Here is a 227,292-nt window from a genome sequence, read left to right as displayed (position 1 = left end):
CGCACTGCTCGCCGAGCCCGACCGCTTCGACATCACGCGCGAACCCGCCGGGCACGTCGCCTTCGGGCACGGCATCCACCACTGCCTGGGCGCGGCAATGGCCCGGATGGAACTGCGGATCGCCTACCCGGCGCTGCTGCGCCGCTTCCCCGGCCTGCGCCTCGCCGTGCCCGAGGACGAGGTGCCGTTCCGCACGCACGCGCTCGCCCACGGAGTGGAGCGACTTCCGGTCACTTGGTGACCCCTGTGAAAGAGAACGCGGAGGAGAAGCAGATGGACGTACGGGTGGACCGCCACCGATGCGCGGGTTCCGGGCTCTGCATGGCCCAAGTCCCGGCCGTCTTCGACCAGTCGGACGAGGACGGCAAGGTCCTGCTCAACGCCCCGGAACCCGGCCCGGAGCTGACCGCGGCCGTACGTGCGGCGGCGGGGCGCTGCCCATCCGGAGCGATCACGCTCCACGAGCACGAGCACGAACACGAGCACGACCCGGCCGGTCACTGACGCCGCACCGTACGCAGCTCCCTCGCCTCCCCGACGACGGCGCAGCCCGCGAGCCCCAGTGCGTCGCGCAGCTCGTCGGCCAGCAGGTCAAGGACCTGCCGGACCCCGGCCTCCCCGGCTGCTGCGAGCCCCCAGACCGGCGGCCGCCCCACCAGGACCCCGTCGGCCCCCAGCGCCAGCGCCTTGAGCACGTCCGTGCCGCTGCGGACGCCGCCGTCCACCATGACCTCGCACGCACCGCCGACCGCCTCGACCACCTCGGGCAGGGCGTCGACGCCGGGCAGCGCGCCGTCGAGCTGGCGGCCACCGTGGTTCGACACCACGACGGCATCCACCCCGAGCCCGGCCGCCCGCACCGCGTCCTCGGGGGCCAGGATGCCCTTCACGATCAGCGGGAGACGGGTGGCAGCGCGCAGTTCCTCCACGCAGGACCAGGTCACCGCGGCCGAGAACGCCTCGGCGGTATGGGCGGCCACCGCCGAGCCGTTCCGGGCGGGCCGGTGGGCCGAGGAGGCCGCGCCGCCGTCGAGGTGCGCGGCACGCACATGCCCGGGCAGCGCGAAGCCGTTGCGCACGTCCCGCAGGCGGCGGCCCATCCAGGGCACGTCGACGGTGAGCATCAGCGCCTCGCAGCCCGCGTCCTCGGCCCTGCGCGCCAGATCCAGGGAGCGCTGCCGCTCGCGGAGCCAGTAGAGCTGGAACCACACCGAGCCCCCGGCCGCCGTGACCTCCTCGACCGGGACGCTGCTCAACGTGGCCACCGTGAACGGCACCCCCGCCGCCTTCGCCGCCCGCGCCGTGGCCAACTCGCCCTCGGGGTGCACCAGTCGGTGGTACGCGACCGGGGCGACCGCCACCGGCATCCGCACCGGACGTTTCAGGAGCACCGCGTCCGTGGCGCACGCCGAGACGTCCCTGAGCACCCGGGCGGCGACGAACACGCGGTCGAACGCCGCCCGGTTCGCCGCGAGCGACCGCTCACGGCCGCTGCCACCTGCGACGAAGTCCCACACCTCGGGCGGCAGAGCCGCGGCCGCGGCACGCTCGATGTCGCTCAGATCGTGCACGGCCGCGGGATCAACGCGCCACACGCTGCCCGGTCCGTTCCATCTCCACGGCCTCGTACAGCGCCTTGATGTTGGAACTGCCGAAGGTCTGCGCACCCTGACGCTCGATGACCTCGAAGAAGAGCGTGCCGCGCGGGTGCGTCGACGCGGTGAAGATCTGGAACAGCTGGCCGTCGTGGTCCTCGTCGACGAGGAGATTCGTCGCGCGCAGTTCGTTCAGGGGGTGGGACTTGAGGCCGATCCGTTCGGCGAGCAGGTCGTAGTACGTCGTCGGGGTCTGGAGGAAGCCGACACCGCGCGCGGACAGCGTGCGCACCGAGCGGACGGCGTCCTTGCTGGAGAAGGCCAGATGCTGCACGCCCGCGCCGTGGTGGCTCTTGAGGAATTCGTCTATCTGACCGGGCTGCGCCAGGGGATCGGGCTCTATGAGCGTCAGCGTCACCGCGGCGGTCCCCGCGCTCTGCACCACCTTGGAGTCCATTGCCTGGGCACCGACGACGATGTGCTCCTCGAAGACCTCACGGAAGCCGAAGGCCTGTCGGTAGAACGCGGCCGTCGATTCGAGGTCGCCGGCGTTCAGGCACACCGCGATGTGGTCGATGTCGAGCAGCCCGACCTCACGGGTACGCGCCTGCCGCGAGCCGAGCGCGGGAACGAATCCGGGCGGAAGTCCGGGACCCTCACCGGGAGTTCGCTCGACCAGCGTGTGCACCACGTCACCGAATCCCGCGACGGCCGCGGTGACCGCCGGGCCTTCGCCCGCGTGCCGGGTCGGCTGCCGCAGGGGACGCGCGCCGCCCGCCACCGCGGCGGCGAACGCCGCGGACACGTCGGCGGTGCGCAGAGCGATGTCGGCGACGCCGTCGCCGTGCGTGGTGACATACGTGGTGGCGGGGTGCCGCCCGGCGGTCGCCTCGGTGAGCACCAGGGTCATCCGTCCCTGGCGCAGGGCGATGCTGCGGTGCTCGGCGGAGCCGCCGGTTCCGACCACCGTGAAGGCGTACTTGTCGACCCAGGCGAACGCCGCCGCCTCCAGGCCTTCCACGTACATCTCGACATAGTCGACCGCGAAGTCATTGATCGGGGCCGTTGCGGGTAAATCCGTCATCGGAGTCCTTCTGGGAAGATGAATGCGGATTGTTGTCCTCGCGCCGGACCGAAGAATTCCGGAGCCGCGAAAGATGCCGCGGAAATACCGGACCCAACCGCCGGGCCGCGAGGCAGAATTCTCTTTGCGGCCCCGATGCTACGACCGCCTCCGCTGTTCCCGCACCTGTCAAGGCATTGCTGTGGATCTGCTGTCAGGAGACGCTGAAGTGATGGAAATCCTGCAAACTGAAATCGCCGTCGCGGAGTTGAACGCGGCCACGTTGCACGCGTCGCTCTCCGATGTGGCGATGGAGTCCATGAACCTCCTCAACCAGGTCGCCGACACCTATCCGGACGCGATCTCGTTCGCGGCAGGGCGCCCCTACGAGGGCTTCTACGACGTGACCCAGATCCACGAATACCTCCAGGTCTTCTGCGACCACCTCCGCACCCGGCGCGGCCTGAGCGAGGCGGATACGGCACGCACGCTGTTCCAGTACGGCGCAACGAAGGGGATCATCGGCGATCTCGTCGCACGCGGTCTCGCCGTGGACGAGGGCATCGACGCCGACCCCTCGTCCGTCGTCGTCACGGTCGGCTGTCAGGAGGCGATGTTCCTGCTGCTGCGTGCCCTGCGCGCCGACGACCGCGATGCGGTGCTCGCCCCGATCCCGTCCTATGTCGGCCTGACGGGAGCCGCGTTGCTCGCCGACATGCCGGTACTCCCGGTGCGCACCGGGGCGGCCGGTATCGACCTCGACGACCTGCTGGTCCAGCTGCGCGGGGCGCGCGGCGAGGGGCGGCGGGTCCGCGCCTGTTACGTGACGCCGGACTTCGCCAACCCGGTGGGTGTCAGTCTGCCGCTCGCCGACCGGCACCGCCTCCTGGACATCGCCGCCGAGCACGACCTCCTGCTCCTGGAGGACAACGCGTACGGACTCTTGAACAGCGCGGCCGACCGCCCGCCCACGCTGAAGTCCCTCGACCGGCACCGACGCGTCGTCTATCTCGGCTCGTTCGCCAAGACGGGGATGCCGGGCGCGCGCGTGGGATACGTGGTCGCCGACCAGCGGGTGGCCGGCCGCGATGGCTCCGCGGACGGGCTGTTCGCCGATGAGCTGTCGAAGCTGAAGAGCATGCTCACGGTCAACACCTCGCCGATCGCCCAGGCGGTCATCGGCGGCAAACTCCTCGCCCACGACTGCAGCCTGGTCGCCGCCAACCGGCAGGAGACGGAGGTCTACCGCCGCAACCTGAGCCAGGTCCTCGACGGCCTCGAACTGCGCCTCGGCGCCCGTCCCGAAGTCACCTGGAACGCGCCGACCGGCGGGTTCTTCATCGTGCTCACCGTGCCGTTCACCGTCGACGACGCCCTCCTGGAGCACGCGGCCCGCCGCCACGGCGTGCTGTTCACGCCCATGCACCACTTCTACGGGGCGACGGGCGGGTTCCATCAACTCCGGTTGTCGATCAGTACGTTGACGTACGAGCGGATCGAGCAGGGCCTCGACCGGCTGGCCGCGCTGATCCGCGAGCGTCTGGACGGTGAGGTCACATGACGATCCGCACCCTGGCCGTCGTCGGCACCGGACTGATCGGCACCTCCGTGGCGCTCGCGGCACGCCTGTGCGGCGTGACCGTCTATCTCTCGGACCGCGACGAGTCCGCCGTAAGAGCCGCCGCGGTCCTGGGCGCCGGGCGGGCCGAGCCTCCACCGGCCCCGGTGGACCTGGCGGTTCTCGCGGTACCGCCCAGTCAGATCGCACCGGTCCTCGCCGAACTGCAGGAGAAGCGCCTGGCGTTGAGCTACACCGACGTGGCGAGCGTGAAGGCGCATGCCGAGCGGGAGATCCTGGACACCGCCCCCGACCCGTCCCGCTACATCGGCGGCCACCCTCTGGCGGGCCGAGAGCGTTCGGGCCCGCTGGCGGCCCGCGCGGAGCTGTTCCGGGACCGGGCCTGGGTGCTCACGCCGACCCGCCTCACGTCCAGAGCCGCGTTCGGCCGGGCGCTCGACCTGATCGCGCTGTGCGGCGCGGTGCCGCGGGTGATGCGGGCCCGCGCGCACGACGACGCGGTGGCGCTGACCTCCCACGCCCCGCATCTGGTGGCCAGCCTCATGGCGGCTCGCCTGGGGGAGGGGCCTCCTGAGGCGGCGCACCTGGCGGGGCAGGGGCTGCGCGACACGACCCGCATCGCCCGCGGCGACTCCCGGCTGTGGAGCGACATCGTCGAGTCCAACGCTGCCGCGGTCGCCGACATCCTCACCCGGCTTCAGGAGGACCTCTCCAGCATCGTCGCCGCCCTGTACGACCTCGCCGATCCCGGCAGGGGGCGGGAACTGACCGGCAAGAGCAGACACACCCTGGTGGACCTCCTCGACCGCGGGGTCGCGGGCGTGGGGGAGTTGGACGGGCCCCGTCCGGACACTCCCCACCCTGGACAGCGCATCCCCTGCGGTCCGAGATGAAGCGCGTTTCCCGAGGTGAGGCGGGGTGCTGTCCGGAGCGCCGCGTGGACGCCGGGCGAGCCTGTACGGCCGGCGCCGCTTGTATCCGCCGTGTGACCGGTGCCCGCGTAGAACTTGGCCCCATGTCCACCACACACAAGCGAACCGCCCAGACTCTGCTCGCCGCGTCGGCACTCGTCGTCGGCGTCTTCGTCACCGGCTGCTCCGGTGACTCCTCGGCCGCGTCCAAAGATCCGAAGAAACCGGACGCCTCGCCCACCAGCCCCTTCGACCAGGCCCTGGCCTTCTCCCAGTGCATGCGCAAGAACGGCGTATCAGGCTTCCCCGACCCGCAGAAGGACGCGGGCGGCGGCATCGCGCTCAGCCCCGGCGGTGACGTCGACCCGAACTCCCAGGAATTCCAGTCGGCGCAGGAGGCCTGCCGCGACAAGATGCCCCAAGGCGGCCAGCTCGGCGGCGGCGGGGGCGGCGGAGCGCTCGACTCGGCGAAGGTCTCGGCCTGGGCGAAGTGCATGCGGGAGAACGGCCTGCCCAAGCTGCCCGACCCGGAGATCAACGGCGGCAACATGTCGCTCGACTTCGGCGCCAGTGGCATCGACCCCGGCAGCGACGCGTTCCAGAAGGCCCGGATCGCCTGCCAGGACAAGTGGCCCGGCGGCGGCCTCACCGGCTCGGGCGGCGGCGCCTGATGACCGCACCGGACGAGACCCGTGAGAGGGAACGGGGCGAAGAGGCAGCGGAGTTGGAGGGGGCCGAGGAGCCGGCCCGCAGTTCTGGCAACGGCTCCGGGGCCCTGGAGCTGCACACGCCCGGAGAGGTGTCCGAGCGGGCTCCCGGCGCAGTCGGCACCGGGCGCGAGGAGACCGCCCCCGAGGCTGTCCCCGAGGCCGGTGGCGCGGACGGCGGCGAGGACGGAGGGGCGGCGCCCCCGCCGGTGAGCCGCCGCAGGCGCCGCCCGCTGCGGATGTCGCTGATCGTGGTCGTCGCCATCGCCGTGGTCGCCGCAGCCGGAGCCGCCACCACCGGAGTCTTCGGCGACGACGGCAGCGGGTCGGCGGGCGACGCGCCCTCCGCCCCGCCGAAGACCGCCAAGGTCGAGCGGACCACGCTGACGCGCACGGAGAGCGTGGACGGGAACCTCGGCTACGGCGACGTGACCGCCGTACAGGCACCGCCCGCCGGCAAGGCGGGCGCCGGGATCATCACCTGGGTGCCCGGCGACGGCGACACCATCAAGCGCGGGCAGTCCGCCTACAAGGTGGCGGAACAGAAAGTTCCGCTGCTCTACGGCTCCACGCCCTTCTACCGCCCGTTGGAGACGGGCACCGAGGGCAAGGACGTCGAGGTCCTGGAGAAGAACCTCTCCGCGCTCGGCTACACCGGCTTCACCGTCGACGACACGTACGACGCGGGGACCGCCGGAGCCGTGCGCGACTGGCAGGACGACCTGGGGCGCGAGGAGACCGGGACCGTGCAGCCCTCGGACGCCGTGGTCGCCTCCGGTGCCCGGCGCGTCGCCGAGGTGAAGGCCACGGCAGGCGCCCCCGCGAACGGGCCCGTCCTCACCTGGACCGGCACCGAACGCACCGTGACCGTCGATCTCGACGTGCAGTACGAGGACATGGTCGACAAGGGCACCAAGGCCACCGTCACCCTTCCCGACGACACGACCGTCCAAGCGGAGGTGACCGACGTCGGCACCCCCACCACACCGTCCAAGGACGGCGGGTCCGGGGGCTCGGGCCAGTCGGGCGGCGGCGACGACAAGCCGACCCTGCCCGTCGAGCTGAAGGTCAAGGACCAGAAGGGCCTTGGCCGTTACCAGGCGGCTGCCGTGGAGATCTCCCTGAAGGCGGAGACCCGTAAGGACGTACTGGTCGTCCCCGTGAACGCCCTGGTGGCGCAGCGCGGAGGCGGTTACGCCGTGGAGGTCGTCGACGCGGACGGCGGCGTGAAGCCGCGGACGGTCAAGGTCGGCATGTTCACCGACAGCATGGTCGAGGTGTCGGGCACCGGCATCACCGACGGCACGGTCGTGGGGGTCCCCAAGTGACCACCGCGGCCCACCCGGTGGTCGAACTGGCCGGAGTCTCCAAGACGTACGGGGAGGTCGCCGCGCTCAAGGGCGCCGATCTCGTCATCGGGCGCGGGGAGTTGCTCGCCGTCGTCGGCCCGTCAGGCTCCGGCAAGTCCACGATGCTCAACATCATGGGCACCCTCGACCGCCCCACCACCGGCACCGTGCACATCGACGGGCACGACATCGCCCGCCTCAGCGACCGGGAACTGTCCGCGCTGCGGGCGGGGACCATCGGCTTCGTCTTCCAGCAGTTCCATCTCGCCCCGGGCGTCCCCGCACTGGACAGCGTCGCCAACGGGCTGCTCTACAGCGGCAGGCCCCGGGCCGAGCGGCGCAGACTCGCCGAGCGCGCCCTGCGCCGGGTCGGCCTCGGCCACCGGCTCTACCACGAGCCCCATCAGCTCTCCGGCGGTGAGAAGCAGCGCGTCGCCATCGCCCGCGCGGTGCTCGGCGACCCACCGCTGCTGCTCGCCGACGAGCCGACCGGCGCCCTCGACTCCCACTCCGGAGCGGTGGTGATCGAGCTCCTGCACGAACTGCACCGGGCGGGGACCACGGTCGTGGTCATCACCCATGACCGGGACATCGCGGGCTCCCTGCCGCGCGAGGTCCGGATCAAGGACGGCCGCATCGAGCACGACGCGGCGGCTCTGCTCGCCGAGGAGGCCGTGCGATGAGCCTGACCAGAGAGTTGAGTACGACGGAGGAGCGGGGCACGGCGGACGAGCTGCCACGCCCCGCGCCGCCACCGCGCCCCAAGCCGGCCCGGATGGGCCCGGCCGACGTACTGCGGGTCGGCGGTTCGGGGCTGCGCTCGCGCCCCATGCGGGTGTTCCTCTCGGCGCTCGGCATCGCCATCGGCATCGCGGCGATGGTCGGCGTGGTGGGCATCTCCACCTCCAGCAGCGAGGACCTCAACCGGCGCCTCGCCGCGCTCGGCACCAACCTCCTCACCGTCGCCCCCGGCCAGTCCTTCGCCGGTGACGCGGCCCATCTGCCGGACTCGTCCGTCGACATGATCGGCAACATCAAGGACGTCGAGTCGGTCTCCGCCATCGGCAAGACGAGCGCGAAGGTCTACCGCAACGACCACATCAAGAAGGAGGAGACCGGCGGCCTCAACGTGTACGCGGCACGCACCGATCTGCCGAAGACCGCGGGCGCACAGATCGTCGACGGCCGCTGGCTGAACGCGGCGAACCAGCGCTATCCCGCCGTCGTCCTCGGTCCCAAGGCCGCCGAACAGTTGGGCGTCTTCCGGGCGGGACCCGACACGAAGGTGTGGCTCGGCGGTCAGTGGTTCACCGTCGTGGGCCTTCTCGCGGCCAATGAGCTCGTCCCGGACCTGGACTCGGCCGCGCTGGTCGGCTGGCCCGTCGCGGAACAGGAGCTGGAGTTCGACGGATACCCGACGACGGTCTACACCCGCGCCGAGGAATCCGCCGTGGCCGACGTCCAGTCGGTGCTCGGCGCCACCGCCAACCCGGAGAACCCCAGCGAGGCCAACGTCTCGCGCCCCTCCGACGTCCTGGAGGCCAAGGAGGCCACCGACGACACCCTCAGCGGTCTGCTGCTTGGCCTGGGCGCGGTCGCCCTGCTTGTCGGCGGGGTCGGCGTCGCCAACACCATGGTCATCTCGGTCCTGGAACGCCGCTCCGAGATAGGCCTGCGCCGCTCGCTCGGCGCCACCCGCGGCCAGATCCGTACGCAGTTCCTCTGCGAGGCGTTGCTGCTGTCCGCGCTCGGCGGCCTGGGCGGCGTCCTGCTCGGCATCGCCGTCACCTCCGGCTACTCCACCTACCAGGGCTGGCCCTCGGTGGTGCCGGTCTGGGCGATGGCGGGCGGAGTCGGAGCGACCCTGGTCATCGGCGGGCTCGCAGGCTTCTATCCCGCGGTGCGCGCGGCACGGCTGCCTCCCACGGAGGCGCTGGCCACGACGTGACCGAATAGCGAGACCCATAACACTGCGGTTCCACAGGAATGCGAACCCAAAGACGCGGTGCCTTCGTCAGCCCAATCCCCCGCGGGCGACGAGGGCATCGCTTTGTGCTGCGCGTCCAATAGGTGACCAATGAAGAAGGTGTCCAACAGAGGGGCTTCGCCCCTGCCTTGACGGTGCCTGCCTCTCGTATTCTCGCCGCATGACTGAGCACTTAGGGAAAGACGACGAAAGCGCCCTGCTCGACCTGCTCCAGGAACAGCGCATCGGGACGCTCGTCACCCTCAAACGCGACGGCCGCCCGCAGCTCTCCAACGTCGGCTACGCCTACGACCCCGAGGCCCGCCTCATCCGCCTCATGGTGACCGACAGCCGCGCCAAGACCCGTAATCTGCGCCGCGATCCGCGGGCGAGCTTCCTTGTCACCGACGGCGCCGGGTTCTCCTACATGGTCGCCGAGGGCGACGCCGAACTGACGCCGGTCGTGACCGACCCGCATGACGCGGTCGCCGACGAACTGGCCGTGGTGTTCCGGGGGTTCCAGGGCGAGCACCCCGACTGGGAGGGGTTCCGCGCCGCGATGGTGAGGGAACGGCGCCTGGTGGTACGGCTGCACGTGAAGCACCTGTACGGGGCGGCCGGAAAGCGGGTCCTCGCGGGCAGCGGCCCCAAGGTGGCTTTCAAGGGTCCCGGTGACGCCGCGGACGGTCCCGCTCTGCAGGGCGGCCCGGGTCTGCAGGTCGGCCTCGGCTCGGATGGCCCGCCGCCCTACGTCCGGTAGAGATCCGTCAGGAGCGCCACCGCGGCGTGCGTCACGGGATGCGGGTCGTGGCGGCGCCAGATGAGACGGACGGCGATAGGGCCGGCGTCGCGCAGCGGGCGGAACACGACGCCGTCGCGGCGGTACTGGTTGGCGGTGCTCTCCGGTGTGAGGCCCACGCAGCGGCCCGACGCGATGATGGCGAGCCAGTCGTCGATGTCCTGGGTGTACTCCACCGGGGGGCGGGCCTCTTGGGGCCAGAGCTCGGCGGTGGTGGTGCCGGTGCGCCGGTCGACGAGCAACGTCCGCTCCCGTATGTCGGCCAGCGGGATGGAGCGGCGCCTGGCCCACGGGTCGTCGCTCGCCATGGCGCAGAAGCGGCGCTCGTGACCGACGACGGCGCTGGCGAAACGGGTCTCGTCGAAGGTCGTGCGTACGACGGCGAGATCGCACAGGCCCTCGGCGAGACCGCCGGTCGCCGAGTTCGTCCGGACCAGGTACAGCTCGACGTCGGGACGGACGGCCGCCCAGCGGCGCTGGAACTCCGCCGTGTGGCGGCCCATCGCCGACCAGGCGTGGCCGATGCGCAGCCGCGTGTGCCCGGTGGTCGCCTCACGGATGAGATCGTCGGCCTCCGCGAGCAGATGACGGGCGCGGGCGAGCACCTGCACTCCCGCCGTGGTGGGCGTGACGCTTCGGCTGGTGCGATGCAGCAGGCGCACCCCGAGAACGTCCTCGAGGCCGCTGAGGGTCCGGGACACGGCCGCTTGGGACACGCCGAGCTCGGCGGCGGCATCGGTGAAGCCGCCGGTGTCGACGATGGCCACCAGACAGCGCAGATGACGCAGTTCCAGATGCATGGCGACACCGTATACAAGGCCTCGCAGCATAGATAACCAGAACGTATGGATGAACACTCGCATGCATTTTTCGTATGCACGCGAGTGGCGCATCCTGCGGTGCATGCGAACGTCTCAGAGCGAAGCCGGACCCGTCGCCTTCGTCCCCGGGGAAGCGACGGAGAGCTCCCCGGGCCGCCTCCCGGGCATCGCGATGATGCTCGGCAGCGGCCTGTCCAACCAAGTCGGCGCCGCCACCGGCGCGTTGGCGTTCGACGCCATAGGCCCGGCCGGGGTGGTGGCCGTGCGGCAATGGATAGCCGGAGCCGTACTGATGGCGGTGGGCAGGCCCAAGCTGCGCACCTTCACCCGGCGCCAGTGGTGGCCGCTCCTGTGTCTCGCGGCGGTCTTCGCCACCATGAACCTCTCCCTGTACACGGCGATCGACCGCGTGGGCCTCGGCCTCGCCGTGACCCTGGAGTTCCTGGGCCCGCTGACGGTCGCCCTCGCCGCGTCCCGCCGCGCGGTGGACCTGGGCTGCGCCGTCATCGCGGGCGCGGCGGTGGCCGTCCTTGCCAGGCCGCAGCCCAGCACGGACTACGCCGGTATCGCCCTCGGCCTGCTCGCCGCGGTGTGCTGGGCCTCGTACATCCTGCTCAACCGCGCGGTCGGAGCCCGGCTTCCCGGCGTCGAGGGCTCGGCCACCGCCGCGGGGATCTCCGCGCTCCTCTACCTGCCGATCGGCATCGCGGTGCTCGCCCACCACCCGCCGACCGCCACCGCCCTGGCCTGCGCCGCCGCCGCGGGCATCCTCTCCTCCGCCGTCCCCTTCCTCGCCGACCTGCTCGCCCTGCGCCGGGTCGACGCCCGCTTCTTCGGCATCTTCATGAGCGTCAACCCGGTCCTCGCGGCGCTGGTGGGCATGGTCGTCCTGGGCCAGCCGCTGCACCGGACGGAGGGGCTGGCCATCGCGGCGATCGTGACGGCGAACGCGGTGAGCATCCTCGTCCCCCGGCGGCGCCGCTGTATGTAGCATCGCTTAACGAAGCTTCAAAACTCTTTGCTTGTCCTTTCAGGTCGGTGGCGGCATCGTTCCCTGACAACGGACCAGAGCGAGGAGAACAACAGTGAACGGCGTTCCCGGAAGAACATGGGCAGGAGCGAGGGTGGGCGTGCTCGCCCTCCTCTGGGGATCGACCTTCCTCTGGATCAAACTGGCCCTGGAAAGCCTGACCCCCGTCCAGGTCACCCTCATCCGCTGCGCGCTCGGCGCCGCCACGCTCACGGTCCTGCTGTTCGGTACGCGCAAGCGCCTGCCGCGGGGCCGGGCGACGTGGAAGCACATCTTCGTCGCCGCGTTCTTCTGCAACGCCCTGCCGTTCGGCCTCTTCAGCGTCGGCGAGCAGACCGTCGACTCGGGGATCGCCGGCGTGCTGAACGCGACGACGCCGCTGTGGTCCGTCCTGATCGGCCTCGCCATCGGCACGGAACGAGGACTGCGACCCATCCGCCTAGCCGGGCTCCTCCTGGGATTCGCGGGTACGTTGCTGATCTTCGCCCCGTGGCACCAGGCCGGGCTCGCGAGTTGGGGCGCCCTCGCCCTCCTGGGCGCGGCGGCGAGCTACGCCGTCGGCTTCGCGTACATGGGGCATCACCTCGTCGGGAAGGGCGTGCCCACCCTCTCCCTCTCCGCGGCGCAGCTCATGGCCGCGACGGGCCTGACGACGCTGGCCCTGCCGGCCGGTGGCCTGGAGACGATCCACGTCGACCCCATGGCCCTGATCGCCGTCGCCCTGCTCGGGATCTTCGCCACCGGCGTCACCTTCCACCTCACCTACCGGATCATCGCGGACGAAGGGGCGACCAACGCCGCGACCGTCGGCTATCTGCTGCCGGTGGTCTCCGTGGGGTTGGGTGCCGTCGTGCTCGACGAGGCTTTCAGCCTCCGCGTGGCGGCGGGCATGGTGGTCGTACTCCTCGGGGTCGGCATGACGCGCAGGCAGAAGCGGAATCCGGGGTCCGACGTGCCCGGAGCTCCGGCGGGCTCGGGCAGCGCCTCGCAGGACCTTGTCCGAATGCCGCCAGCACGCGCGGAGGCCGCTGGGGACCATGGGGTATGCGGGGGCCGGTCGGCCTGACTCGCCCGCCCTGATCCGATCCGCAGGGGGAACCCCTCATGACACCCCACACCACTCACCCGGCAGTCACCCACGTCGGCGAACGCGTCGCGGCCTGCGACTGGGACGCCCTGACCGCCGAACTCGACGAACACGGCAACGCACTCACCGGCCGGCTCCTCACCCCTGCCGCATGCCGTGACATCGCGGCCCTGTACGACGAGACGGACCGGTTCCGCTCGACCGTCGACATGGCCCGCTACCGCTTCGGCTCCGGCCAGTACCGCTACTTCACCCACGAACTGCCCGATGCCGTACGGGAGTTGCGCGAGGCGTTCTACCCCCGGCTGCTGCCCATCGCCCGCGACTGGGCCGCGAAGCTCTCAAAGGCAGCCCCCTGGCCCGAAAGCCTGGGGGAGTGGGTGGCGATGTGCCACGCTGCCGGACAGGCCAAGTCCGCGCAGATCCTGCTGCGTTACGGGCCCGGCGACTGGAACGCCCTGCACCGCGATGTTTTCGGAGACATGCTCTTCCCGCTCCAGGTCGTCATCGGACTCGACGCTCCCGGAACGGACTTCACCGGCGGCGAGTTCATCATGACCGAGCAGCGCCCCCGCGCCCAGACGCGCGGCTCGTCCACGACGCTCCCTCAGGGGCACGGGTTGATCTTCACGACCCGCGACCGGCCCGTGGCCTCGAAACGCGGCTGGTCGACCGGGCCGATGCGGCACGGCGTGAGCACCGTCCGCTCAGGACGGCGACGCACGCTCGGTCTGGTTTTTCACGACGCGGCGTGAACCCCGGGCAGCACGCCGGTCACCCCCGGTCACCGCCCCTGCGCGGTCTGCCCGCCCGCTCAGTACGCTCGTCGGAGAACAGACCCAGAAAGCGCCACGCCACCATGAGCATCCTGAAGGACCGGGAAGCATCCCGCTCGCCCCTCATCCGCCCCGCCGAGATGGCCGCCCACGCGGACCTGACCGCCCCAGCCGCGCACACCGAAGCCGAACTCGACGCCCTCATCGGCCTGTTGACGCTCCCGAAGGCGCGCATCGAGACCGTCACCATCGGCCACAGCCGCGATCCGGCCTCCCGCGCCGCCGCCGAAGCCTTCGCCGCGGCGTGGAACGCCCGCGGCGGCACGGTCCTCACCACGGTGAGCTGGCCCGAGACGGCCGCGTCCTGGCTGCGCCCCGCGAACCGGCTGACCGCCGAGCTCCCGGACGCCTGGGTGCTGGCCGCGGCGCCGCTCGGCCTCGCCCAGCTGGCCCGCCGCCTGCGCCACTCCACCGACTGGGACCCGGCCCGCAGCTACGCCTTCGCCTCCCTCCAGGACCCCCGCCTGCCCGCGCTCGCCGGACACGACGTCCTGCACGGCATGCGCGGCGCCACCGCCGACGGAGCCACCTGGGACGTACGCCACGGCTGGGTCACCACCTACCTGCCCGCGGAGGCCGCCCCGTGAGCGCCCTGATCCCCCGCCCCACCACGGAGGTCGCCCCCGGAGCGGTGCACGTGCCTCAGTGGCTCACCCCGGAGCAGCAGCGTGAACTCGTCGAGGCGTGCCGCGGCTGGGCCACCGGGCCGGTGCCGATCCGCCACACCGAGCTGCCGCGCGGCGGGGTGATGTCCGTGCGGACGGTGTGCGTCGGCTGGCACTGGCAGCCGTACAAGTACACCCGCACCGCCGGTGACGTGAACGGCCGCCGCGTCGCCGAGTTCCCCGGCTGGATGGTCGACCTCGGCCGCCGTGCGCTGCTCGCGGCGTACGGGGACGCGTCGGCCGCGGCCGGGTACACCCCGGACACGGCGCTGATCAACTTCTATGACGGGCAGGCCAGGATGGGCATGCACCAGGACAAGGACGAGCGCTCCCCGGCCCCGGTCGTCTCGCTGTCCATCGGCGACACCTGCGTCTTCCGTGTGGGCAACACCGAGACGCGTACGAAGCCGTACACCGACATCGAACTGGCCTCCGGCGACCTGTTCGTCTTCGGCGGCCCCTCGCGCTACGTCTTCCATGGCGTGCCCAAGGTCCACGAAGGCACCGCGGACCCCGCCTGCGGCCTGGCCTCGGGGCGCCTGAACATCACGATGCGGGTCACCGGCCTGACCGACTGACCGGCCGGGACCCCGCGTCGCGCCGCTACTCGAAGCGCGAGGTGTCGCCCGCGCCGCGCCGTACGATCTCGGCCTCGCCGCCGGAGAAGTCGATGACCGTGGTCGGGCTCGTCCCGCAGTCGCCCGAGTCGACGACGGCGTCCACCACGTGGTCGAGCCGTTCCTTGATCTCCCAGCCCTGCGTCAGCGGCTCCTCCTCCTCGGGCAGGAGCAGGGTGCTGGAGAGCAGCGGCTCACCGAGCTCGGCGACCAGGGCCTGCGTGACCACATGGTCGGGGATCCGGACTCCGACTGTCTTCTTCTTCGGGTGCAGGAGCTGGCGCGGCACTTCCTTCGTCGCGGGCAGGATGAAGGTGTAGCTGCCGGGGGTGGCCGCCTTGATCGCGCGGAACACGTCGTTGTCGACGTGCACGAACTGACCCAGCTGCGCGAAGTTCTGGCACACCAGGGTGAAGTGGTGGCGGTCGTCGAGGCGCCGGATCGTGCGGATCCGGTCGAGGCCGTCGCGGTTGCCCAGCTGGCATCCCAGCGCGAAGCAGGAGTCCGTCGGATACGCGACGAGCCCGCCGGAGCGGATGCTGTCGGCCACGGTGTTGATGATCCGCGGCTGAGGGTTGTCGGGGTGCACGTCAAAATACTTCGCCATCCGCCGAGCGTACGTGATCGCCCCACAAGCCCCACGGTGCGCACGGCGCGACCCTCAGTCCTCCTCGGCGAACGGCTGGTCGTCGTCGAGGACGCTGATCAGCGCGAGCGTGATGTTGTCGGGACCACCGGCGTCGATGGCGGCCTTCCACAGTTCGAAGACCGCACGGCCGCCGTCGTGGGTCTTGAGGATCTCGTCGAGGATGTCCTCGGGCACGGGGTCGGTCAGGCCGTCCGTGCAGACCACATACCGTTGCCCCACGACGAGCGGCACCGTGCTGACGTGCGGCGTGACCGCGCTGAACCGCGGTGCGCCGCCGAGCGCCTGCGTCACGATCGACGTGGTGCGCCTGCCGGGAGCCAAGGGCGGGCTGTCGTCGACGCTCACCTGGCGCAGCGTCTTGTCCGCGCCGCCCAGGCTCACGTCGAGCACCCTGCTGTCGCCGACGTTGAACACCAGGAGCTCCGTCCCGAGTACCACGACACCGGCGACCGTCGTGCCCATGGTGGTCAGCTCCGGGTCGCGTTCGGCGGCCCCGTACACCGCGTTGTTGCACACGCTCAGCGCGTCCCGCACGGTCTGCTCGCTGTCCATGGCGGGTCCGAGCTCCGCGAGCCGCCGGACGACGATGCCGCTGGCCACCTCGCCGCCCGGCTGTCCGCCGATGCCGTCGGCGACCGCGACGACGAGGGGATTGCCGAGCGGGAACCCCAGTGTCTGCGGGTTCTCGGTCATGGTCCCGCACAGGGTCCACGGGCCGACGGCCAGGCTGTCCTCGTTGTGGTCGCGCATGAGCCCGGGATGGCTCAGAGCGGTGACTGTCACGTACGGCATCTCATGTCCCGCCTCTCCGTCCGCACCACCATTGTCGCGCCGTGAGCCGCTGGGGGCCCGCTGGGCCTGCCGCTCCCTTCACGCACGCGGTTCTCAGCCGTCCTTCCGCCAGGGCCTACAGGATCATGCGACCCGCAGGCTACCCTCCGGCACCGACCAGTCCGCCTTCCCGCCGTCCCGCAGCGTACGCATGCGCGGCACAACGGTCTTACCCGGCGAGGGAAACAACGGGGAACCCGGCGACGAGGGCATGCCGACACATCGCCTCCAGGTCCCCATGCCCAACGCACCGCCTTTCGCCCTCGGTACGTTCGACACCATCGGGCCGATGTCGCGTGCCCCGTTTCCGCACCGGCACACCTTCCACGAGATCGTCCACGTCACCGGCGGCACCGGCCGCCACGTCGTAGACATCGACCGCTTCGTCCTGCGCCCGCCGAACCTGTGCTTCATCGCCCCAGGCCAGGTCCACCACTGGGAGAACGTCACCGGCCTGGAGGGACACGTCATCCTCTTCACCGACGACTTCCTCCTGGACCATCCCGCGGACCGTAACGTCCTGCGGGGGCTCGGGCAGCGCTCCTGGCTCGATCCGGCAGACCAGAGTCCACGAGGCCAAACGCCTGCTCCTGCGTACGCAGTTGTCGGCCCGTCAGGTAGGCGTCCGGGTCGGCTTCGGGGACCCGGCCTACTTCTGCCGTTTCTTCCGCCGCGAGACCGGCGCGAGCCCCGGGGACTTCCGCCGCGGCACCGGCGATATTCACCACGACCACCGGCTTGAGTCCATCGCCCGCCCCCGGCCCTCCGCATAGCTTCATAGCCGATCCGGAACCCACCCCACCCTTTCAGGAGGAGCGATGGACCACCGCACGGTCGGAAACGCGAAGGAGGCGGACTTCGACTTCGTCCTGAACGTGCCGCAGTAGCCCTGCGGATGCCTTGACAGTGGCCGCCCCGCGGCGATCGCCTGTAGCCCTGCCGTGACAGCACGCGGCGTCCATGAGGCACGGGAACCGGGGGAGTGGCGGGTCATGTTGCGGGTGTACTTCACGGCCGAGGACCTGGCGCGGGTGCGGGTCGCCTCGGGGCCGGACATCCTGTGGGAGATCAGCAACAGCGTACAGACCCTGCAACGGCGCGACGGGGCAAGGGTGTTCGGCGCGTGGCGCCGGTGGGCGAGGCCGCGGCTTTCGGAGAGCTGCCGGCTCCTGTCACCCCTTCTGCCGCCGCACGGCTGCTCTCCCGACTTCCTCACGCCCACCCACGGTGACGGCGCGACGCTGCACGCGGCGGTCGACACTCTCGTACGCACACCCCGTTCGCGCCTGCGCACCGACCTGTCGCGGGTGGCCGCTTCACGTCGGCTGCCGGGCTGGACGGAGTCGCTGGCGCGCGGGGACAGCGCCGCGTTGCGGCAGTTGGGGCGGGCTCTGCACACGTATCACGTGGAGGCGCTCGCGCCGTTCTGGCAGCGGATCCACGCCCAGATCGACGCCGACCGCATCATGCGGCTGCACAGTCTCCTGGGCGGCGGCACCGAGGGGCTTCTGGCGGGGCTCGGACCCCAACTACGCTGGAAATACCCGGTGTTGGAGGCCGACTATCCCGTGGACCAGCATCTGCGTCTCGACGGCCGGGGAATCATCCTGCAGCCCTCGTTCTTCTGCTGGCCCACGCCCGTCACGCTCGCCGACGGCGAACTGCCGCCCGTGCTCGTGTATCCCATCGACCACGCGATGGACTGGACCCATCCCGATCCGCCCGACCGCTCGGACGACGGCGCTCTGGGGCCACTGATGGGGTACACGCGCGCCGCCGTCCTCAAGGCGGTCCGCACCGGCGCCTCCACGGTCGAGCTCGCCCGCCTGCTTGAGGTCACCCACCCGGCCATCAGCCAGCACGTGAAGATCCTGCGCGCCGCGGGCCTGGTGACCACCGCCCGCAGAGGCGGCCGGTCGTTCCACGTCGCTACCCCGCAAGGGCGTGCGCTGCTGCGCAGCGGCGAGCGCGGCACCACCGCTTAGCCGGACGGGTCCTCATGCGCCGCCCGCCGTCAGAACTTCGGTCCGGGGGCCGCCGTAAGCCTGGGCTTTCATTCATTGCGTCTGGCATGGGCATGCAAGGAAGCTGACCGCGCTGTTGCACACGCATCCCCCCACCGCGTTGCGTCCCGCCATCCCGCCCGAAGGGACGCACCGACGATCCGATGAAGGAGTGGCGTTGCGCACTACCCGCACCCTCACCCGCACGATCACCCACCCGATGGCCGTGGCCGCCACGCTCGCCGTCGCGGGCACCCTGTTCGCCGCGCCCGGCATCGCCCAAGCCTCGGAGCCCCGGGCTGCCGCCGCGGCGTCCTCCGGGCACGGCCTGAAGTGGTTCCAGGAGCGGCACGGCCTGGACCGTACCGGCTCCGTCGACGGCGCGACCGCGAGAGCCCTGCGGCAGGCCTCGGATGGCGAACTGCACCAGACCTTCCGGACCGCGGCCGACCTCGGACCCGAGGAACTGGCCAACGCGCGCACCGTCATAGGTGTCGGCAAGGGCGCGCAGATCCCCGAACAGGGCCAGGTCATCGCGCTGATGACCGCCATGCAGGAATCGAAGTTCGTCAACTACCTGACGCCCGTGGACCACGACTCCCTGGGGATCTTCCAGCAGCGTCCCAGCACGGGCTGGGGCACTCCCGAGCAGATCACCGACGTCGCCACCTCCTCCAAGTCCTTCTACGGAGTGGCTCCCTTCGGCAGCAACCCGGGGCTGATCCAGATCGACGGCTGGCAGACCATGCCCCCGGGCGACGTCTGCCAGGCCGTCCAGGTCTCGGCCTTCCCGGACCGCTACGCCCAGTGGGAGCAGTTCGCCCGCGACCTGCTCGCCCAGGAAGGCCCATCGGTCCCGCCGATTCCCTGAGCCCCGATGCGCCTCTACCGCCCCCACCCCTCACACCAGGAGCCCGTATGCGTAAGAGACTTGTCGCCACAGCGATCGCCGTAGCCGCGGTGGGGGCCCTCGTCAGCCCGGCCGCGGCCCAGGCGGACCCCGCCCGTCCGCACGGCGTGTCGGTGCTCGGTCACGGCTCGAAGGCCGGGACCGCTGTCGTCAGCGGGCAGAACGAACCGGGAACCCGGCTGAGCGTCGGCGGTGCGCGCACGGCGAGCGCGCACACGCTCCCGGTCGACTACCAGGTCCAGGAGACCGGCTACTGGTGCGGCCCCGCCGCCACCCGCATCGCCCTGTCCGCACGCATGGCCGCGCCCAGCCAGAGCGCCCTGGCCGCACAGATCGGCACCACCGAGGCGGGAACCGATCACATCAGCCAGGTGACCGGCGTACTCAACGCCAACCTCGGCACCGGCTGGTACGAGACCAAGGAGATGCCGAACGATCCGCCCACCCAGGCACAGAAGGACCTGCTGTGGAACGACATCGTCCTGGACATCGACAACAACTACCCGCTGGTGACCAACATCGTGGCCCCGCCCGGCAACCAGCCGCCCGGCTATCCGTCGGACCAGACGATCTACCACTACTTCACGGTGATCGGGTACGACGACGCCAACCGCACGGTCCTCATCGCCGACCCCGCATCCTTCGGCGGCAACCAGATCTACTGGCTCTCCTTCGAGCAACTCGCGACCCTGATCCCGCCGAAGGGGTACGCGGCCTGAACCGCGTCCGTGGGTGACGTCCGCGGGTGACGTCCGTGGGTGACGTCGCGCGGTGCGACGCCACCCACGGACGCGCGGTCGCCGTTTCGGGGAGAACGGCGACAGCCTCAGCGGCGCCGACTCCGCTGAGGCCGTACAGGAGGCAGGGTCCGGGCCGTCCCTTCGGCCGCGGTGCGGTCACGGACACATCGGGCTACTTCTTGCTTCCGCCGAAAGGGGGTGCGCGGATGCACTCGCCCGAAGATTCTTTTGGGGGTCGTCCTGTACGCCCTCAAGACGCAGGCGCAGCCGGTACATGCCCCGCCGCGCGTGACTCTTGACCGTGCCCAGGGGCCAGCCGGTGCGCTCGGCGATCTGCGGCTGAGTGAGGTCCTCGTAGAAGGTCAGGCGCAGCACCGTCCGCTGCGGCCCCGGCAGCATCGCCAACTCCTGTGTCACAAGGGCCCGGTCGACTGCCGAGTCCATGTCCTCCTGGGTGCCGTACTCCACGGCGTACAGCGCCCCGACATCCTCGACGAGGGCCGCCCGCCGGGTGCGCGCCGCCAGCGCGTCCGCGATGCGGCGCCGGGTGATGCCGGTCAACCAGGCGGCCGGGCTGCCCAGTTCGGGGCGGTAGCCCGCCCGGCCGCGCCAGGCGGCGAGGAACACCTGCTGGGTGACGTCCTCCGCCTCGCGGGTGTCGCCGAGCGCACGCCGGGCCTGGGCGTACACCAGCGGCTGCCACCGGCGGTACACGGCGGTGAGGCAGGCCTCGTCGCCGCGGGCGAGGCCGGCGGCCGGTTCCGCGTACCGCTCCCCGGCGGGGTCCCGTGCTGGTTCTGCCACCACTGTTGCCATTGACGCTTCGTCAGCTCCTTGAGGTGATCGGAACTGCCCCACGACCGGACGGAATCGGGCTGTCAGGCCGTGGCGGCGGACGCGATCCGGTCATCCTGGAAACAGCTCCTCGCACACGGCAACTCGCATCGGTTGTGCGTCGTATCGTGACCGGATGAGCGAGGGGCAACGCCGCGGTGAAGGGCGACACAGCGGTCAGGGCGCCGAGTCGGCGGGGACGGGAGTCACCACCGGCGCCTTGGCCAGACGGCTCGGGGTGTCGCCCACGACATTGCGCACCTGGGACCGCAGATACGGCCTGGGTCCCGCGCGGCGCGAGACCGGTCACCACCGCCGCTGGACGGAGCGGGACATCGCCATGGTGGAGGAGATGGGCCGCCTCACATCGGCGGGGGTGCCGCCCGCCGAAGCCGCCCACGAGGCACTGAAGTTCCTCGGCCCTGAGGCTGCGCCCGCACAGGCTTCCGTGCCGCAGCCGCGGCGCGTGCGCAGTACGCCGACGCCCTCACCCGAGACGTTCGTCCGCCGGCAGCGGGGGCTCTCGCGCGCCGCCGTACGCCTCGACGCCCCCGCGGTGCAGGGCCTGTTGACCGACATGGTGGAGAGCCACAGCCTGGTCACCGCGTGGCAGGAGGTGATGGTGCCTGCGCTGCACGCGGTGGGCCGCAAGTGGGAGGAGGCCGGCGACCGCTACGTGGAGGTCGAGCACATGCTGTCCTGGCACGTCTCCCGCACCCTCCACCGCTGCTCCACGGCTCCGGCCGCACCGTCCACGACGGCCCCCCTGGTCCTGGCCTGCGTACCGGGTGAACAGCACTCGCTCCCGCTGGAGGCGCTCAGCGCCGCACTGGGTGAACTCGGCGTCCCACAGCGGATGTTCGGTGCCGCCGTGCCGGTCGAGGCGGTCTCCGCGGCGGTCCGCAGGACGGGCCCCGCGGTCGTCGTGCTGTGGTCGCAGGCCCGCTCGACCGCGAGCGTCCCGCTGGCCCGGCACATCGCCGACGCACGCTGGGGAGTGCGCGGCGCCCGGGGCCGCCCCACGGTCATGCTGGCCGGGCCCGGCTGGGCGGGCCCCGCGGTACGCGGGGCCCTGCGACCGGTCGACCTCCGGGAGGCGCTGACCCAGATCGGCAGGGTGTGCGGGGCCCCCGCGCCCGAGGGCGGCTCCGTGTGAGCCCGGGTCAGCCCGTGCCCTCGTACGGGCTGAGGCGGCGGTACGCGGCGCGCGCGTGAAGGACGCGGCCCGCGGCCGTGCCGATGAGCGCCGCGGCCAAGAGGCAGGCCATCCACTCGGGATCCCGGTGTCCGGCCCAGGAGATCTGGCCGGTGGGATGGGTGGCGAAGACGTTCAGGAGGATCCAGCACAGCAGCGCCGTCCCCGGCGCCGCGGCGAAACGGCCCCGCACACCGAGCAGCGCCGCCAGCACGGAGAGGGCCGCCAGCGCGAGGCCGGTGCGGTCGAGCGCGTCGAGCAGATCGAGCACGCTCACCAGCACGAACGAACCCGCGTACGCGGCCGTCCAGATAAAGGGTGTGGCCACAGGTTCGGGAACGACTCTCGCTCCCTTGGCCATGTACCGCCACTCCACCAGCATCGTCGGTTCCTCCCCACCGCCGGTCCGCCGGGGACGCTGTCGCCCCGGGGCTGTCCAAGACCGGCACCTCCCACGACGTGACCACGCCTCGCAGGTCGGGCACGGGGCGTGGTCCTGGCCAGATTGTCGCACCACGTCCGGGGCCGCTGTCCGTCAGGAGGCGAGCCGCCGCAGCGCCCGGATCAGGGCGTCGACCCCCGCCTCCGCCTTCTTCCGCGGACAGCCGACGTTGAGCCGCACCCAGCCCGGGGACCCGTACGCGGAGCCCGGCATGACGGCCACTTTCTCGACCTCGACGAGCTCGCGCTGCAAGGCGTCGTCGTCGGCTTCCAGGGGCCGCAGGTCGATCCAGGCGAGGTATCCGGCCTGCGGCGGCTCCCAACCGAGCCGTGGGAACGCCGCGTCAAGGCGCTCGGCGACCATCGCGAGGTTGCCCGCCAGGTAATCCCGCAGCGCGTCGAGCCACGGCGCCCCCTCGCGGTAGGCGGCGATGTGCCCGACGAGGGACAGCACCGCGGGGGAGGAGAGGCCGTCCGCTTCCTTCAGGCGGCGCAGATAGGCGTCACGCGATTCCGGATCGCCGATGATCCCGTAACTCCCGGTCAAAGCGGGGATGTTGAAGGACTTCGAAGCGGATGTGATCACCGCCCAGCGCCCCTCGCCGCCGTGCAGCGCCCAGGGGCGGTGCACATGAGGGCCGTACGCGAGATCGCCGTGGATCTCGTCGCTGATGACCGCGACCCCGTGCCGCGCGCAGAGCTCGGCCATGCGGTCCAGCTGGTCCGCGGGCCAGACGCGCCCCGTCGGATTGTGCGGCGAACACAGCAGCAGGACGGAGGTGTCGGGCAGCGCGAGCAGCCGTTCCAGCTCCGCCCAGTCGCGCATCGGACAGGGCCGCAGCTCCCGGCCGTGCGCGGCGACCGTCTTGGGGAACGCGTCGTACATGGGGGTGTGGGCGACGACTCCGTCACCCGGCCGCGACCACATGCGCAGCAACTGGGACAGCTGATAGACGACGGACGGCCCGTACACGATCGACTCGGGATCCACCGTCGTGGAGTGCCGCGTCGCGTACCAGTCGACGACGGCGGAGAGGAAGTCCCTCTGACGCCACCGCGAATAGCCGAGCACACCGTGTTCGAGCCGCGCGCGCAGCGCGGTCAGGACCTCCGGCGCCGTCTCGAAGTCCATGTCGGAGATCGTGAACGGCAGGAGACCGGGGACGCCGAAGCGGTCCTCGACGTAGTCCCACTGGGTGCACCAGGTGCCGTGCCGGTCGACCACCGTGTCGAAGTCGTACGAGGGGATTGCCATGGGTCAGCCCACCGGGACCATCGTGGCGATCGCGTCCTTCACCGACTGGACCTGCGGGCCGATGATGACCTGGACGTTGTGCGCGTCGAGCTTGATGACGCCCACGGCGCCGAGCTTCTTCAGCCGCGCCTCGTCGACCAGCGCCGCGTCCGCCACGGTCATCCGCAGCCGCGTGATGCAGTTGTCCAGGGACCGGATGTTGTCGGCGCCGCCGATCGCGGCGAGCATGGCGACGGCGTCGTACTTCCCGGCGACCAGCTCGCGCGCCGGTTCGTCTTCGTCCACAGCTTCGTCGCTGGGTTCGTCGCTGGGTTCGTCGCGCCCGGGCGTCCTGAGGTCGAAGCGGGTGATCGCCCACCGGAACAGGAAGTAGTACGCGGCGAACCACACCGCGGCGATCACCGGCACCAGATACCACTTGGTCGTCGTCCCCTGGAGGACGCCGAACACCAGCCAGTCGATGACGTTGCCGTCCGTGTTGCCGATGAACACGCCGAGGACGGCCGCCGTCAGGAAGCCGAGTCCCACGAGGACCGCGTGGATGAGGTAGAGCCACGGCGCGACGAACAGGAACAGGAACTCCAGCGGCTCCGTGATGCCGCCGACCACGCACGCCACCACGCCGGAAATCAGCAGCGCCTTGATCTCCGGGCGCATCTTCTTGTGGGCGCAGTGGTACATGGCGAGCGCCGCGCCCGGCAGACCGCCCAGGTAGGCCGCCATCTTGCCCTGGGACAGGAAGTTGGTCGCGTCGGTCACGGCGGTGTTCGGCGGCGCCGAGCAGTCGAGGTGCGCGTAGAAGAGGTTCAGCGCGCCGGAGACCTGATCGCCGCAGACGGCGCCCGCGCCGCCGACATCCGTGAAGCGGAACATGGCCACCAGGATGTGGTGCAGGCCGATCGGCCGCAGCAGCACCTCGCCCATGCCGAAGAAGAACGGCCCGAAGACACCGGTGTGCCCGATGCCGCGGCCCACCGCGGTGATCCAGCCGTTGAACGTCGGCCACACCAGCGGGATGAGCAGCCCGAGCACGCTGAGGACGAGCGCGGAGATGATCGGCACGAAGCGCAGACCGCCGAAGAAGGCCAGCGCGTCCGGCATCCGCTGCGCACGAAAGCGCCGGTGGAGCACGCTGACAACGATGCCAACGGCCACGGCTCCGAGCAGTCCCGTATCGATGGACTGCACTCCGAGCACATCGGCTATGCCGTAGTGGGCGATGGCCTTCTTGTCCTCGAAGTCGACGCCTTTCGCGGTGAGGAAGAAGTTCACGGCGAGGTTCATCGCGGCGAATCCGACGAAACTGGAGAACGCGGCAACACCCTTGTCCTCGCGGGCGAGGCCGAGTGGAATCGCCACCGCGAACAGGACCGGCAGGAAGGTGAAGGCGACGAGGCCCGTGCTGGCCATCCACGTGAAGACGAGATGGAAGACCTCGGCCTTGAGGAAGGGGAGGTTCTCGGTGACGGCCTGGCTGGAGAGCGAGGAACCGATGCCCAGCATGATGCCGCAGAACGCGAGCAGGGCCACCGGGAGCATGAACGTCTTGCCGAGCCCCTGGAGGAATTCCCAGAGGGCGGCCTTGGTCTTGTGCATATGAGGGGAACTTTCGAGCCTGGGGAGGACCGACTCCGGCACTCACTCGCCGTGGCGACGACGCGGGGGAGCCACGGGCGGACCGAGGGGTGGACGAGGGCACGTGGGGAGGGGACGGGGCCTCGTGACGCACCCGGGGATCGCCCGGTGAGCAGCGACGGAGAGGGTCCGTTCCGCCGAACGGATCACATCACAGCCGGTTGACGGCTGTCCACGGCTGAAGGTCCCCTCCTCTGTACGTCAGGCCCTGGGCGGCATCGGGTCCGGGGTCGCCTTCCGGTGGTCTCTGACGGAACGCCGGAAGACCCTCTGAGCCGGTGCATCAACCTCCATGCACCGACACCGAGACAGACACCGACACCAGCTCCGCGAAGGGTCACTTCCGCATGCCCAAGTACGGAATCATCGCCGCCACCGCTTCCCTCGCCCTCGCCCTGGGAGGCGCCATGTCAGCGGCGTCCGCCGCCCAGGCCGCCCCGGCCGCCGCGACGGGTTCGGCCACCCTCGTGCACGACGACGCGCTCTACGGCGAGAACGGCAACGACACGATGTACGGCAACAGCGGCGACGACGTGCTGTACGGCGGCGCCGACCGAGACACGCTCTCGGGCGGCCCTGGCACGAACAAGGTGTACCAGGACTGAGAGTTGAGGCGCCTGCGGTCGTGAGGGAGCGCCACCCGCACCCTCACGATCACACCCCCGCTCCGCACGTCGGACCCTGGTGGCGCCTGACGTCCGCGTTTCGCAACTGATGTCACCGCTGTGTCACGCCCACGGCCGGCACCACAACTCCCGTACGGCTTCCCGTGTCGAACTGGGCGTCAGTGAGGAACGGGCGCTTACCAAGAGATAGCGCTCTATGCCCGGAACTTTCCGCTCATGCGTCAGACGACTTACGGGGAGCAGACCATGACCAGCACCTCCACCCACGCGAACACCGGCACGTCAACCGCCGCCCGCCCCCACCGCACCAAGGCATCGGCCGCCGTGGCCGCCGCGTCCTTCCTGCTGCTCACGGGCGTCAGCATCGCGGCGGCTCCCACGGCCCTGGCCGGAGTGCCGGGCGGTACGAGCGCCGCCGACCGCAACTCCGACTTCGACGGCGACGGTTACGACGACGTCCTGATCGGCGCCCCGGACGGAACCGTCGGCGGCAAGGAGGGCGCCGGGTACGTGACGGTCCAGTACGGCGCCGCCAACGGTATCGGCGTCAACAACAGTGTCCCCAAGGCCCGTACGGCCGTGATCAGTCAGTCCACCACGGGAATTCCGGGCAGCTCGGAGACGTACGACTCCTTCGGCTCGGCCGTCGCCACCGGTGACGTCGACGGGGACGGCTACGACGACGCGGTCATCGGTGCGCCCGGCGAGGACGTGGACGCGGTGGAGAACGCGGGCCGCGTGACCGTCCTGTTCGGTTCGAAGACCGGCCTTGGCGCCGCCCGCGCTCTGAACGTCTCCGCGACCGCCCCCGAGAAGGGCGCCCGCTTCGGAATGTCCGTCACCGCGGCCCGCTTCACCGGCGCGACCCCGGCCGACGTGATCGCGGTGCTCGACCACAGAGGCGCTCAGCTGTTCACCTACGGCGAGGGCGCGCTGCATCACACCGACTCCGTGGACACCACGGAGCACCCCGCGGGCACCGCCGTACAGCCGGGCTATCTGACCACCGGCGACTACAACAGGGACGGTTATGCCGACCTGGTCATCTCCGGCTACAGCCCCAACGACGGCTACTCACAGGGCTGGTCGACCGTCTACGGCGGCGGCGAGAGCGGCGTCAGCCACCAGCGGGACCTGAACGGCGGCCTGGGCACCGCATCCGGAGACATCAACAACGACGGGTACGACGACCTGGTCGTGGGCCAGTCGCGCGACTTCCCCAACGCCCCGCAGGGCGCGAACGGCGGGATGGTGGGCGTCTATTACGGCGGCGACGAAGGCCCCGCGGGCCAGGAGCCGGACAACGCGCCCCAGTGGTGGACGCAGGCCTCCGCGGGCGTTCCGGGCACGGCGGAGGACGGCGACGACTGGGGCGGGGAGCTCTCCGTGGACGACGTCGACGGAGACGGCTACGCGGACGTGGCCGTCGGCGCCCCCGGCGAGGACGTGGGGTCGGTACGGGACGCGGGCGCCGTCTGGCTGCTGCGAGGCTCAGGGGAGGGAGTGACCGGAGCGGGGGCGCAGTCCTTCGACCAGAACACCGCGTATGTCCCCGGTGTGGTCGAGGAGGGCGATGTCTGGGGCGGTCAGATCCGCCTCGCCGACACGGACGACGACGGCCGTTCCGAGCTGATCGCCGCGGCTCCCGGCGAGAACACGCACGACGGAGCGGTCTGGGCGCTGCCCGCGAGCACGAAGGGCCTGGTGGCGGACGGTTCCTGGTCCTACGGCGCGGCAGCGCTCGGCGCCCCGGCGACCGGCGCAGCGTTCGGCTCGGCCGTCGACGAGTGAGGGAACGAGGGGCGACCGTCGGGCGGACCGGGCGGCGGCACGCACCTTTTGTCCCCGCCGACTAGCGTGGACGTATGGATCCGCTTGCCGAGTTGGACGCGTCTGTCGCCGGGTGTGCCGCCTGCCCGCGGCTTGTCGAGTGGCGGGAGGAGGTGGCCCGGGTCAAACGGGCCGCCTTCGCGGACTGGACGTACTGGGCCCGGCCGGTACCCGGGTTCGGCCCCGCGGACGCCTCGCTGCTCGTCATCGGGCTCGCCCCCGCCGCGCACGGAGGCAACCGGACGGGCCGCATGTTCACGGGGGACCGCTCCGGTGACGTCCTGTACCGGGCGCTGTACGAGCTGGGGCTCGCGTCGAGTCCGCTGTCGGTGTCCATCGACGACGGCCTTGAGCTGCGCGGGCTGAGGGTGACCTCGCCGGTGCACTGCGCCCCGCCCGAGAACAAGCCGACGCCGTGGGAGCGGGACACGTGCAGGCCCTGGCTCGTGCGGGAGATGGAGCTGCTGGCGCCGCGGCTGCGGTCGGCGGTGATCCTGGGGGCGTTCGGATGGCAGGCGGCGCTGCCCGCGTTCACGGCGGCGGGGTGGCGCGTGCCGAAGCCGCGGCCGAAGTTCGCGCACGGCGCACGCGTGACGCTGGAACGCGCGGACCCGTCCGAAGCCGCCCCGGGTGCGAAAGGCCCGGGGCCGGTCACCCTGTACGGCTGTTTCCACGTGAGCCAACGCAACACGTTTACGGGGCGGTTGACGCCGGACATGCTCAAGGACGTCCTGCGGGCGGCGGCGGGCGAGGCGCACATTCCGCCTTACGCCTAGGAGTTGTGGGGCGCTGCGCGGCCAGCGCCCCGGCCCGCGTCCGCGGCTGCTCGGTTTCAGCCGGTCCACTGCCAGTCCACGACCTCCTGCAGATCGGTGCCGTGCTCGCGGATCCAGTCATGGTGCCGGGTACGGGCGTCCGCCATGCGCTGGCGGACCGGGGCCGCGGAGACGGCGAGACCGGGGACGCGGTCGATGACGTCCATGACCAGGCGGTACCGGTCGAGGTCGTTGCGGACGACCATGTCGAACGGCGTGGTCGTGGTGCCGGACTCCTTGTACCCGCGGACGTGGAGGTTGGCGTGGCCCGTCCTGCGATAGGCGAGGCGGTGGATGAGCCAGGGGTAGCCGTGGTAGCCGAAGATGACCGGCTTGTCGCGGGTGAAGAGGCCGTCGTACTCGGCCTCGCTCATGCCGTGCGGGTGCTCCCCGGCCGGCATGAGCGTGGTCACGTCGACGACGTTGACGACCCGCACGGCGAGCTGCGGCAGGTGCTGGCGCAGGAGTTGGGCCGCCGCGAGGATCTCCTGGGTGGGCACATCACCGGCGCAGGCGAGGACAACGTCGGGCTCACCGCCCCGCTCGGTCCCCGCCCACTCCCACACCCCGGCGCCGCGCGCGCAGTGGGCGCGGGCCTGGTCCAGGGAGAGCCAGTCGAAGCCCGGGTTCTTGCCGGCGACGATGACGTTGACGCGGTCGCGGCTGCGCAGGGCGTGATCGGCCACGGCGAGCAGCGTGTTCGTGTCCGGCGGCAGGAACACCCGTACGGTGTGCGGGCTCTTGTTGAGTACGTGGTCGATGAAGCCGGGGTCCTGATGGGAGAAACCGTTGTGGTCCTGGCGCCATACATGCGATGTGAGCAGGTAGTTCAGCGAGGCGATGGGCGCGCGCCAGGAGAGATCCTGCGTCGTCCTGAGCCATTTGATGTGCTGGTTGACCATCGAGTCCACGATGTGCACGAACGCCTCGTAGCAGGAGAACATGCCGTGACGGCCGGTGAGGAGATAACCCTCCAGCCAGCCCTGGCACATGTGCTCCGAGAGCACCTCCATGACCCTGCCGTGCGGATCGAGGTTCTCGTCGACCGGCAGGGTGCGTTCCTGCCAGGCCTTGCCGCTCGCCTCGTACACGGCCTGCAGCCGGTTGGAGGCCGTTTCGTCCGGGCCGACGAGACGGAAGTTGCGGTCTTGGGAGGTGTCCGCCATGAGCCGCGCGAGCAGGTCGCCCAGGACCTGGGTGGGGGCGTGCAGCGTGGTGCCGGGCTTCTCGACCGGCACGGCGAATTCGTCGAGGGACGCGAGGGGAAGCGCCCGCAGGAGCAGCCCGCCGTTGGCGTACGGCGTGGACCCAAGGCGCTTTGTCCCCTCGGGCACGCAGGCCAGCACCTGTTCGCTGGGGCGCCCTTCACCGTCGAAGAGCTCATCCGGCCGGTACGAGCGCAGCCACCTCTCCAACTGCGCGAGGTGCTCGGGATTTTCGCGGACCTCGGGCAGCGGCACCTGATGGGCACGCCAGGTGTTCTCCACCGGAAGGCCGTCCACCTCGTCGGGGCCGGTCCAGCCCTTGGGGGTGCGCAGCACGATCATGGGCCAGCGCACGGGCGTGGCGGCCTCCCCGGTCCTGGCTGCCCGTTGGTGGTCGATGACGAGGTCCAGCGCCTCGTCGAGCGCGCGGGCCAGGTCCTGGTGCACCTGCGCCGGGTCGTCCCCCTCCACGAACAGCGGGACGTGGCCGTAGCCGCGGAGCAGGGAGTCGAGCTCGTCGTGCGGAAGACGGGCCAGCACGGCCGGGTTGGCGATCTTGTAGCCGTTGAGATGGAGGATCGGCAGTACGGCGCCGTCATGGACGGGATCGATGAACCTGCCGGAGTGCCAGGACGCGGCGAGCGGACCCGTCTCCGCCTCGCCGTCACCGACCACGCAGGCCACGATCAGGTTCGGATGGTCGAAGGCCGCCCCATAGGCGTGGGCCAGCGAGTATCCGAGTTCGCCGCCCTCGTGGATGGAGCCGGGAACCTCCGGCGCCACGTGGCTCGGCACGCCGCCGGGGAAGGAGAACTGCTTGAACAGGCGGGTCATGCCCGTCTCGTCGCGGCTCACGTCCGGGTAGATCTCGCTGTAGCTGCCCTCCAGCCAGGCGCCCGCGAGGACGGCGGGGCCGCCGTGCCCGGGACCCCACACGCACAGCGCGTCCAGGTCCCGCTGCTTGATGACGCGGTTCAGGTGCGTGTAGACGAGATTCAGCCCGGGAGAGGTCCCCCAGTGCCCGAGCAGCCGCGGTTTGATGTGCTCCGCGTCGAGGGGCTCACGCAGCAGGGCATTGGACTTGAGGTAGATCTGTCCCGCTGCCAGGAAGTTCGCCGCACGCCAGTGGGCGTCAAGGTCGCGCAGTTCGTCGTCGTTCAGTGCGGGGGTGGATCGGGCGGCCGTGGTCATCGGATGCTCCAGAACCGGATCGGTGGGCGTCATCAGGTGGAAGAGGCTGCGGACGGGCCCGCCACAGGTGAGTTCTCGGAAGAGACCCCGCCCCACGCACGCATTCCCAGCATGGTCCGTGGCACTCGTGCGTCCGGCATCTCCTTCCGGCCGAATTCCTCCAGCTGCTCCAGCCAGACCAGCTTCTCCCGCTCCCGCGGTTCCCGCCGCTTCTCCAGCGTCCCCCGAGACGGCTGGGTGCAGGCGATCAAGCGTTCTAAGCTCCCCGGATGACCAGCGATCTCAGTCTCACCGTCCTGGGCTGCGCGACGCCCTACGCGACCGTGGACAACCCGTGCTCCGGGTACTTGGTGTCCAGCGGCGACACCCGCATATGGGTGGACGCGGGCAGCGGCACACTGGCGCAGTTGCAGCGGTACACCCGGCTCGACGAGCTGGACGCCGTCTGGATCTCACACCTGCACGCCGATCACACCGCCGATCTGCTCACCGCCTACTACGCCCTGCTCTACGCGGACGTACGACGTGCCGCGCCCCTTCCGCTGTACGGACCGCCGGGCATCGCCGACCGGCTGGCCGACTTCCTCACCAACACCGATGAGCGCAGCCCCGTCGAAGCCGCGTTCGAGGTGCGTGAGCTGCACGACGGGCACCGGGCACACGTGGGTGCGCTCACCTTGACCAGCCGGGCCGTGGCGCACGGGATGCCGGCCTTCGCCGTCCGCGTCGAGGCCGGCGGCCGGTCGCTCGTCTACTCAGGGGACACGGCCCCCTGCCACGGCCTCACACGACTGGCCGAGGAGTGTGACGTGCTGCTGTGCGAGGCGGAGAGCGACCGGGCGCCGAGCGACGACGAACAGGTGCATCACACCCCCGAGGACGCCGGCGACACGGCCGGTGCGGCGCGAGCGGGGCGGTTGATCGTCACGCATGTCGGCCGCTTCCTCACCCCGCGCCAGGCGGTGACACGCCCCGCGGCACGGTTCGACGGCCCCGTCGCCTACGCCGAGCCCGGCTCCACTTTCACCGTCGGCCGGGCCGGTCACCACCAGTAGGCGGGATAGCGCGGGGCCTGGGGGCGGGCACAGGAGGCGGCCCAGCCGGCCAGGACGAGCACGATGACCGAGCCCGCGAGCAGCGGTACGAAGGTCATGGGCCGGGGGTGGTTCAGGACGATGGCCACGGCGGTCGCGCAGGCCGGCGAGTGCGGTGTGCGGGCCGCCGTCATCACGGCGAGGCCGATGCCCGCGGCCAGCGCGGCGGCCCAGGGGGTGCTGCCGAGCGCGGCGAGGACCGCGTATCCGATGCCGGCACACAGCAGGTGCCCGGCGATCACGCTGCGCGGCTGGGCCAGCGGCAGCCGGGGGACGCTGTGCACGATCGCTGCGGACGCCGCCAGCGGGGGTATGAGGACCGGTTCGTGGACGACGGAGCCGACGGCGACCAGGGCAAGCAGCACGGCGGTGACGGCACTGATGCTGTGCAGGGCGGTGCCCGCGGGCGGCGGGGCGGGGGCGCGGCCCGCGAGGCGGGGCAGGATGCGGGTGCGCGGGCGTTGGGGCGGGCGCGGGTGGGCAGGCGCGGGCGGCGCCTCGATGGCTTCGTCGATGCTCAAAGGAAGGGACGTTCCGGAACTCGGCCGACGGGAGACCCGGACGGCGTGACGGCAGTGGGGCACGAGTCGCCACGGCCGCCCGTGCGGTCGGCAGGGGGCGCGGGCATCGGCGGCCCGGGGTCGGGGCGTCCGCGTACTCTGCGTCGATCATACGAAGTCGTGCCGCGTCGTCCGAGGTCAGGTCCCTGTTCGGGGGTTTATGAGACTGAAGACGTGATGTGGGGGAAGACGGTCCGGCATGGCTGTACTGAGGAAATGCGCACGTCCGATGTTGTCCTCCGCCTTCATCGCAGGAGGGCTTTCCACACTGCGTGATCCTGCGCGGGTGGCCCCTGCGGCAGAGCCGGTGGCGGTCCCCGTGGCGTCCCGGGTGCCGGGGCTGCCGGAGGATCCGGAGCAGCTCGTCAGGATCAACGCGGCGGTGCAGATAGGCGCAGGGCTGCTGCTGGCCACGGGCCGTTGGCCCCGCGCCGCGGCACTCGCCCTCGCCGGCTCGCTCGTACCGACGACCCTGGCCGGGCACGCCTGGTGGAAGGAGAAGGACCCCGAGCGGCGGGCGCAGCAGCGCACGGAGTTCCTGAAGAACGTCTCGCTCCTGGGCGGCCTGCTCATCGCGGCGGCCGACACGCACGGCAAGCCGTCGGCGGCCTATCGCGCACGGGGCGCCATGTCGACCGGACGCAAGCGTGTGCGCCACGGTCAGCGCGACGCGTCCCACGCCGTGCACAGTGCGACGGACGCTGTACGGGCGCTCCCGTCGACCGTGCAGCAGAATGTCGCAAGGCACCGCTGAATCCGACCACCGCGAGAGGACGGCCGCCCCCGTGACCACCACCTATGTCATCACCGTACCGGGCACGTTCCTGCGTCCACCGGACGATGACGCGAGGGCCGACATCGCGCGGCGTCTGCGTCCGGCCGATCCCCACAAGACGGAGCTGGGGCGCGAGGAAGACCTCGACGTACTGACCGTCCACGACAACAACACGTTCAGCGCCCGCCTTGAGGTGACCGCCGCGACGAGCGGAGAAGCGGAGGCCAAGGCCGTGGCGACGGTGGCGGAGACGCTGCGAGAGGCGGGCTTCGACGCCGACGCCGCGCCCCTGGGCCCGCCGGCCGTGACCGGCATGGACAACCCGGCGTGACGCCTCGGCGGCCCAGGCCTCTCGGCACAGGACTTCACGGGCCGTCCACCGGCGCGTGTCCAGCTGCCCGGGAGGGTGCCGCTCGGGTTCCACGGGAGCTGGGTGGCGGACCTGTAGCCGAGCGGGGATTCACGCGCGCGTGAGTGTGTGGGAGCGGGTCCGCCGGGCACCCGAGGTGCTCGGACAGTGCCTCTTCCCATACATGAGGGAGCCGTTTTATGAGTGACAACATCTGGGGCTACCAGCCGACCTCCGGGTACGCGCCGGGCACCGACCTCGTCGGGTACAAGGTCGAGGCGGCCGACGGCAGCATCGGAAAGGTCGACAAGCACTCGGACGACGTCAACTCCTCGTACCTCGTGGTCGACATCGGCGTCTGGATCTTCGGCAAGCACGTTCTGCTGCCCGCCGGCACGATCCGTACCGTCGACCCGACGGAGCGCAAGATCTTCGTCGACCTCACCAAGGACCAGATCAAGGATTCCCCGGAGTTCGACAAGGACAAGCACGTCGGCGATTCCGCGTACCACGACCAGATCGGCGGCTACTACGACAGTTACCGCCGCGGCTGACGCGTTCGTTCAGTACTTCTGGGGGCGGCCGGGAACACTCCGGTCGCCCCCTCCGCAGATGGTGCAGCCGGTGGAGCGCCCAACTGGCCGACTCGGCGCTCCCGGGCAAGGCTCGTACGGGAAGCAGTGACGACGACGAACGGACAGCGGGAGACACCCCATGCCCACGCCACCGACCTCCCACACGACCGGCTCCCTCGACGGACTCTCCGCCCTGGTCACCGGCGGCTCAAGAGGACTGGGGCTCCTGATCGCCGACCAGCTTGTGCGCCGCGGCTGCGCCGTCACGCTCGCGGCCCGCGACGAGCGCCGGGCACACTCCTGACCACCTCGGAATGACGATGAATGGGCCCTGGGGCTACGGGTACCAGGGGCGACGGCCAACCGAGAAAGGAAGCTGAACGATCATGCGCATTGCATTTCTGACCGCACCCGAAGGCGTCGAGGAGATCGAACTCACCGAGCCGTGGCAGGCGGCGAAGAGCGCGGGCCACGAACCCGTCCTCGTGTCCACCCAGGCCGGCGAGGTCCAGGGATTCCATCACCTGGACAAGGCGAACACGTTCCCCGTGGACGAGGTCGTCGGCGAGGCCTCTGCCGAATCCTTCGGCGGGTTGGTCCTGCCGGGCGGTGTGGCCAACCCGGACCAGCTGCGGACGGACGAGAAGGCCGTGGCGTTCGTCGCGGACTTCTTCGGACAGGGCCGACCCGTCGCCGCGATCTGCCACGCCCCGTGGACCCTGGTCGAGGCGGACGTCGTACGCGGCCGGGTGCTCACCTCGTGGCCCAGCCTCAAGACCGACATCGAGAACGCGGGCGGCACCTGGGTCGACGAGCAGGTGAAGATCTGCGACCACGGCCCGAACAAGCTGGTGACCAGCCGCAAACCGGACGACCTGAAGGCGTTCTGCGAGGCGTTCCTCGACGTGTTCGCGGCAGAGGCCGGCTGAGCGGGCGTCCCCCCTCCAAGGCCCGAACTCAAGCCCGACTCAAGGCCCGAGCCCGGCGCCGAGGACGGCCGGAAGGGCCAGCGCGCCGAGTGCCGCCGTACCCAGCACGAACCAGGCCACGTAATCCCCGATGTGCCCGGAGTGCAGACGCAGCAGCGGCGCCGTCCAGGCGTAGGGCTCCGCCGGTGCCTCGCGGCGCAGGGCCAGGGCGGCGCATCCGGCCGCTCCCGCCACGGACAGCAGCCCGGTGAGAATCGAGCCGGGCGTCCAGTGCGGGGCGGCCTGCGCCGCGGCGCCGAACCCCCGGGCGGTCCCTGTGGCGAGAGCGGGGATGAGGCCGACTGCCAGTGAGCCGGCCAGCAGCGCGGTCGGCACGGCCACCATCGGCAGGGGTACCCGCAGCAGCCGGCCCCGGGTCTCGGGCTCCTCGTGGCCTCCGGACGTCGAGAGCGACGGCGAGCTGTCGCAACGGGCGCCCATGCCCCAGAACACCCGGGCGGCGACACGGAGCACGGCGGCGCCGGTGAGCGCCGAGACGACGAGAAACAGCACGGTGCCGAAGCCGCCGGCGGTCTCCTCGACCGCTCCCTTGCCCAGGGCCGTACCGAACGGCGGCAGCCCCGCCAGGGCGAGGCCCGCGGTGGTGTAGAGCAGCGCGACCCCGCGCAACTCCCTTGCCCTGCCGTGGAGTTCGTGTTCGTCCACGCTGCCGTATCGGTCGAGCAGGATGCCGGTGCACGCGAACAGCGCGGCCTTGGCGCCCGCGTGGCCCAGCACGTACAGGGCGACACCGGCGGTCGACTCCGGGCGCAGGAGGCCGATGCCGAGGAGGAAGAGCCCGGTGTGCGCGATCGTCGAGTAGGCGAGCAGACGCTTGAGATGATGCTGCTGCCAGCACAACAGGGCGCCTACCAGGGCCGTCGCAGCGCCCAAGGTGACAAGACAGCGGGTGAAATTCTCCGCGGGGAGACCGCCGGGTCCGGCGAAGACCTGGGTGTACACGCGCCATATCCCGTAGACACCCAGCTCGACCATGACGCCCGACAGCAGCATGCACACCGGGGTCGGTGCCACGGCGTGGGCGTCCGGAAGCCAGAAGTGGAAGGGGACGGCGGCCGCCTTCACCAGCAGTCCCGTCATCACCAGGACGAAGGAGGCGAGGACCAGGCCGTCCGGCCGGCCTTCGGCGCCGAGAGCGGCCCCGATCTGCCGCATGCCCAGCGCCCCGGTGCGGGCGTACAGCAGGGCGATGCCCATCAACGTCGCATACGCGCCGAGGGAGTTGATGACGCCGAAGGTGAGAGCTCCTTGGACGGCCTTGCGCTCCTCCACGCGGTAGCCCGTCAGGGCGTAGGCGGCGACACCCATCAGTTCGAAGAAGACGAAGGCGTTGAACAGGTCGCCGGTCAGCGTGAAGCCGCACATGCCCGCCTGGAAGAGGAGGACGAGCGCGGGGAACGATCCCGCGTGCCCGTGCGGCACCTCGTCGAAGTAGCGCCAGGAGTAGACCAGGACGGCCACGGTCAGCAGGGAGACGAGCGTCGCGAGCCCGGTGCCCGGGCCGTCCCCGACCAGGACGATGCCCACGCTGCGGCCCGCGTGCGGCTCCCATCCGCCGACCCACTCCGTGGCGCTCGGGGAGGAGTGCGCGAGAAGGACGGCGGCGAGCGCGCAGGTCCCGGTGGCCACCACGGCCGCGATGGAGTCGACCGCGAAGCGCGGCAGCATTCGGCCCGCGGTGACGAGGAGGGCGGCGCCCAGCAGCGGCAGAACCACGACCAACGGCAGGAGTTGGCTCATCCGCGCAGCTCGGACAGCTCGTCGGGATCGGCTGTGCCGTGGCGTTTGGCCACCTGGATCACGAGGGCCAGCAGCAGTGCGGTCACCGTCGCCCCCACCACGACGTCGGTCAGGGCGAGCGCCTGGACCACGGGGTCGACCAAGGGGCGCGAATGCGGGGCCAGATCGGAGTGGACGGGGGCGGTGCCGCCGGCGCGGTAACCGACGGCCAGCAGAAGCACGTACGTGGCTGACTGGCAGACCGCCAGGCAGCCGACCGCGTGCACCAGATGACGGCTGGTGGCAAGGCCGTAACAGCCGACCAGGAAGATCCAGCCGGACACCAGGTACGGGAAGACATGCATCACTTCGACCTCGCCTCTTCGCCGGGGTGCCCGTCAGGGGTGATCTCCACGGCCTGGTCGAGGAAACGGCTCACCAGCACGACGACCGCGCAGGCCACTTCGATGCCCACCGCCAGATTCAGCAGTGGGACGGTGCCGCCCGAGGCCAGCGTGTTGAACGTCCCGTACGGCAGCGTGTTCGCCAGGAACGCGACCCCGCCGATGAGTCCGCCCACACCCACGAGCAGATAGGCGGCCTCGCCCACCGCGTCCCCCACCTCGTACAACCAGACAGGCCTGATCCGCTCCAGGGCCCGGTAGTCGACCCCGATATAGAGGAGGTGCACCGAGGTAGCCACGATGACGCCTCCCTGGAAGCCGCCGCCCGGGCTCAGTTGACCGTGTGCGACGACATACAGGCCGACCACCAGGGCCACCGGAAGCAGCAGGAGCGCGTACCGCCGCACCCAGGGGTCGACGCCCGCGGGACGGGGAGGCACGCGGTCCTCGTCGCGGGTCTGGCGCAACAGGACGACGGTCCCCACGACCGCGGTGAACAGGATCGACTCCTCGCCCAGGGTGTCGAAGGCCCGCTGGTCGAAGTTGACGGACGAGACGACATTGGCGGTGTGCCGCGCCAGGGCTTCCTTGGTGGCACGGTCACCGTAGGGATGCCGCTCGCCGCCGAAACCGGGCAGGGACACGAACGCGCCGATGAACAGGGCCGCGAGACCGACCGCGCCCACCCCGAGGATCCAGTACCGCAGCCGGGTGCTCAACGCCCCGCCCCCTCACCGGTCCTGGTTCGCTTACGGCGTCTGACCTTGCGGACGGACAGCAACATCAGCAGCGGCGTGAGGACCGCCCCCACCGCCAGTTGGGACAGCGCCACGTCAGGTGCCTGCAGAGCCGTGAACAGGGCGGCAAGGGTCAGCCCAAGCACGGCGAGGACGAGCGCCTGCCGGGCCGGTTCACGCACCATGACCGCCACCGTCGCCGACGCGGCGACCAGCACGAGACACACGGTGATCATCAGGTCGTCGCTCATGTCGCCTCACTCTTGAGTACCCGCCGTCCACTGCGCCGTCCGCTGCCCCACTCACTGAGCCGCATCCGCCTCATCCACCACACCCGTCACAAGGGCCCGCGACGCGATCACATTGCCGACGGCCACCAGCGCCCCGATGACGACGAGCTTCACCGTCGCCCGGCCGGGCGACGCCGCCGCGCAGACGGCCACGGTCACCGCCACGGCCGAGGCGACGCACGCGATCGTCACCGCTGTCGCCCCGCGGGGCGCACCCGACCGCAGGTCGTCGGCGAGCAGCCGCACGCACACGAGGGTGCCCACGGGGCCCAGAAGAGCGAGTACCAGCGACAGATCGGCGTACGAGGGGCGCCCGTACCCCTGGGCCATGAGCAGGAACGCCAGGGCGACCACCGTGCTGCCGGTGTTCTGGGCGAGGATCCTTCGGGCCAGCGGGCCCGACGCCGCACCCCAGATCACCGGTGGCAGCCCGAGCCCCAAGAGCGCGGCCCCGCACACGATCCACGCGCTCACCGGGAGCTCGCCGCGCGACGGGCCGCGGTCGCGGCCAAGGCGCCCGCCAGCGCACAGAAGCCCCCCACGGCCAGCTCCAGGAGGTCGACGGCGGTGATCAGCACGATCCACAGAGCGAAGAGCACGACCCACCAGGCCAGGAACTCCGCACTCGCGCGAACCATCGACGGGTGACGGCGTGTCAGGCGCGGCACAGGCAGAAGGGATGCCCAGCCGGGTCCGCGTACACGCGGAAGCCGCGCTGACCGTCCTGGTCGTCCAGGTCCAACGGCATGGCGCCGAGGGACAGGGCCTGCGCCTCGGCCGCCGCCATGTCCGTCACCTCGAAGTCCAGGTGCAGCTGCTGTGAGTTGTCGTCGGCGCGGGGCCACTGCGGGGGCCGGTGTCCCGCGGCGCGCTGGAAGGCGATGCGGTGGCCCCCCGGCGCGTACAGGTCGTACCAGTCCTCGCTGTCCTGCTTGAGCTCACCGCCGAGGAGCGCGGCGTAGAAGCCGCCGAGGGCGGCGGGGTCGGGGCAGTCCACCGCGACCAGACAGAATTGGGCGACGGGCATGGGGTGGGTCCCTTCTTCTGTATCCATATCGTTCACTGTCGATCGACGTCCTCGGCGGACGGGTGCCCTCCGGCGTCGGTTGCATGCCGCGTGCCCCTCCCGCGCGGACGCACTCTCCCATGGCCTTCGTCCCGATCCGGCCCACCACGGCCTCCCTGCGTGTCGATGGGCGAAGGCGCGCGTGAGAGCGCATGTCCTGGGCACTCTGGAGGGGCTCGCTCGGCGCTGAGGGAGCGGAAGGAGCCGCCCGCCATGACCGCGTCGACCTCGCCCGACTCACCGGCCCCGGCCCCAGGCACCGGGAACACCGTCACCACGGCTGTGCCCGCACGCCTCGACCGGCTGCCCTGGTCCCGCTGGCACTGGATGATCGTCGTGGGCCTCGGCACGGTCTGGATCCTGGACGGCCTTGAGGTCACCACCGTCGGCAACATCGCTGCCCGCCTCTCCGAGGAGGGCAGCGGACTCGCCATCAGCTCCGCGCAGGTCACCGGCATCGCGGCGGCCCTGTACGTGGCGGGGGCCTGCGCCGGGGCGCTCTTCTTCGGGTGGCTCACCGACAAGTTCGGCCGCAGAAAGCTCTTCATGATCACCCTCGCGGTGTACCTCGCCGCGACCGCCCTCACGGCGCTCTCCTTCGAAGCCTGGTGGTTCTTCCTCTTCCGGTTCCTGACCGGTTTCGGCATCGGCGGTGAGTACGCGGCCATCAACTCGGCCATCGACGAGCTGATCCCGTCCAAGTACCGCGGCCGCGTCGACCTGATCATCAACGGCAGCTACTGGCTTGGCGCGATCGGCGGCTCGCTGCTCTCGGTGGTCATGCTGAACACCGGCATCTTCCCCAAGGACCTGGGCTGGCGGCTCACCTTCGCCCTCGGCGTCGTCCTCGGCCTGGTGATCCTCCTGGTGCGCCGACACGTCCCGGAGAGCCCCCGCTGGCAGTTCATCCACGGCCGCGGCGAGGAGGCGGAAGGTCTCGTCTCGGCGGTGGAGCGGGAGATCGAGGAGGAGAAGGGCGAGCGCCTGCCGCCGCCCGACCGAGAGATCACCATCCATCAGCGCAAGAGCATCGGGTTCGGCCTCATCGCCAAGACCGTCTTCCGCGACTATCCCAAGCGTGCGGTACTCGGCCTGTCGCTCTTCATCGGCCAGGCGTTCCTCTACAACGCCATCACCTTCGGCTTCGGCGCGATCCTCGCCAAGTTCTACGACGTCCCCTCGGGCAGAACCGGCTACTACTTCGCCGTCATCGCGGCCGGGAACTTCCTGGGCCCGCTCTTCCTCGGCAAGCTCTTCGACACGGTGGGCCGCCGGATCATGATCTCCTCGACGTATCTGCTCTCCGGCGTCCTTCTCTTCGGCACGGCCTGGCTCTTCGGCCGGGGCTCGCTGAGCGCGGTGACGCTGACCGCCTGCTGGTGTGTGGTGCTCTTCTTCGCCTCGGCGGGCGCGAGCAGCGCCTATCTCACCGTCTCCGAGATCTTCCCGATGGAGACCAGGGCCATGGCCATCGCCTTCTTCTACGCCATCGGAACCGCGGCCGGCGGCATCAGTGGCCCGCTGATCTTCGCGGACCTGACCGAGTCGGGCGTCGTCGGTGAGACGGTCCTCGCCTTCCAGATCGGCGCGGGGCTGATGTGCGCGGCGGGTCTTGTGGCGGCGGCGCTCGCGGTACGGGCGGAGCAGCGGTCACTGGAGGACATCGCCACGCCTTTGTCGGCGGCGTCCTCCCCGAAGGCGTCGTGAGGGGGAGACTCCGCGGCGCCGGATGCGTCAGGAAGCGCCGCCGGCGGCTGCCCGGTCGAGGCTGTCCTTGGCCAGCTTCTCGTCGAGAGCGGCCCGGACGAGCGCCGCGGCCAGGACGCCCGGCTGCTCCTTCCCCGCGAGGCGCATCAGCCCGGAAGCGTTCTCGGGCAGGCCGAGCCGCTCGGCCCCCTTGATCACCTTGGGATCCAGGTAGGGCTGGTACTCGGTCCACACGTCCTGCACCTCACGCAGGAAGATGTCCGCGCCGGTGGGACCGAGGCCCGGCACCTTCCTCAAGCGCCGCTTCAGGACCGCCGTGTCGCCGTCGGCCTCCGCACGCACCCTGCGGAGGTCTCCGCCCCACTCGTCGAGCACCAGCTCGGCGCCGTCGCCGAGTTGGGTGGCGGTCCGCTCGTCGTAGCGTCGATAGCCGCCGCGTCCCAGGGCGTCGACCCGCTGCTGCCACGAGGCGTCGGCCATCTGGCGCGGACCCCGCATCCCCGCCTCGTACAGCGCCCGGGTGCTCGCCACCGCCACGGATGCCCGGATCCGGGCGCTGAGCAGACAGGAAAGGACGAGCGTGCGGTAGAGCGGCTGGGGAGTGTCCGTCAAACGGATCCCCGCCTCCGCCGCGTACGTCTGGCCCGAAGTCTTCATCAGTTCTCGCATCACTGCCGTCTGCGCGACCATGTCTCCACCTCCTGGACGTGGGCTCGGTTGCCGGGGCGCCTCGCGTACCCGGAGCACGCACATCCAAGCTAGGGCGAACGGGCTCGACCGGCATCGCGGGTACGGCGGGGCGCCGGATACGTAAGCTGGCAGGCATGCGGACGCGACCCACGTTGACCTGGGAACCCACCGGCGGCCTCCCCCCGGCCTCGACCGACCTCACCGCTGTCGTCGACGCGGTGCGCGCGGGCGGGGTCGCGGTGCTGAGCGGTGCGGGGCTGTCCACCGAGTCGGGTATCCCGGACTACCGCGGCGAGCACGGTTCGCTGCGCCGGCACACCCCCATGACGTTCCAGGAGTTCGTCGGCGGCGAGCAGGCACGGCAGCGGTACTGGGCCCGCAGCCAGCTGGGTTGGCGGGCCATGACGCGGGCCCGCCCGAACGCCGGTCATCGGGCCGTGACCGCGCTGGCCCAAGCAGGCCTCGTCTCCGGCGTGATCACACAGAACGTCGACGGGCTGCAGCAGTCCGCCGGGGCCCGGGACGTCATCGAGCTCCACGGGAGCCTGAACCGGGTGATCTGCCTGGGCTGCGGCCTGGCCTGCACCCGTTCGGAGCTCGACCGGCGGCTGCGTGAGGCCAACCCCCGGTTCGAGGCCGCCGCGGAGCACCACCGTGCCGCGCGGGTCAATCCGGACGGCGACGTGGACCTGCCCGACGAGGCGGTCCGCGAATTCCGGGTGGTGGCATGTTCCGCCTGCGGCACCGGGGTCCTCAAGCCGGACGTCGTCTTCTTCGGCGAGAACGTCCCGCCCGAGCGGGTCGCGGCGTGCCGGCGCCTCGTCGACGGGGCCGCCGCGCTGCTCGTGCTCGGCTCCTCCCTGACGGTCATGTCCGGGCTGCGTTTCGTGCGCCAGGCGGCGCAGTCCGGCACGCCGGTCCTGATCATCAACCAGGGCCCGACCCGCGGCGACCGCTGGGCAGCCCACCGCGTCGGGTTGCCCCTCGGGGAGGCACTGCACGCCGTCGTGGCGGGGGCGTCTCTGTGACGGGTGGCCCTAGACCAACACTCCGAAGGCGACTTCGGCGGCTTGGGCGATGAGGGCGTCGTCGCGTTTCGCGTCCTTGGTGTCGCGGCGGGAGAGGACGGCCAGGGCGATCGGAGCGCCGCCGGGAGGCCAGGCGATGGCGATGTCGTTGCGGGTGCCGTAGCCGCCCGTGCCCGTCTTGTCGCCGATCTGCCAGCTGTCGGGGGCTCCGGCGCGGATGGTCTCGTCGCCGGTGGTGTTGCGCTTGAGCCAGTCGGTCAGCACGGCCCGCTTGCCGGTGGGGAGGGCGTCCCCGAGGACATAGGCGCGCAGGTCGGTGGCGAGGGCGCGGGGCGTGCTGGTGTCGCGGCGGTCGCCGGGCGTGCCGTCGCTGAGGGCGACTTCGTAGCGGTCGCACCGGGTGACACGGTCGCCGAGGCCGCGCAGGGCGTCCTGCAGCCCGCCGGGCCCGCCGAGTTCGCGGAAGAGGAGGTTGGCCGCGGCGTTGTCGCTGTAGCGGACGGCGGCATCGCACAGCTCACGCAGGGTCAGCCCGGTGGCCACGTGCTTCTCGGTGATCGGTGAGTTGGGGATGAGCTCGTCGCGGCCGTAGCGCACGAGCCGGTCGAGCTGCCTGAGGGAGTGCTTGTCCAGTACGGCACCGGCGAGCAGGGCCTTACAGGTGGAGGCGTACGCGAAGCGTTCGTCGGGCCGGTGGGCGACGGTTTCGCCGCTGCCGGTGTCGACCGCGTAGACCCCAAGGCGGGCGTCGAACTTCCGTTCCAGTTTGGCGAATGCGCGCTTAGTACGGGGATCGGCGGGCGTCGATGTGGGGGGCTTGGGGGCGGGTGAGGTGGGGGAGTCCGCATCCGGGGTGGCTGCCGTGCACCCGGAGAGCGGCAGGGCCGCGAGTCCGGCCAGCGTGGCGAGCGCGGCACGACGGGAGGCGGCGGTGGTTCGGATGTGCGTGGTGTGCGTGATGTGCATGGGGCGCAGGCTCTCTGTTCTGGCGTACGTTCGGGCGCTCGGGTGGGGGGATGGAGGGGTTGGGAGGAGGGGGCGAGTGACAACCGCCCGCTCAGCGGGCCAGGTTGCTCAGGAATCGCGCGGCCACCGGACCCGCGTCGGCACCACCGGACCCTCCGTCCTCCAGGAGCACCGCCCACGCGAGATCGGACTCGCCCTGGTAGCCGATCATCCAGGCGTGCGTGCGCGGCGGGGCCGCGTTGCCGAATTCGGCGGTTCCGGTCTTCGCGTGCGGCTGACCGGGCAGGTCCTTCAGCGCGTGGGCGGAGCCCTTGGTGACGGTGGCGCGCATCAGCTCGCGGAGGTGGCCTGCCACCTCGCCGTCCAGTGCCACCGGGGCGGTGTACTTCTTCTTCACCGCGTCCGGCACCAGCGTCGGCTGGCTGAACGTACCGCTTTTGACGGTCGCAGCGACGGACGCCATCACCAGCGGTGAGGCCTGAACGCGCGCCTGGCCGATGGTCGCGGCGGCCTTGTCGTTGTCGCCCTTCGTGACGGGGACGCTGCCGTCGTAGGTGGTCGTGCCCACGTCCCAGTCGCCACCGATGCCGAACGCCTGGGCCGCGTCCCGCAGGTCTGTGTCGGAGAGCTCGCTCCGGGCGTTGACGAAGTAGGTGTTGCAGGACTGGGCGAAGGCGTCCCCGAACGTCGAACCTGCCGGGAGTTCGAACTGCTCCTGGTTCTCGAAGCGCTGCCCGTCCACGCGCGCGAACTTCGGGCAGGGCGCGGGGTCTTCGGAGCGTATGCCGCCCTTGAGGAGGGCCGCCGCTGTGACGACCTTGAAGACGGAACCGGGCGGATAGCGCCCTTCCAGGGCACGGTTGAGGCCGCCGGGCCGGTTCGCCGCGGCGAGGATGTGACCGTTGCGCGGGTTGACGGCGACGATGGCCGCCTTGACGTCGACCCCGTTCAGGGCTTTGGCCGCCGCCTCCTGAATACGCGGGTCGATCGTGGTGTGCACCGGGCGGCCCTCGGTCTTCGCGGCCTTGGTGAGGTGCTTGACAGGGCGCCCGCTCTGCCGGTCCGCGACCACCAGGGAACGGCCCGCCTTCTTGCCCCCGGACAGGACGTCGTCGTAACGGGCCTCAAGACCGGATGTGCCCTTGCCGCTGGCCGGATCGACGGTGCCGACAAGGCTTCCGGCCCGGAGCGGGTCGCCGTTGGTGTCGAGCACTTCCGCCCTGTCGCCGCCCTCCAGCGCGAGCGTCTGCCCCGGCTTCAGTTCCGGATGAATCATCGGCGAGGTGAACTCGACCTTCCACGCCCCCGACGCCTCGATCACCCGCGCCCGGGAGCGCCAGGTGATGTCACCCGCACCCGGAACCGCCATGTCCACGGTGAAGGGGAAGCGCACCTCCCCTTCACCGTTCTTCTCGCCCTGCCCCTCGACGATGGTCGTCTTGGAGGGCTTGAGATTGGTCAGCACGGAGGTGAGGAGCGAGGTGGCACCACCGGGTGTGTCGGTGTAGCTCGCGGCCTTCCGCGCGTCGTGCCCGGCCCACGCGGCGAGGAACGCGGCCAACGGCTTGTGGGCGGAGGCCACTTGAGCGTCTTCCTCCTGCGCGTCGTCGCCCATCAGGCCGAAGACGGCATACCCGCCTCCCGACAGCAGGACGAGGGCCACGAAGATGCCGAGCACTCCCCGCCGGCGTCGTGACCGCCCGTGCGGGGCGGGACCGTTCCAGCTGTCGGTACGCGTCAAGGTGCTCTCCGTTTCAAGTCGGGCCTGGTCGGCCCGCTGCCGCAGCCGGCTCGGCCGACCCCCGATCGGGAGTCAAGCCCGCGCCCGTCCCGTATGTCGAATATGCTCTCGGCATCACAGCGATTCGCAAGCTGTATCGCTGCACGCCAGGAGGTACGGAGTGCTGACGGAACGGCATCTGGAAATCTTCATCGCGCTGGCGGAGGAGGAGCATTTCGGGACCGCCGCGCAGCGTGTGGGCATCACCCAGCCGCCTCTGTCACAGGGCCTGCGCCGGCTGGAGGCTCTGCTCGGGGTCCGCCTCTTCGACCGCGAGAGAGGAGTGTCCCTCACCGAGGAGGGGACTCAGCTGCTCCCGCACGCCCGCAGAGCGCTGGCCGCCCTCGTGGAACTCCGCGAGACCGGTGCCCGTGAGCACGCGGACGGCCGCCGCCTGCGGATCGGCCTTGCCCCCGAGGTGCCGACGCCTCTCGCCGCCGATGTGGCCGCCGCGCCGGTCCGTACAGGGGAACGGACCCGGATCGGTATGGTGACGGCGTCAACTTCCGTGCTGCTCGGGGAGGTTGCCGCCGGGCGCCTCGACATCGCCGTGATCCGCCACCCCTCCGTACTGCACGGTCTCGCCGCAGGTCGCGTCATCCTGCTGCCGACCTGGATGCTGACCCCCGCCCAACGAGCTGACGCCGACGGCGCGTTGTCGGCGCGTCTGCCCGTCGCCGTACGTCCGCGAGCCGAAGCACCCGCGGCCCACGACCTGTTCGTCGACACCCTGGCCAGCCGTGGCCGCCGGGTGGAAACCGTGACGGTTTCCGATGAGCGCGCGGGGCTCGCCCTGGTGGCCGCGGGCCAGGCAGTGCTTGTCACGGCCGACGACACACTGACGGCGACGGGTGTCGAGCGGCGGGCGACGGCGGACCCGCCCCTCCCACTGCGCCTGCGGGTGGCCTGGGACCCCCGGCATCCGGGCGCGAAGGAGACCGCCGAGACCGCTCAACTGCTCGAGGACGCCCTGACCCGGAAGGAGGCACCGTGAGCGTGAGGAGGCCAGGCAGCGCCGTGGAGCGGGACATCCGCGGCATGTTCGACGACGCGGGTGTCCGCGGCTGGCTGCACGTGGCGGAACTGCACCGCCCATCGGCCCAGGTGACCATCGATCCCGACGAGCAGCTGCCCATGGGATCGATCTACAAGGTGCCTCTGATGGCCGCCTTCTGCCGCCTCGCGGACGCCGGTCTCATCGACCCGCGCCGCAGGCTGACCCTGGAGCCCGACGAACGCGTTCCCGGCCCGACCGGCGTCTCCATCCTGCGCGACCCCGTCACGCTGTCGCTGCGCGACATGGTGATCCTGATGATGACCATCTCCGACAACACCTCGGCCGACGCCGTCCTCCGGGCGGTCGGCCCGGACGTGGTGGACGCCATGTGCCGTGACCTGGGCATGCCCGGCACCCACATCCACGGGGGCGTCGTCAGCACGTACAGCCGGCTCGTCGCCGAAACGGGCGCCCCCTCGCTGGACGCGGCCCTGGCACACGTCGCGGACAACGACACCGTCGTGCCCCCCGGGGTGTACGACCCGGCGTACAAGGCATCCACCACACCGGCGGACATGGCCCGCCTCCTGCGCGCCATCTGGACCGGACAGGCCGCGTCCGACGACCGCTGCGCCTTTATGCGCGAGGTGATGCGCCGACAGCCGTGGACGCATCGGCTCGCCTCGGGATTTCCCTACGACGACGTCACCGTCTACGGCAAGACCGGCACCTTCGGAGCCATGCGCCATGAAGCGGGCGTGGTCGAACTCGCGGACGGCAGTACCTACACGGCCGTGGTGTTCACCAAGGCCGCCCGGTCCGACAACAGACTTCCGCGCGCCGACGCGGTGATCGGCACGGCGGCACGGGCCGCGGTGGAGGAGCTGAGAGGCCGCCAGGGCACGTGACGAAGAGGCCCGTTACCGGCCCGGTTGATCCCCCGCCCAAACTGCGGGGGTCCGGCCCGACCAGGGGCTTGCCTGTTCGAGTTGTCCGGCGAGACGGAAGAGACGGCCTTCGTGCCCGTAACCGGCGGCGAACTGCATGCCGACCGGCAGCCCCGTCCCGGCGTCGGCCGCCACAGGCACCGACATGGCGGGCGTGCCCGCGACGTTGAACGCCGCGGTGAACGGCGAGACGTCGAAGAGGCGGCGAAGCCAGCCCAGGCCGTCGAGTGCCTCCGCACCTTCGGCAAGGGCGCCCAAGGGCAGTGGAAGCTGCGGCAAGGTCGGGGTGAGCAGCATGTCGTGAGTGTCGAAGTACCGCGCCAGGCTTCGGGCGACCCGGTTGCGGATCGCGAGAGCGGCGACGAACTCGGCGCCACTGACCCGCTTCCCGTAGTGGTAGCTGGCAAGGGTGGGCGGCTCAAGGGTCGAGGAGTCGACGGGCCGGCCGAAGGCGGCGGCCAGTTCGTCGATCGAGGCCGTGAGATTCGCCGTCCACTGGCGGGCACCGGCCAGGAGGAACTCCTCCCAGTCGACCCCGAGGCCGACGCTCACCTCCTCCACCTGATGGCCGAGGGATTCGAGCAGGCGCACGGTTCGTGAGAGAGCGTCGGCCACTGGTGCGGTAGTACGGCGTCCGCCCCACGCCTGGCCGAGGACACCGATCCGCAGCGAGCCCGGATGGCGGGTCACTTCCTGCGCGTACGGCCGGGACGGCTCCTGGGCGAAGTAGGGGTCACCCGGCTCCGGGCCGCGGATCTGGTCGAGCAGTACGGCACTGTCGCGCACGGTGCGGCTGACACTGCCGTGCACGGCAAGCCCGTTGAAGACCTCGTCGAAGTCAGGCCCCATGGAGACCCGGCCGCGGGTGGGCTTCAGCCCGAAGAGGCCGTTATGGGCGGCGGGTATGCGGATCGAGCCTGCGGCGTCGGTGGCGTGTGCGAGCGGCACCACCCCGGCGGCGACAGCCGCGCCCGCGCCGCCGCTGGATCCGCCAGCGCTTCGCTCCAGGTCCCACGGGTTGCGGGTCGCGCCGTACAGCACTGGTTCCGTCGTGTTGCTGTAGGCCATTTCCGGTGTCGAGGTGCGCCCGAACGTGACGAGGCCGGCGCGACGGAAACGCACCATCAGAGCGGAATCCGCGGCGGCGACGTTGCCGACCGCGAGACGGCTGCCCAGCTCCATCGGCTTGCCCGCCATGGCAACCGCGATGTCCTTGATCAGGAAAGGGACCCCGGCCAGCGGCGTGCTGCCCGGAGTGGGCTCGTCGTCGGCCGGCCAGGTCTCCACGATGGCGTTGATCCGCGGGTTGACCGCCTGAGCGGCCTCGCGTGCGGCTGCTCCCAGCTCGCCGGGGGTCACTTCACCCTTGGCCACCAGCTCCGCGAGCCCTACGGCGTCGAACCTCGCGTACTCGGCAATTCTCACTGTCACTCCCAGAGATAGAGCGATACCTATGAGTCCTGGGCGATACCGCTCGGTATCGCCCGGGACGGACTGGTACCGTAGCAGGGGCTGAGCGGGTGAGTGGCCCTACACCGGACCGGACGTCAGGGAGCAGTCATGGCATCGCCTGCCAGAAGGCCGAGCAGGGTTGCGAAACTGCCGCCTCGTGAGCGCATCCTCGATGCGGCGGAGGAGCTCTTCCAGAGCGAGGGGATCCGGCGGGTGAGCGTCCAGGTGATCGCCGACAGGGCCGAGACCACCAAAATGGCGATCTACCGGCACTTCGAGACCAAGGACGCGCTGGTCGCCGAGTGGCTGCGGATCCTCGCCGCCGATTACCAGGCGGCCTTCGACCGGGTCGAGGCCGAACACCCCGGCAGGCCCAGGGAGCAGATCCTGGGCCTGGCCCGCTTCATCGCCGAGGGATTGCCGGCGATCTCGCACCGGGGCTGCCCGTTCATCAACTCCATCGCCGAGCTGCCCGACCGCTCCCACCCCGCGCGGCAGGTGATCGAGAAGCACAAGGCCGAGCAGACCCGCAGGCTGGTCGGCATGTGCGCGGCGGCCGGGCTGACGGACCCGGAGCAGGCCGCGGCCGAGATCACCTTCGTACTCGAAGGCGCGCAGGTCAGCACGCACAACGGAAGCATCGATCAGGCGGGGGAGCGGCTGATGAGGATCGTCGAGGGCATCGTGGACCGGTAGACCAGGGCCCGAAGGAACTGAGCCGTCAGGCCTCGCGGGCGCGGGACGCGAGGCGGTCGGCGAACGCGGTGACGAGGCCGCGTAGTTCGTCCGGGCGCTCGATGACGAACGGCCGGTCAAGCGAGGCGAGGACCGGCGGCAGCCACTCCAGCCGTTCCGCCCGCAGCTCGACGCGCAGCCAACGCTCGGCCGCCGGATCCCCGCCCGCCGCGGGAGCATCCTCCTCCAGGCTTGCGACGCTCGCCGGAAGGCGGGCGCGGATCTGCTCGACCGTCCCGTGGATCCGCAGGGTCACCTCGTGCCGGTACTCGGCTGTGGCGAACCCCGTCAGCACGCGCTGCGCCGGGTCGAGTTCGGCCGGTGCCTCGAACGAGCCGGGCAGTGTCCTCGCGCCTTCGATGCGGTCGAGCCGGAAGGTCCGGTCCTCGCCGATCCCGGGGTCCGCGCCCGTGACGTACCACCGGCCCGAATGGGCGACGATCCCATAGGCGTGCAGCGAGCGTTCGCTGCGCCGGCCGTCGCGGTCGGTGTACCTGACCGAGATCGGTCGTCGGTGGCGGATCGCATCGGCGACGGTGAGCAGGACCTCGGCGTCCGGGGTGGCGAACGTGCCGGGCGGAGCCGTGAACGCGAGGGAGTCCAGGACCGTGTCGAGCCTGCGGGCCACACGCTGCGGCAGCACCCTGCGGATCTTGGCCGCCGCCGTCTCGCTCGCCGTGTCCGCCGCCGTCATCAGTCCCGCCCGGCGCCCTGCGACCAGGCCGAGCAGCACGGCGAGCGCCTCGTCATCGCTGAGCATGAGTGGAGGCAGCCGGTACCCGGAGCCGAGCCGGTACCCGCCGTAGCGGCCCCGCACCGCTTCCACCGGTACGTCGAGGTCGTTCAGCTGGTCCACATAGCGCCGCACGGTCCGGCCGTCGACGCCGAGCTTGCCGGCGAGCTCGGCCACCGTCCGGATGCCGCCCGACTGCAGCAGCTCCAAGAGGGTCAGCACGCGCCCGGTAGGTCGAGACATGTCCCGAAGCCTAACGTCAATAGTGGACCGATTCTGTCCACTATCTGTCCTAGCCTGCGGAACACAGCAGGGCAGCAGCTCAGCTCGCTCTACCGACCTGGGAGAACACCATGGACTTCGTCTCGATCCGCATCATCACCAGCGACGTCGCACGCCTCGTCGAGTTCTACGAGAAGGCCACGGGGGTGTCGGCGACCTGGGCCACCGAGGACTTCGCCGAACTCAGCACCTCCAGCGCGACCCTCGCGATCGCCGGCACCCGCACCGTCCCGCTGTTCGCCCCGGGTTCCTCCCGCCCGGCGGACAACCACAGCGTGATCATCGAGTTCCTCGTCGACGACGTGGACCGCGTGTACGGGAACCTGTCCGGCGTTGTCGCCGACTTCGTCAACGAGCCCACCACGATGCCCTGGGGCAACCGGTCGCTGCTCTTCCGCGACCCCGACGGGAACCTCGTCAACTTCTTCACCCCGGTCACCGAGGCCGCCAGGGAGAAGTTCGCTCGTTGACGCCGCCTACTGGGGCACTCGGTGAGGATCAGCCGCCGCGGCCCTGAGGCCGGCCACCGCCAGGGCGACGACCAGCAGAGAGGCCAGTGCGGCGACCGCTGCCGCGATGGCCGGAAGCGGCGACGCCAGGCCGCCCGGCTGCAGTACGTAGCCGAGGGTCGTGGAGTCGATCCGGTCGTCCACGAGGTGGGCGACGGCCAGCGCACCGGCGGCCAGCGTGCTCGCCACGGCCACGACCGCTGACCGGGTCAGGCACAGCGCAACGCCTGCCGCGGCGCAGACGGCGAAGACGGCGAGCGCCGCCCAGAGGCCCACGGTGGGCGCGTCCGTCCAGTTCAGCGGGAAATGGGCCGCCGCGCAGAGCAGCACGAGCACCCCTGCCACGCGGCTCAGCCACGCCAAGGCCCGATAGCCGGTCCGCCTGTTCTCGGCAGCGGTGTCCGTGCCGGTGCCCGTGTCCGCGGACGCGTCCGTGGTCGTGGTCGTGGAGGTGTCAGGCGCGATGGCTTCGGCGAGGGCCGCCGCCGACGCGGCCGGGGGCCACGCTTCGGCCTCCGAGATCTCGGCGTCCTTGTGGTCCTTCAGGCTGCCTATCAGCTGCATCAGGTCCTCGACGGACCTGCTCGTGGCGGCCGCGTGCACCGCCTCGGCACCGGCGTGCGGGTCCTGCGGGGGGCGGGACAGCAGATGGACGAGACGGCTCACCTCAGGGATGGGCCGCTCCTCGGCGGCATGCCGGATGGCGTCGTCCATGTGCCCGGCGGGGTGCTTCGGCGGCCCCAGGAGGTCCACCAGCCGCGTGACGTCGTCCACGGAGCGGGCGACGGCGGCCAGCCGCAGCACGGAGGCCGCGGTGGGCAAGCTGTCCGGCGACTGCTCCAGGCGGGTGACCAGCGCGACGACATCGTCCAGGGGGCGTGACACCACAGCGACGCGTATCAGCTCCTCCACAGCGTCGTCGTCGGCGTCCGGAGTCGTCCATTCCGCGGGGTCGTCGAGCATGTCGACGGCCTCGTCCGTGACCGGCCCCGGGGGGTCGTCGCCGATGTGCTCGTCGATCGCCTGCTGCCAGGGGGCGGTGGGAGGCAAGGGCGGCGGGGGAGGCGGGGGCGGGTTTCCGAACTGAGCGGTGCCGGAAGTGTTCGTCGTGGCAGAGAATGACTCAGCGGACATCTTCGCTTCTCCATTTCACCGGGACACCGAGGCGTGCCGCAATTGAGCGTGTATCCCGTTCTATGCACGCTTCTTCCGCCCCGCCACTGGAGAAGTCCCCTATCCGCCCTCCACCGGAGTGTCCGGCCGTCCCGCCGGCGAGTGCGGTCGAAGGCGACGGTGACCCGGGGTGCCGCTCCGGGGAACTTCCTCCTCGTTGATGCCCGTGCCCGCGGAAGTGATCCAGCGCCGCCGGCCGAACACGGTCAACAGAGCCGCGGCGGTGTCCGAGAACCGGACACCACATGTGCTGTCGGCAGCCTCTCCCATAACCTCACCCATGGAGAGGTCATGTGATGCCATGTGACTTCCCCTCGAGGAGGCAAGGGTGACCGGTACAGGCGTGCGATGGCTCGCGGCCGCCATGACTCTGGCCTGCATGGCGCTCGTCGGCCCCAGCGCACCGAACGGTGCGCACATCGCCAAGCCCCTGCCCGCCGGTGCCCCCACAGAGGCCGTTCTGAACCGCGTCATGACGTGGAACATCTGCAATCCCTGCAACGCGAGCGGCCACAACGTCGGCCGGGCAGCCGAGATCGCGACGTACGCTCCCCAGGTCATCGGCCTGCAAGAGGCGTGCGTGCGTGACGTCGACATGATCAGGGATCACCTGGAGAACCTCTACGGGCTGGTCTACCACGTCGAGTACGGGTCAGTTCTGGACAGTTGGGACCGCTGCGGGGGCCTGCCGTGGAGTCCGGGCGGCTTCGGCCAGGCGATCCTCTCGGCGGCGCCGATGACAGACCGCGTGAGTGCGGAGTACCCCGACGGCGGTTCCGAGGACCGCGGGTACATGGCGGTCACCACCACCGTGGGCGGCCGGTCCGTCCGTGTCTTCAACACGCACCTCGCCCAACGACGTCAAGAAGAAGTCCGAGCGGAACAGACCGGCGTGCTCGCCGCGGAAGTCGCCCGGTACGACCGCGCGATCGTTCTCGGCGACTTCAACGCCGTGCCGTACGCTCCCGAACTCACCAAGATGTGGACGCTGGCCGCGGATACGGACCCCCATTGCCGTCCGGCGGCCACCGGCACCTGCGAGCCGACCACCGACTGGCAGAGCAAGTTCGACTACGTCTTTCTGCGGGGCATCGCCTCATCCGGGCACGGGGTGCACCCCACCCCGTACTCGGACCACAACCTGCTGCAGAGCGACCTGGATCCGAGCTAGTCCGGGGCCGGTTCAGTCGAGCCCGGGGCCCTTCGTTGCTCTGTTTCTCTTTGTTCGCTCTCGCTCCAGCGTTAGCGTTCATGGTCGACGTCAGCCCGGATCGATCCCTTCTGCCTCCGTCATCTGCCACAGGAGTCATGTTGTCTGCTCGTGTCCGTCCCGCCCAGGCGGGCGACCCCGCCCGAATAGGCCCCTACCGCATCGTCGGTCGGCTCGGCGCGGGAGGGATGGGGACCGTGCTGGCCGGCCTCGATACGGCCGGCCTGCGGGTAGCGGTCAAGCTCATCCACCAAGAGCACGCCGGAGACCATGAGTTCAGGGCCAGATTCCGGCGGGAGGTCGCGCTCTCCCGGCGGGTCACCGGTCCGTGCCTGGTGCCGTTGCTCGCGGCGGACACCGACGCGGAACGGCCGTGGCTGGCGACCGCGTACGCCCCCGGCCTCACGCTGAACGAACACGTGTCCGCCCACGGGCCGCTCACCGGCGGCAACTTGCACGCCTTCGCGACCGGCACCGCCACCGCGCTCGCCGCCATCCACGCGGCGGGGGTGATCCACCGTGACCTGAAGCCGCAGAACATCGTCCTTGCTCCGGACGGGCCCAGGGTGCTGGACTTCGGCATCGCCCACGCCCTGGACGGCACCAGCGTGACCCGCTCCGGCGTGCTGACCGGCACGCCAGGATGGGTCAGTCCTGAGCTCTACCGCGCCGGGCGGGCCGGGCCGGAGGGCGACATGTTCGCCTGGGCGGCGCTGGTGGCGTACGCGGCCACGGGCAGGCTGCCGTTCGGTGCGGGCACGCCGGATGTCCTGGCGTACCGCATCATGTCGGAATCGGCGGACCTGGACGGCGTACCCGGAGCGCTCGCCGAGATCCTGGAACGGGCCTTGGCCAAGCAGCCCGACGACAGGCCGACGGCGGTGGAAGCCACCGAGTGGTGCGCGGGTCTGCTGGCCCAGGAGGTCACCCAGGTGGTGGGCCAGGCCGAGGGGGAGGGGACGCGGACGGAACCCGCCCAGGCCGACACCCGGGTCGAGGGCATGGTGAGCGACGCGTGGAATGTGCCGACGTTCGACGACCCCGGCTGGGCCGCCGCACCACGCGGAAACTCACTTCGCCGTACGGTGACTGTGGCCCTGGCCGCGCTGGCCGTGGCCGGGGTGATCACCGGCGGAGTGGTGGTTCTCAACCAGCAGGACGAGTCCGGGGGCACACCGTCCACTGCCGAATCCCCCTCCCCGAAGTCGCCGCAGAACACCGCGGGACAGCAGCCCGCTCCCGAAAACACCCCGACCCCTGACCCGGAGAACACCCCGACAACTGGGCCGTCCTCTGATCCGTCCTCTGATCCGGCGGGCACCCCGACGGATGGCTCGACCCCGACCGACGGAGAACCGTCCCCCACGGGGGACGGGGTGACGGTCAAGGTGAGTGCCGAAGACGTCGGCAGCTGGGTCTCCGCCAAGAAACACAATGGCCGGCTGCTCTTCGACGGCACCCTTGAGCCGGGCGAGTCGAAGACGTTCACCGACAAGGAGCAGGTCAACCTGGTGCTCGGCGACGCTGGGTCGGTCCGGCTTGTCGTGAACGGCGTGCCGGTCGAAGACACCTTCGAGCCCGGACAGGTGGAACGCCTTTCCTATACGCCGGGCGACCCGAACGGCGGTTGAGGCAGCGCTCGTTGCAGGGGCGTTCAGTCGAGAGACTGGTGCGTCAGGATGTGGTCGACGATCTGGTGGAGCGGCTGGTCGTGGCGGAAGGCGTGGGCGCGAATGCGAGCCAGGGCGTCGTCCGGGGGCAGCTGGTACTTCTCGGCGAGGATTCCCGCGGCCAAGTGGACACTCGGCGGGTAACCCTGGGGCCCGGGCCGGACAGGGCGGTGTTCGGCCGTGAGCAGGTGTGGGTGCTCGTCGAGGGCGAGCAGCGCGATGATGCGGGCGTAGGCGTGCGCCAGAGACTTCTGCCGGTCGGTGAGGAGGCCGGGTGAGGTGCGGTAGATGTCCAGGGCGCCGATGCGCAGGTGGCCGGTGGCCAGGGGCAGAGCGGTCACGGAGCGCAGCTGTTGCTGGTCGGCGACCTGGCTGAAGGCAGGCCACCGGTCGGGCGCCTGGTGCAGGTCTGCCTCTTCGACCAGGGTGCGCTGCACGAAGGCGTCGGTGCAGGGGCCCTCTCCGGTGGTGAGCTGGGCGTCCTCCAAGCGCCGGGCGCGCTCGTCGCTGGCGTACCCCAGCACGCGCAGCTCACCGGCGACGACCAGAGACACGCCGAGACACGCGGCGTCGACATCCGTCATGCACGCCCGGCAGGCCGCGGCGAGGGTGATGCCGTCGCCGGCGGCGCCGATCCGTCGCCAGGCCGCGGCGTGGTCGTCGTCATGCATGAGGTGTCCCAACGGGAGGTCGTAACGGGGGGACGGGGGGCGGGGGGCCGGGACGGTCAGGGTTGTATGGCGTCGGTGTCGATGTCACCGTCGATGAGTTGCCGGCACAACTGGGTCAGGCCGAGCTGGTGGGAACGGGCATGGCGGCGCAGGGCATCGAAAGCGTCGTCGACGCTGGTGTTCCAGCGTTCGGCGAGGATGCCCTTGACCTGTTCGATGACGATGCGGCTGGTGAGGGCCGCGTGCATCTGGGCGCGTTGCTGGTTCGCGTGGGCGATGGTGCGGTGCTGCAGGATGGCGATGGTCGCCACGTCCGCCAGCGCTTGCGCGACCCGCGCGTCGGCGGCGGAAAGGTTCTGAGGACGGGCGTCGAAGAGGTTCAACGCGCCGATGACCTCTTCGCGCAGGCGCATCGGCAGCGCGTGCGTGACGAGGAAACCGGCCTGGCGAGCCCGGGCAGCGAAGACCGGGAAGGGGTCGGTCTGTACCGGCGAGGTGAGGTCGATGTTCAGCCGCACCGCGCCGTTGCGGTGGCACTCCACGCACGGGCCCTGGTCGTGCTGGAGGGCGAAGAGCTCCAGCAGGCGGGTGTGCTCGTCGGAGGCGGCGATCAGCTGGAGATTGCCGCCGGGGTCTTCGAGCATGACACCGACGGCCGACACATCGAGCAACTCGGTGCAGCGATCACACAGTGTGTGCAGGAAGTCGATCAGGTCGAAGTCGTCGACGAGCGTGTCGACCGCGTCGATGACGGCCGCCAGCAGGCGTTCTTCTCGAGTCATGGCCATTCAGTCCCTCCGCCGGCCACGCGTGCCCGGCCCGTCTCCATCATCATGGCGAAAATGCACCCGCCGGGCCACTACGTCCTCGGCGACCTCGATCACCGGTCGGCCGTCACGGAAAGCGTGGGCACGCAGCAGGATCAGCGCCTCGCCCAGGGATACGCCCGCCTGCACACTGATCATCCCGGTGGCGTGGTGCACAGCGGCCCGGTAGAAGTGCGAGCCGTCCTCCGCGGCGGCGAAGGCATCCCACTGGTCACTGTCCTGCACGAGCGCGGCGGTCAGCGCGTTCGTGACGATCCACGCGTCGGCGTACGACATCTCCTCCAGTGGGCCAGGCCTTGCACGCTGCAGGGTCATGGTGCCAAGGCAGGCACTGCCGACCCGCAGCGGGAGACAGAACATCGCGCCGATCCCCAGCGCGAGGACCTCGGGCAGCAGAGCGGGCCACCGGCTGACCGGTTCGCGCGCCAGGTCGGGCACCGAGACGGCCTTGCCCGAAGCGGCGACCTCGGGGCCAGGCCCTTGACCGAGCGTGAACTGCACATCCTCCAGCCGCGTGCTGGTACCAGGGGTGGCCCACAGCACCTCGCTGAACCCGCTGGCGGCCATCGCGGACACCGCCACACCGTCGACGCCCAGCGCACGGGCACACCGCACGGCATCGGCACCGACGAAACCTCCGCCGCCGGACGCCGGGCGCAGGCTCCCCAGCACTGCGGCAAGGTCGCCCTGGACCACGGTCCGTCACCTCCTGCCTGGCCGAACCCACCTGGGAAACGGCATACCCAGCCTATGGCGCGCAGACCGATCGTGTGGCGCGCAGAACGATCGTGGGCACGGCGGTCGTGGGCACGGCGCCAGGCGTAGGGTGAATATGCAGGCTGCCCGCGCTCAAGCAGCTGGTTTCGTCTTGTACGGCAACCCTGACATTGGCTTCCGGTTATGGGCAGCATCGGCGGTGAGTGCCAAAGATCGGAAGCGCTGCCATGCGCACGCCTCTCAGCGCGCTCACTCCCCACGCGCCCTCCGTTTGTTTCGCGTGACGACCCCGCGGGTGGCAGCTGTTGAGCTCGCCGCCCTGCACCTGGAACGCCCCGACCCGGCCCAGAGCCTTGCTCGAGCGTGTCGGTCCGAGCTGAGACTGACCTGCTCGGTCGGCCTGACGCTGGCGACGGACGCCGCGTTGGCCCAGCGTGTCTCCCTGGCCGCCGAAGGACCACTGGCCGGCCGAGGGGAAGCCCTGCAGATCAACCTGGGCGAAGGCCCCTGCGTCGAGGCCCTCAGCCGTCGCGCACCGGTTCTCGCCCCGGACCTCGACGATGCGACCGTGACCGGCGGCTGGCCCGTGTTCGCCGAGCAGGCCCGAGCCCACGGCATCCGAGCCGTCTTCGCCCTCCCGGTCGTCCACCTCCGGCGCAGCCCGCAGCCCGGGCTCGTGCTGTGTCTCTACCGCGAGCGGCCCGGCGCCCTGCCCGAAGCGGACCTGTACACCGCCCGCACGCACGCGGACGCCGCCGAACTGCTGCTCCTGGCCGTACCAGCCCCCGGTGAGGACGACGCCTCCGACGCCTGGCTGCTGCCGACCGACGCCGTCGTCCACCAGGCCACCGGCATGATCAGCTACCGCCACAGCCTCAGCACCAGCCAAGCACTGGCCCTGCTACGCGCTCACGCCCACAGCAGCCACACCGACCTGACCGCCATCGCCCACAGCATCGTCGTCGGCGGCCTGCGCCTGCCGGACCCGCCGGAGCCTTCCGAGGACTGAGGGGAGCGAGCACAGGCGCCTGACGGGCAAAAGCCCAGGTCAGGCGCCCTTGTTTCTACCCTTAGAAGAAGCCGAGCTTCTTCGGCGAGTACGACACCAGAAGGTTCTTGGTCTGCTGATAGTGCTCCAGCATCATCTTGTGCGTCTCACGCCCGATCCCGGACTGCTTGTAGCCGCCGAAGGCGGCATGCGCCGGGTACGCGTGGTAGCAGTTCGTCCAGACGCGGCCTGCCTGGATCGCACGGCCCGCTCGGTAGGCGGTGTTCATGTCGCGCGTCCACACCCCGGCACCCAGGCCGTACAGCGTGTCGTTGGCGGTCTTGATGGCATCGTCGAAGTCGTTGAACGACGCGACCGAGACGACCGGTCCGAAGATCTCCTCCTGGAAGATCCGCATGCGGTTGTCGCCCTCGAAGATCGTCGGCTGGACGTAGTAGCCCCCGGCCAACTCACCGTCGTACGTGATGCGCTGACCGCCCGTCAGGACCTTGGCGCCCTCCTGCTGGCCGATGTCCAGGTAGGAGAGGATCTTTTCCAGCTGGTCGTTGGACGCCTGGGCGCCGATCATCGTGTCGGTGTCCAACGGGTGCCCCGCCACGATCTGCTCCGTGCGGGCGATCGCTGCCTCCATGAACTCGCTGTAGTGGCCCCGCTGGACGAGGGCACGGGACGGACAGGTGCAGACCTCGCCGTTGTTGAGGGCGAACATCGTGAAGCCCTCAAGCGCCTTGTCGCGGAAGTCGTCGTTGGCGGCCCACACGTCGTCGAAGAAGATGTTCGGCGACTTCCCGCCCAGCTCCAGCGTGACCGGCTTGATGTTCTCCGACGCGTACTGCATGATCAGCCGCCCCGTCGTGGTCTCACCGGTGAAGGCGACCTTCGCGACGCGCGGGCTGGAGGCGAGGGGCTTGCCCGCCTCCACACCGAAGCCGTTGACGATGTTGACGACGCCCGGCGGCAGCAGATCGGTGATCAGGCTCACCCAGTAGTGGATGGAGGCGGGTGTCTGTTCGGCGGGCTTGAGCACGACCGCGTTGCCCGCGGCGAGGGCGGGCGCGAGCTTCCATGTCGCCATCAGGATGGGGAAGTTCCACGGGATGATCTGCGCGACGACGCCGAGCGGCTCATGGAAGTGGTACGCGATGGTGTCCTCGTCCACCTCGCTCAGCGACCCCTCCTGCGCACGGATGACCCCCGCGAAATAGCGGAAGTGGTCGATGGCGAGCGGGATGTCGGCGGCCAGCGTCTCGCGGACCGGCTTGCCGTTCTCCCAGCTCTCGGCCACCGCGAGCGCTTCGAGGTTCGCCTCCATACGGTCGGCGATCTTTCGCAGGACGTCCGCGCGCTCGGTCACGGAGGTGCGGCCCCAGGCGGGCGCGGCGGCGTGCGCCGCGTCAAGGGCACGTTCTACGTCCTCCGCTGTACCGCGGGCGATCTCGGTGAAGGGCTGTCCGTTGACGGGGCTGGGGTTCTCGAAGTACTGGCCTCGGGCGGGCGGGACGTACTCACCGCCGATGAAGTGGTCGTAGCGAGCCTGGTAGGAGACGACTGCGCCGTCGGTGCCGGGCGCTGCGTAACGGGTCATCTTGGTGGCCTCCCGGGGAAGGCTGCCCGCCGTTGGGCAGCTCTCGCCCGGAGGGTAGGAAGACGGACGTTGCATGTACGTTGCGTGGGGTGAGCGGTGCCGTTGGCGGTGGCCTGCGGTTGTCTCTTCGCGTACGTCGGCTGCGCGGCCCGGCGGCGCGTTCGGCCCGGGAGCCTCCCGCGTGTCTGCGCGGCGAAGGCGCCGCCCGCCTACCGAGCGTCAGTCAGCTCCCCGTCCAGCTCGCGCAGGCGGGCCAGAACCGGTGGGGTCGCGCGCACCCGCGCCAGCGCGCGCCACACCGCCAGGTCGTCCTCGCCCCACGGCGTGTGCACCCAGTCGGCCAGAAGGTCGGGGTCGCCGCGTGCGACGAGCGCCGCCCGCAGCTGGTCGGCGAGCCTGCGCCGCAGGCGGGCGACGGCAGGTGCCTGCGAAGCGGGCAGGAGCGGGCCCGCGTACGCGGCGGCGGCCGCGGTGACCGCCCCCGTGCCCAGCCGGCGCTCGACGGCGTCGATGTCGGACTCGACCGGCACCGCCAGCCGATACGGGCGCGACCCCAGCAGCTCCGGCCCCAGCACACGCCGCAGCCGGGCCAGCTCGGCCCGCAACGTCACCGGCGTCACCGACTCGTCCTCATACAGCGCGCACAGCAGCTCGTCGCCGGTGAGTCCTTCCGGGTGACGGGCCAGCAGGACGACGATCTCGCTGTGCCGACGGCTCAGCCGCACCTTACGGCCGCCGCTCAGGAGCAGCGCCTCATCACGCCCGAGCACGGTCAGGCCCACCGTGTCCCAGTGCGCCACCGGTGGCGCCAGCAGGGCCAGTTGGGACTCCGCCGCCCGTGCCACCGCCTGCACGAAGGCGAGGCTGTGCGGATGCGCGAGACCGTCACCCCCGGTGATGTCGACCGCCCCCAGCAGCCTCCCCGTACGCGGATCGTGCACCGGAGCAGCCGCACACGTCCACGGCTGGACGCGCCGGATGAAGTGCTCGGCGGCGAACACCTGCACGGGCCGGTCCAGCGCCACCGCCGTACCCGGAGCGTTCGTCCCCATAGCGGACTCCGCCCACCGCGCACCGGGCACGAAGTTCATCCGCCCCGCCCTCTGCCGCGTGGCGGCATGACCCTCGACCCAGAGCAGCCTGCCGCGTGCGTCGCAGACCGCGAGGAGATGCTCACCGTCCATCGCGAACGTGCCCATCAGCTCGCGGAACAGCGGCATCACCCCGGCCAGCGGGTGCTCCGCGCGGCACGAACCGAGGTCTCCGTCGGTGAGCTCCACCGCCGCGCCGGTGTCCTCCGGGCTGACCCGCGCCCTCGCCGACCGTCGCCACGAGTCGGCCACCACGGAACGCACCGGCCGCGCGACGGTCCCCGCCTCGGTGAACCGTTCGTGGGCGTGCCGCAGCACCCGCACCCGCTCGGCGGGATCGGCGCCGGCCTCCAGAGCCACCCATGGTTCGGTCAACTCTGCCTCCCGGGACGGCGATGCGGTGGTGCCATCGTCGCCCCGTGAGCGTGCGCCGACAAGCGCTCCGACAAGCCCCCGGCATGAGCCGCCAGGCGTCAGGCGAAGTTGACCAGCCGGATATAGCGCGTCCAGTCCCAGTGCGGCCCCGGATCGGTGTGGTCAGTGCCGGGTACTTCGACGTGTCCGATGATGTGCTCACGATCCTTGGGGATGTCGTACGTATCGCAGATGGCCGCGGTCAGCAGCGCGGACTGCTCGTACATGGCGTTCGTGAAGTACTCGGGCTTGTCCACCCATCCTTCGTGCTCGATGCCGATGCTGCGCGTGTTGTAGTCCCAGTTGCCCGCATGCCAGCCGACGTTGCGCTCGCGGACGCACTGGGCGACGTGGCCGTCCTTGGAGCGCACCACATAGTGGGACGACACCTTCTTCGCGGGGTTCTGGAAGATGGCCAGGGTGTCGGCGTAGGTCTCCTGAGTGACGTGGACGATCACGTAGTCGATGGGGTAGGTACTGGGGCGGTTGGCGCCCGTGTAGTTGGAGGTGCTTGCCGGAACCCACTCGGCGAGCGGGTAGTCCACCGCCTGGGGGCTGCCGGCGGCGTGGGTGGTGGGCAGGAGCACCGCGGGTACGGCGGCCAGGGCCGCGCCCTGCAACAGTCTGCGTCTGCTCGGGAAACGTCTTGCTCGATCCATGACCGGCCTACCTCTCGGTGGGGGGAACAGCTGGACTCTTCAGCGGGGCAGCAGCCTGGCCGTCTCACGCAACCGTGCGTGCAGCCCCCGGTGAGTTTCCTGTGTGGGCAGCCATTCCTTGCGGAGCTTGGCCACGCACCAGGTCGATTCGGGATATTCGGAAGGCGTCCTCGAGCGGGCGTGCCGAGCCGGTCGAGATGATGTGCGTGTCGGACTCCAGGCGCGGCCAGGGAGTGGCGATCCCCTTCAGGAGCTCGACGATCACGACGGCGTTCATGGCGAACTCGAAGGCGACACCGCAGGTATCTCCCTCGCCCTGGCCGGCGCGATCTCGAAGTCGCCGTCACGTGCGCTGAACTGCGCGGTGCGCCGGTCCCGGTCGAAGTAGTCCTCTGTGTACAGGTCGAGGACAGTGCCCGGAGCGATCCGTGCCAGGGGTGGTGCACCGCCGAACGCCCAGGCGCACTTGCCTGGTTCGGGCCGCACGGTCAGGATCCGAGGCTGGTTCATGGCAGGGCTGCTCTCTTCTGTCGTCCCATAGGGAACTCGGGGACCTTGTGCGGCCCGATGGCCCCGTGACGCAGCCCAGGATGGCTTTGCCCCCGACGCCTGAATCCCCCGATCCACGGGGACACGAATCCGCCGTCAGGGCGATGGTGTCCCGCCTCAATTACGTTACGGCGACGCATGGTTGAGGCGGAAGGGCGCGATCTGAATCTGTGTACAGCACCGTGATTGTGGATAACCCGGCCACTCTTTAGGGGGCCGAGGGCGGAAGGGCCGAGGGGCGATCGGGCCGTACTCAGCCCAACGCGGTGGCCCCCACGGCCGCCTGTTCGTCGGCGCGGGCGTGGGCAAACGCAGCCTGAGCCGTGTCTCCGAGCCGGTCGGCCAGCCGGGCGCGGGCCCGCCAGTTGTAGGGGCAGATGGGACGCAGATTGATGCGTTCGCTGAGCAAGGTGCGCGCCAGATCGTGCCGGCCCGAGCGGATGGCCGCCTCCACCAGCGTGCGCTGGATGGCGTCGCGCTGTGCGTGGCTGCCGCCGAACGAATGGAGGCCGCAGCGGATCGGAGCAAGCAACTCGACCACACGTGCGTACCGCTGCTGCCGATAGGCGATGAGGGCCCGGCACACCGGGATGCCGATCTCGCGGGTCATCGCGTGGTTGGACACCGCGGCGTCGGTCCGGGTGAGCCACAGCTCGCGGTCCCTCACCAGCCGTTCGGCATCGGAGAGGCGCCCGGACCCCGCGTAGGCCATCACGGCGTGGACGTCGTTGAAGGCGTAGTAGGCCCCGTCCGCACGTTCGGCCCAAGCATCGGCGAGCGCCGCCCAGCGGGACTCGACGTCGATGTCGGCGAGGAGCAGCCGCCACAGCAGGGCTGAGGCGTCAAGGAGCTCCATGGCGAGGCTCTCGGACCGCTCATTGTGGAGCGTGTTGTCGTATACGGCGAGGACCCGTTCGATGCTGCCTGCCTCCAGCGCGTAAAGGGCGTAGTGCCATGAGTTGTGCACGGAGAGGTAGTTGCCGTCGGCCCAGTCCTCCGTCCGCGCGTCGAGGTAGCGGATCCCTTCGCCGGACAGCCCTCGCATCTCGTACGTGTGAACGACGGCATGGATGCCCCACACATCCCGCGGATGGCGTTCGACGGCCCGCAGTCCCGTCTCCTCGGCGCGGCCGTAGTGCCCGGACTCCTCAAGCCCGAAGGCGTACATCCCCAACAGCGGGCCGTAGTGCGGGTCGTCGCGGTCCCACGCGGACAGTGCGCCGCCGATCCGGTCGCGCAGCCGCTGAGCGTCGCCCGTGAAGAAGTCGATCTGGTGACCGATCGCCAGGGCGAGGGCGTCACGGGGGAACTGAGTACTGACGTCGCCGAGGATCTGCCCGGCACGGAGCATGTCCCCGCCCAGCCACGCCTCGGCAGCCGCAGCGTGCATCTTCTCGCGAGGTGAGAGCCGGTCCGGATCGACCGCACCGCGGAAGGCGGTGAAGGAGCGCCGCGCTTCGGCCGCGTCCATCTCCTCGGTGCCGAGAAGCCCGAGATAGGCACTGAAGACCTGCGCCATCGCGGAGTCCGGGGATGCCGCCACCATGGCTTGCGCCTCGTCGGCGACTTCGGGACGGAAGAACAACAGGGCGTCCAGCGCCTGCTCGTAATGCCGCGTGGCTTCGTCACTGGTGGCACTCATGGTGTGGGTGTGCCGGTCCGTCTCCATCGCTGTCCCTGCTCCTGTCGGCTCTCCAGCAGTCTCGCGATTCTGCCCGCGCGATACGAGGGCGACGCTCGGTTCACCGGAACGACATATCGCGCGATGTGCTCAGCGGCCCCTTGGAGCTGTCGCGCGTGTAGCCGCCCGCAACACCGCTGCAACGCCGCTGCAACGAGTTCTGCAACAGACACTGCAACCCATGAACGCACGCTGAGTCCTCGTCACCCAGCAACACCAGCACGGCAGATCGGCATCGATCAATGTTCGTGAACATCAACGTCGAGCAAGGAGAAAAAGAGAATGCATATTCTCACCGGAGTAAACATGATGTCCAAGGAACTCGTCCTGGTCCACGCGGACGAGGACAAGCTGGTCAAGGTACCGCTTGAAAGCCTCGACGGTTGGCAGCCGGCCAGCCTCCAGCACTCGTGGATCGCCCCGGACGAGGAGACGGTGTACGTCGCCACGGACGCGATTCCGCCCTTCAACGGGTCCATCGTCGTGCTGCACCTGAACGAGATCGACTGGGACGCCGGTACCGCCGACGTGGAGATCCGGCAGATAGTTCCGTTGGATGTCGCCGGTACGCCGTCCGACATGCCGAACCTCGAGCAAACCACCCCGAGCCAGCCGATCATGCCGTGGACGAGGCCTCTCTATACACAGACGCACGGCCCGACTTTCCTGCCGCGCTCGAAGTTCACCTACATCACGCACTACACGGACGATCGCGTGCGCGGATTCAAGATCAAGCATGACGGCACGCTGGAGCAGCGTGTTCTGTATTCGGATCGCACACTGACCAGGCAGACCCATGGGGTGAACTTCAATGCGAAGGGCACCGTAGGGCTGGGTGTCGGCTATGACTACGACATCGGTGAGGTGCGCGTTTACCGGGCCGACCGGCACACCGGGAAGGTCGAGGCGACGCACGCGATCACGTTGGGGACGGAAGATGAGTACGGTGCGTTCGCTCACTACGCGACATGGATCGACAACCGCTTCGCCTACGTAGGGGCCATGCAGGTCGGTTCCACGTCGAGGACGCCCCAGGGGGCCACGGTCGTCGGACCGAGTGTCTGGCTTATCGACACCGATCTGGATACCGCCGAACGTGTTATCGGCCCCACCCGCACGCCGGGAGGCGCGGGAATGTACAGGTCGCCCTCGGATCTGGCGGTCGCGAAGGGCAAGTTGTACGTGGCGGAAGAGGACTCGTGGGGTCCGCAATTCGACAGTCCCGCCAACTACGGACGGGACGGCTACATCTCGATCTGGGAAATCGAGGACCCTGCCGAGCCCCGCTTCCTCAAGCGGCTGCGCCCTGGCCGTGAACTGCCGGCCGACTTCCGCAACGCCCACACGGCCACGGCCATGTACGACGAGGATTCCGTGTTCGTCTCCAGCTTCGTCAGCGATCACCTCGTCCGGATCGACACCAATACGGACAAGGTGGCAAAGATCTACGACGTCGACGACGGCTTGATGATGTTCCACGGAGAGTTCGCCGCCGGACGGAATCGCTGACCGAGGGCAGCTGGACAAAGAAACTCAAGATACTGAACAGCGGCCGCGTTGCCGCATTGGAGTTGAACCCTTGATCATGGACCACGGCCTGTTGTCCCCGGCCGAGACCGATGAACTGTCCCACACCAAACTCATGCTTGAACGGCTCGCCACCAGTTGGCCCAGGCGGGCTTACGTCAAGAAGCAAGAACTGGAGCCGTTCTTCGAAGCGGACAAGGAGGATTTCCTCGAAAGCCTCCTGCCGTTTCGGGACATGCCGCAGTATCAGTCCTGCCCGCCCGAGATGAAGTCCCGCGTTCTGAGCTGCGGTTGGCTGATGTACAACGCCAAGACCGTGCAGATCGAGACGGAGATCGTGAACCCGACCTGCCTCGACATCCTCAGGGGGGAGATGCCTGGTTTGCGTTCTGCCGACTCGCAGAAAGCGGTCTGCGAGACGATGGTGGATGAGGTCTACCACGTACACCTGGTGGAGCAGGCGAGCCGTCTGACGCGAAGTCGTCGCGGGCTGGAAGACATCGTCATCCCTCAGTTCAACCTGGTCCGCCATATGCACAAACGGCAGCAGGAATCCAGTGATCCATGGCAGAGGCGGATGATCCAGTTCGCCACGGCCGTGGTATCGGAGATCTTCATCAGTGACTACCTGCATCTGCTCAGCGAAAGCACCGACATCCAGGGCTTCAACCGCATGACGGTGGCGGCGCACCGTCACGACGAGATGGTGCACAGCCCGCTGTTCATGTCCCTGGCGCAACTGTTCTCGCACGAGTTGACGGAACATCAGCGCGCCTATTTCGCCGATGTCCTGTCCGAACCGGTGGTCTGGTTCGCGGACCGTGAGCTGGACATCTGGCTGTCTCTTCTACGGCAGATCGGCTTCCCGCAGGCCAACGAAATGATACGGGAATGCAGGAGCTCGGGCTCCGTTGACCTGACGTCACTGAACTATTCGGAGATTGTCTCAATGGCGGAAGAGATCGGACTTCTGGACTCCGCCGCGGCCCGCGACAGCTTCTCCCGGCAGGGTCTGATCGCCTGACGGAGACGGGCTGGTGCGCAACGGTAGAAGCGCATCGGCCCGACCCGCCGCATTCACGAGGAACACGGAACACGCGCGACGACCCACGGTCACCCGTACCCAAAATCAGATCGAGTGCAGGAGTAAGCAAGACATGTCAGTTGACATCGCGACCCTGTTGGAACCGAGGGCGCCCGGACCTTGTCACGAATACACCACTGTCCTTCGCGTAAGCGAGCGAGTGAGTGCCGCCGACGGCGTGGTCACCCTCACCTTTGTCGATCCGGCAGGGCGGAAACTGCCCAGCTGGACACCAGGGGATCACATTGATCTGATCCTGCCCGAAATCGACCTGGTGCGACAGTATTCGCTCTGCGGCAGTTCGACCGATCGGTACACCTGGCGAATTGCCGTACTGCTCGAACCGAGCGGTCGTGGCGGGTCTCGCCACGTGCACCAGGCACTCGGAGTTGGGGCCACAGTGCGGGTCCGGGGCCCGCGGAACCATTTCCAGCTGGAGCCTTCGGCCCGCTATCTCTTCATCGCGGGCCGTATAGGCATCACGCCGATTCTGCCGATGGTGGCCGCGGCCGAAACGGACGGCCGGGAGTGGGAGTTGGTCTACGGCGGGCGATCGCGGGCATCGATGGCCTTCCTCGATGAACTGACGCCCTACGGTGACCGGGTGCGGGTCCATCCCCAGGACGAAGCGGGACTCCTCCCGCTGAGCCAGCTGCTGAACACGCCACGTCAGGACTGCCTGGTGTACTGCTGCGGGCCCGAAGCCCTGATCGGCGCTGTGGAGAGCGGCTGCGCAGGTTGGCCGGCAGGCAGCCTGCGCACCGAGCGTTTCAAGGCCCAGCCGGTGATGCCTGACGAGGAGGAATACGCCACGTCCTTCGAGGTGGTGTGCCGTCGCTCTGGCCTGACCTTGGAGGTTCCACCGCACGAGTCGATCCTCGACGTGGCGGATCGAGCGGGCGTACGGACTTTCGCGGCCTGCCGCGAAGGAATCTGCGGGACGTGTGAGACGAGCGTCATCGAGGGCGGAGCCGAGCATCGGGACGCGGTGCTCACCGAGGAGCAGAGGGCGTCCGGGGAGAGCATGATGATCTGCGTCTCCCGGGCCCGTGGTTCCCGGCTCGTACTGGACCTCTGACCGGATAAGCGCCACCGGCCGCAACGGTCCGGTGCACCATCGGAACCCCGAGGATGATCGAGATGACAGAAGTTGTGGCAATCCGGCACGTCGCCTTCGAGGACTTGGGTTCCTTCGAACGGGTGCTGAGGGAACGGGGCATCGACGTGACCTATCTGGATGCCGGACAGGGCCGGCTCCTGGAACAGGTCACACGGCGCTCGCCCCAGTTGCTCATCATTCTCGGCGGGCCGATGGGAGCCTGCGAGACCGCTGCGTATCCCTTCCTGGAAGAGGAGTTGGCGCTGATCCGGGCCCGTCTGGCCCGCGAGAAACCTGTACTGGGCATATGTCTAGGTGCGCAACTGATTGCTGCTGCGCTGGGCGCCAAGGTCTATCCGGCCGAGGCGAAGGAGATCGGCTGGGGGAACGTAGACCTGTCCGAAGCGGGAGTTGACTCTCCTGTCGCCGAGTTGACTGCACCCGTACTGCACTGGCACGGCGACACTTTCGACCTGCCGACGGGTGCCACGCATCTCGCCTCCACACCGGTGTGCAGGAATCAGGCCTTCGCGGTCGGGAGCCATGCTCTGGGACTGCAGTTCCATGTGGAAGTACTCGGTTCCGGCATCGAATCCTGGCTCATCGGCCATGCCTATGAGATCTCGCAGGCCGTGGGGGTGTCCGTCGCTGAGATCCGCGCGGACACGCATCGGCACGCAAGCCTGCTCGAAAGCCAGAGCCGGAGGTTCCTCAACCGCTGGCTGGACGACGTACTGACGTAAGAGACCGGTCGCGGGCCGGTCAGGCGCGGGGAGTGTCCGACAGGCGCGCGCAGCCGGATACGCGCCCATGCCGCGTCAGTCAAAGGTGCACCCGGAAGAGCGGGTGCACCTTTCCTGTTCTGTGAGGCCCCCTTTCCTGTTCTGTGAGGCCCCCTTTCCTGTCCCGCGGAGCAGCCACGTCCCGCGAGGCAGCCACGCCGTGTGCCGCCCCCGCGCATGACCGAGATTTTGCCAACCACCGCGATCGCAGGGCATGCGCGCCGCCATTTGCCGTGAGCGGTGACGCCGACCGGCTCCCGCACAAGAGGCTTCTGCGCCGGTAGTCGTCAGAGGGCGGGAATGGCCAAGTTGACGGTGTAACAGGCTGCTCCAGGCTCCCCCGGCCATCCGGCGCAACAGCTTCTGACGTACGTCCCCCACCGCCGGAAGGCTGTCGCGGCCAAGGTCGCGGTCGGCCCTGGTGGGGCCACGGTCTCCTCGTGCGAGTCAACGTTGCGGGACGGACCGCGGCACCGGCTTCAACGGGAGCGAAGGCGCCGTCCGATGGGTGTCCGCAGGGGCGTTGTGCCGATTAGGTTGAAGGCGACTGCTTCACGGGGGAGGCGGCAATGGGCGATCAAACATTGCCCGGAACGCTGCGGTTCGAGTTGCTCGGCCCGCTGCGGGTATGGCGGGATGGACAGGAACTGGATGCCGGACCGGTACAGCAGCGGGTAATGCTCGCTGTACTGCTGCTGCACGCCAACCGGCCGGTGTCACGGGAAAAGCTGATCGACGCGGTATGGGGCACGGCGGCTCCAGGGCGGGCGGTGAACCTGCTGCAGCGGCATGCCGCGGGGCTGCGCCGGGTTCTGGAACCGGGCCGCCAGGCCCGTGCGCCGTCAAGGCTGCTGACCTGGACCGAGGCCGGCTACCTGCTGACGGTGCCGGCCGGCGGGCTGGATCTGGAGATGCTCACCGAGCAGATGGAACGAGGGCGCTCGGCCAGGGCCGCCGGGGACCCGCCCGCGGCGGCCGAAGCGCTGCACGCCGCGTTGAAGCTGTGGCGGGGCCGACTGTGTGAGGGATTGACCGGCCCGCTCCTGGACGCCGAGCGGGACCGGCTGGAGGAGCACCGGCTGGGCGTGCTGGAGGAGCGCATCGAGGTCGACCTGGCGCTCGGCGCCGGTGCGGACCTGGTCGGCGAGCTGCGCCGTCTGATCGCCGCGCACCCGCTGCGCGAACGGCTGCACGGCCTGCTCATGCGTGCCTTGCATCGCTCCGGACGGCAGGCCGAGGCTCTGCGGGCGTATCAGCAAGCCCGCCGCCTGCTGGCTGAGGAGCTCGGGATCGAGCCCGGTGCGGAACTGCGACGCGTCCACGAACAGATCCTGGCCGCGGATGCCGCCTTGGACGCGCCCGCTCCCTCCCGCACGGTGACGGCCGACCTGGCACGGGACGACGGTCGTCCCACCGGGAGCGTCGAGCCGCGGGCGGTGGGAAACCTTCCCACGGAGCTGACCAGCTTCGTCGGTCGACAGCGCGAACTGGTCGGGGTCAAAGAGCTGCTGGGGGCCAAACGGCTGGTGACACTCACCGGGGTCGGCGGCGTGGGCAAGACGCGACTCGGGCTCCGCGCCGCGCTGGACCTCCAGCCGGCCTTCTGCGACGGAGTGTGGCTGGTCGGGCTTGCCGGGCTTTCCGATCCCGGACTCGTCGCGCACACCGTGGCCGCGGCGCTGGACATCCACGACCAGACCGGTCGCGCACCTCTGACCGCCCTGATCAGGCATCTTCGGGACCGACGAGTCCTGTTGGTCCTCGATGACTGTGAGCACCTGCTGAACGCCTGTGCCGTACTCGTCGACACTCTGCTCCGGGCGGCCACGAACCTGCGGGTCATCGCCACGAGCCGGCAGCCGCTGGCCATTGACGGTGAGCACATCTTCCCGGTGCCGCCGCTGAGCGTGCAACGGGACGCCGCGCGTGCCGGCGAAGAACCGATCCGGCAGGAGTCCGAGGAGGATGGGGCCGCTGTCACCCTGTTCACCCACCGGGCCCGATCGGCGGTGCCTTGCGGGTTACCGTCGATCTCGCCGGAGAATCAGGCGATCGTGCTCCGAATCTGCCAACGGCTCGACGGCATTCCGCTGGCGATCGAACTGGCGGCCGGACGCCTGAGGGCACTGTCGCCCGAGCAGCTGCTGGCTCGGCTCGATGACCGGTTCCGTGTGCTGGCGACGGCCCGGCCCACTGCGCTGCCACGCCACCAGACGCTGCAGGCGACGGTGGACTGGAGCTTCCACCTGTGTACGGACAGCGAACGGTTGCTCTGGGCACGGCTGTCGACCTTCACCGACACCTTCGACCTGGAGGCGGCAGAAGCCGTCTGCGCGGGTGACGACCTCCCGGCCAAGGAAATCCTGGACCTCGTCGACGGTCTCGTGGACAAGTCGGTACTGATCCGCGAGGAGTTCGACGGCAGCATCCGGTTCAGGCTCTTGGAGACGCTCCGTGAGTACGGGCGGGAGCAGCTGTGCGACATCGGCCTGCAGACAGCTCTCCGACGCCGTCATCGAGACCGGTACCTGGCCCTGGCCGAACAAGGCGAGTCGGAGTGGTTCGGATCCAGGCAGGCGGACTGGGCGGACCGCATGCGGCTGGAGCACGCCAACTTCCGTGAGGCACTCAACTTCTCCTTGACCACACCGGGGGAGGCCAGGGCCGGTGCCCGCTTGGCCGCCGCGCTGTACTTCTTCTGGGTCGGATGCGGCTATGTGGAGGAGGCACAGCGCTGGCTCGACCGGGTGCTGACCCTCGATCCCGAACCGTCACCGGAACGCGCCAAGGCTCTGTGGGTGATGAGCCGGATCGCGTATCTGCGCGGGGACATCGCCGAGAGCGCCGCCAGGGCGGAGGAGTGCCGGAAACTGGCCTGGCAGCTCGGTGATCACGTGGCCATGGCCTACGGCACTCACATGGCGGGCGCTGCCGCCCTGTTCTGTGACGAGCCCCGGCGCGCGCGGCTCCTCCTTGAGGAGGCCCTCGACCAATACTCCTGGCTCGGCGAGATGAACAGTGTGGCGATCATGGCGCAGGTCCAACTCGCCATGGCGAGCGTCTTCCTCGGCGAGCCGGGCCGGGCGGTCGAGCTCTGCCGGAAGGCACGGAGCATCTGCGCCGCGCACGACGAGAAGTGGACGCTCGCCTACTCCCTCTACGTTCAGGCCTTCGCCGAGTGGGCCAGCGGTGACCAGGCGGTGGCGGACCGGCACGCGGGGGAGTCTCTGCGCATAAAGCGGGACTTCCGCGACAGGCTGGGTATCGCCATGATCGTCGACCTGATGGGATGGATCGCCGCTGCCGACGGCAGAAGCTACCGGGCGGCGGTGCTGCTCGGGGCGGCCGAGGAGAAGTGGAACACGATCGGAGTCCCATGGTTCGGTTCGGCGTACTGGCGGACTCCTCATGACGAGGGAGAACGGCGAGCGCGAGAAGCGCTCGGCCATGACGCCTTTGAGACCGCCTTCCTCCAGGGCGCCCGGTTCTCTCCCGAGGGAGTCGTCGCGTTCGCCCTTGAGGAAGGCGGCTGAGCAGCCGCCCGACGCGCTTGTCTGTGCGGATCGCACCTGCGCCGCGAGCCGGGCAACCCGGGTCGGCGCAGCCCGAGTCTGACCGGCCCGCTACGCAGGCATCCGGGCATGCAGGGCACGCACGGCCCAGTCGAACACCGGCGCCAGACTTCCTGGTGCCGGCCATTCGTTGATCACCGCCAGCAGCGCCAGGTAGCGGTCTCTGCGGGGGTCGTCCATGGTCTCCAGGTGGGTCACGAGGCGTCGGCGGAGGTCTGCGTCGTCGGGGAGGCCGAGTATGTGCGCGTAGTGCGCAGTGAGCGCCGCGACGACCGGTTCGGCCTCGGACGAGGCTGGATCGATGCCTGCCGCGATGGCCGCGGTGACCTCGGCGCGCGTGACGTCGGCGAGGGTGCGGGGCAGGCCTGTGGCGTCGTCCGGCGCGCGGTCGGCCGCCATACCCCTGGCCATGCCCCGCATGGTCGAGCGGAACCCCGGATCCTGGAACAACTCGGCCAACTCCACCCAGGCCTCCACCTGTTCGGCCTCGGGGTCGTCGGGCAGTTCGGGGGTCAGGGAGCGGGTGACCGCGGCGAAGGCAGGGTGGTCGTGCAAACCGTCGAAGACGGTGCCGAGGAAGTCGTCGATCAGGCGTTGACGCTCGTCTTCGGAGAGCTTGGCCAGCTTGTGCATGAGTTCCAACTCCTTGGGTGTGGACCCGCGCTTGGCGACCGCCGTGAGGACCGCGCGCCGCAGGCGCAGCACGCGGATCTGCACCTCAAGCGCGTCCGCGTGGGCTGCCGCGACCTCGGGCAGGGAGACCTCCCGGTCCACGACCTTCCGGATGGTGGGGAGGTCGAGACCCAGGTCGCGCAGGGTGCGTACGAGATCGAGGCGGGCGACGGCATCTGTGCCGTACAGGCGGTAGCCGGCCGGGGTGCGGTCGGCGGGCGGCACGATCCCCGCGTCGGAGTAGAAGCGGACGGTCTTGACCGTCAGCCCGGTCCGCCGTGCCAGATCACCGATCGAGTGAAGCGTGTCGCCGTTCATGTCACCTACCTTCACCTCTCCCCCTACTGGAGACTCAAGCATGGCGAGGCTGACGGTCGAACGCGCGCGCCGAGCAGCGGGCCGGCAGGCGATACGACGTTTCGGTCGGCGGCAGGTCGCCGACGAGATCGAAGACGGTCCAGGAGGCCGCGCCGCTCGCGGAGTCCGTGGCGATCGCCGGCAGAGTCTCCTGCAAGGTGGTGAAGTGCGGACCGGCCGCAACATCGATGCCCGAGTCCGCGGCAACCCCGTCACCAGATCGTGAAACGAGGGATTGCCCTCCCGCGGTGCCAACCGCAGCGGCAGGACCGCGAGATCAGCCGGCTCAAGGCGGGGCGGAGCCGCCAGCGGATGCGCCGCGGGCCACGCGACTATCAGCGGATCGTCCCAGACAGCCACCGCCGCGAGTCCCGGCGGCCGCAGTCCTCGCCCAGGGCATCGAACGCTTCGGGTACTTCCGGCAGTTGGGGTGCATCGCACGTGGTGAGGCGGGGTGGGACAGCCTGGACGAGCCTCACCACGAGTACGACGTCCACTTCGTCGGAGGCCCGCACTGGCGTTGACCGAGCGGCGGTCGATGAGCCCACGCACCGGCCAGGTGGCCCGTCCGGGCGAAGACGGCGTTACGTTGCCGCACCCGCCGGATCATCGAGTACCGCCCGTACGACCGAGTGCGCCGCCCCCAGCAACGGGCCGTCGGAACCCAGGCCGGAGACGACGACATCGCACCCCGTGCCCGCAGTGCGACGCCCCAGCTCGTCCTCCAGGGAAGGCAGCAGCCACGGCGCGAGCCGGGACAGGGCTCCGCCGAGCACCACCGAGCGCGGATCCAGCAGATTCACCGCGCCGGTGAGCGCGATACCCAGCGCGCTCCCCGCGCTGTGCAGGGCCTTGCGTACGTCCTCGTCGCCCTGTGCGGCGCGCTCCGTGAGCAGGTCGACGCGGTCGGTACCCGGAGCGACGTTCGCCGCGCGCAGCACCGCCTCCTCACCCGCGTACTGCTCCAGGCAGCCGCGCCCGCCGCATGGACACTCCGGGCCGTCCGGCCACACCGGCACATGACCCAGCTCGCCCGCGAATCCACGTGTGCCACGCAGCAGCCGCCCGTCGACGACCAGCGCGGCCCCGATGCCGATCTCCGCCGAGACGTGGAGGAAGTCCCGCGGCACCTCGTCGCCGAGCCACAGTTCGGCCAGAGCACCGAAGTTGGCTTCGTTGTCCACAGTCAGAGGCAGTCTGTCCGGCAGCAGCGTGCCGAGGTCGACGTCGTGCCAGTCGAGGTTGGGGGCACGGACCACCGTCCGCGTGTCGCGGGCGACGAGGCCGGGGACCGCGACCGCGAGACCAGCCGGACGCAGGCCTGCCAGACGGGCTTCGTCGCTCACCTGCCGCACCAGCGCGATGAGTTCCCTGAGGACGGGTTCGGGTGCGCGCCCCCGGTTGCCGCTCTGTCGAACGGCACGCGCGCGTACCTCGCCGCGCAGATCGACCGCGCACACCGCGAGATGGTCGACGCCGACCTCGGCACCGATCCCGGCCGGTCCGCTTCTGCTGACCGCGAGGGCGGACCCGGGGCGGCCCACCCTGCCGGGGCGTTCGGGGCCCAGCTCGTCCAGGAGCCCGGAGCGGATCAACTCGTCCACCAGAGTGGAGACGGCAGCCCGCGTCAGGCCGATCCGGGTGGCCACGGCGGCACGGGACAGCGGCCCGTGCGCCGCGACAGCGTGCATGACGCGGGCGAGGTTACGGCGGCGCATCCCCTGCTGGGTGTCCGGCAGCCGGGCCCCGGATGTCCCTTGGCGCGCGTCATGCGGTGGTGCGGTCATGCCCCCGTCAGTCCCTGTTCTTCCGTCCTGATGGCCGCGAGCCCTACTGGCCCGTGCTGCCGAGCAGCGGCGACGCGTCGGAGACTACCCCGGCGATCCGCGCGAGCGCCGATTCGTCCCGCTCCACCGCGGGCAGCACGGGTCCCTCGGCGGTGCCCCAGCGGCGCGCGACAGCCGCAGGGTCCTCGCCCGTGAGGAGGCCCGCGGCTTGTGCGGCGGCGCCGAGTGCGACCAGTTCCCGGGCCTCGGGAACCTGGACGGGACGCCCGGAGAGGCGCCGCACGGTGTCCTGCCAGGCCGTGCCTCGCGCCCCGCCGCCGATGAGCAGGAGCGGGGCCGAGCGGTCCGCGTCGGAGTCCAGGACCAGATCAAGGGCTCCGAGCAGCGAGTGGACGGCACCGTCGTAAGCCGCCTGCAGCAGCTGCCCCGGGGTCGTGTCGTGCCGCAGCCCGTGCAGCAGCCCCGAGGCGTGCGGCAGGTCAGGGGTGCGCTCGCCGTCCAGATAGGGCAGGAGGGTGACGGCGCCACCGGCCTCCACCGCCTCACGATCCAGGTTCAGGAGCGCGGCCACCCGGTCCACGGCCAGTGTGCAGTTGAGGGTGCAGGCGAGTGGCAGCCAGTCGCCGCGCGCGTCGGCGAAACCGGCCACCGTCCCCGTCGGATCCGCCGGGCGCCGACCGGAAACCGCGTACACGGTGCCTGACGTTCCCAGGCTCAGCACCGGAGTGCCGGGGCGCAGGCCGAGGCCGAGCGCCGCCGCCGCGTTGTCGCCCGTCCCGGGGGCTACCAGCGTGCCCTTGGAGAAGGGCAGTTCGCCGCTTGCGCGTACGGTGCCCGCCACCTCGCCGGGGCCCACCACGCGCGGCAGCAGCGAGGGGTCCAGGTCCACAAGTCCCAGGATCTCTTCGTCGTACGCCTCCGTCGCTGACGCCCACCACCCCGTACCGGAGACATCGCCCCGGTCGGTCGTGCCGGAGCCCGTGAGGCGCTCGGTGAGGTAATCGTGGGGGAGTCGCACGGCCGCGGTGGCCCGGGCGGCGGCGGGCTCGTGCTCGCTGAGCCAGGCCCATTTGGTCACGGTGAAGGAAGGGCCCGGCACGCTGCCGACGCGCTCGGCCCATGTCTTGGGGCCGCCCAGGCGGTCGACCAGGGCGCGGGCCTGCGGTGCCGAGCGCACGTCGTTCCACAGCAGCGCGGGCCGCACCGGCCTGCCGTGCGCGTCCAGGGTCACGAGCCCGTGCTGCTGGCCGCCGACCGATACCGCGGCGGCCTCGCGCGCCGCGTCGCCGCACTGGCTCAGCGCCTCGCACAGGGCGCTCCACCACTCCTCGGGGTCGCTCTCGCGGGCGGCGCCGGAGCTCACGCTGTGCGGGGCCTGACCGCTTGCCACCACCCTGCCGGTGGCGGCGTCGACGACCAGGACCTTGGTGGACTGCGTGGAGCTGTCCACGCCGACGACGAAGGGTCCGTCGGCTGCTGGCGCTGATGACATCGGGGGTCTCCGTTCCCGCGGCTCTTTCCGGGTGCGCCCGGACTTCTTTCCGTCCGACCTTCCCAGGGATGCCTTCGGATACTAGTTTGTTAAGCGCCTTGACGAAATAGTCGGGACAGCAGCGCGCAGCCGTGTCCGGTCGGCCGCGCAGCCGCGCATCAGTCACACAGGGAGCCGCACATGACGTACCAGCCCACTCCTGAGGACAAGTTCACCTTCGGCCTGTGGACCGTCGGCTGGCAGGGAAGGGACCCGTTCGGGGACGCGACCAGGAAGGCCATCGACCCGGCCGACTCCGTGCGTCACCTGGCCGAACTGGGTGCCTACGGAGTGACCTTCCACGACGACGACCTGATCCCCTTCGGGGCCTCTGACACCGAGCGCGAGTCGCACATCAAGCGCTTCCGGCAGGCACTCGACGCGACAGGTCTCGTCGTGCCGATGGCGACCACGAACCTCTTCACGCACCCCGTCTTCAAGGACGGGGCGTTCACCGCGAACGACCGGGACGTGCGCCGGTACGCGCTGCGCAAGACGATCCGCAACATCGACCTCGCCGTGGAACTGGGCGCCAGCACCTACGTCGCCTGGGGCGGCAGGGAAGGCGCCGAATCCGGCGCGGCCAAGAACGTACGCGTCGCACTCGACCGCATGAAGGAGGCCTTCGATCTCCTCGGCGACTACGTGACGGAGCAGGGATACGACCTGCGCTTCGCGATCGAACCCAAGCCGAACGAGCCGCGCGGCGACATTTTGCTGCCGACCGTCGGTCACGCCCTCGCCTTCATCGAGCGCCTGGAGCGGTCCGAACTGTTCGGCGTCAACCCCGAAGTGGGCCATGAGCAGATGGCGGGCCTGAACTTCCCGCACTCCATCGCCCAGGCCCTGTGGGCGGGCAAGCTCTTCCACATCGACCTCAACGGCCAGACCGGCATCAAGTACGACCAGGACCTGCGCTTCGGGGCGGGCGATCTGCGGAGCGCGTTCTGGCTGGTCGACCTCCTGGAGAGGGGCGGTTACGAGGGACCGCGGCACTTCGACTTCAAGCCGCCGCGTACGGAGGACTACGAGGGCGTGTGGGCGTCGGCGGCCGGCTGCATGCGCAACTACCTGATCCTTCGGGACCGTTCGGCCGCGTTCCGTGCCGACCCGGAGGTCCAGGAGGCGCTGCGCGCCTCCCGCCTGGACGAACTGTCCTTGCCGACCGCTGAGGACGGGCTTTCGGGGCTGCTCGCCGACCGCGGTGCTTTCGAAGACTTCGACGTGACGGCTGCTGCCGACCGCGGCATGGCCTTCGAGCACCTCGATCAGCTGGCCATGGACCATCTCCTGGGGGCGCGAAACTGACCGGAGGCGCTACTCCGGAGGTATCAACTTCCGCACAGGGGTCGCCTCGTGACCCTTTCGAGGCGACTCTTGACGGTATGGCCATGCCGCCCGTACCGCCGCCGCCTCCCCCTCCGCCGAGTGACGCACCCCCTCCGGGCGATGGAGGGTACGGGCCGCCGGGCGGAGGGTACGGCCCGCCCGGCGACGGGTACGGACCGCCTCCGGGCGGTGGGGGATGGCCTCCTGCGGGGGGCGGGGTGCCGCCTGGCGGAGGCGGGTGGCAGCCACCTCCGCCGTCAGGAGGCCCGCCCGGGCGACGGAACGGGCTGTTCATCCTGCTCGCGGTGGTCGCCGCAGTCGTAGCCGTCGTCGTAGTGGTCATGGTGGCCACCAGTGGTGACGGCTCCGACGACAAGAAGGGCCCCTCTGAGAGCAGCAAGAGCTCGGGCGGCAAGCCCACCCCTTCGCTGAGCATCCCCTCGAAGATCCCGTCAGAGATCCCGTCCGAGCCGCCCACGGAGGTTCCATCGAAGGTGCCGAGCGGCTTGCCTTCGGACCTGCCGACTGACCTGCCGACTGATCTGCCGACAGGCCTGGACGGTCTGGACGGTCTGTAAAGCGTGCCTTCTGAAGACCGGCGACAGAGCACTGCCGGTCCGGTACGGCGGTTGCGGGTTCAGAGGCCCTTCGGCAGCCGCACATACGTCACGGTGGTCTCCACCTCGCTGTCGACGAGCCGACCGTCCTTGTCGAACGCCTCCGCCCCGTCCGTCATCCCGAAGTCGTTGTCGTTGATCAGCGCGAGGGTGCGACGGTCGACGAGGGCCACGCCCTCGATCTTGCCGGGTACGTTGGCGATGCCGCCCAGGTCGACGAGGAGCCGCTTCTTCAGGGCGGGGACTCCGGAGGCCGTGGGGTCATCGAGTTGCTCCAAGGACGGCTTCGTGGTGTCGTCGTCCCACCGGTCGCCGAGTATGTCCGAGCGGCGGTCCAACTCGACGGTCTGCAGCCGCGCGGCCTTGTCGGTGCGCTCCTCGACGAGGAGCTGGTCACGACCGATGGCCACTACGGAGGAGATCTTCAGCTCGGATGTGTCGTCCTCGCCCGGGTCGACGACGCCCACCGGGTCGAAGCGGTACGCGTACTCGGCGGTGACGGCCTGCTTCTTCGGTGAGAAGCGCAGCAGCCGCGTCGTCCGCGATCCTTCCCCCGCGTCCTCGTCGGGCAGGGAAAGCGGGCTCTGAACCGCCATCACGAGGTCCCCGCCGGGGAGTTGAGCGAGCCCTTCGAAGCCGCGGTTGCCCTTGCGGTGCAACAGGATGCCGGGCAGTGCCTCGGCGACCGGGTAGTCGGCGCCGGACAGCTTCAGGCCCTCGGGGACATAGCGCTTGAGTACCTTGCCGTGCGCGGAGACATGGACGAGCGAGGGGCCGTACTCGTCGACCAGCCAGAAGCTGCCGTCATGCGCCCGCACGATGCCCTCGGTGTCCAGGCCGTTCGGGTCGTACGTGAGGGGCGTCTCGGCGTCGTACGTGAATGGCGCCTCGTCACGGCCCTCCTGGTTGGGCAGTCCGGTGACGGGCCTCCCGGAGGATGTCGTCAGTGCAAGCGCGTCGATCACCTTCACGGTGTCGCCGGAGACCCGGACCTTAACGATCGCGGGGTCGAAACCGGGGACGGGGAAGGTGCGCCGCTTCTTGCCGCCCACCTTGATCTGGCCATTGGGCCCCCGGTCGGTGACCGTCCAGAACTCGCCCTTGCGGCCCGCTGGATAGATGTCGCTGCCGATGCCGCCGAGGTCCACGCCGCGGTCGTCGCGCACCGTGCCGGACAGCAGGGAGTTGCTGAATGTACCCAGAGGTATGTCGCCCAGCGTCGCCGTAGCGGTGATGCGAGGCGCCTTCTCCTTGTCCCCGGTCGGGGCACCCATGGCAGTCCCGGTCACCGCGATCGCGGCGAGGAGGGCGATCGGCAGGCCCGCGGCGACGGAACGGCTGACGCGACGCTTACGGGCAGCGTGCGGGGACATGAGTTCCTCCTGGGGCGCAAGTGTTCGGTGACGGCGATCAGACTTCGCCGTCGCCACGAACGCGGGGAGGCAGTGAGGTGAACGTGAGGGGGCGTGCCGGCGGCGCCTCCCGCGAGGCGAGGAAGGCGCCGCCCTCAACTACCCCGTTCCCGGGGCAGTGCAGGGCACCGGGGGAGTCCAGACGCGGTCGGCACGCCCGGAGCCGGTTGGTCCACATTCCGGCCGAAGGGGGGGCGCCTTGGTGGCGTGGTGGCGTCGGTCGGCGGTCGTGAGCGTCTGTGGGCCGTGGTCAAGACCGGGCCCCGGTCGGCGGCGATGAGCGTGGGGCGCGCGCCTGCGGTTCCGCGCGGACATGTCCTCGGCCCGCAAGCGCCTGCGGTTCTGTGCGGAGACATCCTGGGCCCCGCAAGCGCCTGCGGTCCGGCGCGGACAGGCGGGCCCGCGCCGAGACCTGCCTGCCTCACTCGGCTCCGGTCACCACGGCCAGTGCCGTTGCCGGGTCATGGGCGGCGGGCCCGGCCGGGGTCCAACGCCCCCGTTCCTTGCGGTAGGGCCACCAGCGGCCGTCGGCCCCATGACGCAGCTGGACATCGCTTCCGACGACGGTCCAGCGATTGCGGGCGGCGCGCAGCCGAGGCCGCTCGCCCTCCTCCCAGGCCCCGTCCAGTGCCGCACGCGCGCGTGCCAGTGCCTCCGCCTCGGGAGTCCATTCCTCCTCCAGGACGGACAGCGCGGACGGGCCCCCGTACTCCCAGGCGCGCACAGCCAGGGCGAGTCCGTCCCTGCCGCTTCCATAAGCGGCGGCGAGACGCTCCGCCACCGCCGCCTCGGGAGCCGCGGCGGCGAGGCGCACCGCATCCTCGTTCGGCGTCAATTCCCGGTCGACCGGATGCTGCTCGTGCCCGGAGGAGAGCGCTTCGGCCAGCATCCGATGGGCCTCCACGGCCGCCTGCGCCGCCAAGAACTCGAGTGCTGCCACATCGAGACCCGGGGCGGGCTCCGTCTCCGTGTCGAGGGTGGGCGGCAGACCCGGCTCAGGCGGCAGCGGAGGAAGGTCGGGCAGCGGAGGCAGGATGGCTCCCTCCGCGTACGCCTCGTCGGCGTACACGCCCTCCTGGGCCTCCTCCGAGGGCGCACCCTCGGCCTCGGTCTGCGCCACGCTGCGCACTTGCAGCTCGTCCAGCAGTTCGCGCTCCGCCCGGCCACGCATCAGGAGCAGCACGAACGGATCTTGGTCGAGCAGCCGGGCCACCTGGTAGCAGAGCGCGGCGGTGTGCCCGCAGTGGTCCCACGCGTCGCAGTCGCACTCCGGCTCCAGGTCGCCGATGCCCGGCAGCAGTTCGACACCCGCGGCAGCCGCGTCCTCCACCAGATGCGGGGGCATCTCCCGGTCGAGCAGCGCCGCGATGTGCCCGGCGCGCTCGACGGCCATGCCCAGGAAGCGGTCCCACTCGTCCTCGCTCAGCTGCTGCAGCAGGACATCGGCGCGGTGAGCGGTGCCGTCACGGTTCTGGACGACCGCGGTGATCCGGCCAGGACGCACGGAGACCGCGCCCACCGAGCCCGCGCGCGCGAGCCTGCGTCCGGCCTTCAGCTGCGCCAAGTCCAAAGCCGTGTCCTCCAGAGCCTTCAGCCAGGCCTGGCCCCACCAGCTCTGCGTGAACCCCCGCCCGTGCGTGGCCGGCAGCGCCGCGAAGGTGCGTTCGTGGCCGTATGCACCCTCCGCGTCGTGACGGCCGTCCCCGTGCGTGTCGCCGTTCGACTCGTCGTAGATCTCGCTCATCGTGTCCCCCCTCGCAGCTCCACCAGATCCGACAACTCGGCGTCGGTGAGTTCCGTCAGCGCCGCCTCACCGGAACCGAGGACGGAATCCGCCAGCTCCTGCTTGCGCAGCAGCATGTCGGCGATACGGTCCTCGATCGTCCCCTCCGCGATCAGCCGGTGCACCTGCACGGGCTGCGTCTGTCCGATGCGGTACGCCCGGTCGGTCGCCTGCGCCTCGACGGCGGGGTTCCACCAACGGTCGTAGTGCACGACATGCTCGGCCCGCGTCAGGTTCAGGCCGGTTCCCGCGGCCTTCAACGACAACAAGAAGACGGGTACTTCGCCGTCCTGGAAGCGCTGCACCATCGCCTCGCGCGCCGCGATGGGCGTACCGCCGTGCAGGAACTGGGTGGGGGTCCCACGGGCGGCCAGATGTTGCTCGATGAGCCGCGCCATCTGAACGTACTGCGTGAAGATGAGCACGCTCGCGTCTTCGGAGAGGATCGTTTCGAGCAGCTCGTCGAGGAGTTCCAGTTTTCCGGAGCGCCCCTCGATCCGCGGTTTGTCCTCCTTGAGGAACTGCGCGGGATGGTTGCAGATCTGCTTGAGACCGGTGAACAGCTTCACGATCAGGCCACGGCGGGCGAAGCCGTCGGCGCCTGAGATGTCGGCGAGGGTCTCGCGCACCACGGCTTCGTAGAGACCCGTCTGCTCCGCGGTGAGGGAAACGGCCCGGTCCGTCTCGGTCTTGGGCGGCAGTTCGGGCGCGATGCCCGGGTCGGACTTGCGCCTGCGCAACAGGAAGGGGCGTACGAGCTGGCCGAGGCGCTCGGAGGCGGCCGGGTCCTTGCCGCCTTCGACGGCCTGGGCGTAACGGGTGCGGAAGGTGCCGAGCTTGCCCAGGAGTCCTGGTGTCGTCCAGTCAAGGATGGCCCAGAGTTCGGAGAGGTTGTTCTCCACGGGCGTGCCGGTGAGCGCCACGCGCGCGCGTGCGCCGATGGTGCGCAGCTGTTTGGCGGTGGCCGAGTAGGGGTTCTTGACGTGCTGGGCCTCGTCGGCGACGACCATGCCCCACGGAGTCTGGGCCAGGGTCTTCGCGTCGAGCCGCATCGTGCCGTACGTGGTGAGCACGAACTCGCCGTCCGCCAGCTCCTCCAGGCTGCGCCGGCCGCCGTGGAAGCGGCGGACGGGGGTGCCGGGGGCGAACTTCTCGATCTCGCGCTGCCAGTTGCCCATCAGGGAGGTGGGGCAGACCACGAGCGTGGGGCCCGCGGTCGCGCTGTCGGTCTGCCGGTGCAGGTGCAGGGAGATGAGCGTGATGGTCTTGCCGAGACCCATGTCGTCCGCGAGGCAGCCGCCGAGGCCCAAGGAGGTCATCCTGGCAAGCCAGTTGAGGCCGCGCAGCTGATAGTCGCGCAGGTTCGCGTCAAGCGCTTCGGGCTGGCCGACGGGCTCCATGCCCTCCGGGTCGGCGAGCCGTTCGCGCAACGTGGCGAGCCAGCCCGTCGGCTGGACCTCTACGCGGCGCCCCGCCACTTCGGTGGAACCGGTCAGCACGGCGCTCAGGGCGTCGATCGGCGTGACCTTGTGGTTCTGGTGGTCGCGGGCGCGCCGCGCCTCTTCGGGATCGATGAGCACCCACTGGTCGCGCAGGCGCACCACGGGGCGGTTGGCTTCCGCGAGGCGGTCGAGCTCCTCGCGGGTCAGCTGCTGATCGCCCAGTGCGAACCGCCAGTTGAAGGCGAGCAATGCGTCGGCGGAGAGGTACGACGGCGTGTCCGACGAGGGCTTGTCCGGCTCCTTCGTGTCGTCGTCGGGCGGGCCGATGACCGCGCGGGCGGTGAGGTTGCGCGCCAGCTGCCTGGGCCAGTGAACGTCGACACCCGCGGTGGCCAGGGAACGGGATCCCTCGCCCAGGAGTGAGGTGACCTCTTCGTCGGCGAGTTCGATCGCATCGGGGACCGTGGCCGAGAGCAGCGGGGCGAGCGGCGGCCACGCGCGCGTGGCGCGACGCAGCGCCAGCAGGGCATCCATCCGCGACCGCGGCCCGAAGGACTGGCCCGAGGCACCGGAGCCGGCCCACACCTCGGCCGCGTCCGCGACGACCGATGGGTCGCTGACGCTGTGCATCTGCAGAACGGCGCGGAACGGCAGGCGTGCGTCGTCGGAGGTCTCCGAGACCAGACCGGGCACCTCGACGCGCAGCGAGATGCGTACGCCCGCGTCGTGCCCGGCGGCGACATCGGTGGCCCAGGGGCGCTGCTCGGGGACATGCTGGGGCTGCGGAGAGGCGAAGGCCGCAGCGCCGGCGGCCGATGTGGCGGCGGGGGTGCGCGGGAGTGTGTCGGCGACCGCGTCCAGGAACTTACGGAGCAGTCGCTCGGGGTCGGGCAGCCGCAGCGGCTCGGATTCGTCCAGCGGGAGGGCATGTGCGGTGGGTGGCATCGCGGCGGCGAGATCGCGCAGCCGTCGCAGATCGTCGGCCCCCAGGGGGCCCGAGCGCCACGCGTCGTGGTCGCTCGGCGTCAGCCCGGGCAACAGCAGTCCACGCGCGGCCAGTTGCAGTGCCAGTACGCCCGCAGTCCCCCAGAAGACGGCCGTGGGGTGGGCCCCGGCAGTGGCACGCGCGCGTGTCAGGACCGGCAACGCCACGCGCACCGGAAGCATGAGCGCGGCAACGTCGCCGAGTCGTGCGCCGTCGTCGCCGGGCACGGCGATGGTCAGCTCCTCGACGCTGCCCGCCGAGCAGTCGGGCGGCGCGTCCCCTTCGGGGTTCCAGAAGGCGACCCTGCCGGTGCGCGCCGGGTCGGCGGATACGAACAGCACAGAACAGCGCGACAGTTCAGAGATCTCGGAAGGTGACACGGCAGGGGGCCTGAGCACGGCGATGACGCATTCCTCAAACTTGACTACTTGGACCGGAGCGGCCGAGAGTACAGCACATCTCGCCTAAGACGTGAGTAGATGCGCAGTGATCTGCCTCACGCCGCTCCAGAGGTGTAGCTAACCCCCCTTCCGTGTGGTGCTGACCCCCTCCAGAAGACGGGTGAAGGCGTCATGGTTGACCAAGGTCACCGGCTCATAGGTTTTGTGAGGTCAGCCCGATCCAGTCAGAGACCGGAGACCTCACCATGTCCCAGGCCGCCGCAGCAGTCGCGGAGCGTTCCCCAGGCACCACCACGAGGCAGCCCGCCGGGAGCGATTTCGCGCCTCTCCTGCGCACCGTCAAGGAGCACGGGCTCCTGGGCCGCCGCACCGGCTGGTACGCACGCACCATTGTGGTCAACACCCTGGCGCTGGCCGCCGTGGCGACGGGCATGTTCCTCATTGGAGGCTCCTGGTGGGTGCTGCTCTTGGCGCCCCTTCTCTCGGTTCTCTGCGCCCGCACCGCGTTCATAGGCCACGACGCGGGCCACTCCCAGATCACCGGCGACCGCGGCGTGAGCCGCACCCTCGGCCTTGTCCACGGCAACCTCCTCCTCGGCATGAGCTCGGCCTGGTGGAACGACAAGCACAACCGCCACCATGCCAACCCCAACCACATCGACAAGGACCCCGACGTCGCCGCGGACGTCCTCGTCTGGACCAGCAAGCAGGCCAAGCGCCGCGTGGGCTTCCGCCGCTGGCTCACCCGCAATCAGGCCTGGCTGTTCTTCCCGCTGACGCTGCTCCAGGGCGTCGCTATGAAGATCTACGGCTTCCAGGACCTGCGCCGCCAGGCCCCGCGCGAACGCGTGGTGGAGGGCCTCCTGCTGGTGGCCCACCTCGTGGGGTACGTGACCCTCCTGCTCGCCACCATGCCCGTGGGCCACGCCATCGTCTTCGCCGCCATCCACCAGGCACTCTTCGGCCTTCACCTCGGACTGGCCTTCGCGCCCAACCACAAGGGCATGGAGATGCCCGACCCCGATGGTGAGCGCTGGGGCCACCTCCCCCGCCAGGTCCTCACCTCGCGCAACATCCGCGGCAGCGTCCTGGTCGACTGGTTCCTCGGCGGACTCAACTACCAGATCGAGCACCACCTGTTCCCGAGCCTGCCCCGGCCCAGCCTGCGACGTGTCCAGCCCCTGGTCCGCGCCCACTGCGCCGAGCTCGGCATGCCGTATACGGAGGCCGGATTCCTCGACTCCTACCGGCAGGTGCTGCGCCACATGTACGAGGTCGGCGAGCCGCTGCGGGTCGAGTAGCCGCACCAGCACCAGCACCAGCACCCGGCACGGCTCAGGGTTACGTCAGGGTCGCTCCTCAGGGGTCTATCAGGGGAGCAGACTGGAACCGTGGGCGGTCCGGAGCCGTTTCTCAAGACAGAGAGCGGCAACAGCCGCGAAGGAGGCGACGCACATGTCGAAGAACGCGAAGATCGCCGCAGGAGGTGTGGCGGCCGGCATCATTCTGTTGATCTGGCTGCCCTGGTGGGCCGCCCTCTTGATCGTGCTCGGCGTCCCAGCCGCGGCCTATATGACCCTCGACCCCGGACAGCGCCGCAGGCTGCGCCGCGTCTCACGCAAGGAGATCGGCCACTGACCGGGCACGCCGAGAGAGCGCCGGAAGGCACCACGCCGGTGAGCGCACGCTCGACGCAGGGCTGATGGACGGCTTCTCCGCTTGGCCAGACAGCTTCCCGCTCGGACAGCTCCCCGGCTCGCGATCCTGCTACGGCGGGACCGCGAGCCGAAAACCCGTTGCGCCCCGGCGGTTCGGCAATGACCATGGCGCACATGACTTCCCGAGAGGAGGCCCAGCGATCCCACGGTGATCGCTGATGGCCGCATACGAGGCGTCGAAGACGCCGTCCCCCAGCCTCAGACCACGCCCGCGCCGCTGACGACGGCCTGGCTGAAGGCCCATTTCGACCCACTGCCCTACCCGGCCCGCATGAGCGCCCTGGCCCGTTACGCCCGGGCGCTCACCCCGGACGCGTACAGAACACTTCGCGAGGCGCTGGCCGCAGGTACCGCCGACGAACGGCACACCGCCCTCTTCCTCGCCGTCACCCGGCGTGACCTCGACACCGTCGCCGACGCCCTCACCGATCCCCTCCTGCGCCGCCGCGCCCTTTCGGCCGCCATCCGGCTTCCCGTGCCGGAAACGGCCCTGGAACAGCTCGCGTTGAGCGACACGGCCGCGGCGCGGCACGAGACGTACCGCGTCCTGCGCCTCAGCCGCCGTCGCACCCTCGCCGCACGCCTGCTGCCAGAGGCCCACGAACGGTTCGGCGCCCGGGACGCCTCCCTACTCCTGCCAGCATGCGACTCCTCCACGGCCGCCGCGTGGCTTCCCCGCCTGGATCCACCCGCCGGCGTTCTCAACGCGCTGGCCCGCACCGCACCGGTCGCCGTCGCCGAACTGCTCGCCACCCGCGGCGAGAACCGCGCCAACCGCGACCGCTACCGCTTCACGAGTCGCTATCGCGCGGTCGCGAACGTGGCCGCGGAGCGCGCCCCGGAGGCAGGGCTGCTTCTTCTTGCGCGGGCCCCTGACCTCCTGACGGCAGAAGTGGCCCGCTCACTGCTGCGTCACCCGGCCAGGGTCCTTGAGACTCTCCGAGCGGCGCCGCCCCAGCAGGACGGCGCGCCCCGTGAACTGCTCCTCGCCGCCGGGGGGCTGCCGCCCGCCACCCTGCGTGCGCTGCGCGAACTGCCGCCCGCGGACCTCGTGGACCTGGCCCGTCGCTGCCCCGTGACGCGACCACGGCGCCGCGCGCCGGGGCGCCATGACCTGGAACCGGACAGCCTGCTGATGCTCTTGCCCGCGCCGGAGCGTCGTCGTCTGGTCGAGGAACGCATGGCCCGCCGCCGCTCGATGCGGAGCCTGCCCCTAGCCACGCTCGTGGCCCTGGAGCCGGCCGACAGGGCGGCGCTCGTCATGCCGTGGGTGGAGCGTCTGGCGCGCCGGGAGTGGACAGCGAGCCGCCTGGCCATCGCACTCCCGCTCGCCCTGGGAGAACCGGTGCTGCGCGAGATGGCCGGACGCCACCGCATCCACCAGCGCCTGCTGGCCTGGCCGGCGCTGCTCGCCTGCGCTGAACTGGAAGGTGACCCGGACGAGTTCGCACGGATCGCCGTGGACTGCGAGCGCGCCTGGCACGACCAGGAGGAGGTGCGCACGGCCGCCCTCCAGCAGCTCGCGGGGGCGCCCCCGCGACTGCTGGCCGCGCTGCCCGACCGGGTCCTGCGCGACACGGCGCTGACCACCGTCCAGTCCCGTGACTCGACCACCCACACCCTGGCCGCGGCAGAACAGCTGCTGCGCCGCGCCGCGGAGAGCGCCGCGGCGGCCGGCCGCCTGAACCGCACCGCATACGCGACGGAACTCCTCTGCCTCATCGTCTCCGATCCCCGCTCCCCAAAGCCCGTCGCGCCGCTTCGCATCGGCGAGGAAGCTGCCCGAGCCGTCTGGTCCGCGACGTCCCCCGGCGCACCCCCGCGCCCTGACCTCCATACCGCCCTCGCCGAACTCCTCGCGCCCCACCTCACCGTGCTGCCGGAACTCGACGCCTTGGTACGCCACATCGCCCTGGCAGCCGACGCCCCGGACATCGCGGCCCGTGCCGCCGCCGCTTGGGTGGGGCCGACGCCGCTACGGGAGCGGCGCGCCACCGAACTGGTCGGCTGCGACGCCTCGTTCGCGACGGTGCCGGTCATCTTGCGCACCGTCGTCACACGGCGCACGGACCTTCTGGACGCGGTGCTGCTCGCCGCCCGGGAAGGGTTCACGGGCCGTGTCCGCCCCCGCGGCACGCCCTGGGCCGCGGGTCCGCACTCCACCACCACCGGCCGCTGGCTGCCCGAACAGCGCCGCGCGTGGAATGACCACCACGCGCGCGTGGCCGCCGATGAGCCGGCCGCACTGCGCACGCGTGCCGACGCCGCAGCGCAGGTGCGCGACCCAGCGCTGCTCACGGCACTGGCGGAATCAGCGCCGCAGCCCGTCGCCGCGGCGGCACTTGGAGCGTTGGGAGAGGCTTTCGGCGCAGCGCGCGACGGACAGCGGCCCGCTGTGGGGCCACTGCTGGACACCCTGCTCCAGCACGCCGCGACGGGCGGCGTACGAGGGCGCGCCGCCATGGCATCGGTCCGCGGACTGCTGGGGAGTGTGCCGGACCCGGAGGCGGTCGCCCTGCTCGCGCCTGTGGCCCGCGCGGCGAACGCACCCGTTGGCTCTCGGAAGGAAGCGGTACGAGCCCTCGGCGCTCTGACCGGTGAGGCGGCGTTCGACGCCTTGGTGGCAGCCTGGGACGCACCGCGCCAACACCGTGACGTACGCGCCGTAGTGGCACGATTCCTCCTCGCCGAGATCGACGACCTCGCCATCTCGGACCGTCTGGCGCGGGCGGCGGACGAACCCGCCGTGCGGGAAGCAGTGATCCACGCGCGCGTCGGGCCGGTGCGTGAATCCTCGGGGGAGGCCTATGCGGCCTTCCTGGCACGCCTGGTGAGGGAAGGCGACGAGGAGACCGTCATCGCCGCCTGCCGGGCCCTGCCCGCCTGGTTCACACCGGAGTCGGCCGACGCCATGCGCGACGTCGCCGATGTCGCCACGGACCCGGGGCGACGCCGAAGGGAATGGGAGACGGCCGCGCAGCAGCTGGCCTGGTTCCCCTCGGGGCCGGTCGGAAGGACCATCCTGCGGGGCGTCATCCAAAGGCTCCAGGAGCTCGCAGGAGCGCCGCATCCGCAGGCGCGCGTCGATGCCCTGCGCCGCCTTATGGGCATCGCCGAAGCCTTGCGTGTCCGGCGAGGCTCCGCCCAGACGCTGCTCATCGCCGACGCCCTGGCCCTGGCGATGAACGCCGTGGGCTTGTACGCCGGTGCGGCGGCCCTGACATGGGACACGTCGCTTGCCGCCGTACGCCATGGGGAACACCGCGCAGGGCGGTGGGAGCGGCTCCTGGATCTGGTCGAGGAACATCCCGAGCGGCTGCCCCTGGGCAGCGGGGTCCATCCCGAGATCCCCACCCCACGCGCGCGTGCGGCACTGCTGGCCGGCGCACGTCTGATGCGTGAGCGCGGAACCCCGGTGGCCGGAGCGATGGCGCTCGCACTGGTGCGCACCGGTGGACCTGCGACGCAGTGGGACGAGACCTGGCGCGCCGAACTGATGGCCCTACGGGACCACGCGGACCATGACACGGCTATTGCCGCTCTTCTCGTTTCCCCGGAGAGGAACACGCAGTAGCGAGGGACGTCAGGCGGGGCGCACGGCCATCTTGTCGAGCGCGTCGAGCAGCCGGGGGAGTTCGGACCCGCGGCCCACCGGCAGCACCTCTCCCGGTTCCTCGTCGAGGAGGACGAACGCGATGTCGTCGGTCCTGGCGACCATGGACCAGCCAGGACCGTCGGCACGCAGGATGCGGGCCTCTCCAGAGGCGAACGACGACCGCACGCGGCCCAGGGGCGGGGGAGTGCTCACGTACGCCCGTGCTTCAGCGAGGACGCGGCGCACGCCGGTCAGCGGCTCCTGACCGGCATCCTCGTCGCCACTCTCCGGGCCGGTGGCCTCGCTGTCCTGCACCGGACTCTCCACGGCGCCGGCTTCCTCCACAGCACCGGCACGCTCCACAGCACCGTCGGTCAAGAAGTCGGCGTCGTCGATTTGTTCGCGCCACGCCGCCCACTGGAGCGCGATCTCATCGGCGCCGAGCCGCCGCTGCGCGGGCCCCCACGTGTCGGCCTGTGGAGGCGAGAGAGGCTCCTGGTCCGTCTCGTCGGGCTCAGGGTCGTGCGGAGCGGGCACGCCGGGCGCCGCGACGGCGACCGCGAGCGGCCATCCGGGCAACCCGGCGACCACCGTGCGCTCATCGGGCGACAGGTCGTACTCCATGCCGCAGTCCCAGGAGGCGATCGCGACGGCCACGAGCGACACGTCGTCGACTACAACCGTCCACCGGGCACCCGCACCGTCCTGACCGAGCACCAGACCGTACCCGGCGGCGAGCGGCGCGAGCCCCAGGGCCGCGCACGCCTCCGGATAGTCGTCACCGAGCACACTGGGGAACTTCGCGGGCGTCAGCAGCACCGCGGTCAGGACGTACAGCGCGTCGTCCTCGTCGGCGACAGCGTCGTCCGTTCCGGCCATGCCAGCCTCCCCATCGCTTCATCCGTCGGCGCACCCTAACCACAGGTCCGCTTGGTCGTCGAGGGGGGTGTGACCAGGAAACTCCCTCGCGAGCCTCAGCGGCGGTCCTGCTGTCGGGGCTCCGCTTCCGGCAGGGCTGCTGGGGCGATGGCCCCGGTTACCGCCCACGCACCCCGCGCGAGGTCCGCGAGCGCCTCGCGCACGCCGCCGAGGCGGGCCACCCCCTCAGCGAAGGGCTGGCATGCCCCGATCCGACACACGCGGACGTCAGGCGGCAGGCAGGCCGAGGAGCGTACGCGCCACGTCCTTCGGCGACTCATCGCGCTCCCGGGCGAGGGCTATGACCGCTCGGCAGGCGAGTTCGCTGACACCGAAGGACAGGGCTTCCGGTGACACCCAGCCGATGGCCTCGTCCATCCGGTCCTGGTCGTCCTCGACGCTCGCCGCCACATAGACCGCGGCCGCCTCGAAGAGGTTGTGCGGGCGCTCTGCCTTGGCGCGGACAGCTTCGTCCGAGCGCCACCACTCGCGGAGCTTGCCGAACATGTTGGCCACCTTCCCCCGGGTGCGGTTGCCGCTCATGATCTTTCATCTGCTGTACTCCAACGTAGAGTTGGAGCTCCGGCGAAAGAAGGGGGACCGTGCGGTGAAGCGCTATGAGCGGCTCAAGGAGATCCGGCGTCTCGACCCGGAGAAGGACGCCCTGAGGATCTACCGGCTCACAGCGACGTACGAATTCCCCTGGGACTACGCCCGCGCCCTGGAGTTGGCGCTCTACCGCACCTACGCCGTTCCCAGTATCGGGCGACTGCTCGCCGAGACGGCCGAGCTGACGGTCCGTACGCAGAAGCGGTACGACGACACGGCCCTGCTCCTCGACACCGTCGTAGAGCACGGCTTCGGCACGGACAAGGGCCGCACCGCGATCCGCCGCATCAACCAGATGCACCGCAGCTACGACATCAGCAACGAAGACATGCGGTACGTGCTGTGCACGTTCGTGGTGATGCCCAAGCGCTGGATCGACGCCTATGGGTGGCGCAGATTGTCGCGCCACGAGGCGACCGCGGCCGCCGTCTACTACCGCACCCTGGGGCGGCACATGGGGATCAAGGACGTACCGGACTCCTACGAAGAGTTCGAGAGGTGTCTCGACGCCTACGAAGAGGCCCACTTCGCGTGGGACGAGGGCGCGCGCAAGGTCTCCGACGCGACCCTCGACCTCATGGCCTCCTGGTACCCGCGCCCCCTGGCGCCCTTGCTGCGCGGCTCGACACTGGCACTGCTCGACGACCCCCTCCTGCGGGCCTTCCGCTACGAACCGCCCAGCGCCACCACCCGCAAGGCGGTCAGGAGCGCGGTGCGGCTGCGCGGCCGTGCCGTGCGCCTGATGCCGCCACGCAGGACACCGCACTACGCCCGGCAGAACTGGGAGATCAAGGGTTACCCGAAGGGGTATCGGGTCGGCGAGCTCGGTACGTTCCCGGTGCCCGGCGTACGGGGCTGCCCGGTGGCCCACACGGATGAGCAGGCCGCCTCAGCGGAGTGATTCCAACGTCTCGCGCAGCCAGGTGAGTTCGGCCTGGCTCGTCGCACGGGCGATGGTGAGGATGCCCCGTCGGAACGGATCGTCCAGTTCCTCGGCGCGCAGCGGCCGGTCGCCGTCGTAGAAGAAACTGGCGGGTTCCTCCAGGAAGGCCAGGCGGCGCTCGAGGACCACGGCTTGTGCCGCCTTGTCGTCCACGTGACGGAGGAAGGCGAGGACCGTGAACCAGCGGTTCTCGTCGGTGATGTCGGCCTGGCCCGGTTCCGTAAGCCTGCGCCGCAGCTCGCTCTTGCCGTCGCCGGTGAGGCTCAGAACATGCCGCGGCGCCGCCACGGAGCCGGGCTGTGTCTCACGTGCCAGCAGGCCCGCCTTCTCCAGCCGCTTGATGGCGGGGTACAGCGTGCTCTCCGCGACGGGACGTACGTGACCGGTCAGCGCGGTGATGCGCTTGCGCAGCTCATAGCCGTGCAGGGGAGTGCCGTAGAGGAATCCGAGGATGGCCAGTTCGAGCATGCCGAGCATTCTGCCGTATTGGCGGTGTACCTCACTCTGGCTATACATCGGTACCGATGTATTCTCTCTTTGAGGGTGCCGGGATCCCAGGACTCCCGGTGAAGGGGCAATGTGAATGAGTGGGGGAGCGGCGATGTGGCAGGCACGATTCGACGCGCAGGGAAGCTGTGTCCGCTGGACGGAAGCGGAAGGCTCCGGTCCGGCCCGGGTGTTCGTGCACGGCCTCGGTGCGGCGTCCACGGTCTATCACGCGCACATCGCGGCCAGGCCCGAGCTGGCCGGCCGTCGAACGCTCTTCGTCGACCTTCCCGGCCACGGCATCAGTGACCGCCCGGCGGATTTCGGCTACTCGCTGGAGGACCACGCCGATGCCCTGGCCGCAGCACTGGACGAGGCCCCGGTGACCGGGGCGGAGATCGTCGGCCACAGCATGGGCGGTGCTGTCGCCATCGTCCTCGCGCACCGCCGCGGCGACCTGGTCTCGCGACTGGTCCTCACCGAGGCGAATCTGGACCCTGCCCCTCCCGCGACGGCGGGCAGCAGCGGGATCGCGTCCTTCGAAGAGGAGGCCTTCGTAGCAGGCGGCCACGCGCGCGTGCTCGAAAAGATCGGCCCCACCTGGGCGGCGACCATGCGGCTCGCCGACCCCCGTGCCCTGCATCGCAGCGCCACGGGGCTGGTGAGAGGCACGCGCCCCACGATGCGCGCGATGCTCATGGACCTGCCCGTGGAGAGGGTCTTCCTCCAGGGCGCGCTGAGCGGGGATCTCGCGGGCGAGGATGAGCTGGTGAGTTCCGGGGTGCGAGTGATCGCCGTGCCAAGGGCGGGGCACAACGTGATGTTCGAGAACCCGGAGGCGTTCGCCTCCGCCGTTGCCGGACGGCAGTGAGGGTGTGGGTCGCTGACCGATGAGTTTCTCCGGGGTCCGCAGTCAGTAGGTGATAGTTGGTGCATCGCGCCGGCCGAACGTGTTGCGAACCAGTGCCAGATACCTAGGAGACCTTCGATGCGCACCCTGATCAGCACCGCCTTCATCTCACTCGACGGCGTCGTGGAGGCGCCCGGCGGTGAGCCCGGTTACCGGAACTCGGGCTGGACCTTCAAGGACATGGAGTTCCTCCCCGAGGCATTCGAGATCAAGGGCCGCGAGCAGCAGGAAGCCTCAGCGATGATGATGGGCCGGACCAGCTACGAGGCGTTCAGCCCGGTCTGGCCGGAGATGGAAGATTTCGCCACCTACAAGGTGATGCCGAAATACGTCGTCTCCACCACCCTCACCGATGACGCCCTGGTGTCGAACTGGGGCCCGACCACGATCCTGCGGTCGCTTGACGAGATCGCCGAACTGAAGGAGACCGAGGGCGGCCCGATCATCGTCCACGGCAGTGCCACCCTCAACCGCAATCTCTCCGACGCCGGCCTGATCGACCGTTACCACCTGCTTGTCTTCCCGCTCTTGCTCGGCGCCGGAAAGCGTCTGTTCAGCGACACCGACAAGGACACGCAGAAGCTGCGACTCGTTGAGCACGAGGCGTACGCCAACGGCCTGCAGAAGAACGTCTTCGACGTCGTCCGCTGACGACGCTTGCTCGTCGGCGTCCTGTCAGACTGTTCCGTCAGCGACAACCTCAGACCGTGGTCGGCCTAATCCTGTCGTACTGCCAGAGCGAGGAATCGAGCGTCCTCGTCGAGATACGAGGTCAGCCGCCAGCCTGAACCGGCAAGCAGCGGGCCGAGGTTCGCCTCGGCCCGCAGATCGTCCGGCGTGATCTGGCGGCCCTGACGCGCCGCGAGGGCCGCCCGGCCGATGGGGTGGAAGAGGGTCAGGGTCCCGCCAGGGCGCACCACGCGCCGCAACTCCCGAAGGTTCTGCGCCGGATCGGGCAGATGGGAGATCAGGCCTGCGCCGAACACGGCATCCAGTGAAGCCCCGCGCAACGGGAGTCGGGTCACGTCAGCGAGCAGGAGCTGTCCCTCGCGGTGCCTGCCCGCCCGCGTGGCGGCCTCCAGCATGGCGGGGGTCAGGTCGACGCCGAGTACGACCCCAGAGGGCCCCACGGCGTCCCTGAGCGCCGGCAGCGCACGCCCGGTGCCGCACCCGGCGTCGAGGACGCGGTCGCCGGGGCGCAAGCCGAGCTCGGACGCGGCAGCCCGGTAGGCGGGCCCGTCGTCGGGAAAACGGTTGTCCCAGTCGGCCGCTCGGGCTGTGAAGAAGTCACGGACACGCGTGTGGTCATCGCTCATGTGGCCATGATCGCGCAATGACGCGTGTGCGCGTTGGGGGCACACGTTCGAGCTTGACGCGATCGTTCAGGAGCCTCTCTCTGTCATATTCCAACACCTTTCGAACTGCGCCCCCTTTGTGCGCCCCTGCCAGGACTAGCGTCCCGGAGCCATGGGACACCTGGACCACGCCACCTTCGGCTGGCTGACACCCGTGCTGTCGTACGCGATGGCCTCCATCGGCGCCGCTCTCGGGCTGCGCTGCACCGTCCGCGCGCTCGGCACCACGGGAAAGTCACGGCGCAACTGGCTGATCACCGCGGCCTCGGCCATCGGCTCGGGCATCTGGACGATGCACTTCGTGGCGATGCTCGGATTCGGCGTCACCGGAACCGAGATCCGCTACAACGTGCCGTTGACGATCCTGAGCCTGATGGTCGCGATGGTCGTCGTCGGAGCCGGTGTCTTCGCCGTCGGCTACGGCCGTGATCGCGGACGGGCGCTCGCGCTCGGCGGGCTCACCACGGGGCTCGGCGTCGCGAGCATGCACTACTTGGGCATGGCCGCGCTGCGGCTGCACGGCGACGTGCGGTACGACCCGGTGCTGGTCGGCCTCTCCGTGGTCATCGCCGTCGTCGCCGCGACAGCGGCCCTGTGGGCGGCACTCAACATCAAGTCGCCCCTCGCGGTCGCCGTCGCCTCGCTGGTCATGGGCGGGGCGGTGACCAGCATGCACTACACCGGCATGCTCGCCGTGAGCGTGCGGGTCACCGAGGCAGGTGCGTCACTGCCCGGGGCCACGACGATGCAGTTCATCTTCCCTCTAGCCGTCGGTCTGGGCTCCTACCTCTTCCTGACCTCGGCATTTGTCGCGCTGTCCCCGACCGCGGGGGAGCGCCAGGCCTCTGTGTCCGCCCAACTGCCGGTGGAGGGCGCCGCCCAGTAGCGGCACCCCCGGAACGATCGCAGCCAGGCGGACACCCGCCCCGAATCCTTCCGAGCGAGGAGGCCATGCGTACACCCCGTAGCACCCCCGATCCCGACGACGGCATCACGCCGCCGCAGCCCGGGTCCCCGGCACGTGGCCGCCGCGCGCACGCGGGACCGCCAGCCGATGAACGGCCCGACGCGAAAGCCCCCTTGGAACCCGGGCCGCCCACGACTCCCGCACACAGCGGACAGTGGTGGCCGCGCCCGCGCACCGTACGCGCCAAGATCGTGTGCCTGCTGATGGTGCCGGTCGTCTCACTGATCGCACTGTGGGGATACGCCACAGTCAGTACGGCACAGGACGTGGCGCGTCTGCGGCAACTGCAGCGCGTCGACGCCGAGGTGCGCGGCCCCGTCGACGCCGCCGTCGCCGCACTGCAGGCCGAGCGAGTGGCGGCCGTACGCTACGCGACCGAACCCGCGCCCGACCGCGCCGGCACGCTCAAGCGGCAGGCGCAACGTACGGACCGCACACTGGCGAAGCTGCGTCGTGGCGATCACCGGACGGTCGCCGACGGCGCGGACCTGCCGACCGGCGTGTCATCCAGGCTCGAAACGTTCCTCTCCGGAGCAGAGGGCCTGCGCACATTGCGGACCGACGTACTTGACCGCCGCACCGGCTGGGACGCCACGTACGGGCAGTACACGAAGGCCATTTCGGCCGCCTTCGGAGTCGGCGGCGCACTCACCGGCATCCAGGACGCCCAACTCGGCTCCGACGCGCGCGTGCTACTCGAATTCTCCCGGGCGGCCGAGATGCTGGCACGCGAGGACATCGTGCTGTCCAGCGCCCGGCTCGACGGCTCGCTTGAGGGGGCGCGCCTGCAGCAGTTCACCGGAGCCGTCGAAACCCGGCGGACCCTCACCGAAACCGCGGTGGCGGATCTGCGCGGACCCGAACGAGCAGCCTGGCAGCACCTCGTGGAAGGGAGCGCGTACGCCGGCGTGCGCGCCACCGAGGACAAGGTGCTCGTCGCCCCACCTGGCCGCAAGGCGATCGACGCGGCATCGGCCACCAAGTGGGACAGCTCCCATGCGTCGGTACGGAACGGACTCCGCGCGATCGAGGTGGGCGCGGGCCGCAGTGCCGCCAACCGGGCCGACCCGTTCACCCGCGGGCTGCTCACACCGGCCGGCGCCGCCGTGCTCCTTGGGCTCGCCGCCGTCGCCGCCTCACTCGTCATCTCCGTACGCATCGGGCGCGGACTGGTCGTCGAGCTGGTGAGCCTGCGCAACGGCGCACTGGAGATCGCCCGCCGCAAACTCCCGCACGCCATGCAGAGGTTGCGTGCCGGCGAAGAGATCGACATCCACGCCGAAGCGCCCCCCGGCCCACCCGCGGAGGACGAGACAGGACAGGTCTACGAAGCGCTCGGCACGGTGCACCGGGCAGCCCTGCGTGCCGCGATCGAGCGCGCTGAACTCGCCAGCGGCATCTCGGGTGTGTTCGTCAACCTCGCCCGCAGGAGCCAGGTCCTCGTCCACCGCCAGCTCAGCCTCCTCGACAGCATGGAGCGCAGGTCCGACGACCCGAACGAGCTCAGCGACCTCTTCCGGCTCGACCACCTCACCACCCGGATGAGGCGACACGCGGAGAGCCTGATCATCCTCTCCGGAGCCGCGCCGGGCCGCGCCTGGCGCATGCCCGTCTCCCTGACGAACGTCGTCCGCGCGGCCGTCTCCGAAGTCGAGGACTACGCGCGCGTGGAGGTACGACAACTACCCGGCGCCTCGGTCGTCGGCACAGCCGTCGCCGACCTCACCCACCTCCTGGCCGAACTCGTCGAGAACGCCGCACAGTTCTCGCCACCGCACACCAAAGTGCGGGTCAACGGCGAACCGGTCGGCAACGGCTACGCCCTGGAGATCGAGGACCGCGGCCTCGGCATGGGCGAAGAGACCCTCGCTGAAGCCAACCGCCGCATCGAGCAGTCCGAAGCACTCGACCTGTTCGACAGCGACCAACTGGGGCTCTTCGTGGTCAGCAGGCTCGCTTCGCGACACGAGGTCAAGGTGCACCTCCGTACGTCCCCCTACGGCGGTACCACCGCGGTCGTCCTACTGCCCACCGCGCTGCTGCAGAGCAGCACCCAGCAGAGCCCCGGAGCCCACACCATGGAACGCCACCGCGAACAGGACGGGCACGCGCGCGTGCCCCGTGCCGCAGCGATGAACGGAAACCCCCTCCCCGCCCCGGCCGCACGCCCCCTACTGGCCGTGTCGACGGAGACTCCAGTACCGACACCCCCTGGCGTCACCACTCTCCGCCCCCACAAACCCCCGGACACGGAACCCGACAGCTCCCCGGAGGGCTCCGGGGACGATCTTCCGCGCCGCGTACGTCAGGCCAGCCTCGCCCCTCAGCTGCGCGAACGGCACCCCGAAGAAGCGGCCGGGTCCGTGAGCGTCCGCGAGGACACGGAGCGCAGCCCGGAAGAGGCGCGGGACCGCATGACCGCCTACCGCGACGGCTGGGCCCGTGGCGGCGGTCGGCGTCCGGGCATCGTCGGTGCCGTCCCCGACACCCCGGGACCCGCATCGTCCAAAGACAGCACCGAAGGAGACCACGCATGATCCAGGATCAGAGCATCACCGCCGGACGCTCCGGCGAACTCGACTGGCTGCTGGACGACTTGGTGCTGCGCGTCGGCGAAGTGCGGCACGCCGTGGTGCTCTCCAACGACGGGCTCGCCGTCGGCGCCTCGACCGCCCTCGCCCGCGAGGACGCGGAGCACCTCGCGGCGGTCGCCTCCGGGTTCCACAGCCTCGCCAAAGGAGCAGGCCGGCACTTCGGGGCAGGAGGGGTGCGCCAGACCATGGTCGAGATGGACGACGCCTTCCTGTTCGTGGCAGCGGCCGGCGACGGATCCTGCCTCGCCGTACTCAGCTCCGTGACAGCGGACATCGGCCTGGTCGCGTACGAGATGGCCCGGCTCGTGAAGCGCGTCGGCGAGCACCTCTACACGCCGCCGCGGTTCGCGGCGCAACCACCGGCCGTCGGATGACGCGGGGCGGACGACACAGATGACCGAAGACAGGAGCGGCGCCCCGCACGACGCGGGCAGCCAGTGGTACGACAACGAGGCCGGACCGCTGGTCCGTCCCTACGCGATGACAGGCGGCCGGACCCAACCGGGCCCCACCGGAGTGCGTTTCGACCTGATCGCCCTCGTCACGCTGGACGAGAACGCGCCAGGCCCCGGCGACGACACCGCCCTAGGACCGGAACACCGGTCGCTCATCGAACTGTGCCGCACCGAGACCCAGTCGGTCGCCGAGCTGGCGGCCGGTGCCGACCTGCCCGTGGGCGTGGTCAGGGTGCTGCTCGGTGACCTGCTGGAAATGGGCTGCGTGAAGGTGAGCCGACCCGTGCCACCCGCACAGTTGCCCGACGAGAAGATCCTGCGAGAGGTGATCGATGGGCTCCGAGCACTCTGAGGCCGGAGGCGGCGACACGACCGCCATGGCGTTGAAGATTCTGGTCGCGGGCGGCTTCGGGGTGGGTAAGACCACTCTGGTCGGCGCGGTCAGCGAGATCCGCCCACTGCGCACCGAGGAACTGCTCAGCGAGGCGGGCCAGTCGGTGGACGACACCGGCGGTGTCGACCGGAAGACCACGACGACCGTAGCCATGGACTTCGGCCGCATCACCATCAGGTCAGGCCTGTCCCTGTACCTCTTCGGTACGCCGGGGCAGGACCGTTTCTGGTTCCTGTGGGACGAGTTGTCACAGGGCGCGCTCGGTGCCGTCGTCCTCGCGGACACGCGACGGCTCGAGGACTGCTTCCCCGCCGTCGACTACTTCGAGCACCGGCACATCCCGTTCGTCGTGGCCGTCAACTGCTTCAAGACCACGCGTACGTACGGTGCCCACGAAGTGTCACGGGCCCTGGACCTCGACCGCGGCACCCCCGTGGTGCTGTGCGACGCACGGGACCGCGATTCGGGAAAGGAGGTGCTGATACGCCTGGTCGAGTACGCCGGGCGGATGCATACCGCCCGGCTGCTCGACACGGTGGGCTGAGACGTCAGTCGGCCAGGTCGGCGAGCGCGACGACCTTGTCGATCTTGACGCGCACGAGGAGTTCACCGGGCACGCCGTTGCGCTCGCCGAACTCCTCGGCACGGCTCTCGCCCATGTAGCGGGCGCCGAGCCGGGCCGCCCAGTGCCGAACCTCGTCGACATCGTCGCTCAACCGGGCCTGCCCCTGCAGTACCACGAACGAGAACGGGGGCTTGTCGTCGTCCACGCACAGGGCCACCCGGCCGTCACGTGCCAGATTCCGCCCCTTGACGGTCTCAGCCCCGGTGTTGAACACCAACTCGTCCCCGTCCAACAGGAACCAGATCGGTGCGATATGTGGGCTGCCGTCCGCACGTACGGTCGACAGCTTGCCGGTGCGGGTGCCCTGCGAGACAAAAGCCCGCCACTGGTCATCAGTCATCTTCTGTGCCATGTCCTCATCATGCTTGCCGGGGCGCCGATGGTGGGGAAGGCTGGCAGGTCAGTTCCTCCAGCCAGGGGGAGCAGAACGCGGGGAGACGGGAAAATGGTGCAGAACACGGGGCTTGGCTGGCTGCTTGACGACCTGACCGAGCGGATGGAGCCCGTACGGCACGCGCTGGTCCTTTCCAACGACGGCCTGGTGACCGGCGCGAGTTCGGAACTGAAGCGGGAGGACGCGGAACATCTGGCCGCGGTCTCGTCGGGTCTGCACAGCCTGGCCAAGGGATCAGGGCGGCACTTCCGAGCCGGCAGCGTCCGTCAGACCATGATCGAGTTCGACGACGCGGTGCTCTTCGTCACCGCGGCGGGCGACGGCAGTTGTCTGTGCGTGCTCAGCTCCGCCGAGGCGGACATCGGTCAGGTCGCGTACGAGATGACGCTCCTCGTCAATCGTGTCGGCGAGCACCTGGGCGTGGGTGCCCGGCAGCCGGAGCGGACACCGGTTGTAGACCTCTGACCAGCGGAAACATCACCACAGTCAGAGTTATCCACAGGCTCACACGGATCGCGGTGATCGCGCTACGGTTTTCCCGAGAGCAAAGACGCCTCACGGGGGAGAACCACCATGACAGGTCACACCATCACGCATGAGCCTGCCGAGACGGCGGCGCGGGCAACGGTCGCGCAGAGCCGCGCCGCACGGGAACTGGGACTCAAACGAGGCGAGTTCGAGCTCGCCGTGATGCTGGGGCGCATCCGCACCGTCAGTGACGCGGCCGGCGGGCGGCGCCGCGTCACGCAGGAGGAGATCGAGCGCGTCCGCGCAGGGGAAGGCTTTCCCGAGGCGTGGGTGGAGCGCATCAGAGCCGTAGGTACCACCGAGGGCGCGGCCATCATGGACATCACCACGGCCCGGTTCACCCGGCTGACCCGCGCGGGCTTCGTGACGCCCGTGAAATTTTACCTGAACCGCTACAGGGCCGTGGTGTGGCTGTATCTGGCAGAGGAGCTACGGCAGTTCGCCCAGTCCGAGGTCAACGCCGGGCTGCTCACCGGGCGTGCGCCCGGCACGATCCGCGCCCAACTGGAGGCGGGTGTGGACCTGCGGGCGCGCAACTGGCGGGGCCGGCACGCGGGAGCGATGTTGCGTCAGTCGGAGGACCCCTGGGAGCGGGCCGCGGCCGTGGCTTCGCTGCTCGACCCGGTGCAGATCGCGGAAATCATCAAGGATCCGTACGAACGAGCCTATGTGCACAGGCTCATGCCCGAGTCGCTGGCTCAGTCCGCCCCCGAGTCGCCCGCGGGACGGATCATCCAGAAGATCACGACCGCGGATGACCCGGACGAGATCCGCTGGCTGCGGGCGAACCTCACCATCGGCCTCTCCCAGGCCAGAGGGCAGCGTCCGGCGCCGCGACCCACGCCCACACCAGTTCCCCGCACGGAACCCGACACCCTGCTCAGCCCTGATCCTGATACCGGCCCTGATCCTGATCCCGGCCCCGATCCTGGGCCGGATCGCGAGGCTCTGCCGCTCGCTCAGCTGCCCGGTGCGGTGATGGGTCCGCGGGCGCCCGAGCAGCGAGGGCTGCTCAAGTGGCTGCGCCGCAGGCGAGCGTAGGGGCGGGCCAGCAGGGAGCGGACCCGCGGGCAGCGCTACACGGTCGCGTCGAGATTCTTGGCGTAGTGCTCGATCGCGGGCCGGTAGTCGGCGATGTCCGGGTCCTGGCTCGTGGAGGCGAGGAGCGTCAGCAGGAGCCCCATCGCGTCGTGTGCCCGGCCGGTGTTGTAGAGCGCCATGGCCAGAAACGTCTTGAGCGCACCGTCGTCGGGGAACTCCGCCACCGCGTCGCGCAAGGTCGTGACGGCCTCCGGATACCGGCCAAGGACGCGGTATGTGCTGCCGAGGCCGAGCAGGGCTCCCCGGCGGTCATCGGCTGACAGACCCTGCCCCTCGACCGCACGCACGTAGTGCGGCACCGCCTCGGACTCCAGGCCGAGTGTGTCGTGCACCCATGCGGTCTGGTACGCGATCCCGGCGTCCAGGGGGAACTGCTCGCACAGGGCGAGCAGTCGCTCTCTCGCCTGCTCGCGGCGACCTGTCTCACGGAGCCGCACCGCCTCGGCGAGCAACTGGTCGCGGTCCCGCGGCATGGCCTCGTTCGTCGTCAATTCCCCATTCCTCTCATCCCCATCCCTTCCTCTGCCCCACCCCTAGTGATCGGAGGCACTGATGTCCTGGTCGTCCAGCCTGTGTTCCGCCAGGTCCGCACCGTCCTCGTCAGCGGGCCAATTCCTCTTCGAGCCACGCACGGCCGCGTGTACGAGCCGTGAGTCGTACGCCGTCCAGGCGCGCCGCGAGGCGATCGGCTTCGGCGTGAACCGCGGTTCTCCCGGCGGCGCCGATGTCTTCGAGAAACCGGCAGACGATCTCGCCCTCACTGTCCTGGGCCCAACCGCCGACGATGCGGCCGTTCCACCACAGGGAAGGACCGATGTTCCCGTAACGGTCGAAGAGGCGCGGGCCGTGCTCGCCGAGGAACCACCCTCGGTCCTGCCAGCCCATCGGGGTGGAGTCGAGCCCTGGCAGCAGAGCGGCCCAATCGCCTGTCGGAGAGGGCGGTTCAAGGTCGTCGGGAAGTACGATCCCGGTGTTGCCGTCCAAGTCGACTTCGACCGGCCGCAGTGGGGTGAGCGCCCGCTTCGTCTGGGTCTTGGTCCACCCGGCCCACCACCGCAAATCCTCCGCCGTGGCCGGGCCGAACGCCCGCAGCCAGCGTCCGGCAAGGTCGGTCTCGGCCTCCTGGGTGTCCCAGTCGGCAAGACCGCCGGGGGACCAGTCCGTCAAGGGCGCCCAGCGGTACTGGTGCGAGGTCCACGAACCGCGCGGGCGACCCCGCACGACCTGACCCTCGGCCGCCAGAAGCAGCAGCAGGCGGCTGGCCACCTTCTGCCGCCCCTCGTAGCTCTTGCCCCGCGCGAGTACCACCTCCGTACCCAGCAGCGGATCGTCGCCGGCCAGCTCGGCGGCCGTCGTCTCACCCCGTGCTTTGAGGGCGCGCAGCGCCGCGTCCTCGGCCCGTGCGAGCCAACCCCGCACCCCGGCGGCGTCGTCGGCAACTCCGGACGCGGCCAGCAGGTCCAGAAGACGGCGCCGCTCCCGCGCGGCGACGGCACGAGAGCAGGCAGCCTGCAGCACGGGCGCCACGTCGAGGGACGTCACGAAAACCGTGCGTCGCATCCCCAGGAGACGGATCAGCGACCGGTCTTCATACAGGGCACGCTCGATGTCCGCCACCCCGCCCTCGTGCATGCGGGCCCAGGCGCCCACATAGACGGACGACGGGTCGGTGCCGTGCAGCGCGACCAAGGAACGGGCCACCTCTACCGGGGCATCCGTCCTTGCCTCTGTGGCCAGCCGGTGCCGCAGGCCCAGCCTCGCCCGCCGCTCAGCCACCGCGATCCGCCGCACCACGCCTCCCGTACGTCCTGCCGGGGCGAACGACCGCCGCCCCGGCGGCTACTCACGAACCCGTCGAAGGACGACCGTCCATGTGCCGCTCCCCGTAGGCCCGGAAGAGCCCCTCCTGCACGACCGAGACCAGCAGCCTGCCCTCGATGTCGTAGATACGGCCGCGTGCGAGACCGCGGCCCCCTGTCGCGATCGGCGACTCCTGGTCGTACAGGAACCACTCGTCCGCACGGAAGGGGCGGTGGAACCACATGGCGTGGTCAAGGGACGCCATGTCGAAGCCGCGCGGGCCCCACAGCGGCTCCACCGGGATGCGCACGGCGTCCAGGAGCGTCATGTCGCTCGCGTACGTCAGCGCGCAGGTGTGCACGAGCGGATCGTCACCCAGTGGGCCGACCGCGCGCATCCACACCGCGCTGCGCGGCTCGGCGTCCTTGATCTCCTCCGCGGTCCAGCGCAGCCGGTCCACGTAGCGGATGTCGAACGGCTGACGTCTGGCCATGCGCTCCAGCTGCTCGGGGAGTGCGCCCAGATGCTCCGTGATCTCCTGCGCGACCGTCGGCAGCGACTCGGGGTTGGGAGCCGTGATGCGCGGCGGCAGCTGGTGTTCGAAAGCGCCCTCTTCGGGCTGATGGAAGGAAGCGGTGAGATTGAAGATGGTGCGGCCCTGCTGGACCGCGGTGACACGGCGCGTGGTGAAGGAGCGCCCGTCCCGCACCCGCTCGACCTGGTACACGATCGGTACGCCCGGACGGCCGGGCCGCAGGAAGTACGCGTGCAGCGAGTGCACCGGACGCTCGCCCTCGGTGGTGCGGCCGGCGGCCACCAGGGCCTGCCCGGCGACCTGCCCGCCGAACACCCGCTGCAAGGATTCCTGCGGGCTGCGGCCACGGAAGATGTTGAGCTCGATCTGCTCCAGGTCGAGCAGGTCGACCAGCCGGTCGGCGGGATTGTTCATGGTGTTTTCTCGACTCCTGTCTGGGGGCTGCTCGACGCGGTCAGAGCTGGCCGACGTCGGTGACCCGGACGACGGCGAGGCCTTGCTCGTCGGAGGCCGCGAGATCGACCTCCGCGCTGATACCCCAGTCATGGTCGCCGTTCGGGTCGGCGAACGTCTGGCGGACGCGCCACAGGCCGTGCTCCGAGTCCTCCTCGATGAGCAGCAGCCTGGGGCCGCGCGCGTCGGGACCGGTGCCGAGATCGTCGTACTCGTCCCAGTACTTGTCCATGGCCGCGCCCCAGGCGTCCGCGTCCCAGCCGGACTCGGCGTCCAGTTCGCCCAGCTCCTCGACGTGATCGAGTGCGGCCAGTTCGACGCGGCGGAAGAGCGCGTTGCGGACCAGGACACGGAAGGCGCGGGCGTTGGCGGTGACCGGCTTGACCTGGTCGGCGCGCTCCTGGGCCTCCTCCGCGGTCATGACCTCCGGGTTGGCGAGCTGCTCCCACTCGTCGAGGAGGCTGGAGTCGACCTGGCGGACCATCTCGCCGAGCCAGGCGATCAGGTCCTGAAGGTCCTCGGACTTCAGGTCGTCCGGGATGGTGTGCTCAAGTGCCTTGTACGCGCCGGCGAGGTAGCGCAGCACGATGCCTTCAGTGCGGGCGAGTTCGTAGAAGGACGTGAACTCCGTGAACGTCAGCGCCCGTTCGTACATGTCGCGGATCACGGACTTCGGGGAGAGAGGGTGGTCGCCCACCCACGGGTGGCTCGTCCGATAGGTGTCGTACGCGTGGAAGAGGAGCTCCTCCAGGGGCTTGGGGTAGGTGATGTCCTGGAGGCGCTCCATGCGGTCCTCGTACTCGACGCCGTCCGCCTTCATCAGGGCCACGGCCTCGCCGCGCGCCTTGTTCTGCTGGGCGGCGAGGATCTGGCGCGGGTCGTCGAGGGTGGACTCGACGACGGACACCATGTCCAGGGCGTACGAAGGGGACTCCGGGTCGAGAAGTTCGAAGGAGGCCAGGGCGAACGTCGACAGCGGCTGGTTGAGCGCGAAGTCCTGCTGCAGGTCGACCGTCAGACGCACGATGCGGCCCGTGGAGTCCGGCTCGTCGAGCTTCTCGACCACGCCGCCGGCGAGCAGCGAACGGTAGATGGCGATGGCCCGGCGGATGTGCCGCAGCTGCTGCTTGCGCGGCTCGTGGTTGTCCTCAAGCAGGTGGCGCATCGCCTGGAAGGCGTTGCCCGGGCGGGCGATCACCGCGAGGAGCATGGTGTGTGTGACGCGGAAGCGAGAGGTCAGCGGTTCGGGATCAGAGGAGATGAGCTTCTCGAAGCCTGCCTCGGTCCACCCCACGAAACCCTCGGGAGCCTTCTTGCGCACCACCTTGCGGCGCTTCTTCGGGTCGTCGCCCGCCTTGTTGAGTGCCTTCTCGTTCTCGATGACGTGCTCGGGCGCCTGAGCCACGACGAGGCCCGACGTGTCGAAGCCCGCGCGGCCCGCGCGGCCTGCGATCTGGTGGAACTCCCGCGCCCGCAGCGTCCGGACGCGCGTGCCGTCGTACTTGGTGAGCGCGGTGAACAGCACCGTGCGGATCGGGACGTTGACGCCGACGCCGAGGGTGTCGGTGCCGCAGATGACCTTGAGCAGTCCGGCCTGCGCCAGCTTCTCCACGAGCCGCCGGTACTTGGGCAGCATGCCCGCGTGGTGCACACCGATTCCGTGGCGGACGTACCGCGAGAGGTTGCGGCCGAACTTCGTGGTGAAGCGGAAGCTGCCGATCAGATCGGCGATCTTGTCCTTCTCCTCACGGGTGCACATGTTGATGCTCATCAGCGACTGGGCGCGCTCGACGGCTTGTGCCTGTGTGAAGTGCACGATGTAGACCGGTGCCTGCCTGGTCTCCAGGAGCTCGGTGATCGTCTCCGTGATCGGCGTCAGGCGGTATTCGTACGAGAGCGGGACGGGGCGTGTGGCGGAGCGGACGACCGACGTGGGGCGACCCGTGCGGCGCGTCAGGTCCTTCTCGAACATCGACACGTCGCCGAGCGTCGCCGACATCAGGATGAACTGCGCCTGAGGCAGTTCGAGGATCGGGATCTGCCAGGCCCAGCCGCGGTCCGCCTCCGCGTAGAAGTGGAACTCGTCCATCACGACCTGGCCGATGTCGGCGTGCTTGCCGTCCCGGAGGGCGATCGACGCGAGGACCTCGGCCGTGCAGCAGATGACCGGGGCGTCGGAATTGACCGAGGCGTCACCGGTCAGCATGCCGACGTTCTCGGTGCCGAAGAGCTTGCACAGGTCGAAGAACTTCTCCGACACCAGCGCCTTGATCGGAGCCGTGTAGAAAGTGACCTTGTCCTGGGCCAGCGCTGTGAAGTGCGCACCCGCCGCGACCAGGCTCTTTCCGGAGCCGGTCGGTGTGGACAAGATCACGTTGGCCCCGGAGACCACCTCGATCAGCGCCTCCTCCTGAGCCGGGTAGAGAGTGATCCCCTGACTCTCGGCCCACGTCGAGAAGGCTTCGAAGAGGGCATCGGGGTCGGCATCCGGCGGCAGCTGATCAATAAGGGTCACACCCCCATCTTGCCTTCCTTCTCACTCGATGAGGGAACCGGAGGTCCGCACGAAGATCACGAACGCTACGCTGTGTCGCCAACGGGGAGTCGGTACAACGGAAATGGGGCGGGGAACAGCCATGATGGGTCCGGCACACTCACTCTCGGGGGCGGCGGCCTGGCTCGGCGTCGGAGCGGCCGCGGCGGCCGCGGGGCACACGATGCCCTGGCCGGTCCTCCTGGTCGGAGCCCTGATCTGCGCCGGGGCCGCGCTCGCGCCCGACCTCGACCACAAGTCGGCGACCATCTCGCGCGCCTTCGGACCCGTCTCCCGTGGCCTGTGCGAGATCGTCGACAAGCTCTCGGCCGCCGTCTACAAGGCGACACGGAAGCAGGGCGACCCGCGCCGTGCCGGCGGGCACCGCACGCTCACGCACACCTGGCTGTGGGCCGTCCTCATCGGTGCGGGAGCCTCTGGGCTCGCCATCACCGGCGGCCGGTGGGCGGTCCTCGCGCTGCTCTTCGTCCACATGGTGCTCGCCATCGAAGGCCTGCTGTGGCGGGCCGCCCGCGGGTCGAGCAGCGATGTGCTGGTGTGGCTCCTGGCCGCGACGAGCGCGTGGCTCCTCGCCGGAGTGCTGGACAAGCCCGGGAACGGCGCGGACTGGCTTTTCACCGCGCCCGGCCAGGAGTACCTGTGGCTGGGGTTGCCGATCGTGCTCGGCGCGCTGGTGCACGACATCGGCGACGCGCTCACGGTCTCCGGCTGCCCGATCCTGTGGCCCATCCCGATCGGCCGCAAGCGCTGGTATCCGATCGGGCCGCCGAAGCTGATGCGGTTCCGGGCGGGCAGCTGGGTCGAGCTGAAGGTGCTGATGCCGGTCTTCATGCTGCTCGGGGGAGCGGGCGGCGCGGCCGCGCTCAACTTCATCTGAGGGCGGTGGGGGGTGCTGTGGTCGACCCGCGGGGATGCTGTGGCGGTCCGGCGATGAGTTCTGGCCGTGCCCCCGGTCTACAGAGCATGACAACGCACATGCTCAAGACGAATGGGGCCGAGCTCGCCTACGACGTCCACGGCCCCGCTCCGACGGCTGATGGACGTCCCCCGCTGCTCATGATCGGTCAGCCCATGACCGCCGCGGGCTTCGCAGCCCTGGCATCCCGCTTCCCCGAACGCACTGTGGTCACCTACGACCCGCGCGGCCTCGGCCGCAGCAGCCGCAGTGACGGCAGGCTCGATCATGACCCCGCGGTCCAGGCGGCCGACGTGCACGCCGTCATCCAGGCGCTGGGGGCCGGGCCGGTCGAGCTGTTCGGGAGCAGCGGCGGAGCCGTGGTCGCGCTGGCACTGGTGGCCGCGTATCCGGCCGACGTCACGACCCTCGTCGCGCATGAGCCGCCGCTGATCGCCGTACTGCCCGACGCCGAGGCCGCCGAGCGCGCAAGGGCAGGTGTTCTCGACACCTACGAGAAGCGCGGCTGGGGTGCCGGTATGGCGGCCTTCATCATGATGACGTCGTGGCAGGGCGAGTACACCGACGCCTATTTCGCCCAGCCCGAACCTGATCCTGCAGCGTTCGGTATTCCGGCGGAGGACGACGGCTCGCGCGATGACCCGCTGCTCTCCGACCGGTCGTGGGCCGTCAGCAGCTATCAGCTCGACGTGGGCGCGCTCTCCGCGGCACCGACGCGGGTGGTGATCGCGGTGGGGGAGGAGTCGGAGGGCGTGTTCACCGGGCGCACCTCGGTGGCGGCCGCCGAGCTCCTTGGGCAGGCGCCGACCGTGTTCCCGAGTCACCACGGCGGCTTCATGGACGGTGAGTCCGGATACCCCGGTAAGCCGGACGAGTTCGCGCTCAAGCTGCGCGAGGTGCTGGACCAGGGCTGATTCCGCAGGCAGTACGCGTCAACGCCGCGCTCCGCGGTGAGGAGCCGCCGCGCGCCGACGTCGGCGGTGACCGCCGCCGCACGCCCGACCCCGGGCGGGTGGCGCGTGGCGCGTCGGCAACCCTCGCTGAACGGTGCGGCACGGCGCGACTCGGCGTGACGCGTCAAGCAGGGCGGAGCGTGGAGAGCCGCTCCGCCCCGCTTTACCTGGCCGTACGTACTATCCGTGCCAGGAGCGCCACAGCGCCGCATAGGCGCCGCCTGCCCCCACCAGCTCGTCGTGGCTGCCGAGCTCGCTGATCCGGCCGTTCTCGACTACCGCGATGACATCCGCGTCGTGCGCGGTGTGCAGCCGGTGGGCGATGGCGACCACCGTGCGGCCGTCCAGGACGCGGGCGAGGGAGCGTTCCAGATGGCGTGCCGCGCGCGGGTCGAGGAGGGAGGTGGCCTCGTCCAGGACCAGCGTGTGCGGATCGGCGAGTACCAGGCGGGCCAGCGCGATCTGCTGGGCCTGCGCCGGGGTGAGGGCGAAGCCGCCCGAGCCCACCTCGGTTTCCAGGCCCTCGCCCAGAGCCTTCGCCCAGCTGTCCGCGTCGACCGCGCCGAGCGCCGCCCACAGTTCGGCGTCCAGCGCCCCCGACCTCGCCAGGAGGAGGTTGTCGCGAAGCGATCCCACGAAGACGTGGTGCTCCTGGTTGACCAGGGCCACGTGCGAGCGCACCTCCTCCGCGGGCATGGCCGACAACTCGGCGCCGCCCAACGTCACTTGACCGTTGCGCGGCGCGTAGATGCCCGCGAGCAGCCTGCCGAGCGTGGACTTGCCCGCGCCGGACGGGCCGACCAGGGCGACCCGCGAACCAGGCTCGACGGCGAGTGACACCTGCCGCAGGACGTCGACGCCCGCGCGGTATCCGAAGTGCACGTCGTCCGCGAGCACATGGCGTCCGTCCGGAGTCACGGAGCTGTCGCCCGCGTCCGGTTCGATGTCACGTACGCCGACGAGCCGGGCCAGAGAGACCTGGGCGACCTGCAATTCGTCGTACCAACGCAGGATGATGCCCAGCGGATCGACGAGCATCTGCGCGATCAGCGCGCCCGTGGCCAGCTGGCCGACGCCGATCCAGCCCTGCAGGACGAAGACGCCGCCGATCATCAGGACCGAGCACAGGACGGTGGCGTGGGTGAAGTTGATGACCGGGAAGAGGACGGAGCGCAGGTACAGCGTGTGCCGTTCCCATGCCGTCCATTCCTTGATGCGGCGCTCCGAGAGTTCCACCCGGCGCTCGCCGAGCCGGTGCGCCTCCACCGTGCGGCCCGCGTCGATGGTCTCGGCGAGGGCGGCGGCGACGGCGGCGTATCCGGCGGCCTCGGAGCGGTAGGCGGAGGGCGCCCGCTTGAAGTACCAGCGGCATCCGACGACCAGGAGCGGCACCGCCACCAGGATGGCGGGCGCCAGCGGCGGCGCGGTCACGGCGAGGCCGCCGATCAGCAGCGCGACCCACACCACCCCGATCGCGAGCTGTGGCACAGCCTCCCGCATCGCGTTCGCGAGGCGGTCGACGTCCGTGGTGATCCGCGACAGCAGATCCCCCGTGCCGGCCCGCTCCAGCACCCCCGGCGGCAGCCCGACCGCGCGTACGAGGAAGTCCTCGCGCAGATCGGCCAGCATCCGCTCACCGAGCATCGCGCCGCGCAACCGCACCTGCTGGACGAAGAAGGCCTGCACCACCAGGGCGACGGTGAAGAGTGCGATGGTGCGCCCCAGGTGGAGGTCGCGAGCGCTGTCCGAGACGTTCTCGACGAGGTCGCCCAGCAGGTAGGGACCGGCCATCGAGGCGATCACGGCGCACGTATTGACCGTGATGAGCAGGGCGAAGGCCCGACGGTGCCGCTGGACCAGCTCGCGTACGTAGGCCCCTACCGTCGCCGGCGCGCCGACGGGCAAGGTGTCCGCGGTGGTCGGGGCCGCCGGATCGTACTCCGGTGGCGCCAAGCCGATCATGCCGTCTCCTCGATGTCGATCTCGATGTTGATGGCGGCCAGGGAGCCCGGGCCGCGTTCCTTGCCCGGTGTTTCCTTGTCCAGCCTCACCGCATCCCGCTCCTCGTCCGTCTCGCGCGTCACGACCGCCCGGTAGCGCGGCTCGCTGTGCACCAGTTCGCGGTGTTCGCCCACCGCCGCGACCTCGCCCTCATGGAGGAAGACGACGCGCTCGGCTCGGTCCAGGAGCAGCGGCGACGAGGTGAGGACCACGGTCGTACGTCCGCTGCGCAGCCCCTTGATGCCCTCGGCGACCCGCGCCTCGGTGTGCGAGTCGACGGCGGACGTCGGCTCGTCGAGCACGAGGACGCCGGGGTCGGTGACCAGCGAGCGTGCCAGCGCGAGCCGTTGCCGCTGCCCGCCGGACAGGGAACGGCCGCGCTCCGTGACGTGCGCGTCCAGCGGAGCCTCGTCCACGGAGGCCTGCGCCAGGGCGTCCAGGACGTCCGAACACTGGGCGGCATCGAGGGCCTCGTCGGCGCTCACGGCTCCCGACGCGGGTACGTCGAGGAGTCCGCGGAGCGTGCCGGAGAGCAGGACCGGGTCCTTGTCCTGGACGAGGACGGCGGTGCGGGCGGTGGCCAGCGGTATCTCATCGAGCGGTACGCCGCCGAGCAGTACCGAAGGCAGCTTCTCGGCGTCGTCGAACGCCGCGTGCCCGCCGAGCCGTTCGGCCAGCCGTCCCGCCTCGTCCGGGTCACCGCACACGACGGCGGTGAGACGGCCCGAAGGCGCGAGGAGCCCGGTCGCCGGGTCGTAGAGATCGCCCGCGGGAATCTCCGGGCCGTACAGATCATCCACAGAACTCGTCTCGCCCGCAGCACTCGTCCCCGACCCGCCGGGCTCCCCGTCCTCGTCGCGTGTCGTGCGCTGGAGCGAGAGCACGCGGGCGGCGCGCTTGGCCGAAGGACGCGAGAAGCTGTAGGCCATCGCGATCTCCTCGAAGTGCCGCAAGGGATAAGTCAGCATCGTGACCGCGCTGTAGACGGTGACCAGTTCGCCGATGGTGATCCGGCCTTCGCGGGCCAGGTTGACGCCGTGCCAGACGACGACGATCAGCAGCAGCCCGGGCAGCAGCACCTGGACCGCCGAGATCGCGGCCCACATCCTGGCGCTGCGCACGGCGGCCGTACGCACCTCCTGCGAGGCGCGGCGATAGCGGTCGAGGAAGAGTTCCTCGCCGCCGATGCCGCGCAGCACCCGCAGACCGGCCACGGTGTCCGAGGCGAGTTCGGTCGCCCGCCCGGCCTTCTCCCGCTGGTGGTCGGCGCGCCGGGTGGCGCGCGGCAGCAGCGGAAGCACGGCGAGCGCGAGCACCGGGACGCCCACCGCCACGACGACACCGAGCGCGGGCTGGTAGACGAGGAGACCGACGCAGACCAGGACGACCGTGACGGCGGCCGCCGCGAACCGCGAGACCGCTTCGACGAACCAGCCGATCTTCTCGACGTCCCCGGTGGAGACCGCGACCACCTCACCCGCGGCGACACGCCGGGTGAGCGCCGAACCCAGCTGCGCGGTCCTGCGCGCAAGGAGCTGCTGGACGCGGGCGGCAGCGGTGATCCAGTTGGTGACCGCGGTGCGGTGCAGCATGGTGTCGCCGAGGGCGATGGCGATGCCGCACAGGACCATCACCCCGCCCGCCACGGCGAGCCGCCCGCCGGAGCGGTCGACCACGGCCTGGACGGCGTAGCCGACCAGATAGGGGAGCACCGCGATGGAGCCGAAGTGCAGCAGGCCCCAGGCGAGCGACTTGAGCTGGCCGTCGATCTGATTGCGCCCCAGCCAGCGCAGGAAGTGAGGGCCCGAGCGGGCATCCGGCATGCCCGGGTCGGCGTACGGAAGATCGCGAATCTGCATGACGTCCCAGGATCGTAAGAGGGGAACCGTCGGTTCGGCGGAGAGTGCCGGCGTGAACGGACGGCCGTGAACGGGCGGAGCTGACAAGGAGACAGCGGAGCTGACAGGGAGACAAAGAGGACAGAGGAAAACAGACGTCGGTAGTAACAGCCCGTGAAAGGTTCGCCTCGTACGGTCGCGCGAAGCAAACGGTTTTCCGTCGCGGAGTAAAGATTCGGCCCCTTCTCCGCCCGGGACCCGGCGCCGGTCCGGCGCGCGCGAACGGGGTGCGACCATGGACGGATGCGTATAGCCGGTGCGGTGCGAGTGGCGGCCGCGTTCGCGGCCTGCGGTGTTCTTCTTACGTCCTGCGGAAGTTCGGACGACGGGGCGGACGCCGGAGCGAACAAGGGCGATGCGGGCGGGGAGCAGGCCAAGGGAGCGGAGGCCACGACGAACCTCAAGCGCATCCCCGACGTGGGCGACGGCCTCCAGAACAAGATCCCCGAGAACTCACGGCAGGTCGTCGCGGTCTACGGCGCAGGAGAGGACTCGGCGAAGTCCACCGTCGTCCTCTACACGAAGCCGAAGTCCGGTTCGACCTGGGACAAGACCCGCAGCTGGGCCGCGCACAACGGCAAGAAGGGCTGGACCACCGACCACCGCGAGAACGACAAGCGCAGTCCGGTCGGCGTCTTCTCGCTCACCGACGCGGGCGGCGTACTCGCCGATCCGGGCGCGAAGTTCCCGTACACCGAAAGCGCGTCGATGCAGGCCCCGCACTACTGGGCCAAGTCGCACTGGCACGACTTCGACTACGTCATCGCCATCGACTACAACCGCGCCAAGGGCACCCCGCCCAACGACCCGACCCGCCCCCAGGGCCAGTCCAAGGGCGGCAGCATCTGGCTGCACATGGACCACGGCAGCGGCACGTCGGGCTGCGTGAGCCTGTCGAAGCCGGGCATGGAATACCTCCTGAAGAACCTCGACCCGAAGCAGCACCCGGTCGTGGTGATGGGCGACAAGAGGAACCTCAAGGCGTAGCCAGGCTGTCGTCGCCGACACGCATTGCGGTGATCGTCGACTCCCCGTAGAACACCTCCATGAGAAGACGCGTCATGTCCATGCTCGCCGGGGTCACCCTCGCGGCGAGCACACTCTTCAGCGCGGGTCCGGCCACGGCCGACACGCCCCCGGCGGAGTTCGGGAACGACTGGCACGACCCGGTCACGGCCGCCCCGCCCGTCCCGAAGCCGCACACCACGTCATGTGAAGTGACCGTGGCAGAGGCGCAGTTCAAGGACTTCACGCCCTACAAGGGCACCTACACCCCGCCCAGGAAATGCGGTGCGGGCGACTGGAGCAAGGTGGTCCTGCGTCTCGACGGCAAGGTCAAGGGACGACAGTACGACCGTCTCGGATACCTCCGCATAGGCGGCGTCGAGGTCTTCCGTACGTCCACTCCGGAACCGTCCGTCGACGGCATCACCTGGTCCGTGGAGAAGGACGTCACGCGCTACCGCGAAACCCTGGGGCGCGCGAAGCCGGTCGAGATGCTCATCGGAAACGTCGTCAACGACACGTACACGGGAGTCATCGACGTCAAGGCGACCCTGACGTTCTACGCGGCGGAAAAGGGCGGGAAGCCGGGTCAGGCGTCCCCGGACCGCGTCCTGCCCCTCGGCGACACCACCACTCTCACCACCCCGCGCAACAGTGAACGCATCGTCGCCGAGGTCTACGCCACCGGGTCCGGCGGCGGCTGCGAGGAGTACTGGTACCTGACGGTGCCCGACGCGGCGCCGTACTCCTGCAAGGCCGAGGACGGCCCCTACCGCGAGGTGCAGGTCACCGTCGACGGCCAACTGGCCGGTATCGCCACGCCGTTCCCGACCGTGTGGACGGGCGGCTGGTCCAACCCCTTCTTGTGGTACGTGATTCCGGGCCCCCGCGCCTTCGACATCAAGCCCATCGAGTACGACCTGACGCCGTTCGCCGGGCTGCTCAACGACGGCCGCCCGCACCAGGTGGAGGTCTCCGTGACGGGCAGGCCGGAAGCGACGGCCGGCTGGAGCACCCCGACCAACATCCTTCTCTGGCAGGACGAGAAGCGCGAGCACGTCACCGGCGAGCTGACCGGGCACAAGGCGGGCGAGCTCGCGAACAAGGCGACGTACACGCCCGGTTCACCGGACAGCGCGCACCGACTCGACACAGACGGCAGTCACCGGCTCAGCGTCTCGGGGTACGTCGACACCTCTCACGGCCGCGTCGAGACCACCGTCACCCGCGCGCTCGCCAACACCTCGGTCCACCGCTGGACCGACGGCGAGTCGACGGACGCGCTCAAGTCGACCTGGACGGACCGCGAGACGGTCACCACGGACGGCCGCACGAGGCGCACCGACCGGACGTACACGATGGGCGGCACGACGACGCTCGGTGCGGGTGACCGGCTGCGCACCGAGATCGCCCTCGGCGACCGTGCGGAGACCGCCGTCACCCACCACGGGCGACGCACAGCCCGTTCGGTGACCGATGACCGCTACGAGGGCGACGCGACGTACACCGCCAACGTCCCGCGCGAGGACCGGCATGCCGTCGGCACCTCGCGTGAGCGCTATCGCGCGTACGGCGACGGCGACATCGGCTGCTACGACCGCACGCTGGCCACCGAACAAGGTGCCCTGACGGCAGACCGGCTGCGCTGCTGACGAGCGCTCCGCTACCCCGGGCCGGCCGCATCCGATGCGGTCGGCCCGGCTCTGTTTGGAGCAAGATCCAAGATTTACACGGATGTGATCTGGAGGTCTTTTGCGGAAGCAGGCACTCCGCCATAGTGGCGCCTCGCGGAATGAAACTTCCGTATGTCAGAAGTCACGTGACGTCTCACCCCAGGAGTGCCCGTGCCGCAGTCCGTACCGTCCCTGCCGCGACGCGTAGCACGCACATTGCGGACCTCACTGTTCGCGCAGGTCGCCTGCGCGCTGGTGATCGGAGTCCTTGTCGGACGGCTGTGGCCCCACGCGGGCACAGCGGTTCAGCCGCTCGGCGACGGCTTCGTACGTCTCATCAAGGCGATGATCGCCCCGCTCGTCTTCTGCGTGGTCGTCGCCGGAATCACCAAGGCCGGAGATCTCAAGGCCTTCGGCCGCATCGGGCTCAAGGCCCTCATCTGGTTCGAGGTCGCGACCACGGTCGCTCTCGTCGTCGGTCTGCTCGCCGGAAACCTCGTACAGCCCGGCGCAGGAATGAACGTCGACCCCTCCCAGCTCGACGCGTCCGCCGTCGACGAGAAGACCGGCGGTGGTGCACTGCCCTCGACCAGCGAGTTCATCCTGCACTCGCTGCCCGACAGCGCGGTCGGCGCCTTCGCGGAGAACTCGCTGCTCCAAGTCCTCGTCCTGTCCTGCCTGGTGGGCGCGGCCCTGCTGCACCTGGGCAACACGAAGGTCCCCGCGATCCTGCCCGCCATCGAGCAGGGCCAGGAGGTCGTCTTCGCGATCGTCGGCTTCATCATGAAGCTGGCACCGCTCGCCGTGTTCGGCGCCACCGCGCATCTGGTGGGGGAGTACGGCCTCGGCGCCCTGTCGACGTACGGCAAGCTCATCGGTGTCTGTTACGCGGTGGCCCTGATCTTCCTCGTCCTGCTCGGCGTGGCCCTCAAGGCGCTGACCGGCCTGAGCCTGTGGAAGTTCGTCCGTTACACACGCGAGGAGATGCTGCTCGCGCTCGGCACGGCCTCCAGCGAGACCGTCATGCCGCGCATGATGCAGAAGCTGCGCCAGGCGGGCTGCCGCGACGACGCGGTGGGCCTTGTCCTGCCGACCGGGTACTCCTTCAACCTCGACGGCGCCTCGATCTACCTCTCCGTGGGTACGTTGTTCATCGCGCAGGCCGTGGGCGTGGACCTGAGCCTGGGCCAGCAGATCACCGTCGTACTCGTCCTGATGCTGACCAGCAAGGGCATGGCGGGCGTGCCCGGTTCGGCGTTCCTCGCGCTGTCCGCGACCGCCTCCGCGCTCGGGGTCATCCCGGCGGGCGCGGTCGCCCTGCTGCTCGGCGTGGACCGCATCATGGACGCCATGCGCGTCGCCACGAACCTGCTCGGCAACTGCGTCGCCGTCTTCGTGGTCTCGCGCTGGGAAGGCGCGCTGGACACCGAACGGGCGAAGAAGGTGCTCGGCGGGGAGATCGCGTTCGTGCCGGAGCAGGCGGAGCAGGCGGAGCAGGCGGAGCAGACGGAGCAGACGGAGGAGCCCGGCAGCGCGGAGGCCAGCGCCGCCGGGCCCAAGTCCCTTACGCCTGCGGCTTTGGCGAGTCCACTCCCGGACGCGCCTTCTTCCACAGTCCGCGAGTGAAGTCGGGGATCGCCTGCGGCGCGCCTTTCGCCTTGATCGACAGATGGCTCAGGGGAACGGGCGACGTCCAGGTCGCGGCGTCGTAGACGTCGAAGTCGGGTACGAGGCCGAGCTGCATGGTCTGCATCAGACGGAAGATCATGATGTAGTCCATGCCGCCGTGCCCGCCGGGCGGATTCGCGTGCTCCTTCCACAGCCAGTGGTCGTACTCGTCCGCGTACTTGGCGAAGTCACCCCACTCGTCGTTCGTGTGGTCCGGCTCGATGTAGATGCGCTCCGGGTAGTCCTCGAAGACGCCCTTGGTGCCGCCGAGGCTGTTGATGCGGCTGTAGGGATGGGGCGTCGAGACGTCGTGCTCCAGGCGGATCACCCGCCCCTTCGCCGTCTGTACGAGGCTGATGGTGCGGTCGCTCTCGATGTACGTCTCTTTCCAGCTCGGGTCGCCCGCGGGCATGTGCGCCTTGCGGTACTCGGCCAGGCCGAGGGCGGGCGTGCCGAAGCTGGAGATGTGGGTGACGCGGTCGCCGCGGTTGATGTCCATGTAGTTGGAGACCGGGCCGAAGCCGTGGTTGGGGTAGAGGTCGCCGCGCAGCCGCGTGTGCCACAGGCGCCGCCACGGGCCCTCGTAGTAATCGGGGTCGAACATCAGGCCGCGCAGATCGTGGTTGTAGGCGCCCGCTCCGTGCAGCAGATCGCCGAACTTGCCCGCGTGGGCCATGCGCAGGACACGCATCTCGTTCTTGCCGTAACAGCAGTTCTCCAACTGCATGCAGTGTCTGCGGGTGCGCTCCGAGAGGTCGACCAGTTCCCACAACTGGTCCAGCTGGAGGGAGATCGGACACTCCACGCCGACGTGCTTGCCGTTCAGCATCGCCGTCCTGGCCATGTCGAAGTGCCAGTCCCAGGGCGTCGCCACGTACACGAAGTCGACGTCACCGCGCTTGCACAGGTTCTCGAAGTCGTGATCGCCCTTCGTGTACGTCGCCGGGGCGGGCTGACCCGCGGCGGTGACCTTCTTCGCGGCGGCCGCGGTCTTGTCCTTGACCGGGTCGCAGAGCGCGACGACCTTCACCCCCGGGATCGCCAGGAACAGGTCGATCATGCCGCCGCCGCGATTGCCGAGCCCGACGATGCCCACACGCACCGTGGAGCGCCGCTCGAACGGTACGCCGATCATGGTCTTGCCCTGGGGGGCGGGCGCCTCGGCGGTTGAAGCCGCCGCCGCGGGCGCGCCCTGCGGGGCATCGGCGTGGGCCGTGCCGCCGGTGAGGGCGCCGATGCCGAGCCCGGCTCCGGCGAGGCCGGCGGTGCGGAGCACGGCACGGCGGGAGGTGCCGTCGGCTGAGTCGTCAGGGGTCGCGGACTCGTCGGGGTTCGGGATCGCGTTCTCGTCGTGCATCGGACCTCCGTGGCTTGGATGCCTGCGCTGGAACGGATGCCACCCTGATGGGGGGACGCGCGTGGCGCAAGGGACCGAAGTGGCCAGGGAGTTGGACTTTCCTTTACCGAGCCAGCTGTCGCCGACGCGGACCGAGCCAGCTGTCGCGGATACTTACGGGCGGGTCGCGCGCTCAAGCTCCATGAGCACCGAGTAGTAGGTGCGGCCCGTCGCGTGGTCCATGCCGACCTCGCACATGCGGTTCGCCGAGAGATGCGCGTCGAACTCCCGCGCGGTGACCTCGGCGGCCTCCTTGCGGGTCGCCGACTCCGTCAGCTCCTTGTGGAGCATGCCGCGGTCGCCCGCGAAGGCGCAGCAGCCCGCGTCATCGGGGACCACCACCTCGTCCGCGCAGGCCTCGGCGAGGGCACGCAGCTGTGCCTCGTCGCCGAGGTGGCTCATCGAGCAGGTGGGGTGCAGGACGGCGGAACCGACCCTGCGGCGCACGGTGAGCCGGGGGACCAGCTCGTCCGCGGCCCACACGAGGGAGTCGACGATGTTCAGCTCCCGGTGCAACTGCCGGTTGTCCGCGGTCAGATAGGGCACGACCTCATGCGCCATGCCCAGCGTGCAGGAGGAGGCGTCCACCACGAGGGGCAGCCTGCCGCCCGCCGTCCAGCCCCAGGCCGCCTCGACGATGCGGTTGGCCATCACGACGTTGCCCCTGTCGTACCCCTTGGAGTGCCAGATCGTCGCGCAGCACGTCCCGGCGACATCGTCCGGAATCCAGAGGGGCCTTCCGGCACGCGCGGAGACGGCGACGACGGCCTCCGGCAGGGAGCGGTCACCCGGGCTCCCGAAGATGCGGTTGACGCACGCCGGGTAGTAGACGGCGCTCGCGCCCACGCGTGCGGTGCGCGGCAGCTTGCGGGCGGCTGCGCCGGGGATGTCCGGCAGCCACTCGGGGACCAGATCGGGCCGCACGGCCTTGCGGGCGGTGCGCGTCACCGTGGTCAGGAGCCGGTCGCTGATGCGGTCGGCCGCGGCCACCGCGAGCCGCGCGGAGGCCTCGACCGCCTTGAAGTTCCTGGCGGCGAAAGCGGCGGCCTTCTCCTCGCGCGGCGAGTGCCGGGCGTGGCGGAAGTCCTTCATCAGGGCGCCCGTGTCGATGCCGACCGGGCAGGCCAGCTTGCAGGTCGAGTCGCCCGCGCAGGTGTCCACGGCGTCGTATCCGTACGCCTCGATGAGGCCGTCCTCGACCGGGGAGCCGGGGGACTGGCGCATCATCTCGCGGCGCAGCACGATCCGCTGGCGGGGTGTGGTCGTCAAGTCCTCGCTGGGACAGGTCGGTTCGCAGAAGCCGCACTCGATGCACGGGTCCGCGATCAGCTCCACCTTGGGGATCGACTTCAGGCCCCGCAGATGCGCCTTCGGGTCACGGTCGAGGACGATGCGCGGTGCGAGCACACCGTCCGGGTCGATGACCTGCTTGGTGCGCCACATCAACTCCGTGGCCTTCGGGCCCCATTCCATCTCCAGGAACGGCGCGATGTTGCGCCCCGTCGCGTGCTCGGCCTTGAGCGAGCCGTCGAAGCGCTCGACGGTCAGCCGGCAGAAGTCGTCCATGAACGCGGCATAGCGCGCCACGTCCGCAGGCTTCCCCGCGTCGAAGGCGAGCAGGAAGTGCAGATTGCCGTGCGCGGCATGCCCCGCGACGGCGGCGTCGAAGCCGTGCCGCGTCTGCAGGTCGAGCAGAGCCTCGCAGGCTTCGGCCAGCCGGGACGGCGGCACCGCGAAGTCCTCGGTGATCAGCGTCGTCCCGGAGGGCCGCGAACCGCCGACCGCCGTCACGAACGCCTTGCGGGCCTTCCAGTAGCCCCCGATCGTCTTCGCGTCCCGCGTGAACGTGTTGGTCACCGAGGCGACCGGCGCGACGAGTTCGAGCCCCTCGACCACCTTGGCGGCGGCTGCCTCGTACGCCGCCTGGCGCGCCTCGTCCGGTGCGCGGAACTCCACCAGGAGCGCCGCCGTCGACTTCGGGAGATCCGCCCAGTCGGCGGGCACCCCGGCAACGCTGGTCGACGCACGCAGTGTGTTGCCGTCCATCAGCTCGACGGCCGGCGCTCCCGCCTCGTTGAAGAGCGGGACGGCGGCCGCGGCGGCGGGCAGGGACGGAAAGAACAGCAGGCCCGTGGTGATATGCCTCTCCAGCGGAAGCGTGTCGAAGACGACCTCGGAGATGAACCCGAAGGTGCCCTCCGAGCCGACCATCAGGCCGCGCAGGATCTCGACGGGTGTCCCGCCGTCCAGGAACGCGTCGAGACGGTAGCCGTTCGTGTTCTTGATCTCGTACTTCGCGCGGATCCGGGCCGTGAGCTCCTGGTCGGCCTCGATCTCCCGCTTGATCGTCAACAGGCCCTCGCACAGGGCGGGTTCGGCGTGCGCCAGCTGGTCGTCGGCGTCCGGATCGGCCGTGTCGACGACCGTCCCCGACGGCAGGACGAAGGTCAGCGAGGCCACCGTGCGATACGAGTTGCGGGTGGTGCCCGCCGTCATCCCGGATGCGTTGTTCGCGACGACCCCGCCGACCGTGCAGGCGATGGCGCTCGCGGGGTCGGGGCCGAGCACGCGCCCGTGCCGGGCGAGCGTGATGTTGGCCCGCAGCACCGTCGTACCGGGCCCGATGCGCGCCTGCTCGCCGTCGCCGATGACCTCGACGCCCGCCCAGTGCCTGCGCACGTCGACCAGGATGTCCTCGCCCTGGGCCTGGCCGTTGAGGGAGGTGCCCGCCGCCCGGAAGACGACCTCGCGGCTCCTGCCGTGTGCGTACGACAGGACGGCGGAGATGTCGTCGATGTCCTCGGCGATCACCACGACCTGCGGCACGAAGCGGTAGGGGCTTGCGTCGGAGGCGTACCGCACGAGGTCGGAGATCTTCGTCAGGACCTTGTCCTCGCCGAGCAGCGCGGACAGTTCCGAGCGCAGCGGCTCAGGAGTGCCTCCGGCCAGCCGGTCCGGCACCCGGTCGGGAGCCGGGCCCTCCGTGCGAGACCCGGGGCGCAGGGCTTTCGGCGTGGGCTCCAGCAGCGGCATGAGCTCTCCTCGGCGGGGTCGGACCGGCGGGCGGTGTCAGCAGCGACGGACGTCCGGCACATCGAACAGCGCGTTCAGCAGGCCGCCGAGCTGCTCGCGCTGCTCGGCGTCCAATGGGGCCAGGATGTCCTCCGCGGCGGCCCGGCGCGCGTCGCGCAGCTCCCCGAGCGCCTTGCGTCCCGCGTCCGTCAGTTCGATGCGGATCACCCGGCGATTGGTCGGATCGGGCACGCGACGTACGAGATCACCGGCCTCCAGGCCGTCGACCAGCGTCGTCACGGCGCGCGGGACCACTTCGAGGCGCTGGGCGAGGTCCGCCATGCGCGGCGGCGTCTCGTTGTGTACAAGGGTGCGGAGCAGTCGGGACTGGGCCGGGGTGACGCCGAGCGGCACCAGATGGCGCTTCTGGATACGGTGCAGCCTGCGGGTCAGCCGCAGCAGCTGTTCGGCGAGCAGGCCGTCGGCGTCCGGGGTGTTCATGCGGGAACATTATCAGGACCATGTGCATTGTGAGTATAGGTAACAGTGAGCTATGCTCCCTCAATCATCGTCGGCACTTTCCCAGCTGAGCCGACCGTCATCGCCGGTCCGCGCGCCGGCGGCCGTCTCACCTCCCGTAGGAGCCCATGCCTCACGACGAACCCAAGTGGACCCCGCAGCCCCTGCCCCCCGGCGAGGAGGAACAGCCGCGGCAGATCCGCCGCATCCTGCGCCTCTTCCGTCCCTATCGCGGTCGCCTCGCGATCGTCGGCATGCTGGTCGGCGCCGCGTCCCTGGTCTCGGTCGCCACCCCCTTCCTGCTGAAGGAAATCCTCGACACCGCGATCCCCCAGGGACGGACGGGCCTGCTGAGCCTGCTCGCCCTCGGCATGATCCTGAGCGCGGTCGTCACCAGCGTCTTCGGCGTCCTGCAGACCCTGATCAGCACGACGGTCGGACAGCGCGTCATGCACGACCTGCGCACCGCCGTCTACGGCCGCCTGCAGAGCATGTCGCTCGCCTTCTTCACCAGGACCCGCACCGGAGAGGTCCAGTCCCGCATCGCCAGCGACATCGGCGGCATGCAGGCGACGGTCACCTCCACCGCCACCTCCCTGGTCTCGAACCTCACCAGCGTCATCGCCACCATCGTCGCGATGCTCGCCCTCGACTGGCGTCTGACGGTCGTCTCGCTGCTCCTGCTGCCCGTGTTCGTGTGGATCAGCCGCCGGGTCGGCCGTGAGCGCAAGAAGATCGCCACACAGCGCCAGAAGCAGATGGCCGCGATGGCCGCGACGGTCACCGAATCGCTCTCCGTCAGCGGCATCCTGCTCGGCCGCACGATGGGCCGCGCCGACTCCCTCACCCGCTCCTTCGCCGACGAGTCCGAGCGCCTCGTCGACCTGGAGGTCCGGTCGAACATGGCGGGACGCTGGCGGATGGCCGTCATCACGGTCGTCATGGCCGCCATGCCCGCCGTCATCTACTGGACCGCGGGCCTCGCCTTCCAGATGGGCGGCCCGACGGTCTCGATCGGCACGCTCGTCGCCTTCGTCTCGCTCCAGCAGGGCCTGTTCAGGCCCACCGTGAGCCTGCTCTCCACCGGCGTACAGATCCAGACCTCGCTCGCGCTCTTCCAGCGCATCTTCGAGTATCTGGACCTGCCCATCGACATCACCGAGCCCGAGCGTCCCGTCCGCCTGGACAAGATCAAGGGCGAGGTCCGCTTCGAGGACGTCGAGTTCAGCTACGACACCGCCGACGACCGGCAGGGCCTGATCCTCGACGGCATCGACATCACGGTCCCCGCGGGCGGCAGCCTCGCGGTCGTCGGTCCCACCGGCTCCGGGAAGTCGACCCTCAGCTATCTCGTCCCCCGGCTGTACGACGTGACGGGCGGCCGGGTCACGATCGACGGCGTCGACGTGCGCGACCTGGACTTCGACACACTGGCCCGCGCGGTCGGCGTCGTCTCCCAGGAGACCTATCTGTTCCACGCCTCGGTCGCCGAGAACCTGCGCTTCGCCAAGCCCGACGCCACGGACGATGAGCTGATCGCGGCCGCCGGCGCCGCCCAGATCCACGACCACATAGCGTCCCTCCCCGACGGGTACGACACCGTCGTCGGCGAGCGCGGCCACCGCTTCTCCGGTGGCGAGAAACAGCGCCTCGCCATCGCCCGTACGATCCTGCGCGATCCGCCCGTCCTCATCCTGGACGAGGCGACGAGCGCCCTGGACACCCACACCGAGCACGCGGTGCAGGAAGCCATCGACGCCCTGTCCGCCGACCGGACGACCCTCACCATCGCCCACCGGCTCTCCACGGTCCGCGACGCCGACCAGATCGTGGTCCTGAACGCGGGAAGGACCACCGAACGCGGCACGCACGAGGAGCTTCTGGAGAGGGACGGCCATTACGCCGCCCTGGTCCGGCGAGACGCCCAACTGGAGCCGGTGACGTGAAGATGTGCAGGAAATGTCTGCATTTGCACGATAATGTGACCGCATGCTGCAGACCAAGACTCCGCGCCGGGGCACGATTCGACTGACGCGTCGGGGCCGGATCGCCCTGATCGCGACCGGAGCCGCCGTGGCGGTCACCGCCGTTGCGGTGCCGCTGCTGCTTCCGGAGGACAGCACGCACCCCGAGTCACTGACCATCCCGGAGGGCTGGCGCTCGGGCCAGGTGTACGGGGCCGTCGACAAGGCCCTCGGCGTGCCGGCCGGCACCACGAAGAAGACCCTCCCCAAGGCCGCCCTCAAACTCCCCAAGGACGCGGGCGGGAATCCCGAGGGATATCTCTTCCCCGCGACCTATCCCCTCAGCAAACAGTCGACTCCCGCGTCCGTGCTGTCGTACATGGTGGACACGGCCACCAAGAGGTTCGGCACGGGTCAGGTCACCGCGGGCGCCGACCGCAACGCGGTGAACCCTTATCAGACCGTCATCATCGCGAGCATGATCGAGGCCGAGGCGGACTCCAAGGAAGACATGGGGAAGGTGGCCCGCGTCATCTACAACCGTCTCGAACAGGGCATGCCGTTGCAGATGGACTCGACGATCAACTACGCCCTCAACCGGTCGACGCTGCACACCCGTGACAGCGACACGCAGATCAACAGCCCGTTCAACACGTATGTGCGCATGGGCCTGCCCCCCACCCCGATCAGCAACCCCGGCGACGCGGCGATGCACGCGGCGACCAGTCCGCCGCGGGGTGACTGGCTGTACTTCGTGACGGTGAAGCCGGGCGACACCCGCTTCACGTCGAACTTCGAGGAGCAGCAGAAGAACGTGGCGGAGTTCAACAAGCACACCAAGGACAACAAGGAGGATCAGAAGGCGTCCTGAGTCGCACCGAACCGACCGCTCAACCGAAGCCGAGGAGGCGTCGCGTCACACCGTGACCGGCGCCTTCGACAGCAGCCGCTGGATGTCCCGCACGGCCGCGCGCCCGGCGCGATTGGCGCCGATCGTGCTGGCCGAAGGCCCGTACCCCACCAGGTGGACACGGGGATCCGCGGCAGCCCTGGTGCCCTCCAGACGAATCCCGCCCCCGCTCTCGCGCAGCCGCAGCGGCGCCAGGTGCTCGATCGCGGGCCGGAACCCGGTCGCCCAGAGGATGACGTCGGCATCGACGCGCCGCCCGTCGTCCCACTCGACCCCGCGTGGCGTGATCCGGTCGAACATGGGAAGCCGGTCAAGGACCCCGTCGGCCCGCGCCCGGCGGATCGCGTCGTTCAGGGGAAGCCCCGTCACCGACACCACGCTCTGCGGCGCGAGCCCCTGCCGGACCCGCTCCTCCACCAGCGCGACCGCGGCCCGCCCGCTGTTCTCGTCGAACGGTCCCTCGCGGAAGACGGGCTCCCGCCGCGTGACCCAGGTGGTCTCGGCGGCGTACGGAGCGATCTCCATCAGATGCTGCGTGCCGGACGCCCCGCCGCCCACGACGATCACCCGCTGCCCCTTGAAGGCCTCGGGACCGGGATAGACCGCCGTGTGCAACTGCCGCCCGCGGAAGGTGTCCTGCCCCGGATAGCGCGGCCAGAAGGGCCGGTCCCACGTGCCCGTCGCGTTGATCAGCGCACGCGTCGACCAGGTCCCGGCCGAGGTCTCGACGAGCAGCCGACCGTCCTTGCCTTCCCGCACTCTGTGTACGTCCACGGGGCGCCGCACGCGCAGATCGAAGCGCCGCTCGTACGCGTCGAAGTAGCCGGCGATGACCTCCGACGAGGGCCGCTCGGGATCGCCGTCGGTCAGCTCCATGCCCGGCAGCGCGTGCATCCCATGCACCTTGCCGTACGTCAGCGACGGCCACCGGAACTGCCACGCGCCGCCGGGCCGGGGCGAGTGGTCGAGGACGACGAAGTCCCGTTCCGGCTCGAATCCGGCCCGGCGCAGGTGATAGGCGCTGGACAGGCCTGCCTGCCCGGCGCCTATGACGACCACGTCCACGTCCGCTTCGCGTGCGGCTTCCCGAACCCCGATATCGTTCACGTTTCTACTAACTCCACCGGGGTCCGGGATCTTCCCGCGTCGAGGCCTGAGCGGCGTCCGGGTCAGCGCCCGCCGCCCACGAGGAGCGGCGCACCGCCGGGAGCGGAGGCGGGACGACCGTTGGCCGCGGGCACCGAGGCCAGCTGCGACGCCGGGATGCGGGGCAGCAGGCCGCGCGCCGCCAGGTCCGGGATCACGCCCTCGCCGAACCAGTACGCCTCCTCCAGATGCGGGTAGCCGGACAGCACGAAGTGCTCGACGCCGAGCGCGTGGTATTCCTCGATCCGGTCCGCGACATCGGCGTGGCTGCCGACGAGAGCGGTGCCCGCGCCGCCCCGCACGAGGCCGACGCCGGCCCACAGGTTCGGCGAGATCTCCAGGTCGTCACGGGAGCCGCCGTGCAGGGCGAGCATCCGCTGCTGGCCGACGGACTCGCTGCGGCCGAGCGCCTGCTGGGCGGCGGCGATGGTATCCGGGTCGAGGTCGTCGAGCAGCCGGTTCGCGGTGGCCCACGCCTCGGCGGCGGAGTCACGCGAGATGGTGTGCAGCCGGATCCCGAAGCGGACCGTGCGCCCCTGCTCCTCGGCGAGCCCGCGGATCCAGTCGATCTTCTGCTTGACCTGCTCCGGCGGCTCACCCCACGTCAGATACACGTCCGCGTGCCGCGCCGCGACAGGCCCGGCCGCCGCGGACGAACCACCGAAGAAGACCTCGGGCAGCGGGTCCGGCGGCAGCGCGGTGAGCCCGCCCTCCACCTGGTAATGCTCACCGGCGAAGTCGAAGGGCTTTCCGCCCCACACTCCTCGTACGACGGACAGGAACTCGTCCGTACGGGCATAACGGCGATCGTGGTCGAGATGATCACCGAAGCGCCGCTGCTCGGTCGAGTCACCGCCCGTGACGACGTTCAGGAGCAGCCGTCCGCGCGTGATGCGCTGATACGTGGCCGCCATCTGGGCGGCGAGCACGGGGGAGATGACACCGGGACGGAACGCGACGAGGAACTTGAGCCGCTCCGTGTGCTGGGCGAGCGCGACCGTCGTCAGCCAGGCGTCCTCGCACCAGGTACCCGTGGGCGTCAGCACCGCCTCGAAGCCCACCTGCTCGGCCGCCTTGGCGATCTGGATCAGATAGTCGATGTCGGGAGCCCGCACCCCGCTGACCGGAGTGACACGGGAACGCTTGATGCCGCCGTCGGTGTAGGCGTGCCGGTCGACGAGGGTACGGCCGTCGCCGCCGGTCGGCAGGAACCAGTTTAGGTGGACGGTCATGGTCAGGACTCCTTGTCGTACGTACGCGGCTTGCTGGTCGAGGGCGGCAGATCGCCGTTGAAGCGGGTGTCGACGAAGTCACCGAAATCGACGCGGCGCGGAATCAGCTTCAGCTCGGTGAAGCTGTCCGCGATCTCCTGTTCGGACGTGACCACGTTCTTGTCCACGGCGACAGGGACCCGCGTGCCGTTGCTGCGCTTGACGGCGGCGAGGGCCACCTCGTAGGGCAGGCCGGTGTCCTTCGCCCAGACCTTCGCCCACGCCTCGGGGTGTTCGTAGACCCAGGCCTGCGCCTTGCGCAGCCGCCTGAGGTAGTCGTCGATCGCCGCGGACTTCTTCTTGTCCTTGAGCGCGCCCGGCGCCGCCACCTGGAAGTTGAGACCGTTCACCAGGCCGTCGCCGTCGGTCAGGACACGGCCCTGCTTGCCCTCGAGGACCTGTGAGGTGTACGGGTCCCAGACGGACCAGGCGTCCACCTTGCCGCTGGTGAACGCGGCCAGCGCGTCGGCCGGCTGCAGATACTTGACGTTGACGTCCTTGAAGCCGAGCCCGGCCTCCTTGAGGGATGCGATCAGCTGGTAGTGCGCCGACGAACCCTGCGCCACGGCAACGGACTTGCCCTTGAGGTCCTTGGCCTTCTTCAGGGGCGAGCCGTTCGGGACGAGGATCGCCTCGCCCGCGGCGGTGCCGTGGGTCGCGGCCACCACGGAGATCTTCGAGTCGGCACCGGCGGCGAAGACGGGCGGCGTGTTGCCGACGGCGCCGATGTCCACGGCCTTGGCGTTGACGGCTTCCAGGAGGGGCGGGCCGGACGTGAAGGTGGACCAGCGGATCTTGTAGTTCAGGTCGTCGAGTTCCCCTGCCGCGCGCAGCACGGCTTCCGAACCGCCCTTCTGGTCACCGACGTTGAGGGTGAGCGAGCCCTTCCCGTCGGTGCCGCCGCCCGAGCCGGCGGACGAGGTGCTCGCGGAGGTGGAGCCGGAGCAGGCGGCGAGCAGCAGGGCCAGGGGGAGGAGCAGGGCGGGGGCGGCGAGGTGTCGTCGCATGGTGAGTCCGTTCGGTGTGTTCGTTCACGAGGGCGGGGCCGGTGGTTCGGTGGGATCAGGCGGCTGCCACCTCGGTGGCCTGCGCGGGGGCGTCGTGCGCGTCGACGCCGAGGCGCCGCAGGAGTTCGGTGCGCAGCTCGGCGAAGCGCGGATCGGTGATGCCGCGCGGCCGGTCGATGTCGATCTCGGTCTCGTACGCGATGACCCCCTCGTCCATGACGAGCACCCGGTCGGCGAGGAGCACGGCTTCTTCGACGTCGTGCGTGACCAGCAGCACGGCGCAGCCGCGGCGCTGCCACAGTTCGTCGACGAGGAGCTGGGCCTTGATGCGGGTGAGCGCGTCGAGCGCGCCGAACGGTTCGTCGAGCAGCAGCAGATCGGGCTCGCGTACCAGGGCGCGGGCCAGCGAGGCACGCTGGGCTTCGCCGCCGGACAGCGTCTTCGGCCAGGCGTTCGCACGGTGCTTCAGGCCGACCTCCTCCAACGCCCGCTCGGCGAGGGCCCGTTCGGGCTTGCCCTTGAGGCCGAGCAGTACGTTGCGCCACACGCGCTTCCAGGGCATGAGCCGCGGTGCCTGGAACGCGACGGCCTTGCGGCGCGGTACGAGGACGGTCCCCTCGATGTCCCGGTCGAGTCCGGCGAGGATGCGCAGCAGGGTCGACTTGCCGCAGCCGCTGCGTCCGAGCAGCGCCACGAACTCGCCCGGCCGCACGTCGAGGTCGAGGCGATCGATGACGGCACGCCCGTCGAAGGCACGGGTGAGGCCTTCGACTCGTACGGCCGAAGTGCGCTGTGGGGCGGGTGCCTTGGGGGTCACCGGCCGGTGAACGTCGGTCGCCATTGCAACAGCAGCCTTTCGAGGGTGCGGACGATGAAGTCGGCGATGAGGCCGAGGAAGGCGTAGACGATGAGGCAGACGACGATCACGTCGGTCCGCAGGAAGTCACGCGCCTGGACCATCAGGAAGCCGATCCCCGAGTCCGCGTTGATCTGTTCGGCGAAGACGAGGGCGAGCCAGGCGATGCCGAGGGAGTAGCGCAGCCCCGTCATCGCCGCGGGCAGGGCGCCGGGCAGGATGACGTGCCGCACGAGCCCCCACCGGCAGAGCCCGAGGGACTCCCCGGCCTCGATGAGCTGCGAGTCGACCCCGCGGATCCCCGCGTACACGTTGAGATAGAGGGGGAAGGAGACGCCCAGCGTGATGATGGCGACCTTGGGCGCCTCGCCGATGCCGAACCAGATGATGAACAGCGGGATGAGCCCGACGAACGGCACCGTACGCAGCATCTGCACGCTGGCGTCGACGAGATCCTCACCGATGCGAAACAGCCCGGAGACGAGCGCGAGCGACGTCCCGACGACGACACCGAGCAACAGCCCCACCGCGACCCGCTGCAGCGACACCCCCATGGCGGAGGTCAGCGAACCGTCCCCGATGAGGTCTCGGGCGACACCGGCGATGGTCCCCGGCGAGGCGAGTACGTCCTTCGTCAACACCCCTGTGGAGCTGAGGAGTTGCCACAGGGCGAGGAGGGCGAGAGGGCCGGAGGTGCGGCGCAGCCAGCGGGGGACGCGGGTGCGGCGGGTGGAGGACGGGACGATGGGGACGAGGTCGGATTCGCCGGACCCGGGCGGGGTGGCGCCGGGGGAATCGGCGACGACAGATTTCGATATTCCGGAGATGTCCGACTCGGAATCGGGCGGGGCATGGCTGATGCTCATGGTGCTCCACGGCAGGAGGGAGGGGCGCCTGAAGCGAATGCCCGAAGATCTACACGCGGGATGGCGAAATCAACCGCGCGAAGGCGACAGGGCAGGCAAAGGCGAGGGGGGAAAGCCAGGAAGTGCGGGCTGAGGGAGTGTCAGCAGCCGCGACGACACGCAGCAGAAGCCACCCGCAGCAGGTCGATGTGACCGCGCGTGGTGAGCAGAGCTGAACGCAACATGCCGCTGAACGTAGCGAGATCGTCCGCGCACGGTCAATGGCGTCTCGAAAGGCGGACGCCACGTACCAGCACTTGGGAGCGAGGTGAGGGACGATGGACCCATGTCCGACGCTTTCACCACCCGTGTCCTGAACGTCACCACCGGCTCCACGGAGACGGTCGCCGACCTCACCCACGACTGCGAGAGCTTCCTGCGGGAAGCCGCGAGCGGCCGCGACGGCCTGCTCAACATCTTCGTCCCCCACGCCACCGCGGGCATCGCGATCCTGGAAACAGGCGCGGGCAGCGACAACGACCTGCTGGCCGCGCTGCACACGCTGCTCCCGGCGGACGACCGCTGGCAACACCGGCACGGCACACCGGGCCACGGCCGTGACCACGTCCTGCCGGCACTGGTGGCACCGCACGCGACGCTGCCGGTGCTCGGGGGCCGCCTTGAGCTGGGGACGTGGCAGTCGGTGTGCCTGGTGGACACGAACCGGGACAATCCTGACCGCCAGGTGCGGTTGAGCTTCCTCGGCTAGTCACCTCTGCCCAGGAAGCGGCAGCGGAATTTCACTCTGCGCGGGGCTGGGCCGGGATGTCGAGGAGGGCGAGGAAGGCGGTTGCCGCGGGGGTGCGGCTGGTCCGGCTCCAGGTGACGTACTCGACGCGGGCCGGTGCGTCAGTGACCTCGACGGTGGTGACGCCGGTGAGTTGAGGCGCGTAGGCGGCGGGGAGCATGGCGATGGCGAGGCTCTGTGCGACGAGCCGCGCGATGTAGTCGGCGGTGGTCACCTCGAAGGCGACGTCCCGGCTGAGGCCGGCGGCTGAGAAGGCCTGGTCGGACTGGACGCGTCCGGCTGTGCCTTCCGGAAGGTCCACGAACACCTCGGAGGAGAGCCTGCGGAGGTCGACGGCCGGCTCGTCGGCGAGCGCGTGGTCCGGTGCGACCACGGCCACGAGTCGGTCACGGGCGAGTTCGTGGGCCGCGACGCCTTGGGGCCGCGCCGTGGTCGGAAGCCCGAGGAAGGCCGCGTCGAGGGCTCCCTGCTTGATCTGCTCGACGAGGTCGTCACTCGCGCCCACCCGCAAGCTGATGCGCACATGCGGGTACCGCCTGCGGAAGTCACGCAGCGCACCTGGGATGTCGACCGCGGTGACCGTGGGAATCAGGCCGACGGCGAGCCGGCCGCGCACCTCGCCGACCGCTGCGGCGACCTCGGCGGCGGCGCGTTCGGCGGCGTCCAGACACTGGCGGGCGGCCGGGAGGAACGCCTCGCCGGCCGGCGTAAGCCGCACCCGGCGGCTGGTGCGCTCGAAAAGCCTCGCGCCGAGCTCCTTCTCCAGGCGGGCGATCTGATGGCTGAGGGCGGACTGGACGACCAGGCACCGCTCGGCGGCCCGGGTGAAGTTGTTCGTCTCCGCGACCGCGACGACATAGCGCATCTGTTGGAGCTCCATACATCTATCTTAGATAGAGATGGATGAGGTGAAAAACATGTGTTGGACTCATTGGTCGCGGGCGGGCGAGACTCCGAGGCATGACAAGTCCAGCGATACCCAGGGTCTCTGGCGGGGCGAGCAGCGGTGTCCCCCGTGGAAATCTCCCGCGCACTTTCCTGACGGCGCTCACGCCCATGGTGTGGGGCACCACCTATGTCGTCACCACCGAGCTCCTCCCGCAGGGGCACCCGCTGTTCGCGGGCCTCCTGCGCGCGCTGCCCGCCGGCCTGATCGCCCTGGCCCTCACCCGGACGCTGCCGCGCGGCGCCTGGTGGGGAAAGGCGGCGGTACTCGGCGTGCTGAACATCGGGCTGTGCTTCCCGCTGCTGTTCATCGCGGCCGAACGCCTGCCGGGCGGCGCTGCCGCCACCCTGGCGGCGGTCCAGCCGCTCATCGTCGCCTTCCTGGTCGTGGCGGTCCTCCGCGAGGCCCTGTCCGTGTGGCGCCTCGCCTGGGGGGTGGCGGGTGTCGTAGGCGTCGGCCTGGTGGTGATCGGACCGGACGCGGCACTCGACATGGTCGGGGTCGCGGCCGGCCTGGCGAGCGCGGCCTCGATGGCGCTCGGGGTGACGCTCACCAAGCGCTGGGGGCGGCCCGCCGACGCCGGACCCACCGCTGTCGCCGGCTGGCAGCTCACCGCCGGAGGCCTCTTCCTGGTGCCCGTCACCTTCCTTGTCGAGGGGGCGCCTCCCGCGATCGACCTGCCCGCCGCCCTCGGCTACCTCTGGCTCGGCCTGGTGGGTGGTCTGCTCGCCTACGTCCTGTGGTTCCGCGGCATCACCACCTTGCCCGTCACCTCTGTCGCGGTCCTCGTCCTGCTCTCGCCGCTGGTCGCCGCCGTGCTCGGCGTCGTCCTGCTCGGCCAGACGCTCGGCCCGGTCCAACTCGTGGGGTTCGGCCTCTCACTCGCCGCGATCGTCGCGGGACAGCTGCCCGCACCGGCCGCACCCGCCAAACCCGCCACACCATGACCTCGTTGAAAGGATCTCGCGGTGTCGAACAAGAAGATTGTCCTGGTCACGGGTGCGACTGGCGGTCAGGGCGGCGCAGTTGCCCGTCGGCTGCTCGCCAGCGGATGGGCGGTGCGCGCCCTCGTCCGTGACCCGGATCAGCCGGGGGCCAAGAACCTCAAGGCGCTCGGCGCGGAACTGTTCGCCGGCGACCTCAACGCCCCGGGGTCGCTGCTCGCGGCAGCGCGGGACGTGTACGGCGTCTTCAGCGTCCAGCCCGCGGACCTGATCCACCCGGACCCCGAAGCCGAGGTGCGGCAGGGCAAGAACGTCGCCGACGCGGCCAAGGCCGCGGGCGCCGCACACCTGGTCTACAGCTCGGTCGGCGCCGCCGGCCGCGAGTCCGGTGTCGCGCACTTCGAGAGCAAAGCGGAGATCGAGGCGCACATCGATGCTCTCGCAGTGCCCGCGACAGTGCTGCGCCCGGTGTTCTTCATGGAGAACTGGCCGTACATGGTGCCGGAGGCGCAGAACGGCGAGCGAGTGGGTTCGATCGCGCTGGACGCGGACACCTCCCTGCAGATGATCGCTCTGAGCGACATAGGCCGGATCAGCGCCGAAGTATTCGGCAACCCCGCAGAGTTCATCGGCGAGAAGATCGAGATCGCCGGTGACGAGCTGACCGTGCGGCAGATCGCCGAGGCGTTCTCCAGGGCCGACGGCATCCCGACCCGCTTCGAGCGGCAGCCGATCGACGAGCTGCGATCCGGGGCCGGGGAGCTGGCGAACATGTTCGACTGGCTCAGCGAAGAGGGGTACGAGGCCGACATCACCGCGCTCCGCGAACGGCACCCGGAGCTGCTGACCCTGGAGGTGTGGCTGCGCGGAAACCGGTGAGGGGGCGCCGGCCGGTGGGGCGTCATCCTTTGACCTCGGGCGCGGCCCTGGCGGATGACGCCCCGTCCGGTTCACCAGGTCTTGCCGGCCTGTTCCCGGATCGTGCGGTTGATGCTGTTGAAGAAGTTGGTCAGCGCGATCTCCAGGACGATCGTGGAGAGCTGTTCCTCGCTGAAGTGATCGGCGACGGCGTCCCAGATCTCGTCGGTGACACCCGCCGCGCCGTCCTGGATACGGGTGGCCGCCTCGGTCAGGGCGAGCGCCGCCCGCTCCTCGTCGGTGTAGAAGGGCGTCTCGCGCCACGCGACCACGCCGTGCAGCCGCTCGTCCGTCTCCCCGGCCTTCTTCGCCCCCTCGATACCGGCGAAAACGCACGGCGAGCAGCCGTTGATCTGGCTGGCGCGCAGGTGGACAAGGGACAGCAGGCGCTGGTCGACACCCCCGGCGGCAATCGCCTTGTAGAGGTGCTGGATCGCGGTCACCACATCGGGATTCGCCGTGCTCTTCATGCGTGCTTCCATCGGTCCTGCTCCTTCATCGGTTACGTGAGCCCGTGCGGGCCCGTCATCACCCATGACGGAGCAGATCTGAGGAAGGTAACTACATGTCCGACTCCAGTTCGGCGGAGCCGCTGGCCGAGGCGTTCGAGGCTCAGGGAGACCGGCTGCGCTCGGTCGCCTACCGCATGCTCGGATCGCACACCGACGCCGAGGACGTGGTCCAGGAGGCGTGGCTGCGTCTCTCCCGCCAGGAACCGGCGACCATCCATAACCTCGCCGGCTGGCTGACCACGGTGGTCGGCCGCATCAGCCTGGACGTCCTGCGGGCGCGTCAGGCTCGCCCCGAAGCGGCCCTTGACGACGGTCTGCCCGAGCTCGTGGTGACGCTCGACGACGGCCCTGCTCCCGAGGACGACGCGGTGCTCGCCGACTCGGTAGGGCTCGCGCTCCTCGTCGTCCTGGAGTCGCTCCGGCCGGACGAACGCCTGACGTTCGTGCTGCACGACCTGTTCGCGGTGCCGTTCGACGAGATCGGCAAGATCCTCGGCAAGTCGACCGATGCCGCCAAGATGCTCGCCAGCCGTGCCCGCAGGAAGGTGCGGTCGACGGAGCGGCCGGCAGGCGGCGGACGGGAGCAGCGCGAGGTGGTCCAGGCGTTCCTGGCGGCGGCTCGGCGCGGCGAATTCGAGGAGTTGCTGCGGGTGCTCGACCCCGAGGTGAGACTGACCGTGGACACACCCGGCGGAGTGGTCGTCGCCATCGGTGCGACCAAGGTCGCTGCCGGCGCGCGGCTGGCCGCCGGCGCGGCCACGCTGGGGCGAGCGGCGTTCGTCAACGGCCTTCCCGGGGTCATTTCCTGGAGCGAGGACGGCACCCCGCTCTCGGTCCTCGCGTTCACCGTCGTCGACGGCCGGATCACCGCCATCACGGCCGCGGTCGACCCGGCCAAGCTCGCGCGGATGGAGCTGCCGGACCCGGCGTGAGCCGCTGCCGAGGGTGATCGGCTCCCGCTCCACCGGCCCATGCCTCGCGCCGTTCCGCCGGACAGCCGCACGTTCCTCCTCCTTGGCGGTGAAGTCGTCCACGTGCGTGCCCTGTCGTAAGGGCGCGCGCTCGACCTCCGCCCTGCGCTCCTCACCAGTGCGGGGTATTTTGTCCACGTTTCTAACGATTTTATGTTAGGTGGGCGATGGTCAAGACCCTGAACGTTCCGCTCGTCGAGACGGAGCGTCGCGGCCCGATGCCGGCCGTCCGCACTCAGGGCCGCACCGGGGGCCAGTGGTGGCCGGCCGCCGTGGCGGTCGGCTTTACGTTGGTCCAACTGGCGCTGGTGCGGCCCGGGATGGGCCTCGGCTGGGACGAGACCGTGTACGTCAGCCAGGTCAGCGGGCACGCCCCGGCGGCCTTCTTCAGCGCACCCCGCTCCCGCGGGATCTCACTGCTGGTCGCGCCCATCGCCTCGTGGTCGTCGTCCACCTCACTCCTGAGGGTCTATCTCGCCCTGCTGTCCGGACTCGGCCTGTTCCTGGCCCTTCGTGCCTGGCGCGGACTCTTTCCCGTACGGGTGGTGGCCCTCGCCGGTGCGCTGTTCGCGACGCTCTGGGTGACCGTGTTCTACGGCCCGGAGGTCATGCCCAACTACTGGGTCGCGATCGGCGCCCTGGCCGCCGTCGGCCACCTCCTGCGCGCCCAGGCGGACCGCTTCGACCGGGCCGCGCTGTGGGGCGTGGGCGCGAGCGTGGGGCTGATGGCGTGGATGCGGCCCACCGACGCCGTCTGGGTGAGCCTCCCCCTGTTCGCCGTACTGGTCTGCGTCCGCCGCTGGTGGCGGCCACGACTGCTGGCTGCGCTCTCCGTGGGGCTGGCGAGCGGGGCGGTCGCGTGGGTCGTCGAGGCGTACGCCGGTTTCGGGGGACTGAGCGCGCGGCTGGCCGACGCCTCCCGGATCCAGGGGGGACTTGGCTGGAACATCGCCGTCCTCGATCAGCTGCGCAGTCTGCGCGGTCAGACCCTGTGTCGTCCGTGCAGCAGCTCACTTCCGGGCCCGGAGGTGATCGCCTGGTGGTTCGCCCTGCCGTTGCTCGCCGCGCTCGGTCTTGTGGTCGCGGTCAGGGCCCGGCGCACCGCACGCACACTCCTGCCGCTGGCCTGCGCCACGACGGCGAGCATCCCGTACCTGTTCATGATCGGCTACGCCGCGCCGCGCTTCCTGCTGCCCTTCTACGCGCTGCTCGCCATCCCGGTCGCCGACGCCCTCACCCACCTGGTCACATCCGCGCGTGGAGCATGGCGGCCGGTGGTCGTGACGTCGATGGCGCTGGCCCTTGTGGGTCATCTTGCCGTGCAGTACGCGGTGCTGGAGGGCGCCGTTGACCGCTCCACCGCGGGCCGCCAGGCCTGGGCCCGTACGGCGTCCGAGCTCCACCGCATCGGCGTACGGCCGCCGTGCGTGCTGACCGGGGAGGAGGCGCTCCCGATCGCGTTCTACGCCGGGTGCTCCTCCGCCCAGGCGTACGGCCACAACGCCAGCACCACTCGGGCGGACCTGCTACGGACCGCACAGCACACGCCGACGGCCAGCCTCACCGCGGCTCAGGACGAGCCGCCGGGCTACGCCCACGACTGGCCGTCCCACCGGTTCGGCGACCTTCGCATCCATGTGAGCCCCGCGGTACGGGCATCGAACCGGGGCTGACTTTTCCGCCGGGTGCCGCCTCAGCCCCGAACCGCCAACGGCAGCGGTCGGCGCGCCACCTCCTGGGCCTGTGCCGGTGAGCAGCAGGTCACCCGGGGCCAGTTGCTGGAAGCGGGCGAGCAGCGTCAGCGCCTGTGCCGGGCGCACGATCATGTCGGCGAGGGTGCGGTCCTGGCGCGGCGCGCCGTTGACGGACAGGTGGTACGGCGCTGAAGGCACCACCCAAGGTGGTCGAGAAGATCGGGGCGCTGCTACCGCCGACCGTGAAGTGGAAGTCGTTCTTCAACAGCCAGGCGAAGAACCCGCGTTACCTGCACACGGGCGATGTCGTCACGGCCACCATCGCCACCCCCGACGGGCGCATCGACCTCGGCGAGCAGCGCAACGCGGTCGGCCTGTGCGCGGGGCTGCGCGACGCCCACAACCTGGCCTGGAAGCTGGCCCGTGTACTCCAACAGGGCGCCGATGAACGGCTGTTGGACACCTACGAGAGTGAGAGGGCACCCCACGCCCGGCACATGATCCGCCTCGCGGTCGTGATGGGCTGGACGATGACCGGGGGCCAGGACCGGGCCGTCGACGACGTACTCGGCGCTCGCGTGACGTACGCCGACGGCGCCCTCGCCGCGTGGCTGCGGGCGGGCCGGGCGGACGGCGTGCTCCTGCGGCCCGACCGCGTCGTCCTCGACACCGTGCCGTCGGGTGCGGGGCACTTCACCGACGCCGCGACCTGGGCTCCCCTCCTTGCCACCCGCCCTCTATCCGTTTCATGCTCATGACCCGCCTCAACGAGGAGCGCCCCGTCATGCCCACGCCCGAGCCCTTCTGGACCCCCGATCCGGACACCACGGCGACCAGCCGCATCGCGGAGTTCGCCCGCGGCGTCGGCATGGACCCCGGCGACTACCCGGCCCTGCACGACTGGTCGGTCACCGACCTCGAAGGGTTCTGGGCCGCCGTCTGGGACCACTTCGCCATCGACGCGGCCACTCCGTACGAAGAGGTCCTCGCCGAGGAGGAGATGCCGGGGGCGCGCTGGTTCACCGGCGCCACGCTCAACTACACGCAGCACGCCCTGCGTCACCTGAGCCCCGACCGGCCCGCGCTCATCGCCCTCGACGAGACGGGCGCGAGCTATGAGGTGACGGGGGAGGAGCTGCGCGGTCAAGTCGCTTCCGTGGCCGCGACGTTGCGTGAACTCGGCGTCGGTCAGGGCGACCGGGTCGTCGGCTATCTGCCCAACACCCCGCACGCCGTCGTCGCCTTCCTGGCCACCGCAAGCCTCGGCGCGCTCTGGTCGGTCTGCGGCCAGGACTACGCCCCGCAGGCCGCCGCCGACCGCTTCGCCCAGCTCGAACCCACCGTGCTCGTGGCCGCCGACGGCTACCTCTTCAACGGCACCACCCACGACCGCCGCGATGCCGCCCTCGACCTGAGCCGCGCCCTGCCCACCCTCAAGGCCACGGTCCTGGTGGAGCGCGTCGGACTGCCCTGGCCCGCCGACTCCGGGCGGCCGGCCGTCACGTGGGAGGACGCGGCAGGGCGGACCGAGCAACTGGACTGCGTACCCGTCCCGTTCGACCATCCGCTCTGGGTCGTCTTCTCCTCCGGCACCACCGGACTGCCCAAGGGCATCGTCCACGGTCACGGCGGCGTACTGCTCGAACACCTCAAGACCCTCGGCCTGCACTCCGACCTCGGCCCCGGCGAGCGTCTGCTCTGGTACACCACCACCCACTGGATGATGTGGAACCTGGTGGTCTCCACCCTCCTCACCGGCGCCACCGCCTGCACCTACGACGGCAGCCCGGCCCCGCTCGCCCGCCCCGACGTGCTGTGGGAACTGGCCGCGCGCCACCGCGTCACCCTCTTCGGGACCAGCCCCCAATACCTCCTGGGCATGGCCAAGTTCGGCATCACGCCGTCCGTCCACGACCTGTCGGCCGTCCGCGCCATCGGCTGCACCGGCTCCGCCCTGCCCGCGTCCGCGTACCCCTGGGTCCGCGAACACGTTGGTGCACACGTGCAGTTGGCCTCAGGCAGCGGCGGTACGGATGTCGTATCGGGCTTCGCGGGCAGCGCCTCCACGACCCCGGTCTGGGAGGGAGAACTCTCCGTGCCCAATCTCGGTGTCGCCCTGGCCGCGTACGACACCGATGGCCGACCCGTGCGCGATCAGGTCGGCGAGCTGGTCGTCACCCGGCCCATGCCCTCCATGCCGCTGTACTTCTGGAACGACCTCGAAGGCACCCGCTACCGCGACGCCTACTTCACCACCTACCCCGGTGTGTGGCGGCACGGCGACTGGATCACGCACACCTCCCACGGCTCGGTCGTCGTGCACGGCCGCTCCGACTCCACCCTCAACCGCAACGGCGTCCGCCTCGGCAGCGCCGACATCCACGATGTCGTCGAGCACCTCCCGGAGATCACCGAAGCCCTGGTGATCGGCGCGGAGGAGCCGGAAGGCGGCTACTGGATGCCGCTGTTCGTGGTCCTCGCCGAAGGCGCCGTCCTGGACGACACCCTGCGCGACACGATCCGCCGGGTCATCCGCACCGGAGCCTCGCCCCGGCACGTACCCGACGAGATCCTCCAGGTTCCCGGCATCCCGCACACCCGTACCGGCAAGAAGCTCGAAGTGCCGGTCAAGCGCCTGCTCCAGGGTGCATCCGCCGAGCAGGTCGTGAATCCCGCCGCGGTGGACGACCCCGAGCTCATCGCCTACTTCGCCCGCATAGGTGCCGAGCGCCGTCGACAGCTCACTCAGCAGGCGTAGCCGCGTCCAGGTCCACCTCGAGGTCGTCCGTCTCCGTCCAGAAGCCGTCGTCCGCGTCCTGGAGCCGGGACGCGGCGTGCTTCATGTGACGCCGGACGGCCGAGCGGGCCGCCCGCGCGTCACCGGACTCGATGGCCGCGAGGATCGCGTGGTGCTCCACGCGGACCGCCTCGATGAAGTCGCCGCGCCGCGCCTCGTTGGCCCGCGTGACGCGGATGCCGCCGCGCAGCACCTCACCCAGATACCGCACGGTGGAGACCATCACCGTGTTGCCGGTCGACTCGGCGATCGACTGGTGGAACGCCAGGTCCTCGTCCACACCGTCACCGCCGGCCGCGACCGCCTCGTCGATCGCGGCAAGGGACTCCCGCATCCGGGCGACGTCGTCCGGAGTGGCCCGGGTGGCCGCGAGTGAGGCCGCCTCGCCCTCCATGGCGCGGCGGACCTCCACGATCTGCATGACCTTGGCCTTGGTGCCGGAGGTGCCGGAGGCCTCGGCTTCCAGGTCGAGCGGCCGGGTCCGCCGGGGCATGACGAACACGCCCCGGCCCTGGCGCGGTTCGACCAGACCCGCGTTGCGCAGTCGCGAGACGGCCTCGCGGATCACGGTGCGGCTGACGCCGAGCTGCTTGACCAATTCGACCTCGGTCGGCAGCTTGTCGCCCTCGGCGAGACGCCCGGACTCGATCTCCTCGGAGAGGATCGCGGCGACCCGGTCCGCGAGCCGAATGGGGCCACTCACCTTGGAGAACATGTTCGTCAGTCTATCCGTCAGGCCCCGACAGGACCGGTCGCGGGCAGGGCGCCGACGGTGACGGCTCCGGGGTGGTCATCGACGTACGCCCGCAGCACCGACTCGAAGCTCTCGTCGGGTTCGAGGCCGAGCGCCGTGGCGCGCGCGTTGTCGAACACGGCGGGCCACGAGCCGACGATGGCCTCGACGGCGGGGTCGGGCGCGACCGTCACGAGATCGGCCACGGTGTCGCCCGCCACCCGGCGCAGCGTGTCGAGCATCTCCGCGACCGTCACCGTGAGCGCGGGCAGGTTGACCGGCAGCGCCCCGATGAGGTCACCGGGTCCGCTGCCGCGTCCGGCCTCGGTGATGCGGAGGATGCCCTCGACCGTGCGCCGCGGTGAAGCCAGGGCGACCCGCAGGGAAGGGCTGACCGGACAGATGGCCGCCAGGCCGGAGAGGGGTTCGCGGACGATGCCGGACAGGAAGCCGGACGCGGCGGCGTTGGGCTTGCCCGGCCGTACCGACACGGTCATGAGCCGCGCCACGCGTCCGTCGACGAAGCCCTTGCGGGTGTACTCGGCGACCAACTGCTCGCAGACGCGCTTCTGCGTCCCGTAGCTCGACTGCGGCGTGGGCAGCGTCGACTCGCTGACCATGGGCGGCAGCGGCAGCGCGGGGTCGGACCCGTAGACGGCGACGCTGCTGGAGAACACCAGCCGGGGTGTCGGCCCGCCCGCCGCGGTCTGCGCGCGGGCGGCGTCGAGCAGCGCGCGGGTGGTGTCCAGGTTGGCGCTCATGCCGAGGTCGAAGTCGGCCTCGCACTCGGCCGAGACCGCGGAGGCCAGATGGATCAGGACGTCCACCGGCTCCGCGAAGATCTCGTCGAGGCGCTCGTTCAGGTCGCCTTGTACGACGTTCACCAGCGGGTCGGCGGCGAGCGGCGACCCACTGGGTACGAACCGGTCGGCGAGCACAAGGCTGTCGACGGGGGCGCCGCACAGGGTCCGGCGCTTGAGCAGGGCGTCGGCCACCTGCTGTCCCAGGAAGCCGAAGCCACCCGTGATGACGATCCTCATGCCTTGTCTCCCCGGTAGTTCTCGTCGCGGAAGTTCTTGAGCCAGCCGAGCCCCTCGCTCGTACCGGCGAGGGGGCGGTATTCGCAGCCGATCCACCCCTCGAAGCCCAGCTCGGCGATGACGTCGAGCAGGTGGTGGAGGTCGAGTTCGCCCCGGTCGGGCTCGTGGCGGTCGGGCACGCCCGCGATCTGCAGATGGCCGACGCGGCCGGTCGGAAGATCCCGGCGCAGCGTCGTGGTGAGGTCGCCCTCCACGATCTGACAGTGGTAGAGGTCGAGCTGCACCTTGAGGTTCGGGGCACCCAACTCCCGGACGACGGCGTGTGCTTCGGCCTGGCGGCGCAGGAAGTAGCCCGGCATGTCACGGCCGTTGATCGGCTCGATCAGGAGGTCGACGTCCACGGCGGCGGCCCGCTCGGCGGCCCAGGCGAGGTTGGCCAGATAGGTGTCGCGGTGCCCGGCCAGCTGATCGGGCGTCGCGTCCGGCGCTGTAAGTCCCGCCATGACGTGGACCTGGCCGCAGCCGAGCACGGCGGCGTAGTCGAGCGCCCGGTCGATCCCGGAGCGGAGCTCGGCCTCGCGGCCCGGCAGCGAGGCGATGCCCCGCTCCCCGGAGTCCCAGTCGCCGGGCGGCGCGTTGAACAGCACCTGCCGCAGGCCGTTGTCGTCGAGCCGACGCCGCAGCTCACCGGCTTCGTGGCCGTATGGGAAGAGGTACTCGACGGCTTCGAAGCCGTCCGCCGAGGCCGCGGCGAAGCGGTCGGGGAAGTCGTGCTCGGTGTACATCATGGAAAGGTTCGCGGCGAACCTCGGCATGGTTGCTCCTGTGTTCGGGCCGGTGGCGCCGGTCATCGGTTGACCACTTCCTTCTTCGTGGCGAGCACGGCGGCCGCGCCGACGACGAGGCTGAGGGCCAGGACGTACATCGGGATGGAGGTCGAGCCGGTGGCGTCCTTGAGCGCGCCGATCATGTACGGGCTGACGAACCCGGCCAGGTTGCCCACCGAGTTGATCACGGCGAGCCCGGCCGCCGCGGCCGTGCCGCTGAGGAACGCGGTGGGCAGCGACCAGAACAGCGGGGCGCAGGTCAGCACGCCGGCCGCGGCGAAGGACAGGGCGATCAGGGACAGGGCGGTGGAGCCGCTCCAGCCGGCGGCCAGGGAGAAGCCGACGGCGCCCATGAGGCTCGGTACGACCAGGTGCCATCGGCGCTCGCGGCGCTTGTCCGCGGAGCGCCCGAAGAGGTTCATCGCGACCAGCGCGGCCACGAACGGCACGGCGCTGAGCACGCCGATCGTGAAGTTGTCTTCGATGCCGGTCGACTTGACGAAGGTGGGCAGCCAGAAGGTAAGGGCGTACTGGCCCATCACGAAGCAGAAGTAGATGAGGCACATCAGCCACACCTTGGGGTCGCGGAAGCCGTCCCGGACCTTGCCGTGCGTCTGGTGCGCGGTGTCCTTGGCGATCGCTGCCTCGACGATGTCCTTCTCCTCGTCGGAGAGCCACTTGGCGCTGCGCACCCCATTGTCGAGGTAGAAGAGCGTGGCGACGCCGATGAGGAGGGCCGGGATCGCTTCGAGCAGGAACATCCACTGCCAGCCCTGCCAGCCGTTCGTCCCGTCGAAGGTGTCCATGATCCAGCCGGAGAGCGGGTTGCCGAAGATACCGGCGACGGGGATCGCCGACATGAACATCGCGATCACGCGGGCCCTGCGGTGGGACGGGAACCAGTAGGTGCAGTAGAGGATCACGCCCGGATAGAAACCGGCCTCCGCGGCTCCGAGGAGGAAGCGGAGCACGTAGAACATCGTCTCGTTGGTGACGAACGTGAACGCCGCCGAGACCAGACCCCAGGTGATCATGATCCGGGCGATCCAGGTGCGGGCCCCGACGCGCTGCAGCATCAGGTTCGAGGGGACCTCGAAGAGGAAGTAGCCGATGAAGAACAGACCGGCGCCCAGACCGTACGCCGCCTCGCTGAGGCCGAGGTCGTCCGACATCTGGAGCTTCGCGAAGCCCACGTTGACGCGGTCCAGGTAGGAGAAGACGTAGCAGAGGATCAGGAAGGGGACGATGCGCAGGACGACCTTGCGGAACACGGCGTTCTCGCGGTCGAGGCCGGGGGTATCGGCCGTCGCGGTGGACGTGGACATGCGGAATCCTTACTGCGGCTCAGGGGATTCTCGGACGGGCGGTGCGGGGTCACCAAGCGGAGTCACCATGCGGGGTCACCAAGAGGCGCCGAACACGGCCTTGAGTTCGTCGAGAGCGGGGGAGGGGAGCGGCTCGGGGCGACGGTCCGTCAGGAGCCAGAGGCGTGCCGTCTCCTCGAGTTCTTCGAGGACGGCGAGAGCGGACGCGGCGTCGGGACCCCAGACGACGGGGCCGAGCCGGTCGAGCAGGACGGCCCTGATCGGCGTGCGGTGTGCCGCGCGATCAGCGATGTGTCCGGTCACCAGGTCGGCCACGCGGGGATCGCCCGGCCGGTGGTAGGGGATGAGCGGGACGTGCCCGACCTTCATCACGTAGTACGGGGTGAGCGGCGGAAGCACGTCGTCCGTGCTCCACACACCGGCCAGGGTGAGCGCGACGAGATGCGTGGAGTGGGTGTGGACGACGAACCGTGCCGTGCGGTCGGCGGCACAGATGCGCTGGTGGAGAGCGAGGGTCTTGCTGGCGCGGTCGCCCGCGATCTGCTCGCCCCTGGCGTCGACCAGGGCCAGGCGCTCGGGGTCGAGGAAGCCGAGGGCGGCGTCGGTGGGCGTGATCAGGTGGGAGTCGCCGACCCGCGCGCTGATGTTGCCGGCGCTGGCGTGGACGTATCCGCGGGCGAAGAGGCTGGTGCCCACCCGGACGATCTCGGCGCGTGCCTCGTCCACGGCAGGGGCGGAAAGCCCGGTCATGCCGTCTCCCGGCCGAGGTGGGCGAAGGACGTGGTGAAGAAGCCGGGCCCGCCGAAGTTGCCGGATTTCAGGCTGACATGGAGGGTGCCGCCGTCAGGGAGGGCCGCCGCGCACCATGGCACCCCGGGGTCGATCTGCGGTCCGATGCGCAGTCCGGTGAGGCCGAGGGCCTGCACGACCGCGCCCGAGGTCTCGCCGCCGGCGACGACGAGTTGACGTACGCCGAGTTCCACGAGCCCCTGGGCGACGCGGGCCAGGGCCTGTTCGACGAGCGCACCGGCTTCGGCGACGCCGAGGCGCCCCTGGACGTCGCGGACCGCTTCGGGTGCCTCGGTGGAGTGGACGAGTACAGGACCGTCGGCCAAGTGCGAGGCGGCGAAGGCCAGGGCCTGCCCGGCCACGTCCTCACCGGCCGCGATCCGCAGCGGGTCCACGCTGAACGCGGGTCCGCCGCCGCGCAGGAACTCCAGGACCTGGCCGTTGGTGGCGGTGGAGACCGAGCCGGACACGATGGCCTGGTGGCCGCCGGGCGGGGGCAGTCGGGCGGCGGCGGGGGACGGCTCGAACCCCCAGTTCGCGGGCAGCCCGATGGCCAGGCCTGAACCGGCGGTCACCAGCGGCAGCTCCTTGACGGCGGCACTGAGGCGTACGAGGTCGTCGTTGGAGACGGCGTCCACGATCGCGACGCCGACGCCCTCCTCGCGCAGCTCGCCGACGCGCTCCCGGATCGCCCCGGCACCGGCGGCGACCACGGTGTGGTCGATGAGGCCGATGGGCCGCGCGGTCTGCGCGCCGAGCACGGACACCAGGTTGGAGTCGGTCATCGGCGTCAGGGGGTGATGCCGCATGCCGCTCTCGCTGAGCAGCACGTCACCGACGAAGAGGTGTCCCTTGAAGACCGTGCGCCCGTTGTCGGGGAACGCGGGCGTCGCCACCGTGAAGTCGGTGCCCAGCGCGTCCATCAGGGCCTCGGTGACGGGACCGATGTTGCCGGCCCGCGTCGAGTCGAAGGTCGAGCAGTACTTGAAGTAGATCTGCTCCGCGCCCGCGGACCGCAGCCAGTCGAGGGCCCGCAGCGAGGCCTCGACGGCATCGGCCGCCGGTGTGGTCCGCGACTTGAGGGCGATGACCACGGCGTCCGCGTCGACCGGCTTCCCGGCGCCCGCCTCCGGTACCTCGATGAGCTGGACCACGCGCATGCCCGCGCGCACCAGGTTGTTGGCCAGGTCGGTGGCGCCGGTGAAGTCGTCGGCGATGCACCCGAGTCGGAATCCCACGTCAGACCTCCCTCGGCTCGGGCCGCTGCGCGGACCTCTGCTCGGGCCCCTGCCCGGGCAGCTCGATCCCGGGGAAGATCTTGATCACCGCGCTGTCGTCCTCGGCGCCAAGACCGGAGGCCGACGCCTGGAGGAACATCTGGTGGGCGGTCGCCGCCAGAGGGAGCGGGAACTCCTCGGGGCGGGCCGCGTCGAGTACGAGCCCCAGGTCCTTGACGAAGATGTCGACCGCGGACAGCGGCGCGTAGTCCCCGGCGAGCACGTGCGCCATGCGGTTCTCGAACATCCACGAGTTGCCCGCGCTGTGCGTGATGACCTCGTACAGCGCTTCGGCGGGTACGCCCGCCTTGATGCCCAGGGCCATCGCCTCCGCCGCCGCGGCGATGTGCACGCCCGCGAGCAGCTGATTGACGATCTTGACCTTGGAGCCGATGCCGGCCTCGCCTCCCAGGCGGTAGACCGTGCTGCTCATGGCTTCGAGCACCGGGTCGGCGACCGCGTACGCGATGGGGGCGCCCGAGGTCATCATGGTGAGCTCACCGCTCGCGGCCCGGGCGGCGCCACCGGAGATGGGGGCGTCCAGGTAGAGCACGCCACGCTCGGCGAGGCGCTTCTCCAGCTCGGCGGACCAGGCGGGGTCGGCCGTGGAGCACATGACGTAGACGGACCCCGGACGCAGCCGCTCGGCCGCGCCGCCCGTGCCGTCGCCGGTGCCGAACAGGACCGACTCGACCTGCGCCGCGTTGACCACCACGCCGACCAACACGTCCACTGCGCCCGCCAGTTCACCGGCAGAGGCGTGGGCCGTGCCACCCTCCTCGGCGAAGGCCGCGGCCACTTCGGGGCGCAGATCGTGGACGCCCACGTCGAAGCCCGCCCTCCGCAGGCTGCGGGCCATGCCGAGCCCCATGGCCCCCAGGCCCACCACGCCTACGCGCGGCCGCGCCGACCTGCCCTGGTCGTTCATGCCCGTCCTCGTCTCGCTGTGCCGTCCGGGGCATGGCCCGGCTCCGCATCCGTGCGGCGGTCAGGTCATATGATGACCTGTTGATGTGAGCCTTGGCCATGGGGTCGACACCGACCCGGGTCACGCCGCCGAGCAGTCCGGACACAGCCCCCGATACGTCACCTGGGCCTCGGACACGGTGAATCCGTATCTCTCGGAAGCGGGGAGTTCGGTCAGGCGGTCGCCACCGGGATGGACGTCCCGGATGGCGCCGCAGCCCGAGCACACCAAGTGCTGGTGCGGGTGGTGGGCATTGGGGTCATAGCGCTTGGCGCGGCCCGTCGACACCTCGATCACCTCGCCGAGCAGGACGAGCTCGCCCAGCGTGTTGTAGACCGTGGCGCGAGATATCTCCGGCAGTAGTGTGGTGGCGCGGGCGAGCACCTCGTCAGCGGTGAGGTGGACGTGCTCACCGTCGAGCACCTGGGCAACCACCCGGCGCTGAGCGGTCAACCGCCAGCCGCGCCCGCGAAGCCGTTCGAGCAGGTCGCTCATGCCGCCCACCAGCCTAACTGTGCGTTGTCCGACGATTGAGTTCGTACGGGCCCGTCTGCCGTATTGACTTGGACTATGTCCATCGTAGGATCGGTTCCGGCCGACAGCCAAGGGTCAAGGGACAGGGCAACAGCAGGGAAAGGCACGTGACTTCAGGAGACGGGTCAGTTCGCCCCGGTATCCGGTGCCCCGCTCGCCGGCTTCCACACCCCAGTTTTCTGGAGCTAGAGATCCGCCCCGTCCGGAAGGATTCCCATGACTGAGAACCACGACGCGATCGTCACCGACCCCAAGCCGGAAGAGACAGGCGGCTGCCCGGTCGCGCACACGCGTGCCCCCCACCCGACCCAGGGCGGCGGAAACCGCCAGTGGTGGCCGGAGCGGCTCAACCTCAAGATCCTCGCGAAGAACCCCGCCGTGGCCAACCCCCTCGGCGAGGAGTTCGACTACGCGGAGGCCTTCAAGGCCCTCGACCTCCCGGCGGTCAAGCGGGACATCGCCGAGGTCCTCACGACCTCGCAGGACTGGTGGCCCGCGGACTTCGGCAACTACGGCCCCTTCATGATCCGGATGGCCTGGCACAGCGCCGGCACCTACCGCATCAGCGACGGCCGCGGCGGCGCCGGGGCGGGCCAGCAGCGCTTCGCGCCCCTCAACAGCTGGCCGGACAACGCGAGCCTGGACAAGGCGCGCCGCCTGCTGTGGCCGGTCAAGAAGAAGTACGGCCAGAACCTCTCCTGGGCCGACCTCATCGTCCTCACCGGCAACGTCGCCCTGGAGTCGATGGGCTTCAAGACCTTCGGCTTCGGCGGCGGACGCGCGGACGTCTGGGAGCCCGACGAGGACGTCTACTGGGGCCCCGAGACCGACTGGCTCGGCGACGAGCGCTACACCGGTGACCGCGAGCTGGAAAACCCCCTCGGCGCGGTCCAGATGGGCCTCATCTACGTCAACCCCGAGGGCCCGAACGGCAACCCGGACCCGCTCGCGGCGGCCCGCGACATCCGTGAGACGTTCCGCCGGATGGCGATGAACGACGAGGAGACGGTCGCCCTCATCGCGGGTGGTCACACCTTCGGCAAGACCCACGGCGCGGGCCCCGCGGACAGCGTCGGCGACGACCCCGAGGCCGCCCCGATGGAGCAGCAGGGCCTGGGCTGGAAGAGCACGCACGGCACCGGCGTGGGCGCCGACGCGATCACCAGTGGCCTCGAGGGCATCTGGACGAACACCCCGACCGCCTGGGACAACAGCTTCTTCGAGATCCTGTTCGGCCACGAGTGGGAGCTCTTCAAGAGCCCGGCCGGCGCCCACCAGTGGCGGCCGAAGGACGGCGCCGGCGCGGGCACCGTCCCCGACGCCCACGACGCGTCCAAGACCCACGCCCCGACGATGCTGACGACCGACCTGTCGCTGCGCATCGACCCGGTCTACGAGCAGATCTCGCGCCGCTTCCTGGAGAACCCCGACGCGTTCGCGGACGCCTTCGCCCGCGCGTGGTTCAAGCTGACCCACCGCGACATGGGCCCGATCGTCCGCTACCTGGGCCCGGAGGTCCCGGCGGAGACGCTGGTGTGGCAGGACCCGCTCCCCGAGCGGACCTACGACCTCATCGACGCCGCGGACATCGCCTCGCTCAAGAGCCAGGTCCTCGCCTCCGACCTGTCGGTGTCCGAGCTCGTGTCCACCGCGTGGGCGGCGGCCTCGTCCTTCCGCGGCAGCGACAAGCGCGGCGGCGCCAACGGCGCGCGCATCCGCCTGGAGCCGCAGCGTGGCTGGGAGGTCAACAACCCCGACCAGCTCGCGGCGGTACTGCGCACGCTTGACGGCATCCAGGCGTCCTTCAACGCCCAAGGCGGCTCCAAGCAGGTCTCGCTCGCCGACCTGATCGTGCTCGCCGGTGCCGCGGCCGTCGAACAGGCCGCCAAGGACGCGGGCTTCGACATCGAGGTCCCCTTCACGCCGGGCCGCGTGGACGCCACGCAGGAGCAGACGGACGTCGAGTCGTTCGCCGCGATCGAGCCTGCCGTGGACGGCTTCCGCAACTACGCCGGAAAGGGCAACCGCCTGCCCGCCGAGTACCTGCTGCTCGACAAGGCCAACCTGCTGACCCTGAGCGCCCCCGAGCTGACGGTCCTCGTCGGTGGCCTGCGCGTCCTCGGCGCGAACCACCAGGGATCGAAGCACGGTGTCTTCACCACGACGCCCGGGTCCCTGACCAACGACTTCTTCGTCAACCTGCTCGACCTGGGTACGACGTGGAAGTCGACGTCCGGCGACCAGAGCACCTTCGAGGGACGCGACGCGGCCACGGGCGAGGTCAAGTGGACCGGCACCCGAGCCGACCTCGTCTTCGGCTCGAACTCCGAGCTGCGCGCGCTCGCGGAGGTCTACGCGAGCGATGACGCGAAGGAGAAGTTCGTGAAGGACTTCGTCTCCGCGTGGGACAAGGTGATGAACCTGGACCGGTTCGACCTCGTCTGAGCGAGACAGGTCTGAGTGTGTCGTAGAGGTCGGCCCGCGACGCGGGCCGACCTCTACGAGCATGTCCGCGCCCCGGGGCAACTCGCCTTCAGGAGCTGCCGGTCAGATGTCCAGGACGCCCCGCGCGTCGACCGGAAGCCCCGTGGTGAAGGAACTGTTCGCGGCGAGCCCCGTGACCAGGGAGCGCGCCCCGTCGACGGCGTCCGCCGCGCGGCCCAGGGCGTCCGGCTCGCCGGGGGTCCGCTCGCCGAAGAGGTCGGCCAGCATGCGCACGTCCCCGCCGCCGTGCCCGCCCTCACCCGTGGGCACCTTCACCTCCCGCGGCTCTTCCCAGAAGCGGCGCAACAGCAGTTGGGTGCGCCCGGCGTCCTCCCCGGCCTCCGCACCGTGCAGGACGGCACCGGCTCCGTCGGACCGCGCATCGGGGCGGGTCCAGGTGGACTCCTCCACCAGGAGCTCGACGCGTCCCTCGCTGCCGTTGAAGGCGATGCGATAGCCCTCCCAGGGCGCGTACGCGGTGAGGTGGTACGTGAGCAAGGCGCCGGAGGAGTAGCGCACGAGGACCGCCATGTCGTCCTCGATGCTCACCCCGGGGCCGAACACGTTCTGGTCGCGGTGGTAGCCGTCCGCCGACTCCGCGTCCAGGTACAGGGCGCTGAGCACGGGTGATTCCGCCAGCCGGATGGCGAAGGGGTCGGCCTCGGCCGCGGGGGAGCCGTGGGCGCGGGTGTAATCCCGGGCAAGGCCGCGCCTGGTGCCCGCCTCATCGCCGTAGAAGAAGAGCCCGCCCTGCGCGTACACCGTGTCGGGCCGCGCACCGAGCCACCAGTTGACCAGGTCGAAGTGGTGGGTGGCCTTGTGCACCATCAGGCCGCCGGAGTTGGCCTTGTCGCGGTGCCAGCGCCGGAAGTAGTCCGCGCCGTGCCGCAGATCGAGCAGCCACTCGAAGTGCACCGAGCCGACCTCGCCGATCTCACCCCGCGCGAGGAGCTCGCGCACGGCCGAATGCACAGGGTTGTAGCGGTAGTTGAAGGCGACCCGGACCTCGCGGCCCGTGCGTCGCTGGGCGTCGAGGATGCGGCGCGCCCGCTCGGCGGTGGTGGTCATCGGCTTCTCGGTGATGACGTCGCAGCCCGCTTCGAGCGCCCGCACGATGTAGTGGTCGTGCAGGTGGTCGACGGTGCACACCACGACGAGGTCGACGCGCTCGCGGCGCAGCATGTCGTCGAACTCGTCCGCGGAGTAGGCGGGTACGGGCGGGCGGCCGGGGTGGGCGGTCGCGATCCATTCGTTGTGGACGGCCATGCGGTGCGCGTTGACGTCGCAGAAACCGGCCAGCTCGATCCGGTCGGCGTAGGGCCCTGCGAGTGCCTCGGTGAAGAGCTGGGCGCGGGCACCAAGGCCCACCACGGCACAGCGGCGACGGAGCGCGGCGGCGAGGGGCATGCGGGAATCCCTTCGGGAAGAGAGACGGGGTGGCAGGTCCGGAGGCGGGCATCGCGGGGGAGGCCGTGATCGCGCGGCAACGGTTGCACGCGTAACCGCGCCGGACAAGAGGGTCCGCGGCCAACGGCCGCCGCCCGCACCGGGGTGCTCCCGCCGGTCTTTCGGAGTCTGCGGGTCCGCTGTGGCTTGTGGCGCAGTTCCTCGCGCCTCTATCGGGGCGCAGCCGCCGGCCGTCCACATATTGAGTCGTTTCAGTTTTCCGCTCCGGGGTCTTGTCCTGACATTCGCCCGATGCCTAGGGTCGCCCCAGTGCAAGCGCTTTCTAGCTCGTTCGAGGAGACCGTATGTCCTCCACCCCCACTCGGCTGCACGCCACCCCTCTGCGCGCCGCCGTCGTCGGCACCGGCTCCATCGTGACCGGCAGTCATCTGCCCGCCCTGCGGGCCCATGCCGACCGGATCGAGCTGAGAGCCGCCGTCGATGTCGACCCCGCCCGGCTCGACGCGTTCCGCACGGAGGCCGGGGCGCAGGGCATGGACGTCGAGGGTTACGCCGACTTCGACGCGATGCTGGAGGCCGTCCGGCCGGACCTGGTCCTGATCGGGACCCCGCCGTCGCTCCACCGGGCGCAGACCGTGGCCGCGTTGAAGGCGGGCGCGTGGGTGCTGTGCGAGAAGCCGCTGTGTCTCTCGCTCGCCGAGTACGACGAGATCGCCGCCGCCGAGGAGGCCTCGGGAGCGTACGCGTCGGTGGTCTTCCAGCACCGCTACGGCTCGGGCGCCGTACACGCCCGCGAGCTGATCGCGAGCGGCGAGCTCGGGGCACCCCGGGTCGCGCACTGCCAGACCACCTGGCACCGGGACAGCGCCTACTACGCGGTGCCGTGGCGCGGCCGGTGGGAGAGCGAGGGCGGCGGTCCCACCATGGGGCACGGCATCCACCAGTTCGACCTGCTCCTGCATCTGTTGGGCGACTGGTCCGAGGTGCGCGCCATGGCGACCCGCCTCGTCCACGACACCGAGAGCGAGGACGTCTCGACCGCCCTGGTGCGCTTCGAGAGCGGCGCGCTCGCCACCGTCGTCAACAGCGTCCTGTCACCGGACGAGGTCAGCCGCATCCGCGTCGACTGCGCCGACGCGACGGTCGAACTCACCCATCTCTACGGCCACTCCAACGAGGACTGGGTCTACACCCCCGCCCCGCACGTCGATACGGAGCGCCCCACCGCCTGGCGCACCCCCGCCGCCGACGTGCCCAGCTCGCACGCCGCCCAGCTCGGCGCTCTCCTGGACGCCTACCAGCAGGGCGTACGGCCTCCGGGCAGCGGAGCCGACGCCCGCCGCACCCTCGAATTCGCCGCCGCCCTCTACAAGTCGGCGTTCACCGGACAGCCGGTGCGCGCGGGCGAGATCACCGCCGGTGACCCCTACTACCCGGCCATGCACGGCAGCCACCCCGACTGGAGCCCCACGCGATGACGATTCAGGTCACCCACACGCACGGCGAGCGGATCACGGTCCGCTCCGGCGGCATCGAGCTGCTCAGCTATGTGTACGCGCCGGACCCGGACGCCTTCGAGGCCCGCAAGCCCTACATCCACCCCCTGCGCACCCTCGCCGGACACCAGGTCTCCGGATACCGGCCGAACGACCACCGCTGGCACAAGGGTCTCCAGATGACCGCGAGTCATCTGTCGGGCCAGAACTTCTGGGGCGGCAACTGCTATGTCCACGGCGAGGGTTATCTGCGTCTGCCGGAGCGCATCGGCTCCATGCGTCACGACGGCTTCTCCGCCATCGACGTTGAGGACGACCGCCTGAGCCTCGCCGAAGAGCTCACCTGGATCGAGAACGGCGGCCAGGAGTGGGCCAAGGAGGAGCGTGGCATCACCGTCCACTCGGTCGACGAGGAAGCCGGATCCTGGGCACTCGACTGGTCGATCCGCCTCACCAACACCCGTTCCGAACCGCTCCACTTCGGCTCGCCGACCACCGCGGGCCGCGAGATGGCCGGATACACGGGCCTGCAGTGGCGCGGCCCGCGCGACTTCACCGGGGGCGCCGCCTTCGGGCCGGACGGCGACAAGGGCGCGGGTGAACTGATGGGCACCCAAGGCCCCTGGCTTGCCTTCACCGGCGAACACGACGACGTCGACGCGCACTCCACGCTCGTCTTCGCCCATGCGCCCGACAACCTCGACGCGACGAGCGCCGTCCACGAGTCGCACTGGTTCGTGCGCTCGGAGCCCATCCCGACCGTCGCGTTCTCCTGGGCGTTCTTCGAGGAGTTCGAGCTGGCACCCGGCGCGTCCTTCACCTACCGCTACCGCGTCGTGGTCGCCGACGGGGCCTGGGACCGCGACCGCGTCGCCACGCACCTGAAGGGACTGGCATGGTGAGCCTTCCGCACCCCCTGCCCGGAGCGGTCGGCCTCTCGCACCTCACCGCCTACGACTGGGAGGCGGCCGACGGCGTGTGCGGCGGCAGCCCGCATCTGCACCTGGTGTGCACGGAGGCGTACGTCGTCACCGGTGGCCGCGGCGCCGTCCAGACGCTCAGCCCTGACGGCTACCGCGATGTCCCCCTGGAAGCGGGCTCGGTGGCGTGGTTCACGCCGGGCACCGTGCACCGCATGGTGCAGGGCGGCGATCTGCGGATCACGGTCCTGATGCAGAACAGCGGCCTGCCCGAGGCCGGGGACGCCGTCTTCACCTTCCCGCCCGACGTGCTCGCCGACCCCGAGCGGTACGCCGCCGCCGCGAGGCTCCCCGCGAAGACGGGCCCGGAGGCGGAAGCCGCCGCCCGCAAGCGCCGCGATCTGGCCGTCGAGGGATATCTGCCGCTGCGCGAGGCGCTCAGGGCCGGGGACAACGGCCCCTACCTGGAGTTCCAGCAGGCAGCGGCCCGGCTCGTCCGGGACAAGGTCCCCGTATGGCGCGAGCTGTGGCAGGCTGGCGCGCTCGCCACCGCCGAGCGCACCGGCGCGCAGCTCGACGCCATCGAAGCGGGCGGCGGCCCGGAGTACCTCGCGGGGGCGGGCTCGTACGACAGCCGTCCGTCCCGCCTGGGCGGCTACGGCATGTGCGGGCGCCGCGACGAGTACGAACTGCCGGGCACCACGCTCCCGTACCACGGCGAGTGACCACCCTCTCTCAGACAGATCCATAAAGACCCCCGGAAGGAGAGGTGTCATCGGCATGCCCGGAAACAGGACAACGTGGTCCTGCGCGACGGCCGCGGTGCTCACGCTCAGCGCGCTGCTCACCGGCTGCGGCGGCCCGGAAGACTCGGGCGGCGGCGGCAAGACCGTTCTGCGCTACACCTGGTGGGGCAACCCCGACCGGGCGGCCCGCACCCAGGAAGCCGTCGCGCTGTTCGAGAAGGAGCACCCCGGGATCACGGTGCAGACCTCCTTCGCCGGCTATGAGGCGTACAAGCAGAAGCTCGCCACCCAGGCGGCGGGCGGCGACGCCCCCGACGTCATGCAGCTCGACTACCGGCAGATCGACCAGTACGCGGCCGGCGGCATCCTCCTCGACCTCGGAAAGCAGAAGAAGGCCCTGCGCACCGACGAGATCGACGAGGGGCTCCTTGCCACCGGAGTCGTGGTCGGCACGCAGTACGCGATCCCGCAGGGCCGCGGAACCGAGACCGTCGTGTACGACGCCAAGCAGTGGAAGGCGGCCGGGGTGACGCTCCCACGCAAGGGCTGGACCTGGGACGACTGGGCCGACGCCATGCGGGAGTTGGCGAAGGAGACCGGCAAGCCGGGCTCCGTCGATCCGGGGCAGAGCGAGGACTGCTTCGAGGTCTGGCTGCGCGGCCAGGGCAAGACCCTGTACACCGAGGACCGCAGGCTGGGCTTCACGGCCGATGATCTGACCCGCTGGTGGACCTTCGCCGACAAGCTGCGGCGGGAGGGCGCGGTGTCGCCCGCCCAGCAGACCACCCAGCTCGACGGATCGGTGGAGAACCAGCCGCTGGCCCGCGGCAAGGCGGTCTCCGACTTCAACTGGGACGCGCCCGCCAGCGGCTACACGGCGATCGTCGGCGAAGGCCTGACCCTGGCCCCCATGCCGTCGGGCACGGACGGCACGCCCGGCCAGTACTTCAAGCCCTCGATGTTCATGGGCGCGGCGGCCACCACGGAACACCCGAAGGAATCCGCCGAGTTCATCGACTTCATGATCAACGACAAGAAGGCGGCGGACATCCTGGGCGCCTCCCGCGGCATCCCGGTCAACGAACCGATCCGCGACGACATCGGGCCCCAGCTCAAGGACTTCGACAGAACCGTCGCCGACTACCAGGACTCCGTCGACGGCAGCCTCAAGGCCCCGCCGAAGGCGCCGCCCTCGGGCGACACCTCCCTGCAGACCACCTTCGGACGTGACTACGACCAGGTGTCGTTCGAGCAGATGACACCCCGCGAGGCCGCGGAGGACTTCATCACCGAGGCGAAGGCGGAGCTGAGGTCATGACCACCACCGACATACCCGTGAAGGCCGTTCCCGCGAAGAGCCCGGCGCCACCGGGCAAGACCCGCGGCAGGCTCCGGCGTGAGGGCGCCGCCTGGGTGTTCCTCTCGCCCTGGGTCCTCGGCGCGATCGTCCTGACCCTGCTTCCGATGGCCGTGTCGCTGTACCTCTCCTTCACCGACTACGACCTGTTCAACGCCCCGCGCTGGGTGGGCTTTCGCAACTACGTCCAGATGTTCACCGAGGACCCGCGCTACTGGCGCTCCGTCGGTGCGACTCTGCTGTACGTCGTGATCGCCGTGCCGCTGCAACTGGCGCTCGCCCTCGCCGTCGCGCTCGCCCTGAAGTCGATGAAGCGCGGCAGGGCCTTTTACCGGTCCGCCTTCTACGCCCCTTCGCTGCTCGGCGCCTCCATGTCGATCGCCCTGGTGTGGCGGGCCGTCTTCAACGACGGCGGCACCGTCGACAACCTCCTGTCCGGCATCGGCATCCACACCGGCGGCTGGGTCAACAACCCCGGCTGGGCACTGTTCGCCGTGGCGCTCCTGACCGTCTGGCAGTTCGGCGCCCCCATGGTGATCTTCCTGGCGGGCCTGCAGCAGATCCCCGCCGAGCTCTACGAAGCCGCCGCGGTGGACGGGGCGAGCAGGCGGCGGCAGTTCCTCTCCATCACACTGCCGATGCTGTCGCCGGTCCTCTTTTTCAACCTGGTGCTCCAGACCATCCAGGCCTTCCAGGTCTTCACTCCCGCCTTCGCGGTCAGCGGCGGCAAGGGCGGCCCCGCCGACTCCACCCTCTTCTACACGCTCTACCTCTACGACCGGGGCTTCGTCGCCTCCCACATGGGCTACGCCTCCGCCATGGCCTGGGTCCTGCTGATCGCCATCGGAGTCGTGACCGCGGTGCTCTTCCGCACCTCGCGCTCCTGGGTCTTCTACGCCAACGAGGGGGAGCGATGACCACCACCACGACCACCGCGGGCCCGCGGCCCTTTCCCTGGCGTCGCGTCGTGCTGCACGCCGGATGCCTGGCCGCGCTCCTGGTGATGCTCTATCCGCTGGCCTGGCTCGTCGCCACGTCGCTGAAGCCCGCCGACGAGGTGATCGCCAGCCTGAACCTGCTGCCGGGCAAGCTGGAGTGGTCGAACTACACGACCGCGCTCGACGGCGTGGACGACGTCTCCGTCGGGCGGCTGCTCTCCAACTCCCTGCTGATCGCGGGCGGCGCGGTCCTCGGCAACGTACTCAGCTGCTCTCTGGCGGCCTACGCGTTCGCCCGGCTGCGCTTCCGCTTCCGCGGGCCGCTCTTCGCCTTCATGATCGCGACGATCATGCTGCCGCACCACGCCGTCCTGATCCCGCAGTACATCATCTTCAACCAGCTCGGCATGGTGAACACCTACTGGCCGCTGATCCTGCCGAAGTTCCTCGCCACCGAGGCCTTCTTCGTCTTCCTCATCGTGCAGTTCATGCGCGGTCTGCCGCGCGAGCTGGAGGAGGCAGCCAGGATCGACGGCTGCGGTCCGTTCCGCAGCTTCTTCCTGGTCGTCCTACCGCTGACCAGGCCCGCGCTGATCACCACCGCGATCTTCACCTTCATCTGGACCTGGAACGACTTCTTCACCCAGCTGATCTATCTCTTCTCACCCGAGAAGTTCACGCTGACGCTGGCGTTGCGGTCGTTCGTGGACGCCTCCAGCCAGTCGGCGTTCGGCCCGATGTTCGCCATGTCGGTGATCGCGCTCCTTCCGATCGTGCTGTTCTTCCTCGCCTTCCAGCGCTTCCTGGTCGAGGGCATGGCCAACTCCGGAGTCAAGGGATGAGCGTGCGGGCCCGCGAGACGGGCGAGATATTCGGGCCGCGGATGACCCTTTTCGCGGACGTGCTGTGCCTGGGCGTGGTCACGGCCCTGGCCTGTCTGCCGCTCATCACCGCTCCCGCGGCGCTCTCCACCGCCTGCGCGATCGTGCGCGGCACCGGGGAGGATCAACCCGCCACGGCTGGGCGGTACGTGACGCTGCTGCGTGAACGGTTCCGTTCCGGTGACCTCGCCGCGGGCGCCTTCGCAGTGGCCGGAGCGCTGCTGTTCCTGGCGGACCTGGCCCTTGCCGGGGTGGGACTGCCGGGCGCCCGCGTCTTCGCCGTGGCGGCGGCGGTGATCGGCGTGTGCGCCGTGGTCGTGGCGCTGCGCTCCTGCGCACGTCCCGAGTCGCTCACCGACTGGCCCGCCGCGGTGCGCGGCGCCGCCGGCGACGCGGCGCGGGACGTGGGCGGCAGCGTCCTGGTACTGCTCGCGCTCGCGGCGGCCGTGCTGTGCGCCTGGATGATGCTGCCGCTCGCGTTCCTCGTGCCGGGGCCGCTGGCTCTGGCCCTCACCGCCATCGACGTACGCCACGTACGCATGCCCCAAGGGGAGACAGCGTGATAGCCCGCAGAACCTTCATCGCCACCTCCACCGCCGCGGGAATCGCGGGCGCATCCGGCGGGCCAGCCGCCGCGACGGCCAGTGCCGCGCCCCAACCGCCGCAACCGGACCGGGACTTCGTCGACTTCCTCACCACGGCCGCCGACAAGCGAGCCACAGCCGTCCTCGACGGATACGCCGCTCACATCACCGACCTCCGTGACATGGGCAAGGCCCGAGCCGCCGCCCGCAGCCTGCGCACCCTCACCTCCGTCCACGTACACACCGGATCCGCGCACCACCACGACAACGAGCTCCTCGGCCCGCTGCGAGAACTCGCGGACGCGCTCGCCGAGGAGCAGTACGACGACGGACTGTGGGACCAGGGCGCCGTCCACTCACCGCCCGACACCGCCTTCTCCGTCGTCGATCTCAACATCGCGTACGCCCTGCTCGACAAGGACGGCGAACCGGCCACCCGGAAACTGCGGTCCACGGTCGAAGGGATCCTGCGCAAGGCAGGCCCCGGCCTGGCCAACGGCGGTGTGCACACCGCCAACCACCGCTGGCTTGTGTGCTCCGCGCTCTCCCGCATCCACCGGCGCTGGCCCGACCCCTCCTACCCCAGGCGCATCGACGCCTGGCTCGCGGAGGGCATCGACCAGCTCCCGGGCGGCGAGTACAGCGAGCGCAGCCCCACCTACTCGGCGGTGGTCACCAACCCGGCCCTGCTGACCATCGCCCGCTTTCACGACCGGCGCGACCTGTACGCACACGTACGGGACAACCTCACCGCCTCGCTCTACGTCACCGAGCCGAACGGCGAGGTGGAGTCCGTGCACTCGCGCCGCCAGGACCAGGCGGCGCTGCGTCAACTGCCCGAGTTCTGGCTCCAGTACCGGGAGTTGGCGATCCGTGACGGCAACGGGAAGTTCGCGGCGGTCGCCGCGCTGCTGCGGGAGCGCGGCGCCGGGCAGAACTTCGGCGAGACCCCGCTGGGCGACCGGCTCGCCGAGGTACTCGACCGCCCCGAGCTTGCACGCGAACTGCCGCCGGCGGAGGCCCTCCCCACCGACTTCGAGCACCACGACGACAGCTGCGGCCTGGTGCGGGTCCGCCGTGGCGAGCGGGCGGCGAGCATCTTCGGCGGCACGGACCTGCCCGAGGTGCACGCCATCTCGTCGGGCCTCTCCACCAACCCCACGTTCTTCAAGATGCGCAAAGGCGCCGCGATCCTCGACTCGCTGCGGCTTGCCCCGCAGTTCTTCTCGCTGGGCCCCTTCCGGTCCGATGGCCTTGAACGGGAGGGCGACGCCTGGCGCCTGGCGGCCGAGGTCCGCGCGGCGTTCCACCAGCCGCTGCCGCGCCGCCACCGCCGCAAGGACGGGCTCTACCCGCTCACCGACGACGGCCGCTTCTGGTCGGCGATGGACTTCCCGCACCGCCCCAAGGAGTACCGCGCGCTGCGCACCGAGATCCTGGTGCGCGAGACGGAGGACGGCGGCTGGGACCTGTCCTTCGACGTGTCGCGCTCCGCGGTGCCGCTGGCCATCGAGCTGTGCTTCCGGCGCGGAGGGAAGCTGTCGGGGGAGGGCCTGGAGCCGGTCGCCGGAGCCGAGGACACCTACCAGCTCGTCAGCGGCGAGGCGAGCTACACGGTCGGCGAGGACCGGATCACGTTCGGCCCCGGCAATGGAAAGGGCGGCAAACAGCCACCGGTGATCGACCCGGGCGAGCGCTACACCTGGATGAACGGCTCCCTCACCCCGGCGGGTATCCGGGTCCTCATCACCGGTCGCTCGCCGCTGACGTATCGGATGAGTCTGCGCTGAGCGGCTCGCGGGAATGCGGGCGGCGGGCGAGGAAGACGAACTCCTTGCCCGGCCGGTCCGGGGCGTCGCGGATCTCGTCCACGACGTAGCCGTGCGCGGTGAGCGAGGCCTCCACCTCGCTGCGCTCACGGAAGCGCAGGGTCGAGTCGGAGGTGAGGGTCTCGCCCGTGGCGGTGATGAGGAACGTGTGGCGGAAGGAGACCAGCGGCAGGCTGACGTCGGTGACGTCCACCCAGGTCTCGACCGGGCCGACGCCATCGACGGTGACCGTGCGGTGGGTCGCGGCCCAGGTCCACTCCTCCCACGCCCGACGGGCCGGGTCCCGCGTCTCGAAGACGAGGTGGCCACCGGGCCGCAGGGCGGCGTGGATCCCGCGCAGGGTGCTTTCCCACGCTTCCGGGTCGACGATCGCCTGGGCCACGTTGGCGGTCATGGTGGCCAGGTCCACTCGCATCTCCGGGAGCGCCGTCGCGTCGCCGTGGATCCACCGCACGCGATCGCTGCCGGGCTTGGCCCGCGCGACACCCAGGGAGGCGGCGGCCGGTTCGACGCCGGTCACCGCGAGACCCCGGTCGGCGAGGAGCAGCGCGAAGGTGCCCGTGCCGCAGCCCACGTCGAGCACCTGACGTGCCCTCAGTTCATCGGCGACAGCCGCGTACACGTCCAGATCGCCCCGGTCCGAGTCGAGCGGATCGTAGAGCGCCGCAAGCCGTGGATTCCCATAAGCCTCGTCTGCCACGCCCGGCAGGCTACCAACGGGCGGCGGGGGAAGCCCCTCGCCGCCCGTTCGCGGCTATCGCGGCTATCGCGTGACGGTCAACTCCTCGATGCCGGCGGGCTTCTTCGCGTCAGCGGAAGTCAGCTTCACCCTGATGTAGCGGGCCGTGCCCCCATCCGATGCGGCGGCCTTCCAGTGCTTTCCGTCGCGTGATGTTTCCACGGTGTGCTTGGTGGGGCGTACGTCCGTCCAGTGCGGGGTGACGCGCGAGTAGTGCGACACCTTGCCGAGGTCCGCGGTGAGCTTGGCTCGGGCGGCCTCGGGGACCCATGCTGTGGCGCCGCTGCCGTCGAGAGCGGCGTCCGCGTACTGGCCGGGCTGCTCCGAACTCGCCTTCGCCGCCTGGCACCTGGCCAGGTTGGAGGTGGGCTCCAGGTCAGGGCGGCGGGTCTTGATGTGGGCGGGCGCGCCCTGGCTGACGATCTGCTTGCCCTGGGGCGTCTCGATCTCGAAGGGTTCGCCGTCGATGAGCCGCACGGTGGTGTCATGGGCGCCGATGGCGATGTCGTACGTACGACCCTGCCAGTGAAGCGCGTTGAGCTTGACGCCCTCAGCCAGCTGCGGCGGCAGCATCGGATCGAGCTGCACGCGGTCCTCGCGCATCCGCTGCCCGGTCAGGCCGTTGGTGAAGACCTGGAGAAAACCGCCCTGCCCCGTCGTGAAGTTCTGTGCAGGGGAGCCCGACAGCGGGTCGGATGCCCCCGCCTTGTCGCCGCGCGCCTCCGAGAACAGGTTGAACGGACCGCGGGTGAAGGGCCGGATGGAACGCGTCAGATAGGTGTACGCGGAGCAGCCGGGCTCGCCGGTGGCGGCGGCGTCGACGGCGTGCACCGAGTCGGTCATGGCGGGGCCGTCGGGGTCGGTACGGGCCGCGTAGTAGTCGAGGGTGTTGGTGGCGGCCTTCTTCGACATCGGCCACTCCAGCGGATACATCAGCAGCACGGTGTCCGCCTGCTTGATGACCGAGCCCTTGTAGCCGTCGTACTGCTGGAAGACCTGCTTCTTCTTGTCGTAGGGGATGCGCAGTTTGTCGGCGACGGTGTTCCACTCCGCGGGGGCGCCCTCGCCGAGAATCTCGGTGACGCGGCTCGCGGTGCGCAGGGTCGTGGCGGCGCCCGCGTTGGTGAAGACGCCGTCGTCGACGCCGTTGCTGTACTCGTCGGGCCCGGCCACGTCCTTGATGGAGTAGCTGCCGTCGCTGTTGCGCGTGGCCCGGTCGGCCCAGAACTCGGCGAGCCCTCGGATCACCGGCCAGCCGCGGGTGCGCAGCCAGTGGGTGTCCTTGGTGGCGAGGTAGTACTGCCAGGCGGCCAGGGCCACATCGCTCTGCAGATGGTTCTGGGTGCGGCAGTGCGGCGGGTCCACGCTGTGGCACTCGGACTTCAGGTCGCCCTTGCTCGCGCTGGTCCAGGGGTAGAAGAGACCGGGGTGGCCGAGCTTCTCCGCGTTGGCGCGGGCACCGGCCCGCGTGCGGTAGCGGTACTCCACCACGGACTTGGCGAGGTCGGGATGGGCGGCGAGCAGCGCCGGGTACATCCACGTCTCGGCGTCCCAGAAGACGAGACCGGCGTAGTTGTCGCTGCTCAGGCCGGTGGGGGAGATGCTGTCGGCCGAGCCGGTGCGGGTGCCGGAAAGGAGACCGTACTGGGCGGACCGTACCCACGACTGGAGTTCACCCCGCCCGGCCACCTCGATGTCGCCGCGCCACAGCTCGCGCCAGGCCGCCGTATGGCCGGCGAACAGCGCGTCCCAGCCGCGGTCGGCCGCGCGCCGGGAAGCCTCGACGGCGTCGCGCTCGGGAGCGCGCGAGGTCAGTGAGGTGTCGACGCCGACGTACTTGGTGAGCTCGTAGGTCCGGCCGGACCGGACCGGGAGACCGACGGACTGATGGGCGCTCAACTCACGTGCGGGAGCCGACCTTTGTTCATTTCCTGTACGTGTCCCGCGCTCGGCCCGGAGCGTCGATGCGACCGCCCCGTCGGTCTTCGTGCCGTCCGTGCGGAACCCCACGGCCATGGTCCGCCCTCCGGACCGCGCCCCGCCGCCGGTGGGCGTCACGCGCCGGGCGCCGCGCCCGTCGATGCGGTCGGTGACCTTCGCGCCGCCGCTCCAGTGCGGCGTCACGCGCAGCCGTACGGCGCCGACATGCGGGTCGGCGCGGTCCGCGAGGACTTCGTAGACGAGGTCGGTGGCCCGGCCGTCGGATGCGGTCCAGGTGAGCGAGGTGCGCACCAGACCGCGCCGCCGGTCGAGGCTCTGCTTGTAGTGCGAGATGCGGCTCGCGGGCGTCGCGGAGGTGAAGGTCTCGGACGCGGGGCCGCCGGTGGACACCGTGAGCGGGGTCCAGGTGGGGATGGCCGCGGCGACCTGCCGGTTCTCGGCCGTCTTGCGGTTGTGCGCGTAGAGCCCGGCGACGAAGGAGCCGTCGTAGCGGGGGGTGAAGAGGGGCCAGCCGGTCTTGCCGCCGGACGCGACGTAGCCGGTGCCGTTGGGCGCGACGCGCTGGCCGAGATAGCCGTTGCCGACGAACGCGTGGTACGTGTCCTTCGCGTCGATACGGTGCGACGTCAGCGTCCAGTCGTCATCGGGGGAGGACGCGGGCGTCGTCGGCTTCTCGGTTCTCGGGGACGCGATGTCGGCCGCCGCGGTGGGGGGAACGGCCGCCGCCAGCACACCCACGAGGAAGGGTGCGACGAACCGGGCCGTGCGGGGGAGGGACCTCATTGTGCTCCGTTGCGGGGTCGCCGGGGAAGGTCAGGCGACCATAAAGATGTGAACGGTCCGCGTCAACGAATCGCGCGATGTGTTGAAGAATCAAACGAACCCGTGAGTAGGTCCTACGCCTTGGCGTCCTGGGCCCACAGCGAGCGAACATGCCCGAGATGTCGGGTCATGCACTGTTCCGCCCCCTCGGCGTCGCCCGCCACCATCAGGTCCAGGAGCTCGATGTGCTCCTGTGCCGACGGGATCAGACGGCCGCGCTCGTCCAGCGTCGTCAGTCCATAGAGGCGGGAGCGCTTGCGCAGGTCGCCGACGGTCTCGACGAGCCGGTCGTTGCCGCCGAGCGAGAGCAGGGAGAGATGGAACCGCCGGTCGGCCTCGAGATAGCCGATGAGGTCGTGGTCGCGGGCGGCGCGCACGATCTCATCGGCCACGGCGCGCAGTTGTTCCAGTTCCGCGCGCGACGCGGACCGGGTGATGCGGCCGATCATCGGGACCTCGATGAGGGTGCGGATCTCGGTGTACTGGTCGAGGTCGCGTTCGTTGACCTCGGTGACGCGGAAGCCCTTGTTGCGGACCGGTTCCACCAGGCCCTCACTGGCCAGATCGAGCATGGCCTCGCGTACGGGTGTGGCCGAGATGCCGAAGTCCTCGGCGAGCACGGGCGCCGAGTAGACCTCGCCGGGCCGCAGTTCACCGGATATCAGGGCGGCCCGCAGATGGTGGGCGACCTGATCGCGCAGCCGCTCCCGGGGAGTGACGAGGGTGCGCTGTGTGAGGTGGCCCATGGTGGTGATCCCTTCGTGGCCCCGCAGGTCGTGGCCCGCGCGCCCGCCCCGAGTCGTTCACCAGCGTACAAGGTCACATTGTTTTCGCCCCTGGATCTGGTGCGCCGTCAGAGCGCGCCGACGGGCTGAACGCACGGATGCGGCAGGGGAGTTGTGAGCCTGTCGGCGTCTGAGGGGTTGTCAGTACCATTTCACATTACTACGTTACGCATCACATGGCGTGACCCTCGCTCCTCAAGTACCCCTGGCTGGCCGGCCGTTGACGCCGCGAGCCCCCGCGTCATGCGCACGCACCGCTTGCCCCACCTCCCACACATCAGGAGCCTGTCGTGCACAAGCCCCGTACCCTGCGCAGATCCGTGGTCGTCGCGGCGATATCCGTGACGTTGTGCGCCACGGCCGCACCGGCCGCCTTCGCGGATGCCCCCGCTCCCGACCGGCGCCCGGCCGCCGCCTCAACCGCCGCGCCGGGACCCGAGGCGGCGCCGAACCCGCTGGACCAGGTCGACCGCCGGGCCACCGCCCCGAAGCCCGCGGCCCTAAAGCTCCCCGCCCCGGCCGCACTCACCGACGGCCGCGTCCCCGGCCCCCGTACGGACAAGGCGAAGGCCACCACCGAGGTGCCCCGCGCCACCATCGGCAAGGCCTCGGTGCCCTGCACCCTCGACGGTGTCACCGGCCTTACGCCCACCCAGTTCGCCGACTTCCTCGCCGATCCGGCCGTCACCGCGGACGGCTGTCTGCGCGGACTCATCTGGACCTGGGACAGACGCCTCGCGCCGCTCATGTCGCCCGCGCACATCCAGGCCGTCTCCCGGCGCATCACCCAGCTCGCCGCAGCACACGACGGCAGCAACAGGGGCCACCTGCTTGAGATGTTCACCTATCTGCATGCCGTCTCCTACCAGGCCTTCTCCCATGACGAGGTCGACATCACCGACCCGTCGACCCTGGACGCCATGCGACGAGCCGTGGACGCCTTCGGCGGAGCGGCCCACGCCTTCGACGCCACCCGCTCGAACGCCGAGACGCTGCGCGAGGCACTGACGGCGGCCGGCGCGCCCGGCCTGCGCCAGCACCAACTCCCGCTCGTCAAGCGGGTCCTGGCGACCATGGACGCCGCCCACCCCGACACCGCCCAGGACACGAGCTGGGCGGGCGCCGCGCTCTCCGCGCTCACCCTGAACTACCTCGGCGTCCACCCCGGCAACCAGGACACCGCCTTCCGTGGCGCGGTGGCCGCCGACCCCTCCTACCGCGCCGCCTTCAAGGCGTTCGCCGGACACACCCACCTCAAGGGCAAGCCCAACGCCTGGGTGGTGCGTGACGCGGTGAGCGAGTACGGCCGGATGGGTCAGATCGACGCCCTGCGCCCCGAGATCGTCGCCGGGCTCGGCCCGCTCCTGGACACCACCGCCCGCAACTTCGGTGACCGCAGCGCGCCGTGGGTGAAGGTGGTCACCTGGCTGATCGAGTTCGACGCCTGCAAGCCGTACAAGGTCTGCAAGGACGACATCGAGCGTCGTCTCTTCCCGCGGACCTACGCGTACGACGTGGGAGGTATGAAGGTGCGCACCGCCCTCGACCGTGCCACCGTCGACCAGCTCTACTACGCGAGCAAGCAGGTCAAGGCCCAGTTCCACCGCGTCGTCGGCACCCACGAGCCGCTCGGCGGCGACCCCAACACCACCCTGAACACGGTCCTGTACGCCTCACGCGCCGACTACGAGAACTTCCACCCGCTGCTGACCGGCATGGGCACCGACAACGGCGGCGTCTACATCGAGAAGGGCGCGACCTTCTACACCTACCAGCGGCGCGTCCCCCAGGACTCCACGCTGACCCTCGAAGAACTGTTCCGGCACGAGTACACGCACTACCTCAACGGCCGGTGGGCGGTGCCCGGTTCCTTCGGCGAGGGGCCGTGGTACGAGGGTGACCGGACGACCGCGATGGACGAGGGTACGGCCGAGTTCTTCGACGGGGCCACGCGCGACGACGGCATCAAGGTCCGCAAGTCCCTGATCCAGGGGGTCATCGACGACACCGCGAAGGGCGGGCCGCGCATGACCGTCGACCAGCTGCTGCACGCCACCTACGAGGGGGACGGTTTCCGCTTCTACGACTACGCGGGCACGTTCTTCGAGTTCCTGTGGACCGAACGCCCCGCGCTGATCAAGGAGATGTACCGCCACCTGCGCTCCGACGCCCCGAGCGCGTTCGACACCTGGCGCGGCCGCCTGGGCCGTGACACAGGCCTGCAGAGGGCGTACGACTCCTTCCTCGACCGACAGATCGCACACGTCGACGACCTGTTCGTCCCCGACACGAAGTACGTTCCGGTCGACCGCCTGCGCGACAGCACGGCCGGTCAGGTCCGCTCCTCGTTCGTGTCGACGACCGGCATCACACCTGACTGCCGCTCCACCAGCGCGCCCGCGCGCCCGCGGTTCGTGTGCACCGGCCGGATCACCGCGAATCTGAACGATGCGACCAACCCCGACCTCGTCTTCAAGGACATGTCGGAGACCGTCGACGCCTACATCCTCGACCGCGCCAGAGGCGGCGACAACAACCTCACCGACATGAACTGCGCCTTCGGCGAGGTGGACCTCTGGACCGGCGGACGCGCCGGAACCTCGGACTACACCTGTGAGGGCCCGCTGCGCGGCTGACCCTTCCTCACGACACCGGTGATTTCGCCGATGTCGGCACGCCGTCAGTACCGCCACGGTGGGGACCGCCAACCAACACGGCGGCCTCCACCGGGGCGTACCTCTCGCCTCCCGCGTGGCTCCGCCACGACCGAGAGGAACCCCTCCGTGCAATCGCACGTCTTCTCCCGCCCTGTGGTGCGGGCCTTCCTGGCCGCCGCGCTGACCGCCGCCGGTCTGCTCGGCACCGGCATGGCGCCCGGTGCCCAGGCCGCCGCCGACAATCCCTACGAGCGCGGCCCGGCACCGAGCGTCTCCAGCATCGAGGCGTCGCGCGGTTCGTACGCCGTCTCGCAGACCAGCGTCTCCTCCCTCGGCGTCTCCGGCTTCGGCGGCGGCACCATCTACTACCCGACGTCCACCGCCGACGGCACGTTCGGCGCGGTCGCCATCGCGCCGGGCTTCACCGCCTACCAGTCGAGCATCGCCTGGCTCGGGCCGCGGCTCGCCTCGCAGGGCTTCGTGGTCTTCACCATCGACACCAACACCACCCTCGACCAGCCCGACAGCCGGGGCCGCCAACTGCTCGCCGCGCTGGACTACTTGACGAAGTCGAGCTCGGTGCGCGGCCGGGTCGACGCGTCACGGCTCGGCGTGATGGGGCACTCGATGGGCGGCGGAGGCACCTTGGAGGCCGCCAAGAGCCGTACGTCTCTGAAGGCGGCGATCCCGCTGACCGGCTGGAACACGGACACGACCTGGCCCGAGCTGAAGACGCCGACACTGATCGTCGGCGCGGACGGTGACACCGTCGCCCCCGTCGCCACCCACTCCGAGCCGTTCTACCAGTCGCTGCCCAGCACCCTGGACAAGGCGTACCTGGAGCTCAACGGCGCCACCCACTTCACGCCGAACTCGTCCAACACGACGATCGCGAAGTACAGCATCTCCTGGCTGAAGCGGTTCATCGACGACGACACCCGCTACGAGCAGTTCCTCTGCCCGCTGCCGAGGCCGAGCCTGACAATCGAGGAGTACCGGGGCAACTGCCCGCACACCTCCTGATCCTGACGTTCCGTCAAGGAATCCCACCGTCCGTCGCCGGGCAACCGGCGGCGGACGACGCGCGTGCGCCACCGCCCTCGGACTGTCGCTGATTGTGCCCGCGCACATCGGGACACGGCCGTCGTTGGTTGCGTGCCCAGGGCCGCGGACGCGGGGCTTCCGGCCAGTGTTACGCGGAAGTAACGTGCGGGCGTGACCCCTTCGACGACCGTATCCAGTGCGCTGAGGCCACCCGAGCTCCACGGCCGCGGCGAGGAAATCGCCGCCGTGGAAGCCCTGGTGGGTCGTGTACGGGCGGGCCGGGGTGGCGTACTCGTGCTGTCCGCTTCACCCGGCCTCGGCCGTACCGCACTCGTGGAACACGCGCGGGCGGTCTGCGCCCCCGTGCCCTCGGTCCAGCTGCCCGCTCCGGCAGCGCTGCCGCAGGAGGGCCCGCTGCTGGTCTGCGTCGACGACGCCCACACCTGGAACCCCGCGGCCCGCACCGCCCTCTTGGCCGACCTGCGCCGGCTGCCCGCCGAGAGACCCGTGGCCGTACTGCTCACCATCGACGAACACCCCGCCGCGGCCCACGAGTTCGCCGGACTGCCGACCATGCGCCTGGGCCCGCTGGACGACAGCGCGGCCACCGCCCTGCTCCAGCGGCTCACCCACTTCCACGCCGACCCGGTCGTCGGCGCCTGGCTGATCCGCGAGGCCGTAGGCAACCCCCGCCTGCTCACCGCGCTCGTGGCGGCCCTCACCCCCGACCAGCTCGCCGGGCGCACCCCCCTGCCCGATTCCCTGCCCGGCGGCGAAGACGTCCTCGACGCCTACGCGGCCCGCGTCGACATGCTGCCCCCGCCCGCCCGCGCCCTGCTGCTGCTCGCCGCGGCTGCGGGGGAGCACGAGCCCGACGGCGCGGGCGCGGACCTCGCCCTGGTGCTGCGGGCCGGCGGCGACTTCTCGGGACTGGCGCCCGCCGAAGCCGCCGGGGCCCTCTTCGGAGCGGGCGGCCGCATCCACTTCACCCACCCGCTGCTGCGCCGCGCCGTCCTGCGCCGGGCCCCGCTCGCCCGCCGCAGAGCCGCCCACACCCGCCTCGCCGCGGCCTGCCGGGACCGCCTCTCCTGCCTGGTCCAGCTCGCCTGTGCGGCGGGAGATCATGACGCGCGGCTCGCCCGCGCCCTCGCGGCGGCGGCGGACGCGCCCCGCCCCCACGCCGAGCGTTCCGCCGCCCTGGCCCGCGCCGCCACGCTCACCGCCGACACCGCGCTGCGCACCGACCGGCTCGCCGAGGCCGCGGAAGCCGCCCGCCTGTCAGGAGATCCCGTACGGGCCCGTGCCCTGCTGGCCCGCACCGGCGCCGCCCTCGGCCACGGCGGGGTCCACCGGGTGCGCGGACTCCTCGCCCTCGCCGACGGGCCCGCCGACGACGCCAGGGAGGACCTGCTCACCGCCGCCCTGCTGCTCCCGCCCGAACGCGCCCGCCATGCGCTGATCGGAGCCGCGGAGGCGGCCTGGGCGATGGGCGACGCCGCCGCCTACCGGGAGGCGATGGCGCGCTTGCCCGCCTGCGCCGACGACCCGTCCCTGGAGGCGTACCGCGCCGGGATGTGCGCGGTCTTCTCCGGCCGCACCGCCGAGGGCCATGCCCTGCTGCGCCGCTGCCTGGACGACGTACCCAGGACGAGCGATCCGGCCCGGCTGCTGCGCGCCGGCGCCGCCGCCCTGGTCGTCGGCGAGGTGGAGACCGCCTGCGCCGCGGGCTCCCGGGCGCTCGCCGCCGTACGCGCCTACGGCCCCGAAGTCCTGCTGCCGCGCGCACTGGAACACCTGGCCTACGGAGAACTGCGCGCGGGGCGCCACACCAGCGCCCGGGCGCACGCCCTCGAAGGGCTCGGGGCCGCACACCGCACCGGTCAGCCCAACGTGGCGGTCTCCCTGCACGCCGTCCTCGCGCTCGCCGCGTCCGTGGAGGGCGACGCGGAAGCCTGCGCGGCGCACGCCGCGACCGCGGCGGCGGGCGCGGGACCGCACGGTCTCCTTCAGGCCGCAACGCTCGCAGTCTGGGCCGTCGCCCGGGCGGACCTCGCCGCGGGGCGCCCGGGCGACGCGGCGGCGCGGCTCGCTCCGCTGGTCGCCCCGGGACCGCGAGGCGGGCACTTTGCCGTCAGGATGCTGGCCGTCCCCTGCTTCGTCGAAGCGGCCGTCCAGGCCGGGCGCCCGGCGGAGGCCCGGGACGCCACGGCCGAGTTCACCCGCTGGACCGAGGCCACCGCCGACCGGCTCGCCCCGGCCCAACTTGCCCGCTGCCACGCCCTGTTGGCACCACCGCAGCAGACGGCCGCCGCGTACGAGAACGCCCTGGCGCACCACGACCGCCTGCCCGGCGAGTTCGAACGCGGCCGTACGCAGCTCCTGTACGGGCAGTGGCTGCGCCGCAGGCGCCGCACCCGCGAGGCGCGTGGTCCGCTGCGTGACGCGCTGGTGTCCTTCGAGCGGTGCGGGGCGCGCGCCTGGGCGGACCGCAGCCGCGGTGAACTCCGCGCCGCGGGCGAGGCGGTGGCGGGGGAGCGGGAACCCGGTCCGCTGGCGGCACTGACCCCGCAGCAGCAACGTATCGCCCGTCATGTGGCGGAGGGAGCCACCAACCGCGAGGTGGCCGTCCGCCTCTCGGTGAGTCACCGCACCGTCGACCATCACCTGCGCAATGTGTTCGCGGCGCTCGGCGTACGCTCCCGCGTCGAGCTGTCGCGGCTCCTCGCCGGTGACACGGGGTTGCCGGACCGTGATGAGGAGATTGCCGCACACCTCTAGGTACCGACCGGGCGGTATGCCATTCTTCGGGCGTCAGGAAGATCCGGCAGTGTGCACACTCCCCGTGGAGGCCCCATGCCACACGTTCTGCGGTCACGGGTCGGGCCCCTGCATGAAGTGCCCGCCCTCGCCCCGTTCGTACCGGGCTCACGCTCCCTCCTCGATGCCGAGGCGGTCGCCGTGCTGCACCGCGCGGCCCGCGTCCTGCTGCGCGACCTGGCCACGATGACCGACCGGCTCGTCGCGGAGCTGCACGAGCAGGAGCCCGCCTACCGCGCGGACATCGAGGCCCACCCCACCGAGGTGTGGCAGGAGGTGCACCGCTCCCTGCGGTGCAGCGTCACCTCGCTCCTCCAGCCGGGACAGACCCGGGATGCCGCCCACCGCACGTCCGTCCAGATCGCCGCGGTGCGCGCCGAACGTGGGCTTCCGCTCGACGCGCTGCTGCACGCCTTCCGGCTCGGCGGCGCGCTGGTGTGGCAGGGCCTGGTCGAGGAGGTCTCGCGCGGCAACCCCGACGACATGGGGCTGCTCATCCATGTCGCCACGGACGTCTGGAACTTCGTCGACGAGCACTGCGGCGTCGTCGCCGAGGCCTACCGCCGCACCGAGCGCCGGATGGCCTGGCAGCACGAGAACCGGCTGCGGCTGCTGACGGCGGGCCTCCTCGACGGCAGCGCCCGCCTCACCGACCTGCCCACCGCCGCCGACGTCCTGGGGATGCCCGAGGACGGGTGGTACGCCGTGATCGCCCTGGCCGGTGAGGAGAGCGGCCTCACGCTGCCGACCGGGACACGGATGCTGCGCCATTCCGCTTCCGGGACCCAGTACGTCCTTGTCCTCCTCGACGACACCGAGGGAGACCCGGCGGCCGAACTCTCCGGGCTCGCCGCAGGTCTCGCCCTGCGGTCCGGCGCCCGGGCAGGCGTCGGATCGCCCGTGACCGGACTCGCCGCCGTCCCCCACGCCCGCAGGCTCGCCGACACCGCACTGCGCGCCTGCCCCCGTGGCGGCGGCACCGTACTCCTGGACGAACGGCTGCCCGACGCGCTCGTCGTCTCGTCACCCGAGCTCGCGGAGGCCCTCGCCGAGCGGGTCCTCGGCCCGTTGCACTCCCTCGACCCGGCCGACCGTGACCTTCTGCTCGACACACTCGTCGTCTGGCTGGAGAGCGACGGCTCGGCGCAGCGCGCGGGCGCCCGCCTTTACTGCCACCGCAACACCGTCCTCAACCGGCTGCGCCGCGTCGAGCAGTTGACCGGCCGCAGCCTCACCCGGGTCGGCGACCTCGTGGAGATCTCGCTCGCCCTGGGCGCGCGCAGGCTGCTCGGCGGATGAACGGCCGAAAGGCGGCGAGCGGACCCCTGCCGGGATCCGCTCGCCGCCTCATCGTGCGTGTGCCGGGATCAGGCCACCGGCACCGGGTACGTCGGGTACTCCACGCCGGAGACGTGCTGGACGACGCGGATGACCTGGCACGAGTAGCCGAACTCGTTGTCGTACCAGAGGTAGAGGATCGCGTTGTCGCCGTCGACCTTGGTGGCGCCCGCGTCGACGATCGAGGCGTGGCGCGAGCCGATGAAGTCGTTCGAGACCGCGTCGGGCGCGCTGGTGAAGTCGATCTGACGCTTGAGCGGCGAGGTCAGCGACACGTTGCGGAGGTAGTCGAGGACTTCCTCGCGGTTGGTCTCGCGCCCGAGCCGCAGGCTGAGGATCGCGATCGAGACGTCCGGCACCGGGACGCGGATCGAGCTGCCGGTGATGGGCGCCTTGAGGTCGGGCAGCGCCTTGGCGACGGCGGATGCGGCACCGGTCTCGGTGATGACCATGTTCAGCGGGGCGGAACGGCCGCGGCGGTCGGCCTTGTGGAAGTTGTCCAGGAGGTTCTGGTCGTTGGTGAACGAGTGGACGGTCTCCACGTGGCCGCGCACGACGCCGTACTCGTCCGCCATCGCCTTGAGCGGCGGGACGATCGCGTTGGTGGTGCAGGAGGCGCAGGACAGGATCTGCTCGTCCGGCTTGATCATGTCGTGGTTGACGCCGTGCACGATGTTCGGGACGTCGCCCTTGCCCGGCGCGGTCAGGACGACCTTGTCGACCCCGGGGCGCAGGTGCTGGGAGAGCCCCTCGCGGTCGCGCCACTTGCCGGTGTTGTCGATGAGGATGGCGTCCTTGATGCCGTACGCCGTGTAGTCGACCTCGGAGGGGTCGTTGGCGTAGATCACCTTGATCACGTTGCCGTTGGCGATGATCGTGCTGTTCGCCTCGTCGACGGTGATCGTGCCCTGGAACTGGCCGTGGATGGAGTCACGGCGCAGCAGCGAGGCGCGCTTGACGATGTCCTGCTCGCCGCCCTGGCGGACGACGACGGCACGCAGACGCAGGCCGTTGCCGGAACCGGCCTTCTCGATGAGCAGCCGGGCCACGAGGCGGCCGATGCGGCCGAAGCCGTAGAGGACGACGTCGCGCCCCTCGCGGGACTCGATCTTGTTGGCGCCCGTGGCACCGGCGACGGCTTCGGCGGTGAACTCCGCCACCGACAGACCGCGGTCGTCGGACTTGTACGTCGCGGCGAGCATGCCGATGTCGATCTGGGACGGGCCGAGATCGAGGGTGGTCAGAGCCTGGAGGAACGGCAGCGTCTCGGTGACGGAGAGTTCCTCACCGGCTATCTGCCGGGCGAATCGGTGGGTCTTGAGGAGGCTGACCACCGACTTGTTCACCAAGGAGCGGCTGTGGAGCAGGACGGTGACGTCCCGCTCACGGTGCAGCTTCCCGATGATCGGGATCATCGACTCCGCGATCTCCTCGCGGTTCTTCCAGTTGGTGAACGAGTCGTCATTGACAGTCACAGGTTTATCTTTCGAGCTAGGCGGCGCTCATATGCTAACCCCCTGCCACTTTGATCATGCAATCGGTGCCGCCTGTGCTGCGGGAGGGGCGAAATCGGAGGCGGACGGCGACGGCCCGCAGGCGCGGAGCGCCCCTCGGGTGCCCGTGCGGTTCAAACACCGCCTACGGGTGCCCATAAGTTTGGCTTATGGGGTCATAGGTCCAACCCGAGTACTAACTTAGGATTGCCTTAGTTTAGGCTTCCCGACGAGCCCCACGTCATCCTCGAAGGGAAACCTGATCATGTCTCGCCCTCTGCGGGTAGCCATTGTCGGAGCCGGCCCGGCCGGCATCTACGCCGCCGACGCGCTGCTGAAATCCGCAGTGGCGGTCGAGCCCGGTGTGTCGATCGACCTCTTCGAGCGGATGCCGGCGCCCTTCGGTCTGATCCGGTACGGCGTCGCCCCCGACCACCCCCGGATCAAGGGCATCGTCACGGCCCTGCACCAGGTCCTCGACAAGCCGCAGATCCGCTTCTTCGGAAACGTCGACTACCCGGGCGACATCAGCCTGGACGACCTGCGCACCTTCTACGACGGGGTGATCTTCTCCACCGGGGCCACGGCCGACCGGGCGCTCGACATACCCGGCATCGACCTCGACGGCTCGTACGGCGCCGCCGACTTCGTCTCCTGGTACGACGGGCACCCGGACGTGGAGCGGACCTGGCCGCTCGACGCGGAGAAGGTCGCCGTCCTCGGCGTGGGCAACGTGGCGCTCGACGTGGCCCGCATCCTGGCCAAGACGGCGGAGGAACTCCTTTCGACCGAGATCCCGCCGAACGTGCACGAGGGCCTGAAGGCCAACAAGGCGCGGGAGGTCCACGTCTTCGGCCGCCGCGGCCCGGCGCAGGCCAAGTTCAGCCCGATGGAGCTGCGGGAGCTCGACCACTCCCCGAACATCGAGGTCATCGTCGACCCCGAGGACATCGACTACGACGACGGCTCGATCGCGACGCGGCGCGGCAACAAGCAGGCCGACATGGTCGCCAAGACCCTTGAGAACTGGGCCATCCGCGACGTCGGCGAGCGGCCGCACAAGCTGTTCCTGCACTTCTTCGAGTCGCCGACCGAGATCCTCGGCGAGGACGGCAAGGTCGTCGGCCTGCGCACCGAGCGCACCGCCCTCGACGGCACCGGCAACGTCAAGGGAACCGGCGAGTTCAAGGACTGGGACGTCGCCTCCGTCTACCGCGCCGTGGGCTACCTCTCCGACGAACTGCCCAAGCTGCCCTGGGACGTCGAGTCGGGCACGGTTCCGGACAAGGGCGGCCGGGTCATCGAGGAGACCGGCGAGCACCTGCGGTCGACGTACGTCACCGGCTGGATCAGGCGCGGCCCCGTCGGCCTGATCGGCCACACCAAGGGCGACGCCAACGAAACGGTCGCCAGCCTCCTGGACGACCACGCGAACGCCCGCCTCCACACGCCCGAGGCTCCCGAGCCCGCGGCCGTGGACGCCTTCCTCAACGAGCGGAACGTCCGCTTCACCACGTGGGAGGGCTGGTACCGCCTCGATGCCGCGGAGAAGGCGCTCGGCGCGGCGGAGGAGCGCGAGCGCGTGAAGATCGTCGAGCGCGAGGACATGCTCAAGGCGAGCGGCGCCTAGGGGGCGGCGACGGCAGGGTGAGGCTCCCGCAGTGCGGCGGGGGGGGGGGGGGGGGCGGGCCCCGCCCCCCCCCCCCCCCCGGGGGGGGGGGGGGGGCGGGGCGGGCCCCCCCCCCCCCCCCCCCCCCCCCCCCCCCCCCCCCCGCGGGGGGGGGGGGGGGCCGCCCCGGGGGGGGGGGGGGGGCCCCCCCCCCCCCGGCGGGGGCCCCCCCCCCGGGGGCCCCCCCCCCCCCCCGGGGCCCCCCCGACGGTGCTCTGTTACAGGCTCTGTTACAGACGGAGCGCCGCGTCAGACCGTCAGCAGGTCGTCGAGCGAGCCGCGGCCCTGCTCCTCGGCCAGGGCCGCGGGGCTGTCCTTGTCCGCCGCGTACCGGCCCGTGGTCAGGGCCCACTCGTAATTGCCGTTGATCCAGTGCTGCGTGGCCTCCACGCCCATCCGCACCTGGTCACGCCCCTCCTGCGAGAGGCCGAGCTCGTCGCACATGGCGGGCACCCGCTCCTCGAAGAGCAGATAGTCCCGCAGCCGCTCCGTGGTCATCCTGATCGCCTCGTCGGCGGCCTCCTCCCAGGAGCAGCCGCGCTCGTGCCGCAGGACGGTGATGAGGTTGTGGCCGTCTCCGCGGCGCTTCTCGCGCTCGAAGGAGTGGATGTCGTTCATGAACCCGATGGTGTCCGCGGCGGCGTCCCGCAGCCCGATCATGACCGGATGCGCCTGCACCTGAGCGGGCACCTCGAAGCGGCGGCTGCGCTCACCCGCGTCGATGCTGTGGTGGATGCCCACGGTGCGGCGCCGGAACTCCGTGTACGCGTCGAGCCCGAGGGCCGTACCCCGTGCCGCCAGGTCGACCTCCTCGGAGTGCGCGACCAGGAACCGCCCCCAGGAGGCGGCGAACCGCGTCCGCCAGGCCAGCGACATGCCGTCCGCCAGCTGAGCCCACACCTGGGCCCAGGCCACCGTGATCGGGCAGACGACGCGCGGCTCGCTCCCGGCGGGGCGCAGCGGCGTGGCGATGAGTTCGCGGGCCACCTCCGCGATGCGGTCGGCGCGGTCAGGGCGCCCTGCGTCGAACTGGTCGTCGAAGAGGAAGGCCAGGGAGAACCAGTTCATCAGGACGACCATGTCGTCGGCGGACGCGTACGGATACGTGCGTATCGCGGCCTGGGGCAGGTCCCAACTCTCGTACTCCTCGAAACCGGCCTGACTTCGGACCAGACCCATCTCCTTCACCCAGCGCAGATGCCGCTCGCGCGCGTACTCGAGGTGCTCGCTGACGGGGGTGGTGAAGGGGAGGTCGAACCTGACGTCCTGCGGCATTCACGTTCTCCTAGAAATGCGCATGCGGAGCCCCCCCTTGCACCCTGCATGCGGACGAATGTTCGGTTGAAGATCAACTGCGCTAGCAGACTGCCCCTGCCGCAAACGATCTAAGCTGTGACGGAGATCATCATGAGCGTCAGAAGTGGCCCATGGGGCGGGGGTTGACCCGGGGGACGGGGTGGGAATGCATGGCGGCACCTGGATCACCCGAAGGAGCCACTGAGCCATCGTGACCACCGTTGCGCCGCCCCCCATACCGACTGCGGCGGGTTCGCTCCCGCTGCTCGGCCACGCGATCCCCCTCCTGCGCGACAACCTCGCCTTCATCGCCTCCCTGCGCGCCTACGGGCCGCTGGTCAGGATCCATCTCCAACCGCAGCAGCCGACGATCGTCGTCAACGAACCGGCGCTGATCCGCAAGATGCTGGTCGACCTGGCGCCGGGCCTGGACAAGGGGCGCTTCTTCGAGAAGATGGGCCAAGTCCTCGGCGGCGACAGCGTGGTGACCGCCGCCGGCGCCGAACACGTACGCAAGAGACGCCAGCTCCAGCCCGCCTTCCGGCACGCGGAGATCGCCCGGTACGTCGACCTCATGCGCGATCAGGTGACACAGACCGTCGCCACCTGGACACCCGGCCAACTCCTCGACGTACGCGAGGCGATGGTGAAGCTGTCGCTCGACATGCTCGCGGCGACGGTCTTCGCCTCGAGCCTCGACGACCAGGCATTCCAGCGGCTGCGGCGCGACCTCTCCGTGGTCATGAACGGCGTCGGTACGCGCGTCATGCTCCCCGACTGGGTGGAGAAGCTGCCGCTGCCCGCCAACCGGCGCTTCAACGCCTCACGGGCCGCCGTGCGCGACATCATCGGGCACGCGGTCGACGAACTGCGGGCCTCCGGGCACGACACCGGGGACATGCTCTCCATGCTCCTGCGCGCGGAGGACGAGGAGACGGGGCGGCCGATGAGCGGCCACCAGATCTGCTCCGAGGTCCTGACCCTTGCCGTCGCCGGCACGGAGACCACGGCCTCCGTCCTGTCCTGGGTCCTGTACGAACTCGCCCGCAACCCCGAGGTCGACCAGCGCCTCCAGGCCGAGCTCGACGAGGTCCTCGACGGCCGCCCCGTCACGTTCGAGGACATCCCCGAGCTCACCTACCTGCGCAACGTCATCACCGAGGCGCTGCGCCTGCACCACACCGGCTGGCTCGTCACCCGGCGCACCCTGGACACGATCCGGCTGGGCGACTTCGAGATCCCGCCGGGCACGGAACTGGCGTACTGCCAGCACGCGTTGCACCGCGACCCGGCCTTCTTCCCCGATCCGCTGCGCTTCGACCCCGACCGCTGGCTGGACGAGGAACAGAAGGCGGCCCTGCCGGACGGCGCGTTCCTGCCCTTCGGCGCGGGCAAGCACAAGTGCATCGGCGACCACTTCGCACTGACCGAGCTGACGACGGCGATCGCGACGATGGCCGGATCCTGGCGCCTGGAGCCGGTACCCAACCAGAAGGTACGCCCGGTGGCGCGAGCCACAGTGCGGCCCAGCACGCTCATGATGACGGCGGGGCCCCGGGCGTAACGCGAAGACCCCGCTCTTCGAGGTGTGTCTCTGTTTCGGTTGGCCGCCCGGTTGGCGGTACGCCGGACTGGCTGCGCGGCGATTGCGGGTATGCGATCCGACATGCCCCCAGCACCCGATAGGCCGAGCCCGAATCGCCGCCCGCCGACCTCGTCGTCGTTTGCCGGGCTCGCTTGGAACCGCGGGCGCGAGATGGAGCTCATGCACCGCGCCATGGGCTTCGCGGCGCTCAGTTTTCTCACGCTGGTGCCCCTCCTCGTGGTGGTCGCCGCCGCCGACCTCGCGAGGGGAGAGGGTTTCGCCCGATGGCTGGTGCAGGGCCTCGGGGTGTCCGAGGTGCCGGAGGAGGAGATCGAGCAACTGTTTGGAGTGCCGGGCCAGGCCTTGCAGCGGACCACGGCACTGGGCCTCGCCGCGCTGGCGGCGTTCGGCGTGACCTTCGGATCCGCCGTGCAGACCGGCTACGAACGGGTGTGGGACTTGCCCTCGGCGCGCTGGCACACCATGTGGCGGCACGTCGTCTGGCTGGCGGTGCTGGTCTTCGTCCTGCTGCTCTTCGTCACCGCGCCCGCGCCGAAGGAGTCGTCCGCCGCCGAGACCGCCCTGGTCACCGTAGGCGACACCATCGGTGTGTTCCTCTTCTTCTGGTGGTCGCAACGACTGCTCCTCTGCGGCCGGGTCCGCTGGCGGGCCTTGGCCCCCGGGGCCGCCGCGACCGCCTTGGGGCTACTCGGGCTGCGGGTCTTCTCGCAGTTCGTCTTCTCTCCGCTGATCGCGTCGAGCGCGGTGACGTACGGCCCGTTCGGCACAGTGCTGATCCTGCAGTCCTGGCTGGTGGGGGTGGGCTTCGTCGTATACGGCGGGGCGCTGGTGGGACGCCTCGTCCATGAGCGGCGGCTGGGGCGCGGACTGACGGGCGAGGGACCGAACTGACGGGGTGGAGTTAGCAAGTGAGCATTCACCGAAGTCTGCCGGCGCTGTACCGACCGCATCGGCTCGCGCTCGTCCTCGACCGCGATGTGAGAGGCCCATGGCGGGGACATCCGGCCATTCAGGCAGGACGAGCCTGAGCTAAAGCGCGGCGGCGAGTGCTGAGTGCGCCCCGGCGGCTCCGTTCAGTTTCCGCCGGCGCACCTTCTCGCCATGCCCACCGCAGGCTTCAAATAGGCAGCTGGAAACGTTTCTTCACTCTTGCACACGGCCTGTCTTGGATTCAACGAACTCCGTGACCTGCGGTGCTGCCATCTGGCTGCATTTGCACTTTACGTACGATCCCATTTTCTTTAGCGGCCTTGTCTCGGCATCCGCCTATGCACGTAGCTATTGCCTGCACCCGCCTTCTCTCTCAGGGCTCCCGATGAGCCCTGGGCAGGGCGGCAGTGGACCGGCTTCCGGTTCGCCGCCGACCAGGGAGGCGGTCGTGACACCCGCACGTGAGGAGAAGTCATGAAGAAGGCTTACGAAGCGCCGACGCTCGTCCGGCTCGGAACGTTCCGGAAGAAGACCGGGCTCCTGCAGCGCTCCGGCAACGACCGGCTGATCCTGAGCAAGAACTGACGACCGACGGTTCTTGACTCGACGTCATGACTGAACTGCACGAGAGTGCGGGGACGGGCCCCGGCGACGCGCACTTCACGGTCTTCACCGACCGTGCGGACGCGGCCGCCGTGGCCCGCTCCTTCGCCCACCCCGGAACACGCGTCCTGGACCACGCTTCGGGCCGGCCCTGGCTGGTGGGGCAGTGGGACGACCAGGAGATCGTCACCGCGCGCGTCGGCCACACGGCCCTCGCCGTCATCGGCTGCTGCCCGATCGACGCCGCAGAGCTCGAACGGCATGCCGGGCGGCTGCGCGATCTCGCCGAACTCGACGCGCTGGCCCGCTCCCTTCCCGGAAGCTTCCACCTGGTCGCCACATTGGACGGGCGGCTCAGGGTGCAGGGCACCGCCTCCGGACTCCGGCTGGTCTTCCACGCCCCCGTCGACGGAATCCACGTGGCCGCCACCCGCGCCGACGTACTCGCCGCCGCGCTCGGCGCCGCTCCGGACGAGGAGCAACTGGCCGTCCGGCTGCTCTGGCCGGTACCCCATCCGCTCGCCGAGTCACCCATGTGGCGCGGCATCACCTCCGTCTCCCCGCACGACGCGCTGATCGTCGCGGCCGACGGCCGAACCGTGCGCCACTCGCGCTGGTGGACTCCGCCCGAGCCGGTACGCACACTCAAGGACGGCGCGCCCCTCGTCCGCGAAGCCCTGGCCACAGCGGTCGATGCCCGTACCCGAACGGGTGGCGTGGTCAGTTGCGACTTGTCCGGCGGGCTCGATTCCACCTCCATCTGCTTCCTCGCCGACCGTTCCCCGGCCCGGGTGGTGGCCAGCACCTGGCCGGGGCGCGACCCTGCCGACACCGATCTGTACTGGGCCGAACAAGCGGTCCGGTCCCTGCCGGACGTCGAGCACGTCGTCTGGGACGCCGATGCCTCGCCGCTGGTCTACACCGACCTGCTCGGCATCGACGACCTGCTGGACGAGCCGACCATCGGCGTCATGGACCGCTCACGGGTCCTGCACCACCTGCCCGGCCTGGCGGAGAGGGGCAGCCGCCTGCACATGACCGGCATCGGCGGCGACCACGTGGCCTGGTGTTCGGAGGCGTACTACCACCGCTTGGCGCGGACCCGCCCGCTGTTCGCCCTGCGACAGCTGCGCGGTTTCCGTGCCCTGTGGCAATGGCCGCTCGGCGGCACAGCACGCGCACTGGCCGACTCCCGGCCGTACGGGAAGTGGCTGGCAGACTCCAGCAGCCGACTGAGAGACCCACTGTCCGCCACCGTCAGCACCAGCCTCGGCTGGGGCATGCCACCGCGTCTCTTCGACTGGGTCACCCCCGAGGCCGAACGGGCAGCTCAGCGTGTGCTGCGCGAGGCAGCGGCGAACGCCGTCCCGTCGCACCCGGACCGCGGCCTGCACGCCGACCTCGACCAGATCCGGTCCTGCACGCGCATCATCCGCCAGTGGGACCGGATGGCCGCCCGGGCCGGCGTACCCATGGCTTCGCCCTTCCTCGACGACCGCGTCATCGAAGCATGCCTGGCCGTTCGCCCGAGCGAGCGCGTCACGCCCTGGCAGTACAAACCGCTCCTGACCGCCGCCATGAGCGGGATCGTGCCCGATGAGTGTCTGCGGCGCACCAACAAGGCCGCCGCCTCCATGGACGCCGCCAATGGACTGCGTGAGCACCGCGCCGACCTGCTGGCGCTGTGGGAGGGCTCCCGGCTGGCACAGCTCGGCCTGGTGGACGCGGACGCGCTTCGCCGACTCGCCCAGCGGCCCGCAACACCCGAACTGCGCGACGCCGTCCTCTACTCGACCATCGCCGCCGAAGTGTGGCTGCGCGGCCTGGACCGGACCAGCGGGCCCAAGGCACCCATCGCGTCCCCATGACAACAGCTCACCGGCAGGAAGGCACACTCATGGCACTGAAGTTCGGCGCCGACGTATCCACGGCGCGGACCGACTACGGCACGGTTCTGCTGGACGAACGGGCCGGAGAGTACTGGGAGTTGAACCCCGCCGCCACCTTGGTCGTCAGCACCCTGATGGCGGGCGGTGACGAAGCCGACGCGGTCGCCGCGCTCACCGGCGAGTTCGACATCGACCTCGCCCAGGCGACGCGGGACGTCGACGCCCTCGTACAGGAGCTGCGAACGTCCGGACTGGCCCGATGACGACGCCGAGCGCCTTGGAGCGGCCGGGCGGCGTACCCTTCGCGCGGCGCATGGCCGCCCGTCTCGTCCTGCTCCCCGCCGTCGCACTCTCGCTCCTTCCGCCCCGCCGGATCCGCGCCGTACTCGATGTCGCACGCCGCGGAGCCGGTCCGGCCACCGCCGCACAGGCCAAGAACGCCCGGGACGCGATGTGCGCGGTGAGCCTGCGCTGCGCGGGCCCGAAAGGCTGCCTGCCCCGCTCCCTGGGCGCCGCGCTGCTGTGCAGACTCGGCGGCGCCTGGCCGACCTGGTGCACCGGAGTACGCGTCGTACCGCCCTTCACCGCGCATGCCTGGATCGAAGCCGACGGGCGCCCGGTCGACGAAGGGGTGCCCGACGGCTACTTCACCCGCCTGATCGCCGTCGACCCCACGAGCCGGCCGGCGTCCCGGTGACCGGCAGTCCCGGCGTGAGCCGCGAGGAGGCACCGCCGGGTGGTGACCGCTCGACCCGGGCCGCGGTCGCCACCATGTACCGGCTCACCACCGGGCACCGGGCTTCGGTCGTCGTGGCCACCGTGCTGACACTCATCGGCTCGGGGCTCGGCCTCGCGCAGCCGCTCGTCGCCAAACACGTCGTCGACGCGAGCGGACGCGGACAGATGTTGTGGCCACTGCTGCTGCTCCTGGCGGTGCTGTTCGTCACCGAAGCGACGACGAGCGCGGCGGGGCGCTTCGTTCTGGAGCGGATGGGCGAAGGCGTCGTACGAGGACTGCGCCACAGCCTGGTGGCGCGGCTGCTGCGCCTGGAGATGAAGGAGTACGACCGGCATCGCAGCGGTGACCTGATCTCCCGGGTCACGGCGGACACCACCCTGCTCAGGGAAGTCGTGTCCCAAGCGCTCGTCGATCTGGTGACGGGGGCACTCGTCGCAGCCGGCGCGATCGTCCTCATGATGTGGATCGACCCGCTGCTGCTGCTCCTGGTCGCCTTGACCGTGGCCACCGCGGCCGTGGTCGTCGCCTCGCTCCTGAAGGGCATCCGCGCCGCCTCCGAACGCATCCAGACGGCCGTCGGCGCGATCGCCGCCGACCTGGAGCGCGCACTGGGAGCCCTGCCCATGGTCCGGGTCCACCGCGCCGAGGACCGTGAAGCGGCACGCATCGGAGAACGTGTCGAAGCGGCCTACACCGCGGGCGTACGCACCGCGAAACTGGCGTCCGTGATGAGCCCGGCGGTCGAACTGGCCGTCCAGGGCTCCTTCCTGATCGTCCTGGTCATCGGCGGGCTGCGGGTGAACGGGCAGGCCAACTCTCTCGGCGACTTGGTGGCCTTCCTGCTGTACGCCTCCTACCTGGTGCTGCCGTTGTCGTCGGTCTTCAGCGCGGTCGGACTCATCCAGCGCGGCATGGGCGCTTACCAGCGCATCGAGCACGCCCTGTCCCTGCCGGCGGAGCCCTCACAGACCGGGACCCCGGCTGTCCGGACACGTACACGGACACGCGAACCGTCCCGACCCCCCGGCCACTACGAGAAGCCCGCCCTAGCCCTGCGAAACCTCAGCTTCGGATACACCCCGGACCGGCCAGTGCTGCACAGCGTCTCCTTCACCGTCCCCCACCGGCGCCAGACAGCCCTGGTCGGCCGGTCGGGTGCCGGAAAGAGCACGGTCTTCGCCCTGGTCGCCAGGTTCTACGAACCGGACTCCGGAGCCCTGCTGTTCAACGGCAGGCCCGCCGCCGAACTGAGCCGCTCCGCCTGCCGCGAACGCATCGCCGTCGTCGACCAGGCCACCCACGTAGTCCACGGCACGCTGCGCGACAACATCACCTATGCCGTACCCGACGCGACCGACGCCGAAGTGCGGAGCGTCGTCGAACTCGCGCAATTGGACGGAGTCGTACGGCGACTGCCGGGCGGCCTTTCGGGCATGCTCGGCGAGCGCGGCGGCACGCTCTCGGCCGGCGAACGCCAGCGCGTCGCGCTGGCCCGCGCCCTGCTCGCCCGCCCCGCGCTCCTCCTGCTCGACGAGCCCACCTCCCACCTCGACTCCATCAACGAAACGGCGCTCACCACCGTCATGAAAGATGTCGCCCAGGAGTGCGCCCTGCTGGTCATCGCCCACCGGCTCTCCACGGTCCAGCACGCCGACCAGATCGTCGTCCTCGACAACGGCCGCACCGCCGCCTTGGGACGTCACGAGGAACTGCTCACCACGAGCCCGACCTACCGCCAACTGGCCGCCGGACAGATGCTCCGCCCGGCCGACACGTCGTCCGCTCCCGTCACGACCGCGGGGGAAACTTGATCTTCCGTAGGCCGATACCGATACCGATCCCGGTTGGCGGTACGCCGGATTTTCGCGAGCGGCGTCCCTGTCGTGTCCGTCATGCCCGCTCCTGGGTCTGCTTCAGGTGCTGGGTGAGTTGCTGGAGCGTTGTCCAGGTGTTGGGGTCGGTGCCGTCGCCCAGGATGTAGTGGAGGGCGGGCCGAGCTGTGGGGCCGAGTTGGGCGGGACGGGGGCCGCCCTGTGGGTGCTGGGCGTGGGTGCGGCCGATGTCGTGTACGGCGGCTGCGCCCAGGGTGAAGGAGAGGGGGATGGGCGGGGCTTCGAATCGGGGTGGGACGGTGAGGTCTCGGCGGGCGGTGCGGAGCGTGGCGAGCATGGAGGTCAGGCCGTGCTCGGTGGCCAGGGTCTCGGCCAGCGGGGCAATGGCGTCCAGGGGTGGGGCTTCGTCGGCGGCGTAGCCGAGGGCGAGGGTGATGTGTTCTTCGACGCCAGCCGTGGTGTGGGCGATGCGGGTGGTGGCGATGGCCGGACGGTCGGGTGCGCCGACTGTGGTCAGCCATGTGGGGGCGTTCTTCTGGGCGCGGGCGCGTGCCAGTTCGGTCAGCTGGCGCGGGGACCAGGGCAGGGCGATGGGTTCGGCCGTGGACCATCCGGCCGGTGGGTCGCCGGTGAGGGTCTGCCAGGCCGCTTCCAGGGCGCCGCCGAGCAAGAGATCTTCGTCGGCGGCGTGCGCGGTGTGGAGGGAGAGGAGTAGTTGACGTTCGCCCGAAGCCTCGGAGACGGGGGCGGAGGCGGGCTCGGGTTTGAAGGCTTCTGCGAGCCGGGTGTTCCCGTCCTCTGATTGCTTCGGCGTGAAGTGGCCCTCATGCCAGTGGAGTTCAACTCCCGACAGGCCGTCGTAGTAGCCGCAGTCCGGGTCCTGTACCACCCAGCGGTTGGGGTGGCCGTGCACTGCGTTGCGGGTGGGGAGGCTGAGGCTGGTGTGAGGTGGGGTGACGATCTGCAGGGCGCGGTCGCTGTCGGCGGTCGTACGGAGGGCGTCGGCGAGCCAGTTGGTCATCGCGACGACGGGGCGGTCCTGGATGACGACCGCGGCCTTGTCCGTGAGGACGTCGACGGCCGGTGGTGTCGCTTCGGACGCCGGTGTGGCGGTGGCGGTCTCGGGCGTGAGCGGGACGACGTCGGTGTGGGCTGCCTCCGGCGGCCAGACCGTGCCGCCGAGCACGGTGGCCAGACGCCCGGCGAACGAGCCGGCCAGCCGTTCGCCCTCCTCGACGGCGGTGGAGGCGCGCGCCTCGGTCCACCAGAACGGCCCGTCGGGGGAGGCGACTTCGGCGCCGAGCAGGCGTTGCGCCTCGCCGGGGACCTGGATGAGTAGAGGGGCCTCGACGGACACCAGGGGGCGGCCACCTGGGGTGCAGAGCTGGACGACGGCGCCCTCGGCCAGGGAGTTGATGCCCAGGTCGGGGCCGCCCGCGTAGAGCCCGGCGAGCAGGGTGTTGATGTCGGGCATCTTGGGTGTGAGGGCGATGACGTCCTTGGTCACGTGTGTTCGTTCTCCGCGGTGTCGTCGGCCTCGGTGGCGAGGGCGGTCTGGATGAGCTGGTGGCGGCGGCCTCGGCGGACCAGGGTGCCGCGGCCCGGGGGTTGGGCGGAGGCGTACAGGCCGGGGAAGAGCTGGCCCTCGGTGCGGTCGCCGGTCATGAGCAGGGCGGTGGCGCCGGTCTCGCGCAGGGTGGTGAGGAAGGGCTCGTACAGGGCGCGGGAGGCCCCGGCGACGCGGCGGGTGACGATGAAGTGCAGGCCGATGTCCTGGGCGGAGGAGATGTAGGGCAGGAAGGGTGCCAGGGGTTGCTGGCCCGCGGTGGTGAGGATGTCGTAGTCGTCTACGAGGATGACGATGCGGGGCCCGCTGAAGGCCGGCCCGTCAGTGATCGCATCGGGGTCGGCGGTCTCCGGCAGGCGCTTTTCCAGTTCGCCCGCGATGCCGGTGGCCAGGGCGGCGGCGAGCTTGGCGTTGTGGGCGTAGCCGCCGCGGTAGGGCTCGGGGACGACGCCGCGCAGGCCTCGGCGAGGGTCGAAGACGCCGAAGACGAGTTCCTCGTCGCTGTGGCGGTCGATGAGCTGCTGGGTGATGAGCTTGAGCAGGTTGGTCTTGCCGCATTCGTTGTCGCCGAGGATCAGCAGGTGCTGGTCCTGCCCGACCAGGTCCAGGAGTGCCGGGGCGAGGGCGTCCTGATCGACGCCGAGCGGGATGCGCGAGGGTTCGGCCGTGATCGAGGGCAGTTTGGCGGCGGGCAGGGTCGTGGGCAACACCCGTACGGGGGCGGCGAGTTCGCCGTGCCAGCTGGCGCGCAGGGTGCGGGCGGCGCGTTCCAGGGCGGGGCCGAGGTCGCCGGTGGACGGCTGGCCGTCGATGCGGGGCAGCGCGGTGTGGGCGAAGAGTTTGGCGTCGGTCAGGACCCGGCCGGGGGTGTCGGCGCTCAGTGTCTCGGACAACTTGCGGTCGACACTCGAATCGGAGGGGTCGTTCAGGCGCAGTTCGACGCGCGTGCCGAACATGGACTGGGTGGCGATGCGTACGTCGTTCCAGCGCAGCATGCCGGCGACGATGTGGATGCCGTAGCCGCTGCCGCGCTTGAGGAGGTCGGCGACGGTGTCGTCCAGTTCGGCGAACTCGTCGCGCAGCGCACCGAATCCGTCGATGAGCAGCACGATGTCGGTGGAGCCCAGTTCGGTCAGCCGACCCCGGGCACGCAGGTGGCGGAGCTGGTCGACGGAGTCGATGCCGTGCTCGCGGAAGAGCTCTTCGCGTACGGCTAGTTGGGCGCGGACCTCGGCGACGGTACGCGCGGCACGCTCGTGGTCGGCGCGGCCCGCGATGCCGCCGACGTGCGGCAGACCGGAGAGCGCGGAGAGCCCGCCGCCGACCAAGTCCAATCCGTAGATGGCGACTTGGCGTGGAGTGTGGGTCAGGGCGAGGGAGAGGGCGAGGGTGCGAAGCAGGGTGGTCTTGCCTGACTGCGGGCCGCCGATGACGGCGGCGTGTCCGCCCGCGACGGTCAGGTCCAGGAGCCACGGCCTCTGCCCCTGCTTGGCCGGGTCGTCAAGGATGCCCAGAGGTATGTGCATCGCCCCCGCGGCGGTGGCCAGGTGCAGTCCGCGTTCGGAGGCCTGCACGGGTCCGGCGGCGGCGTCGAGCGAGGTCGCGGAGGGCAGTGGCGGCAGCCAGATGCGGCGCACGGGTGGGGCGGCGGTGCGCAGCTGGTCGACCATGGCCGTCAGGACGGTCGGGCCGGTCTCCCGCTCCCGCATCGCGGGTTGTTCCGGCGCGCCCGTCTTGGGGTCCTGACCTGTGTTGAAGGTGGGGTAGGCCCAGGCGAGGGGCTCTGCGTCCCCCTGCTCGCGCAGGGCAGGGCCGCGGTGGGCGCCGGAGACGTAACCCGCCTTGAAGCGTTCGTACGTCGATGTGTCGACCTTGAGATAGCCGAAGCCCGGCAGCGGCGGCAGCTGGAAGGCGTCCACCGTGTCCAGGACGGTGCGCGACTCGTCGGCGGAGAAGGTGCGCAGTCCGAGCCGGTAGGAGAGGTAGGTCTCCAGGCCCTTGAGCTTGCCGGATTCGATGCGCTGGCTGGAGAGAAGGAGGTGTACGCCGATGGAGCGGCCGATGCGGCCGATGGAGAGGAACAGGTCGATGAAGTCCGGTTTGGCGGTGAGGAGTTCGCCGAATTCGTCGATGACGACGAACAGGTGGGGCAGGGCTTCGAGGTCGGGCCGGGTCTCGCGCAGGGCGGCGTAGTGCCCGATGTCGGCGACGTTCCCGGCGTCCTTGAGTACCTGCTGACGGCGCTTGACCTCACCGGCCAGGCTGGTGTGGACGCGTTCGACGAGTCCGGCCTGGTTCTCCAGGTTGGTGATGACACCGGCGACGTGCGGGAGTTCGGTGAACGGGGCGAAGGTGGCGCCGCCCTTGTAGTCGATGAGGACGAGCGCCAGGTCTTCGGGGGAGTGGGTGGCGACCAGGGCCAGGACCAGGGTGCGAAGCAGTTCGCTCTTGCCGGAGCCGGTCGCTCCGACGCACAGTCCGTGCGGTCCCATGCCCAGTTCGGAGGATTCCTTGAGGTCCAACAGGACTGGTTCGTGGCGGTCGTTGCGGCCGATGGGTACGCGCAGGAAGTCGCGTTCGCCGCGTGGTGCCCACAGCCGGTCGAGGTCGAGGGCGGCCGGGTCGTCGATGCCAAGGAGGGTGGGGAAGTCGACGGGGCCGGATATGGGGGTGCCCTCGGCGGCGGACTCGGCGGAGAGCCGCAGCGGGGCGAGCATGCGGGCAAGACCCTCGGCCCCCGCGATGCTGACCTCATCCGCGGTGCCGTGTCCGGGCAGCGCTTCGGGGGCACGCAGGTCTTCGACGCTCACCTGGTCACCGTCGACGGTGATCCGCACGGACACCTGGTCCGGCTCGTGCACCTGCTGCTCCAGGAGGTGCAGCACGGTCACGCCCATACCGGTGAGGTCAACGGCTGTGTCCGGACGGGGGAGTTCGGCGGCCGTGCTCCCATGACAGTCGCTGACGACGAGAAGCCGGTCGGACATCCGCAGCGCGTTGCGGTCGGAGAGGCCGCGGCGCACTTCGGCGGCGTAGGAGGAGCGGCGCCGCAGATCGGGAGCGCACTGCCGGGCGAGCTGCTCGATGCTCGGCGCGATGCGCCGGGCTGCCACCGGCCCGTCGTCCTGCTGCGCATCGAGGACGTGGGGCAGCCACTTCGCCCACTCCCACTCCTCCAGACGCTCGCCGGGCACGCCCAGAGCGATGGCGACGTCGTCGGGGGCGTGCGTCACCGCGGTCTGGATCAGCAGGGCGCGGGCCACGCGCAGTACGCCTTCGCGGTCGCCGATGATGCTGACGTTGCCCGCCCTGTCCAGCGGCGCCATCAGCGGGAAATCGCTCGCGGTGGTGAAGCGGTGCTGCAGCGCGCGCGCTTCGTTGAGCATGAACGGGTCGGGCGGTGTCAGCACGCCGCTGCCTTGGTTCTGCCCGATCGCCAGACCCTGCACGGGTACGTCGCCGGTACCGAGCCGCACCCGCAGGAAATCCGCGTCCAGGCGCCGCCGCTCCCACAACCTGGCCGGGTCACGGACGAGGTCGTACAACGCCGCCGGAGGCGGATTAAGAACCCGCGCCCGCCGCCGCAGCTCCCGCTCGGTGGCTCCGAGCTCCTCGCGCTGCTCCTCCACGTATTCGAGATACCGCTCGCGCTGGGTACGCCGGGTGCGCTGGGCTTTGCCGCGCTGGGACAGGAAGAGGGCGACCGCGCCAAGGAGCGCGAAGACGAGGACGATCGCGCCGATGGCGGCGAACTGACTGTTGCGGATGACCGTCATCATGACGACCGAACCCATGACGCCGGCCATCGGAAGCAGTGCGGTGGCCGCGTTGCCCATCTTGCCCTCGGGCAGGTTCGGGGGCGGTTCGATGGTGCGTTCCGGGGCGGCGGCGGGCGGCCGGGTGGAGCGGGCCGGGCGGTGTATGAGGCGTTGGGTCATCGCACCCGCACCGCCCGCTGCATCGCCTCGGCGGCCAGTTGGACGGCGGCGTCGCGGGAGCTCTGGCTGAGCATGCCGGTGTGGATGGGGCCTCCTTGGGCCAGATGACGGTCATAGGGGAGCGGCACCACGGCGGCTCCTGTCTCGCGCAGGTGCGCGGCGGCCGTCTTCAAGTCGAGGGTTGTGTCAGGTGAGTTCGCGCTCAGGGCTACGACGGTGGTGGCAAGCGCCGAGTGCGGCAACTGGGCGAGCCAGTCCAGGACCTGGCGGGTGCCGTTGACGCCTTCGGCGGTCATCGGGGCGACGACGACGCGGGCGTGAGCGGTGTCCATCGCGGTGCGCGCCACTTCGCCGGGCAGCGTCTCGCAGTCGACCACCGAGACGGCGAAGTAGCGGCGCAGCGCGAGGGTGACGGTGCGGTAGGTGCGTACGTCGAGGGGGGCACCGACACGTCCCTGGCTGGCCGGCAGCAGCCATCCGCCATCGGCCACCGGCACCAGATAGCCGGTGACGTCAGTGAGTTGCATCGCCGGGCTGAGGATGTGGGCCAGATCGGCGCAGGCCCAGCGGACGGACTCCGCGCCGAGCCGCACGGGGAGAGTGCCGAGCGCGGCGTCGGCTTCGAGGGCGAGGACGGGGTCGTGCCGGTAGTGGTTGAACGTCCGGGCCAGGAGGGCGGAGACAGTGGACTTGCCGACGCCGCCGCGGATGGAGGTCACCGCGATGACCCGCCCCGTGGTGACGGGCTGCTGCACCTCGCGGGCGAGACGCGTCTGGGCGGCCACTTCCTGGCCGGCCGAGGCGGTCAGCTTGCGCAGCGACCGCCCGGTGCGCCGCGCCGCGGAGTCTCCGTGTTGAGGACCGCCCAGGGCGCGGGCGAGGCGGGGATCGACGGTGGGTACGGACTCGGGGGTGGGCAGCGGGAGGCGGGGGTCGCGTGATGCGGGCTGGGCGGCTGCCGACGTACGGGGTGCTGGAGTCGGGGGCGCCGACTGTTCCGGGATTGCCAGGCCCTGCACGTCAGTGGACTCCGCAGAAGCGGCACCCAACTCCCTCAGCACATCGCGCTGCCAATCACTTTCCTGAGCCATGCCGCACCCCTACGCAAAGGTGTCGAGCAGTCGCCCGTACACACCGAACACCCCGATGACCAGGGGCAACAGAGCGATGACACCCACCGACTCCAACAGGTCGCCGACGCGCCTGAGCCGCACCCGCACATGCTCGGCAGGTTGAACCGCAAGGACCACCAGCGGAATCAGGGCCAGCACGACGAGCAGGGCCAGCGGCCCTCCGGCGGCCGACCGTTCCATCCATACGCCGACCAGCGCCACCACGACGACGGCCGCGGCGACGAACAGCCCCACCACCTCGGCGATGAGCGGATAGGCGCGCGTCCGCAGCGCAAGGACCACGGCGGTGACGGCGGCCACCAGCACGGTCCACACCGAGGGCGCACGCAACACCATCATTCCGGCCGCTGTGGCAGAGAGTGCCAACACGAGGGTGGCAAGGGCCAGTCCACGATGGGTGGCGGTCAGCGCCGTACCCACCTGATACCGGCTCACCGAAGCACCGCCGGTACGCCGGTCATCAAGCCCCGACAACCCCGACGCCATCAAGGCGAGCCGAGGCAACACTCCCAGCACAACCACGGAGACGACAGCGAGCAACGCCCCCACCCGAGCCTGCTCGCCCCCGGTCCGGGCACCGTCCTGCAGAGCGAAGGCGGCCTCCCACAGAACCAGACACCCCAGAGCGGTCGCGGCCCCGATCAGAGCACCCCGCCCCAACGGCGAGAACCACCCCAGAAGCAACAGCACGAGTACGACGTTGAGGACGACACCGGCCAGCAGCACCGGACCACCCCAGGCGTACGCATCACCCAACGTCCACGCCCCGAGCGCCCCCAAGGCCCCCGCGGACACGATCAACGTGGTGGCAAGTCCGGGCTGCTTACGCCACCCCAGCAGCGCCCCGGCAAGGGCGGGGATCACGGCGGCAGCGACCAAGGCCTTGCCCGCAGCAGCCAACTCGAACTCTCGGGCAGCCAGCACCCCCGCCACGATCACCCAGAACACGGTGGCCATCCCGGCCACTACCCGCCGAGCAGCGGGCCGCCACCGCCAGGCCCGCACATCCAGATCATCGGCGGCTTCATCGGTGACGTCATGCACCACGGGCGCGGACGGCGCATCCTCAACGCGCACCAGCCGCAGCACGGCACCGTCGGCGACACCGGCCGACTCCAGGGTGCTGTCGTGCGCCAGAGCGGAACCATCCGCGGTGACGAGGTGCCGCAGCATGGGGCGGGCCGCGGCCTGATCGACGACGAGCCGCAGCACCTCGGGAAGCAACAGCCCAATCGGCTCCTGCGAAGGGAGCACGAGATCCACCCGCCGCTGCTCTCCCACCAGGGTGACCCGGCTCAGGGCCGTACGACCCGTACCGCTCGTGCGGCTCAACGGCCCCGCAGATATCACGCGTTCGAACCTATCATCGAGAGGAAGGGGTTACGGAGGACGGCGGGGAGGGGGCTGACGGCGAGGAAGAAGGTACGGAGGTGCTGTAGGGGCTCTTGCCGATAAGCCGGTTCGAGATGAAGGACCACCCCACACACCCGGCACACAACACCGCCGCGATCACCACCCCGGCGAACACCTTCCCCAACCGCTCATCGACGGTTCGCCGCTGCCGTTGCGCACCGAACAGCAGGGCGTCTCGCAGCCGTCGGCGTCGCACGGACACCGACTCCAGCAGTTGACTGTCGTAATCCTGGGCTGCCACCGTTATTGCTTCTCCTCCCAGTTCGCTGCCGCGTGAATTATGGGAACGGGGTCTCCCGGTGATCACTCTTCACGGTGCTCAGGTAGCGAATTCGCCAACCCAACTGCGCCGCAGTAGGGCCTTAGGCAGGTATTCGGACTCGACTTCGATCGGGATGTCGGCATCAAATGCCATGCATGCGATAGCTAGCGGGCCGAGAGCGACCAGGCCCTCGCTACTCTTGGACCTGGTCTCGTCATCGGACCAATATTCCTTATGCCAGGTGAGTGCCTCGGCGAGTGCAGCATTGAACGGTTCTGAATCCTGCCTCTGGTATCGGTGGAAAATCTCCAAAGGCGGGTACAGAACCTTGAGCATGAGCTCAGCGCTGGCGATGTGAGGGGCTGCAGGGTCGGTGCCATTGATGGCCGTGACCAAGGTGTCCCAGGTTTCCTGGCGGCCGAACCAGGCATTCTGTAGCGTTTCCACCCATGCATAGATGTACTCGTCGAACTCCATTCCTGAAGCACGCAGGAACGAGACGGGCACACGGGCCAATTGGTCGAGACGCTCGTTCTCGCGGCAGATCACTGCCAGATAGTATGCGGTGAGCCAGTTGCCGGCGTGCAGATATTCCTGAGGACCGGTCGCGGGGAGATTCTTTACCTTGCCGTGGCTCCCGATGCGGCAGGGGGTAGTCCCTTCGCTAGCCACGGCCGAGATGAACAGGCCTGATCCGACCTGCATGGCGGTGACCCATGCCTCCCATGTCGGGGATTCCGCAACCGTGGGATCCGTCAGGCAGGACCACTTGGCGACCGTGAGTGCAAGATCCAGAGCGTCGAAGCGGTCAAACTCTGATGTCTCAATATCGGAGAGAGCATCTTCAGCGCTCTTGACGATTGGTTCCATGGCTTCAGCCGCGTTGTCCGTGGGGAAGTCGTGGCGGGGAATGCTGATAACCATGTGCCTCCCTTTCTCAGTAGATCTTCAAATGTTCCAGTACAGCGCCAGCGTAGCGTGAGCCCTCGGGCTCGTTGGCCTTCACCAGGACATACTGCAATTTTCCAGCCTTGAGAGCATCTCGGAACTCCCCCGCAAGCTTGGCATCGCGTCCACCGCGCTTCGTCATCTCGGCCAGGATGGTCCTGAGATACGGTACCGTCCCCTGCTTGACCCGCATCCCTGCTGCTCCGCCGTTGTCGCCAAGGCCAGGATTGTTGGGGTCCTCGGGGTCGGCGCGCCCTTTACGCCAGTCAAGGTCATTGCCTGGTGCCTTGTCCTCGGCGATCAGGATTTTATCGTCTTTGAGTCGGTACGCTCCGTCGAACATGTTGGCCCCGTTAGCGGTCTTCGGGAGCTCGATTGTCTCGACGGCTTCAAATTCGCGCGGGATCACATGGAGCTGGGAGGCTTGCTCGCCGAACTTCTCAGAAATCTTACTGTTGGGCGGTACGTCACCAAGCCGTTGGGTGTAAGCATCCTGAGCCGCAGTGAGAGCCTCGTGGTTCGAGAAAGAAGGAGATTTCTCGTACGACTTCTGCGCGTTCATGAGGTTCCTGTATGCCTCGCGGTTTGCGGCAGCGGTGTCGAGAGTGGGCAGGACGTCCCTGGGAGCGGTGTCTCGTGCGAGCGGCTTAGATCCGAATCGGGTTTCGGACGGACCGTTCGGCAAGTTGTGTTTGGCGACCCACTGGTCCTGGGCATTCTTCGCGAGCTGAGGAAGCTCGGCGCCGTCTACCAGCCCAATGTTGGGCTTGCGTCGGCCGATGGCGTCGTAGTGTTTCGCGCGCCACGCGGGATCTTCGTTTGCTTTCCGGACGTGCTCGTCCTGAATCGCCTTCAACTCAGCGGAAGTCAACTCCCGCTTCGCTGGATTGTCGGCACCTGACCCGTGGTTCCCGCCCGCTTGTCCATCGCGTCCGAGCCCTCCTCCAGAATTCTGAGGACTATGTGACCCGCCACTGCGGGAGCCGCCGGCATTGCCGGAGTGCTCGGGGCCGGTAGAGGAGCCCCCCACCGGCTCGTGAGAATGCCCGCTGCTGCCGGACACGCCAGCTGCGCGGTGCGATGCGCCGCCACCGCCGCTATGAGCGGGTGCAACATGACTGGCCTGTGGCGGAAGGTGTTCGCCCGCGTGGGAACTGGTCTCCGGCGTCCGAGCGCCGGCGCCCACCAGGGCAGGCTCGCGCTGGGCAGGCACTTCCTGTGGGGTTGCCCGCTCCGCGGCAGTCTTCTCGATCGGGGCGGTGTCCCTGATGGGCTTGCCCTCGGCGTCGACCCGGATGAACTTGCCGTCTTCGACGCGGACCCTGGAGCCGTCGAACTCCAGGTCGCTGTGTATGCGCTGCAACTCGGGTGTCGTGTCGGCGCCGGTCCGGATGCGGGCGGTGAGGTCGGCGACGCTGGGCAGCTTGCTGAAGGCCTTGCCGCCCACCGTGAGCCCGGCGGAGAGGGGGTCGGCGTAGGTGCCGATCTTCGCTGCGACGGCGGCGGCCTTGGACGCGGCTCCGGCCTTGCCGCCCTTGGCGATGACCCCCAGTGGACCGGCGCCCAGCGTGAGGAAGTTGAAGGTGGTGGTCCCCGCCGCCTGGACCGGGTGTTCTTCCCACTGGTCCCAGGCGACCATGGACTTGGCGAACTCGCGGGCGGCCGTCTTCTGCCGCTTCACACCATCGCTCTCGTCGTCCGGGCCGATCGTGTGGTCCAGGACCCAGTCGTAGGGAGTCAGTGTGTACTGGCCGATGCCGCCGAGAACATCGCCGAGACCGCTCCAGGCTTCTTTCGCCGAGCCCCCGATGCCGACCAGATGGCCCAGGCCTTCGAGGGCGGCTCCGCCGCCGCCGACGATGAAGCCGTCCCAGACGTAGTGCTTGATGTGCCGGTGGAACTCGTACGCATGGATGGACTCGCTGACGTGGCTGCCCCAGGGCGTTTCCTTGGCCTGCTTGAGGAGGTCGGCGTCGTAGCCGTACATCACGGTCTTCGTCGTCGCCTTGTGACTGCCGTCGTCCTCGATGAACTTCGGGCCGCCCACGATCGCCGAGATCTTGGTCGCGGCCCGGCGCTCGGCCGCTTCGAAGGCGCTCCTGGTGACGGCGACGTCGTCCACGAGCTCGTTGTTGCGGTCGGTCTTTTCGTCGTCGTAGTGCCAGTCGTCGTCGCCCTCGACGCTGGCGACGAACTTCCTGGCATCGGCCGCCAGCGTCTCCAGGCGCTTGGCCAGCGGGCGCGCCTCGCTGGAGAAGGTGTCCAGGGCGTCGGCCACCGTCTCCAGATCGGCGGCGAAGGTGTCAGCTCTGTCCATCACCGGCTGGGTGGAGGCGAACAGATCGTCGGCCTCCGGCGCGGTGTAGTAGGCCCCCAGCATCTGGAAGCGGGAGTGCACATCGGCCCCGCCGTTGCGGATCCCGATGGCGTCGCTGCGTAGCGCGGAGACGTCCTTGTCCAGTTGCTCGAAGTCACCGATGAACTTCGGTATGCCACCCGGCTCGATCATCTTCACTTGTCGGCGCCCTTCTTGCGGGCGTCGGCGAGAATGGCCTTCATGTCCGGGGCCTTCTCCGCATTGCGCTGTGCGGTCGCGGCTTGCTCCAGGTCCCCGTGCACGTAGTGGTTGGTCGCCTCGATCGCTCCGTTCACCGATTTCGAGGCCCGAACGCCGGGGAAGAGAGCGTCCTCCGCGGACTTGTCCACGAACAGCGCCAGCGCCACGCCGATCGGCCCGACGGGCACGTCCCCGCAGTACCCCGAACTGATCGTGCCGGCCGAAGTGGCCGCACTCTCGGCGTCGGTCCCGTACGCCTTGACGTCCTTGGCCAAGTCGTCCATCGCCAGCCCCACCAACGACGTCACCGATTCCACCCCGGACGGTGAGATGTCCCATGCAGGCATGCCAAACCCCCTACTGATCCCCGTAATTCAGCCCAGACGCTCGGTGCTGCCGTTCAGCCGATGTTGTCGACCGCGGCGCGCGCCCGCGCGAGCGTCGACTGCGCGGTGCCGTCGTTCTGCTCCAGCGTGGTGCGCACGAGGCGGATGATTTCCCGTACCTCGTTGGCGGCCTTGTTCCAGCGGACTTCCTTGCCGTGGTAGTCGTCTGACACCCCATCAGCCTGGTAGTCGGCCATCGCGGCCTTCACCGCGCGGTCGCGGTCGCCGAGGACCCGCTCCAGCTGGCCGATGATGATCTGCAGGCCGCCCTGCACGTCGGACGAGGCGCCGGTGTCATAGGAGCGGCGATCCTGGTTTCCAGCCATGGCGAAGTTCCCCCTGTATGCGAAGTGTTGTGATGTGCCGGCTGACCGACTTGGCGGGCTCAGGCGGAGAAGCGGGCGCCGTCGAAGTTGGCCGCGCCCATGTTCTGGTGGGCGTTGTCGGCCTGCTCCTGGTCGCCGGAGCCGAACGCGGTGTCCATGCCTGCCTGGCCGCCCAGGATCGAGGACAGCGCCCCGTTCAGGTCCGAAGTGATCTCGTCCGCGCGCAGCTTGAACGAGTCGAAGGTCGCCTTGCCCGCCCCGTTGAACTTGCCCTCCAGCGGCTCGGCCGCCTGAACCAGCAGACTGATCAGCGTTCCGAGATCGTCGCTGGACCCCACGGTGTTCTTCCCCAGCACCGCGAGAGTCGTGTCTCCCATGTCGAACTTCATGAGTCCACCCCCGTAACTCGTCAACTGCGGTGCACCCCCCGACCGTTCATCGGTCACAGGATGCACGTGCGTCACTCACACCGCGTCAGTATATCGAACATCCTCTCCCATCGAGCGTTGCAGAAGCAACGCGGTAAGGGGCGAAGTGGTGTGATCTGTCGCATGACTTCAGTGGTCGCGTACCGGAGCGGCATCTCGCGCCGCGCTTGCCGGCACTAAGTGGTTCGGCCATATGCGTCGCGGACATGAACAGGGGGCCGTCGGGTCGGGCGGCGAGGGCTGCCGGAAACGCCGTTGAGGTCGCTCGGCTCCGATGCATAGGGTTGCTCCTGACGGCGTGTAGCTCAGCAGTAGAGCACCGGGCTCCGGACCCGGAGGGCGCAGGGGCGGCACCTGCCACGTCGGCTTATGACTGAGGACGCTGAGCAGCAGCCCCGCACCGCGAACCCTGGCTATGCCGTTGAGCAGCTGGCCAAGGCGTTCACCACCGCGCAGACCCACCACGACGCCGACACCCGCCGCCGGGCCGAGGAGCAGGGCGAGCACTGGCGGGAGGTGCTCGCCGGGATGGCCTCGGGTCGGCTGACGATCGGTTCACGCAAGCCGGTGCGGGGCCTTCCGGTCTGGGTGACCCCGCAGGTCGTACGGGGAGGGTTCGCCACGGGTGTCGCGAGCGCCGGGGGGCCGTTGCAGCCGTACGAGACGGAGGTGGCCCGCCGCTTCGGAGTAGCGGCCGACCGCCGGGCGCTGTTCGCGTACTGCCTCACCGAACCCGGACTCGTCTGGCTGGCAGGCCTGCTGGACGACGGCTGTTACGAGGTGACCGTGCCCGAGGAGGCCGCACTGCTCACCGTGGCGTGGTTGGCCCGCTCCGGGGACGGCCTCGCCGCGCTGGACCTCGCGTCCGAACTGGAGCCGTTCGCCGACCAACTGCGGTTCCTGCCCCGCCCTGTCGCCAACAGGGCGGTCCCCGACGCGGTCACCGCGGTACACCGGCACACCGTGGCCGACACGGGTGCCGTACTCGCCAAGCGCCGCCCGAACGCGGCCGTCGAGACACAGCGCGAAGCCCTCACGGTCTGGCAGCCGTTCGGCGACGAACTGCTCGCCCTATGGCTGGAGACCACCGGGCCCGGCCGCATCCTCGACGCCATTCCGGACGCCGACTGGCACGAGCGCGGTGCGGCCCTGCTGGCCCGCTACCACCGGCTGGCCCAGGAACACCGACTGTGCGGCAAGCACCGCAATCCCAAGGAGAACCTCGCGATCCTGCGCACCGCACTCGAGGACACCCTGGCAGGGCGCCCCCTCGATGCCCGTCGGCTCGGCCTGCTTCGGCACGCCACCGAGTCGATGCTGCGGCGCCGAGGCCTCCCGGGCTCCCCACCGCACGGCGCCCTCCGCCACCGGCAGGCCCGGCAGGCAGCTCTTCCCTCCCACCACGCCCTCGCCCAGCTGGTCGTGCGGCGCTGCTCCGTACTGCCTCAGGACGAAGGGGCCGTCGATACCGCGCCCCTGGTCGCCGAAGTGAGCGAGCAAGAGCACCGGGAGACCGGCCTGCCCGTCGGAGCGGTGATCCCGGCATCGATCCGCAGGACGGTCGAGGCCGCGCTGAGCGCCCCGCTCGGCACGCTTGTCGAGCGCGGCGTCGTCCCTTCCGCCGAGGTCTTGGCCGAGCTGGTGCCGCAGCTCGTCGCTGTCACCACCGCCCAGCAGTACAGTGACGCGTCGCTGCGTACGCTGATGTCCGCGAACTACCGGGCGTTCCGCAATCGCCGGTCGCTTCTGCTGCTCGACTTCGAGCGGCAGGTACGTACGGAGGAACTGCCGTGGGTGCGAGCGGTGTCCGGGCGGTGCGGTGACGCGACAGGCAACGGGCGATCAGCAGGCGCCTCGCCGGAGACCGGAACCAGCCAGGCCCCCGCCCTCGTCGCGCTTCGGCAGCTGGGAGAACTGGCCGTGCAGGGTTTCCCGGGCACGATCCTCCCCAACCCTCTCATCCGCGAACTCGGGGTGCTCGCCCGCCAGGCCGACCTGAAGGCTCCCTTCGTGGAGGAACTGGCCGCCGACATCTTCATGGGGTCTTTCACCCCGAAATACCTCAAGGCGGCTCGCGTCGCCGCCGAGCTTCTGAGCGGCACTCTGTACGAGCGCTACTACGGAATCGACTACGCGGCGCTCCGTAACCTGGCGATCGTCGAGACGTCCGACGCTCTCAACCGCTCGGGCGGTGCCCGCACTTCGCCCGGCTTCGCCAAACTGTGCGCCGACCGGGCCGCTGCCGCACGGCCCGGGGCCCCGGCCGCCCCCTGGTCCGTGGCGGTCGACGGCATGGTGATCGAGCAGTCCCAGATCCTCACCACCCATAACCTGGCCGTCCTCGTCCGCCACGCCGACATCGCTCCCGACTGGCCCGACCTCGCCCGCCGGGCCTTCACCGCCGTGTGCCGCCTGAGTGCCCGCGTGCACAACAACCCGCGCCCCTTGAGCACCGTCAAGGACGCCGCGTACGCCTGGCGGCAGATGCTCTTCCACCTCTCCTGTTGCACCCCTGCCGAACAGGCGGCCGTCCTGGCCTCGTTGGACCAGGAAGTGGCCCGCCACCCGACCCACGTGGCCGCCCGCCTGGACCCCGCACTGGTGGGCCTGCACCAGGTCGCCGCGGGCGGGGCGGCGGACACGGGAGCTGGTCGCCGTCTTTTGGGTTGGAGCACGGAGGGCCACTGGATGGTCGCGGGCGGGGCAGGGCCTTCAGCGGGGGTTCTGGGATGAGGGGTACGACGAGACGATTCCGCTGGACAAACGCGAGGGAGCGCCCCCCAGGTCTATTCGGCCCGGTCCTCGTGGAGAAGCGGGAATCCTCATGTACATGCCTTCGAGGCTCTATACCGTCACGGACAACGCAAAGCGCTGGTCGGGATCGCTCCCGACCAGCGCGTTTGTGGTCAATCATTGGTGTCCGAGGGGGGACTTGAACCCCCACGCCCGATAAAGGGCACTAGCACCTCAAGCTAGCGCGTCTGCCATTCCGCCACCCGGACCAGGTGGTGTCTCGCGGTTTCCCGCGGCGACGTGGAAAACCATAGCAAACATTCGAGGCCCTCTGATCACACAGGTCACCCGCGTGAACGGCACGTGACGGCGGGTGCCCGGCCTTGGGTGTCGGGGGGTGGGCGCGGGAGGATGAAGGGGAGGACCACCAGCAGCGATAGCGGGAGGAACCACGTGAGCGAGTCGAGCAGGGGCGATAGGGCGGGCGAGACGGGCCGGGCGCGGACCGTCACGGGTGAGGACGAGGTCGTCGATCTCTGCCGCGACCTGATCCGCATCGACACGAGCAACTACGGCGACCACTCGGGGCCGGGCGAGCGCAAGGCCGCCGAGTACGTCGCGGAGAAGCTCGCCGAGGTGGGGCTCGAACCGCAGATCTTCGAATCGCACCCCGGCCGGGCCTCCACGGTGGCGCGCATCGAGGGCGAGGACCGCTCCCGGCCCGCGCTGCTCATCCACGGCCACACCGACGTCGTACCGGCCAACGCCCAGGACTGGACGCACCACCCGTTCTCGGGGGAGATCGTGGACGGCTGCGTGTGGGGGCGTGGCGCCGTCGACATGAAGGACATGGACGCGATGACCCTCGCGGTCGTCCGTGAGCGCATGCGCACCGGCCGCAAGCCTCCGCGCGACATCGTGCTGTCCTTCATGGCCGACGAGGAGGCCGGCGGCACCTACGGAGCGCGCTACCTCGTCGACAACCACCCCGAGCTCTTCGAGGGCGTCACGGAGGCCATCAGCGAGGTCGGCGGCTTCTCCTTCCAGGTCAACGAGGACCTGCGGCTCTACCTCATCGAGACGGCCCAGAAGGGCATGCACTGGATGAAGCTGACCGTGGACGGCACCGCGGGACACGGTTCGATGATCCACAAGGACAACGCCATCACCGAACTGTCCGAGGCCGTGGGCCGCCTCGGGCGGCACAAGTTCCCGGTGCGGGTGACCAAGACGCTGCGGCACTTCCTGGACGAGCTCGGCGACGCGCTCGGCACCGAACTCGACCCCGAGAACATGGACGCGACGCTGGCCAAGCTCGGCGGCATCGCCAAGCTCATCGGCGCCTCGCTGCAGAACACCGCCAACCCGACCCAGCTCGGCGCGGGCTACAAGGTCAACGTCATTCCCGGCCAGGCGGTCGCCCACGTCGACGGCCGCTTCCTGCCGGGGTACGAGGAGGAGTTCCTCGCCGACCTGGACCGGATCCTCGGCCCGCGGGTCAAGCGTGAGGACGTACACGCGGACAAGGCCCTGGAGACCACCTTCGACGGCGCGCTCGTCGACGCCATGCAGACCGCGCTCCAGGCGGAGGACCCGATCGCCCGCGCCGTGCCCTACATGCTCTCCGCGGGCACGGACGCGAAATCCTTCGACGACCTCGGCATCCGCGGCTTCGGCTTCGCGCCGCTGAAGCTGCCGCCGGAGCTCGACTTCGCCGGCATGTTCCACGGCGTGGACGAGCGGGTGCCGGTGGACGGCCTCAAGTTCGGAGTGCGCGTACTCGACCGATTCATCGACGCGTCCTGACGTCAACAATCGCCAGCGCGTACGTACTTGACTGAAAAGAGTGAATGGGACCATAAGCTCGTAGCCTCATTACTTCCGCCTCGTTACAGGTGGTGCGGTCCGCGGCTGGGATCGCATTGCCAACAAGGAGGAACAATGATCAAGAAGGTCGTCGCTGCTGCGGCTGCCACTGGTGGTCTCGTGCTCGCGTGTGCGGGTATCGCTGCTGCCGACGCCGGTGCTCAGGGTGCCGCCGTGAAGTCTCCCGGTGTGCTCTCGGGCAACGTCGTGCAGGCACCGATCCACGTGCCGGTCAACGCCTGCGGCAACACGGTCTCCGTGATCGGGCTGCTGAACCCCGCCTTCGGCAACACCTGCGCCAACGTCTGACGTTCGTGCCTCACCCCAAGAGGGTCTGAGTCCGTCGGCCCCGGAGTGCGTGCCATGCACTCCGGGGCCTTCGGGCATTCCGCGTTCGCGCAATGAAGCGCGTACGTATTCCGGAAGGTCAGAAGGCAGGGAAAACCTATGCGACAGGTCACGCGAAAAGGCCTGATCACGGTGGCGGCCGCGACAGGCGTACTCGCCATCAGCGGTGGATACGCGCACGCCGACTCGGGTGCCGCGGGCAGTGCGTCGGATTCGCCGGGTGTGCTCTCCGGCAATTCGGTCCAGCTCCCCGTGGACGCTCCGGTCAACGTGTGCGGCAACACCGTCAACGTCGTCGGGGTGCTCAACCCCGCGGCGGGCAACAGCTGCGCCAATACCTCCGGTAAGGGCGGCAGCGGTCACGGAAAGCCCTCGGGCGGCGGTTCCACGGCCCACGGGCACACCGGCGACTCACCCGGTGTCGCCTCGGGCAATGACGTGCAGCTGCCGGTCGACGTACCGGTGAACGTCTGCGGCAACAGCGTCACCATCGGTGGTCTCGGCAACGCGACCATGGGCAACGAATGCGGCAACGACGCGGGCGGGACGCCCCCGCCGGGCGGCGAGAAGCCGCCGACGAAGCCTGAGCAGCCGCCGGGCGGCCCTCAGACGCCGGAGAAGCCTGGACATCCAGGACATCCAGGACATCCGGGTGGGCCGGGGGGATCGGGGGACTCGGGGGACCGGAACATTCCGCCGTCTCCCAGTGCTCAGAAGCCTTCGGACGACAGGGCTCTGCCGAACCAGCCGGGGACGCAGACCATCACGCAGCCGAAGGGCTCGGAGTCGCTCGCCCAGACGGGCAGCGAGCTGCCGATGGGCGTCGTGCTGCCGGTGGGCGCGGGCATGCTGCTCGCGGGAACGGTGCTGTACCGCAGGTCGCGCTCGGCGGCCTGACGCGGGTGCGCGGCACCGCTTGATCGGTACGGAGAACGGAGGGCCCCGACCGCGGGGCCCTCCGTTCTCGCTGTCTCACGTCACCAGGTGGCCCGAAGCTGGCGGATGATCCGCCGCTTCAGCCGCACCCTGCGGCTGCCGTCCGAGCGCAGGCTCAGGCGGTCCAACTCCCAGTGTCCGTACTCCGCGTGGTCCGTCAGCAGGCGTGTTGTTTCCTTGCGGGTGACCCCGCGCGGGACATACACGTCGACAAATTCGTATTCCGGCATCGCATCTATTGTGCAAGCACGGGCCCGGTACGGATAGCGTCTGCACTATGTCTGATGCTGCGCAGCCCACCGCTGCCGAGGTACGCGCCGCCGCCGAGGCGGTCAAGACCGCGCTCGACCGTCACCTTGCCGCGGTCGAACGCAGGTCGGGGGAGGACGACCCGGCTGTCTACGAGGCGTTCAACGAGCTGGCCGCCGCGGCCGAGGAGTACGACGAGCTCCTCTACGACCGCTATGACGAGGTCACCCCCTTCGAGATCCCAGGCTCGGACAGCGGCGTGCTGCCGCCGTACCAGGGCCCGGAGGAGGCGAACGCGCTCAGCGTGCTGATCCGCAGGGACTACGCCGTCGCGGAGCCACAGCGGCTCCTGGCCCAGGCCCAGCGGGTGGCGGCACTCGACTCGGACCAGGCGGTCGACGAGAGCTCCGCGGCCGCGGCCGCCGGCAGCAGTGTGCACGCCGCGCTCGGTGTCCTCTTCGGCGAGTTCGAACCGGACGAGATCGCCTCCCGGCACAAGGAGTTCGGCCTGGAGGAGGGCGACTCCACGCTCTGGGTCACCGCGGCGGACGAGCCCGCGGAGCCGGGGGAGTGGCTCGACACCCCCTTCGACCAGGCGGACCCGCACCGGGTCGTCTGCCGCTTCGACGTCAGCGCGGTCTTCGACGACGACCGCGACGACGACGGCCTCGACATCGACCCCGATGTGGCGGCGGCGCTGGAGGAACTCGAAGACGGCGAGGACAGAGACGACGCCGACGACGCCGACGACACCGACGATGCCGCGGACGTCGTCGACGTGGATGACGACAGGAGCCCGCTGGACGCGGACCGCTGAGCCCCTGGGCCGCGCGCTGCGGACCGGATCGGCCCGCAGCGCGCGGCTCCGCTCAGCTCAGGTCGCCGCCGGGATCTGGGGGCGCAGGAGGGTCTGGAGGCGCGTCGTGCGCGGCTTCGCGGGGATGTCCGCCACCGCGTGCGGCAGCGCCTGCTCCGCGCCCTGCACCACCGACAGGTGCCGCTCGGCGCGGCTGAACGCGGTGTAGACCCAGGGCCTGCTCAGAGCCGCGGTCGCGTCGCCGGGCAGGACCACGACCGCCGCGGGCCAGCTCAGCCCCACGGCCTGGTGCGCGGTGAGCGCCCAGGCGTGCCGCACCGTCTGCTCCACCTGCTCCTTCGGTACGACGACGGGGGCGCCGTCACACTCCAGGTGCAGCCCCTCCGCGTCGGCCCGCAGGACGCGGCCCAGTGTCGTACGCCCGGGCACCGGGACGTGGGCGACGCGGTCGCCGGGGTCGAAGCCGCCGAACCGGCCGGGGCCGGGGTTCAGCCGCTCCTTGAGCGCGGTGTTCAGCGTGCGCGTGCCCGCGGCGCCGCCGTGCCCGGGAGTGATCACCTGGGTGTCCTCCGCGGGCACTCCGATCGCCCGGGGCACCGAGTCCGCCACGAGCTGCACCGTGCGGTGGACCGCCTCGCCCGCGTCGCGCACCGGGACGATCACGACTTCCTTGCCCGGCGCCTCGACCTGGTTCAGCTCGCCGATGCCGACCCCGGAGACCAGCTCCCCGATGGGGCCGGGGTCCGGGACGCGTGAGACGACCTGCGGGCAGCAGCGCGCCGCGACGAGGTCCGCGAAGACCCGCCCGGGGCCCGCCGACCACAGCACCCCCGGGTCGCCGCTCAGCACCAGACGGGCGCCGTCCGGCAGGGACTCCACCAGCATTGCGGCGCTCTCCACGTCCAGCTGCGGTGCGTCGAGGACCACCAGGAGGTCGAGGGCCAGCGCCCCGTCGCGGTCCCGCCCGGGTCCCTGCTCGCCGGAGAGCAGCCCCGCCACGGTCGTGGTGCCCGCCTCGTCCGATTCGGGGATGAGTCCCGAGACGCGCCGCCGGCCCGCGGAGCTGTGCGTGACCGCCCACACCCGCAGGCCGAGCCCCGCCGCGGCACTCACCAGGGCTGCGGGCTCGGCGCGTGCCGCCTCGCCGCCGGTGTGCAGGACGAGGCCGTGGCCGGCCACCGCGCGGATCAGTTCGGCGGTGGAACCGGACGCCTCACCCGCGGCGGACTCCCAGTCGGCGGCCCCCGGCCCTGAATCCTCTTCCTTGGGCAGGGAGTTGATCACCCGGGCGAGCCCGTCGGCCAGGCTCTCCTCGGCGAGGGCGTACTGCTCGAGACCGACCAGGACGCGGACCGGCTGTTCGGGCTCCTCGCCCTCGTCGTCGTTCTCCGCCTGCTCCGGCCGTGCGGGGGCAGGCGCCCCCGGTGTCTCGATGGCGTCCTGGAAGACCAGGATGTCGCCCTCCGCGATGGCGCTCTGCAGGGCAGCGTTCGGATCGGGTACGGCGCGCTGACCGAGGGCCGCGGTGAGCGCCGCCGCGTCCAGGGCCGTGTGTCCCGCGACGGCCGCCTGCTCAAGGAGCCAGACGGTGACCGCGCGCCCCCTGCGCTCGTCGTCCGGCGCGCACTCCGCGCCGAGCAGCGCCCGCGCGAAACCGTCGGCCTGCTCCGTGCGCACACCGCTGACCCGCAGCAACTGCCAGGGATCGTCCCGCAGTCGAGCGTCGGCGCCCTCGCCGAGCGTCGCCGCCGTCCGCGCGGCGAGCGCCGCGGGAGCCCCGCCTTCGGCGAGCACGGCCCGGACCGCGTCCACGGCCTCCTCGCCGGGGCCCGATGCGGCCGCCGCCATGGGCTGCGGCCGTCGCGCGGGCTCGGGCGCGGCCCTGCGCGGCGCCGGCTCGGGCTCATGGAACGCGCTGGTGACGGGCCGCTCCCCGCTCTCCACGGCGCGCACCGCGGCCAGCAGATCGGCGGCCTTGCCACTGAGCTTGGCCCCCGCGTCGACGGGCCCCTGCTTGGCGGCCTTCCGCTCGGCGATCCGCTCCAGAAGCTCCCGCTGGGCGGCGATCTCCGCCTCGGTCTCCGAGAGCTCCTTGGCTTCGGCGGCGGCTTCGGCAGTGCCTTCGGCAGTGCCTTCGGCAGTGTCCTCGGCCGCGGCTTCGGCAGTGGCTTCCGCGGTGGCGTCGGTAGCGGCGGAGCCGTCAGCGCCGTCAGCTGTAGCGGCGTCAGCGGTGGCGGCGGCCTCCGCTTCCTCCGCGGCGTCGGTTTCCGGCTCCGTACTCACAGCGTGCTCCAGTCGTGATCGGGGTAGCGGTGCACGGGCGCCGACACATCGTCGAGCGCCTGGCAGATCTCGTCAGGAAGACTAAGGGTCTCCACTGACAATGCGGCCGTGAGCTGCTGCGCGTTGCGCGCGCCGACGATCGGCGCGGTCACTCCGGGGCGGTCGCGCACCCAGGCCAGGGCCACCTGGAGGGGCGTGGCCGCGAGGCCGTCCGCGGCCGTGGAGACCGCGTCCACGATGCGGCTCGCCGCGTCGTCGAGGTAGGGCGCGACGAACGGCGCCAGATGCTCGGAGCCGCCGCGCGAGTCGGCCGGGGTGGAGTGGCGGTACTTCCCGGTGAGCACGCCCCTGCCGAGCGGCGACGAGGGCAGCAGGCCCACGCCCAGGTCCATCGCCGCGGGCAGCAGCTCCCGCTCGACGCCGCGCTGGAGAAGGGAGTACTCCATCTGCGTACTGGCCAGGCGCGTGCGCGTGCCCGGGGCGGCGAGCTGCCACGTGGCGGCCTTCGCGAGCTGCCAGCCGGAGAAGTTGGAGATGCCCGCATAGCGTGCCCGGCCGCTGCTGACGGCGATGTCCAGGGCCTGGAGCGTCTCGTCCAGGGGCGTGCAGGGGTCGAAGGCGTGCACCTGCCAGAGGTCCACGTGGTCCGTCCCCAGGCGGGCCAGGGAGGCGTCGAGCGCGGAGAGGAGGTGGCCCCGCGAGCCGTCGAAGCGCCGGTCGGGGTCGGGCACGCTGCCCGCCTTGGTCGCGATGACCAGATCGCGCCGCGGCACGAGCCGTTCTATGAGTCGGCCGAGCAGATACTCGGCCTCCCCGTCGCCGTACACATCCGCTGTGTCGACGAGGCTGCCGCCCGCTTCCCAGAACACCTTCAACAGGTCGGCGGCGTCGCTCTCGTCGGTATGTCCCCACGTGAGGGTGCCGAGTCCGATCCGGGACACGCGAAGGCCGGTGCGGCCGAGATGCCTCTGCTCCATGAGCGCTGAGATTACTGGCCGTGCCCCAGCGGCGTGAGGGGCTGTGGACAAACCCGTGCCTGTGGAGAACTCGGTCACCCCCGCGCCCGCCGCTGACGAGCCTCGCACGCACGCGCTACAGTCCCCGGCACAGGGACGTTACTGCTCAGTAAGGGGATTCGGCCATGCAGCTCGGGATCAACCTCGGCTACTGGGGCGCGGGGATGGACGCGGACAACCTCGCCGTCGCCAAGGAGGCCGACAAGCTCGGCTACGCGGTCTGCTGGGCCGCCGAGGCGTACGGCTCGGACGCCGCGACGGTGCTGTCCTGGGTGGCCGCGCAGACCGAACGTATCGACATCGGATCCGCGATCTTCCAGATCCCGGCCCGGCAGCCCGCGATGACCGCGATGACCGCCGCCACGCTCGACTCGCTCTCCGGCGGCCGTTTCCGGCTGGGGCTCGGCGTCTCGGGACCGCAGGTCTCCGAGGGCTGGTACGGCGTCAAGTTCGACAAGCCGCTGGCCCGCACCCGCGAGTACGTCGAGATCGTCCGCAAGGCGATGACCCGCGAGCGCCTCAGCTACGAGGGCGAGCACTGGACGCTCCCGCTGCCGGACGGGCCGGGCAAGCCCATCAAGCTCACCGTGCACCCGCAGCGTGAGCACATCCCGCTGTACGTCGCCGCGATCGGCCCCAAGAACCTGGAGCAGACCGGCGAGATCGCCGACGGAGCCCTGCTGATCTTCCCCTCCGCCGAGCACCTGGAGGAGACGGCGGTCCGCCACCTGCGCGCGGGGCGCGAGAAGGTGGGCAAGACGATGGACGGCTTCGACGTCGTGCCGACGCTGCCGCTCGCGGTGGGCGACGACGTCAGTGGCCTCGCGGACATGTTCAGGCCCTACACCGCGCTCTATGTGGGCGGCATGGGCAGCCGCAAGCAGAACTTCTACAACCAGCTCGCCCAGCGCATGGGCTACGAGAAGGAAGCCGCCGAGATCCAGGAGAAGTACCTGTCAGGCGACAAGGAGGGTGCGGCCGCGGCCGTGCCGCACGCGCTGATCGACTCGACCACGCTGCTCGGCTCCGTGGACCGCATCGCCGACCGCATGCAGGCCTACGCGGCGGCCGGGGTCACCACGCTCACGCTGTCTCCCGCGGGCTTCACCCTGGAGGAGCGGCTGACGGCCCTGCGCGCCGGAACGCAGGCGATGGAGCGCGCCGGCCTGGCGTAGAGGGGGGGAAGTTCTGCGGCCGTGGTGGGGGCTCGGGGGTCTTCCCCGCCACGGCCGTCACGGGGCACAACGCGTCACGGCGTCCCTCGGTTACGGGCCCGTCCGGTGCCGGTTGTCCTCCGTTCGGCGCAGCCGCCTCCGGCACCTGTTGCCGCGCCAGCGCCACCGCATTTGACTAGTTCTTTGCGGAGGTTCGCGTGGAGCGCATGGAGGTGCCACTGATGCTTTCGGCCAAGAGCGTCTTCGAGGAGATCCTCGACAACGACGAGTCGTTCCGGCTCTTCTGTTCCATCGCGGCCAGCGGCGAGTCGCAGGGCGGCTGGGAGAACGGGCGCATCGCGGAGCTCATCCCCGCGAGCGAGCGGGGTCTCGCCCCCAAGGTGGTGCGGCACGGCGCCGACGAGGACAAGCACGGACGCATCTTCAACGCCCTGCTGCGCAAGCGGGGTCTGCACCCGGTCGAGGTTCCTCAGGAGGCCGATTACACGATGCTTCTGGAGAAGCACGGCATCGGTCTCGCGCACGCGAAGCTGAAGGCCAGCGAACCGCTCACGGTGGCGGACATCGTCACGTATCTCGCGCACAGCAGGGTCACCGAGCAGCGCGCTTCGGAGCAGATGCGGTTGCTGCGCAAGTACTTCGCCGAGCACCCCGTCGTCGGCCGCGCGGTCAAGATGATCTCGAACGACGAGGACAGTCATCTTGCCTACTGCCACGAGGAGTTGCTGCGGTTCGCCGCCGCCGGGCACGGTCGCGCCATCCAGGCCACCCTGCGCGAGTGCGCGCTCGCCGAGATCCGGGTCTACCGGGACGTCAGCCTCGCCGTGATGGACCACATGGGGCGCATCCTGGGCTGGTCCAAGGCCAAGTCCGCGGTGCTCACCGCGGGCATCCACGCCATGTACGCGTACGAACGCCTCGGCGGCTGGCGGCGGATGGTGTCCTTGCGGATGCCCGAGCACCGTGACGCACTCGGCGGGCCCGCCACGTCCGCGCACGAGTTCGCCTGACCCCGGGGGGCGGGCTAGAGCCAGCCCCGGCGCTTGAACTGGCGGTACAGGAAGAATTCGAGCGCGACCATCAGCAGGATCACGGCGGGGTAGGACCACACCCAGTGCAGCTCGGGCATGTGGTCGAAGTTCATGCCGTAGATGCCCGCGATCATCGTGGGGACGGCGGCCATGGCGGCCCACGCCGAGATCTTCCGCATGTCGTCGTTCTGCCGCACGCTCATCTGCGCCAGGTGCGCGGAGAGGATGTCGGAGACCAGGCGGTCGAGGCTGTCCACCGAGTCGTTCACCCGCGTCAGATGGTCGCTGACGTCCCGGAAGAACGGCTGTGCCGCGTCCTGTACGAAGGGCACGGCGGGGCCGAAAGTGCCCGCTCCGGAGAGACGCATCAATGGCATCGCCAACGGTCCCGTGGCGCGGCGGAACTCCACGATCTGGCGCTTGAACCGGTAGATCCGGGATGCCGTGTTGCGGGTGCCCCCGCTGTCGGGCGAGAAGACCTCCGCCTCCAGCTCCTCCAGGTCGGTCTGCAGCTCGCCCGCGACGTCCAGGTAGTGGTCGACCGTGGCGTCGGCGATCGCGTAGAGGACGGACGTCGGACCGTGCTTGAGCGTCTCGGGGTCTTCCTCCATGCGATGGCGTACGGCGCCGAGGGGCGAGCCCTCGCCGTGCCGGACCGTCACCACGAAGGCGTCGCCGATGAAGACCATGACCTCACCCGACGAGACGGAGTCGCTGTCCGGCTCGTACACCACCGGCTTGAGGACCACGAACAGCGAGTCGTCGTAGACCTCCAGCTTGGGCCGCTGATGCGCCTTCAAGGCGTCCTCCACGGCCAGCGGATGCAGCCCGAACTCCCTGCTGACCTCGGCGAACTCCTCCGCCGACGGTTCGTGAAGCCCCACCCAGACGAATGCGTCCCCGGCCGCACGCGCCTGTCTCAGGGCATCGGAGAAGTGTGCCTGGCACTCGGCCCGGCGGCCGTCCTGGTACAGCGCGCAGTCCACGATCACGGAGGGCATTCTTCCGAACCTCTGCTCGGGACGCACCCCCTCGGCGGCTTAGGCTGGCCAGCATGCCCACGCTGATCCTCGTCCGGCACGGACGATCCACCGCCAACACCGCGGGTCTGCTCGCCGGGTGGACCCCCGGCGTGGCCCTGGACGAGCGGGGCGCCGCACAGGCCGCCGCGCTCCCCGGCCGCCTCGCGGAACTGCCGCTCGCCGAAGTCGTCACGAGCCCGCTGCAGCGCTGCCAGGAGACCGTGGCGCCGCTGCTCGCCGCGCGGCCGGGCCTGCGGTCGCACACCGAGGAACGCATCGGGGAGTGCCACTACGGCGACTGGTCGGGCCGCAAGCTCGCCGAGCTGTCCGGCGAGCCGCTCATGGAGGTCGTACAGCAGCATCCGTCGGCGGCCGCCTTCCCGGGAGGCGAGTCCATGCGGGCCATGCAGACGCGGGCGGCCGAGGCGGTACGCGAGTGGAACGCGCGCGTGGAGCGCGATCACGGCTCGGACGCCGTGTACCTCATGTGCTCGCACGGCGACATCATCAAGTCCCTTGTCGCGGACGCCATCGGACTCCACCTGGACCTCTTCCAGCGCATCTCCGTAGAGCCCTGTTCCGTCACCGCGATCCGCTTCACGCGCCTGCGGCCCTTCCTCGTACGCCTGGGGGACACCGGCGACTTCGGGTCGCTCGCGCCCCGTGCGGAGCCGTCCGGGGGCGACGCGGCGGTGGGTGGCGATGCGGGAGCACCGTGATCGTCGCCCGCAGTAGGGTGCTGTCGTCGCGTCGAACAAGCGCAAATGATCAACCGCAGTCGATCCCAATGGAGACAGGACGTGTCGCGTCAGGTGTTCCTCTACGACCCGCCGGAACGCTTCGTGGCCGGAACCGTCGGACTCCCCGGACGGCGGACCTTCTTCCTCCAGGCCTCCGGCGCCGGCCGGGTGACCAGCGTCGCCCTGGAGAAGACCCAGGTCGCCGCCCTCGCCGAACGCATGGAAGAGCTGCTCGACGAGGTCGTGCGCCGCAGCGGCGGCAACACCCCCGTGCCCGCCGTGGCCCCCTCGGAGGTCAGTGACAGCGCGCCCCTCGACGCGCCCGTCGAGGAGGAATTCCGCGTCGGCACGATGGCGCTCGCCTGGGACGGCGACGAGGAGCGGATGATCGTCGAGGCGCAGGCCCTGGTCGAGCTCGACGCCGAATCCGACGAGGACCTCGCGGAAGCCGAGGAAAGGCTTCTGCAGGACGACGAGAACGGGCCGCCGATGCTGCGCGTCAGGCTCTCCGGGGCGCAGGCGCGCGCGTTCGCCAAGCGCGCCCTCGACGTCGTGAACGCGGGCCGGCCGCCGTGCCCGCTGTGCAGCCTCCCCCTCGACCCGGAAGGACACGTATGCCCGCGGCAGAACGGATACCGGCGGGGAGCGTGACCTCCGGCGCCCTCGATCTGCTCCAGCGCGGTGAGCTGACCGTGCGGGGGCGGATCCGCGAGGCTTCGAACGCGGTGCTCTACTGCTCCGTCGCCTACGAGGGCCGGGAAGCCGCCTGCGTGTACAAGCCGGTCGCCGGGGAGCGGCCCCTGTGGGATTTCCCCGACGGGACGCTCGCACAGCGTGAGGTCGCCGCGTACGAGGTCTCCGAGGCGACGGGATGGGGCCTGGTCCCGCCGACCGTGCTGCGGGACGGGCCGCACGGCGAGGGCATGTGCCAGCTGTGGATCGAGGGCTCGGACGACGCGGAGCTCCTCGCCCTGGTCCAAGGCGAGGAGCCGGCCGATGGCTGGAAGGCGATCGGCTTCGCCGACGTGGGGGAGGGCCGGACCGCGCTGCTTGTACACGCGGACGATGAACGCCTGCGGCGGCTCGCGGTGCTCGACGCGGTGATCAACAACGCGGACCGCAAGGGCGGCCACCTGCTGACCGACGAAGGCCGGCTGTACGGGATCGACCACGGGGTCACCTTCAACGCCGAGGACAAGCTGCGGACGCTCCTGTGGGGCTGGGCGGGGGAGCCCCTGACCCCCGAGGCGGTCGGGGCCCTGGAGACCCTGCGGGACGCCCTGGCCGACGAGGCGCCGCTCGCCGTCCGCCTGGGCAAGCTGATCACGGCGGCCGAGGTGGACGCGGTGCGCGGGCGGGTGGGCGCGTTGCTGTCGTCCGGCCTGCACCCCGTACCGGGCGGTGACTGGCCCGCCATTCCGTGGCCGCCGGTCTAGACGCTGCCCCGCGGCGTTGGAGGAACCTTGATCCCCCACTCGTATGTGGAAGCTCCGTCCGGTTAGGCTCATTGCATGCATGCCTGGCCCGCTTCTGAGGTCCCCGCCCTGCCTGGCAAGGGCCGCGACCTCCAGATCCACGACACCGCGACCGGTGGTCTCGTCACCCTTGACCCCGGTCCCGTCGCCCGTATCTACGTCTGCGGCATCACTCCGTACGACGCCACCCACATGGGTCACGCGGCGACCTACAACGCGTTCGACCTCGTGCAGCGCGTGTGGCTCGACACCAAGCGGCAGGTTCATTACGTCCAGAACGTGACCGACGTGGACGACCCGCTCCTGGAACGAGCCATCCGCGACGGCAAGGACTGGGTCGAGCTCGCCGAGGGTGAGACCGCCCTGTTCCGCGAGGACATGACCGCCCTCCGGCTGCTCCCGCCGCAGCACTACATCGGAGCCGTCGAGGCGATACCCGGCATCGTGCCGCTCGTCGAACGCCTGAGGGACATGGGCGCCGCCTATGAGCTCGAAGGCGACGTCTACTTCTCCGTGGAGTCCGACCCCCACTTCGGTGAGGTGTCCGGCCTCGACGTCGCCGCGATGAAGCTGCTCTCTGCCGAGCGCGGCGGCGACCCGGACCGCCCGGGCAAGAAGGACCCGCTCGACCCGATGCTCTGGATGGCGGCCCGCGAGGGCGAGCCGAGCTGGGACGGGGCCTCGCTCGGCCGCGGCCGGCCCGGCTGGCACATCGAGTGCGTGGCCATCGCCCTCGACCACCTGGGCATGGGCTTCGACGTGCAGGGCGGCGGATCCGACCTCGCCTTCCCGCACCACGAGATGGGCGCCTCGCACGCCCAGGCGCTCACCGGTGAGTACCCGTTCGCGAAGGCGTACGTACACGCGGGCATGGTCGCTCTCGACGGCGCGAAGATGTCGAAGTCCAAGGGCAACCTCGTCTTCGTCTCGAAGCTGCGGCGGGACGGGACCGACCCGGCCGCCATCCGTCTCGCGCTCCTCGCCCACCACTACCGCGCGGACTGGGAGTGGACCGACTCGGTCCTGACCGAGGCCGTGGAGCGGCTCGGCCGGTGGCGTGCCGCCGTCTCGCGGCCCGACGGACCCTCCGCCGACGCCCTCGTCGAGGAGATCCGCGAAGCCCTGGCCAACGACCTGGACGCACCGGCCGCGCTCGCCGCGGTCGACGCGTGGGCGGCGCGCCAGGCCGCCAAGGGCGGTACGGAAGAGGGCGCCCCCGGAGTCGTATCGCGTGCGGTGGACGCGCTGCTCGGCGTGGCCCTGTAGTCACCTGTAGCCACCTGTAGCCACCGGTTCACTGAAGGGGCCGCTCCGGAAGTCCAGGAGCGGCCCCATCAAAGTCCATGGCCCTGGCGCCCTTTGAGGCGCTAGACCTCCGCCATGAGATCACCCACCCGCTTCAGACGGGCGGCGCTCGCCGCCGCCCTGCTAGGCCTCCTCGCGGTGTTCGCCGGTCCCGGCGGCGCGGCGCAGGCTGCCGACGAGCCCGCGACCACGGTCGGGGACGTCACGGACTTCGCAGCCGACGGCTCCGTCTACCGCCTCACCGCGGGCAAGGCCGAGGCCCGCGTCAGTTTTGTGTCGGCCGAGACGTTCCGGCTCGAACTCGCCCCCGGCGGCGACTTCACCGACCCGACCGGCAAGGACATCGTCCTGCCCCAGGGGGACCCGCCGCGCACCAAGTGGGCCGACAAGGGCGACCGCTACGAACTGAGCACCTCCAAGGTGACCCTGCGCGCCTACAAGTCCCCGCTGCGCTTCGCCCTGTACCGCGCCGACGGCACTCAGGTCTGGGCCGAGTCCAAGGGCCTGAGCTGGACGAAGGACGCCACCACCCAGAGTCTGGCCCGCGGCGCCGACGAGCAGTACTACGGCGCGGGCATGCAGAACGGGCGGGGCAACACCTCGCACCGTGGCAAGAAGGTCGAGGTGAGCGTCGACTACAACTGGGACGACGGCGGGCACCCCAACTCCGTGCCGTTCTACCTGTCTTCGCAGGGCTACGGAGTCTTCCGCAACACGTACGCGCCCAATACCTACGACTTCGCCGAGCCGGTGACGGCCACCGCGAAGGAACAGCGCTTTGACGCCTACTACTTCGCCGGGCGCGGTGAGAAGGACGTCAAGGGAGTCATCGGCCAGTACACGAAGCTCACCGGCAAACCCTTCCTGCCGCCCATCTACGGATTGGAGATCGGCGACGCGGACTGCTACCTCCACAACGCCAACCAGGGCGAACGCCACACCCTGGACTCCCTGAAAGTCGCCGACGAGTACAAGAAGCACGACATGCCAGGCGGCTGGATGCTGGTCAACGACGGCTACGGCTGCGGTTACGAAGACCTCGCCGAGACCGCCAAGGGCCTCCAGGACCGCGACATGCAGATGGGCCTGTGGACCGAGGACGGCATCGACAAGATCGCCGACCAGGTCAAGGCGGGCCAGCGCATCGCCAAGCTCGACGTCGCCTGGGTCGGCGACGGCTACAAGAAGGCGCTCGACGGCTGCAAGGACGCTTACAAGGGCATCGAGGACAACAGCGACGCCCGCGGCTTCACCTGGGCCCCCGAGAGCTGGTCGGGGGCGCAGCGCTGCGGGGTGCAGTGGTCGGGCGACCAGAGCGGCAGCTGGGAGTACATCCGCTGGCAGATCCCGACGTACGCCGGCGCGACCATGTCCGGCATGGCCTACACGACCGGTGACGTGGACGGCATCTTCGGCGGCAGCCCCAAGACGTACGCGCGTGACCTGCAGTGGAAGTCCTTCCTGCCGGTCACGATGACGATGGACGGCTGGGCCGCCACCGACAAGCAGCCCTTCCGCCACGGCGAGCCCTACACCTCCATCAATCGCAAGTACCTCAAGCTGCACGAATCGCTGCTGCCCTACTTCTACTCGTACGGCCACGAGGCGACCGAGACGGGCGTCGGCGCCGTCCGGCCGCTGGCCCTCGAATACCCCGACGACCCGAAGGCCGCCACCGACGCCGCCAAGTACGAGTTCCTCGCGGGCGAGGACTTCCTCGTCGCGCCCGTCTACAAGGACACGACCGTCCGGGACGGCATCTACCTCCCCAAGGGGACGTGGACCGACTACTGGAGCGGTCGCACCTATCAGGGCCCGACCACGGTCGACGGCTACAGCGCGCCCCTCGACACCCTGCCGCTCTTCGTCAAGGGCGGTGCCACCGTGCCGATGTGGCCCGGCATCAGGTCCTACAAGGACCGCACGGCCACGTCTCCGCTCGCCTGGGACATCTACCCGCAGGGGAAGTCCTCCTTCGAGTTGTACGAGGACGACGGCGAGACCAGGCAGCACCGCGACGGCAAGTACGCCACCCAGCGTGCCGACGTCGAGGCGCCCCGCTCCGGCGCGGGCGACGTACGGGTGCGGATCGGCGCGAGCAAGGGGGAGTTCGGCGGCAAGCAGACCGAGCGGCCCTACGCGTTCACGCTGCACACCGGTGACGCGCCGAGCCGGGTGGAGCTGGGCGGCGACAAGCTGCCGCGGCTCGCTTCGAAGGAGGCGTACGAGAAGGCGGCGCAGGGCTGGTTCTACGACCGGGACGACCGGGGCGGCGTCGTCGAGGTGAAGACGGCGGCGCTCCGTACGGACCGGGCCTTCACGCTCGAACTGGACGACACCAGCGCGGTCGGCGGTGCCGTGCCCGGCGCGAGCGCCGCCGTCAGCGCTCCCGCGGGACAGGAGATCGGCGCGGGCACGGCGGGCAAGGTCGCCGTCGACGTCACCGCGGGGACGCGGGACGCCACCGGCGTCGACGTCACCCTGGACGTGCCGGAGGGCTGGACCGCGGGCCGGGCAAACGCCGACCGCGTCCCGGCCGGGTCCACGCGCCGCGTGGAGGTCGCCGTCACCCCGCCCAAGGGCGCCCGCCCCGGCGAGCAGCCGCTGACCGCGAGGGCCCGCTACCGGGCGGCAGGCCAGGACCGCACCGCCACGCAGCGGATCGCGGTCGCCGTCATGCCTCCGGCGCCGTCCGCCGACGCCTGGGCGAGCGACCTGGAGTGGCTGAAGTCCACCAACGGCTACGGTCCCGCCGAACGGGACCGCAGCAACGGGGAGTCGGGCGCCGCCGACGGCCACACGCTGACCCTCGCCGGGAAGACGTACGAGAAGGGGATCGGCACCCACGCCGACTCCGCCATCGAGGTCTACACGGGCGGGCAGTGCGCGAAGTTCACCGCCGACGTGGGCATCGACGACGAGATCAACGGCTACGGAGAGGTGGCCTTCTCCGTCGAGGCAGACGGCAAGGTGCTGTGGACCTCGCCGAGGGTGACGGGTGCTTCGGCGACCGTCCCGGTGGATGTCGATGTGAGCGGGGCCCGGCACGTGGAGCTGAAGGTGACCGACACCAACGGCTCCAAGAGCGGGGACCACGCGGACTGGGCCGGGGCGAAGTTCAGCTGCGGCTGAGACCCTTCCGCCTTGAGTGAGCGGCGCCGGGCGGGTCGACCCCGCCCGGCGCCGCCGCACTGCCGACGGGCTTCAGCCCGCGACGACCAGGCCGACGATGTCGACATCCGAGAACCACACGCGTACGTCGGGGTGGCCTCCCGCGAAGGCGGCGTGCACCGCCTGGCGGATCTCGGGGGACGGGTGGTGCAGATTGCGCCACTCACCGGCCACGAACAGCCGCAGCCGTGGCGGGAGTTCGGGCGGGTAGGGGATCAGCTCGTCCCAGTAGCGCTCGGCCCGGCCCGATCCCACCGCCGACGGCAGCAGGTTCGTGACCGCCGACTTGATGTCGGGGAGGTTGCCGATCCGCTGGGAGGCCGGGCGGCCCGGCGCGTCCTGCTGCGGCGAGCCCGTGGAGCGCAGCACCGCACGGGCCCTCTCCGGAGTCATCAGCTGCTGGCCCGCGGCCTTCAACATGCCCTGCAGACAGGTCAGGGCACCGACGACGACCGGCGAGGCGGATGAGGTGCCGGAGAACGTGTCCGTGTACCAGGCGATCTCGTCGCCGCCGCCCTGCAGATCGCCGGGCTGGTTCCAGGACCCGCCGGTCGTGGTGGTCTCGCGGCCCCAGCCCTGCGCGTCCACGCGCGCGCCGTAGTTGGAGAACTCCAGGCGGGAGCGGTCCGGGCCGTGATCGCGGCCGTGCGTGCCGGGAGGCGGTGCGCCGGCGCCGACCAGGACCGCACCCGACGGCGGGTGGGAGGGGTTGAAGGGGTTCTGCCACCACGCCGGAAACTCATCGGGCCTGCGCTCGTACACCGCGTCGTCCAGGGATTGCGCCCCGTTGCCCGCCGCGCCGACGACGATGACTCCCTTCGCGCAGGCGTACCGGATCGCCGCGTAGTCGTCCGGCCACCACTCCAGGGCGATGTAGCCCTTCTGGTCGTCGCGCGGCTCGAAGCCGAACCGTGGGCCAGGCCGGTGCAGTTCGATCAGCACGATGTCACCGGGGCCGAGCCGCTCCGCCGCCGCGTGGATCGTGGCCGCTGTGCCGAGGGGCTGGAAGGAGGCGGCCGCGGTGGTGGCCTCCGGGGCGATGCCGCTGATGCCCACGTAGTTGCGGTCGCCGCCGATCACGCCCATCACCGCGGTGCCGTGGTTGCGCCAGGCCACGTCCTGGATCGGGGTGCCGATGACCACACCGGCAAGCTTGCCGGTCAGGTCCTCGTGCCCCAGCCGCCAGGCGCCCTCGATGTCGATGACGGTGATGCCCTCGCCCGAACCGCCGAGCCGCTGCCACGCCCAGTACGCGTCGACGCCTTCGGGCGCCGGGCGCAGATAGCCCTGGCGGGCGGTGAAGTCGGGGGTGACGGGGGCGCCCTCCTTGCGGGGCCCGACATCGCCGAGGTCGGGCGAGCCGGAACCGCCAGGGTCGCCGAGGTCGGGCGAGCCGGAACCGCCAGGGTCGCCGGGGTCGGGCGAGCCAGGACCGCCGAGGTCGGGCGAGCCCGAGTGCGACGCCGGTACGGCGCCAGGCTTGACGTAGGCCGAGTCGATCCCCGGCAGCGCCGCCATCCGCGAGCGCAGTTCCTGGGCCCTGCCCTCGCCGCCGCGCACCCGGTAGAAGAGCGCCAGGTCCGGCACGGCGTCGTCGTCGCCCGCGGCGGTGTCCTGGCCGCCCGCCGACCGCAGCTCTTCCTCGTCGCCGAACAGGGGCTCCAGGACGAGCTGTTCATCGCTGAGGAACATGTTCAGGGCCGACACGTCGGAGTCGGCCGCCGAGCGGACACCCTCCGCCTCGGCACGCAGCCGGGCCTCGGGGCGCGCGACGACGATCAGCTCCTCCTCGGACGCCTGATACGTGAACCCCGCCCCGCCCGGCCCGGGGCCACCGGATCCCGGGCCCCCTGCCGGCTCTGCCTGGTCGGTCATCGCCTCACCGCTCCCTTCGGTCCCGCGGGTGCCGTGCCGCCGCGCGCTGTGGCCGCGTACTCCGGGCACACCCTGCTACCGCCCGGCGCGCCCGTCCACCCTCTTTGCCCCAACTGCGTTGGAAATCAAGGTGATCGATGACGCTTGCGTATTTCGTCCGGGAGGCAACGCGCGACCTGATCCGGCCATCCGCCGGGTGCATTCGCGCCGAATCCGGCACGGGTGATGACGGAACACGACAGCGGAGTGGGGCGGCACCCGTTCGGATGCCGCCCCACTTTGGGTCGCGCTCGGTCAGCCGCCCCGGTCAGTCCTCGGAGGAATCGGCCGGTCCGGTTTCACCGCTGTTCTCGCTGCCCGCCGCGGTGTCCGTCTCGCTGCCCGCGTCGGCGTCCGCCGCGGTGTCCGTCTCGGTACCTGTCTCCGCATCCGTCTCGGCTTCCGCCTCCGGACGCTGCGGCCTCGGCGGTCGCGTGCGGTCACCGCCACCGGGGCTGTCCCGCAGAAACGGGCTCGCTTCGCCGCCCTCCGTGGCGTGCGTGCCGGACTGCGGAGGGCCGCCGCCGTCGCGCCGCCGCAGATAACGCTCGAACTCGCGGGCGATCGCCTCACCGGTCGCCTCGGGCAGCTCGGCCGTGTCCCGTGCCTCTTCGAGCGACTGGACGTACTCGGCGACCTCGCTGTCCTCGGCCGCCAGCTGGTCCACGCCCACCTGCCAGGCGCGCGCGTCCTCGGCGAGATCGCCCAGCGGGATCCGCAGGCCGATGAGGTCTTCCAGCCGGTTCAGGAGCGCCAGCGTGGCCTTCGGGTTCGGCGGCTGCGAGACGTAGTGCGGGACGGCTGCCCACAGGCTGACCGCAGGGACACCCGCGTGCGTGCACGCCTCCTGGAGGATGCCGACGATGCCCGTAGGGCCTTCGTACTTCGTCTCCTCCAGGTCCATGGTGCGGGCCAGGTCCGGGTCGGAGGTGACGCCGCTGACCGGGACCGGGCGGGTGTGCGGGGTGTCACCGAGCAGGGCGCCCAGGACCACCACCAGCTCGACGCCCAGCTCATGGGCGAAGCCCAGGAGCTCGTTGCAGAACGACCGCCAGCGCATCGACGGCTCGATCCCGCGGACAAGCACGAGGTCACGCGGCTTGTCACCGCCCACGCGGATCACCGAGAGCCGGGTCGTCGGCCAGGTGATCTTGCGCACGCCGCCTTCCAGGAAGACCGTGGGGCGGTTGACCTGGAAGTCGTAGTAGTCCTCGGCGTCCAGCGCCGCGAAGACCTCGCCCTTCCACTCCTTGTCGAGATGCGCGACCGCGGTGGAGGCGGCGTCGCCGGCGTCGTTCCAGCCCTCGAACGCGGCCACCATGACCGGGTCGACCAGCTCGGGAACCCCCTCGAGCTCGATCACCCAGGCCTCCTTCCGACGTCCTTTACGTACGCCCCAACCTTACGGCGTCCGGCGGGGCCCTCCGCAGCCCCCTTGCGTGGTCGGAGTGACGGGATCACTGCCCCGCGAGAGACCCGCGCACTCCCTCGGCGGCTGTTCACAGCGTCGAGCGCAGCCACTGCTCGACGCTCGCGATGTGCACCGTCGCCCAGGACCGGGCCGCCTCCGCGTCGCGGTCGCGCAGGGCGGTGAGGATCGCGCGGTGCTCGTGCAGGGTGCGGCTCACGGCGTCCTCCTGCGTGAGGCCGCGCCAGACGCGGGCCCGGGTGGTCGGCCCGGAGAGGCCGTCGAGGAGCGAGCAGAGCACCGAGTTGCCGGACGACTGCACGATGCCGCGGTGGAACTCCAGGTCACAGGCGACCAGCTCCTCCACCGAGGGCGCGGGGCCAAGGGCGTCCAACTGGGCGCCGAGCACGTCGAGTTCGGCCTCGGTGATGCGGGTGCTCGCCATCGCCGTGGCCGCCGGTTCCAGGATGCGGCGCACCGCGAGGAACTCCAGGACCGTGTCGTCGCGGTGGAAGTCGACGACGAAACTCAGGGCTTCGAGCAGGAGTTGCGGGTCCAGGCTCGTGACGTACGTACCGTCGCCCTGCCGTACGTCGAGGATGCGGATCAGCGAGAGGGCGCGCACCGCCTCGCGCAGGGAGTTGCGCGAAAGGCCCAGGTCGGCGGCGAGTTCGCTCTCCTTGGGCAGCCGGTCGCCGGGGCGCAGCGCGCCGGAGACGATCATGCCCTTGATCTTTTCGATGGCTTCGTCGGTGACAGCCATGGGGACCTCGCCTCACAAGACAGAAGACATCCGATGTATCGGACGATTATGGCGTGTCCCGTGGTCTTCATGCACGTCTTCATGCAGGTCCGCACGCACGTGGGTCCGGGATGACCCCCGTACTTCTCTCAGGGCTAAGATTTCCGTACTGACCGAACTGACCGCGGGACGGGCGAGAGGGAGGCTACGGCACATGGCCGGGAAGAAGTCGGCGGGGGCCCAGCGGGACGCGGTCGCATCGATCATCGAGGACTGGGCAAGGGAGCGGCCGGAGCTCGACACCTCGCCCCTTGAGGTCCTCGCGCGGCTGCACCGCACCTTCCTGCGCTACAACACCAGGCTCACCACGGCGATCGAGCGGCACGGCCTCGCGGTCGCCGGGTTCGACGTGCTGACCGCGCTGCGCAGGGCCGGGGCGCCCTACCGGCTCACGGCGGGCCAGCTCGCCGACTCCGGTCTCGTCTCGTCGGCCGGGGTGACGCTGCGCATCGACCGCCTGGAGAAGGACGGCCTGATCGTGCGCGAGCGCGACGCGGAGGACCGCCGTGTCGTCTACTCACGGCTCACCGGGACGGGCCTCGCCAAGATCGACGAGGTGTTCGCCGAGCATCTCGACAACGAACGCCGGATGCTCGACGGACTCTCCCCGGCCGAGTGCCGCCAGCTGGCCCGCCTGATGTCCAAGCTGGAGCGGTCCATCACCGATTCCGACGAACCTCACACACCCGAAGTCTGAGCCTCCGCGCCCCCCGAGGCCTGAGCCTCCGCTTCCGCGCGGTACATCCGGCGCAGCCGGACCACGCCCAGGTCGTGCTGGTAGAGGTTCTCGCGCTGGTCCGCGTCGGCGGGCATCGCCTCCAGCATCACCCGGTCCTGTTCGAGGACCTGCCAGTGGCGCTCCTCGATGAGGGTCTTGTAGAGGAAGCGCCAGGTGTCGCGCTGCCAGCCCCGCACGCGGCGGTAGCGCCAGAAGAAGACGCCGGTGCGGTTCTCGTCGACCGGGCAGACCATGCCGACGATCCCGAACGGGCCGCCGGGTCCGGCCGACGGCGGATACGGAATGGTCAGGTCGACCCAGTCCACGCCGGTGCGGCACAGCTCGACCCAGTCGAAGTTGACGCCCCGCTGGTCGGTCTTCTCGAAGAAGTAGCCGCGGTCCGTCTCCCGGATGCGGAACTTGGCGGTGGTGTCGCCGTCGTACATCGTGTGGGACTCGTGGTGCAGGAAGGCGCCGTGCATCGGGTCGAGGAGGTTCTCCACCGCGTACCGCCACGGCCCGTCCCACTCCGCGTAGCACAGGATCGCGTCGACGTCGGGGTCGGTGAGCGGTTCGGGCAGCGTCAGTTCGGCCGGCTCCGGATGCCGCTCGTCGCCGAAGTACGCGAGGATCGCGCCGCCGATCTCCCGCACGGGCAGCGACGTGACGAGCTTCTTGCCCTCCAGATTGCAGCCGGGCAGGCCCGGTACGGAGGAGACGGTGCCGTCCGTCTCGACCTCCACGCCGTGGTACCAGCAGGCCACCCGGTCACCGAGGTGCTTGCCCAGGGAGAGCGGCGCCCCGCGGTGCGGGCAGCGGTCGGCGAGCATCGACAGGGCGCCGTCGGAGCGGCGGAAGAGGAGCCACTGCTCGCCGAGCGCGGTGACCTTGCGCATGGCGCCGGGGGCGACGAAGTCCGAGGGGACGACGGGGTGCCACTGGTTGCGCAGACCGGTGGCGTAGATGTGGTCGGCGGCAGCGCTCAAGGCAGTCGGGCTGGTCATCGGGGTCACGCTCCCAGTCGGTTCATCTCGGCGCGGAAGGACTCCTCGGTCCACTGGGCGCCGTCGGGCGCGTGGACCTGACGGGCGTTCAAGCCGCGTATGACATCGGCGAGTTCATGGCCGTCCTTGGTGAATACCTCTTCGAGGGTGGCGGCGAGCTTGAACTCGTAGGGGGTCGGCTCGTGCGTACGGGACTGGTGGATGTCCAGGTACGGCCAGGTGGTGGTCACTCTTGCCTCCAGTGGGAATTACAGGTCGAGGACGAGGCGGCCGGAAGCGCAGCGCGAGACGCAGATCATCATCGAGGCGTTCGCGGCGTGCTCGGCGTCGCTGAGCAGGAAGTCGCGGTGGTCGGGGATACCGTCGAGGACGCGGGTCTCGCAGCTGCCGCAGATCCCTTCCTGGCAGGAGCTGTCGACGCTCAGGCCCGCGGCCTCCGCGGCTTGCAGGATGGACGTGTCGGGGCCGACGGAGAGGGTGCGGCCCGAGGTGCGGCACTCCACCTCGAACGCCGCGTCGTCGCCGCCCCGCTCCACGACGGGCGCGGCGAACCGCTCCACGCGCAGCCGGTCCGCGGGGCAGAGGGCCTCCACGGCGGTGAGCAGCGGCTCCGGGCCGCAGCAGTACACGAGCGTGCCATCGGGCAGCCCGCCGAGCGCCCCTGCCAGGTCGATGTGCCCGACCTCGTCCTGCGGTACGACTGTCAAGTCGCCGCCCAGGGCGTCCAGTTCATCGACGAAGGCCATGGAGTCCCGGTTCCGGCCGCCGTAGACCATGCGCCAGTCGGCCCCGCGCCGTGCCGCCTCGCGTGCCATCGCGAGGAGGGGCGTGACGCCGATGCCGCCCGCGATGAAGAGGTAGCCGGGCGAGTCTTCCAAGGTGAAGTGGTTGCGCGGTTCGGAGACGGTGACGCTCTGGCCGGGCCGCAGCTTCGTGTGCACGTGTCGCGAACCGCCGCGTGAGGACGGTTCGTCGAGTACGCCGATGCGGTAGGCCGTCGCGTTACGCGGGTCTCCGCAGAGGCTGTACTGGCGTACGTGAGGGCCTGTGTGGAGGTCGAGGTGTGCTCCGGGGCTCCAGGCGGGCAGCGGCTTGCCGTCCGGGTGGACGAGCTCGACGGACAGGACTCCGTCCGCCTCCCAGCTCATACGGCGTACCAGCAGGGCGAGTTCGCCTTCACTCTCGTACTCACTCATGTGGGGTCGGTCCTCCTCACTGGCCGGGGATCTTGACGGGCGGGGTGAACGGGTTCTTCATGGGGCCGAGCCGGGCCAGGTCGACCTCGACGAGGGTCGGCCCGCCGGAGGCGACGGCGCGGCTGATCACGGGCTCCGCGTGCTCCTCGTCGGTGATCCGGGCGTACGCCAACCCGCAGGCACGGGCGAGGAGTTCGAAGTCGGGGGTGGCGAGGTCGACTCCGGATCGGCGCTCGCTGTAGCGGTCCTGCATGTTGCGGAGCACGCCGTAGCCGCCGTCGTTGAAGACGATCAGAGTGAGTCGCGGCTTCTCCTGGGCGAGGGTGAGGAGTTCGCCGAGGTGCACCGCGAGTCCGCCGTCGCCCGCCATCACCACGGTGGGCTCCTGCGGCCGTGCGAGCGCCGCGCCGATGCCCATGCCCAGGCCCTGTCCGATGCCGCCGCCGCGCGGGAAGATGTTGTCGCGGGGGTCGTACATCTCCAGGAGCCGGTTGCCCCAGCTGCTGGACGGGATGGTCACGTCGCGGGCGACGACCGCGGCGCGGGGCAGCGCGGCCCGGATGGCGTCGCAGATCGCGGCCTGGGGGCCGATGTTGTCGTGCAGGGTGGCTCGGACGTCCTCGCGGACGGCGCTGACGCGCCGCGTCCAGTGTGCGTCGGCCCGGCGCGCGTGCGGCAGGAGGGCGGCGAGGACCTCGCCCGCGTCGCCGTGCAGGGCGTGCCGGGCCGGGTATACGCGGCCGAGCGCGTCGGCGTCGACGTCGATCTGGAGGTGCGCATCGGGCAGCGCGAGCCCGTAGTCGGCGGTCTCGTTGGACCGGAAGTGCGTGCCGATGGTCAGCAGCAGGTCCGCGTCCGCGAGGAGGGACCGGGCCGCCGGGGTGGTGGCGAAGTTCCCGATGACCTGCGGATGGTCCTCGGGAACGGAGCCCCGGCCGGAGTTGGAGGTGAGCAGCCCCGCGCCGGTGGCTTCGAGCAGCGCGGCCAGCTCCGAGCGGGCCCGGGTGGCACCGCCGCCGGCCCAGATGAGGGGGCGCTGCGCGGTCGCCAGGAGGGCCTGGGCTGCGGCGAGTTCGGACGCGGCGGGTGTGGGGTGGGCGGGTCCGGTGTTGCCCGGGGACGCGGTTGCCCCTTGTGGGCCCGGGGAAAGCTGGGGCCCGGTCGGGGCCTCGGCTTGCGCGGGGGCCGGGTCGGCTGTGCCCGCGGCGTTCGGCGCCGTGTCGGTCTGGGCCGCGTACTGCAGATCGACCGGCCACTCCACGCTCGCCGGGCCGCCCGGCGTGGCGAGGGCCGCGCGGGCCGCCTCGCGCAGGATCCGGCCCGCCGCGTCGGCCGAGGGCACCGTCGCGGCGTACGCGGAGACCGCGCGCAACATGCCGAGCTGGTCCTTGGTCTCGTGGATGAAGCCCCGGCCGCTGCCGAGGAACTCGGCTTCCACCTGCCCTGTCACGTGCAGGACGGAGGTGCCCGCGCTGAGCGCCTCGACCAGGGAGCCGGCCGCGTTGCCCGCACCCGTACCCGTCGAGGTGAGCGCGCAGCCCAGGGAGCCGCGGGCCCTGCCGTAGGCGTCGGCCGCGTTCACGGCGGTCGCCTCGTGGCGGACCGGCACGAACCGCAGCTCGCGGTCGACGGCCTCGACCAGCGGCAGATTGTGCACGCTGACGATCCCGAAGACCGTGTCGACGCCGAGTTCGCGCAGGACGGCGACGAGGAGATCGCCTCCGGTGGCGTAGTGCATGGGGGAACTCCTCAGAGAATGCCGCGGCCGACGCCGCCGCAGACATCGATGCTGGTGCCGGTGGTGTACGAGGCGCGGGGCGAGAGCAGCGCGACGATCGCGTACGCGACCTCCTCCGCGCGGCCGAGCCGACCGAGCGCGATCCCGCGGTCCGCTGCGAGCTCCGCCTGCCACTCCTCGTAACCGAGGCCCGAGCCGGATGCCGCGTGGCGCCGGGTCCACTGGCCGGTGTCGATGAGGCCGAGGCAGACCGAGTTGACGCGGATGCCCTCCGGGGCGAGCTC

The 227,292-nt window shown here is 70.4% G+C and carries 197 protein-coding genes, 2 tRNA genes and 7 pseudogenes (2 of these 206 cut by a window edge); 107 read left to right on the top strand and 99 right to left on the bottom strand.

Annotated features, from left to right (window positions below):
- Both ACGFX9_RS09230 and ACGFX9_RS09225 read left to right on the top strand, forming a co-directional pair.
- Positions 1-241 carry the final stretch of a cytochrome P450 gene (locus ACGFX9_RS09230; protein WP_393467137.1) on the top strand. It extends 977 nt beyond the left edge of the window, so the window shows 241 of its 1,218 coding nt (coding positions 978-1,218); its start codon lies beyond the left edge, outside the window; its stop codon occupies positions 239-241.
- The gene (locus ACGFX9_RS09225) at positions 238-504 is read left to right on the top strand and encodes a ferredoxin (protein WP_393467136.1); all 267 of its coding nucleotides are present in this window, start codon (positions 238-240) and stop codon (positions 502-504) included. Before ACGFX9_RS09230 ends, ACGFX9_RS09225 begins: the two co-directional genes overlap by 4 nt.
- Here the strand turns inward: ACGFX9_RS09225 and ACGFX9_RS09220 are convergent.
- Positions 498-1,571, bottom strand: coding sequence for an alpha-hydroxy acid oxidase (locus tag ACGFX9_RS09220; RefSeq protein WP_393467135.1), 1,074 nt, complete (start codon positions 1,569-1,571; stop codon positions 498-500). The two genes, ACGFX9_RS09225 and ACGFX9_RS09220, sit on opposite strands and share 7 nt — an antisense overlap.
- Before the next feature lie 10 nt (positions 1,572-1,581).
- On the bottom strand, positions 1,582-2,679 hold the full coding sequence (hppD, locus tag ACGFX9_RS09215) for a 4-hydroxyphenylpyruvate dioxygenase (RefSeq protein ID WP_393467132.1): 1,098 nt from the start codon (positions 2,677-2,679) through the stop codon (positions 1,582-1,584).
- 211 nt (positions 2,680-2,890) lie between these two features.
- Here hppD and ACGFX9_RS09210 point away from each other — a divergent pair, with 211 nt between their 5' ends.
- The 7 genes and pseudogenes from ACGFX9_RS09210 to ACGFX9_RS09180 form a co-directional block, all read left to right on the top strand.
- Positions 2,891-4,219 carry a PLP-dependent aminotransferase family protein gene (locus ACGFX9_RS09210; protein WP_393467130.1) on the top strand — a complete coding sequence of 443 codons (1,329 nt, stop codon included), beginning with the start codon at positions 2,891-2,893 and terminating at the stop codon, positions 4,217-4,219.
- Positions 4,216-5,130, top strand: a complete 915-nt coding sequence (locus tag ACGFX9_RS09205) for a prephenate dehydrogenase (RefSeq protein WP_393467127.1) — start codon at positions 4,216-4,218, stop codon at positions 5,128-5,130. Before ACGFX9_RS09210 ends, ACGFX9_RS09205 begins: the two co-directional genes overlap by 4 nt.
- 122 nt (positions 5,131-5,252) lie before the next feature.
- Positions 5,253-5,819 carry a hypothetical protein gene (locus ACGFX9_RS09200; RefSeq protein ID WP_393467124.1) on the top strand — a complete coding sequence of 189 codons (567 nt, stop codon included), beginning with the start codon at positions 5,253-5,255 and terminating at the stop codon, positions 5,817-5,819.
- A complete protein-coding gene (locus ACGFX9_RS09195; RefSeq protein ID WP_393467121.1) occupies positions 5,819-7,183 on the top strand; it encodes a peptidoglycan-binding protein in 1,365 nt (454 codons plus the stop codon). Before ACGFX9_RS09200 ends, ACGFX9_RS09195 begins: the two co-directional genes overlap by 1 nt.
- A complete protein-coding gene (locus ACGFX9_RS09190; RefSeq protein ID WP_393467117.1) occupies positions 7,180-7,887 on the top strand; it encodes an ABC transporter ATP-binding protein in 708 nt (235 codons plus the stop codon). Before ACGFX9_RS09195 ends, ACGFX9_RS09190 begins: the two co-directional genes overlap by 4 nt.
- On the top strand, positions 7,884-9,152 hold the full coding sequence (locus tag ACGFX9_RS09185) for an ABC transporter permease (protein ID WP_393467115.1): 1,269 nt from the start codon (positions 7,884-7,886) through the stop codon (positions 9,150-9,152). The genes ACGFX9_RS09190 and ACGFX9_RS09185 overlap by 4 nt, the downstream gene beginning before the upstream one ends.
- Positions 9,153-9,351: 199 nt before the next feature.
- Positions 9,352-9,783 (top strand): annotated as a pseudogene (locus ACGFX9_RS09180) (PPOX class F420-dependent oxidoreductase); the annotation flags it as partial.
- Between the two features lie 134 nt (positions 9,784-9,917).
- On the opposite strand, the gene ACGFX9_RS09175 reads toward ACGFX9_RS09180, so the two are convergent.
- Positions 9,918-10,769 (bottom strand): LysR family transcriptional regulator, encoded by an 852-nt coding sequence (locus tag ACGFX9_RS09175; protein WP_393467112.1) that lies wholly within the window; start codon positions 10,767-10,769, stop codon positions 9,918-9,920.
- 103 nt (positions 10,770-10,872) lie between these two features.
- On the opposite strand from ACGFX9_RS09175, the gene ACGFX9_RS09170 reads away from it, so the two are divergent.
- From ACGFX9_RS09170 to ACGFX9_RS09150, 5 genes are all read left to right on the top strand, one after another.
- Positions 10,873-11,781: a DMT family transporter gene (locus ACGFX9_RS09170; protein ID WP_393467110.1), complete on the top strand. Its 909-nt coding sequence runs from the start codon at positions 10,873-10,875 to the stop codon at positions 11,779-11,781.
- A gap of 133 nt (positions 11,782-11,914) precedes the next feature.
- Positions 11,915-12,886 (top strand): DMT family transporter, encoded by a 972-nt coding sequence (locus ACGFX9_RS09165; RefSeq protein WP_393467107.1) that lies wholly within the window; start codon positions 11,915-11,917, stop codon positions 12,884-12,886.
- 38 nt (positions 12,887-12,924) lie between these two features.
- On the top strand, positions 12,925-13,662 hold the full coding sequence (locus tag ACGFX9_RS09160; protein WP_393467104.1) for a 2OG-Fe(II) oxygenase: 738 nt from the start codon (positions 12,925-12,927) through the stop codon (positions 13,660-13,662).
- A 104-nt stretch (positions 13,663-13,766) separates the two neighbouring features.
- Positions 13,767-14,330, top strand: a complete 564-nt coding sequence (locus ACGFX9_RS09155) for a hypothetical protein (RefSeq protein ID WP_393467101.1) — start codon at positions 13,767-13,769, stop codon at positions 14,328-14,330.
- A complete protein-coding gene (locus ACGFX9_RS09150) occupies positions 14,327-14,986 on the top strand; it encodes an alpha-ketoglutarate-dependent dioxygenase AlkB family protein (protein ID WP_393467098.1) in 660 nt (219 codons plus the stop codon). Before ACGFX9_RS09155 ends, ACGFX9_RS09150 begins: the two co-directional genes overlap by 4 nt.
- A gap of 25 nt (positions 14,987-15,011) precedes the next feature.
- On the opposite strand, the gene ACGFX9_RS09145 is transcribed toward ACGFX9_RS09150, so the two are convergent.
- Together ACGFX9_RS09145 and ACGFX9_RS09140 are read right to left on the bottom strand one after the other, a co-directional pair.
- Entirely contained in the window at positions 15,012-15,632 is a 621-nt protein-coding gene (locus tag ACGFX9_RS09145) for an L-threonylcarbamoyladenylate synthase (RefSeq protein ID WP_393467096.1), read from the bottom strand.
- 54 nt (positions 15,633-15,686) lie between these two features.
- The gene (locus ACGFX9_RS09140) at positions 15,687-16,466 is read right to left on the bottom strand and encodes a PP2C family protein-serine/threonine phosphatase (protein WP_393467093.1); all 780 of its coding nucleotides are present in this window, start codon (positions 16,464-16,466) and stop codon (positions 15,687-15,689) included.
- A gap of 190 nt (positions 16,467-16,656) precedes the next feature.
- Between ACGFX9_RS09140 and ACGFX9_RS09135 the strand changes: the two are divergent.
- From ACGFX9_RS09135 to ACGFX9_RS09120, 4 genes and pseudogenes are all read left to right on the top strand, one after another.
- Positions 16,657-17,278: pseudogene (locus ACGFX9_RS09135) on the top strand (AraC family transcriptional regulator).
- A gap of 219 nt (positions 17,279-17,497) precedes the next feature.
- On the top strand, positions 17,498-18,490 hold the full coding sequence (locus ACGFX9_RS09130) for an ArsR/SmtB family transcription factor (protein WP_393467090.1): 993 nt from the start codon (positions 17,498-17,500) through the stop codon (positions 18,488-18,490).
- Between the two features lie 196 nt (positions 18,491-18,686).
- Entirely contained in the window at positions 18,687-19,379 is a 693-nt protein-coding gene (locus tag ACGFX9_RS09125; protein WP_393467088.1) for a peptidoglycan-binding protein, read from the top strand.
- A 47-nt stretch (positions 19,380-19,426) separates the two neighbouring features.
- Positions 19,427-20,137 carry a C39 family peptidase gene (locus ACGFX9_RS09120; RefSeq protein WP_393467085.1) on the top strand — a complete coding sequence of 237 codons (711 nt, stop codon included), beginning with the start codon at positions 19,427-19,429 and terminating at the stop codon, positions 20,135-20,137.
- 177 nt (positions 20,138-20,314) lie between these two features.
- Here ACGFX9_RS09120 and ACGFX9_RS09115 read toward each other — a convergent pair whose 3' ends face one another.
- A complete protein-coding gene (locus tag ACGFX9_RS09115; RefSeq protein WP_393467083.1) occupies positions 20,315-20,974 on the bottom strand; it encodes an RNA polymerase sigma factor in 660 nt (219 codons plus the stop codon).
- A gap of 154 nt (positions 20,975-21,128) precedes the next feature.
- Between ACGFX9_RS09115 and ACGFX9_RS09110 the strand changes: the two genes are divergently transcribed.
- Positions 21,129-22,148 carry a MerR family transcriptional regulator gene (locus tag ACGFX9_RS09110; protein ID WP_393467080.1) on the top strand — a complete coding sequence of 340 codons (1,020 nt, stop codon included), beginning with the start codon at positions 21,129-21,131 and terminating at the stop codon, positions 22,146-22,148.
- 7 nt (positions 22,149-22,155) lie between these two features.
- Here the strand turns inward: ACGFX9_RS09110 and ACGFX9_RS09105 are convergent, their stop codons facing one another.
- The 3 genes from ACGFX9_RS09105 to malX form a co-directional block, all read right to left on the bottom strand.
- Complete coding sequence (locus ACGFX9_RS09105) at positions 22,156-22,515, bottom strand: hypothetical protein (RefSeq protein ID WP_393467077.1); 360 nt, start codon at positions 22,513-22,515, stop codon at positions 22,156-22,158.
- 207 nt (positions 22,516-22,722) lie between these two features.
- Positions 22,723-23,883: a MalY/PatB family protein gene (locus ACGFX9_RS09100; RefSeq protein ID WP_393467074.1), complete on the bottom strand. Its 1,161-nt coding sequence runs from the start codon at positions 23,881-23,883 to the stop codon at positions 22,723-22,725.
- A gap of 3 nt (positions 23,884-23,886) precedes the next feature.
- Positions 23,887-25,479, bottom strand: a complete 1,593-nt coding sequence (gene malX, locus ACGFX9_RS09095; RefSeq protein WP_393467071.1) for a maltose/glucose-specific PTS transporter subunit IIBC — start codon at positions 25,477-25,479, stop codon at positions 23,887-23,889.
- Between the two features lie 512 nt (positions 25,480-25,991).
- On the opposite strand from malX, the pseudogene ACGFX9_RS09090 reads away from it, so the two are divergent.
- From ACGFX9_RS09090 to ACGFX9_RS09080, 3 genes and pseudogenes are all read left to right on the top strand, one after another.
- Positions 25,992-26,123, top strand: a pseudogene (locus tag ACGFX9_RS09090) (calcium-binding protein); the annotation flags it as partial.
- Between the two features lie 267 nt (positions 26,124-26,390).
- Positions 26,391-27,935 (top strand): FG-GAP and VCBS repeat-containing protein, encoded by a 1,545-nt coding sequence (locus ACGFX9_RS09085; protein WP_393467068.1) that lies wholly within the window; start codon positions 26,391-26,393, stop codon positions 27,933-27,935.
- A 74-nt stretch (positions 27,936-28,009) separates the two neighbouring features.
- On the top strand, positions 28,010-28,750 hold the full coding sequence (locus tag ACGFX9_RS09080) for a uracil-DNA glycosylase (RefSeq protein ID WP_393467065.1): 741 nt from the start codon (positions 28,010-28,012) through the stop codon (positions 28,748-28,750).
- A gap of 56 nt (positions 28,751-28,806) precedes the next feature.
- On the opposite strand, the gene ACGFX9_RS09075 is transcribed toward ACGFX9_RS09080, so the two are convergent.
- Entirely contained in the window at positions 28,807-31,185 is a 2,379-nt protein-coding gene (locus ACGFX9_RS09075; RefSeq protein WP_393467062.1) for a phosphoketolase, read from the bottom strand.
- Between the two features lie 269 nt (positions 31,186-31,454).
- On the opposite strand from ACGFX9_RS09075, the gene ACGFX9_RS09070 reads away from it, so the two are divergent.
- Positions 31,455-32,240, top strand: a complete 786-nt coding sequence (locus ACGFX9_RS09070) for an MBL fold metallo-hydrolase (RefSeq protein WP_393467059.1) — start codon at positions 31,455-31,457, stop codon at positions 32,238-32,240.
- Here the strand turns inward: ACGFX9_RS09070 and ACGFX9_RS09065 are convergent.
- Positions 32,228-32,800, bottom strand: coding sequence for an HPP family protein (locus ACGFX9_RS09065; RefSeq protein ID WP_393467056.1), 573 nt, complete (start codon positions 32,798-32,800; stop codon positions 32,228-32,230). The two genes, ACGFX9_RS09070 and ACGFX9_RS09065, sit on opposite strands and share 13 nt — an antisense overlap.
- Positions 32,801-33,038: 238 nt before the next feature.
- Between ACGFX9_RS09065 and ACGFX9_RS09060 the strand changes: the two genes are divergently transcribed.
- The 6 genes and pseudogenes from ACGFX9_RS09060 (at position 33,039) to ACGFX9_RS09035 (ending at position 35,467) form a co-directional block, all read left to right on the top strand.
- Complete coding sequence (locus ACGFX9_RS09060; RefSeq protein WP_393467053.1) at positions 33,039-33,593, top strand: DoxX family protein; 555 nt, start codon at positions 33,039-33,041, stop codon at positions 33,591-33,593.
- Positions 33,594-33,624: 31 nt separating this feature from the next.
- The gene (locus ACGFX9_RS09055) at positions 33,625-33,945 is read left to right on the top strand and encodes a hypothetical protein (RefSeq protein WP_393467050.1); all 321 of its coding nucleotides are present in this window, start codon (positions 33,625-33,627) and stop codon (positions 33,943-33,945) included.
- Between the two features lie 18 nt (positions 33,946-33,963).
- Positions 33,964-34,062: pseudogene (locus tag ACGFX9_RS09050) on the top strand (carotenoid oxygenase family protein); the annotation flags it as partial.
- A 101-nt stretch (positions 34,063-34,163) separates the two neighbouring features.
- Positions 34,164-34,517 carry a PRC-barrel domain-containing protein gene (locus tag ACGFX9_RS09045; protein ID WP_393467047.1) on the top strand — a complete coding sequence of 118 codons (354 nt, stop codon included), beginning with the start codon at positions 34,164-34,166 and terminating at the stop codon, positions 34,515-34,517.
- A 160-nt stretch (positions 34,518-34,677) separates the two neighbouring features.
- Entirely contained in the window at positions 34,678-34,842 is a 165-nt protein-coding gene (locus tag ACGFX9_RS09040; protein WP_393467044.1) for an SDR family NAD(P)-dependent oxidoreductase, read from the top strand.
- Positions 34,843-34,924: 82 nt separating this feature from the next.
- Positions 34,925-35,467, top strand: a complete 543-nt coding sequence (locus ACGFX9_RS09035; protein WP_393467042.1) for a type 1 glutamine amidotransferase domain-containing protein — start codon at positions 34,925-34,927, stop codon at positions 35,465-35,467.
- Positions 35,468-35,506: 39 nt separating this feature from the next.
- Here ACGFX9_RS09035 and ACGFX9_RS09030 read toward each other — a convergent pair whose 3' ends face one another.
- From ACGFX9_RS09030 to ACGFX9_RS09000, 7 genes are read right to left on the bottom strand one after another with little or no spacing between them, the layout of a single operon-like run.
- Positions 35,507-37,267 (bottom strand): complex I subunit 5 family protein, encoded by a 1,761-nt coding sequence (locus ACGFX9_RS09030; RefSeq protein ID WP_393467040.1) that lies wholly within the window; start codon positions 37,265-37,267, stop codon positions 35,507-35,509.
- Complete coding sequence (locus ACGFX9_RS09025) at positions 37,264-37,611, bottom strand: sodium:proton antiporter (RefSeq protein ID WP_393467037.1); 348 nt, start codon at positions 37,609-37,611, stop codon at positions 37,264-37,266. Before ACGFX9_RS09025 ends, ACGFX9_RS09030 begins: the two co-directional genes overlap by 4 nt.
- A complete protein-coding gene (locus ACGFX9_RS09020; protein ID WP_393467035.1) occupies positions 37,611-38,369 on the bottom strand; it encodes an MnhB domain-containing protein in 759 nt (252 codons plus the stop codon). Before ACGFX9_RS09020 ends, ACGFX9_RS09025 begins: the two co-directional genes overlap by 1 nt.
- Positions 38,366-38,638 carry a Na(+)/H(+) antiporter subunit B gene (locus tag ACGFX9_RS09015; RefSeq protein WP_393467033.1) on the bottom strand — a complete coding sequence of 91 codons (273 nt, stop codon included), beginning with the start codon at positions 38,636-38,638 and terminating at the stop codon, positions 38,366-38,368. The genes ACGFX9_RS09020 and ACGFX9_RS09015 overlap by 4 nt, the downstream gene beginning before the upstream one ends.
- Positions 38,639-38,689: 51 nt before the next feature.
- Entirely contained in the window at positions 38,690-39,151 is a 462-nt protein-coding gene (locus ACGFX9_RS09010; RefSeq protein WP_393467031.1) for a monovalent cation/H+ antiporter complex subunit F, read from the bottom strand.
- Positions 39,148-39,315: a hypothetical protein gene (locus tag ACGFX9_RS09005; RefSeq protein WP_393467030.1), complete on the bottom strand. Its 168-nt coding sequence runs from the start codon at positions 39,313-39,315 to the stop codon at positions 39,148-39,150. The genes ACGFX9_RS09010 and ACGFX9_RS09005 overlap by 4 nt, the downstream gene beginning before the upstream one ends.
- 17 nt (positions 39,316-39,332) lie before the next feature.
- Positions 39,333-39,704: a VOC family protein gene (locus ACGFX9_RS09000; protein ID WP_393467028.1), complete on the bottom strand. Its 372-nt coding sequence runs from the start codon at positions 39,702-39,704 to the stop codon at positions 39,333-39,335.
- A 252-nt stretch (positions 39,705-39,956) separates the two neighbouring features.
- Here ACGFX9_RS09000 and ACGFX9_RS08995 point away from each other — a divergent pair, with 252 nt between their 5' ends.
- On the top strand, positions 39,957-41,450 hold the full coding sequence (locus ACGFX9_RS08995) for an MFS transporter (RefSeq protein ID WP_393467026.1): 1,494 nt from the start codon (positions 39,957-39,959) through the stop codon (positions 41,448-41,450).
- Positions 41,451-41,477: 27 nt separating this feature from the next.
- On the opposite strand, the gene ACGFX9_RS08990 is transcribed toward ACGFX9_RS08995, so the two are convergent.
- A complete protein-coding gene (locus ACGFX9_RS08990) occupies positions 41,478-42,140 on the bottom strand; it encodes an endonuclease (protein WP_393467024.1) in 663 nt (220 codons plus the stop codon).
- A gap of 134 nt (positions 42,141-42,274) precedes the next feature.
- Between ACGFX9_RS08990 and ACGFX9_RS08985 the strand changes: the two genes are divergently transcribed.
- Entirely contained in the window at positions 42,275-43,168 is an 894-nt protein-coding gene (locus tag ACGFX9_RS08985) for an NAD-dependent protein deacetylase (protein ID WP_393467023.1), read from the top strand.
- A gap of 9 nt (positions 43,169-43,177) precedes the next feature.
- On the opposite strand, the gene bla is transcribed toward ACGFX9_RS08985, so the two are convergent.
- Together bla and ACGFX9_RS08975 are read right to left on the bottom strand one after the other, a co-directional pair.
- On the bottom strand, positions 43,178-44,134 hold the full coding sequence (gene bla / locus ACGFX9_RS08980; RefSeq protein WP_393467020.1) for a class A beta-lactamase: 957 nt from the start codon (positions 44,132-44,134) through the stop codon (positions 43,178-43,180).
- A 91-nt stretch (positions 44,135-44,225) separates the two neighbouring features.
- Positions 44,226-45,875, bottom strand: coding sequence for a penicillin-binding transpeptidase domain-containing protein (locus ACGFX9_RS08975; RefSeq protein ID WP_393467017.1), 1,650 nt, complete (start codon positions 45,873-45,875; stop codon positions 44,226-44,228).
- A 160-nt stretch (positions 45,876-46,035) separates the two neighbouring features.
- Here ACGFX9_RS08975 and ACGFX9_RS08970 point away from each other — a divergent pair, with 160 nt between their 5' ends.
- The gene (locus ACGFX9_RS08970; RefSeq protein WP_393467015.1) at positions 46,036-46,908 is read left to right on the top strand and encodes a LysR family transcriptional regulator; all 873 of its coding nucleotides are present in this window, start codon (positions 46,036-46,038) and stop codon (positions 46,906-46,908) included.
- A 44-nt stretch (positions 46,909-46,952) separates the two neighbouring features.
- The gene (locus ACGFX9_RS08965; RefSeq protein ID WP_393468308.1) at positions 46,953-47,819 is read left to right on the top strand and encodes a serine hydrolase; all 867 of its coding nucleotides are present in this window, start codon (positions 46,953-46,955) and stop codon (positions 47,817-47,819) included.
- Positions 47,820-47,831: 12 nt separating this feature from the next.
- Here the strand turns inward: ACGFX9_RS08965 and ACGFX9_RS08960 are convergent, their stop codons facing one another.
- The gene (locus ACGFX9_RS08960) at positions 47,832-49,283 is read right to left on the bottom strand and encodes an amidase (protein ID WP_393467012.1); all 1,452 of its coding nucleotides are present in this window, start codon (positions 49,281-49,283) and stop codon (positions 47,832-47,834) included.
- Between the two features lie 135 nt (positions 49,284-49,418).
- On the opposite strand from ACGFX9_RS08960, the gene ACGFX9_RS08955 reads away from it, so the two are divergent.
- Positions 49,419-50,006 carry a TetR/AcrR family transcriptional regulator gene (locus ACGFX9_RS08955; RefSeq protein WP_393467009.1) on the top strand — a complete coding sequence of 196 codons (588 nt, stop codon included), beginning with the start codon at positions 49,419-49,421 and terminating at the stop codon, positions 50,004-50,006.
- 25 nt (positions 50,007-50,031) lie between these two features.
- Here ACGFX9_RS08955 and ACGFX9_RS08950 read toward each other — a convergent pair whose 3' ends face one another.
- Positions 50,032-51,021: a helix-turn-helix transcriptional regulator gene (locus ACGFX9_RS08950; protein ID WP_393467006.1), complete on the bottom strand. Its 990-nt coding sequence runs from the start codon at positions 51,019-51,021 to the stop codon at positions 50,032-50,034.
- Positions 51,022-51,131: 110 nt separating this feature from the next.
- Between ACGFX9_RS08950 and ACGFX9_RS08945 the strand changes: the two genes are divergently transcribed.
- A complete protein-coding gene (locus ACGFX9_RS08945; RefSeq protein WP_393467004.1) occupies positions 51,132-51,530 on the top strand; it encodes a VOC family protein in 399 nt (132 codons plus the stop codon).
- Between the two features lie 6 nt (positions 51,531-51,536).
- Here ACGFX9_RS08945 and ACGFX9_RS08940 read toward each other — a convergent pair whose 3' ends face one another.
- On the bottom strand, positions 51,537-52,619 hold the full coding sequence (locus ACGFX9_RS08940) for a hypothetical protein (protein ID WP_393467001.1): 1,083 nt from the start codon (positions 52,617-52,619) through the stop codon (positions 51,537-51,539).
- A 487-nt stretch (positions 52,620-53,106) separates the two neighbouring features.
- Here ACGFX9_RS08940 and ACGFX9_RS08935 point away from each other — a divergent pair, with 487 nt between their 5' ends.
- Both ACGFX9_RS08935 and ACGFX9_RS08930 read left to right on the top strand, forming a co-directional pair.
- Positions 53,107-53,913, top strand: coding sequence for an endonuclease/exonuclease/phosphatase family protein (locus ACGFX9_RS08935; RefSeq protein WP_393468305.1), 807 nt, complete (start codon positions 53,107-53,109; stop codon positions 53,911-53,913).
- A 137-nt stretch (positions 53,914-54,050) separates the two neighbouring features.
- Entirely contained in the window at positions 54,051-55,583 is a 1,533-nt protein-coding gene (locus ACGFX9_RS08930; RefSeq protein WP_393466998.1) for a RodZ domain-containing protein, read from the top strand.
- A 23-nt stretch (positions 55,584-55,606) separates the two neighbouring features.
- Here ACGFX9_RS08930 and ACGFX9_RS08925 read toward each other — a convergent pair whose 3' ends face one another.
- Genes ACGFX9_RS08925 through ACGFX9_RS08915 form a run of 3 tightly spaced genes read right to left on the bottom strand, consistent with a single transcriptional unit; the run spans position 55,607 to position 57,816 of the window.
- Complete coding sequence (locus ACGFX9_RS08925) at positions 55,607-56,293, bottom strand: GAF and ANTAR domain-containing protein (RefSeq protein WP_393466995.1); 687 nt, start codon at positions 56,291-56,293, stop codon at positions 55,607-55,609.
- A 56-nt stretch (positions 56,294-56,349) separates the two neighbouring features.
- Positions 56,350-57,075 (bottom strand): GAF domain-containing protein, encoded by a 726-nt coding sequence (locus ACGFX9_RS08920; RefSeq protein ID WP_393466992.1) that lies wholly within the window; start codon positions 57,073-57,075, stop codon positions 56,350-56,352.
- A gap of 6 nt (positions 57,076-57,081) precedes the next feature.
- Positions 57,082-57,816 (bottom strand): GAF and ANTAR domain-containing protein, encoded by a 735-nt coding sequence (locus ACGFX9_RS08915; protein WP_393466988.1) that lies wholly within the window; start codon positions 57,814-57,816, stop codon positions 57,082-57,084.
- 316 nt (positions 57,817-58,132) lie between these two features.
- Between ACGFX9_RS08915 and ACGFX9_RS08910 the strand changes: the two genes are divergently transcribed.
- A complete protein-coding gene (locus ACGFX9_RS08910; RefSeq protein WP_393466985.1) occupies positions 58,133-58,846 on the top strand; it encodes a GAF and ANTAR domain-containing protein in 714 nt (237 codons plus the stop codon).
- A 61-nt stretch (positions 58,847-58,907) separates the two neighbouring features.
- Here the strand turns inward: ACGFX9_RS08910 and ACGFX9_RS08905 are convergent, their stop codons facing one another.
- From ACGFX9_RS08905 to ACGFX9_RS08885, 5 genes and pseudogenes are all read right to left on the bottom strand, one after another.
- Positions 58,908-60,431, bottom strand: coding sequence for an aldehyde dehydrogenase family protein (locus tag ACGFX9_RS08905; RefSeq protein ID WP_393466982.1), 1,524 nt, complete (start codon positions 60,429-60,431; stop codon positions 58,908-58,910).
- A gap of 209 nt (positions 60,432-60,640) precedes the next feature.
- Complete coding sequence (locus ACGFX9_RS08900; RefSeq protein ID WP_393466978.1) at positions 60,641-61,897, bottom strand: GAF domain-containing protein; 1,257 nt, start codon at positions 61,895-61,897, stop codon at positions 60,641-60,643.
- Between the two features lie 98 nt (positions 61,898-61,995).
- Positions 61,996-62,595: an N-acetylmuramoyl-L-alanine amidase gene (locus ACGFX9_RS08895; protein ID WP_393466975.1), complete on the bottom strand. Its 600-nt coding sequence runs from the start codon at positions 62,593-62,595 to the stop codon at positions 61,996-61,998.
- Positions 62,596-62,634: 39 nt separating this feature from the next.
- Positions 62,635-63,105 (bottom strand): annotated as a pseudogene (locus ACGFX9_RS08890) (hypothetical protein).
- Positions 63,106-63,397: 292 nt separating this feature from the next.
- Positions 63,398-64,786 (bottom strand): tetratricopeptide repeat protein, encoded by a 1,389-nt coding sequence (locus ACGFX9_RS08885; RefSeq protein WP_393466972.1) that lies wholly within the window; start codon positions 64,784-64,786, stop codon positions 63,398-63,400.
- A gap of 321 nt (positions 64,787-65,107) precedes the next feature.
- On the opposite strand from ACGFX9_RS08885, the gene ACGFX9_RS08880 reads away from it, so the two are divergent.
- The 5 genes from ACGFX9_RS08880 to ACGFX9_RS08860 all read left to right on the top strand — a co-directional run bounded on the left by ACGFX9_RS08880 (position 65,108) and on the right by ACGFX9_RS08860 (position 72,850).
- Positions 65,108-66,334, top strand: a complete 1,227-nt coding sequence (locus ACGFX9_RS08880) for a hypothetical protein (protein WP_393466969.1) — start codon at positions 65,108-65,110, stop codon at positions 66,332-66,334.
- A gap of 76 nt (positions 66,335-66,410) precedes the next feature.
- On the top strand, positions 66,411-67,376 hold the full coding sequence (locus ACGFX9_RS08875) for a diiron oxygenase (protein WP_393466966.1): 966 nt from the start codon (positions 66,411-66,413) through the stop codon (positions 67,374-67,376).
- Positions 67,377-67,509: 133 nt separating this feature from the next.
- Positions 67,510-68,514 (top strand): PDR/VanB family oxidoreductase, encoded by a 1,005-nt coding sequence (locus ACGFX9_RS08870; RefSeq protein ID WP_393466964.1) that lies wholly within the window; start codon positions 67,510-67,512, stop codon positions 68,512-68,514.
- A 53-nt stretch (positions 68,515-68,567) separates the two neighbouring features.
- Positions 68,568-69,278, top strand: a complete 711-nt coding sequence (locus tag ACGFX9_RS08865; protein ID WP_393466961.1) for a glutamine amidotransferase — start codon at positions 68,568-68,570, stop codon at positions 69,276-69,278.
- Positions 69,279-69,886: 608 nt separating this feature from the next.
- Entirely contained in the window at positions 69,887-72,850 is a 2,964-nt protein-coding gene (locus ACGFX9_RS08860; RefSeq protein WP_393466958.1) for a BTAD domain-containing putative transcriptional regulator, read from the top strand.
- A gap of 90 nt (positions 72,851-72,940) precedes the next feature.
- On the opposite strand, the gene ACGFX9_RS08855 is transcribed toward ACGFX9_RS08860, so the two are convergent.
- The 4 genes from ACGFX9_RS08855 to xylB form a co-directional block, all read right to left on the bottom strand.
- Entirely contained in the window at positions 72,941-73,879 is a 939-nt protein-coding gene (locus ACGFX9_RS08855; protein ID WP_393466955.1) for a MerR family transcriptional regulator, read from the bottom strand.
- A gap of 34 nt (positions 73,880-73,913) precedes the next feature.
- Complete coding sequence (locus ACGFX9_RS08850; RefSeq protein WP_393466952.1) at positions 73,914-74,075, bottom strand: hypothetical protein; 162 nt, start codon at positions 74,073-74,075, stop codon at positions 73,914-73,916.
- A gap of 427 nt (positions 74,076-74,502) precedes the next feature.
- Complete coding sequence (locus ACGFX9_RS08845; protein WP_393466949.1) at positions 74,503-75,705, bottom strand: ROK family protein; 1,203 nt, start codon at positions 75,703-75,705, stop codon at positions 74,503-74,505.
- Between the two features lie 43 nt (positions 75,706-75,748).
- The gene (xylB, locus tag ACGFX9_RS08840) at positions 75,749-77,197 is read right to left on the bottom strand and encodes a xylulokinase (RefSeq protein ID WP_393466946.1); all 1,449 of its coding nucleotides are present in this window, start codon (positions 77,195-77,197) and stop codon (positions 75,749-75,751) included.
- 180 nt (positions 77,198-77,377) lie between these two features.
- On the opposite strand from xylB, the gene xylA reads away from it, so the two are divergent.
- Together xylA and ACGFX9_RS08830 are read left to right on the top strand one after the other, a co-directional pair.
- Entirely contained in the window at positions 77,378-78,544 is a 1,167-nt protein-coding gene (gene xylA / locus ACGFX9_RS08835; protein ID WP_393466943.1) for a xylose isomerase, read from the top strand.
- A gap of 326 nt (positions 78,545-78,870) precedes the next feature.
- Complete coding sequence (locus ACGFX9_RS08830) at positions 78,871-79,143, top strand: hypothetical protein (protein WP_393466940.1); 273 nt, start codon at positions 78,871-78,873, stop codon at positions 79,141-79,143.
- Positions 79,144-79,202: 59 nt separating this feature from the next.
- On the opposite strand, the gene ACGFX9_RS08825 is transcribed toward ACGFX9_RS08830, so the two are convergent.
- The 3 genes from ACGFX9_RS08825 to ACGFX9_RS08815 all read right to left on the bottom strand — a co-directional run bounded on the left by ACGFX9_RS08825 (position 79,203) and on the right by ACGFX9_RS08815 (position 85,202).
- Complete coding sequence (locus ACGFX9_RS08825) at positions 79,203-80,555, bottom strand: esterase-like activity of phytase family protein (RefSeq protein ID WP_393466937.1); 1,353 nt, start codon at positions 80,553-80,555, stop codon at positions 79,203-79,205.
- 460 nt (positions 80,556-81,015) lie between these two features.
- Positions 81,016-82,338 (bottom strand): SWF or SNF family helicase, encoded by a 1,323-nt coding sequence (locus tag ACGFX9_RS08820; protein ID WP_393466935.1) that lies wholly within the window; start codon positions 82,336-82,338, stop codon positions 81,016-81,018.
- The gene (locus ACGFX9_RS08815; RefSeq protein WP_393466931.1) at positions 82,335-85,202 is read right to left on the bottom strand and encodes a DEAD/DEAH box helicase; all 2,868 of its coding nucleotides are present in this window, start codon (positions 85,200-85,202) and stop codon (positions 82,335-82,337) included. The genes ACGFX9_RS08820 and ACGFX9_RS08815 overlap by 4 nt, the downstream gene beginning before the upstream one ends.
- A 248-nt stretch (positions 85,203-85,450) precedes the next feature.
- Between ACGFX9_RS08815 and ACGFX9_RS08810 the strand changes: the two genes are divergently transcribed.
- From ACGFX9_RS08810 to ACGFX9_RS08800, 3 genes are all read left to right on the top strand, one after another.
- On the top strand, positions 85,451-86,506 hold the full coding sequence (locus ACGFX9_RS08810; RefSeq protein ID WP_393466928.1) for a fatty acid desaturase family protein: 1,056 nt from the start codon (positions 85,451-85,453) through the stop codon (positions 86,504-86,506).
- Positions 86,507-86,660: 154 nt separating this feature from the next.
- Positions 86,661-86,843 (top strand): hypothetical protein, encoded by a 183-nt coding sequence (locus tag ACGFX9_RS08805; protein WP_393466925.1) that lies wholly within the window; start codon positions 86,661-86,663, stop codon positions 86,841-86,843.
- Between the two features lie 228 nt (positions 86,844-87,071).
- Complete coding sequence (locus tag ACGFX9_RS08800; protein WP_393466922.1) at positions 87,072-90,497, top strand: hypothetical protein; 3,426 nt, start codon at positions 87,072-87,074, stop codon at positions 90,495-90,497.
- A 9-nt stretch (positions 90,498-90,506) separates the two neighbouring features.
- Here ACGFX9_RS08800 and ACGFX9_RS08795 read toward each other — a convergent pair whose 3' ends face one another.
- Together ACGFX9_RS08795 and ACGFX9_RS08790 are read right to left on the bottom strand one after the other, a co-directional pair.
- A complete protein-coding gene (locus ACGFX9_RS08795; protein WP_393466919.1) occupies positions 90,507-91,397 on the bottom strand; it encodes a hypothetical protein in 891 nt (296 codons plus the stop codon).
- A 267-nt stretch (positions 91,398-91,664) separates the two neighbouring features.
- A complete protein-coding gene (locus ACGFX9_RS08790; RefSeq protein ID WP_393466916.1) occupies positions 91,665-91,943 on the bottom strand; it encodes a hypothetical protein in 279 nt (92 codons plus the stop codon).
- 100 nt (positions 91,944-92,043) lie between these two features.
- Between ACGFX9_RS08790 and ACGFX9_RS08785 the strand changes: the two genes are divergently transcribed.
- Positions 92,044-92,946, top strand: a complete 903-nt coding sequence (locus ACGFX9_RS08785; protein ID WP_393468302.1) for an oxygenase MpaB family protein — start codon at positions 92,044-92,046, stop codon at positions 92,944-92,946.
- On the opposite strand, the gene ACGFX9_RS08780 is transcribed toward ACGFX9_RS08785, so the two are convergent.
- A complete protein-coding gene (locus ACGFX9_RS08780; RefSeq protein ID WP_393466914.1) occupies positions 92,935-93,456 on the bottom strand; it encodes a PadR family transcriptional regulator in 522 nt (173 codons plus the stop codon). The two genes, ACGFX9_RS08785 and ACGFX9_RS08780, sit on opposite strands and share 12 nt — an antisense overlap.
- Positions 93,457-93,589: 133 nt before the next feature.
- Between ACGFX9_RS08780 and ACGFX9_RS08775 the strand changes: the two genes are divergently transcribed.
- Positions 93,590-94,345 (top strand): alpha/beta fold hydrolase, encoded by a 756-nt coding sequence (locus ACGFX9_RS08775; protein WP_393466912.1) that lies wholly within the window; start codon positions 93,590-93,592, stop codon positions 94,343-94,345.
- Positions 94,346-94,462: 117 nt separating this feature from the next.
- The gene (locus tag ACGFX9_RS08770; RefSeq protein ID WP_393466909.1) at positions 94,463-95,035 is read left to right on the top strand and encodes a dihydrofolate reductase family protein; all 573 of its coding nucleotides are present in this window, start codon (positions 94,463-94,465) and stop codon (positions 95,033-95,035) included.
- Positions 95,036-95,100: 65 nt separating this feature from the next.
- Here the strand turns inward: ACGFX9_RS08770 and ACGFX9_RS08765 are convergent, their stop codons facing one another.
- On the bottom strand, positions 95,101-95,700 hold the full coding sequence (locus ACGFX9_RS08765) for a class I SAM-dependent methyltransferase (protein WP_393466906.1): 600 nt from the start codon (positions 95,698-95,700) through the stop codon (positions 95,101-95,103).
- Positions 95,701-95,851: 151 nt separating this feature from the next.
- On the opposite strand from ACGFX9_RS08765, the gene ACGFX9_RS08760 reads away from it, so the two are divergent.
- From ACGFX9_RS08760 to ACGFX9_RS08740, 5 genes are all read left to right on the top strand, one after another.
- The gene (locus tag ACGFX9_RS08760) at positions 95,852-96,625 is read left to right on the top strand and encodes an MHYT domain-containing protein (protein ID WP_393466903.1); all 774 of its coding nucleotides are present in this window, start codon (positions 95,852-95,854) and stop codon (positions 96,623-96,625) included.
- Positions 96,626-96,690: 65 nt separating this feature from the next.
- Positions 96,691-99,243 (top strand): nitrate- and nitrite sensing domain-containing protein, encoded by a 2,553-nt coding sequence (locus ACGFX9_RS08755; RefSeq protein ID WP_393466900.1) that lies wholly within the window; start codon positions 96,691-96,693, stop codon positions 99,241-99,243.
- Entirely contained in the window at positions 99,240-99,674 is a 435-nt protein-coding gene (locus ACGFX9_RS08750; protein WP_393466897.1) for a roadblock/LC7 domain-containing protein, read from the top strand. Before ACGFX9_RS08755 ends, ACGFX9_RS08750 begins: the two co-directional genes overlap by 4 nt.
- A 19-nt stretch (positions 99,675-99,693) precedes the next feature.
- The gene (locus ACGFX9_RS08745) at positions 99,694-100,107 is read left to right on the top strand and encodes a DUF742 domain-containing protein (RefSeq protein WP_393466894.1); all 414 of its coding nucleotides are present in this window, start codon (positions 99,694-99,696) and stop codon (positions 100,105-100,107) included.
- Positions 100,088-100,693: an ATP/GTP-binding protein gene (locus ACGFX9_RS08740; RefSeq protein ID WP_393466891.1), complete on the top strand. Its 606-nt coding sequence runs from the start codon at positions 100,088-100,090 to the stop codon at positions 100,691-100,693. The genes ACGFX9_RS08745 and ACGFX9_RS08740 overlap by 20 nt, the downstream gene beginning before the upstream one ends.
- Positions 100,694-100,697: 4 nt before the next feature.
- On the opposite strand, the gene ACGFX9_RS08735 is transcribed toward ACGFX9_RS08740, so the two are convergent.
- Entirely contained in the window at positions 100,698-101,126 is a 429-nt protein-coding gene (locus tag ACGFX9_RS08735) for a PPOX class F420-dependent oxidoreductase (RefSeq protein WP_393466889.1), read from the bottom strand.
- Between the two features lie 93 nt (positions 101,127-101,219).
- Between ACGFX9_RS08735 and ACGFX9_RS08730 the strand changes: the two genes are divergently transcribed.
- Positions 101,220-101,633 carry a roadblock/LC7 domain-containing protein gene (locus ACGFX9_RS08730; protein WP_344522811.1) on the top strand — a complete coding sequence of 138 codons (414 nt, stop codon included), beginning with the start codon at positions 101,220-101,222 and terminating at the stop codon, positions 101,631-101,633.
- A gap of 108 nt (positions 101,634-101,741) precedes the next feature.
- Positions 101,742-102,737 carry a DUF6397 family protein gene (locus ACGFX9_RS08725; RefSeq protein WP_393466886.1) on the top strand — a complete coding sequence of 332 codons (996 nt, stop codon included), beginning with the start codon at positions 101,742-101,744 and terminating at the stop codon, positions 102,735-102,737.
- Between the two features lie 35 nt (positions 102,738-102,772).
- Here ACGFX9_RS08725 and ACGFX9_RS08720 read toward each other — a convergent pair whose 3' ends face one another.
- The 4 genes from ACGFX9_RS08720 to ACGFX9_RS08705 form a co-directional block, all read right to left on the bottom strand.
- Complete coding sequence (locus ACGFX9_RS08720) at positions 102,773-103,270, bottom strand: tetratricopeptide repeat protein (protein WP_393468299.1); 498 nt, start codon at positions 103,268-103,270, stop codon at positions 102,773-102,775.
- A 127-nt stretch (positions 103,271-103,397) separates the two neighbouring features.
- Entirely contained in the window at positions 103,398-104,579 is a 1,182-nt protein-coding gene (locus ACGFX9_RS08715) for a winged helix DNA-binding domain-containing protein (RefSeq protein ID WP_393468296.1), read from the bottom strand.
- 61 nt (positions 104,580-104,640) lie between these two features.
- On the bottom strand, positions 104,641-105,546 hold the full coding sequence (locus ACGFX9_RS08710; protein WP_393466883.1) for an acyl-CoA thioesterase: 906 nt from the start codon (positions 105,544-105,546) through the stop codon (positions 104,641-104,643).
- Between the two features lie 40 nt (positions 105,547-105,586).
- Positions 105,587-108,100: a DEAD/DEAH box helicase gene (locus tag ACGFX9_RS08705; RefSeq protein WP_393466880.1), complete on the bottom strand. Its 2,514-nt coding sequence runs from the start codon at positions 108,098-108,100 to the stop codon at positions 105,587-105,589.
- A 121-nt stretch (positions 108,101-108,221) separates the two neighbouring features.
- Between ACGFX9_RS08705 and ACGFX9_RS08700 the strand changes: the two genes are divergently transcribed.
- The gene (locus tag ACGFX9_RS08700) at positions 108,222-109,016 is read left to right on the top strand and encodes a metal-dependent hydrolase (RefSeq protein ID WP_393466878.1); all 795 of its coding nucleotides are present in this window, start codon (positions 108,222-108,224) and stop codon (positions 109,014-109,016) included.
- 86 nt (positions 109,017-109,102) lie between these two features.
- Positions 109,103-109,969, top strand: a complete 867-nt coding sequence (locus tag ACGFX9_RS08695) for an alpha/beta fold hydrolase (RefSeq protein WP_393466875.1) — start codon at positions 109,103-109,105, stop codon at positions 109,967-109,969.
- A 219-nt stretch (positions 109,970-110,188) separates the two neighbouring features.
- On the opposite strand, the gene ACGFX9_RS08690 is transcribed toward ACGFX9_RS08695, so the two are convergent.
- Together ACGFX9_RS08690 and ACGFX9_RS08685 are read right to left on the bottom strand one after the other, a co-directional pair.
- Entirely contained in the window at positions 110,189-111,970 is a 1,782-nt protein-coding gene (locus ACGFX9_RS08690; protein WP_393466872.1) for an ABC transporter ATP-binding protein, read from the bottom strand.
- Positions 111,967-113,868: an ABC transporter transmembrane domain-containing protein gene (locus ACGFX9_RS08685; RefSeq protein ID WP_393466869.1), complete on the bottom strand. Its 1,902-nt coding sequence runs from the start codon at positions 113,866-113,868 to the stop codon at positions 111,967-111,969. Before ACGFX9_RS08685 ends, ACGFX9_RS08690 begins: the two co-directional genes overlap by 4 nt.
- 282 nt (positions 113,869-114,150) lie before the next feature.
- Between ACGFX9_RS08685 and ACGFX9_RS08680 the strand changes: the two genes are divergently transcribed.
- From ACGFX9_RS08680 to ACGFX9_RS08670, 3 genes are all read left to right on the top strand, one after another.
- On the top strand, positions 114,151-114,894 hold the full coding sequence (locus ACGFX9_RS08680; protein ID WP_393466866.1) for a L,D-transpeptidase family protein: 744 nt from the start codon (positions 114,151-114,153) through the stop codon (positions 114,892-114,894).
- Positions 114,895-114,953: 59 nt separating this feature from the next.
- Positions 114,954-116,564 (top strand): peptide-N4-asparagine amidase, encoded by a 1,611-nt coding sequence (locus tag ACGFX9_RS08675; protein WP_393466864.1) that lies wholly within the window; start codon positions 114,954-114,956, stop codon positions 116,562-116,564.
- A 192-nt stretch (positions 116,565-116,756) separates the two neighbouring features.
- Positions 116,757-118,211 carry a cation:dicarboxylate symporter family transporter gene (locus ACGFX9_RS08670; RefSeq protein ID WP_393466862.1) on the top strand — a complete coding sequence of 485 codons (1,455 nt, stop codon included), beginning with the start codon at positions 116,757-116,759 and terminating at the stop codon, positions 118,209-118,211.
- Here ACGFX9_RS08670 and ACGFX9_RS08665 read toward each other — a convergent pair.
- The 3 genes from ACGFX9_RS08665 to ACGFX9_RS08655 all read right to left on the bottom strand — a co-directional run bounded on the left by ACGFX9_RS08665 (position 118,150) and on the right by ACGFX9_RS08655 (position 123,162).
- Positions 118,150-119,610: a Gfo/Idh/MocA family protein gene (locus ACGFX9_RS08665; RefSeq protein WP_393466859.1), complete on the bottom strand. Its 1,461-nt coding sequence runs from the start codon at positions 119,608-119,610 to the stop codon at positions 118,150-118,152. The two genes, ACGFX9_RS08670 and ACGFX9_RS08665, sit on opposite strands and share 62 nt — an antisense overlap.
- Before the next feature lie 153 nt (positions 119,611-119,763).
- Positions 119,764-122,682, bottom strand: a complete 2,919-nt coding sequence (locus tag ACGFX9_RS08660; RefSeq protein WP_393466856.1) for an FAD-binding and (Fe-S)-binding domain-containing protein — start codon at positions 122,680-122,682, stop codon at positions 119,764-119,766.
- 36 nt (positions 122,683-122,718) lie between these two features.
- On the bottom strand, positions 122,719-123,162 hold the full coding sequence (locus ACGFX9_RS08655) for a MarR family winged helix-turn-helix transcriptional regulator (protein WP_393466853.1): 444 nt from the start codon (positions 123,160-123,162) through the stop codon (positions 122,719-122,721).
- 146 nt (positions 123,163-123,308) lie between these two features.
- Here ACGFX9_RS08655 and ACGFX9_RS08650 point away from each other — a divergent pair, with 146 nt between their 5' ends.
- Entirely contained in the window at positions 123,309-125,126 is a 1,818-nt protein-coding gene (locus ACGFX9_RS08650) for an ABC transporter ATP-binding protein (RefSeq protein ID WP_393466850.1), read from the top strand.
- A 46-nt stretch (positions 125,127-125,172) separates the two neighbouring features.
- Positions 125,173-126,015, top strand: coding sequence for an endolytic transglycosylase MltG (gene mltG, locus ACGFX9_RS08645; RefSeq protein WP_393468293.1), 843 nt, complete (start codon positions 125,173-125,175; stop codon positions 126,013-126,015).
- Between the two features lie 45 nt (positions 126,016-126,060).
- Here the strand turns inward: mltG and ACGFX9_RS08640 are convergent, their stop codons facing one another.
- The 6 genes from ACGFX9_RS08640 to ACGFX9_RS08615 all read right to left on the bottom strand — a co-directional run bounded on the left by ACGFX9_RS08640 (position 126,061) and on the right by ACGFX9_RS08615 (position 131,424).
- Positions 126,061-127,161, bottom strand: coding sequence for an NAD(P)-binding domain-containing protein (locus ACGFX9_RS08640; protein ID WP_393466847.1), 1,101 nt, complete (start codon positions 127,159-127,161; stop codon positions 126,061-126,063).
- Between the two features lie 62 nt (positions 127,162-127,223).
- Positions 127,224-128,432 (bottom strand): LLM class flavin-dependent oxidoreductase, encoded by a 1,209-nt coding sequence (locus tag ACGFX9_RS08635; protein WP_393466844.1) that lies wholly within the window; start codon positions 128,430-128,432, stop codon positions 127,224-127,226.
- A 2-nt stretch (positions 128,433-128,434) separates the two neighbouring features.
- Positions 128,435-129,478 carry an ABC transporter substrate-binding protein gene (locus ACGFX9_RS08630; RefSeq protein ID WP_393466842.1) on the bottom strand — a complete coding sequence of 348 codons (1,044 nt, stop codon included), beginning with the start codon at positions 129,476-129,478 and terminating at the stop codon, positions 128,435-128,437.
- A 55-nt stretch (positions 129,479-129,533) separates the two neighbouring features.
- Positions 129,534-130,319 carry an ABC transporter ATP-binding protein gene (locus tag ACGFX9_RS08625; RefSeq protein WP_393466838.1) on the bottom strand — a complete coding sequence of 262 codons (786 nt, stop codon included), beginning with the start codon at positions 130,317-130,319 and terminating at the stop codon, positions 129,534-129,536.
- Positions 130,292-131,200, bottom strand: coding sequence for an ABC transporter permease (locus ACGFX9_RS08620; protein ID WP_393466835.1), 909 nt, complete (start codon positions 131,198-131,200; stop codon positions 130,292-130,294). The genes ACGFX9_RS08625 and ACGFX9_RS08620 overlap by 28 nt, the downstream gene beginning before the upstream one ends.
- 140 nt (positions 131,201-131,340) lie before the next feature.
- Positions 131,341-131,424, bottom strand: a complete 84-nt coding sequence (locus ACGFX9_RS08615) for a putative leader peptide (RefSeq protein WP_349817350.1) — start codon at positions 131,422-131,424, stop codon at positions 131,341-131,343.
- 101 nt (positions 131,425-131,525) lie between these two features.
- Between ACGFX9_RS08615 and ACGFX9_RS08610 the strand changes: the two genes are divergently transcribed.
- Entirely contained in the window at positions 131,526-131,948 is a 423-nt protein-coding gene (locus ACGFX9_RS08610) for a secondary thiamine-phosphate synthase enzyme YjbQ (protein ID WP_393466833.1), read from the top strand.
- A 31-nt stretch (positions 131,949-131,979) separates the two neighbouring features.
- On the opposite strand, the gene ACGFX9_RS08605 is transcribed toward ACGFX9_RS08610, so the two are convergent.
- A complete protein-coding gene (locus ACGFX9_RS08605) occupies positions 131,980-132,867 on the bottom strand; it encodes a LysR family transcriptional regulator (RefSeq protein ID WP_393466830.1) in 888 nt (295 codons plus the stop codon).
- An 80-nt stretch (positions 132,868-132,947) separates the two neighbouring features.
- Between ACGFX9_RS08605 and ACGFX9_RS08600 the strand changes: the two genes are divergently transcribed.
- Entirely contained in the window at positions 132,948-133,880 is a 933-nt protein-coding gene (locus ACGFX9_RS08600; RefSeq protein WP_393466828.1) for an EamA family transporter, read from the top strand.
- A 21-nt stretch (positions 133,881-133,901) separates the two neighbouring features.
- Positions 133,902-134,756: an NmrA/HSCARG family protein gene (locus ACGFX9_RS08595; protein ID WP_393466825.1), complete on the top strand. Its 855-nt coding sequence runs from the start codon at positions 133,902-133,904 to the stop codon at positions 134,754-134,756.
- 71 nt (positions 134,757-134,827) lie between these two features.
- Here the strand turns inward: ACGFX9_RS08595 and ACGFX9_RS08590 are convergent, their stop codons facing one another.
- Entirely contained in the window at positions 134,828-135,277 is a 450-nt protein-coding gene (locus ACGFX9_RS08590) for a carboxymuconolactone decarboxylase family protein (RefSeq protein WP_393466823.1), read from the bottom strand.
- An 83-nt stretch (positions 135,278-135,360) separates the two neighbouring features.
- On the opposite strand from ACGFX9_RS08590, the gene ACGFX9_RS08585 reads away from it, so the two are divergent.
- The gene (locus ACGFX9_RS08585) at positions 135,361-136,239 is read left to right on the top strand and encodes a sigma-70 family RNA polymerase sigma factor (protein ID WP_393466820.1); all 879 of its coding nucleotides are present in this window, start codon (positions 135,361-135,363) and stop codon (positions 136,237-136,239) included.
- Between the two features lie 206 nt (positions 136,240-136,445).
- Positions 136,446-137,951 carry a hypothetical protein gene (locus tag ACGFX9_RS08580; RefSeq protein WP_393466817.1) on the top strand — a complete coding sequence of 502 codons (1,506 nt, stop codon included), beginning with the start codon at positions 136,446-136,448 and terminating at the stop codon, positions 137,949-137,951.
- A gap of 96 nt (positions 137,952-138,047) precedes the next feature.
- Here ACGFX9_RS08580 and ACGFX9_RS08575 read toward each other — a convergent pair.
- Positions 138,048-138,170, bottom strand: a pseudogene (locus ACGFX9_RS08575) (hypothetical protein); the annotation flags it as partial.
- On the opposite strand from ACGFX9_RS08575, the pseudogene ACGFX9_RS08570 reads away from it, so the two are divergent.
- Positions 138,149-138,730, top strand: a pseudogene (locus tag ACGFX9_RS08570) (FAD-dependent monooxygenase); the annotation flags it as partial. The pseudogenes ACGFX9_RS08575 and ACGFX9_RS08570 overlap by 22 nt on opposite strands.
- Positions 138,731-138,756: 26 nt before the next feature.
- A complete protein-coding gene (locus ACGFX9_RS08565) occupies positions 138,757-140,730 on the top strand; it encodes an acetoacetate--CoA ligase (protein WP_393466814.1) in 1,974 nt (657 codons plus the stop codon).
- Here the strand turns inward: ACGFX9_RS08565 and ACGFX9_RS08560 are convergent.
- From ACGFX9_RS08560 to ACGFX9_RS08525, 8 genes are all read right to left on the bottom strand, one after another.
- Entirely contained in the window at positions 140,714-141,484 is a 771-nt protein-coding gene (locus ACGFX9_RS08560; protein WP_393466812.1) for a FadR/GntR family transcriptional regulator, read from the bottom strand. The genes ACGFX9_RS08565 and ACGFX9_RS08560 overlap by 17 nt on opposite strands.
- A 17-nt stretch (positions 141,485-141,501) precedes the next feature.
- Complete coding sequence (gene denD / locus ACGFX9_RS08555; RefSeq protein ID WP_393466809.1) at positions 141,502-142,542, bottom strand: D-erythronate dehydrogenase; 1,041 nt, start codon at positions 142,540-142,542, stop codon at positions 141,502-141,504.
- The gene (gene otnI / locus ACGFX9_RS08550; protein WP_393466807.1) at positions 142,539-143,357 is read right to left on the bottom strand and encodes a 2-oxo-tetronate isomerase; all 819 of its coding nucleotides are present in this window, start codon (positions 143,355-143,357) and stop codon (positions 142,539-142,541) included. Before otnI ends, denD begins: the two co-directional genes overlap by 4 nt.
- Before the next feature lie 32 nt (positions 143,358-143,389).
- Positions 143,390-144,694 carry an MFS transporter gene (locus ACGFX9_RS08545; RefSeq protein WP_393466804.1) on the bottom strand — a complete coding sequence of 435 codons (1,305 nt, stop codon included), beginning with the start codon at positions 144,692-144,694 and terminating at the stop codon, positions 143,390-143,392.
- Positions 144,695-144,769: 75 nt separating this feature from the next.
- On the bottom strand, positions 144,770-145,444 hold the full coding sequence (locus ACGFX9_RS08540; protein WP_393466802.1) for an aldolase: 675 nt from the start codon (positions 145,442-145,444) through the stop codon (positions 144,770-144,772).
- Positions 145,441-146,721: a 3-oxo-tetronate kinase gene (gene otnK, locus ACGFX9_RS08535; protein WP_393466799.1), complete on the bottom strand. Its 1,281-nt coding sequence runs from the start codon at positions 146,719-146,721 to the stop codon at positions 145,441-145,443. Before otnK ends, ACGFX9_RS08540 begins: the two co-directional genes overlap by 4 nt.
- Position 146,722: 1 nt before the next feature.
- Entirely contained in the window at positions 146,723-147,688 is a 966-nt protein-coding gene (ltnD, locus tag ACGFX9_RS08530) for an L-threonate dehydrogenase (RefSeq protein WP_393466796.1), read from the bottom strand.
- 120 nt (positions 147,689-147,808) lie between these two features.
- Entirely contained in the window at positions 147,809-148,222 is a 414-nt protein-coding gene (locus ACGFX9_RS08525) for a Fur family transcriptional regulator (protein ID WP_393466793.1), read from the bottom strand.
- 255 nt (positions 148,223-148,477) lie between these two features.
- On the opposite strand from ACGFX9_RS08525, the gene katG reads away from it, so the two are divergent.
- On the top strand, positions 148,478-150,706 hold the full coding sequence (katG, locus tag ACGFX9_RS08520) for a catalase/peroxidase HPI (RefSeq protein ID WP_393466791.1): 2,229 nt from the start codon (positions 148,478-148,480) through the stop codon (positions 150,704-150,706).
- A gap of 102 nt (positions 150,707-150,808) precedes the next feature.
- Here the strand turns inward: katG and ACGFX9_RS08515 are convergent, their stop codons facing one another.
- Positions 150,809-152,152, bottom strand: coding sequence for a Gfo/Idh/MocA family protein (locus ACGFX9_RS08515; RefSeq protein WP_393466788.1), 1,344 nt, complete (start codon positions 152,150-152,152; stop codon positions 150,809-150,811).
- A gap of 344 nt (positions 152,153-152,496) precedes the next feature.
- Between ACGFX9_RS08515 and ACGFX9_RS08510 the strand changes: the two genes are divergently transcribed.
- The 8 genes from ACGFX9_RS08510 to ACGFX9_RS08475 are packed head-to-tail and all read left to right on the top strand — an operon-like array spanning position 152,497 to position 160,864.
- Entirely contained in the window at positions 152,497-153,630 is a 1,134-nt protein-coding gene (locus ACGFX9_RS08510) for a Gfo/Idh/MocA family protein (RefSeq protein ID WP_393466785.1), read from the top strand.
- A complete protein-coding gene (locus tag ACGFX9_RS08505; RefSeq protein ID WP_393466783.1) occupies positions 153,627-154,550 on the top strand; it encodes a PmoA family protein in 924 nt (307 codons plus the stop codon). The genes ACGFX9_RS08510 and ACGFX9_RS08505 overlap by 4 nt, the downstream gene beginning before the upstream one ends.
- The gene (locus tag ACGFX9_RS08500; RefSeq protein WP_393466781.1) at positions 154,544-155,293 is read left to right on the top strand and encodes a cupin; all 750 of its coding nucleotides are present in this window, start codon (positions 154,544-154,546) and stop codon (positions 155,291-155,293) included. Before ACGFX9_RS08505 ends, ACGFX9_RS08500 begins: the two co-directional genes overlap by 7 nt.
- A gap of 55 nt (positions 155,294-155,348) precedes the next feature.
- Positions 155,349-156,632 (top strand): ABC transporter substrate-binding protein, encoded by a 1,284-nt coding sequence (locus tag ACGFX9_RS08495; protein WP_393466778.1) that lies wholly within the window; start codon positions 155,349-155,351, stop codon positions 156,630-156,632.
- On the top strand, positions 156,629-157,588 hold the full coding sequence (locus ACGFX9_RS08490) for a carbohydrate ABC transporter permease (protein ID WP_393466774.1): 960 nt from the start codon (positions 156,629-156,631) through the stop codon (positions 157,586-157,588). Before ACGFX9_RS08495 ends, ACGFX9_RS08490 begins: the two co-directional genes overlap by 4 nt.
- Positions 157,585-158,451, top strand: coding sequence for a carbohydrate ABC transporter permease (locus ACGFX9_RS08485; RefSeq protein ID WP_393466771.1), 867 nt, complete (start codon positions 157,585-157,587; stop codon positions 158,449-158,451). The genes ACGFX9_RS08490 and ACGFX9_RS08485 overlap by 4 nt, the downstream gene beginning before the upstream one ends.
- Positions 158,448-159,053 (top strand): hypothetical protein, encoded by a 606-nt coding sequence (locus ACGFX9_RS08480; RefSeq protein ID WP_393466768.1) that lies wholly within the window; start codon positions 158,448-158,450, stop codon positions 159,051-159,053. Before ACGFX9_RS08485 ends, ACGFX9_RS08480 begins: the two co-directional genes overlap by 4 nt.
- Positions 159,050-160,864: a hypothetical protein gene (locus ACGFX9_RS08475; protein ID WP_393466765.1), complete on the top strand. Its 1,815-nt coding sequence runs from the start codon at positions 159,050-159,052 to the stop codon at positions 160,862-160,864. The genes ACGFX9_RS08480 and ACGFX9_RS08475 overlap by 4 nt, the downstream gene beginning before the upstream one ends.
- Here ACGFX9_RS08475 and ACGFX9_RS08470 read toward each other — a convergent pair.
- The 3 genes from ACGFX9_RS08470 to ACGFX9_RS08460 all read right to left on the bottom strand — a co-directional run bounded on the left by ACGFX9_RS08470 (position 160,821) and on the right by ACGFX9_RS08460 (position 165,151).
- Positions 160,821-161,603 (bottom strand): class I SAM-dependent methyltransferase, encoded by a 783-nt coding sequence (locus ACGFX9_RS08470; RefSeq protein WP_393466762.1) that lies wholly within the window; start codon positions 161,601-161,603, stop codon positions 160,821-160,823. The two genes, ACGFX9_RS08475 and ACGFX9_RS08470, sit on opposite strands and share 44 nt — an antisense overlap.
- Before the next feature lie 63 nt (positions 161,604-161,666).
- On the bottom strand, positions 161,667-164,366 hold the full coding sequence (locus tag ACGFX9_RS08465) for a discoidin domain-containing protein (protein WP_393466759.1): 2,700 nt from the start codon (positions 164,364-164,366) through the stop codon (positions 161,667-161,669).
- A 113-nt stretch (positions 164,367-164,479) separates the two neighbouring features.
- Positions 164,480-165,151, bottom strand: coding sequence for a GntR family transcriptional regulator (locus tag ACGFX9_RS08460; RefSeq protein WP_393466756.1), 672 nt, complete (start codon positions 165,149-165,151; stop codon positions 164,480-164,482).
- A 329-nt stretch (positions 165,152-165,480) separates the two neighbouring features.
- Between ACGFX9_RS08460 and ACGFX9_RS08455 the strand changes: the two genes are divergently transcribed.
- The 4 genes from ACGFX9_RS08455 (at position 165,481) to ACGFX9_RS08440 (ending at position 173,007) form a co-directional block, all read left to right on the top strand.
- On the top strand, positions 165,481-167,826 hold the full coding sequence (locus ACGFX9_RS08455) for a collagenase (RefSeq protein WP_393466753.1): 2,346 nt from the start codon (positions 165,481-165,483) through the stop codon (positions 167,824-167,826).
- Positions 167,827-167,973: 147 nt separating this feature from the next.
- Positions 167,974-168,870, top strand: a complete 897-nt coding sequence (locus tag ACGFX9_RS08450) for an alpha/beta hydrolase family protein (RefSeq protein ID WP_393466750.1) — start codon at positions 167,974-167,976, stop codon at positions 168,868-168,870.
- Positions 168,871-169,062: 192 nt separating this feature from the next.
- Positions 169,063-171,669 carry a LuxR C-terminal-related transcriptional regulator gene (locus ACGFX9_RS08445; protein ID WP_393466747.1) on the top strand — a complete coding sequence of 869 codons (2,607 nt, stop codon included), beginning with the start codon at positions 169,063-169,065 and terminating at the stop codon, positions 171,667-171,669.
- A gap of 75 nt (positions 171,670-171,744) precedes the next feature.
- Positions 171,745-173,007 (top strand): PucR family transcriptional regulator, encoded by a 1,263-nt coding sequence (locus ACGFX9_RS08440; RefSeq protein WP_393466744.1) that lies wholly within the window; start codon positions 171,745-171,747, stop codon positions 173,005-173,007.
- A gap of 68 nt (positions 173,008-173,075) precedes the next feature.
- Here the strand turns inward: ACGFX9_RS08440 and ACGFX9_RS08435 are convergent, their stop codons facing one another.
- Complete coding sequence (locus tag ACGFX9_RS08435) at positions 173,076-174,521, bottom strand: glyceraldehyde-3-phosphate dehydrogenase (RefSeq protein WP_393466741.1); 1,446 nt, start codon at positions 174,519-174,521, stop codon at positions 173,076-173,078.
- A gap of 283 nt (positions 174,522-174,804) precedes the next feature.
- Between ACGFX9_RS08435 and ACGFX9_RS08430 the strand changes: the two genes are divergently transcribed.
- The gene (locus tag ACGFX9_RS08430) at positions 174,805-176,169 is read left to right on the top strand and encodes an FAD-dependent oxidoreductase (RefSeq protein WP_393466737.1); all 1,365 of its coding nucleotides are present in this window, start codon (positions 174,805-174,807) and stop codon (positions 176,167-176,169) included.
- Positions 176,170-176,457: 288 nt separating this feature from the next.
- On the opposite strand, the gene ACGFX9_RS08425 is transcribed toward ACGFX9_RS08430, so the two are convergent.
- Positions 176,458-177,483: a 7-epi-alpha-eudesmol synthase gene (locus ACGFX9_RS08425; RefSeq protein WP_393466733.1), complete on the bottom strand. Its 1,026-nt coding sequence runs from the start codon at positions 177,481-177,483 to the stop codon at positions 176,458-176,460.
- A gap of 232 nt (positions 177,484-177,715) precedes the next feature.
- On the opposite strand from ACGFX9_RS08425, the gene ACGFX9_RS08420 reads away from it, so the two are divergent.
- The 7 genes from ACGFX9_RS08420 (at position 177,716) to ACGFX9_RS08390 (ending at position 185,082) form a co-directional block, all read left to right on the top strand.
- The gene (locus ACGFX9_RS08420) at positions 177,716-179,068 is read left to right on the top strand and encodes a cytochrome P450 (protein WP_393466730.1); all 1,353 of its coding nucleotides are present in this window, start codon (positions 177,716-177,718) and stop codon (positions 179,066-179,068) included.
- Positions 179,069-179,170: 102 nt separating this feature from the next.
- Entirely contained in the window at positions 179,171-180,001 is an 831-nt protein-coding gene (locus ACGFX9_RS08415; RefSeq protein ID WP_393466728.1) for a YhjD/YihY/BrkB family envelope integrity protein, read from the top strand.
- A gap of 513 nt (positions 180,002-180,514) precedes the next feature.
- Positions 180,515-180,625, top strand: a complete 111-nt coding sequence (locus ACGFX9_RS08410; RefSeq protein WP_107473153.1) for a keywimysin-related RiPP — start codon at positions 180,515-180,517, stop codon at positions 180,623-180,625.
- Positions 180,626-180,651: 26 nt separating this feature from the next.
- Positions 180,652-182,511, top strand: a complete 1,860-nt coding sequence (locus ACGFX9_RS08405) for a lasso peptide isopeptide bond-forming cyclase (protein ID WP_393466725.1) — start codon at positions 180,652-180,654, stop codon at positions 182,509-182,511.
- A 29-nt stretch (positions 182,512-182,540) separates the two neighbouring features.
- Complete coding sequence (locus ACGFX9_RS08400; protein ID WP_393466723.1) at positions 182,541-182,795, top strand: lasso peptide biosynthesis PqqD family chaperone; 255 nt, start codon at positions 182,541-182,543, stop codon at positions 182,793-182,795.
- On the top strand, positions 182,792-183,229 hold the full coding sequence (locus tag ACGFX9_RS08395; RefSeq protein WP_393466720.1) for a lasso peptide biosynthesis B2 protein: 438 nt from the start codon (positions 182,792-182,794) through the stop codon (positions 183,227-183,229). Before ACGFX9_RS08400 ends, ACGFX9_RS08395 begins: the two co-directional genes overlap by 4 nt.
- A 74-nt stretch (positions 183,230-183,303) precedes the next feature.
- Positions 183,304-185,082 carry an ABC transporter ATP-binding protein gene (locus ACGFX9_RS08390; protein WP_393468291.1) on the top strand — a complete coding sequence of 593 codons (1,779 nt, stop codon included), beginning with the start codon at positions 183,304-183,306 and terminating at the stop codon, positions 185,080-185,082.
- A 79-nt stretch (positions 185,083-185,161) separates the two neighbouring features.
- Here the strand turns inward: ACGFX9_RS08390 and ACGFX9_RS08385 are convergent, their stop codons facing one another.
- The 10 genes from ACGFX9_RS08385 to ACGFX9_RS08340 form a co-directional block, all read right to left on the bottom strand.
- Positions 185,162-186,610, bottom strand: a complete 1,449-nt coding sequence (locus ACGFX9_RS08385; RefSeq protein ID WP_393466717.1) for a DUF6177 family protein — start codon at positions 186,608-186,610, stop codon at positions 185,162-185,164.
- Positions 186,607-190,608 (bottom strand): type VII secretion protein EccCa, encoded by a 4,002-nt coding sequence (gene eccCa, locus ACGFX9_RS08380; RefSeq protein ID WP_393466714.1) that lies wholly within the window; start codon positions 190,606-190,608, stop codon positions 186,607-186,609. Before eccCa ends, ACGFX9_RS08385 begins: the two co-directional genes overlap by 4 nt.
- On the bottom strand, positions 190,605-191,699 hold the full coding sequence (locus ACGFX9_RS08375) for a type VII secretion protein (RefSeq protein WP_393466711.1): 1,095 nt from the start codon (positions 191,697-191,699) through the stop codon (positions 190,605-190,607). The genes eccCa and ACGFX9_RS08375 overlap by 4 nt, the downstream gene beginning before the upstream one ends.
- Before the next feature lie 9 nt (positions 191,700-191,708).
- Positions 191,709-193,073 (bottom strand): type VII secretion integral membrane protein EccD, encoded by a 1,365-nt coding sequence (gene eccD / locus ACGFX9_RS08370; RefSeq protein ID WP_393466708.1) that lies wholly within the window; start codon positions 193,071-193,073, stop codon positions 191,709-191,711.
- Positions 193,074-193,104: 31 nt separating this feature from the next.
- On the bottom strand, positions 193,105-193,395 hold the full coding sequence (locus tag ACGFX9_RS08365; protein WP_393466706.1) for a hypothetical protein: 291 nt from the start codon (positions 193,393-193,395) through the stop codon (positions 193,105-193,107).
- A gap of 78 nt (positions 193,396-193,473) precedes the next feature.
- Entirely contained in the window at positions 193,474-194,340 is an 867-nt protein-coding gene (locus tag ACGFX9_RS08360) for an immunity 49 family protein (RefSeq protein ID WP_393466704.1), read from the bottom strand.
- Between the two features lie 13 nt (positions 194,341-194,353).
- Positions 194,354-196,879 (bottom strand): hypothetical protein, encoded by a 2,526-nt coding sequence (locus tag ACGFX9_RS08355; protein WP_393466701.1) that lies wholly within the window; start codon positions 196,877-196,879, stop codon positions 194,354-194,356.
- Positions 196,876-197,268 carry a DUF6507 family protein gene (locus ACGFX9_RS08350; protein WP_393466698.1) on the bottom strand — a complete coding sequence of 131 codons (393 nt, stop codon included), beginning with the start codon at positions 197,266-197,268 and terminating at the stop codon, positions 196,876-196,878. The genes ACGFX9_RS08355 and ACGFX9_RS08350 overlap by 4 nt, the downstream gene beginning before the upstream one ends.
- A 53-nt stretch (positions 197,269-197,321) precedes the next feature.
- Positions 197,322-197,633, bottom strand: a complete 312-nt coding sequence (locus tag ACGFX9_RS08345; RefSeq protein WP_351161619.1) for a pore-forming ESAT-6 family protein — start codon at positions 197,631-197,633, stop codon at positions 197,322-197,324.
- 59 nt (positions 197,634-197,692) lie between these two features.
- Positions 197,693-198,022 (bottom strand): hypothetical protein, encoded by a 330-nt coding sequence (locus ACGFX9_RS08340; RefSeq protein WP_393466696.1) that lies wholly within the window; start codon positions 198,020-198,022, stop codon positions 197,693-197,695.
- A gap of 333 nt (positions 198,023-198,355) precedes the next feature.
- Between ACGFX9_RS08340 and ACGFX9_RS08335 the strand changes: the two genes are divergently transcribed.
- Positions 198,356-198,427: transfer RNA gene (locus ACGFX9_RS08335), tRNA-Arg, on the top strand.
- A gap of 3 nt (positions 198,428-198,430) precedes the next feature.
- Entirely contained in the window at positions 198,431-200,794 is a 2,364-nt protein-coding gene (locus tag ACGFX9_RS08330) for a hypothetical protein (protein ID WP_393466693.1), read from the top strand.
- A 181-nt stretch (positions 200,795-200,975) separates the two neighbouring features.
- Here ACGFX9_RS08330 and ACGFX9_RS08325 read toward each other — a convergent pair.
- A tRNA-Leu gene (locus ACGFX9_RS08325) sits at positions 200,976-201,063 on the bottom strand.
- Positions 201,064-201,247: 184 nt separating this feature from the next.
- On the opposite strand from ACGFX9_RS08325, the gene ACGFX9_RS08320 reads away from it, so the two are divergent.
- The 3 genes from ACGFX9_RS08320 to ACGFX9_RS08310 all read left to right on the top strand — a co-directional run bounded on the left by ACGFX9_RS08320 (position 201,248) and on the right by ACGFX9_RS08310 (position 203,905).
- A complete protein-coding gene (locus tag ACGFX9_RS08320) occupies positions 201,248-202,600 on the top strand; it encodes a M20/M25/M40 family metallo-hydrolase (protein WP_393466691.1) in 1,353 nt (450 codons plus the stop codon).
- A gap of 135 nt (positions 202,601-202,735) precedes the next feature.
- A complete protein-coding gene (locus tag ACGFX9_RS08315; RefSeq protein ID WP_393466688.1) occupies positions 202,736-202,969 on the top strand; it encodes a chaplin in 234 nt (77 codons plus the stop codon).
- Positions 202,970-203,107: 138 nt separating this feature from the next.
- Positions 203,108-203,905 carry a chaplin family protein gene (locus ACGFX9_RS08310; RefSeq protein ID WP_393466685.1) on the top strand — a complete coding sequence of 266 codons (798 nt, stop codon included), beginning with the start codon at positions 203,108-203,110 and terminating at the stop codon, positions 203,903-203,905.
- Positions 203,906-203,985: 80 nt separating this feature from the next.
- Here the strand turns inward: ACGFX9_RS08310 and ACGFX9_RS08305 are convergent, their stop codons facing one another.
- A complete protein-coding gene (locus tag ACGFX9_RS08305; protein WP_393466682.1) occupies positions 203,986-204,174 on the bottom strand; it encodes a DUF5703 family protein in 189 nt (62 codons plus the stop codon).
- Positions 204,175-204,221: 47 nt separating this feature from the next.
- On the opposite strand from ACGFX9_RS08305, the gene ACGFX9_RS08300 reads away from it, so the two are divergent.
- Positions 204,222-205,010, top strand: coding sequence for a hypothetical protein (locus ACGFX9_RS08300; protein WP_393466680.1), 789 nt, complete (start codon positions 204,222-204,224; stop codon positions 205,008-205,010).
- Between the two features lie 57 nt (positions 205,011-205,067).
- Here ACGFX9_RS08300 and ACGFX9_RS08295 read toward each other — a convergent pair whose 3' ends face one another.
- Both ACGFX9_RS08295 and ACGFX9_RS08290 read right to left on the bottom strand, forming a co-directional pair.
- Entirely contained in the window at positions 205,068-207,293 is a 2,226-nt protein-coding gene (locus tag ACGFX9_RS08295; RefSeq protein ID WP_393466677.1) for a helix-hairpin-helix domain-containing protein, read from the bottom strand.
- A complete protein-coding gene (locus tag ACGFX9_RS08290) occupies positions 207,290-208,270 on the bottom strand; it encodes an aldo/keto reductase (RefSeq protein ID WP_393466675.1) in 981 nt (326 codons plus the stop codon). The genes ACGFX9_RS08295 and ACGFX9_RS08290 overlap by 4 nt, the downstream gene beginning before the upstream one ends.
- Positions 208,271-208,434: 164 nt before the next feature.
- On the opposite strand from ACGFX9_RS08290, the gene ACGFX9_RS08285 reads away from it, so the two are divergent.
- Both ACGFX9_RS08285 and ACGFX9_RS08280 read left to right on the top strand, forming a co-directional pair.
- A complete protein-coding gene (locus ACGFX9_RS08285) occupies positions 208,435-209,484 on the top strand; it encodes an LLM class F420-dependent oxidoreductase (RefSeq protein ID WP_393466673.1) in 1,050 nt (349 codons plus the stop codon).
- 221 nt (positions 209,485-209,705) lie between these two features.
- Positions 209,706-210,494: a ferritin-like domain-containing protein gene (locus ACGFX9_RS08280; protein ID WP_393466669.1), complete on the top strand. Its 789-nt coding sequence runs from the start codon at positions 209,706-209,708 to the stop codon at positions 210,492-210,494.
- 14 nt (positions 210,495-210,508) lie between these two features.
- Here the strand turns inward: ACGFX9_RS08280 and corA are convergent, their stop codons facing one another.
- Positions 210,509-211,507 (bottom strand): magnesium/cobalt transporter CorA, encoded by a 999-nt coding sequence (gene corA / locus ACGFX9_RS08275; RefSeq protein ID WP_393468288.1) that lies wholly within the window; start codon positions 211,505-211,507, stop codon positions 210,509-210,511.
- A 62-nt stretch (positions 211,508-211,569) separates the two neighbouring features.
- On the opposite strand from corA, the gene ACGFX9_RS08270 reads away from it, so the two are divergent.
- From ACGFX9_RS08270 to ACGFX9_RS08250, 5 genes are all read left to right on the top strand, one after another.
- Complete coding sequence (locus tag ACGFX9_RS08270; protein ID WP_393466666.1) at positions 211,570-212,256, top strand: histidine phosphatase family protein; 687 nt, start codon at positions 211,570-211,572, stop codon at positions 212,254-212,256.
- 81 nt (positions 212,257-212,337) lie between these two features.
- Positions 212,338-212,928, top strand: coding sequence for a DUF3090 domain-containing protein (locus ACGFX9_RS08265; protein WP_393466663.1), 591 nt, complete (start codon positions 212,338-212,340; stop codon positions 212,926-212,928).
- Positions 212,892-213,713 (top strand): SCO1664 family protein, encoded by an 822-nt coding sequence (locus ACGFX9_RS08260; RefSeq protein ID WP_393466661.1) that lies wholly within the window; start codon positions 212,892-212,894, stop codon positions 213,711-213,713. Before ACGFX9_RS08265 ends, ACGFX9_RS08260 begins: the two co-directional genes overlap by 37 nt.
- A 75-nt stretch (positions 213,714-213,788) precedes the next feature.
- Positions 213,789-215,018 (top strand): cysteine--1-D-myo-inosityl 2-amino-2-deoxy-alpha-D-glucopyranoside ligase, encoded by a 1,230-nt coding sequence (gene mshC / locus ACGFX9_RS08255; RefSeq protein WP_393466658.1) that lies wholly within the window; start codon positions 213,789-213,791, stop codon positions 215,016-215,018.
- A 114-nt stretch (positions 215,019-215,132) separates the two neighbouring features.
- Entirely contained in the window at positions 215,133-218,189 is a 3,057-nt protein-coding gene (locus ACGFX9_RS08250; protein WP_393466655.1) for an NPCBM/NEW2 domain-containing protein, read from the top strand.
- A gap of 72 nt (positions 218,190-218,261) precedes the next feature.
- On the opposite strand, the gene ACGFX9_RS08245 is transcribed toward ACGFX9_RS08250, so the two are convergent.
- From ACGFX9_RS08245 to ACGFX9_RS08235, 3 genes are all read right to left on the bottom strand, one after another.
- Positions 218,262-220,103 (bottom strand): S8 family peptidase, encoded by a 1,842-nt coding sequence (locus ACGFX9_RS08245; RefSeq protein ID WP_393466653.1) that lies wholly within the window; start codon positions 220,101-220,103, stop codon positions 218,262-218,264.
- Between the two features lie 307 nt (positions 220,104-220,410).
- Positions 220,411-221,505: a PAC2 family protein gene (locus ACGFX9_RS08240; RefSeq protein WP_393466649.1), complete on the bottom strand. Its 1,095-nt coding sequence runs from the start codon at positions 221,503-221,505 to the stop codon at positions 220,411-220,413.
- A 136-nt stretch (positions 221,506-221,641) separates the two neighbouring features.
- Positions 221,642-222,313: a FadR/GntR family transcriptional regulator gene (locus ACGFX9_RS08235; protein ID WP_393466646.1), complete on the bottom strand. Its 672-nt coding sequence runs from the start codon at positions 222,311-222,313 to the stop codon at positions 221,642-221,644.
- Positions 222,314-222,506: 193 nt separating this feature from the next.
- Between ACGFX9_RS08235 and ACGFX9_RS08230 the strand changes: the two genes are divergently transcribed.
- Complete coding sequence (locus ACGFX9_RS08230) at positions 222,507-223,049, top strand: MarR family winged helix-turn-helix transcriptional regulator (protein ID WP_393466643.1); 543 nt, start codon at positions 222,507-222,509, stop codon at positions 223,047-223,049.
- Here the strand turns inward: ACGFX9_RS08230 and ACGFX9_RS08225 are convergent.
- The 5 genes in view from ACGFX9_RS08225 to ACGFX9_RS08205 are tightly spaced (at most 18 nt apart) and all read right to left on the bottom strand, a layout consistent with a single transcriptional unit that may run on beyond the window.
- Positions 223,031-224,074 carry a Rieske 2Fe-2S domain-containing protein gene (locus tag ACGFX9_RS08225; protein ID WP_393466641.1) on the bottom strand — a complete coding sequence of 348 codons (1,044 nt, stop codon included), beginning with the start codon at positions 224,072-224,074 and terminating at the stop codon, positions 223,031-223,033. The two genes, ACGFX9_RS08230 and ACGFX9_RS08225, sit on opposite strands and share 19 nt — an antisense overlap.
- Positions 224,075-224,079: 5 nt before the next feature.
- Entirely contained in the window at positions 224,080-224,304 is a 225-nt protein-coding gene (locus ACGFX9_RS08220) for a recombinase-like helix-turn-helix domain-containing protein (RefSeq protein WP_393466639.1), read from the bottom strand.
- An 18-nt stretch (positions 224,305-224,322) separates the two neighbouring features.
- Positions 224,323-225,270 (bottom strand): PDR/VanB family oxidoreductase, encoded by a 948-nt coding sequence (locus tag ACGFX9_RS08215; RefSeq protein WP_393466636.1) that lies wholly within the window; start codon positions 225,268-225,270, stop codon positions 224,323-224,325.
- Positions 225,271-225,286: 16 nt separating this feature from the next.
- Positions 225,287-227,008: a thiamine pyrophosphate-dependent enzyme gene (locus tag ACGFX9_RS08210; protein ID WP_393466633.1), complete on the bottom strand. Its 1,722-nt coding sequence runs from the start codon at positions 227,006-227,008 to the stop codon at positions 225,287-225,289.
- Between the two features lie 11 nt (positions 227,009-227,019).
- Positions 227,020-227,292, bottom strand: partial view of an SDR family oxidoreductase gene (locus ACGFX9_RS08205; RefSeq protein ID WP_393466629.1) — the 3' portion only. 513 nt of this gene lie beyond the right edge of the window; only the last 273 of its 786 coding nucleotides appear in the window; the start codon falls outside the window, past its right edge — the gene reads right to left on this strand; the stop codon is at positions 227,020-227,022.

Source organism: Streptomyces sp. NPDC048436 (assembly GCF_043200355.1).
GTDB lineage: Bacteria > Actinomycetota > Actinomycetes > Streptomycetales > Streptomycetaceae > Streptomyces.
Note: the sequence above shows the minus strand (reverse complement) of the source record. Positions and strands in the feature narration are given on the sequence as shown.

Coding starts and splice junctions, on each gene's coding strand:
- ACGFX9_RS08665 (WP_393466859.1), bottom strand. CDS start 119,610: ATGCACGACGAGAACGCGATCCCGAACCCCGACGAGTCCGCGACCCCT.
- ACGFX9_RS08340 (WP_393466696.1), bottom strand. CDS start 198,022: ATGAAGTTCGACATGGGAGACACGACTCTCGCGGTGCTGGGGAAGAAC.
- ACGFX9_RS08780 (WP_393466914.1), bottom strand. CDS start 93,456: ATGCTCGAACTGGCCATCCTCGGATTCCTCTACGGCACTCCCCTGCAC.
- ACGFX9_RS08440 (WP_393466744.1), top strand. CDS start 171,745: ATGCCACACGTTCTGCGGTCACGGGTCGGGCCCCTGCATGAAGTGCCC.
- ACGFX9_RS08845 (WP_393466949.1), bottom strand. CDS start 75,705: ATGACCGCACCACCGCATGACGCGCGCCAAGGGACATCCGGGGCCCGG.
- ACGFX9_RS08965 (WP_393468308.1), top strand. CDS start 46,953: ATGTTCGACGACGCGGGTGTCCGCGGCTGGCTGCACGTGGCGGAACTG.
- ACGFX9_RS08725 (WP_393466886.1), top strand. CDS start 101,742: ATGACAGGTCACACCATCACGCATGAGCCTGCCGAGACGGCGGCGCGG.
- ACGFX9_RS09025 (WP_393467037.1), bottom strand. CDS start 37,611: ATGCATGTCTTCCCGTACCTGGTGTCCGGCTGGATCTTCCTGGTCGGC.
- ACGFX9_RS08510 (WP_393466785.1), top strand. CDS start 152,497: ATGTCCTCCACCCCCACTCGGCTGCACGCCACCCCTCTGCGCGCCGCC.
- xylB (WP_393466946.1), bottom strand. CDS start 77,197: ATGTCATCAGCGCCAGCAGCCGACGGACCCTTCGTCGTCGGCGTGGAC.
- ACGFX9_RS09085 (WP_393467068.1), top strand. CDS start 26,391: ATGACCAGCACCTCCACCCACGCGAACACCGGCACGTCAACCGCCGCC.
- ACGFX9_RS08855 (WP_393466955.1), bottom strand. CDS start 73,879: ATGAACGGCGACACGCTTCACTCGATCGGTGATCTGGCACGGCGGACC.
- ACGFX9_RS08540 (WP_393466802.1), bottom strand. CDS start 145,444: ATGACCGGGCTTTCCGCCCCTGCCGTGGACGAGGCACGCGCCGAGATC.
- ACGFX9_RS08695 (WP_393466875.1), top strand. CDS start 109,103: ATGACAACGCACATGCTCAAGACGAATGGGGCCGAGCTCGCCTACGAC.
- ACGFX9_RS08280 (WP_393466669.1), top strand. CDS start 209,706: ATGCTTTCGGCCAAGAGCGTCTTCGAGGAGATCCTCGACAACGACGAG.
- ACGFX9_RS08730 (WP_344522811.1), top strand. CDS start 101,220: ATGGTGCAGAACACGGGGCTTGGCTGGCTGCTTGACGACCTGACCGAG.
- ACGFX9_RS09120 (WP_393467085.1), top strand. CDS start 19,427: ATGCGTAAGAGACTTGTCGCCACAGCGATCGCCGTAGCCGCGGTGGGG.
- ACGFX9_RS08870 (WP_393466964.1), top strand. CDS start 67,510: ATGTCAGTTGACATCGCGACCCTGTTGGAACCGAGGGCGCCCGGACCT.
- ACGFX9_RS09140 (WP_393467093.1), bottom strand. CDS start 16,466: ATGCCGTACGTGACAGTCACCGCTCTGAGCCATCCCGGGCTCATGCGC.
- ACGFX9_RS08290 (WP_393466675.1), bottom strand. CDS start 208,270: ATGGAGCAGAGGCATCTCGGCCGCACCGGCCTTCGCGTGTCCCGGATC.
- ACGFX9_RS08880 (WP_393466969.1), top strand. CDS start 65,108: ATGCATATTCTCACCGGAGTAAACATGATGTCCAAGGAACTCGTCCTG.
- ACGFX9_RS08690 (WP_393466872.1), bottom strand. CDS start 111,970: ATGATCGGCTTGGCGCCACCGGAGTACGATCCGGCGGCCCCGACCACC.
- ACGFX9_RS08250 (WP_393466655.1), top strand. CDS start 215,133: ATGAGATCACCCACCCGCTTCAGACGGGCGGCGCTCGCCGCCGCCCTG.
- ACGFX9_RS08950 (WP_393467006.1), bottom strand. CDS start 51,021: ATGTCTCGACCTACCGGGCGCGTGCTGACCCTCTTGGAGCTGCTGCAG.
- ACGFX9_RS08760 (WP_393466903.1), top strand. CDS start 95,852: ATGGGACACCTGGACCACGCCACCTTCGGCTGGCTGACACCCGTGCTG.
- mshC (WP_393466658.1), top strand. CDS start 213,789: ATGCATGCCTGGCCCGCTTCTGAGGTCCCCGCCCTGCCTGGCAAGGGC.
- ACGFX9_RS08210 (WP_393466633.1), bottom strand. CDS start 227,008: ATGCACTACGCCACCGGAGGCGATCTCCTCGTCGCCGTCCTGCGCGAA.
- ACGFX9_RS08235 (WP_393466646.1), bottom strand. CDS start 222,313: ATGGCTGTCACCGACGAAGCCATCGAAAAGATCAAGGGCATGATCGTC.
- ACGFX9_RS09045 (WP_393467047.1), top strand. CDS start 34,164: ATGAGTGACAACATCTGGGGCTACCAGCCGACCTCCGGGTACGCGCCG.
- ACGFX9_RS08805 (WP_393466925.1), top strand. CDS start 86,661: ATGTCGAAGAACGCGAAGATCGCCGCAGGAGGTGTGGCGGCCGGCATC.
- ACGFX9_RS09160 (WP_393467104.1), top strand. CDS start 12,925: ATGACACCCCACACCACTCACCCGGCAGTCACCCACGTCGGCGAACGC.
- ACGFX9_RS09170 (WP_393467110.1), top strand. CDS start 10,873: ATGCGAACGTCTCAGAGCGAAGCCGGACCCGTCGCCTTCGTCCCCGGG.
- ACGFX9_RS08620 (WP_393466835.1), bottom strand. CDS start 131,200: ATGAGCATCAGCCATGCCCCGCCCGATTCCGAGTCGGACATCTCCGGA.
- ACGFX9_RS09205 (WP_393467127.1), top strand. CDS start 4,216: ATGACGATCCGCACCCTGGCCGTCGTCGGCACCGGACTGATCGGCACC.
- malX (WP_393467071.1), bottom strand. CDS start 25,479: ATGCACAAGACCAAGGCCGCCCTCTGGGAATTCCTCCAGGGGCTCGGC.
- ACGFX9_RS08945 (WP_393467004.1), top strand. CDS start 51,132: ATGGACTTCGTCTCGATCCGCATCATCACCAGCGACGTCGCACGCCTC.
- ACGFX9_RS08710 (WP_393466883.1), bottom strand. CDS start 105,546: ATGAACAATCCCGCCGACCGGCTGGTCGACCTGCTCGACCTGGAGCAG.
- ACGFX9_RS08525 (WP_393466793.1), bottom strand. CDS start 148,222: ATGAGCGACCTGCTCGAACGGCTTCGCGGGCGCGGCTGGCGGTTGACC.
- ACGFX9_RS08820 (WP_393466935.1), bottom strand. CDS start 82,338: ATGAGCGAGATCTACGACGAGTCGAACGGCGACACGCACGGGGACGGC.
- ACGFX9_RS08740 (WP_393466891.1), top strand. CDS start 100,088: ATGGGCTCCGAGCACTCTGAGGCCGGAGGCGGCGACACGACCGCCATG.
- ACGFX9_RS08700 (WP_393466878.1), top strand. CDS start 108,222: ATGATGGGTCCGGCACACTCACTCTCGGGGGCGGCGGCCTGGCTCGGC.
- ACGFX9_RS09015 (WP_393467033.1), bottom strand. CDS start 38,638: ATGAGCGACGACCTGATGATCACCGTGTGTCTCGTGCTGGTCGCCGCG.
- ACGFX9_RS08990 (WP_393467024.1), bottom strand. CDS start 42,140: ATGGTCGCGCAGACGGCAGTGATGCGAGAACTGATGAAGACTTCGGGC.
- ACGFX9_RS08500 (WP_393466781.1), top strand. CDS start 154,544: ATGGTGAGCCTTCCGCACCCCCTGCCCGGAGCGGTCGGCCTCTCGCAC.
- ACGFX9_RS09195 (WP_393467121.1), top strand. CDS start 5,819: ATGACCGCACCGGACGAGACCCGTGAGAGGGAACGGGGCGAAGAGGCA.
- ACGFX9_RS08245 (WP_393466653.1), bottom strand. CDS start 220,103: ATGACCGACCAGGCAGAGCCGGCAGGGGGCCCGGGATCCGGTGGCCCC.
- ACGFX9_RS08285 (WP_393466673.1), top strand. CDS start 208,435: ATGCAGCTCGGGATCAACCTCGGCTACTGGGGCGCGGGGATGGACGCG.
- ACGFX9_RS08505 (WP_393466783.1), top strand. CDS start 153,627: ATGACGATTCAGGTCACCCACACGCACGGCGAGCGGATCACGGTCCGC.
- ACGFX9_RS09005 (WP_393467030.1), bottom strand. CDS start 39,315: ATGGTTCGCGCGAGTGCGGAGTTCCTGGCCTGGTGGGTCGTGCTCTTC.
- ACGFX9_RS08480 (WP_393466768.1), top strand. CDS start 158,448: ATGAGCGTGCGGGCCCGCGAGACGGGCGAGATATTCGGGCCGCGGATG.
- ACGFX9_RS09030 (WP_393467040.1), bottom strand. CDS start 37,267: ATGAGCCAACTCCTGCCGTTGGTCGTGGTTCTGCCGCTGCTGGGCGCC.
- xylA (WP_393466943.1), top strand. CDS start 77,378: ATGACGTACCAGCCCACTCCTGAGGACAAGTTCACCTTCGGCCTGTGG.
- ACGFX9_RS09210 (WP_393467130.1), top strand. CDS start 2,891: ATGGAAATCCTGCAAACTGAAATCGCCGTCGCGGAGTTGAACGCGGCC.
- ACGFX9_RS08920 (WP_393466992.1), bottom strand. CDS start 57,075: ATGACTCGAGAAGAACGCCTGCTGGCGGCCGTCATCGACGCGGTCGAC.
- ACGFX9_RS08225 (WP_393466641.1), bottom strand. CDS start 224,074: ATGACCAGCCCGACTGCCTTGAGCGCTGCCGCCGACCACATCTACGCC.
- ACGFX9_RS08795 (WP_393466919.1), bottom strand. CDS start 91,397: ATGGCCGGAACGGACGACGCTGTCGCCGACGAGGACGACGCGCTGTAC.
- eccCa (WP_393466714.1), bottom strand. CDS start 190,608: ATGACCCAACGCCTCATACACCGCCCGGCCCGCTCCACCCGGCCGCCC.
- ACGFX9_RS08460 (WP_393466756.1), bottom strand. CDS start 165,151: ATGGGCCACCTCACACAGCGCACCCTCGTCACTCCCCGGGAGCGGCTG.
- ltnD (WP_393466796.1), bottom strand. CDS start 147,688: ATGAACGACCAGGGCAGGTCGGCGCGGCCGCGCGTAGGCGTGGTGGGC.
- ACGFX9_RS08260 (WP_393466661.1), top strand. CDS start 212,892: ATGCCCGCGGCAGAACGGATACCGGCGGGGAGCGTGACCTCCGGCGCC.
- ACGFX9_RS08630 (WP_393466842.1), bottom strand. CDS start 129,478: ATGCGACGACACCTCGCCGCCCCCGCCCTGCTCCTCCCCCTGGCCCTG.
- ACGFX9_RS08995 (WP_393467026.1), top strand. CDS start 39,957: ATGACCGCGTCGACCTCGCCCGACTCACCGGCCCCGGCCCCAGGCACC.
- ACGFX9_RS09145 (WP_393467096.1), bottom strand. CDS start 15,632: ATGGCGAAGTATTTTGACGTGCACCCCGACAACCCTCAGCCGCGGATC.
- ACGFX9_RS08860 (WP_393466958.1), top strand. CDS start 69,887: ATGGGCGATCAAACATTGCCCGGAACGCTGCGGTTCGAGTTGCTCGGC.
- bla (WP_393467020.1), bottom strand. CDS start 44,134: ATGCACATCACGCACACCACGCACATCCGAACCACCGCCGCCTCCCGT.
- ACGFX9_RS08350 (WP_393466698.1), bottom strand. CDS start 197,268: ATGCCTGCATGGGACATCTCACCGTCCGGGGTGGAATCGGTGACGTCG.
- ACGFX9_RS08465 (WP_393466759.1), bottom strand. CDS start 164,366: ATGAGGTCCCTCCCCCGCACGGCCCGGTTCGTCGCACCCTTCCTCGTG.
- ACGFX9_RS08790 (WP_393466916.1), bottom strand. CDS start 91,943: ATGTTCGGCAAGCTCCGCGAGTGGTGGCGCTCGGACGAAGCTGTCCGC.
- ACGFX9_RS08430 (WP_393466737.1), top strand. CDS start 174,805: ATGTCTCGCCCTCTGCGGGTAGCCATTGTCGGAGCCGGCCCGGCCGGC.
- ACGFX9_RS08590 (WP_393466823.1), bottom strand. CDS start 135,277: ATGGAAGCACGCATGAAGAGCACGGCGAATCCCGATGTGGTGACCGCG.
- ACGFX9_RS09155 (WP_393467101.1), top strand. CDS start 13,767: ATGAGCATCCTGAAGGACCGGGAAGCATCCCGCTCGCCCCTCATCCGC.
- ACGFX9_RS08955 (WP_393467009.1), top strand. CDS start 49,419: ATGGCATCGCCTGCCAGAAGGCCGAGCAGGGTTGCGAAACTGCCGCCT.
- ACGFX9_RS08635 (WP_393466844.1), bottom strand. CDS start 128,432: ATGACCGTCCACCTAAACTGGTTCCTGCCGACCGGCGGCGACGGCCGT.
- katG (WP_393466791.1), top strand. CDS start 148,478: ATGACTGAGAACCACGACGCGATCGTCACCGACCCCAAGCCGGAAGAG.
- ACGFX9_RS08585 (WP_393466820.1), top strand. CDS start 135,361: ATGTCCGACTCCAGTTCGGCGGAGCCGCTGGCCGAGGCGTTCGAGGCT.
- ACGFX9_RS08375 (WP_393466711.1), bottom strand. CDS start 191,699: ATGGCTCAGGAAAGTGATTGGCAGCGCGATGTGCTGAGGGAGTTGGGT.
- otnI (WP_393466807.1), bottom strand. CDS start 143,357: ATGCCGAGGTTCGCCGCGAACCTTTCCATGATGTACACCGAGCACGAC.
- ACGFX9_RS08490 (WP_393466774.1), top strand. CDS start 156,629: ATGACCACCACCGACATACCCGTGAAGGCCGTTCCCGCGAAGAGCCCG.
- ACGFX9_RS08410 (WP_107473153.1), top strand. CDS start 180,515: ATGAAGAAGGCTTACGAAGCGCCGACGCTCGTCCGGCTCGGAACGTTC.
- ACGFX9_RS08545 (WP_393466804.1), bottom strand. CDS start 144,694: ATGTCCACGTCCACCGCGACGGCCGATACCCCCGGCCTCGACCGCGAG.
- ACGFX9_RS09070 (WP_393467059.1), top strand. CDS start 31,455: ATGACCAGCGATCTCAGTCTCACCGTCCTGGGCTGCGCGACGCCCTAC.
- ACGFX9_RS08770 (WP_393466909.1), top strand. CDS start 94,463: ATGCGCACCCTGATCAGCACCGCCTTCATCTCACTCGACGGCGTCGTG.
- ACGFX9_RS08495 (WP_393466778.1), top strand. CDS start 155,349: ATGCCCGGAAACAGGACAACGTGGTCCTGCGCGACGGCCGCGGTGCTC.
- ACGFX9_RS08415 (WP_393466728.1), top strand. CDS start 179,171: ATGCCCCCAGCACCCGATAGGCCGAGCCCGAATCGCCGCCCGCCGACC.
- ACGFX9_RS09110 (WP_393467080.1), top strand. CDS start 21,129: ATGAGCGAGGGGCAACGCCGCGGTGAAGGGCGACACAGCGGTCAGGGC.
- ACGFX9_RS09060 (WP_393467053.1), top strand. CDS start 33,039: ATGGCTGTACTGAGGAAATGCGCACGTCCGATGTTGTCCTCCGCCTTC.
- ACGFX9_RS08885 (WP_393466972.1), bottom strand. CDS start 64,786: ATGAGTGCCACCAGTGACGAAGCCACGCGGCATTACGAGCAGGCGCTG.
- ACGFX9_RS08930 (WP_393466998.1), top strand. CDS start 54,051: ATGTTGTCTGCTCGTGTCCGTCCCGCCCAGGCGGGCGACCCCGCCCGA.
- ACGFX9_RS08360 (WP_393466704.1), bottom strand. CDS start 194,340: ATGGTTATCAGCATTCCCCGCCACGACTTCCCCACGGACAACGCGGCT.
- ACGFX9_RS09100 (WP_393467074.1), bottom strand. CDS start 23,883: ATGGCAATCCCCTCGTACGACTTCGACACGGTGGTCGACCGGCACGGC.
- ACGFX9_RS08765 (WP_393466906.1), bottom strand. CDS start 95,700: ATGAGCGATGACCACACGCGTGTCCGTGACTTCTTCACAGCCCGAGCG.
- ACGFX9_RS08580 (WP_393466817.1), top strand. CDS start 136,446: ATGGTCAAGACCCTGAACGTTCCGCTCGTCGAGACGGAGCGTCGCGGC.
- ACGFX9_RS09000 (WP_393467028.1), bottom strand. CDS start 39,704: ATGCCCGTCGCCCAATTCTGTCTGGTCGCGGTGGACTGCCCCGACCCC.
- ACGFX9_RS08315 (WP_393466688.1), top strand. CDS start 202,736: ATGATCAAGAAGGTCGTCGCTGCTGCGGCTGCCACTGGTGGTCTCGTG.
- ACGFX9_RS08215 (WP_393466636.1), bottom strand. CDS start 225,270: ATGAGTGAGTACGAGAGTGAAGGCGAACTCGCCCTGCTGGTACGCCGT.
- ACGFX9_RS08485 (WP_393466771.1), top strand. CDS start 157,585: ATGACCACCACCACGACCACCGCGGGCCCGCGGCCCTTTCCCTGGCGT.
- ACGFX9_RS09115 (WP_393467083.1), bottom strand. CDS start 20,974: ATGGCAACAGTGGTGGCAGAACCAGCACGGGACCCCGCCGGGGAGCGG.
- ACGFX9_RS08330 (WP_393466693.1), top strand. CDS start 198,431: ATGACTGAGGACGCTGAGCAGCAGCCCCGCACCGCGAACCCTGGCTAT.
- ACGFX9_RS08985 (WP_393467023.1), top strand. CDS start 42,275: ATGCGGACGCGACCCACGTTGACCTGGGAACCCACCGGCGGCCTCCCC.
- ACGFX9_RS08400 (WP_393466723.1), top strand. CDS start 182,541: ATGGCACTGAAGTTCGGCGCCGACGTATCCACGGCGCGGACCGACTAC.
- ACGFX9_RS08775 (WP_393466912.1), top strand. CDS start 93,590: ATGTGGCAGGCACGATTCGACGCGCAGGGAAGCTGTGTCCGCTGGACG.
- ACGFX9_RS09040 (WP_393467044.1), top strand. CDS start 34,678: ATGCCCACGCCACCGACCTCCCACACGACCGGCTCCCTCGACGGACTC.
- ACGFX9_RS08345 (WP_351161619.1), bottom strand. CDS start 197,633: ATGGCTGGAAACCAGGATCGCCGCTCCTATGACACCGGCGCCTCGTCC.
- ACGFX9_RS08735 (WP_393466889.1), bottom strand. CDS start 101,126: ATGGCACAGAAGATGACTGATGACCAGTGGCGGGCTTTTGTCTCGCAG.
- ACGFX9_RS08755 (WP_393466900.1), top strand. CDS start 96,691: ATGCGTACACCCCGTAGCACCCCCGATCCCGACGACGGCATCACGCCG.
- ACGFX9_RS08615 (WP_349817350.1), bottom strand. CDS start 131,424: ATGTTGCGTTCAGCTCTGCTCACCACGCGCGGTCACATCGACCTGCTG.
- ACGFX9_RS09130 (WP_393467090.1), top strand. CDS start 17,498: ATGTTGCGGGTGTACTTCACGGCCGAGGACCTGGCGCGGGTGCGGGTC.
- ACGFX9_RS08565 (WP_393466814.1), top strand. CDS start 138,757: ATGCCCACGCCCGAGCCCTTCTGGACCCCCGATCCGGACACCACGGCG.
- ACGFX9_RS08625 (WP_393466838.1), bottom strand. CDS start 130,319: ATGGCGACCGACGTTCACCGGCCGGTGACCCCCAAGGCACCCGCCCCA.
- ACGFX9_RS08825 (WP_393466937.1), bottom strand. CDS start 80,555: ATGTCCCCGCACGCTGCCCGTAAGCGTCGCGTCAGCCGTTCCGTCGCC.
- ACGFX9_RS08515 (WP_393466788.1), bottom strand. CDS start 152,152: ATGCCCCTCGCCGCCGCGCTCCGTCGCCGCTGTGCCGTGGTGGGCCTT.
- ACGFX9_RS09175 (WP_393467112.1), bottom strand. CDS start 10,769: ATGCATCTGGAACTGCGTCATCTGCGCTGTCTGGTGGCCATCGTCGAC.
- ACGFX9_RS08720 (WP_393468299.1), bottom strand. CDS start 103,270: ATGCCGCGGGACCGCGACCAGTTGCTCGCCGAGGCGGTGCGGCTCCGT.
- ACGFX9_RS09200 (WP_393467124.1), top strand. CDS start 5,253: ATGTCCACCACACACAAGCGAACCGCCCAGACTCTGCTCGCCGCGTCG.
- ACGFX9_RS09185 (WP_393467115.1), top strand. CDS start 7,884: ATGAGCCTGACCAGAGAGTTGAGTACGACGGAGGAGCGGGGCACGGCG.
- ACGFX9_RS09035 (WP_393467042.1), top strand. CDS start 34,925: ATGCGCATTGCATTTCTGACCGCACCCGAAGGCGTCGAGGAGATCGAA.
- ACGFX9_RS08875 (WP_393466966.1), top strand. CDS start 66,411: ATGGACCACGGCCTGTTGTCCCCGGCCGAGACCGATGAACTGTCCCAC.
- denD (WP_393466809.1), bottom strand. CDS start 142,542: ATGAGGATCGTCATCACGGGTGGCTTCGGCTTCCTGGGACAGCAGGTG.
- ACGFX9_RS08680 (WP_393466866.1), top strand. CDS start 114,151: ATGCGTATAGCCGGTGCGGTGCGAGTGGCGGCCGCGTTCGCGGCCTGC.
- ACGFX9_RS08655 (WP_393466853.1), bottom strand. CDS start 123,162: ATGAACACCCCGGACGCCGACGGCCTGCTCGCCGAACAGCTGCTGCGG.
- ACGFX9_RS08935 (WP_393468305.1), top strand. CDS start 53,107: ATGACTCTGGCCTGCATGGCGCTCGTCGGCCCCAGCGCACCGAACGGT.
- ACGFX9_RS08685 (WP_393466869.1), bottom strand. CDS start 113,868: ATGCAGATTCGCGATCTTCCGTACGCCGACCCGGGCATGCCGGATGCC.
- ACGFX9_RS08230 (WP_393466643.1), top strand. CDS start 222,507: ATGGCCGGGAAGAAGTCGGCGGGGGCCCAGCGGGACGCGGTCGCATCG.
- ACGFX9_RS08750 (WP_393466897.1), top strand. CDS start 99,240: ATGATCCAGGATCAGAGCATCACCGCCGGACGCTCCGGCGAACTCGAC.
- ACGFX9_RS08270 (WP_393466666.1), top strand. CDS start 211,570: ATGCCCACGCTGATCCTCGTCCGGCACGGACGATCCACCGCCAACACC.
- ACGFX9_RS08925 (WP_393466995.1), bottom strand. CDS start 56,293: ATGCATGACGACGACCACGCCGCGGCCTGGCGACGGATCGGCGCCGCC.
- ACGFX9_RS08650 (WP_393466850.1), top strand. CDS start 123,309: ATGCCTCACGACGAACCCAAGTGGACCCCGCAGCCCCTGCCCCCCGGC.
- ACGFX9_RS08745 (WP_393466894.1), top strand. CDS start 99,694: ATGACCGAAGACAGGAGCGGCGCCCCGCACGACGCGGGCAGCCAGTGG.
- ACGFX9_RS08395 (WP_393466720.1), top strand. CDS start 182,792: ATGACGACGCCGAGCGCCTTGGAGCGGCCGGGCGGCGTACCCTTCGCG.
- ACGFX9_RS09075 (WP_393467062.1), bottom strand. CDS start 31,185: ATGACCACGGCCGCCCGATCCACCCCCGCACTGAACGACGACGAACTG.
- ACGFX9_RS08905 (WP_393466982.1), bottom strand. CDS start 60,431: ATGACCCGTTACGCAGCGCCCGGCACCGACGGCGCAGTCGTCTCCTAC.
- ACGFX9_RS08675 (WP_393466864.1), top strand. CDS start 114,954: ATGAGAAGACGCGTCATGTCCATGCTCGCCGGGGTCACCCTCGCGGCG.
- ACGFX9_RS09080 (WP_393467065.1), top strand. CDS start 28,010: ATGGATCCGCTTGCCGAGTTGGACGCGTCTGTCGCCGGGTGTGCCGCC.
- ACGFX9_RS08425 (WP_393466733.1), bottom strand. CDS start 177,483: ATGCCGCAGGACGTCAGGTTCGACCTCCCCTTCACCACCCCCGTCAGC.
- ACGFX9_RS08895 (WP_393466975.1), bottom strand. CDS start 62,595: ATGGATCGAGCAAGACGTTTCCCGAGCAGACGCAGACTGTTGCAGGGC.
- ACGFX9_RS08610 (WP_393466833.1), top strand. CDS start 131,526: ATGTCCGACGCTTTCACCACCCGTGTCCTGAACGTCACCACCGGCTCC.
- ACGFX9_RS08300 (WP_393466680.1), top strand. CDS start 204,222: ATGTCTGATGCTGCGCAGCCCACCGCTGCCGAGGTACGCGCCGCCGCC.
- ACGFX9_RS08660 (WP_393466856.1), bottom strand. CDS start 122,682: ATGCCGCTGCTGGAGCCCACGCCGAAAGCCCTGCGCCCCGGGTCTCGC.
- ACGFX9_RS08810 (WP_393466928.1), top strand. CDS start 85,451: ATGTCCCAGGCCGCCGCAGCAGTCGCGGAGCGTTCCCCAGGCACCACC.
- ACGFX9_RS08405 (WP_393466725.1), top strand. CDS start 180,652: ATGACTGAACTGCACGAGAGTGCGGGGACGGGCCCCGGCGACGCGCAC.
- ACGFX9_RS08390 (WP_393468291.1), top strand. CDS start 183,304: ATGTACCGGCTCACCACCGGGCACCGGGCTTCGGTCGTCGTGGCCACC.
- ACGFX9_RS08600 (WP_393466828.1), top strand. CDS start 132,948: ATGACAAGTCCAGCGATACCCAGGGTCTCTGGCGGGGCGAGCAGCGGT.
- ACGFX9_RS08865 (WP_393466961.1), top strand. CDS start 68,568: ATGATCGAGATGACAGAAGTTGTGGCAATCCGGCACGTCGCCTTCGAG.
- hppD (WP_393467132.1), bottom strand. CDS start 2,679: ATGACGGATTTACCCGCAACGGCCCCGATCAATGACTTCGCGGTCGAC.
- ACGFX9_RS08305 (WP_393466682.1), bottom strand. CDS start 204,174: ATGCCGGAATACGAATTTGTCGACGTGTATGTCCCGCGCGGGGTCACC.
- ACGFX9_RS08605 (WP_393466830.1), bottom strand. CDS start 132,867: ATGGAGCTCCAACAGATGCGCTATGTCGTCGCGGTCGCGGAGACGAAC.
- ACGFX9_RS08560 (WP_393466812.1), bottom strand. CDS start 141,484: ATGTTCTCCAAGGTGAGTGGCCCCATTCGGCTCGCGGACCGGGTCGCC.
- ACGFX9_RS08310 (WP_393466685.1), top strand. CDS start 203,108: ATGCGACAGGTCACGCGAAAAGGCCTGATCACGGTGGCGGCCGCGACA.